Raw genomic sequence first — 230686 nt, forward strand, 5'->3', positions numbered from 1 at the left:
TCGCGCGCAAGCGAACGTTCCGCCGCCTGCAGCGCAGCGCCCGCGGCGGCGAGACGGGAGCGGAGGCTCTGCCGCTCCGCCTCACGCGCTTCCATTCGCCGGTCATACCCGGCGAAGGATGCCGCGAAGCGCCGTGCGGCTTCACGATCCGCCGCCGCACCGGAGAAGTCCGCCAGCTCGGCTAGGCTCCAGCCTGCGCCAATCCCGCGCAGGATGCGCTCCAGATGCTCATGCAGCGCAGCAAGCTCGCCCGTGAGACGCTGCCGTTCCGCCCTCCGGTCCTCATAACTGGAACGCCGGCGGTCCAGACGCTCAAGTGCCGGTCCTTGAGCAATCAGCAACAGATCCGGCGGATGCTGGGCAAGCTCAGCGATAAGTTCCTGCTCCACACGCTCCATGCGGAATACCGCTGCTTCGCTGCTGCGGATCTCCCCTTCAAGGGACTGCCAGCGAACTGCACCGTTCTCCGGAAAGACCTCAATCACCGGCAGCTCTGCCAGCTCCAGCCCCGCTTCCCGCCACTTCAGCCACAACTCGCGGATGTCCTGCACCTTCCGAAGTTTGACCAGCATCTCCCCGGTGGAAGTCCGCAACTTTTCCAGCCTCGCCAGCTCCAGCTGTGCATTTTCCAAAGCAGCAGTATTCTCATTATACCGGGGAAGATAAGAACGGCTCTCAGCCATTTCACGTTCCAGCTTGTCGATGCTTTGCAGGATTTTGGCCGCATCCTGCACTTTGCCGCGCGGCTTATACAGCTTCTCGGCTTCCTGGATCAACCGCCGTTCGGCCCGCATAATTTCGCCGCCACCGCCCATCCCGGCATGGAACAGATAGCTGCTCATCTCCTCGGACTGCAGTGCCCCAAGCTCCTGAAGCTCGTCCAGCGACACGGCAAACAGCTGCCGGAACATGCTTCTGGAAATGCCGCCGAGCAGACGGCGCTCCATTTCCGCCTGCCCCACTTCCTCGGACCGTCCATCCGGATAGCTGACGGTAATGTTCAGCTTTTCGCTGCGTCCCGCCGTCTCTCCACCTGCGGCATAACGGCGGATTCTCCATAGACCTCCCTGCTCGTCATTCGCCGTCAGCATGCCGCCATGCAGACCACCCTGTGCGGGCTCATATCTTTCCGCCAGATTCACCCTGGTCGGGATCCCAAAAAGCATCGCCCGGATGAACTGCATCGTAGTACTTTTACCAGCCTCATTACGTCCAAACAGAACAGTTACGCCCTCCTGCAGCTCCAGTTCCCGGTTATGCAGACGCCCGAAGCCTCCGATCTGCACATGCTGTATCTTCATCCTGTACTCCCCCGCTCCTGCCCGGTCCCTTCGCTGGCTGTATCCGTTGCACCTGGCAGTCTGATGTCTGCTTTCTCCCCCTCAGCGGTCTCTTCCACCCCGCTAAGCAGTGTAATCCCCAGCTCTGACGCGCTTTTCAGCCAGCCCCGTTTCTCCTCTTCATCTGCCGAGGACAGCAGTCTGCGGAGCTCCTGGTTCTCCATGAGCGGCTTCAATGCACTTCCGATTAGTTCATCCAGTCCTTCTGTCGTCTCCCCGCTGCGCCCCGACAGCCGCAGCATTTCACCCAGGAAGCTGTCCTCCTGCTGCAGCCGTTCCCGGTCTATCGCTAGGCCCGTTTCCACCGAGAAACCCTCTGTCCACACGAGACCGGCATATTCTTTCCGCTCCGCACGTTTCGCCTCACGCCGCTGCAGCTCAGAGAGCAAATCATCCGCTGCACCCTTTTCTGCCAGTATCCTGTGCACGCCTCCCCTGCCCGTAAGCCGAAACCGCACAACCGACATCATTTGCGGAAGTTCATTCCTGATTTCCTCAACTGCCTGCTCGACAGCTTCAATCCATTTCACCTCATCCGCCAATCCTTCAATGAAAATCTCCCGCACCTGCCAGCGGACGGAATCCAGTTCATGAAACTGGAGCGATGCAGCTCCTGCTTCATCCACATCCACCACATAACAACCTTTGGGTCCGGTCTCTTTAATGCTGCGGCCCTGGATATTGCCCGGATACACAATAGACGGGCGCTCATGCAGAATACTGCGTTTATGTATATGTCCCAGCGCCCAATAGTCGAATCCCCGGCTGATCAAATCCTTGCGGGTGCAGGGGGAATAGGTTTCGTGCTGAAGATCCCCATCCACGTTGCCATGCAGCAGCGCAATATGAAACAGGCTGCTTCCGGTCCTGCGGCTAAATTTCAAGGCAGTATTCTCCGTTACCTTTGCTGTTGGATAGGAAATTCCGCTGACCACAGCAGCCTCCTTCCCGTCGCTCCGGCGGCGGGCGATGGCCTGTCCCGGCTCTCCGGAACTGAATACAGTAACATGCTCCGGCGGTTCTGTTGCCAGACGCGGCCCGTCGAGCGGATCATGGTTGCCATGAATCAGAAAGACCTGGATGCCATGCCTTCCCAATTCCTGCAGCGCTTCCTGAAACCGCAGCTGTCCCTGCAGCGAAGCATCGGAGACATCGTACACATCCCCGCTGATGACCACAAAATCAACTTCTTCATGAACGGCTACGTTAACAAGCCGCCCGAGGGCGGCGAAGGTGGACTCCCGTAAATAGGAGCGTATAGCCTGCGGAAGCTGCGCCAATCCGGCAAAACGGCTGTCTAGGTGCAGATCCGCGGCATGCAGGAAACGAAAAGGAATCATCTGCTCACCCTTTCGTTCCCGGCTGATATTGCAGATAGGTTTTTTTGAGCTCATTGGCCACCCGGGTCAGCGAATACAGGCTTTTTGCTTTATCCCAAGCCGAACGGGACAGCTCATAGCGGTAACCCGGATCGCTGATTACTTTTTCCAGCGCATCCGCCAATGCCACCTCATCGTCAGGATTGACCAGAAGTCCGTTCACCCCGTCCTCAATTTGTTCCGGAATCCCTCCCACATTCGTGCCGACAAGAGCCAGACAGCTGAGCGCCGCCTCCGCAAACACCGAGCCAAAGGCCTCCGCGCGTGAAGGGAGTACAAAAATATCAAAGAAAGGCATGAATTCTTCCGGGTGTAAAGTGTATCCGTAAAAAATCGTCTCATTATAAATGCCCAGATTCTGGGCTAATGACTCCAGCTCACCGCGGCTGGGACCATCCCCAATGATGTGCAGCACATATTCATGGCCCCGTTTGTTCAGCTCGGCACAAGCTTTAAACAACGTATCTATCCCTTTGGCCGGCACAAGCCGGGTTACGGTCACCAATTGCGGGATGCTGTTGTCATGCGGAACAGGCTTGAATCTTTTCTCATCGAAGCCGTTTGGAATGACGCCAACGCTCGAGGGCTGGTCAATATATGGCGCTAAATAATCGGCAAAAGAGCGTGAAACCGTCATCAGGCGGTCACTGACATGCTCCAGCTCACGGTATACCGAGACAAGAAATTGATGCTCCGGACCGCCTTCTTCAATGATTCCATTCAGAATCAGCTCACGTTCATAGCTGGAATGCAGGGTCTGGATCAGCGGGATTTCCGGATAGATCTTTTTCATCGCCAGACCGGCAATCGGATGATGGGCATGGATCAGATCATACTTTTTACTCATCCGGAGCTTAGTCCACCATATATAATCGCGGTAGGTCTGAATATATTTTTGTACAACCGGACTTTCGCCATACTTAGTCCAATCAAAGGTCTCAAATACAATCTCTTCGCGCCCCTTGCCGCGAATCCGTTTGGGCAACCAGAAGAGATCCATATCCCAGCGGCTGGAACGGAAACGTTCCTGGAGATAAGGAATCATTGAAGAAACACCACCGGGCTGTTCCGGCGGAAAGAATAGCGCTTGCAGCAAGTTCATCTGGTACATCCCCTTTACAATTGCCCTGATTACGGTGAGACCCGGCAATTATGATATAGTAATAAATATGTACAATTACTGGTACGCTAAGGTCCCCTACCTTGATTTTATCGGTATCCACCTGAAACAGCAACCAAGAAGAACGCTTGAGCCTGAATTGATTTTGACAAGAGGAGAATGAATGATGACGGAAGAACAGCTGCCCGCCGCTTATACCACTGCCATGAGAGAAATGCTGGGGCAGGAGGCGGACGCTTTTCTGCAAAGCTATACTTTGCTGCGGACCCAGGGTCTGCGATTCAACACTTTAAAAAGCCAGCTTGGAACCGGCATCCGCGCTGCCGAACATGCGGTTTCACTATTCGGCCTTACACCGGTACCTTGGTGCCCCTCAGGGTATTACTACGAACATCCGGCCCGGCCCGGACGGCATCCCTACCACACCGCCGGACTATATTATATTCAGGAGCCCTCGGCAATGTCCGCGGCCGAGCTGCTGGGGCCGCTTCCCGGTGAGACGGTGCTGGATCTTGCCGCCGCTCCCGGCGGAAAGACAACACATATCGCCTCTCTAATGCAGGGACAAGGTCTGCTTGTGTCCAATGAGATCCATCCCGAGCGGGCCAAAATTCTAGCCGAAAACGTCGAACGCCACGGCATCTCCCACGCACTGGTGACCAGTGCAGCTCCAGGGGAGCTGTCACGGCGTTTCCCGCAGGTCTTCGACCGGATTATGCTGGATGCCCCCTGTTCTGGTGAAGGCATGTTCCGCAAAGATCCCGCTGCTGTAAGCGAATGGTCTCCGGGCCATGTCGAGATGTGTGCGGCAAGACAATGGGATATATTGCAGGATGCCTATATCATGCTGAAACCGGGCGGCAGCCTGGCGTATTCGACCTGTACCTTCAACCGCAGCGAGAATGAAGATACCATCGCCCGGTTTATAGAGCACTATCCCGATATGGAGCTGATTGCCGGGAAACGCCTCTGGCCGCATCTGGAGAAAGGCGAAGGACATTTCGTCGCCCTGCTGCGCAAGGCACCTGCAGAAGAAACTGCGAATAGCCGCAGCAAACGGGGCAGCGGACGGGGCAAAAACAGCCCGCGAACAACCTCTTCCGTGCGCGATGCTTACCAGCAGTTTCTGGGCTGGGCAGCGGAGCATCTGCCAGGATTCACCGGCCAGGGTGTACCTCTGCTCTTTGGAGAATCCTTGTACCTGCTCCCGGAGACATTTAACGATAGCCTGCATGCCGGTCTGCTCGAAGGCCTCAAAATCCCGCGGGCCGGGCTGCATGTGGCCCATCTGAAGAAAAACCGGATCGAACCGGCCCATGCCCTGGCAATGTCTCTTCAGCCCAGTCAAGCTGCCCGTAGCTGGGACCTTGCGGCCGATAGTCATGAAATTCAGGTCTGGCTGCGCGGAGAGAGCCTGCCGGTTCCGGCTGAGCTGCACGGCTGGACACTGGTCACGGTTGACGGACTTCCCGTTGGCTGGGGCAAAGCCAGCTCCGGTCAACTGAAGAATCACCTGCCCAAAGGGCTGAGGATCCTAAAAGCCCATATTGACGAGCAATAGGCAACTGACCAGTTCGTGATGCCTCCCCCGGCATATGATGACATTATCCCAAAGACGCCATAGCATAACAGCGCGGCATGGGAACTAGACATGAATTAAGGGAGGAATCAGACATGGGTGCACATCCAGGCTTTACATCGACCGGTGCGATTTTGGTGCTCTTTATTTTACTTGTCATCATTTCCCGTTCGTTGTTTGTCTAATTCCGCTCAAGCAGCAACGCACGGTGGCACCAAGCGGCCCGCCGTCCCTTTAAGGGGCGGTGCAGCCGCTTTTTTGCATTTCTAGTGCACTGCTGTTTATATCTAGCAATGTTTTATCAGTGATCGCAGATTGATAAAGCAGATCAAATAAGCAGAAAAAAAGCATAAACCAGCGCCTCAGGGCACCAGTCTATGCTTTCACATTTATATTCTCACTTCACACTATTCTTACTTCATACTTTCTCAAGCATTACGATAGGCAGTACTTCACCAGCGCGTCGCGGACCCCGCTGTCGTTGTTGGTTCCAGTAACCGCGTTTGCCGCTGCTTTGACCTCGAGTGGTGAATTCTCCATCGCAACACCCAGTCCGGCGTAGGTAAGCATCGAAATATCATTATAATAATTCCCGATTGATAAGACTTCCTCCTGAGGAATCCCAAGCTGCACAGCCAGATTCTTCAGCGCATTCCCCTTGGAAGCCTCGGGATGCATGAAGTCTACAAAAAATTCGCCGCTGCGCAAAATGTTGTACTGCTGCGTCCAAGTGCCCCATTCACGCTGTGCTTCATCCAGAATGTCCGACTGGGTGAAAACCGTGAATTTTACAATCGGTTCACGGAAATCATCCCAGGCCGGCAGTGAAGCAGGCATAATCCGGAAGTGCTCGTACATAAAATTAGCCTCTTGGGTCAGATTCTCCACATTATCGACGTACATATCAAAAGCGGTATTAACATCGAAATGGATATCATGCTGCCGGCAATAATCAATGTAAGGGTCGAGTCCACGGGCATCCAGCCCAAATTGATGCAGCACTTTGCGGTCATTGACTCGGACAGTCGCCGCTCCGTTGTGTCCCAGCACATACCCCGACAGGCCCATTTCTTCCATAAATGGAATCGAGTTCTGCGGGCTGCGGCCTGTGCATAATACTATCTGGCCGCCCAGCCGCGTAACCTCAGCAATTGCCTCTTTGTTCTCATCACTTAAGTGGTGATCATCATTCAACAGTGTTCCGTCTACATCCAGCGCAATCAGTTTGTATCTCATACCCCACCATCCTTGTCTGTCTTTTATATCTATATATGCAAGCTTACAAAACCCCCGTCAACTAAAACACGTACTTTAATTAAGCCGGTATTAAATCAGCAGCGGGGCTATTTCTCATGTTTCCCGGCCGTCTGCACCGAGCAGACTCAGCTCTTCTGCCGTCAACTCCCGGCAAGCGCCCAATGGCAGGCTTTCGTCCAGCTTCAAATCCCCCATAGACACCCGCTTCAGAAACGTCACTTTTTTGCCAACCGCAATAAACATCCGCTTCACCTGATGGAATTTCCCTTCGGTAATGGTTAGGGAGATTTGTGAGGTGATTTTGCTGCCGCGCTCTCTGCCAAGGATTCTCAGCTGTGCCGGGAGAGTAACATAACCATCTTCCAGTTCCACACCTGCGGCAAATGCAGCCACATCCGTTGCGTCTACTTCGCCCTCCACGATAGCCTCATACGTCTTCGGCACATGTTTTCGCGGGGACAGCAGCTCATGGGCGAGCTTGCCGTCATTGGTAAGCAGCAGCAGTCCAACCGTATCCTTGTCCAGTCTCCCGACCGGAAACGGCTCGAACTGCGCATACGCCGGCTTTAATAAATCAAGAACAGTCCGGTCCCGTTTGTCTTCTGTAGCAGACAAGACACCTGGGGGCTTGTTCATCATCAGATAGATATGCTCGCGGTACAGAATCGGCTCCCCATTGAGCTCTACCCTGTCAAGATAGGGGTCAACATGAAACCCGCTGTCCTTTACCACAATCCCATTAACAGTAATCAGCCCCTGCTTCGCCTGCTTGCGGATATCACTGCGGGAACCTGCGCCCATATGGGACAGCACTTTATCGATCCGTTGTTTCTTAGCATTATTTCCCGATGCCCCCATGCCTTATGTCCACCTCCACCCAGCCGGATATTCATTCTTCAGCATTCCGTCCTGCCACTTCGCCCAGCCTGCGCTGTACCCGTCGATACAGACCAGCACATACCCTTTGAGTGCACTGCCTGACTTCACAGACAGTCGTTCTGCCGGAATGGATAATGTTTCGCCTTTAAGATAGGAGACCGCTTCACCGCTGCTGCCGGACAGGGAAAGACTGCGGCAACTCTCCTCCGGGTGCAGGGCCGTAGCGAGCGGATGCCCGGGAATAAACCGGCCGCTGCGCACATGACCTACATACCAGCCTGGACGGATCGTCTTCAGTCCATCCAAGGCTACCTTCGGCAATGGCGAGATATACAAATGTTCGCCGAACCACACGGGATATCCCGCAGGCTGCCAGCCGAGCTGCTCCTTAAAGAAATCGGTATAGGCGGCAAGCCGTGTCTCTTCTCCTATGCTTTGTTGTTCTCTGCCGGAGCCGTTGCCGGATTTGCCGAATGCACGGCCGCCTTTGCCGCCGCGTCCTCTTTCTGTTTTGCCTCCAGCTGCTTTAGCTGAAGGTGATGCTTTGCCTGACTTGTTCCGCGCAGCGATCCCAAGCGCAATGTCCCGGTCTCCGTCTTCCTCTTCCGGAGCGAGGCTTCCATCATGGCGCAGCACGGCCATGAAATGCCCCTCGCCCTTGACCTTATGCGGCCACAGCCGGGCCGTCTCCGGCAATTCGCCGAACCCCGGGGCGAAAGAGCCTGTGCCTCCTGCCGGAACCGGTGAGAACCGGGGATGTGCGGCCAGAAAATCGGCTATCGTCCCCTCATTCTCTTCTACAGCAAACGTGCAGGTCGAATAGACCAATGTCCCGCCGGGCTTCAGCGCCGCAGCGGCAGAGACAAGAATGTCCCGCTGCATCGCCGCATATTTCTCCGGCGTTCCCGGCTCCCACTGCTTCACCATGTCTTCATCCTTGCGGAACATGCCTTCACCGGAGCATGGCGCGTCGATTAGAATCCGGTCAAAGAACCCGGGAAATGCTGCTGCGATCCGTTCCGGGCTTTCATTCAGTACAATGCCATTGCGGACACCGTAAAGCTCCAAATTTTTGGCCAAAGCCTTGGTCCGCTCCGGATGAAGATCATTGCTGACCAGAAGACCTTCGCCTTGCAGCTTAGCGGCGATCTGCGTAGATTTGCCGCCCGGTGCGGCACATAAATCCAGCACCCGGTCACCCGGCTGCACATCAAGCAGCTCTACAGGAGCCATTGCACTCGGCTCCTGTATGTAATATAGGCCGGCATGGTAATACGGATGTTTGCCAGGTCTGGCGCCTTCCCCGGTATAGAATCCGGTCGGACACCAGGGAATCGGCTCCAGCTCAAAAGGTGCTAGCGCCAGCAGGTCCTTCACCGATATTTTCAAGGTATTGGCGCGGATGCCGCCATAAGGAGTTTCCTTGTAGGTCTCCGCAAATTGTTCATACTCCGTTCCCAACAGTTCTTTCATCCGCTGCGTGAACGTGCCGGGCAATTGTGCCGCCATGTTGCTTTCCTCCTGCTTGTTGTTTCTGAATGTAGGAATGAATAATTCAAGGAACACCCCGGTGGAGTGCTCCTTGTTGTCTTGCTGGTATTTATTGCTTCATTTGCGGTGCGGTGAGTGAGCCGGCCGCTGGGGCCCCCTGCGCTGCGGCAAGTTGGGTGTAATCCGGGCAGCTGCAATCTTTACAGCCTCTTCCAGACCGGGATCTGCAATTTCAAGGGTCAGATCATAATAGGGAAACGGCTGTTCATCATAGCCTTCCAGCTTGCGGACATACTCACCAGTCTCCTGTACAAGCTTCGCGAGATGAATTCCCAGCGTTTCATCCGGATACTTCTGCAGCACATTATGTGCCCCGCCCAGCATAATCCTCCCGCCGCGCACATTCCCGTTGCGGAAATGATACAACCCGACCGCTACCTGAAGAAGTGCTTTGTACAGCGGATCACGGTCTTTAGCCAGCCACAGCTCTTCAAGCACCTCATGACATTCAAAATAATCTCTGTCTCTATTGAAATAGACCAGGTACGCCAGATACAGCGGTTCATAGACCATCCGGCAGACTGTCCTTCTTCGCATTAGAGAGCAGCTCACGCACATGGTCCAGCAATTCCTTCATCGCATCCATATCCTGCGCCTGCCAGATCACATTGAAACGTTCCTGGCTTTCAATCGCCTCGTTCACCAGATGATAGAAATACAATTGATGAATCGCCTTGAGCAATTGAGTCGTCATATTGGAATTTTCTTCGAAGGTTTTTTGAGCCTCCAGAATTTCTTCACGGATGCTGGACATTTCACTGTCCAGTATGGAAGCGGCCTCTGCCGCCGTCTTGAGCCGCACCCGCATTTCATCGGGCAGGCTTTCACGGTATTTATAGTTCAGCGAATGCTCGATGGTTGCCCAGAAATTCATCGCCAGTGTGCGGATTTGAATCTCGGCGAGCACAATCTTTTGCCCCAGAGCCGTCTGAACAGGATATTTAATAATCATATGGAAGCTGCGGTAGCCGCTTTCCTTGTAATTGGTGATGTAGTCCTTCTCGTAAAGCACTTCAAGATCCTTGCGGGCACGGATATACTCCGCCACTCTGCGGATATCCTCAACGAATTGGCACATGATGCGTATGCCGGCGATATCCTCAATGCCTGTCTCCAGATCTTCCATCTTCACATTCAGCCGCTTGGCCTTCTCCAGAATGCTGGACAGCCGCTTCACGCGTCCGGTTACAAACTCGATCGGCGTATATTCCTCTCTCTTCTTGAGCTCCGAGCGCATCGTCTTGAATTTAACCTTAAGTTCCTCCACAGTCTGTTCATATGGAAGCAAAAAAGTTCCCCAGTCCCTGCCGTCCATCGCCTTCGTCCTCCTGTCCATTCATCCTTCAGTGATGATCAGCGCCCACCGCTTCTAGGATATTACGGAATCCGTCCCGCCGCAGAAGCTGCCTAAGTCCGGCATGCAATCTGCGGTTAACCTCCGGTCCTTCATAGATGAGAGCTGTATAAATTTCAACCAGGCTGGCACCCGCCCGGATTTTGTCATAAGCATCCTGGCTGGTAAAAATACCGCCTGAACCAATAATCGGCAGCTTGCCGCCGGTCTGGCGATAAATGCTGCGAATAATCTCTGTGGAACGGTCGCGCAGCGGTTTGCCGCTGAGGCCCCCTGTCTCTCCGGCTTTGTCACTCTTCAGCCCCTCACGGTTGAGTGTGGTGTTCGTAGCGATCACGCCGTCCACACAGGCTTCCGAGAGTGTATGTACCATATATTCAAGCTCGGTGTCGCTGACATCGGGAGCAATCTTGACCAGCAGACTTTTGGCCATACCGCTTTTCTCACGCTGGAGTTCCATTTCTTCTTTCACTTGGGCCAGCAGGTTCGATAATTCACTGCCATGCTGGAGACTCCGTAAATCCGGTGTATTCGGAGAGCTGATATTAACCACAAAAAAATCACCGTACGGATAAAGCGTACGGATACACTGCCGGTAGTCCTCATGTGCTGATTCATTTGGGGTCACTTTATTGCGCCCGATATTGACCGCCACAGGAATTCTGCGTTTCTTCAGCACCTTCAGCCGCTGGGCCATAGCCTCTGCGCCTTCATTATTGAAGCCCATCCGGTTAATCAGCGCTTCGTCCGGAAGAAGACGGAATAACCGCGGACTGTCATTGCCCGGCTGGCTCTTGGGCGTAACCGTACCCACTTCCATAAATCCGAAGCCAATTGATGAGAAGCCGCCCACCGCTTCAGCGTTCTTATCCAGTCCTGCTGCAAGACCCACCGGAGTAGGGAAATGCAGACCGAACAGGTCTACCGCAAGATCGGCTGTCTCTGGAACGCCGTACATCAAGCGCATGGCCGCGCTGCCGCCCGGAACCAAGGCCGCTTTGTTCAAACCGCCTATGACGAGATGATGTGCCTTCTCCGGGTCCATTTTAAAGAAAATTGGTTTACCTAAATTTCGATACAGCACCGTTCTCGCTCCTTCAAGGGATAATACGTGATGTCCCGCGACTCCCCGTTTCTATAGGTTTCTTCTTAATTTTATCCGTTTCGGGAAGAAAAGAAAAGTTTTTTGCCCAGGTGATGTCTGCGAGCGAAATGCAGAGTATAGTATTTTTCTTGCAAACGCATTACAATGTAAGGGTAATCACCGATCAAGAGAGAAAGAAGGATGACCAGTATGTCAACTAAACGCAAACCTCCTACACTCCAGCAGAAGAAGGAAGAAGTCAACCGCAAAGCAATCCTGTGGATTAGTGTAAGTCTGGCCTTGCTGATTCTTCTTATTATTGTTCTATTTCTTGTAGCAGGTAATTAATTCAGCCAGTGGTAGACTTTGTGGGGGTTGGTCTGATTTTGAGGTGCTCCAGAGGGATAGGCTTCCTCCGGAAGCAGCAGCTCCTCAGGCAGAACCCCTTTAGTAATCTGAACCTTCGTTCCCATCGGTACCATAGCGAATAATTCCTCCACATCTTTGCGGTTCATCCGGATACATCCCAGCGATTCATCTTTGCCTATGCTGTCAGGCTCATTTGTGCCGTGTATGGCATAGTTGCTGTCCGAGAGCTGCATCCCGCGGCTGCCGAATTCCCCGTTGTCATGGCCATTCGGATTGACCACCTTGTCTGTGATCGTAAAAGTCCCTTCAGGTGTTTTGTCGCCGCCGAGTCCAATCTCATAGTTCCGCAGAATTATAGAGCCGCTGGTCACTGCCAGGCGGTGTTTTTGTTTATCTACAATAATAGTCAGCGGTCCTGTAAAAAAGGGCATTTCCGCCGCCGCATCACCGCTTGCTCCAGGAGAATTGCCGTTCTGGCCAGCTGCAGGAATCCCCGTTGCCGTGGCAGTATCCGGCTTGGCAGTAGCCGCCGGGGCCTGCGGGACTGCCGGGGAAGCTGCTGCACGCAGCGAGGCAAACTTCGCTTTCATCAGCGGAGTCGTTCCACCCAGCCAATTTCCCGGAAACGGCGCCTCCAGCTCCCCAAGGGATTTCGGCAGCACGCCCTTGCTGCTCTTGTAGGATCGCATGGCGCTCCACAGCACTGCCAGCTCCTCCTGGTCCTCCTGCCATCCTGCCGCCTGTTTCTTCAGCTCTGCTGAATCCGGGGGCTGGCAGGCACAGACCGCCGAATTGTAGGATTGGTATACAATCCGACCTTCCTCACTCTTCTCCAGCCTTGCCTCGAGCGGCAGCTCCTTCTTCCATATAAGCCATTTGCCGGAGCGCTCCATTCGCAGGATCGCCGTTGAGCCGGTCGGCTGGCTGCTCTGCAGCAAGCCCGCCAGCGCCTTGCCAGGTCCGGCAGCATCCCCCGGCTGTGCCGTAAAAGCCAGCTTTACCGGATCCGGGGCCGGCTGTACTCCAGTCTCAGGCACCGCCGTTGCCGTAAGCTCCTCCGGTAAATCTGCCGGAGCTCCGCCGGCAATCTCTGGAGCCGAGTTGTCCGTTTCACCGGGACCGGGAAGGGTACCCGGCGCAGCTGCATCCGGCAGAAACACCAGCAGCAGCAGCACTAGTGTTAGCAGAACACGGCGCATTCTCTGCTTGTTCTGGTGACGCTGCCGGGCAGCCTGAAGCAGGCCGTCTTCATATTCACGCAGCATTTCGGCCGGCACCTTGCTGTGCTCGAAAGCTTCGTATACTTCACCGGCCTGATTGAAGCAGTAATTCGCTTTGCCTTGCTGGCCGTTCTTATAGTATTCCTTACCAAGCAAGTACCATGCCATCTTGTTTTCAGGATGTAACTGAACATACGCCTTAAGATGCTGCGAGTTTTTCATCGGGGCCTCCGCGGGTTTGTGATTCTTTCTATATATATATCGGTCAGTCCATCAAAAAAAGACATCCCCCAACCGAATTTACGCCGGCGAAGAGATGTCTTTATGTAAATATAAGGTTCGCGCTGAGCGATCCTTATATCCTGTAGTCAACGAAAAACCTCTGGATTAACCTTCTTTATTAAAAGGAGCATCCGCAATTTTAATGGAGTCCGTTGGGCATCCATCTGCAGAATCCTGCAAATCGTCGAACAAATCATCCGGAATTACAGTACACCCGCGATTGCTGTCATTCTCGTAGATCACTTCTGCCAAACCTTCATCATCATAATCAAAAATATCAGGGGCCGTCGCGCCACAAGCACCACAAGCGATGCAAGTATCTTTTTCGACCCAAGTGTATTTAGCCATTTTTTCTCTGCCTCCCGTTAAACAATACAGCCTGCTGTAGCAGCCTGTTATTTTTCTCATATTAATATAAATAGAATACAATTTCAATGAGTTTTCAATTCGTTTCCATTTTCGACGCATATTCCATTGCTTGAATGTCCGTGCCAGGCAAGGCTTTTCTCATGTTTTATCAGGATCAACACTTTCGAGATTGTCCTTCTGCAGTGAGGTGCCGCGCTCCTTATGATTGCGGAGGCGGGCCGAGTGGCTGTCACTGAGCATGCCGGCCGTCAGCACCGCATTCTCGCCGAATTTGTTGCGCAGCATATCCATCGTTTTGTTCAGGGACTCCTTCTTCGGCTGACGTTCATAATCGAACAAATCCAGCTGGATAGCGGAGTCCTCCTTGGGGCTCAGTCCCTGCAGGGTAACACCCAGCAGACGCACCGGCTTGTCCCCCTTCCAGTGCTTGGCAAACTGCTCGCACACCGTCTTATAGATGTCTTCAGCGCTTTCCGAAGGAGTCTCCAGCTGGCGCGACCGGGTAATGGTCTTCATGTCGGGTGTGCGGATCGTGAGCTGCACACCTGCTGCCACCAAGCCCTGCTTCCTCAGCCGCCGGGCAACCTGGTCGCTAAGATTCAGCAGAATCGGCCGGGCCTCTGCCAGACCGACTACATCTCTCGGCAAGGTTGTCGTATGCCCGATCGACTTGCTCTGTTCGCGCTCGGGATTCACAATGCCGTGGTCAATACCGTTGCCCGCCCGTTTCAGCCATGAGCCCATGACCCCGAAATAATCCACCAGCATCTTCTCATCGGCCGCAGCCAGCTGGCCGATGCTGTAGATGCCAAGCTTCCGGAGCTTTTCGGCTGTTTTTCCGCCGATGCCGAACATTTCATTACATGGCTTGTTCCACAAAATATCCGGGACATCACGCAGCCGGAGGACGGAGATTCCGTTGGGCTTTTTCAGATCCGAGGCAATTTTGGCCAGCAGCTTATTGGGGGCAACCCCAATGGAGCAAGGCAGTCCAAGCTCCTCCATGATCCTGCGCTGGATGGCCCCGGCAATCTCCAGTGGAGTACCGAACTGTCTGGAGCCGGTAATGTCGAGATAACATTCATCTATTGAGACTGCTTCAAGCAGCGGAGTATAGCTGTAGGCAATCTGCATGAATGCATTCGAATACTTACGGTATAGATGAAAGTTCGGTTGAATAACAATTAAGGATGGACAAATCCGGAGTGCCTTCTGCACCTGCATGCCTGTTGAGATTCCCAGCCTGCGTGCAGCATAGGAGCAGGTGACAATAATCCCTCTTCGCAGCTCCACGCTTCCGGCAACTGCCGTCGGTTTGCCTTTGTATTGCTCCGGATCCTCCGCCTCATGCACTGAGCAGTAGAAAGCATTCATATCCACATGCAGAATAACCCTGCCGCTCGTTGGGTAATACTGATCCACGTTCTGCACAATATCTACCTTCTTATCTTCAGGGTTTCCATTGTCGGATTTAGCATACCTCTTCAACTGCCGGAAGGTCAACAAAAGCAGAAACGCTGTAAAGTTCTTTGTTACATTCCCGCGTAAAAATGCTATAATATAAAAATTCATTTCCCTTAAGCGGATGCTTCCGAAGTAAATTCTGTACGGAGTAAATCCAGGAAGCCATTCTCACAAAACTTTTAGGAGGACTCCCATGTCTAAGTCCATCTCCATCTTCGATACGACACTACGCGACGGCACCCAAGGTGAAGGCATCAGCCTGTCGGCGGATGATAAGCTGAAGATTGCCAGAAAACTCGATGATCTGGGTGTGCACTACATTGAAGGTGGCATCCCGGGAAGCAACAATAAGGATATCGAATTTTTCAAAAGGGTCAAGGAATTTCATTTAAATGCCAAAATCACCGCATTCGGCAGTACCCGGCGCAAGAACTCTGTAGCCGAGAACGACGACAATCTCCAAAGAATGATTGATGCCGGCGTACCGGCGGCTACTCTGGTCGGGAAATCGTGGGATTTCCATGTGCATACTGCCCTACAAACTACATTAGAAGAGAATCTGGCGATGATCGGCGACTCCATCGCTTATCTGAAACGCAAAGGCCTCGAAGTGATCTTCGATGCTGAGCATTTCTTCGACGGCTATAAGAACAATCCGGAGTATGCAGCTGCCGTCCTGGCTAAAGCACGGGAAGCCGGTGCGGACTGGCTGGTCATGTGCGATACAAACGGCGGCACACTCCCGAATGAGATTCAAGACATTGTATCCGGTATGGCCGGGACCCTTCCGGGCGCTTCATTGGGTATCCATACCCATAATGATTGTGAGCTTGCGGTCGCCAATACGCTCAGTGCCATTGGCGCAGGTGCCCGGCAGGTGCAAGGCACAATCAATGGTTATGGTGAGCGCTGCGGCAACGCCAACCTGTGCTCGATCATTCCCACTCTGCAGCTTAAGATGGGGTATCACTGTATTCCAGGGGATTCCCTCCCCCAGCTGACCAACACCGCACGCTTCGTGAGCGAAGTCGCCAATGTGAATATGCCGGTTAATCAGCCTTATGTTGGAACGGCCGCATTCGCCCACAAAGGCGGCATTCACGTCTCTGCGATCATGCGCGACTCGCGTACCTATGAGCATATTGCTCCTGAACTGGTGGGCAACAAACAGCGCGTGCTGGTCTCTGAGCTGGCCGGCCAGAGCAATGTCCTGTCTAAAGCCCAGGATATGGGCCTCAGTCTTGACCCAAGCAGCGAGCAGGCCCGTAAGGTGATTGACAAGATCAAGAACCTGGAGCATCAGGGATACCAATTCGAAGGCGCCGACGCCTCACTAGAGCTGCTGCTGCGTGAAGCCACCGGCGAGATGAACGAGCTGTTCACTTTTGAATCGTTCAAAATGCTTGTGGAGAAGACAGCCGGCAGTCCGGTCGTTTCCGAGGCCTTCGTCAAGCTGAAGGCCGGCGGCGAGAACCTGTATACCGCTGCAGAAGGCAACGGCCCGGTCAACGCGCTGGACAACGCCCTGCGCAAGGCACTGCTGCCCTACTTCCCGCAATTGGATGAGATGCATCTCTCTGACTATAAGGTTCGCGTGCTGGATGAACAGGATCAGACCGCTGCGAAGGTACGGGTTCTGATCGAATCCAGAAATTATACTAATACCTGGAGTACGGTTGGAGTATCCAGCAATGTCATTGAGGCCAGCTGGGAAGCATTGGTCGACAGTATGCGCTATGCCCTTTTGGGACAAATCTCACGCGAAAACGACAAGAAGTCCAGCAGTGAGCCTAGAGGCTTAGTCAACCATTAAAGATTCGGCCTCACAAATGCCTCTGACAAAGCCCCCCTGCAGCCGGGAAAACACCCGTTCCGCAGGGGGGCTTTAATAGTTGCCGTTTCTTTAAGAGCCGGTTAGTGTGATGATTTTCTTCTCCAGCTCTTCGGGAGTCAAGACACCGAGAATGATCTCGGAGATTACCCCATTTTTGTCAATCAACACATTGGTAGGAAACACCGCACCGTTATATTTATCGAACACCTTGCCCTTTAGATCAAACATGACCGGAAAGGACAGCATATATTTTTTGATGAAACGTTCGGCATTGGGCTTATAATCCTGGCTGGTCACATTGATTCCATAAATATCAAGAACATTCTTATATTTAACAGCCATTGCATTCAGCTCTGGAGCCTCCAGCTGACATGGTTCACACCAGGAAGCCCAGAAATTAAGCATCAGCGCCTTCTCCCGAGGTCCTCCTACGTCATAAACAGTGCTGTCGTTTCCCTGCAAAGTGAAGGGGGGAGCCAGCAAGCCAGCACCTGCACCGCTTTTCAGCTTGGTTGATTGCTGCACTACTGGTACTGACTCGGGCTCAGCCCTGAATTCATGCGCAATTACGAGAACGGCCAATATCACAATCAAGGCCACAACAGTTACATTTCGTTTATTCACAGCACTCATGGGAAGACCGTTCCTTTGCAAATGGGATGGTTTGCTCCTATTGTACCCCCAATATGTGCAGTTTCAAACCATCCTTTACATCCAAGTAAAATCAGCTTCTTCTGTACCAAAAAAAGAGGATTCCGTCAGAGACGAAATCCTATGAAGAGAGAGGGGTGAATATATGACAGCATACCAGGGAAAAACCCAGCCCATCAGACTGGATAGCTCCGTACAGCTCATGCTGGGGAAGCATTTGCTGACCTGTTATCCGCATGAAGCTTGCGGCGTACTGCTGGGTGCTGCCGCAGCGGGCGGCATGCACATCAAGGACTATGTCCCCATGAGCAACGTAGCGCCTGACCCGCTGCATGCCTTCGCTCCCGATCCCCGCGAATGGGTAAAGGCACTCTATAACGACCCCGCCCCTGTCGGTTTGTTCCACTCCCATCCCCATTCTGCCCCCTGGCCTTCTCCCTCCGACATTAAGGGACTAAGCGCACTGGGTCCCGAATTCAAGGTATACCTGATCGGTTCTCCCGGTACGGACAATAATGGGGAAATAACGTTGAGGGGCTTTCATATCGACCGGCTGCCTGATTCAAGTGGAACAACCGGTTACAGGCTGCTGCATGCTCCGCTCTATGCTCTGCTTAAATAAGCATAAAGATCTCCCAAGGTATCAACCTGCCGCTTCTGGGAGATCTCATTCAGATAAGACACCCATAACCGCGCAGTCATTTTGGCATCCTCCAGCGCATGATGCCGCCCTTGGATCGGAATTTCGTGTACGGCAAGAAGTTCATCCAGCGTATAATTGCTGCGGTGCGGCTCAAGCCAGCGGGCCAGCATCATCGTATCCAGCACTCTGTGGGTAAGCTGCACTTTGGAGGTTTTCCATAATGCAGCATTCAGAAAAGACTTGTCATGTGCACTTCCGTGCGCCACCAGCACCCGCTGGCCCACAAAGGACATGAAATTATGCAGCCCGTCCATTAACGAAGGTGCAGCGGATGTCATCTCTTTGGAAATTCCTGTAAGCTTGGTGATATTATCCGGTATCGCCGTCTGGCAGTTTACCAGTGTATAAAAGCATTCATCTTCTTTTATTTCTTCCCCTACTACACGAATCGCACCAAACGACATAATCTCATCCCCATGCTGGTGGGAGAAGCCTGTCGTTTCCAGGTCAAAAATAACGGTCTCAAGTTCAGCGAGAGGGGTATGCAGCACTTCAGGACGCCGTTTCTCGCGCATCAGGGAACGGATAAAGGCCATTTGCTGCGCCGTTTGCTGTGCCGATTCCCCGCCTCTCATCGACGCGATGGCGGATGGCATTCCGCCTTGTCTCAGGTTGTTCCAGAATCCGCCGCCTTTGTTCGGCTCCTTCATGACTGTCTCCTTTCCGCTGACCGGAGCTGGCGCTGCAGTGCCCTGTGCAGGCGCCTGACGAGCAGCAAACTTTCCCGCAGCTCGGACATGAGCTGCTTATTCTTCAGATCACTTTCAGCAATATAATCACTGCTGGACAACAAACCGTCGTTTACACTGTAGGGAGTGTTCGCACGCATCCGCAGTGCGGTCAAAAATGCCCGGCGGATATCTTCAAGGTGCTGGTACTTGTCAAGCGACCCCAATACTTCCAGCCTCTTCAGCGTGGAGCTGTCCCAGACTCCCTCAAATAAAGACAAATGTCTAACAATATTCACGAGCGGAATATAAACACCATATTTGACATCAAATCCCCCGGCATAATCGCCGAACCGTTCCGTCAGTACCTGTCCAAGAAGATTTAGTGTCGCCTTGTGGCGGACTGTATTGCGCAATACCGCCGCGGACAGCTTCTCGTTGCCGATAAATCCGGCATGAAAAGCCTCCCGCCACTCCGCGGATAACTCCGCGTTCCCGGCTACATGGCGCATATCAGAGGAAATAATCAGATAACGGATCGGCTCCCATTCCAGCTGGTGCATCCAGCTCTGCAGCTGTTCTTTCCATTCCGTCAGTGTCTTGCACCAGAGCGGCTCGGAGCACATCACCTTGCCGCTGCATTTCTCATAACCCACTTGTTCAAATAAATCCGACAACATCGCACCAAAGGCCCGGAAATAACTCTTCTTGAGCCCATCCGGTTCCCCTTCCACAATCAGGCCGTTATCCTGATCACTCCAGAGCGTAGCTTCCTGCCTGCCTGCGCTGCCAAACACAATAAAGGAATAGGCGCAGGGAGGCGGGCCGTAGCCCGCCTCTTTCATCTGCGCCTCACATATGATTACTGCCGCCTTCGCAATACTGTCATGCATTGCATTGACACGGGTCATCCATTCCTCGATTGGAACAACGTTTAACTGTGCCAGAAGTACGGTTTGACAGGCCGTGCGCCTTGCTTTAAGCTCCTGCGGCGAACCGGCCGTTGCGATGGACAAATAATTATTATCTTCATTCCACTCTGCTGACTCCATCGAAGCCACTCGGTCCGCCCCCCATCTATGAAGTAGTTAATTTTTAAGGGTCTTGGATTCCGATTCTGCAATCAGTTTCATTTGTTCAGGATAACCGTAAGTACCATGTTCACTGATATCAAGGCCCATCAATTCTTCCTCTTCGGTAACACGCAAGCCGATAGCCAACTTAATTACGTAGAGAATGATGAAGGACAGAACTGCTACGAAGACAAAGGTACCTGCCACACCCAGCACCTGTACGCCGAGCTGGTGGAATCCGCCGCCGTAGAACAATCCGGGTTTACCAACAAGCGCGCCTTCCGCGATCAGATCAGGTGTTGCGAACAACCCGGTGGACACCGCTCCCCACATCCCAGCGATACCATGTACAGAGAAGGCATAGATTGGATCATCAAGGCCGGCACGTTCCAGCCATTGTGAAGTCATGAAAGTGAATGCTCCCGCTACAAACCCGATAAGAATTGCCGCCCAAGGCACTACGAATGCACAAGCGCCTGTGATTGCAACCAGTGCAGCCAGAACACCGTTCAGCATTGCCGGGATATCCGACTTGCCGAAGTAGAGCCAAGAAGCGATCAGTGCAGCCAGACCGCCAGCCGCAGCTGCCAGGTTAGTTGTCAATGCTACGTGGCCGAAGAATCCGCCCATTGGAGACAACGCGCTACCAGGGTTAAATCCGAACCAGCCGAACCAGAGGATGATAACACCGAGTACTGTGAATACTTGGTTATGTCCCGGAATAATAACCGGCTTGCCTTCTTTGTTGAACTTGCCAAGACGGGGTTTCAGCAAGATTGTCGCGACTACAGCCGCCGTTGCACCTGTAAGATGGACAACCGTTGAACCTGCATAGTCCTGCATACCCAGTTCAGCCAACCAGCCACCGCCCCATACCCAGTGAGCTACGACAGGGTAGATAACTACAGAGAACAGAATTCCGAAGATAATGTATACACTAAGCTTAGCGCGTTCCGCCATACCACCAGATACGATGGCCAGAGAAACTGCGGCAAAAGCCATTTGGAAGAGGAATTTAACGTTTAAGGTTACATCTGAGAATGCCAGGGAATCGAATGATGCTGCTTGTGTTTCACCACCATAGAAGAAGCCTGTAGTTCCGAAGAACCCGTTGCCGTTACCGAAGCCCAGGCCAAAACCCAGTGCCCAGAAACACAAGCTGGCAATTGCGAGTGTCAATACGGTCTTACCAGCTACGTGGCCCGCATTCTTCATCCGGACCGAACCGGCTTCAAGCATCGCAAACCCCGCTTGCATAAAGAATACAAGAATAAATGCCAGGAAAGTAAACGCCGTATCCAATCCGATTTGGAGATCCGGTGCTGCCGGACCTTCAGCTGCAAATGCGCTGACCGGGTAGACCATCAGTGTAATCATGGCCAGAAACATCATTATCATCTTTTTTTTCATTCTTTACCCCACTCCCCAATGTTATATTTTCTAACAAAGCGTGAAACTCTTAATGTCATTATAATCAGAAGTCAGGTAAATTGACAAGACTATTTTTATGAATGTTGCGATTTATTTCTTGAGGCACATGATTTCTTCACTGTTTGCCTGTAGCTACGCATTTTCGTTGTTAAATCACAGGTTTCCAGCCGATCAGCAAAACTTATTCATGCAAACGCATACAGCAAAAACGGACTTCTCCATGTATGAATATGTATTTTCATTAATGTAAATGATCCAAGATGCTGTATTGTATGTTAAGTATCCTGAACATATATCAAGAGAATGACGCTTATTTTGGCGAACCCTATTCTTTTCATGAGCAAAAGAAGCAGCGCACTCTTCCGTCACTCCAATAAACATGACACATCGTGTAATATAATTATAGATCCCATCCAACCTTGTTATTATGCCGCAGATCGCAAGGTCCATTCGGTGTACAATCTTGGTGTACAATCTTATAGAAGGAAGACCTGCTTTTCCGAAGGTATCTTTGGCTTTAACCCTGCATATACTTAAAGTAAGTGTCACGTTTGACTGTACGGTTTATCATTTGATATCATTATAAGTGTAAATATAGTAAGAAGAGCGCCGGATCAAACCGGCCGGATTCTGTTAGCGAGGTGAGAAGAACTTGGGGATATGATCCTGTACCGGATTGGCGAACTGGCCAAAGCTGCTAGCATCAGTGAACGTACAATCGATTATTATACGAAGCTGGGACTCATTGTACCAGAAACCAGAAGCATGAAGAACTATCGGCTGTACAGCCATGAAACTTTAATCGCTCTGGAACGTATCAATCAGTTAAAGCATGAGAAATATACATTGGAAGAAATTAAAACCATGATGAGCAAGTGGAATTCAGCCGCACCAGAAACCGATGTTTCGGATAAACTCGTGGAGCTGGAGCTGCAGATGCAGCGGCTTGAGCGCGAAGTGAAGGCACTGGAACCGATGATCAGCGGACTGAAACCGATCCAAGCCAAACGAGCGCTGTCAGCACTGCTTCCGCAGGGCGTTGCGTGCATGGAGGCGATCCGGCTGCTGCTCTTGCAGGGGCCGCCAATGTAAATACTATTTTTACACCATAGTGGAGGAATGTTATATGATGCCTTTGATGTACCTGTTAGTTATTATCGCTTTTCTATTCTCGTTGTGGGCTCAGTTCAGAGTTAAAGGCAACTTTAATAAATGGTCCAAGGTTGCCAACATGAATGGTTTGACAGGTTATGAAGCCGCACGGCGCATGCTTGATGCCAATGGCCTTTATGATGTACCGATCGAGCCTGTGCGCGGCACCCTTTCCGACCATTATGATCCGGTCCACCGGGTTGTGCGCCTGTCGGAGCCTGTATACTATGAAAGCTCCATCGCCGCTGTTTCTGTCGCATGTCACGAGATCGGCCATGCCATTCAGCATAAAGAACATTATCCAATGCTCACACTGCGCCACCGGATGTTCCCGGTTGTCAATTTCGCTTCCGGCGTAGCCCCCTTCATGCTGTTGGCAGGATTTATTTTCAGCTCATTGAATCTTATTGGTCTGGGTATTATCTTCTTCTCGGCTGCAGTAGCCTTTCAGCTTGTCACATTGCCGGTTGAATTCAACGCCAGCAGCCGGGCCCGCCAGGTCATGGTTGAGCAAGGCTACATCCGCAACGAGGAAGAGCGCGGCGTAGCCAAGGTCCTGAATGCAGCTGCCTTAACTTATGTTGCTGCCGCTCTGGTCTCCCTGCTTGAACTGCTGCGTCTGATCATGATGTTCTTGGGAAATCGTGATTAAACCAATCTAGTTAACCCGCTGTCGATATACAGAGCAAATACCCCGGAAGGCTACGAGCCGACCGGGGTATTGTTATTTCTATCTTTGAAATATGTCAGCAGGAAAGTGCGGAAGGAGCGGGCTACCAGCGGCAGCTTGCCCTCACTGCGGTGAATGATTCCCACCGTTCTGGTCACAACGGGATCTATCACCCTCACTTGAGCCGGCTGCATAGGATTGGTCTGATACAATGCCGTTTCCGGCAGCAGGCTCACTCCCATGCCAGCGGCAACCAAACCCCGTATGGTATCAGTCTCTCCGCCCTCAAAAGCAATCTGCGGCTTAAACCCTGCCTGCAGGCAGGCTTGCCATACGATCGGCCTCAGTGAATATCCCTGGCTGAACAAGACGAACTTTTCTTCCCGCAGCTGTTCAAGCCGGATTACCTTCTCTCCGGCAAGCGGATGATTCTGCGGAAGGATCGCAAACAGCTCTTCTGTCATTACAATATCTCCGGCCACATGACCGTCATTTTCGGGGAAGGGAGAAATAAAAGCCAGATCCACTTCACCGGACAGCACGTCTTTAATCAAAGACGGAAAAGACCCCTGCTTGAAACGAAACTTAACCTGAGGATAATGCCGGCGAAACTCCGCCACAATGGAAGGTATAAGATGCGTACCCAGGCTATGCGGAAATCCGATGCGGATCTCTCCAAGCTCCGGGTCCAGAAATTCATGCACCTCAGCTACCGAGCGCTCCAATTCCTTCAGCACCGACTCTACCCGTTTGCAAAAAAGCTGCCCCACCGGGGTGAGCTGCAGATTGCGCCCCTTTTGCATGAATAAGTCCACTCCAAGCTCCTGCTCCAGCTGATGAATCTGGCGGCTAACCGCAGATTGCGCCACATGCAGCTCTTCTGCCGCTCTGGTAACATGCTCTTTTTGTGCTACCTTCAAAAAATATTGCAGCTGTCTAAGTTCCACGAATCCAACACCTCCTACCTTCGGTTTTTTTTGAATACCCGTATAATAAGTCCATAAAGAAAGAACCCGGCCACGAGGCCGCCAATATGGGCTGTATAGTCCACATGAGGTGTAGCGAAGGACATAATAATCCCCATCACCAAAAGCCCGTACAACGTCTTACGTGAGCTCTCATCCATCATCGCTCTCTGCAGCAGCGCAATATAGAGGAATGCGCCGTATACGGCGTAGATCGCTCCTGAAGCCCCTACTGACACCGTACCGTAATCCACCACTGAACGGCTGCTGACCGCGACTCCCAGAAGATTGGCAAGGAAACCTCCCGCCAGATAGAGCAGCGCGTAGCGCCACCAGCCCATCAGCCGTTCCAAAGGCGGAGCAAACACCAACAACGCAAAACAGTTAAAGAACAGATGGGCAAAGCCATTGTGCAGAAACATCGCTGTCGCATAACGCCACAATTCCTCTTTCAGCGGGCTGACATTAACGGTTCCCCCGTAATCAATCAGTGTCTGGATATTTGTGGAGCCGCCGTTTAACGTCAGAACAATAAACATAATCACATTCGCCAATATAAGCAAACAGGTTACCGGATAATACCGGAGATAGCTTCTCCACTTTTCATATCGTATGAATATCATAACACCCACCCTTTATGTAAGTTGTCGGTTGGACATCCAGCTTCTAAAAAGATTATAATTTATTGTGGCAGTAAGAATCCAATATTGCAATTCAAGGAGGAACCAAGGATATGACGCAAGAAAGAACAGGCGTGGCCGCATTTAAAGGCAACCCCATCACACTGGTGGGTCCGCAGCTCAAAGCCGGAGATTCCGCACCACAGTTCACAGTAAGCAAGAATCTGCTGGAAGACACTTCCCTCAGTGATTACGCCGGCAAAATCAAGCTGATCAGCGTGGTGCCTTCTCTGGATACAGGTGTATGCGATGCGCAGACCCGCCGCTTCAACAGCGAGGCCGCAGAGCTCGGCGATGATGTCGTTATTCTCACCATCAGTATGGATCTTCCGTTCGCCCAAGCCCGCTGGTGCGGCGCAGCCGGCATTGACCGGGTCATCACACTGTCTGATCACAAGGAAGCAGCCTTTGGACAAGCCTACGGCGTCCTGATTAAAGAATTCCGTCTGGACATGCGTTCCATCTTCGTAATCGACAAAAACGATACTTTGGCTTATGTGGAGTACCTCGGCGAAATGTCCGAGCATCCCAATTACGAGGCTGCAATTGCAGCTGTAAAGGAACTGCTGTAGCCTGCAGCCGAATTGTATTTCATTCGTAGTACATGAAAATCTATAAGTTCTTATTCTCTAAAAAAAAGCGGCAGAAGGTCATCCTTCTCCCGCTTTTTGCTTATGGGTAGCCTTATTGTTCAATGATAGGCTGCATCTTCACACTTCACGAAACCGTATACAATCTCTGAACAGAAAAGTGCAACTTGCCTTTATTCTGTCTTGAATTTGCCCAGCTTCCTATCAAGAGACTGGTACAGACGCTGAATTACTCGATAGTTGGCGCCCAGGTCGCCAAGCGAACCTCTGGATGCCGAGTACATATCTACGCCGCAACGCACCGGTGAGGTATTTAGCACCGACACGGTAATATCCAGCGTACGCCCGAATGCCGTTCTCTTCTCAAGCGTAATCTCTCCTACAGATTGCACTTCATGAAGCACCTTGAAGCCAGGAATCTTCTTCAGCGTTGAGGATACTTCTTCCCACGCCTTATCTCTAGAAAGAGTGTAGTAACGCGTCTTTAATGCCGGATCTTTTGCACGGTCGCTTGTTCCGTCATGACTGCGAAATAAACCGACCAAGGTTCTTTTCAACGACAAAATTCTTCCCCCTCTTCAAATCCCAAGTTCATTAGTCTAAGTGTAACACTCTTATCCCAGGAACAAAAGGGCATTGCTCACTTTCACCTTGTTCACTATAAACAAAAAGGTACCCCATCCCCGCGGGTAAGCGGGAAACAGGGCACCTTGTCAAAAACAGTAGAAAACCCGCCTATGCCGTCCGGCTACAGTGTCTTCTGAACCTGCTATAGCAGGTGGGTGACCGCAGAAGTCGTTTTTGAATTCCCCGCGTCGTATAGACAGGGCCTTTCAGCCGCGCTTCGTATAGATCTCCCAAGACATTATCATTGGTTCAAAACAACGAGCAACCGTAAACGTACATCGCAGGATTTGTTACTATTATATTGCGTTTTGACGAAAAAGTAAACCTGTATGCGCTTTAATTTACACTGGAATAAATTTCTCGCCTAATTTCGCGGCTTATGTGTAATTAATGTTAAATCCGTTTTTTATCTTTATCTGAATCGTACTCATCATCATCGTCGTCATCATCTTCATCGTAATCGTCTGCCTCAAGCAATTCCGCAGCTTCTCTTTCAGCGGCCTCCTGGGCTTCCTGGGCTTCCAGTTCCTGTTGCTTCTTCTTCTCCACCTGCAGTTGCAGCTTGTTGTATGTAGCGTAAAAGTTAAAGAAGGCGAAAAAGGCAATAAGTGTAGGAATACACAAGGCGTAAAGCACCGGATACTTCAGACCTATATAGACAAGAACCGCTGCACCAATAAGCGTGGAGAATACGCGGATCGGCCGGGCGATTGTCAACAGAACGGAGTTGGTCACCACTTCTTTGAAGGTCATTTGATAATGAACCACAATCGAGAAGAAATTAAACATGGAGACGAACAAAATAATCATCAGCACCAGCATCAAAATACCGACGATTCTGAAATTCGCCATTTGCGTCATGTATACGGTCACATCTACGTACATCACAACAAACAGCACTGTGTAGATTAATCCCCCAAGCATACTCTTGAAATAATTTTCTTTGTACCCCTGGAAAAAAGTGCGGAATGTGCTAACATCACTATTGCCCATAACCCATTTGCGTACAACCGTAAATAGTGCCGCTGTTGCCGGGAACACCGTAAACGGTGCCAAAATGCCCATCGCCCAGTTCAGTGTGATCTGTTCATTGGGGCCGCCTGCACCCGATCCCCACATAATCATCTTCATTACTCCCATGAACAGAAACGGAACCGAACAGATTGCCCACAAAATGTTACTGAAGGCGATACGTGAAATCCATTCCGTGACGCGGTATAGACCGCCCATTGCTCCTTTAAACTCCAATTCCCTTCCTCCTGTCTGTCTCGCGCATACTGCGTATCTTAACTATACCTTATTTGACCCGGACTTTTCCAGCGCCCATTCTTAAGATTCTGGGTTATGGTCTATGCAAGCCCGGCGATCCGTCCATATATTAGGAACGTAACCATTACAATCACCTTAATTTAAAGGAGGTTTTACCTATGTCCTCACCAGTTGGCTGCAACGTCTGGACTTCCACAGGCACTATCCTCGTTCTGTTCATCCTGCTCGTTATTATCACTCGTACTTTTGTTATCTAAGGCATGAAACACAAAGCCTAAATATGTTCAATTGTACAAAAAGAAGACGAGAACCGTTAACCGGTACTCGTCTTCTTCCATTATCGCCGGTGCTGCTTAAATGTCGTAATCTTCGCGTTTAGCCGGACGAGTACTTGTGCTGCTTGGACGCGCCGATGGTTTGCGGTCGGCACTGCTGTCGCGGTTGCCTTTGTAACCGCCGCTGCTGCTGTTGCTGCCGTAGCCGCTGCTGTAACCACCACGGGTTGTGCTGCCGCTGCTGCTGTCGCGGTTGCCTTTATAGCCGCCGCCATAGCTGCTGCCGCTATCACGGTTGCCTTTATAGCCACCGCCTGTGCCGGAACCAGTGCGGTTGCCGCCGTAGCCGCCATTAGGCTTGCGGCCGCTGCGGATGTCATTCTTGCCGCCGCGGCGTTTTGCGCGGATCGGATCTTCCGGTGTCAATTCAACCTGTGTATCCTTGTTGTCGCCGGTAAGCAATTTCATTGCTGCGGAGAGCAGTTGTACAGAATCATATTGCTCCAGCAATTGAATCGCGATGCCTTTGTATTCGTTCAGCTCGCCGCCTTCTTCAACCATTGCCAGCAGACGTTCTGCAGTGATGCGTTGTTTGCCTTCAATTGCCTCAGCCATTGTTGGCAGCGGTTTGCGGGTAATCCGGTGACGGGTTACACGCTCGATCAGATGCAGGTGGTCCATTTCACGCGGAGTCACGAATGACCATGCTGTTCCTTCTTTACCTGCGCGGCCTGTACGGCCGATACGGTGTACATAACTTTCCGGATCTTGCGGAAGGTCAAAGTTGATAACATGTGTTACACCGGAAACGTCGAGTCCGCGCGCTGCTACGTCAGTAGCTACCAGCACGTCAATGCTGCCGTCACGGAATTTACGCATAACCGCATCACGTTGGTTCTGGGACAAGTCGCCATGCAATCCGTCAGCGGAATATCCGCGTTTCTGGAGGCCTTCGGCAAGCTCGTCAACCCGGCGTTTGGTACGTCCGAAGACGATTGCCAAATCTGGGGATTCCATATCGATCAGACGGCTCAGTGCTTCAAACTTCTGGCGCTCAGGAACTTCGATATAGGCTTGGTCAATCAATGGAGCGCTGATTTGTTTTGGAATTACGGAAACATGTTGCGGGTTCTTCAGGAACTGTTGGGCGAGACGTTGAATGTTAGGAGGCATTGTAGCTGAGAACAACATGGTTTGACGTTCTTCCGGCACGAGCTTGAGGATCGTCTGGATGTCTTCCATGAAGCCCATATCCAGCATTTCATCAGCTTCATCCAATACGATGGTCTGCACGTCATCAAGACGGATCGTCTTGCGGTTGATGTGATCCAGAAGGCGTCCAGGTGTTCCGATAATGATCTGTGGTTTCTTCTTCAACCCGCGGATTTGACGGCCGATATCCTGTCCGCCGTAAATAGCCAGTGAACGCAGACCCTTGAAGCGGGTCAGTTTGCCGATTTCTTCAGCAACCTGAATCGCAAGCTCACGGGTTGGCGTCATAACTAGCGCCAGGATTTTTTCTTCTTCCCGAGCAATTTTGGAGATGAGGGGAATACCGAAAGCGGCTGTTTTGCCCGTACCGGTCTGTGCCTGGCCGATCAAGTCTGCTCCAGTCAGCGCGAGCGGGATTGCCTGCTCCTGAATGGGTGTTGCTTCCTCAAATCCTAGCTCTGTGATTGCTTGAAGTACTTTTGGCTCCAAGCCGAATTCTGCGAATGTTTTCAAATTATTCATGCTCCTTCTATACAGTGGACATTCCACATGCTTGTCTGTATTCTTAAGTAGCGGTAAACACATTTATAGGCTGTCCAAACATGCCGTAATCTCTGCATGGTTTACGCGTATTGGGACGAAAAAATGTCCTATGATCAAGCTTGGTTATTTAGCCTGAACAATTGTAGCTTCACATCCGAAGCAATGCAAAAGTACCATTGTAACGTTCTACTCAAGAATATCCTATACATTATATCACAAACCCGATCAGGAATACCAGTGTATTCCTTTCTTTCATTACTTACATTACACGTCAGAGGTGAATTTGCTTGTTACGACTAAGACAACTAGGAAATTACCTTGCCATCATCTTGGGTTCGGCGATGATAGCGAGCGGCTTCAATCTGTTCTTAATCCCCCACCGGCTGTTAAGCGGAGGGGTATCCGGTGTGGCAATGTTAGTGGGTTATTTCACTCCCCTTAACATCAGTCTGCTATATCTGCTCTTCAATGTGCCGCTGCTTGTGGCAGGGTGGTTTCAGCTCGGGCGCAGATTTATTATTCTCAGCATTTTATCCGTAGGGGCCACAACTTGGCTAATGACGCTGGTACCGCAGACAGCTGTAGCGTCGGATATGCTTCTTGCCTCCGTTTTCGGCGGAGTGCTGGTAGGTGTCGGCAGCGGTATTTCCTTCCGGGTTGGAGGATCTACAGGCGGCTTTGACATTATCGGCTCCATTATTACGCGCTACCGCGACTTCCCGATCGGGAATGTGCTTGTAGGGCTGAATGGTATCGTCATTCTGGCCGCTGCCTATTTTGACGACAATTGGAATTTAGCTCTTGCTTCGATGGTCTCCATTTATGTAACCGGAAAGGTCGTCGACCTGATTCACATCAGTCATGTTAAAGTGACTGTGTACATCGTAACTACAAGGACAGACGAACTGCTTCAGCAGCTTCTGGGCCTGCAACGCGGGGTCACAAAGATCAAAACAGAGGGCGCTTATTCTCATGTTGAACGGGACATGCTAATGACAGTGACTACCCGCTACGAGCTCGCAGAGCTTAAAAGAATCATTAGAACCAGCGATCCCCAGGCTTTTGTGAACATTGTGGAAACCGTTGGAGTCATGGGTTCCTTCCGTAAAAGATCACATTGAAAGAAATGCGCATAAATTAAAATTGTGATATATTATACTCACGCAGGACCCTTACAATTTCATGAAGATTGGGATTTACCCCTCTTTTTTCCGGCACTTCGTTTTACGGGTGTACCCTGAATTCAATTCAGTACCATTCGAAAAAGGAAAGGGTGATTTTTATGGAAATGGAAACGGTAAAACTGTCAGCAATCGTCATGAGGTGGTATCCTGATATGATGCCGTTTCTCAAGCAGAATGAATTGAATTCCGTAATCGTTCTGCGTGACGGTCTGAGTATTCTGGAACCGGCAGATGCCATGGATATCATCCATTACAGCATTTGCGAGCATCAGAATTCTGCGTATCTTCAGTGAGTAAGACGTTTCGAAGCAAGTCTTCATAGTTGCCGCTTGGGGTTCGGCTATGTGCCGGGTCCGGGCGGCATTTACTTTTTAACAGGACCGTTTAAAATCTGTACATCCCGTTTATAAACAACAAGAGCGGTTATTTTTAACAGCCAAAAATTACAGGGATTGTTACAAGTCTGTTCTTTTTGGCAGCTGCCGTTCCTTTATACTTTAAGGGAATGTACATAAAGGGAGAGAATAGCAAATGAACATCACCTGGGCATTACTGATGATGGCCCTGGGAGGCGTTGGCGTGCCGCATGGCGGACACGACTCTGACGTGACGGCTGCATTACAGTCCGCCACCAATCCCCCCATCATCGCAGAGCACAGCAGCAATCCAAACGGAGCATCGGCATCACCAAACGCCACAGGCGGCACCACATCCCCTACTCCGGTTACAAGCGCTTCACCCGGAAATGAAGCAGGAGGTACTGACGGCGCGATTCTTGCCGATCCGCAGCCGGATGCCCCCAAGGTTAAAGGTATTTATGTGACAGCCTACAGTGCAGGCGGAGCACGGATGGAAACGCTGCTTAACCTGCTTGATAAAACGGAACTAAATTCCATGGTCATCGATATTAAGGATGATGCGGGATATATTACCTACAAGACAGACAATGCGGAACTTCAGAAGCTGGGTCATCCCCAGCCGTTCATCGGTGACATCAACAAGCTGATGACCCGCCTAAAGGAGCATGACGTATATCCGATTGCCCGGATCGTAGTCTTTAAGGACTCTGTTCTCGCCAAGAAGAAGCCGGAAATGTCATTCGTAAATACAAATGGCACAGTCTGGAGCAATAAAGGCGGAGACAGCTTCGTCAATCCCTATAATGAAGATGTATGGAAATACAATGTAGACATCGCCAAGGAAGCCGCCAAATTGGGCTTCAAGGAAATCCAGTTCGATTACGTCCGTTTCCCGGAAGGCTTCGAGAAACGTGCTGATACTCTTAAATATACCAAGAACGACAGACCACGTGTAGAGATCATTGGCGACTTCGTTAAATACGCCAAAGCAGAGCTAAATCCGCTGGGCGTACGGGTATCCGTTGATATTTTCGGATACGCCGCTTCTGTTCCCGCTGCGGAAGGCATAGGCCAGGATTTCGTGAAAATATCGAAGAATGTAGACGTCATCAGCCCGATGGTATACCCAAGCCATTACTCAACAGGATGGTTCGATGTGAAAGACCCTGACAAAGACCCTTACGCGACCATTAAGGGTTCTATGGTGGATACACATAAGAAGCTCGACCCTCTGGGAAGCTACAAACCGATTATCCGCCCCTGGATTCAGGACTTCACCGCAAGCTGGCTTGGAAGCGGCCATTATGTGAAATACGGCAAGACGCAGGTGGAAGACCAGATCCGGGCTTTGAAAGACGAGAAAGTGGATGAATTCCTCCTCTGGAATGCTAACAACCGTTATACTTCGGGTGTAGATTACGAGAAATAATGACTACAGCAATTATCCTTGATGAAATCAATCAGCAAATATAAGCCAAGGACCCGGCGCCCTGCCGGGTCTTTTACTGATAATATAAGGATTTATAGGTTACACACTTTTATAAAATTCAGATGACGAGGCAGAAACCGATGATACATACTTCTTCTCTTAAGCAAAAGGCAAGCCAATTCCTGCATATTTTATTTCCTATTCTTGTAACGCAGATTGCATTGTCAGCCATTACTTTCTTTGATACCAATATGTCCGGCAAATTCGGCACGGATGATCTGGCCGGCGTAGCCATCGGCACCAGCTTATGGATCCCGATTCAAACCGGGCTTAGTGGCATACTCATGGGTATAACACCGATAGTGTCCAATTTAATAGGCAACCGCCGGGATAAAGATGTCGCTTATCAGGTGACCCAGGGCATCTGGCTCTCGCTGATTGTTTCTCTGCTCGTCCTCATGATCGGCGGTTTCGCTCTGTCGCCTGTTCTTGATTTTATGAATCTGGAGCCGCAAGTACGGAATATCGCTTTCCGCTTCCTGTGTGCCATTTCCTTCGGCATCATCCCTCTGTTCGGCTATACGGTAGTCCGCAGCTGTATCGATGCATTAGGGCAGACAAGAGTTTCGATGTTCATCACGCTAATTGCTTTACCTGTCAATGTTGGGCTGAACTATCTGCTTATCTTCGGGAATTTCGGTTTCCCGCGCCTTGGCGGAGTCGGAGCCGGGGTCGCATCGGCGATCACCTACTGGGTGATCTTCGGAATTGCCCTGACCTTCATTTACCGCTCCGAGCCCTTCAAAAGCCTGCAGCTGTTCCGCAAGTTCTACGCCATATCGCTGAGCAGCTTCAAAGAGCTGCTTAAGATCGGCGTGCCTATCGGATTTTCCATCTTTTTTGAAACGGCGGTTTTCTCGGCAGTAACACTGCTCATGAGCCGGTTCGACACAGTAACCATTGCAGCTCATCAGGCGGCGATCAACTTCGCCTCCACCCTGTACATGATTCCGCTCAGCATCTGTATGAGCCTGACGATTCTCGTCGGCTTTGAGAACGGGTCCGGCAGGCAGAAGGATGCCCGCCAATACGGCATTATGGGCATTGCCTCGGCCGCCGTGCTGTCGCTGCTGACAGCTCTCGTCCTCTTATTCGCCGGCGATTCGGTTGCCGGACTTTATTCCGACGAACCCGAGGTCATCTCCCTGATTCAGCACTTTTTGATTTACGCGATCTTCTTCCAGATCTCCGATGCCATTGCCACACCGACGCAAGGGGTGCTGCGGGGCTATAAGGACGTAAACCCGGCATTCATCATTTGCTTCGCCGCCTATTGGGTAATCGGCCTGCCTACTGGCTATGTGCTGGCGACTTATACCGATATGGGCGCCTACGGCTACTGGGTTGGACTGATTACCGGTCTGGCGATTGGAGCCATTCTGCTGCTGACACGGCTAGTCAAAGTCCAGCGGCGGTTTGCTTTGATGTTTGGTGAAAATAAAGTGTAGACTGGAGTTGTTGATTTAATGCGATTTTAAAATTGAAAAATCATTAAACGAAGCAGCGGCGGACCAAGACTTGATAAATATAGTCTTAGACTGCCGCTGTTATCATTTCATGATGGTAGCATAGCCCGGCCATCCTCCGTTATGGCTTACGACGCGACCAATTCTCTATTTTCACTGTCGGGTAAAGGACTGGCGCGGTACCCATAGGTCCGGTTCCAGTCCCAATATAGCACCAGTACGCCATACAGGTTTTCGTTACTCCCTCTCCGCCATCCAAGGCTACTCTTTCGTCTGCGTTTCCTTCTGGTCAGTAGTGTCCGAGTTTCATCTCTGTATAGCCCCGTACTTCACTGAATGCATCACTAGAGTTTCCCATTCGGAAATAGTTCACCCATCCAGCCAATATCGCATTCAGATGCTTTACGATGTCCTTGGCTGATTTCGCACCTCCGTTTTGAATAACTTCACGGATTCGTGCTTGACTGCTGTACAGGCTTTCTTTTTCGGTGTCGTGACATGAAGTACCCGGATTCTGTGTGCGGCAGGTTCGGACTCTCACTGTTTACTTTTCCCATTTTTGCAGCTTTTCAATTTCAGCTTATCCGGTTGATTTTTGGGGCAGACGGCAGCATGATAATATAAATGGAGAATCTATGAAATGACAAGCTACAGAGAATGAGAGGTAGACTGCAATGAATTCTATTTTGCTGGTGGAGGATGATTTGAGCCTGATTGACGGACTGGAGTTTTCCCTGCAAAAAAGCGGGTTTCATGTCGATATCGCCAGAACCGTAAAGGAAGCTCTTCCGATCATAGAGCGGCAATGCCATGATCTGCTCCTGCTGGATTTGACCCTGCCTGACGGCAGCGGTTTTGATATATGCAAAAAAGTGCGGCAGTCCTCCGCCGTGCCCATCATCTTCCTGACCGCATCCGACGAGGAGGTCAACGTGGTCATGGGCCTGGATATCGGCGGTGATGATTACATTGCCAAGCCGTTTAAGCTGAACGAGCTGATCTCGCGGATCAACGCTCTGCTGCGCCGGTCCGGCCTAAGCCATAGACAGCAGACGGTGCTGCAGTCCAACGGGGTGACGGTCAGGCTGCTGGAAACCCGCGTGTTCAAGGATGACCGCGAAATCGAGCTGACTCCTGCGGAATACCGGCTGCTGTGCCTGCTGATGCAGCATCCGAATGCGGTGTTGCCCAGAGAAATGCTGCTGGACAAGCTATGGGACAATAACGGCAGCTTTATCGACGACAACACATTGTCCGTCTATGTGCGGCGGCTGCGCAGCAAAACCGAAGATGACCCGGAGAGCCCGCGGTTTCTCCTTACCGCACGCGGTCTGGGCTACAAATGGAAAGTGACGAAATGAGGGAACAATTGATGGGGATCATGGTCGGCAAAAATATAAAGCTGCTGTTTACTGCCATCGCGGCCATCCTGCTTGGCGCGCTGCTTGCCGGGCAATTGACCGTAACGCATATGGCCGACGATTACAAGCAGCGCATGCTCGCCCACGATTACGAGTTGGCCGGATATTTGACCGAGAGCGGCCTCCCGCCGCACCGCATCGCCGCCCTATTCACCGCCTCCAAAACCGGGGAACAGGCCGCAGCCGGGCAGCGGCTGCTGAATGGCGCCGCCTATAACAGCGACACTCCAATCAGCCTGCTGCCCGAAGTAGCCGGCTTTCAGCAGAAGTACGCGCTGCTGCTACTCGCCCTGTCTGTCTGTTTCGGGCTGGCGCTTCTTACCGTCCTGCTGCTGTTCATTCTGCGGCAGAACGCCATGCTGAAACGGGCCAATGCCGCGCTCATCGGCTTTATGGAAGGCGATGTCAAGCTGCGGCTGGACGATCAGGCCGAAGGGAGCTTCTTCCGGCTGTTTACATCCATCAATATGCTGGCCACCTCCCTGACCGCCCATATCAGCAGGGAAAGACAGAACAAGGAGTTTCTGCGCGACATCATTTCCGACATCTCACATCAGCTCAAAACCCCGCTGGCCGCGCTGCTGATGTATGGCGAGATCATTCAGGATGAACGAACCGGAAACGATGTCGTGGATAAGTTTACTTCAAAAAGTCGGCGCGAACTGCTGCGCATGGAGCATTTGATCCAGAGTCTGCTGAAGCTGGCCAGGCTCGACGCGGGCGCGATCGCACTGGAGCAGGCCGAACAGCCGCTGCGGGCGGTGCTGGAGGCGGTAATGCAGGGCTTCCGCACCCGCGTGGAGCTGGAAGGCAAGAAGGTGGTTCTCACCTGCCGTGAGGACATCCGTCTGAACTGCGACAAGGAATGGCTGCTCGAGGCGGTCAGCAATATTGTCAAAAATGCGCTGGATCATACGGAAGCCGGGGACAAGCTGGAGATCGCCGGCGATGAGACCCCGCTATTTACCGAAATCACGATCACCGACAACGGAACGGGCATTCATCCCGAGGATATTCATTCCGTCTTCAAGCGCTTTTACCGGAGCCGATTCTCCAAAGACAAGCAAGGCGCCGGCATCGGGCTGACGTTGTCCAGGTCGATTGTGGAAAAACACGGAGGCACCATTACCGTAGAAAGCAAGCTCAGCAAAGGAACGGTTTTTCGCATCGTTTTCCCCAAGCTTACAATTCTGTAAGCCACCGTTCACCGGGGTGTAAGGCAGCCATGCTATCATCTCATTAAATCAAGCGAATGAGGTGTTTATGTTGGATATACTTGTAACCGAACGGTTATGCAAAACCTACGGCAAAGCCGAGACCAGGGTCGATGCCCTGAAGGAAGCTTCCTTTACGATAGCCAAAGGAGAATTTGTTTCGATTGTCGGGCCGTCCGGCTCAGGCAAAAGCACACTGCTGAACCTGCTCGGCGCGCTGGATGTACCGACATCCGGCAAGGTGCTTCTGGATGGCCGCGACATTTATGCGATGAATGAAAATGAATTGTCGGTGTTTCGCAGACGCAACATCGGATTTATTTTTCAGGCCTACAATCTGGTACCGGAATTGAACGTGGAGGAAAATATGGCTCTGCCGCTGCTGCTCGATTATCAGAAGCCGGATAAACGGCATATCGGTGAGCTGCTTGATATTCTCGGGCTGGCGGAGCGCAGGCATCATCTGCCGAACCAGCTGTCCGGCGGCCAGCAACAGCGGGTGGCTATCGGGCGGGCGCTGGCCACAAAGCCGGCGCTCATCCTGGCTGATGAGCCGACGGGCAACCTTGACAGCAAAAACAGCAGCGAAGTCATGAATCTGCTGCGGCTGTCCGTTGCCAAATATCGCCAGACCTTGATTATGATCACCCATAATTCCAATTACGCCACCTTTGCCGACCGTGTGCTCAGTGTAGAGGATGGAGTCGTAACCGAGCTTGGAGGCGACCGATGATCGGCCATTACCTGGGCCTGGCCCCCAGGTATCTTGCCGCCCACCGGAAGAAGACCCGCCTCACCATCACTAGCGTGGCCATTGCTGTTGCACTCGTGACTGGTATTTTCTCCATGCTGGAGGTATTCCAGCAATTTTCCAAAACCCAGATCATCCATGATCGCGGCAACTACCACATTGCGGTTATCCAGCCTTCCGAACAAGAAATCAATATGCTGGCCAGCCGCAAGGATGTCAACAACGCCGGAAGATGGCTGGACTTCGGACAAGTGAAGGCGAACGAAATAAACGGCGCGGCAAGTGCGATAGACCCCTCTTTTGCCAAAAATATGAACATCACTCTGGTTGAAGGCCGCTACCCGACCGGGGACAACGAAATCATGATTGAACAATGGGCAGCAGATAAGCTGTACCTGAATACCAAGCTGAACGGGACGGTCAACATCGCTTTTTCCGACAAGATACTGCGGAATTTCACCGTAAGCGGAATATGCAAAGATTTCGGCAATATGAAGGCGAGCGGCAATCCGGGCATCTTTATGTCTATGGCGGCAGCGGATAAGCTGAAAAAAAGCCTTCTTACTAGTGAGTTGTACCTGATCGAATTCAAAAACCGGGTCAATATTGCTGCTGCAGAAAAAAACATCGCCGAGACACTCGGAATCGACAAAGACAGAATCGACCGCAACAACCGTCTCCTGGCCGCGATCGGTCAGAACAAGGGCGGGACGGCAACACAGCTTTACGTGACTGGTGGTATTTTATTCTGCATCGTCCTGATCGCCGGAGTCATGATGATCTACAATTCGTTCAACATCTCGGTGATGGAGCGGATACGACAGTTCGGCCTCCTGAGATGTATCGGCGCTTCTCCAGCCCAGATCAAAAAGCTGGTCAGACGGGAAGGGTTGGCCATTACCGTCAGGGCCATTCCCATCGGAGTGCTCGCCGGAATGCTGCTCACTTTGGGCTGTTCAGCCATTCTGAAATATTACAACGCCAGTCTATTCGCCGATATTCCGTTGTTCACATTCAGCGTTATTGGCATCGCCACTGGCGTCGCTGTCGGGTTCCTGACCGTGTTCTCAGCCGTTCTGCTGCCTGCCCGCAAAGCCGCCCGCGTCGCTCCAGTCCGTGCTGTAACGGGCAGCAATGACCTGAAAATTTCCGCCCGCAGAAAAAGAGGCTGGTTGACCAAACTGTTCAAGGCGGAGATCGCAATGGGCATTGGCAATGTTGCCGCCAAAAAGAAAACCCTTATCCTGATGGTCTGCTCCATCGCGGTCAGCATCGTTATCTTCATGGGATTCCAGGTCTTTGTTGATTTACTCCATTCTGACCGGAAAACGACCAAACCGTACACACCCGACATTTCGCTGGTCGCCAAGCAAGGTGATCTGGACGGCGCGCTGTACGACAAGCTGCAACAGCTGGACGGCATGAAAAAAGTATACGGGAGAATGTATGGTGATGTTGCCGCCAGCTTTGACGCCTCAAAGCTGAGTGAAGCCTATAAGAAGGAAATGGGTGGGGTCGATGTTACAGCGGACGGACGTTTTGTTCCGCCTGAGAAGTCCTGGCTGATTTCCTACGATCAGGCGCAGCTGGATTGGGCCAAGGAGGAATTGCTGGAAGGCGAACTGTCAGAGGAACAGCTTAACGCCCAGAACGGAATTATTGCGGTAGCCCTTCATTACAGGGGCCGCAGAGCGGATATGACCAGCTTAAAACTCGGCGACAAAGTAGCCATTGAGACCAGCGCCGGCTTAAAGGAAATGACCGTACTGGGAATTGTACGCTCGCTCCCCTTCAGCAACAAGGAAAAAACATTGACCAGTTTCATTACGACCGAAAAGCTGTTCCGCGAGCTGACCGGAAAAAGGGCCTACCAGGTGATTGATATCCAGTTGAAGAAGTCCGGCGAGGAGCAGGCTGTGAATGAAATCAAAGCGGTGCTGGACAGCGGCACTACTTTTCATGACTATCGCCAGCGAAACGCTGAGCTGGATCAGTCCTTTTTTACGATGGCCGTGTTTATTTACGGATTTGTAGGAGTCATCGGCTTGATCAGCGTGCTGAACATCATCAACACCATGAACACCAGCATCGCCGCCAAAACCAAATATTTGGGCGTCATGCGGGCGGTAGGCATGTCCGGCGCCCAGCTCAGCCGGATGGTGCTGGCCGAAGCCGCTGCCTACAGCCTGACCGGCGGGATCATCGGCTGCCTGCTCGGCACCGCCTTGCAAAAGACACTGATTGAAAGCCAGCTCTCCCGGTTCCAAATTATCTGGGAGATGCCGTACCTGCAGATCGGCCTCATTCTCCTGCTCGTCCTGGCAGCAGCGGCAGTTTCCGTCATCGCCCCGTTGAAACGGGTAAAAAAACAGGGCATCGCCGAGGTGATCGGCTCACTTTAAGGAAATGATAGCCTGACTCGACTTTTGCTGGAATTGTGAATGATCGTTCAGCACGATGTTCGATAGGATGGGCGCTAACAAACCACCCTGCGGCACGCCGTTGGTAGGCACTCCTTCACCATCGATTTCAGTTTTGAGCATTTTGGCAATGCAGGCCAGCACTCGTTTATCCTGAATCCCGATGTTCCATAGTTGTTTGATAAATAGGGTATGATTGACAAGGAATTGTACTCTGGCCATGGCATGATGCGTGGACCGGAGGGGTCTGAAGCCGTAGCTATGTTTGTAAAACCGAGCTTCTACGACGGGTTCGAGGACTTGCTTAAAACACTGCTGGAGTTGACACTTGACTGCCGGTGCCGGAGTACAATAATGCCTTGAATTCCAACACACCTTATTACGGCACCATGCCGAAGAAGTGTGATGTTCTCGCAGTTAATTAAAAAGGAACAGCGCGCTCATCCGCGACTGTTCCTTTTTTTGAGTTAACGACTTTTTACAAGCATCTCTACCGCTTCCTTAATCACTTTATCCGGTGAATTGCCCTGCTCCAGCTCCTCCTGAATGCATTGCTCCAGATTAGCGCCGATAACAGCACCCACAGTGCGGTCTACAGCTGTTCTTATTGCCGTCAGCTGGGTCACAATCTCCCGGCAATCCTGCCCTTCCTCCAGCATGCCCAGCACACCACGTACCTGGCCCTCAATACGCTTCAATCTGTTTTTGATGCCTTTATCATATTCCATACATCCCACATCCTTTAGATAAACAAATTCACACCCGAATCCTCAGCGGCTCCCAGATAACTGGCTACCCCGCCAAAATCAACGCCATCCATTAATTCTTCCTGCTTGATGCCCATGATGTCCATACTCATCGTGCAGGCAATGATCTTTACGCCGGCATTCAGCGCACCCTGCATCAGCTGTTCCAGAGAGTCCACATTTTTCCGTTTCATTGCATGCCGTATCAGCCTTGCACCCAGCCCGCCCATGTTCATTCTGGACAACGGCAGCTTTGTGGTACCTTGAGGCATCATCATTCCAAACATTTTGTCCAACCCTTTTTTCTTAACCGGAGAAGCATTTCTCTGACGCAGAACATTCAATCCCCAGAAGGTAAAGAACATGGTCACCTGCTTGCCCATCGCTGCCGCACCGGAGGCAATAATAAAGGAAGCAATCGTCTTGTCCAGATCACCGCTGAACACAATCATCGTCGTACCCTCCTTGGCTTCAGAAGGCACTGCTGGCAAGACTTCTCCCGTCACCCTGTTTATCCCTTTACGTACAAGAGCCTTCACTTTCCCTTCCGACACATCCACCGATTCCAGCGTATTCTGCGTCTTGAGGCACCACTGCTTAATATCTGCGGCAAAACCGAAATCCGTAGCAGCAATCTCCAGCTGCTGTCCTTCCTGCATGGACTTTACAGTCTCATATACTTTGAGTATAGGGCCCGGACACTGCAGTCCGCAAGCATCCAGCAACAGCAGCTGCTCCCCGCTGCCGCTTTGTGCCCTGTCATCTAAAGAATCCGGAGAAGTTGGTAAATGGGCTGCCGTATCTGCGCTGCTCTCCTCTGGCGGCAGGATGTCCTTCACTGTCATGACAGCATACGTTTTGTATCCACCATCAACATTCTTCACGCTGTATCCATGCTGACTCAGCATTCTTGCAGCAATATAGCCTCTAAGCCCTACCTGGCAGGATACCGCGATCTCCTGATCCGCAGGAATCTCGGCAAGCCGGTTTCTCAGTTCGGACAATGGAATATTCACTGAGCTGGGAATGGAACCTGCCAGCCGTTCCACCTCGTCCCTGACGTCGATGATCAGTCCGCCCTTGGCGGAGAAAGCATCCACCTCATGCCACTGCAGATTGCTGACTAATCCATCCACAACATTGGAAGCGGCATACCCGGCCATATTGACGGGGTCCTTAGCCGAAGAATATGGCGGTGCATAAGCCAGCTCTATATCTGCGAGCTCGTTCACTTTCAGCTTGCCGCGAATAGCAGTGGCAATGACATCAATCCGCTTGTCAGCACCGTCTGCCCCCACAGCCTGTGCTCCGTATATATCACCATTGTCGGGATTGAACAGCAGCTTCATGGCAATCGGGGATGCCCCGGGGTAATAACCCGCATGTGAATTGGGATGGATATGAATGGCCTCATAAGGGACACCGAGAGCTGCGAGCGTCTTCTCATTGTTCCCGGTAACTGCTGAGGTCAGGTTAAAGGTCTTAATAATTGCCGTTCCCAAAGCTCCATCATAGGAGATGGCGTGACCGTTGATATGATCTGCCGCTAGACGGCCTTGCCGGTTCGCTCCCCATGCCAGAGAAACCATGGTGGCGAATCCATGATTGCGGTCCTTGACCTCAATGGCGTCACCGATGGCATAAATATCGGGATCGCTGGTCTGCAGGGTAGAACTGACCTTAACCGCGCCGCGGATTCCCAGCTCTAGACCGCTGTGGCGGGCAAGCTCATTCTCTGGAGTGACTCCAATTGCCATAATGATCATCTCGGTCCTGATCACGTCTCCAGAAGAAAGGCGCAGCATTCCGCCCTGTTGCTCAAAAGCCTCCACCCCCTCATTCAGCCTTATTTCCACGCCGTGCATCCGGAGATGCTCTTCCACAGGTTTGGCCATTTCCGGGTCCAGCGGATTGAGGAGCTGTGCACCGCGGTCAATAATCGTCACCTCAAGTCCACGTTCACGGAGGTTCTCCGCCATTTCCAGCCCGATAAAACCTCCGCCGATAACCGTGGCATGCTTAGGACGCATACTGTCTACAAAAGATTTAATCCGGTCCGTATCCGGGATATTTCTTAAGGTGAACACATTCTTGGTCTCGGAGAGACCTGGAATATCAGGCACAATAGGTCTGGCTCCCGGGGACAGAATCAGGATGTCATATGGAATCTCCCCCGTCTCACCCGTTCGGACATCACGGTAATGAACAAGTTTATGCTGGCGTACAATTTCCGTTACTTCAGTAAGCACACGAACATCTATGTTAAATCGTTCCTTTATACCCTTAGGCGTCTGAAGAAACAGCTTATCGCGGGAATCAATTGTTTCACCAATATAATAAGGCAGTCCGCAGTTGGCAAACGATACATGCTCCCCGCGTTCAAACAGGATGATCTCATCCTGTTCATTCAGTCTCCGCAGCCTCGCGGCAGCTGTCGCTCCACCAGCAACGCCACCAATAATAATGATTGTTTTACCCATCTTCTTTTCCTCCTTATAATTATACCCCATGGGGTATATAATATACGGGTGGGGGTATATTGTCAAACATAAAAAAACCGCCTATCTCTAGGCGGCTTGTGAAGCAGCATTTGCTGCTCTCTTGTATTCTATTGGGAAAGACGGGAAGCCAGCTCGTACAATTCCGTATCGAAATCTTTCTTCGTATTCACCACAGTATCGATATCGGTAAGCGTCAGCTCACCTTTAATAATGCCGCAGCCTTTATCCGATTCACCTTCGAGCAGTTTGCGAACAGCAAAGTCACCCAAACGGCTTGCCAGGTTGCGGTCGCCTGGAGTCGGAGTACCTCCGCGCTGAATATGACCCAGAACCGTTACGCGGGCGTCCAGTGAAGCATGGCGGTCTTTCAACGCTTGTGCAACGTCTTCGCCCTTGCCTACACCTTCAGCGACAATAACGATACTGTGGCGTTTGCCTCTGGCAAAGTTGTCACGCATCCGGTCAGCCACCTCGTTGAGGTCATAAGGCATTTCCGGTACGAGAATGGTTTCGGCTCCGGAAGCCAGGCCTGCATGAAGAGCAATATCTCCGCAGTGGCGTCCCATAACTTCTACAATGGAGGAACGCTCATGCGAGGACATGGTGTCACGAAGCTTGTTAATGGCATCTACAACTACCCCTACTGCCGTATCAAAGCCAATCGTGTAGTCCGTGAAAGAAATGTCATTATCAATCGTACCCGGCAAAGCCATTGTCTTAATTCCCAGCTTGCTGAGCTTGTTAGCCCCTTTGTAAGAGCCGTCACCACCGATAACTACAAGGCCGTCGATGCCCATTTCGTTCAGGATGTCCGCACCTTTCTGCTGACCTTCAGGCTTCACGAATTCAAGACATCGCGCAGACTGCAGAATGGTACCTCCACGTTGAATAATATCGCCTACACTGCGCAGATCCATCGGGAAAATGTCGCGGTTCAGCAGACCCTGATAGCCGCGCTGGATACCATACACTTCAACCCCGTAAAAAATTGCGCTGCGCACTACCGCGCGAACAGCGGCGTTCATGCCCTGTGAGTCTCCTCCACTGGTCAATACTGCGATTTTTTTAACATTAGTCATCCTGTTAGTTCCTCCTTAAAATTGTGCGGTGCCCATCCCTTATTGAGGGAATGCGCTCCACGACATCTAATACATGTGTTTGCGGATCCAGCGGCTGTTCACAAAAAAGAACAGTCTGGTCAGCGGGCTCTTTCTCATCAGACGCTTCGATACCGTGCGAACCTCCCGCTGTTCGCTGACTTTCGGATCGGATAAATAAAGTGCCAGAAGCCCCTCAATCACCATGCGGTGCATGGAGGTCTCGGGAAGATTACGGACATCCTTACGGGCCCACTCCACGATGGAAGCGATCCGGTTCAGCATAGTATCTGAATTGTCATAATAATTGCAGAAATTAAGATCACCGCCGGCCCGGTCTTCATCCTGATCGATCAGGTAATCCAACATAATGTGCAATCCGCAAAGATGCGGAAAATACGCAGCACGAATCGAAACCGATGCCGATTTAGTCAGCTTGGGGTCGCAAGAGGCCAGAAAAAGCATAAATACACCCAGCGTGGAACCTGTTGCTGCTGCAAACTCATTCCATTGAAGATGCGGAGCACGCTTTCCCTCTTTCGCCCACCACTCCTTCAGGGCATCTTCCCTGAGTTCGGGGCTTATGTGCTTATAAACCTGCAAATCCGTATACAGTACAGCCAGATCATGAATCTCCGCGACCGCCGAAGCATACCCGGGCAAAAGCGCGGTCATCTCCTGACACTTCCGGACCAGCCTGTACAAATATCCGCCGTCATTCTGCTCGCTGCGCAGCGCATAATAATTAACAGGCTCTGCACCGGGGGTAATTGCGTCCAGCATGGATTGATGCAGCAGCCTGAAATCGGCAGGATCCAGCGAAGTACTGCGATCACATAAGTTGTCCAGATAATCACTGATCGTTTGGTATGCGACAATTAACGGAATCAATATATGTCTCATTGACAAATTACCGGCGGCATAAATCCCGCCGCCTTCACAATGAAACTGCTTCGTCTCAATGCTGGCAAGCGCTTGCTTGCGGAGCTCGGGATCGGGAATCCCTTCCGCATCCTGGCGCCAGAAGCCCAGACATTCCCGCACTTCCGGCAGCACGTACTTGTAGACCCTGTTCATAAGCCCAATAGGGCCCCGCGGGCTAAGGTAACGGCCTTGCTCAAATTCACTCAATGACAGTGCCTCCACATTGTTGTCTCCTTATCCAAATCATCATTATTATAATATCATCAACGTATTTGTACAAACAACAAAATCACTTTCGCAAAAGGTTGAAAGATTCAGAAATACCTCAATTTTAACAAACATGCCGACTTTTCTTTATGCTATACTATCCGTATTTGATATCCGGAGGAGTGCAACTTCATGTATTCAGGACGGACCGGCGGCCGGTACAGCGATCAGAACTGGCTGCGATCCTTTATGTTCACACTTTACGGCACAAGTGTGCTGGTAGTTTCGTATTTCCCGCTATTCTATACCCATCTGGGCTTCAGCAGCCCTCAGGTCGGACTGATATATTCTGTCGGACCGCTGATCTCCATTCTTTCCAATCTGTTCTGGAGCATGGTCAGCGACCGGCTGGGCACGATCAAAAAGATCATGGCTATCCTCCTGGCAGGTCAATTGGTAACTGCAATAATGCTGGCTAGGGCCACCGGCTTTACAAGTGTTATGCTTATTATTTCCCTTTTCTATTTCTTCTATTACCCGGTTTTTCCGCTTGCAGACACTATGGCCATCAAAATAGCGCAGCGCCACGGACGCAACTTCATTGCCATACGCGTATTCGGCTCTCTCGGGTATTCCTTCTTCGCGCTCACCATCGGCTACGTTCTGCGGGCCTTAGGTCCTTCCTACAGCATTACCGTCTGTCTTGTTATCATTGCTGCCGCACTCCTTATCACCTTCGGGCTGAAGGATGCCAAGCGGAATGATGAAGCAACCGGGAGCAGTGTCAGCTCTGGAGAGCCCCCTGTCAAGAGCGGCGGACTTAAAGAAATTTTACTGCAAAAGGAAGTGCTGTGGTTCTTCGGCTGTGTATTCGTACTCGCCCTCGGCCACAGAATGAATGAAGCTTTTCTAACACTCAGCCTGAAAGGCATGAATGCCGGTGATGAAGTCATCGGCTGGGCACTGCTCGCTTCGGCACTTAGCGAAATCCCTGTCTTCTTTTTGCTCAGCAAATATGGAGAAAGATTCAAAGAGCTGCCGCTGCTCGCAATTGGCAGCCTTATGTATGCCTTGCGCTTTCTGCTTATGTCGCTGGCCGATGTTCCCGGGGCCCTTATCGCTATTCAGGCGATGCACAGCATTTCGTTCGGAGTTTTTTATGTGACGGCCGTCCGGTACATTACACGGATCATTCCCGACCATCTGCGTGCAACAGGACTCGCTCTCTTCACGGTGGTGTGGTCCAGCGCCTCCGGCCTGCTAAGCGGCACATTCGGAGGCCTGATTTTTCAGGACGCCGGACGCGAAGTTTTTTACCTGGTGGCCACGGGCTTTTCGCTGCTCGCCTTCCTTGGGTTTCTCGGCAAGCATCTCGTTGATGTTGGAGGAGGCCCCGGACGTTATTTTAACCGTAAAATAAAACCTGCCGCCAGCAAGCCGCCGGATTCGCCCTTCCCGCCGGCTCAATAAAACAAGAGACCTTACTGCCCAGACTATGGCAGGTAAGGTCTCTTCTCTATAATAAAAAACCCAAATAAAAAAACACAGTTCCCGAAAGAACTGTGTGTCTTGTAAGTTGATGGTTACCACTCTTGCAAGTGCTTTGCCATAAATCAAATATATATTGCGGCTGACAGCTGAACTGTCCGGCCGTTTCTTATAATTTAACTACGTTAGCTGCTTGAGGACCACGGTTACCGTCAGTGATATCGAATTCAACTGCTTGACCTTCGTCCAAAGTCTTGAAACCGTCGCCTTGAATTGCTGAGAAGTGAACGAATACATCTTCGCCGCCTTCTACTTGAAGGAAACCATAACCTTTTTCTGCGTTAAACCATTTTACTGTACCTTTCAAATGAACAACCTCCTAAAAATACCGCCATATATGGCGTATGCTTACATTATAACCCAACTATTCCTGCAAAGCAATCCATGAATTTCCTATATTAGTGATTTCATTTGCTTTTCCCTTCCCCGGTGCGTTATCATTGAGCCAAAAGCCAAAAATCGCCAGGGTGGTAATGATAATGATCAAAAAACATGAAATATACAAAACAGACAAGTGGAACATGATGACTGTCGAGGTTCAGGGACGCTACATTATTCTCCGTGAAATTTCTGATCAATGGGGAGAAGAAACGCATACCTTTATGAGCCGTCCGGCCATGATGCAATGGGTTAACAACCGGTTCAACAAAGAATCCTATAAAGATAATGAAGAAGAATACAAGAATATCATCGCTGCCTTCAAGCAGGTATAACCGGACATGGATAACGAGAATCTCGTAATATATGTAGTCGTTGTTCTATGCCTTGGAGCTGTGCTGATTATGGGCAAGGACAAGATGCCGCCGCGCATGAAGCGCGGCATGGCCCTGACTGCCGTAATCCTGATTGCCTTGGCTTTTGTCTTCATTATTTATAGCTTGTTGGCATAACTTCTGTAAATTGTGCTTAAGCGTTAATAATCAGAATTTGGCAGGGCATACTAAGCTGACTTTAAGATCTAGGAGGCTGCAGTATGTCCTTTCGCGCCAAATCCCTGCCGCTTCTGCTTGCGCTCTGCCTGCTGCCGGGCAACTATTCCGCTTCAGCTGCGCCGCAGAAGATTATGCCTACTACATCCCATCATTCAAGGAGGATTTCTATGGAACAATTATTGAAGAGAAGTGAAGTGCCCGCCGAGAACCGCTGGAAGCTTGAAGATATGTTTGCTTCACAGAAGGAATGGGATGCAGAATACGCTGAAGTTAAAGAGCTGATCAAGAAAACGGCTGATTTCCAGGGAAAGCTTGATTCTTCCGACAAGCTGAAGGCCTGCTTCGAGCTCGATGACCAGCTGTCGCTGCTGACTGAACGCCTGTATGTATATGCGCATATGCGTCAGGATGAAGATACGGCTGCCCCAACCTATCAGGCACTTACCCAAAAAGCGAAAAAGCTTAGTGTCGAAGCCGGAGAAGCTCTCTCTTTTGTAACACCTGAGATTCTGTCCCTGCCGGATGAGACTTTGGACCGGTTCATTGCTGATCCATCCTTATCGGCTTACACGTTCACTTTGACGGAAATGAAGCGCGAAAAGGCGCATGTCCTGTCCAAAGCGGAAGAAGCCCTGCTCGCCCAGGTCGGTAATATCTCCCAGGCACCGCAGACGATCTTCAGCATGCTGAACAATGCGGACCTGAAGTTCCCCAAGGTCAAGAATGAAGAAGGCAAGGAAGTAGAGCTGACACACGGCAGCTATATCCAGTTCCTGGAGAGCCCTGACCGCGAAGTTCGGCGGAATGCTTTTAAAGCAGTCTACGAAACTTATGGCAAGCAAAAAAACACCATTGCCTCCACCCTTAGCGCAAATGTGAATAAGAACGTGTTCTACTCACGTGTGCGCAAGTATCCGTCCGTTCTGGAAATGTCGCTGTACGGTGACAACATTCCAAAAGAGGTATATACCAACCTGATCGACACCATTCACGAAAGCCTGCCGCTGATGCACCGTTACATGAAGCTGCGCCAGAAGCTGCTCGGGGTTGACGAGTTACATATGTATGACCTGTTCGCTCCGCTTGTGGACGAATATAAGCTGGACATTACCTTTGAAGAAGCCAAGAAAATCACCAAAGAAGGCCTGAAGCCTCTCGGTGAAGATTACCTGAGTGTGCTGCAGGAAGGCTATGACAATGGCTGGATCGATATTTACGAGAATGAGAACAAACGCACCGGCGCCTACAGCTGGGGTTCCTACGGCACCCATCCTTATGTGCTGCTGAACCATAACGACAACCTGAACAGCATGTTCACGCTGGCGCATGAAATGGGCCACGCCCTTCACTCCTACTATTCGGACAATGCGCTGAAATACCGGGATGCACAGTACACCATTTTCCTTGCGGAAGTGGCTTCCACAACTAACGAAGCGCTGCTGATGGATTATCTGCTGAACAAGTCGACTGATCCGAAGGAAAAAATGTACCTGCTTACCTATTATGCCGACCAGTTCCGGACTACAGTATTCCGGCAAACAATGTTCGCCGAGTTCGAGAAAATCATTCACCAGCGCGCGGAAGACGGCGAATCGCTTACTCCGCAGGATCTTTCGGCTGTGTACTATGACCTTAACGTCAAATACTATGGCAAAGACATGGTTGTGGACAAAGATATCGAAATGGAATGGGCACGGATTCCGCATTTCTACAACAGCTTCTACGTCTACAAATATGCTACCGGCTTCTCGGCTGCAACCAGCTTCGCGAAGCAGATTCTTGAAGAAGGCAAACCGGCGGTGGACCGCTACCTTGGCTTCCTGAAGAGCGGCGGCAGTGACTATTCGATCAACATTCTGTCCAAAGCCGGAGTAGATATGTCTTCTCCTGAACCGATCCGCGAAGCTATGAGCGTGTTCGAAAGCGTGATTGAGCAAATGGAACAGTTGACCAAATAAGGCAGAAAGCTTAGTATTACATTAATCCCTTGCCCTTTGCGGGCGAGGGATTTATATTGTCATACCGTCTAGGAGGAAATCATATGAAATTGCAATGGTCGCTTATTCTCGGTCTTTTCTTCGCTCTGCTTACTGCTGTGTTCGCAGTCATGAACGTTGATACGGTACCGGTTAATTTCGGTTTTGATGTTGTCAGCATCCCGCTCATTCTTGTCATTCTGGGCTGTGCGCTGATTGGTGGAGTCGTCGTCGGTTCTTACGGCATTTTCCGCCAGTATAAGCTGCAGAAGCAGATTAAAGGACTGACAGCAGAGCTGAACAAACTGCGTGACGCAGGCAGTTCACTGGACTCTCTGGGTACACAGTATGACAGCCTTTCCACAGAACACACTACTCAACACTAGGTCTCTATTCCTTAATCATGAACAGGAGGGCTTAACCTTGCTTACCATTCAGCCTAATGAAGACTATATTCTCTCTATTCTCAAAAAACTGCTGGATACTCCAAGCCCCAGCGGATTCACGGCCCAGGTCATGAATCTTGTGGCTGAAGAAGCAGCAGCCTTGAACGTGCCTTTAAGCTGGAACGAAAAAGGCGGCGTTATTCTGACCGTCCCCGGCCTTGATCCTTCGCGCACCATCGGTATCAGCGCCCATGTGGACACCTTAGGCGCTATGGTACGGTCCATTAAACCGAACGGAACACTTCGCCTCACTTCTGTTGGCGGATTTACCATGAGCAGTATTGAGAATGAATACTGCGTCATACATACCCGTACCGGGTTGACCTACACCGGCACCATTCTGACCAGCCATCCTTCGGTCCATGTCTATCCGGATGCGCGCGATTTCAAACGCGTTGAGGAGAATATGGAGATTCGCATCGACGAACTCGTCTCTACCAAGGATGACGTACTGAAGCTCGGCATTGGCGTCGGAGACTTTATCTCCTTTGATGCCCGCGCAGTGATTACGCCAAGCGGTTATATCAAATCCCGCCATCTGGACGACAAAGCCAGTGTGGCCGCTCTGCTGGGCCTGCTGGAAAGCATGAAACGCGAAGGCTGGAAACCGCTGCACAACCTCTCTCTGCTGATCTCCAATTATGAAGAGGTCGGACACGGAACCGCCTGGATCCCCGGAGAGATCAACGAGTTCATCGCTGTCGATATGGGCGCGATGGGTGATGACCTGAGCTGCAAGGAGACCGATGTGTCCATCTGTGCAAAGGACTCCTCCGGCCCTTACGACTATGCCATGACCGGCCGCCTGATCGATCTGGCGAACAGTCTGGCCATTCCGTTCGCGGTAGATATCTATCCGCAGTACGGTTCCGATGCCTCCGCTGCGTTAAGAGGCGGCAACAATATCCGCGCCGCGCTGATCGGCCCGGGCGTGCATGCGTCACACTCCATGGAGCGCACACACAAGCAGGCCGTGCTCAATACCGCTAAGCTGCTTGCCGCTTATGTCGGTTCAAACTGAAACCGGCAGCAAGCTGCAGCGGATTTTACGGCGCAAACACTGGCTGATTGCCGTTGCGGTGCTGCTCATGCTTATCTTGATTACGGTGATAGCCATTACAATGGCTAAACCGGATACACAGCCTGCGGAGGTCTTTGACGGCCTCCCTCATGCCTACTCCTATCTGGAGGCGGAAACTTCGGGCAAGGTTCAGCTGCACATGATGTCGCTGGCACCGGAAGATATCGTCCTGCGTACTGCCGGTGCCCCCTTGCGGCAAATCGCCGCGTATGGCATTAACGGCGGTTTCTTCTATGGGACCGATCTCCTGTCGATAGCCATCATGAATGATAATCCGTCGAGCGGAGCCCGGGGAGCCTACGGCTCCGGCTGGTTCAATGCCAAATACGCCCGTGGAACGATGGTTTGGGACGGCGCAAGCGGCAAGCTGTCGGTGCAGGTTGTTTCTTCCGGCGAGGAACTGGAGGTCACTGACCGCTCCAACTATTGGGCACAGGGCGGGATCAGCATGAATCTGCAGCATGAAGAGCTGTGGGCGTTGTCTGCTGCCGCAGAACATCTTCCTAATGCTGATGAGCAGCGGATGCGCTCCGGCCTGGTCTACGATAGCGCGGGCAAGCTGTGGCTGATCGTCACTCCAACGCTAAGTACAGCGGAAGAGTTCCGCACAGCCGTACTGGAGCATGTCCCCGGAGAAGGAAGGGAAGGCATCTTCCTGGACGGTGACGGCTCCTCGCAGATGAACGCCGACGAGGCTGTATTAACCGGCGATTCGCGTCCGGTGGTGCAGATGATTGCCGTGGCCGGGGGCAAATAGACCGTTTAACGAATTAAAACATGAAGGCAGGCTCAGTCAGCGGAATCGGACTGAGCCTGCTTTTTTTAAAAGATAAGAATTTATATGTTTCACGCTATAAATTATCCTTCTATTTCTCGCTGAAACGGATACCGTCCTTTTGAGGACGGCGAAGCCGTTTCCACTTGTTGTGCAAATCAATCTTCATCCAGTTTACCGGCAGGGTTGATACCTTGGATCACCGACCTTATTACTCCGGTCCAGAATCGTAAGCCGCTCCCCGGATCTGGCGATCAGGTAACGGATGATTTCAGTTCCTTCATCTGTATCTACGTCAAAGGACAGGCTGGCCGTAACCCGAAGTCTAGTTGATGTACGACTCGTAACCCGAAGTCTCCGGGGATAGTATGGCAGGGGACCTGTATCTCCTGCAATCACATACAATCTTCCATTTCTTGTAACAGTCATTAGATTACAGAACATTCTATTGCTCAAAACAATACCCCAATATCTTCTGAAATAAGCTATCACCTTGGCTCTTGTACTGAATCTCAGCGGCAGCCTTAAATATTCCCTTCCGTCCACAATGATTACTCTGTTAGTATCAGCCGAGTAAAACACTTCAACCCAGACCGACTCCGCATTCTCTATAAACCTTTTCAATTCTCTGACAGACTGAGTTATTCTTGGCATAACATCTCCTCCTCCCTATTACTGTATTACGCTAACAGCAATTGGAGCGGGTGATAGACTACATAGGTTAAGAGAATTTATCCTCTGTAAAATGAAACAATAAACTTTCATTGCCGCATATCAAAAAGCAAGCCGACCTCCGTTAGCAACGGAAGTCGGCTTGCTGTGTATGTTCATCTTATTCTCTTACCTGATCCCTGATCTTAAGCTTTGCCGGCGATTCGCTCTGCCAGCTCGTTCAGATACGTCCAGCGCTCCATCAGGCGTTCCAGCTCTGCTTCGCCTTGCCGCTGCTGGTCCACAAGCTCCTGCAGCCGGCCAGAGTCGGCAAAAGCGGCTTCCATCTGCGCAGTGATATCTACCAGATGCTGCTCCGCCAGCTCGATTTGCTCGTCGATTCCCTCATATTCCCGCTGTTCCTTGAAGGTAAATTTCAGCTTCTCCCGGGCTGGAGGGGAGGTCTGTACATTCTGGCTCTGCTCCGGGGCAGAGCTGCGTTTGCCCCCACCCGCTGCTTCGTCTTTGCCATTATCACTGCGGACAGTAACGTTTTTCGCCAGCCACTCCTCATATTCACTGTAGTCACCGACATGCAGCCGGATCTGCCCGTTCTCAAAAGCGATCAGCTTATCCACCGTACGGTCCAGAAAATAACGGTCATGCGATACAGTGAACACTACGCCGGGAAATTCGTCCAGATAATCTTCCAGAACGGCGAGCGTCCCGATATCCAGGTCATTGGTCGGCTCGTCCAGCAGCAGCACGTTAGGCGCCCCCATCAGTACACGAAGCAGGTAGAGGCGTCTTTTCTCACCGCCGGACAGCTTGGAGATGGGTGTCCACTGCATCGCCGGAGGGAACAGGAAACGCTCCAGCATCTGCCCGGCCGTTATGACACTGCCGTCAGCGGTGCGGATGATCTCCGCCTCTTCCTTTACATACTCAATCGCCCGCATGGTGTCGTCCATATCTTGATGCTCTTGTGTAAAGTAACCCAGTTTGACCGTTGCACCCAGCTGAACCTCGCCGCTGTCCGGCTGAAGTTTGCCGGCAATCAGATTAAGCAGTGTTGACTTACCGCTGCCGTTTGGACCAACAATCCCTACACGGTCCTGCGGTACGGCGATATAGGTCAGATCCTTAATCAGTGTCCGGCCGTCCAGCGCCTTGGTAAGATCCTTCATTTCAATGATTTTGCGGCCCAGCCTGGTCGAAGCGACGGAAATATCCATTGCTCCAGCCGAAGCGCCGCCCTGGCTTTCCTTCAACTTCTCGAAGCGGTCGATTCGCGCTTTCTGCTTCGTGGACCGTGCTTTGGCTCCGCGGCGAATCCAGGCCAGCTCTGTGCGCAGCAGATTCTTGCGCTTCTGCTCGGCCGACGCTTCCCGCTCTTCACGGTCCGCTTTCAGCTCCAGGAACCGCGAGTAGTTCGCTTCATAGCGGTACAGACGCCCTCCGTCCAGCTCCAGCATGACACTGGCTACCCGTTCCAGGAAGTAACGGTCATGCGTAACCATCAGCAGCGCTCCGCGCCGCTTCTGCAGATACTGCTCCAGCCATGCCACGGAGTCGGTATCAATATGGTTGGTCGGCTCATCCAGAATCAGCAGCTCGGAAGGTGTAATCAGGGCGGCCGCGAGTGCTACACGCTTGCGTTGCCCCCCCGAGAGCGTCTCCATCAAGGCGTCAAAACGGGTGATGCCGAGCTTCGTCAGCACGGTTTTGGCTTCACTCTCCAGATGCCAGGTTCCGGCGGCATCGATAGATTGCCCGATCCGCACCAGTCTGCCCTCCAGTCCGGCGTCGCCGGGATTCTTCTCCAGCAGGGCCATAATCTCCATATATTCACGCATGGTAGCAAGCTCAGGATCATCTCCTGCAAATACCTGCTGCAGCACGGTATTGCCTGGTTCATAGGGCGGATTCTGCGCCAAATACTGCACCCGCACACCGTTGCCGATTGCGATTTGTCCCTCGTCGGCGGTATCCAGCCCGGCGATGATTTTTAAAAAGGTCGATTTGCCTGTTCCGTTCACACCGATGACACCAATCTTGTCCCGGTCATCCATACCAAACGATGCATCACGGAACAAAATTTTCTCTCCATAACTTTTGGAAAGATGTTCCACGGTCATAATATTCATACGCTGTCCTCGCTTGCCTTATATTTTCATTACCGGATTTATGCTGCCTTAGTTGACCCTATTGGCCGTTTAATAGCCATTCTCCGCATTCAGACTGCCGATTGCCCCGTGAATAAACAGCGCCGCAGCAAATTTTGCCCGCTTATACGCGTCCTCTTCCGTAAAGGAGGGTTGAAACAGAATATCCATCTTCAGCCGGTCCAGCATCCCGATATAGGATTGAGCCATCAGCTCCGGTTCGGAGGCCCCGCCTTCCAGGAGCACCTTCACCACGGCCTGCATATATTCCTCCATAAAAAGCGCCATATAGGCCACCAGCTCCGGGTTGTTGTTGGGAGCCCGGAAGAACAGCTTGGTGTGCTGCTTGCGCTCGTAATAATACATCAGATGATGTTCGGCGATCACCGCCAGCTTCTCTGTCGGAGCTGTACAGTCCTCCAGCTTGTGCTCAAGCTGCTGCATGAAGCCCTCGCAGTCGCGGCGGGTGACAGCCATAAACAGCTCTTCCTTGCTTTTAAAATACAAATAAACTGTACCCTTAGCGATTCCCGCATGTTCCGCCACTTCGGACATTTTCGTCTCGTAGAAACCTCCTGAACCGAAAAGCTCATAAGCGGCATCCAGAATGGCAGTATGCTTGTGATTTGCTGCACTGCTCATCCGGTTCACCTCCTGACTATATGGCGCATTGCTGTATTGTTGACTTTCTAACTGGCTGTAAAGCCGATCAGCAGCGCAGCAGCGCCGCCAATGACCGAACTGAGCGCATTGACCGCGTCGTTGTCCATCCAGCGCCAGCCCCGGGCATACACCGTGGGCTGACCGCAATGCTGCGAGGCTTCCACCTCGCGGCCGCATTTGGTGCAGCGGTTCATCCGCTGCACCGTAGCGCCCAGGATCGAGTCGGCGAAAGCGCCGGCGAGACCGCCCATGAGTCCGGCGAGCGCAAGCCGCAGGAAGGAATGGTCCGGCATGCCGGAGGCCGCCCGGAGCGCCCAGGAGGCAACTCCAATGAAGGCTCCGCCTGCGGCGGCGGCCAGAGTGCCCGGCAGCGAAACGCCGCCGGAGGTTCCTGCCTGGAGGATTTTGCCCGTGAGCACCGACCGCGGAGGTTTCTTGGAGAGCGTGCCAATTTCCGTGGCCCATGTATCCGAGGTCACGGTTGCCATTACGCCGATAAAGAGAAATCCCCAAATCTCAAGGGGATAAATGGCATTCAGCAGGACGAGCAGCATGCCCATTCCGCCGTTGGCAAATACTTGCCCGGCATCCCGGCGTCCTGTCTTGTCATACGTCAGCTCCAGTTCGGCCTTATTCTCATGGTGAAGTTTGGATAACATACTGGAAGAGATGAAGAACAGCAGCAGGATACCGAACCAGAAGGCATTTCCGGCACCAAAATAAATGGTCCCCATAACAACCGCCGCCAGCATGCCGGACAAGCTCAGCGACTGTTTGGCATAAGCCGCTCCGGCGACCAGCAAAGCGCCGCAGGCACCGATCACCCATAACATAGATTCAACTCCGCTTCTGCAAGAATAAGCGTCTTCCGCAGACGAATCTCCGGAAGACGAGGACTGATTAAGATTAACCGATCAGGCAGGTGCCCATAAGCTTCTCGCCCCAGTACAGCTCAAAGGAATCGCCTGAAACAACCGGACCTACCCCGGCAGGGGTACCCGTGAATATCACATCATCTTTGCCAAGCCCGTAGCGGGCGGCAATGAATTCAACAATCTTTTGCAGCGAAAAAATCATGTTCTTCACATTCCCGCGCTGCACTTCCACCCCATTCTTCAGCACGGTGAAATCTGTTGCTTCCAGCTCCTCCTGCTCGGGAAAAGCAATATAAGGGGTGAGCGGAGCGGCGTTCTTGAAGCCTTTGGCAGCCGTCCATGGCAAACCTTTCTTCTGCAGATCGTTATGCACGTCACGCAGGGTGAAATCCAGGCCGAGCGCCATGACATCCACCAGTTCCTCTACGCTCATGCCCGGTACATAATCACGCGCGATGCGCAGTACCAGTTCACCTTCATAGTGAATAAGTCCGGCATCCTGCGGGAGATGAATAATGGCCTTATCGAGAGATACCGCCGCATGAGAGGGCTTCAGGAAGATCAGCGGCTCCACCGGAACCTGGTTTCCCAGCTCCTCGGCATGTAATTTATAATTGCGTCCAACACAGTATATGTTATTAACATCTGCACACATTATAATCAGCTCCTTTCCCGTCCATTGGTAATGTCCTTAAGCCTTCAGAAAAGTTTCGCCCCAGATATCCGGACGGTTCGTACAGATCATGATATCGGAATGCATTTCAGCCAGACGGCGCATCTCCTTCGCCTTGTTCACCGTCCAGGCCATCGTTTTGACACCGCGTTCGGCAAGCAGCTTCGCCAGCCCCGGATTCAGCCTTGCAAAACTGATGGACAGAAAGGAGCAATCCAGCTCCTTCAGCTTACGGGCCGGATCACCGGTTCTGGAATCATAAATCAGACCGGTGCGAAACCGCGGATCCAGCTCCTTGATCCGCTGCAATGCCCCGGCATCAAATGAGGTCAGCACAACATCATCCCGCATCCCTTTGGAAGAGATAAGGTCAATGACTGCCTTCTCCAGACCCGGATACATATCACCGCTGGTCTTCAGTTCAATATTCAGGCGCAGCCGGCCGGAAGCAAGCTCAAGCACCTCTTCCAGCGAAGGGACCCGCTCCCCCCGGAAGGCACGCCCTTTCCAGCTTCCCGCATCCAGGCGCCGGAGATGCTCATAATCCATGTTCTTAATCTTGCCGTGTCCGTTCGTCGTCCGGTCCAGCGTAAAATCATGGATGACGACCGGCACCCCGTCCCTGGTCAGCTGAACATCAATTTCCATCCAGCGTACATAAGGCAGAGCAAGCGCCATGCGAACGGCTGCGAGCGTATTCTCCGGCGCTTTCCCGGAGAATCCACGGTGGGCTACACACATGTTTTTCATCATAAGTACCTCCAGCAGAAGTATGGTCTGTCTCCGGATTCCCCCGTGAAATCTGCAGGGACCGGTGCGAGCTGCTTACGACTATCTTGTTGGTTTAGCCCTATTTGCCAGCTTGTACGACGGTTCCGTCGTTTCTGATAGTTACAAGTCCTGAAGATAAGGATTGAACCTTATTCAGCAAAAGCTGTCCATCCACATCATTCATAGGCACCGGCTGGCCTAATTCGGCGTCCATCGGGCTCAGTTTCAGCGAACACTCGCCTTTGACAGTGCATTGTGCCTGAAAAACAGCGGTCTCCCAGGTAGCAGGAACCTTGGACCGTGTGAAAATAAAATTGCCTGTGCTGTAAGCGATCCATTTGCCCTTGTACGGCTCTATCCCCTGCAGCACATGCGGGTGGCCGCCCATCACCAGGTCCGCTCCGGCATCAATAAAGCTGCGTCCCAGCTCCTGCTGGGTCGCATCATATTGTTCAACCCGTTCCTTCCCCCAGTGGACAACTACAACGACCAAGTCAGCCTTCTTCTTGGCTGCGGCGATGGCCTTCAGCCCTTCTCTGCTGTCATAGACAGAAGCAACACCGGGCTTCTTCGCTCCGGCGATCCAGTCGGTATGAGGAATAACACGTGTGAAGCCAAGCAAGGCTATCCGGATTCCCTGGCGCTCAAAATACTGGGTCGTATAAGCTTCCTTGCTGTCGGCTCCTGCTCCTACATAAGGAATCCCCCGCTTGCTGAGGTTGCTCAAAGTATCCAGCAGACCTTGCTCCCCTTGATCCAGCGTATGGTTATTGGCAATATTTACCGCATCCACACCGGCTGACTTCAGCGCATCCAAGGCCTCTGGCGCTCCCTTGAATACAAACTGCTTGTTCTCGGCGCTCACACCACCCGTAGTAATCGGTGTTTCCAGATTCACTACGGTGAGATCATCCTTCTTAAACATTCCATTCAGGGCAGAATAGGAATAATCATACCCTTTCTTCTGGAGCAGTTCCCCAACCTTGCCGGCAAAAATCACGTCCCCGGCAAAATTCAGCGTGACTGTGTCCCCGGCATTCTCCGGCAATCCGGAAACCGCATCGCCGGTATTCTTACCACCATCTCCGCCATCTCCATCGTCTCCGGAACCTATCGCAGTCTCTGGAGCTCTGCTAGCCTCGGGGGATGGCGTTGCCTCTGTTATATTCTCCTGTGCCGGTGAAGCCTCTGGAGAGGGTTCTGGAGTAGGTTCAGCACTAGCTGTGACCTCAGGAGTTACGGTCGCCGTAGCTTCAGGCTCAGGTGTCACGGCATCCGGTGAAGGCGAAACTACCGCCTCTGAAGGCGGTGGCGGGGCAGCATTCTCTTTGTCGTGATCTCCAATAAAATAATAGGTTAGCATAGCGGTCATCAACAAAAGCAAACTTACGTTGGTCCACGCCCAAACCCTTCTGCGCCGGCGTTTAGTGCTGCGCTTATTGTTCTGTCGTGTGCGTGATCTCGGCGGATACATGGGTACAAACAATCCCCTTTGCCTTTAAATTGGTTCTATTATAGCATAACTCATGCTGCTCCCTCCAAAATAGCCGGGCGGGAATTCCATAAAAAAAACGGTGAAGCGCCACCACCTCCGCTTCACCGTTTGGTTCTAACCTATGGATGCACCCACAGGTGCGGGCTGCTTGTTCAAGCTTCCGGCTGCGGCTTCAGCCGTCTCCTTGGCCTGTTTGATGCAATCAGGCATCCCGATGCCATCATAACCGGCGCCAAAAGCGTAGACGCCCGGGAGCTTCTGCGACAGCTCACTGCGAAGCGCTGCGATACGGCCGGGATGGCCGACCGGATACTGCGGCATGGAGTGCTTCAGCCGGGTAATCTCCGTGAAGAGCGGCTGTGCGCCAACTCCCATAATTTCCCGCAGATCCTTGCGCACCAGCTCCGCAAGCGCCTCATCCGGCAGCTCAACATTCTGTTCATCGCCTGAACGGCCGACATAACAGCGCAGCAGCACCTTGTCCTCAGGGCTTGTATGCAGCCATTTGGTAGAAGTCCAGGTGCAGGCGGTAATATTGCGCCCTTCCTTGCGGGGAACAAGGAACCCCGAGCCGTCATATTCCGTAACGATATCCTTCTTGGCAAAGGCCATTACCACATTGGCTACCGATACATAGTTGACGTTATCCAGTGCGGACACATCCACATGGGGGCGGAGCAGCTCAGCGGCAGCAAAATTCTGCACGGTGACGTATATATCGTCAGCCAGCAGCGTTTCGCCGTTATCCAGCTCTACCGCGTACCGCGGACCGGATTCGGCTGAAGAAGAGCGGCCGCTATCTGTGCGGACGGTAATAAGGGCGGCACCCGTTCCGGTGCGCTGCTCCACATCATGCAGTTCATGAATCAGGGCATGAACCATACTTTGCAGTCCTTTGCGAAAGGTCAGGAAGGCGCTTTTTTTGGTTCCCGTATGCGTCTCAACAGGCTTGCGGCCCGTAGTCATCCCGCGGATAAGACTGCCGTATTGGCGTTCCACCTCACCGAACTGGGGGAAGGTTGCCTGTAGGCTGATCTTGCGCATATCTCCGGCATATATACCGGCAAGCAGAGGTTCGGTCATATTCTCCAGCACCTCAGTGCCAAGACGGCGCTCAATCAGCTGGCCGAGCGATTCATCTTCGCTGCTCCGGCGCGGCGGAAGAACGAAGTCCAGCATCGCCCGCATTTTGCCGCTGAACGACACAAGCCCGCTCTTCAGGAACGGCTTCAGCTCTGTAGGAATGCCGAGAACAAGCCCCGCCGGCATCGGGTGGAGTTTGCCGCGCTGCAGTATGTACGTCTTTTTGGCATTCGGATTGGTGGTGACCAGCTCATGATCAAGCTTCAGCTCCTTGGCCAGATCGCTCATAGCCGTTTTGCGGGCCAGAAAAGAATCCGGCCCTTTCTCAACAACGAAGCCGTCACGTTGCAATGTTTCGATCTTGCCTCCGAGCGCCTTATCCTTCTCGATTAGCACAATATCCGGCTGTAATCCGGCTTCCCGGTAGTATTTACGAACGTAAAAAGCGGCGCTGAGGCCGCTGAGGCCTCCGCCGATGATGACTACCTTACGGGGTGAACCCGTCATGACTGGTTCACCTTCAGTTGACTGGCTTTGGTGCGCACCACATCGCTGAGGACCGACATATAGGCCGGGTCACTGTTCAGCGAATCGGTGCGCATCAGCCGCAGATCCAGTTCCGAAGCCAGTGCCTGCGCCTCAATGTCGAGGTCATACAGCACTTCCAAATGGTCGGAAACAAAACCGATCGGGGCCGACAGCACGTATTTCACCTGAGCTTCGCCAAGCTCACGCAGCGTATCCAGAATGTCCGGGCCCAGCCAAGGCTCAGCCGTTCTGCCCGCGCTCTGCCAGGTAAACTGCCAGGAGGTTACACCGGCCTGCTCGGCAATCGCTTTTGACGTTTCCAGCAGCTGATCCCGGTACGGGTCGCCCATGGCCAGAATCCGTTCAGGCAAGCTATGGGCGCTGAACAATACACGAACCTCATCCCGGGCGGCGCCGGTCTCTTCAAAGAGGTCAAGCTTGGCAGACACTCTGCGGGTGAGCACATCAATCAGCTCGGGATGCAGATGATAGCTCTCCACAAATTCCATGTTGACTCCGCTGGCTTCAGCTTTTTCCCTGGCACGTTTAATGTAGGTTCCTACACTCATTACCGAATAATGGGGGGCAAGTACAATCCCGACCGCCTGGGTGATGCCATCCCGCGCCATAGCTTCAACACCGTCTTCAATAAACGGATGTGCATGCTTAAGCCCCTGATAACACATATATTGAACATCCTCACCGCTGTGGCCGCTGTTGAGCGCCTCCTGCAAAGCCTCCACCTGCCGGTCCGTGTTCTCTCTAAGCGGGAAGACCCCGCCGACAATGGCCTCATAGCGGTCCTTCAGTTCTTTCAGTTGCTCGGCTGAAGGTGCATTGCCGCGCCGGATGTGGGTGTAATAAGCCTCTACGCCCTCCAAACTTTCAGGCGTGCCGTATGACATCACGAGAACTCCGATTTTTGCTGTCACAGATTCCATCCCCTTTTACGAATAATGTCCATACTCTGCAATCTGCTGTTCATCCTAAGCTCTTGGTTGTGCAGCTTCTTTCAGCGCCTGCTCCGAGTACTCGTGCACATACTCAGTCAACTCCCTTAGCGTGTCCAGAGAAGCCTCGGGAAATAAGCCGTGACCCAGGTTGAAAATATACCCCGGCTCCCGGATGCCTTCATCAATCAGTTCCTTGGCCCGCTCCTTCAGTACCTCCATCGGTGCTGTAAGCAGATAAGGGTCCAGATTACCCTGGATCGCAAATCTGCCGCCTGTTCTTCGTCTGCCTTCACTCAGGCTCACACGCCAGTCGACTCCGATGACATCAGCCTTAAGATTCGTTAGGCTTGGCAGCAGTTCGCCGGAGCTTACGCCGGGAAAGTAGATCTTAGGTACATCGAGATCCGAAAGTTCGGCAAAAATACGAGTAATGGTTGGCAGGACATATTGTTCAAAATCACGGGGAGCCAGAGCTCCTACCCAGCTGTCGAACAGCTGGAACGCTTTACCGCCGCTGCGGACATGGGCACGCAGATAGGCGATCACCATATCTCCCAGCTTCTCCATCAGCTTCTCCCAGACCCGGGGCTGGCTGAACATCATCTCTTTCGTGCGGTGATAGCTCTTGGAAGGCCTGCCTTCGATCAGATAGCTGGCAATGGTAAACGGCGCGCCTGCAAAGGTAATCAGCGGCACCTCCAGCTCCTTGTCCAATATGGCGATGGTCTTGAGGATGTGGCTGAGATCCCCTTCTACATCAATCGGCTTCAATCTGTCCACATCGGCTGCGGAAGCAATCGGATTCTCGATTACCGGTCCGATATTCTTGACGATGTCGAATTTCACGCCAAGCGACGCCACCGGATTCATAATGTCGGAATAAAGGATCGCCGCATCCACGCCCAGCTTGCGAACAGGCATCAGAGTTACTTCCGCTGCAAGCTCAGGCTGGCTGCAGATTTCCAGCAGCGAGTATTTCTCCTTGATTTTACGGTACTCTGGATCATAACGTCCGGCCTGGCGCATGTACCATACGGGAACATGGTCTGTCTCTTGCTTCTTACAGGCACGGATAAAAGTGTCATTGTAGGTCATGATAAGATCTCCATTAGATTTGATAGGTTATTTGTAAACACATATAACATATTATGCCCTTTTTAAAAGTACGTAACAACCACTCCACCCTTCATGGAATGACAATCCCATGACATTACTATGACAAGTGTTGCACCGTCCAGCCAAAAAACTATGATATACTGATAAAATGTCAATTTTTCGTGAATATTTTCTCTTTGAATCCTCTGAAAGGAAGTGAAAGCACTTTGAAGAATTGGGAGACATGGAAAGTCAACCTCATGGTGCTTTGGTTTGGCCAATTCCTGGTAAATGCCGGGATGACCATGATTACCCCGTTCCTGTCTCTATATCTTGCCAAAGATCTGGGAGTGCAGGGTGATCATGCAATTGGAATGTGGGCCGGGCTTATTTTTGCCGCGAACTTTCTGACCTCATTTCTGTTCCAGCCCTTGTGGGGCAAGCTGGCCGACAAATACGGCCGCAAAATCATGCTCCTGCGCTCCAGCTTCGGCATGGCGATCGTCATTGTGCTGATGGGATTTGCGCAGTCTCCAATGCAGCTGCTGCTGCTCCGTTTGCTGAACGGAACCATCTCCGGCTTCAACCCGGCCTCCATCGCGCTCGTCTCGGGAACGACACCTAAACCCCGGATGGGCTTCGCCATGGGGCTGATGCAGTCCGGGTCGGTTGCCGGTACTATTCTGGGACCGCTGATCGGCGGGGCGCTGGCTGACTGGATCGGGTTCCGCCCGATCTTCTATGTCGTCGGGGCGCTGCTGTTCGTCGCCTCGCTGCTGGCCTTGTTCCTGGTCAAAGAGAAGTTTGACCGGGTCGAGGCTGCACAGGTTCCGCAGGTTTCTGTAATGGAAGGCTTCAAGGAGCTGGCCAAGGTTCCACAGCTTCCGGCCTTGTTCGGCGTTACCTTTCTGCTGCAGTTTGCAATGATCAGCCCGATGTCGCTGCTGCCCCTGTATGTGGAGAAGCTGCACGGCTCCGCTGTGAACATCGCCTTCTGGGCAGGAATGGTCAGCGCGGTTACCGGCATCTCCAATATGCTGGCCTCCCCGGTACTAGGCAAGCTGAGCGACAAAATCGGCGCCCACCGGATCTTAACCTTTGCGCTGATCGGAGCTTCGCTGTTCCTGATCCCGCAGGCTTTTGTAACCAGCGTCTGGCAGCTGATTATTGTCCGTTTCCTGATGGGCGTCTTCATGGGGGGGCTGCTCCCGAGCGTTAATGCACTTATCCGTTCCTATACGCCTGACGGCAAGGAGAGCCGGGCTTTCGGCTTCAATAGCAGCACTTTGGCCCTTGGCAATATGCTGGGAGCGGTGATCGGCGGATTTCTGTCGGGCTATATCGGCATTGAGGGCCTGTTCATCATCTCCGGCTGCTTCCTGCTGATCAATACCGTCTGGGTACGGCTCAAGCTGTATAAGAATACGGAGCCGCGGCTATTCCGCTAGCATAGGGAGTAATCCGGCAGGTACCCTAAGCGCAAATCCGGTGTTTACTTTACTACCGCCAAAGCCAGTCCGTCATAGGCGGGGAGCAGTGTACTATTCAGGCGTGGATCAGCCGCTATCATTTCGTTGAAACGGCGCATCGCCTGCACGGCGGGTCCGTTCTTGTCCGTGTTCAAGGTGCGGCCGCGCAGGAAGATATTATCCCCGGCGATGACCGCACCCGGCGAGGCCAGCCTGATCGCATATTCGAGATAATTCGGATAATTCTCCTTGTCGGCATCAATGAAAAAGAAATCAAAAGTCCGGCCCTCCGCTTCGAGCAGCTTCAGGCTGTCCAGCGCAGGGCCGATTTTATATTCCACCGTATCGCCGAATCCGGCCTGCTGCAGGTGGCGCCCGGCCAGTCCGGCATATTCAGCATTCAGCTCAAGCGACGTCAGGCTTCCGCCGTCCGCTAGTCCGCGGCACAGGCAGATGCCGCTGTACCCGCCAAGCGCGCCGATCTCCAGAATGTTCCTCGAACGGGACAGGCCCACCAGCATGGTGAGCAGCCGTCCATAACCCGGAGCGATGGACACCTCAGGCATGTGGTTCCCGGCGATTGCTTTCTTCACTTCAAGCAGCAGCTCATCCTCTGTATAAAGCTGTTCGCTGTATTCTTCTTGGTTAGGCATATGTATTCTCCTTTAGTTCATGTTGTGAAGTCCCGCGCATTCCCCTATACTTAGAAGGATCAGCTGCGCCGTCCTTGACGAGGCGCATATTTAGAATGCCGGCAATACGTTGTATCGCCTTCCGGTAACTACCTTATTGTACTGGCATTGCGTTACCATCTACAAGTTAAACGGAGTTGAGAGCATTTGGGCAAATTACAATTGATCGCCACCGCCCCCATGGGGCTGGAGGCTGTAGTAGCACGCGAATTAAACGAGTTGGGTTATGAGACCACCGTCGAGAACGGACGGGTATTGTTCAGCGGAGATTATATTGACATCTGCCGCTGCAATTTATGGCTGCGCACCTCAGACCGTGTACTCGTTAAAATGGGCCAGTTTCCGGCCAAAACCTTCGATGAGCTGTTCGAAGGCGTCAAAGCGATCAACTGGGAGGACTGGATTCCCGAGAATGGGGAATTTCCTGTGGAAGGGCGCTCGCATAAATCCCAGCTTACCAGCGTACCCGCCTGCCAGGGGATTGTCAAGAAAGCCATTGTCGAGAAGCTGAAGCTTTCGTACCGTACGGAGTGGTTCCCGGAAAATGGACCGCGTTATGTGGTTGAGATGATGCTGCTAAATGATATCGCCCTGATCACGCTGGACACCACCGGACCGGCGCTGCACAAACGCGGCTACCGCCGTCAGGCTACAGAAGCGCCGCTGAAGGAAACGATGGCAGCCGCCCTGATCCAGCTCAGCCGCTGGAACGGCCACCGTCCGCTGTACGATCCTTGCTGCGGCTCAGGCACGCTGCTGATTGAAGCGGCGATGATCGCCTGGAACATCGCGCCGGGACTGCGGCGTTCGTTCCCTTCCGAGCATTGGCCGGAAATCCCGAAACGTCTGTGGGAGGAAGCCCGCGAGGAAGCCTTCGACGCCGTGCGCGATGATTATCCGCTGCAATTAACCGGCAGCGACATTGATCCTGCGGCGATTGAAATTGCCGAAGCCGCCGCCAAAAGCGCCGGTCTTGCCGGTGAAATCACCTTCAAGAACATCGCTGCCGCGAAGGCACGGCCGGAAGGCGAATACGGCTGCATCATTACCAATCCGCCTTACGGCGAACGGCTCAGCAACGACAAGGAAGTCGAACGTCTGACCCGCCAGTTCGGTGAAATGATGCTGTATCTCCCGACATGGTCCTTCTTCGCCATCAGCCCGTCGAAGGAATTCGAGCAATTGTACGGCCGCAAGGCGGACAAGCGCCGCAAGCTGTATAACGGGCGGATCGAATGCCAGTATTATCAATACCTTGGGCCGCTCCCACCGCGCAACCCTCAAAGCTGATTACGATACGGTGCTGTCTCACAGACTGTACAAGAAAACCGGACAGCGATCCTCCAGTAACGGATGGATCACTGCCCGGTTTTTTTAGATATTTCCAACGAGGCTGTTCCCATAAGCCAGATCACGGCTTTTGGAACAGCCTCGTTTTTTGTGCGAAAGATGCTGGACTCCCTAGAACAACAATTTATCCGGATCGGTGCCGATCCGCTCCCCGGCATCCAGTCCGCTGATTGCAGCCAATTCCTCCTGCGACAGCTCGAAATCAAAGATTTCGCTGTTCTCCTTAATTCTGGACGGAGTGACCGACTTCGGAATAATCACGATACGGCTCTGAAGCCCCCAGCGCAGAATAACCTGTGATACGGTCTTGCCATGCTTGTCCGCGATGTTCTTCAGCAGCTCATTCTCCTGCAGTCTGCCTTTCATCAGCGGAGCCCACGCTTCGATCTGAATGTGATGCTGTGCGCAGAAATCATGCAGCTCCTTCTGGATAAACCGCGGATGCAGCTCCACCTGATTGATGACAGGCACGGTGTCACTGTCCTTCAGCAATTCCTGCAGATGATGGATCTGGAAATTGCTGACTCCGATCGCCCGGACGCGGCCTTCCTGATTAAGGCGCTCCAGTGCACGCCAAGTCTCTTTATATTTATCCTTGCCCGGCCAATGGATCAAATAAAGGTCGATCACATCCAGTCCCAGCTTCTTGCTGCTGGTCTCAAAAGCCCGCAGGGTCGTATCATAGCCCTGATCACTGTTCCATACCTTTGTGGTCACGAACAGGCTGTCCCGGTCTACGCCGCTGGCGGCTATCGACCGGCCCACTTCCTCTTCATTGCCGTATACCGCTGCGGTGTCTATGCTCCGGTAACCCAGCTCAAGAGCGGTCGTGACGGCCTTTGCGACCTCCTCGCCCTCTGCTTTGTAAGTGCCGAGACCAAACCAGGGCATGACAACCCCATTATTCAGAATCGTTCCGTCGGTAAGATGCTTCATACAGTATCATTCCCTCCTATGTATAGATCAGTTTAGACAACAGGTTCATTATACCATGTGCCTCCCCGGTACCCAAACCAGGCAGAGCCTGAGCGGATCGGGCAGAACTGGAAAGGTCCCGCAATGACTGAAGAGGACACCTCTGCAAATTTGAAAAATAAAAAGCCCCCGCTTTGTCAGCGGAGGCGAATCTTATTGTGGGTGGCAATGGGTCGGCAAAACAACCGTTCGATTGCCACCCCTCATGATATATGACGGAGTTATTCCTTAACTGCCGGCTGCTTAACAAAGGCTGCGGCTTTCGCCAGCACCTCATCTTCAGTCGGAGCACTGATGTAACGGCCGTTGATATAGATAAAGGCCCGCTTGCCGCAAGGTCCGCAGTAGGACTTGCAGCCAATCTTGATCTCCGCATCGGGAGCCATCTTGCGCAGCTTGGGAAGAATGCTTTTCATTCTCGTGTAATTGCATTGATCGCAAATTTGTATTTCGTTAGCCATAAAGCAACCCTTCTTTATGTCCGTAAGGTACGGGCGAACGTTTAGTGATCGCCATGATTTCCTTTAGACGGATTAGTGATGACAAAACCTTCTTCAGGGAAATACAGGTAATCAATCTTCACGCCATCCAGCAGCGGCTGGTTCGGATCGAGAATCACATCGATCTCCTTGTCCGTGGATACTACCACATCATTCTCTTTAGGCGTGTCCAAATCCAGACCGTAGTGGGCATGGTCGCCGTGAGCGTGGGTAATGGCTACGCGCAGCTTGAGCTCGCTGTTGCCTTCAAGCTCCATTGTTTTCTTTATCACTTTAGCCGCATTGCGGGTAATTTTGACGTTCATCCTCATCCATCTCCCAGGCATCTTAAATTTAAATACTCAATAATTTATTTTAAGGAAAGTAACCTGTAAAAGCAACCATATCGGCGAAATAGATCAGAATGGAGCGTATAAAGATTCTCTAAAAATTCATCTTCCGCTCTTCAGGGCAGGATATTTGCGGTCCATCCGTGATACAAACCAGCCCATCAGCAGCATCGTCACACCAATGTCGTCAATCGGCAGAAACGGCATAAAATCGGGAAGCACCCAGTAGAGCAGCACCGGTATAGTGAACAGCAGCTTGTCCCCTATCGTTACATTGGGAGAAATGACATACTGCCAGGAATTACGGAAGATATGGGACCATTGTTTGAGCGAAAGCAGTTTTCTGAATTTCATGACGGTCCTCCTAATAATGATGTAGGTAATATATTGAATCCAGACACTCGGATAATATTGGTCAGGGCTTAATCAGCAGTTATATCCCTAAAAAAGGATTCAGCCGCAAAGCACGTATAGGAATGACTGCGGCCGTACCCTTTGCTGTTATATTACGCAAATTTACAAAGTTTGTTTCATTTTTATTTCAAATTTGAGAGTATAGCACCCAAAATAAGCCCGGTTTCCAGCGCCATGTCTTCAAAATCAGCCAGCGGCAGCGGATTTTTGCCGATTCCCAGCTCCACCGTGAAGCCCGGCTTCCGGAAGCGCTGAATGAACCAGTCCTTATAACCGGCATCGCTGCCGTTCAGCTCAACGGCCCGGTATCCGCTCGCCGCTGCCAGCCTTGCCGCCCATCCCTTGCTCTCCGGCGGCTCATATCCCCTGTAGTTCCAGTAGATCTCTCCGCCCTGGCTGTGCAGAGATACGGCTGCATCACCGGGATACTGCTCCGCCAGCGCCGCCAGCGCGGCGGCTTCCGGCTCACTGAGCGGCGCCGGTCCGCTGTAGTCCCGCGGGGCAGGACCCGGCACTCCCCGGCGCGCCTGTTCCTCTTCCCAGTGAGCCGGAAACTGATCGCCCAGGTCCACCCCGCGGATGTTAGCCTTCCAATGCCGGAAGCTCCGCCGCCCGCAATTCCATTGCAGCAGCTCCTCATAGTGGGGCTGGCCGGGCAGTACCCCCTCCTGCACCAGCTCCACCCCATCCGGATTAGCCATAGGTACTGCCCACAAGGTCCAATGCTCATGCCACTCTTCGGGGCTGTGGCCGTGCCAAGCCCTGCCTGCGTCATACGCAGCGGCATATTGTTCGATGAACGACATCAGGCACGGCGAGGTCAGCCACTCGTTGGCATGCAGTGCAGCGTTGACATGGAGATGACGGGGCCCGCTGCCTATCCGCAGCAGGTGGAGCGGCTTGCCGAGCACACTTGCGCCGATGCTGTCCCTTGTAACAAACGGGTATTTGGCCACCAGCTTGCCGATATCCTCCTCGACATCATCCGGACCATATTCGCTGCGTACAGACACTACAGACCGCGAAGCTGCCGGAGGAATAACCAGCACTTTGCCCGGTATGCAGCAGCGGCCTGAGGTCACTCCGGGATTCAGCATTTCAAGCTCATCTATACTCACATTAAATAAAGCGGCAATCAACCCGGCGTCATCCCCCTCCTGTACAGAATAACGTCTGCGCGGAGCGGAAGGCAGAAACAGGATTTGGCCCGGATATAAATAAGGCTGCCTGCCGGCCCATGGGTTTCCTTGAATTACATGCTCCGGTGTAAGTCCATGCCTGGCGGCAATTCGGCTAACGGTATCTCCCCTGCGGGCAATATATTGCTGCATATGTCTCATCCTCTCGGCCCTCTAGTTGCCGTCATCCCCTGCCGCCCGGGCGGACAATACCCGCGGAGACAACGGGACACAGCCCTCAACCCTATTGTATGCAGCCCCTACTGCCCTGCATGAAAGAAATGAGCACAGTTCACCCCTTCCGCACAAATAAATGTAAACGCATACAATAAATCCTGAAGTATCGCAACTATTCACTTGTGCAGGACAAAATCACCCTGGCAGGTGAATAAGGTCTTGGAGGTAATTTATAGCGTGAAGCCTATAAATTCTTACATTTAAAAAAAAGACCCGGAGTGATACCTCCCGGTCTATCATGAACGCCCTTGATTCTGAAATTTCCGAATCCGAGGGATTGTCCCTATTGTTTCCTCACAGCAAAGCCTATAACGAAGATACCTGCCAGACAACGGGAGTGCGCTTGATCTGTTCTCCAAGCCAGTCGCGGGCGATCCGCTGGAACATCTCGGCATCTCCGCTGCAGAAAAATTGATGAATCGGACTTTCATCTCCGCGGGCAAGCTTGCCTTTGTCATATAGGATCGTGCTGATCTCCCGCGCGGTTTCATCCGCGGAGCTGATCAGCTTAACACCGGGTCCCATGACCTTGCCAATCGGATCTACCAGGAACGGATAGTGGGTACAGCCCAGAATCAGTGTATCAATCGGTTCATACTTGATCCCGTTGAGCGATTCCGCCACCGCCGCTTCGCTCTCCGCCGTGCGGAACAACCCCTGCTCGACATAAGGGACAAGCGCCGGGCAGGCCTGACTGACTACCTTAACAAATGGAGACAACTCCTGAAGCGCTGCGGTATAGGCTCCGCTCTTAATGGTGCCGATGGTGCCAATTACGCCGACCTGGCCTATTTTGGTTGCGCTGATCGCCGCACGGGCACCGGGATGGATGACTCCAATGACAGGAATGGACACCTTGGCAGAGATATAGTCAAGAGCTGCCGCAGTTGCAGTATTGCAGGCAATAACGATCATTTTAGGATTAAATTGAATTAGATAGTCCACGATTTGCTCGGTGAACAGTTTCACTTCCTCGGTTGAACGGGGTCCGTAAGGGGCGCGGGCAGTATCTCCAAAATAGATGATTTTCTCCCGCGGGAGCTGTCTCATTACTTCTTTGACAACCGTAAGTCCCCCCACACCCGAGTCCAATATTGCTATAGCTTGCTGCACGAACACACCGCTTCCTTTTACTTGTTTTGTGTAGCTTATGTAAGGCTTAAACAAAGTGTACCTGGCCTTCAGCCCCAATTGCAGATAATACTCCTTTTGCCGTTACAGTTCAAGAGAAGCATTGATCGGCTCCGGTGTCCAGCCCAATATTCCACTGTTGTTCCAGCCGCCAAGAGCCACCTTCCGCCACGTTGCGAAAAGCGGCTCTTGGCCGGAAGCGCGTATATTATTAGGATTCCCTGAGAATGGCCTATCCCGTGAAATCAGGCGATCTCACCGTTGCCTTTGTCATCCTTTACTTCATCCTCCAGAACGACTTCAATCTCCGCAGCAGATTCATCGCTGCCAGCAGCAGCCTCTTCAAAGGCGGCTTCCGCAGCGTCCGATACGGCTTCTGCTTCTTCAACTGCTTTTCCGCTGAGAGTGATATACTTTTCTTCCTCATCGGTATGGATGTACTGCTTGCTCCATTCCTTGACTTCGGTTACAACAGTTTCTACCGCCTCTTTGGCTTTACCGTACAGCTCCGCGCCTTTGTCTCCGGCCTGCCCGGCGACATCCTGCACTTTATCAATGGCTCCGGTGGTACCTTCCGCAATATCTTTACGCAACTCTTTGCCTGGTTTAGGGGCAAACAGCAGCGCTGTCACTGAACCTACCACACTACCGGCCAAAATACCCCACAGCAAACTTTTGGATTCCTTTTTCATCCTCAATCTCTCCTTTGGATTCAAGTGCCTCTGCCCGGCCACCCGGGCAATCGCCTAGTTCTGGTATATCATAAGCATGGATGTTTTGTCCTGTGACTGATTAGGAGGTCATTTCAGAAGTTTTGTCTTTTTCTCTCGGCGTAATATCGTACCGGCAGCACTGGCCGCCCTCCGCCATACATTCACTGCGCGTAACTTTGGCACCAAGGAGTTCCTCGAACAACTGATGCTCACATTGGCAAGCCTTCCGGTATTGGGTCGCTACCTGGCGGATCGGACAATTATATTCGCGCATAATATAGGAGCCGTCCTCTTCCTTATTCCATTCAGCCATATAACCTCCGGCATTCTGGATGGAAGACAGCTCTGCAACCCGCTCCTCCAGATTGCAGTTCTCCATCATCGGAGCGTACTGGGCTAGCATCCGCCGCCGCCGGCCTTCGAACAGCACATTGACGGCCTCCAGGCCGCTGCCGTGATCCAGCTCCCGCAGCAATTCAAGCGCCAGGTTATGATAGCTTTTGGGAAAATGGTCTTCAGCCCGCTCAGTCAGTGAATAGACATGCAGAGGACGGCCCATGGCCTGGCGGACGACCTTGGTCTTGGCCAGCGATTCCTGCTCCAGCTGCAGTACATGACGCCGTACGCCCATTTCGGTAATTCCCAGTTCCTCCGCCAGCGCACCGATCGTCAGCGGGCCTTTCTTCTTCAGGAGTGTCATAATCAAACGTCGTGTAGATCCGCTTTCCTGCCCCTTTTTCATCCGCAAGGACCTCCTCTCTTTCACGGCTCTCGCCGTGTATAATAGTTGTGCAGCACTGGCTTAGTTCAGGCATTTCCCCAGTTATTGTCCGGTACCCAGCTCCTGGTCCAGATACCTGCGCACTTCCTCCGCGAACTGCTCCAGCACCTGCGGAAGTACATGGGTTAACGGATGCAGCGTGCTGCGCTCCCAGGTATAATAATCCTGCACCAGCGGTTTGCGCAGTGATACGAGCTTGATAAGCACCTCGTAGATTCCGCTGTCACCGAGGACTTTTTCTTCATGGATAATGGAGATAATATCTTCATAGCTGCCGGCATCACGCATGATGAACCCGTCGATCAGGTAGCTGCCGACATCAGTCACAACCTCTATCGCCAAATGCAGGCATCGTTCCTGCACGAGTCCTGTGATAATGCTGCCATCCCATGCAGATGCTGCATGTTGAAGACCGGCTCTGATATCGGGGATTTGGCCAAGTATCATTTCGATTTGCTTTCGGTTGACATAATACACAGCTGACCCTCCAACTCTGGTGGTTTAAGTAGAACGAAAGTAATGGCTGCTACTTTCCGCGTTTGCCGCGGCGCTTCAGCCAGAACAGCATAATAAAGCAGGCTGCCAAAAATACGATCAGATACGTTAAGGCTTCCATCGGATACTCAAGCTCACGCATTTACGTCACCGCTTTCGGTATTTAATGGGTTTTCCTGCCACAGTCATCCTGTTTTAGATTTCGTAATCTACTGCAATCGAAAGCTCCTTGACCTCATTGATATGGGCAATAACTTCCTTATGGGCCGGGTGAACCTGGTAAGCCTGCAAATCTTCCATGGATGCTACCACTGTTACAAGTGCAATATCAAAGGAACGCTCAGAATGAATCAGATCGGCACCAACCTCGATGGAGAGCAGCTGCGGAATTTTGCCTTCCATGTTCCGTAGGACCTGAACTGTGGCTTCGACTTTCTCCGGGGACCGGTCTTTCAATTTGAAAAACACAATATGCTTAATCATCTATTTCGCTCCCAACGATTAAATTTGTAAAATGATTATTAAAAATATATCATAACACCATCACTTCTGAAAGAAACTTAAGCATGTATGTAAGCAATTACAGCATTAACCATTGCAGCACTTCAGAAAGTATTGTAGTATAACCTTAAAAATTCGGAGGAAGTATGCCTAAGAATCAACCAGAATCTCACAAAATCCAGGCCTGGTCTCTGATCAACCGTAAATATCTTGGACAAGGTGTACGGGTCAAAAGATTTCGCCGGCCTAAACGCAGTCAAATCCGCAACCGTGTGCTGCTTGCCATCCTGATGGCCAAGGACATTAAGCTGTCCCGGCTTGCGGAAGAGCTCTCCGTCTCCTCGCGCAGTGTAAGCGCCTGGGTGTACGAGGGCCGCATCCCCTCCAGAACCAATCTGGACAAGGTCTGCCGCCTGCTTGGCTATCCGTCCCACATCCTGTTCAACGAGGCACTTGTACGGCAAAGTCCGATAGTCTGCCAGCCGACACCTTCACGGTTTATGAAAAGAACACTTGCGGGCTCACCCCGCAGCAATGTCATTCTTACGGGTCTGTGCATGGTTTACGATTTCTCCGTCACCGATGTCAGCATATGGATCGGTGTCCATCCCGGCACCTTCCGCAAATGGCTGCATCAGAGCCATCTCCCAACCCTCGCACTACAGGAGAAAGCAGAGAATTTCTTCCGTATCCCGCGGCATATCCTGTTCGCTGATTGTGAGCTGCATTAACCCGATTAAACCGCAGGTTCATCCAGCAAACGGCTTGTCCTAAGTACATCTTCTTAACAAACAAACACACAAGGTCCTTCTTCATTGCGAGAAGGGCCATTTGACGTTTCCTCCGGCTCGGGACTGCTTTGAGCAGCTATGCTTTTTATTTTATGAAAAAGGCCATACTACAAGGTGAACTCACTTGAGCTAGTAACAAACAGGAGGAACGCGGATGGAATGGAACGGTATACTGACTGCCGGTTTTACCGAAACATTGGAAGTGGCAGCCGGAGTGTTGGGTCTTCGGACCTTATTTGCGAACGCAGCTTTTATTGGCCGGCCCGGATCAGATTGGATTCTGGTCGACACAGGACTTGGAAACTTCGCAGGGAGCATTATGCACACGGCCAGGGAGCAGTTTGGCAAACCGCCGCAGGCGATTGTGCTGACGCACGGGCATTTTGATCATGTCGGCAACCTGAAGGAGCTGCTGGAAGAATGGAAAGGAACTCCGGTGTATGCCCACCCCCTGGAGCTGCCTTATCTCACCGGAAAAGAGGATTATCCTCCGGCTGATCCATCCGTTGGCGGCGGTCTGATGGCCGTAGCAGCCCCGCTTTATCCGCACCGTGGCATTGATCTCGGCGCAGCTGTGCATCCGCTGCCGGAAGACGGAAGTGTTCCCGGGGCCAAAGGATGGACATGGGTGCATACGCCGGGGCCCAGCCCGGGGCATATCTCTCTTTTCCGTCCCGAAGACAGGGTGCTTATAGCAGGAGACGCTATAATTACAGTGAAGCAGGAATCGGCATTTGCGGTAATTACGCAGCACAAGGAACTGCACGGTCCTCCGGCTTATTTCACGTTAGACTGGGTGGAGGCGGAGAAGTCTGTGCGCAAGCTCGCACTTCTCGATCCGCAAGTCTTGCTTGCCGGGCATGGCCTGCCCATGGCTGTTCCAGAGCTGTCGCCTGCATTGGCTCATTTATGCAAGACATTCAAGGAGCTGTCTGTCCCGACTCAAGGGAAATTCGTTTAGGTCTGAACCGCGTGGCCGGCAAGCTGAAATCCGGTTGCGCGGACTACAAAAAAAAGCGTCTTACTGCCAGGGTCCTATCCTCTTTTGCATGCGAGAATAGTTCTAAGTATGTATTCATGGCTTCCGCCCTGCGGACTGTGCAGCGAATCCGTAAATGTGCCGGTCTCAACAATCTCTGTTCCGGCAAAATGCTCCCGCAAATCGGCATCGCTAAAAAAGTGGGCATATTTCCCTTCCTTATACTCATAGGTCCCCGGCTCCAGCCTTCTTCCGCAGCCATAGTTCGGATCTTCATCAGAGAAGCTGGTGAAGTAGAGCAGGCCACCGGGCCGCAGCTGCGCAAGAGCCGCATCAATCAGGCGGTACCGCTCACCGGCAAGAAACAAGTGAAGCACATCGTAACAGTAGACAGCATCCACCTGGTGCTCCAGCTGAGGCTCCAGTGCCGATCCTTCGATAAACCGTGTGCTGCTGTCCCATTCCACAGCAAGCTTCAGTGCGGCACTGCTCAGCTCTATGCCGTAAGTGTCAAACTGAGACGAGAACACCTTCGTATTGCGGCCATAGCCCGCACCCGGAACCAAGACGGACTTGATCCCCTGCTCAAGGAACCACGCTTTAGCCCGCAGCGCCGATCCGCTGGGCTGTTCTCCCCAAATCATACCTTCTCGGGCAAATCTGTCGCTCCAGTATTGTGACACATGCTTCGCCTCCTCTATTCCCGGATTTTGACCCTGTACCAATATTGATAAATCTCCTTGTAGCCCAGCTTGTCATATAGGGCCGAAGCGCCCTTATTCGCCTGTACCACCTGCAAAAAAGAGGCTGAGGCGCCCTCGGACCTGGACCAGTGGAGCAGTCCAAGAATCAATTGCTCCGCCATCCCTTGTCTGCGGTGAGCCGGGGCTGTGACGATATCATACAGCCCTATGTACCCATGCTGGATTACCCCAAGCCCGCAGGCAGCCGGAAGACCATCCCTGAGCAAGAGAGCGTAACCTTGCTTCAAACAGGAAGCGGTCAGCATTCGGCGCAGCGTCTCCCGGTTCCCGGAGGACAACCCGGTTAAATCAGCGAAGACCTTCAGCCACTCCTCTGTCAGCTCGCCGCGGATCTGCAGCGTATAGACATTGCGTAATTCAGGCAGGTCCTGGAGGTCAAGAACACGGACGGATGACGGCTCGACGAGGCCATATCCCTGCGACTCCAGTTCCTTATCCAGACCGGCAGGCCGGGCATACGGAGTGATTTTGAATACGGGATTCAGCCCTGCATCCTCATAATATTGTTCTGCAAGCCGGATCTTCCGCAACATTCCAAGTCCGGCATCCTGTTCCTCCGGGCCGTAGAGCGGATTAACCGAATTCGCCCGTTTCGTGTAGCCCGCTGCCGAACGCAGCACCCAGCCCTCCAGCATTACGCTCTGCTCCGCAGGCCAGGTATTCAGCGTAATCTCTTCTATTGTCTTGTACAAACTTTTTCCTCCCTTCTAAGCTGCGTTTGCTGCGCATCGCATTCAGCAGCTTTACGCCTGCATCCTCATGTGACGTAAAGTGATCATATTCAGGTGATTCCTTGGCATACAGGGCAATTTTGCCCTCAGCATTAAAGTGCACGCCCCAGCCGTACCGTTTGGGCAGCATCGAGGCCCGCAGGCAGGGGTGGCTTTTGGAGAACAACGCTCCCCATATTTCGTCCTTTCTGCTGATCCGCTCTTCTGGAATCAATCCTGCTTTTCTTCTATAATAATCCACTCCACAGACCCAGGCAAAGATAATGAACACAGCAAAACGGCCAATCCCCTGTAAAGTCGAGAATTAGCCGCTCCTTTAAAGCTGAAACACAACACCTGATTTTACCAGCTGGACTTGGTTATGCCGGGGATTTGACCCCTCAGCGCCAGATCCCGGAAGACGATCCGTGAAATTTTAAATTTGCTTAAATACCCTCTGGGTCTGCCGGAAACAGCGCATCTGTTCTTTTGCCGGGTAGCGGAGGAATCACGCGGCAGCTTCTGCAGGGCCATATAGTCTCCTTTGGCCTTCAGCTCTCTCCGTCTATCTGCGTATTTAGCCACCAATTCCTGCCGTTTTAATTCTTTGACTACTTTTGATTTCTTGGCCATATTATTTATCCGCCTTCCGTAGTTTGAATGAGTTGCCAATGATGAATTCTGCTCTATTCGTTAAGTGCCGTCTTCAGCGCTTCCAGGTTCTGGCGCATGATGCCGATATAATCAAGGTTATTGCTGCGGTCCTCATCCGTCAGCCCTTCGATCGGATTCAAGACAGCGGCCTTGGCACCAATTTCCTGGGCAATAGTATCAGCAACACTGGAGGATACCAGCGTCTCGAAAAAGATCGTTTTTACGTCATGGGCCTTGGCGAATTCAACAATCCCGGCCATTTGGGCAGCGGATGGCTCCTGTTCTGGAGAGAGGCCGGCAATCGGCACCTGTGTCAGGCCGTATGCCTCAGCCAAATAGCCAAAGGCAGCATGCTGAGTAATAAAATCTTTGCGTTTTGTATCCTTGAGTCCATCCTGAAACTCTTGGTGCAGCGCCTCCAGTTTGGCAATATAGGCATCGGCGTTGGCTTTGAAGGCAGCTGAGTTCGCTGGGGAAGCAGCGGACAACGCGGCTTCGATAGTACGCACTTCCTTGATTGCAAGTTCGGGAGCTAGCCAGACATGGGGGTCCAGACCGCCGTGATTATGAGCATGGCCTTCCTCCGCATGTTCACCTTCTTCGTGATCATGAGCTTCTTCAGCATGTCCGGCTTCCTCATGTTCGTGATCATGGGCTTCCCCGGCATGTCCGGCTTCCTCATGTTCGTGATCATGGGCTTCCTCGCCATGTCCGGCTTCCTCATGTTCGTGACTGTGAGCATCCGCTTCTTCCTCTGAGCCTTCCTTAATTTCAAGCCCTTTGCTGGCTTCCACGGTGACCATTTTGCTGCCCGAAGCACTGTCCAGTACTTGCTCGACCCAGCCCTCCATACCGGCTCCGTTATAGACGAGCACATCGGCATCCGTAATCTTGGCCATATCCTGTGCCGTCGGCTCCCAGTCATGCGGCTCCATGCCGGCCGGAACCAGGACTTCGACATCGGCAAGCTCGCCTGCAACATTCTTGGTGAATTCATACATCGGGTAGAAGCTGACCTTAATGTCCAGCTTGTCTGCTGCCGGAACGGCAGTTGTCTCGGCTGCAGGCGCATTAGAAGCAGTAGCAGCAGTAGCGGCAGGATCTGCGTTATTGTTTTTGCCGCAACCGGCGGCAATCAGCAGGGTTGATAGGGACAAGACGGCAAGATGGCGGATATTGAATTTAGACTTCATAAATGTTAACTCCTGTTCTTATATGGGTTTATGGAATTTGCTTAAGGATTTATGTGTGTTACGGCGGTTCCGCCGCCTGCTCAGCTTCTGCACTGCGATGGCGGTCAGCAGGAACAACAGCAGAATGAGGGCAATCGTGCCTCCGGGAGGCGTATTGATATAATAGGATGTTGCCAGGCCGCTAAAAACACCGGTGAGGCCCACGCCGATGGAAATCAGAACCGCAGCGGTGAAGCCGGAAGCGATACGCAGCGCAAGCGAGGCTGGCAGCACAATAAGTGCCGACACCAGCAATACCCCTACCACCGGCATCGCTGCCGCAACGGTCATCCCGGTGAGCACAGCGAACGAAAAGGATAACAGGCCCGTATGCACGCCGCCGATGCTGGCCGTTTCTTCATCAAAGGTCAGGCTGTAGAGCGGCCGCCGCAGCAGGACGAAGTACAGCAGGCCTGCCGCTGTGACGATAGCAATCAGTCTAAGCTGGGTATCACTCACAGCTACGATAGAGCCGAACAGATACGAGCTGAAGCTCTTGCTCAGATTCTGCTGCAGGCTCATCAGCACAACTGCCAGCGCTAACCCTGAGGTCATAATAATGGCAACCGGGAGCTCGCTGTATGTACGGTAAGAACGGCGTAGCTGCTCGATGACGATACCGCCGATGACAGCCACCGCGAAGCCGCTGAGTGCGGGATTCAGCTGCAGCACTGAGCCCAGCGCCACACCCGCGAGCGACACATGGGAGAGGGTATCGGCCATCAGCACCTGACGGCGGAGCATCAGATATACGCCGAGCAGCGGCCCGATGATCCCGATCAGGCCCCCGGCCCAAAATGCACGCTGCATGAATTCGTAACCAAGCATTGCCAGCCCTCCTGTTCCTTTCGTTCCAGGCTGATCACTGTATCTAGATAAGCGCTTGTCTCCTCCAGGCCGTGCGTGACCATAATGACGGTGCGCCCGTGCTGGCTGACATAATGTCGCATCAGCTTGTAGAAGCCGGTACGGCTGGCGATGTCCATGCCTGTGGCCGGTTCGTCCAGCACCAGTACCTGAGGCTGTCCCGCGAGCGCACGGGCGATGCAGACCCGCTGCTTCTGCCCGCCGGACAATTCCCCGATCCGGCGGTCACGGTAGTCCCACATCTCCACCTGTCTCAGGCTGCGCTCGACAATTTCTTCCTCACTTTTCGTAAACCTGCCGAACAAGCCAAGCCGGGCGTAGCAGCCGGAACGGACAAGTTCAATAACCTTGCTGGGAAATCCGGCATTGAAGGAAGCCACCTGCTGCGGAACATAGCCGACAGCAAGCTTGCCCCCTCCCGTGATCTCCCGGTTCAGTGTGACTGTTCCGCTCCACGGACGCAGCAGGCCCAGCAACAGCTTCAGCAGCGTGGTCTTTGCCGCACCGTTCGGGCCGGTAATCCCGATGAACTGCCCGGCTTCAATATCAAGCGACAGGGAGTCAATCACAGGCTCGTTCCCGTAACCAAACACCACATCCCGCATGGATGATAAAATCATGGCACATATCCTTTCTTTCCTAATCCGCTTTGGATTAATCGTAAACATTACGTATTGACTCCAAACATATTATCGTAATGATTACGATTTGTAAACCCATCACGGCAAATTAATCGTAATTATTTAGAATAACTACAACGATGTGCAACAAACAATATGGATTCCAAATGAATAAAAAGGACCCAATCTCCACTTTCATGTGGAAACAGGTCCTTCTAAATGCAAACTGGCTGGAGGCACCCTCTATGAGATCCGCTCTCTACTTGTGCTCGCTTACCGCCTCTACTCCTGAGCGGCTCCCAGCAGCTCCCCGGCAGGCCAAGGAAGCGGATTATTGAACTGGCTCCAGTCCTGCTGCAGTTCTTCTCCGGTCAGCAGACAGCGGTCCAGTCTGGCTTCAATCGCCGCACGGTCCATGGCCACTCCGATGAACACAATCTCATTCATCCGGTCGCCCCACTGCTCGTCCCATCTGGCCTTCACGTCAGGCTCCGCCGCCAGCACTTCAAGCTGCTGCTCCTTCGGCAGAGTCGCCAGCCAGTAACCGGCCGGACCAAATTGGATCGAAGGCCCGGCCTGGCTTAAGCTCGCGGCGAGATCGCCCTTCGCAGCCAGCCAGACCAGCCCCTTCGCCCGCACAACTTCTTCCGGCCAATTGCTGAAGAAGAAGCTTAATCTCTGCGGGTGGAAAGGTGTTCTGCGCCGGTAGACGAAGGAGCCAATGCCATATTCTTCGGTCTCCGGTGTATGCTCCTCCTTATTCAGCTCCGCAATCCAGCCGGAGGACATACTTGTCTTCTCAAAATCAAACAAGTGCGTATTGAGAATCTCCTTGGGATCAACGACACCATTAACCGTACGGATGATCTTGGCGCCCGGCTGAAGTCTGCGCAGCACAGCCTCAAGCTTGTTCAGCTCCTGCTCTTCAACGAGATCGCATTTATTGAGCAGCAATACGTCGCAGGTCTCAATCTGATCAATAAGCAGATCTACAATATCGCGGAAATCCCCTTCGCCCGCCGTCATATTACGGTCGATCAGACTGTCTCCGGAAGCGAAATCATGCCAGAAACGGTTGGCATCCACAACGGTGACCATCGTGTCCAGTCTGGCGAGCTCCGTCAGGTCAATATCCAGATCAGGATTGGCATACGTAAAGGTCTGCGCGACCGGAACCGGCTCGCTGATCCCGGAGGATTCGATCAGGATATAATCAAACCGGCCTTCCGCGGCCAGATTGCTCACTTCACGCAGCAGGTCGTCGCGGAGTGTACAGCAGATGCACCCATTGGACATTTCCACCAGCTTTTCCTCGGTCCGGGAGAGAGTGTTGCCGGATTTCACCAGACTAGCATCGACGTTGACCTCACTCATGTCATTGACAATGACAGCGACCTTCAGGCCGTCTCTGTTGTGCAGAATGTGATTGAGCAATGTGGTTTTACCGGAGCCCAGATATCCGCTGAGCACGGTAACAGGAATTTTATTCATAGATTTACTCCTTAGACTTTTAGATGGGATAGGGATGACAGATGAAAGGTTATGTGCAGCGCAAGGCGGCTTCAGAACCCAGCCTGCATAACTTAGCGTGTCTCCCGGTGCAGCGTAACCCGTTTCAGACGCGGACAATATTTCTTCATTTCGATCCGTCCCGGCTGGGTTTTCTTGTTCTTGCTAGTGGTATAGTTGCGGTCGCCGGTTTCTGTGCAGGCCAAAGTCACAATTACTCTCACAGCGTTCATCTCCTTTTGTTTAATCGTAATATTTACGATTTACACATTCTACATGTTTGAGTCCCCTGCTGTCAACAAGGGCATGCAGAAAATTTCTACTCTCTCAAATATGTGGTCTTTCCTTAGATCAAATTACGTATATATGGAAATATGAAAATATGATTCTTGCAATTGCAAGATTCAAACGGGAGTGTGGACGATGAAGATACCGGTGATTATATTAAGCGGATTTCTGGGGAGCGGGAAGACAACCCTCCTGCTCACTCTGCTGAAAGAGAGCAAGGCACGGGGACTGAATCCCGGTGTAGTGATGAATGAGCTGGGCAAACGCGATGTTGACGGCTACATTCTGCAGGAGCATACGGGAACTAGTGTGGAAAAGCTGCTGGACGGCTGTGTCTGCTGCAGCCGCAAGGACGAACTGCCGGGAAGCCTGAATGCACTGCTCGCCCGGCGGCCGGATATGATCTTTATCGAGCTTACCGGCGTCGCCGATCCCGAAGAGATCGCAAAGTCGCTGCTGGAGCCTTCGTTCAGCGAGCGGCTGGCGCTGCACTATACGGTCACCCTTCTCGATGCCGAAAACATGCTCGAGTACAACAGCCGGTTTTCTGCCGACAAGCAGCTTGTCCGGACACTGCGCAAGCAAATCAGCGGTGCCGATCTGATTATCGTCAATAAAAGTGATCTTGTAGAGCCGGAAACCTTATGGAAAATTGAAAAGGCCGTCCGCAAGTATAATGCGGAATCCGAGATTGTGTTTACCCACTACAGCGAAATCAACGTGGCTCCGCTGCTGGCCGGCATCACTGCCCGGACATCCCGTACCGCAGCAGCCCAGCGCAGCTCCCGCACCATCAACGGGTCCGTGCTTAAGCGGATGAACGCCGGTCAGCCCCATGGTGCAACCGCTGTGCATGAACCAAGGCTTGAAGCAGCCGAACCCTCATATTCGCAGGTGGCTGCTGTGACACTGACCTTCCCGCAAGCGGAAGATAGCGGAATCTACAGGGAACAGCTGGAGGGCTTCTTCCGCGAATGGGGCGGCAGCCTCCTCCGGGCCAAAGGACATGTACGGCTGAGGGGTCAGGCTGAAGTCCAGCTGGTACAATTTGCCGGAAACCGCGCAAGCTGGGAGCCGTCACGTTATCCCGGACTGCCTTATGTCGTCTTCATAGGGTTACATTTGGATGAACAGCAGCTGACGGAGCGCTGGTCTGCACTGTTCGGTTAATACCGCATGCCGGGAAGGAGCCTAAGATGCCTTGACAACCTTTTCTCCGTTTAAAATACTGCCGCTGCTCATTCCCGCCGTCTTCCTGATTATTGCGGGCATCGTGTGGCTGCCGGAGCACCCGGAGCTGCTGGACAATGCCTATGTGGATACGTTCAAAACAGCTTTTATCGGCATTCTGCTGGAAGCCCTGCCGTTTGTGCTGCTGGGTGCGCTGCTGTCTTCCCTGCTCCGCGTATTCGTTCCGGACGAGATCATCTCACGCTGGATTCCGCGGAGACCGGTTCCGGCGATCCTGTTCGGCTGCCTGCTCGGCATCCTCTTTCCCGTATGCGAATGCGGCATGATCCCGCTGGTCCGCCGCCTGATGCATAAGGGAATGCCGCTGTATGTTGCTGTCGTATTCATTCTCTCGGGACCCGTGGTCAATCCCGTCGTTTATGGGGCGACACTGACGGCCTTCCGCTCCCATCCCGGACTCGCTTATGCCCGTATGGGTCTTGCGTTTGCCGTTGCCGCGCTGATCGGCCTTATCATTTACATCACGGTGAAAAAGTCGCCGCTGCGGCTTTCTATTCAGCGTGAAACCGGGGAACGCCATGAACAAGGCACACGCGGAGGCAAACTGGTTGCCGTCTTCGTGCATACATCGGACGAGTTTTTTGAGATGGGCAAATATTTGATTATCGGCTGCCTGCTGACCTCCGGCATTCAGAGCTTTATGAATCAGGGCAGTCTGGCCGCTATTGGGGAGAAGCCGCTGGGATCCTATCTGTTCATGATGGGGCTGGCCTTTGTCCTTTCCTTATGTTCAACCTCCGATGCCTTTGTCGCTTCCACCTTTCTGCACACCTTCCCGGCGGGATCACTGCTGGCATTCATGGTGCTTGGACCGATGCTGGATTTCAAAAATTCGCTGATGCTGCTCTCGCTGTTCAAGACGAAGTTCGCGCTTTACTTATTTTTCCTTATCTTCTCCGCCGTCTTTATCGGATCAGTGCTGGTTTCATTAGGGTTATGACGCTATTTCTCACAAAACTTTCAGGAGGGCCAGAGATGAACGATTCCGGCAGTATCCGGTTCCACTATCTGCTCAGGGCGGTTATTCTGCTTCTCTTCGCGCTGTACATTGGGCATCTGGTCCAGCAGGACGCGCTGCATTATTATGTCGCCCCGAAGCTGGCGCGCTGGATTAAGCTCTGTCCCATACCTCTTGCGCTCATGGCACTCAGCCTGGGGATTCAGGCCTTGTTCGGCAAAAGCAGTGTCCTGTGCGACTGCGAGCACCGTCTGCCCCGCACCGGGCTCAGAAGCAGCGCGCTTTACGGCTTGTTCCTGCTTCCGCTGCTGCTCGGCTTCCTGCTTCCCGACCGTGCTCTGGGCAGCGCGGCCGCAGCCAAAAAAGGCATCGCCTTATCCTATACCACGGTGGAACCGCGGGAAAAAGAGTCATTCGCCGCAGCCAATCCTTATCAGGCGGAATTTGCGGAGCTTGCCGCCAACCTTCACGCACAGGATGTCATTACGGTTTATCCGGAAATTTTCTCCGAAACGTTCGGAGCAATCGACCTGTATAAAGGCCAATTTGCTGGTAAAGAGATCACCGTCTCAGGTTTCCTGTACCGCGAACCGGCGGTGGCAGGCAAAAGTTCGTATGCGGTCAGCCGTTTTCTCGTCCAATGCTGTACTGCCGATGCCACTCCTTTCGGAATCCTGCTTGATCCGCAAACACAAATAAGCCTGCCCGCCGATACCTGGATTGAGGTTCGGGGCAAGCTTCAGGTTGTGAAATACGGCGGCAAGGAAATCATGCAGATTGATCCAGACAGCATTACAGCGATTCCCCAGCCTTCCACTCCTTACGTGTACACCAATGCCGACTCGGTGGCCGCATGGGAGCAGATTCAAAGTTTACCGGCAGCTAAATAACTGCGTCCAGCTCATCATCATCATCAATGGATCTGTCGGGGTTGACGACTTCAACCATCAGCCGGGCCGGAATGCAAATAATCTGCTGCCTCGGTCTGGAAATAAAGCCCATCTCCAGGGCAATCGGCAACGGAGCGTCAGAATACGTCATCTGAATTCCGTAATCATACACTTTTAATATATTGTGGCCAAACTTAGTCTTCATCTCAATAATCTGCTCTTCTTTGGTCAATGAAACAGTTTTATACTCTTTGCCGTTCACTGTAATAACGGCTTTCAAATCCCCTTGTACATAATGCTCATTCCGGTTATTCATCCATTTGACTCCGTAGATGGAGCCGGCTACAAGTAAAACCAATACAATAATGACAAAATCGCCGCGTTTCATCTTTTGCAATCGCGTTACCCTCTCGCTGGCTATATTTATACGTAAAAATTACGAATAATCTAAATATAGTCAGCGCAGCAGACTTTGTCAATGCTTGCCCAGCCGTTTCAGCAGACTGCGCATCCATACGGTGATCGCCGTATAAATCAGCAACACGACAATCAGCGTAAGGATCCGTTCCTTGACAGAGCCGTCAGCGAACAGTACGGGACCCAGGCCGAAGAACGTGGTCAGCAGGTAAAGGATCGCGAACAGCACATACAACAACACTCTCACTAGCGGCCCTCCCTCCTTGCTTTTCGACCTTCATTCTTTCAGAATAACCTCAATTGAGGCCAATCATTCCTGACTTCCGTATGGCTCTTCAGCCTATCTGCGGGAATAAGCCGACCATTCCCTCAGCACCCTGTCCAGCTCCTCCGGCCGGATCGGCTTAGAGATGAAATCCTGCATGCCCGCCCTCAGGCACATCTCCTTGTCTTCTTTGCGGGCAAAAGCTGTAGTGGCGATAATGACCGGGGACAATCCGAGCTCCTCGCGGATTTTGGCTGTCGCTTCAATCCCATCCATGAGCGGCATCTGAATGTCCATAAATACCAGATCATACTGCCCGGTGAGCACGGCCTCGACCGCCATTTCCCCGTTGGACGCCACATCGGAATCATATCCCCGCTTCTTGAGATACGCCTGCAGCAATCTCAGGTTCACAGGATGATCCTCGGCAACTAGAATCGAGAGCGGACCGTACACCCCGCTGGAGGAGCCTTTGTACTTGCTACGGTTCTCCCGCCGTTCCGTAGCCGGGAACGCAGCAGCGCCGCCCGCGGAGGACAATTCTCTTGGAAGAGTGGTATGGAGGGTGAAAAAGAACTCCGAGCCTTCATCTTCACGGCTCTCCACGCCTATCGCTCCACCCAGCAGCTCCACCAGCTTCTTGCTGATGGCCAGTCCCAGACCTGTTCCGCCATATTTGCGGTTGATCGATGGATGCAATTGGGAGAAGGATTGGAACAGCAGCCCTTGGCTGTCCAGCGGAATACCGATCCCAGTATCCGTCACGGTAAATTTAAGAACACACTCGCCGGAATCTCTGGATGACACCAGCTTCACTTGAATCCCGATTTCCCCTTCTTCGGTGAATTTCACCGCGTTGCCGACCAGGTTTACAAGAATCTGGCGCAGTCTGGTCTCATCCGTTAACACCAGCGGTGGCAGCGCGTCATCCAGCTCACAGTTTAGCGAGAGCCCCTTCTCTTTGATACGGGGATAAAAGATATCTGTGACGTTCGATACAACCTGGCGGAGATCCACAGCTTGCAGCTCAATCGTCATCATGCCCGCTTCAATTTTGCTGAAATCGAGCACTTCATTGAGAATATGCAGCAGCGTCCCACCACTTTTGGTAATAATCTGTGTATAATACTGCTGTTCTTCATCAAGCACGGTGCCTTCAAGCAAATCAGCCATGCCGATAATCCCGTTCATGGGTGTGCGCAGCTCATGGCTCATAATGGCCAGAAATTCAGATTTGGCCCGGTCCGCCTGCTCGGCAGACTCCTTAGCCCGTACAATCGCCTTCTCTTCGGTAATGTCGCGGAACACAACCACAACACCCTTCCGTACACCGTTATCGAACAGGGGGGTCATCCGGTATTTAACGAGAAAGCTTGAACCGTCCTGTCTCCAGAATACGCCCTCTTTCTCATCATAGGTGAGATGATCCTCCAGCCATTCCCTCAGAGTCTTCCGCCCTCCAGGATATGGCTCTCCGTCGAGCCACGTCTGCTCGATCGTAGGCAGCCTGATCTCACCCGCCAGCTCCCCGGCTTCGTAGCCAAGCATTGCGGACGCCGCCGGATTGATAAATACCGTCGCACCCTCAAGATTCATGCCAAAAATACCTTCTGAAACGGAATTCAGAATCAGCGCATGCTCATAGCTGAGCTTCTCAATCTGCTCCAGATGCCGTTTGCGCTCCGTAATATCGCTCGTAATGGCAAATACGCCCACGACCCGGCTGTCTACCATTATCGGCACATAAATCATGCTGACCTCGACAACATGCCCATCCCGGTGAAGCAGTCTGCTCTCGAAGGTTTGAGCTACACCGCTTGCAGCAACAAGAAAGCGTTCTGCCACAAAATCCAGCTCTTCCGGATCAAAGATATCGCAGTAGTTTGACAACAGCAGGCTTTCACAGGAATAACCCGTCAAATGCTGCAGGCTGGCATTCAGCGATTGGATCCGTCCCTGCAAATCCATCGCGCTGATGGCCGAAGGGTTATATTCAAACAAAGACTTATAGCGGTTTTCGCTCTCCAGCATTTTGAGCTCATATTGCTTCCGCTCCGAGATGTCGCGGGTGATGCCGACTATCTCCGTATCCCCTCCAGCACCGGTACCAATGTGGCGCAGGGTCGTTTCTGTCCAGATGTAAGAGCCGTCTTTACACAGAAACCGGAAGACGATAGGCTCAAGCCTTTCCCCTTTCATGCTGCTGCGCAGATAGGCCTGGACACGGGCTGCATCCTCAGGATGAATATAATCCATTCCCCCGGTGCCTACCATCTCTTCAGGTGTATATCCGAACATCTGCAGACTCACCGGAGAGGCATACAGATAGGTTGCTTCCTCATCGGTTGCATTGCGGGAAATGAAATCCTGGGAATTTTCCGAAATGAGCCGGTAGTTCTGTTCGCTTTCCCGAAGCTGCTGCTCCATTTCCCGATGAGCTGTAATGTCCTGAACCACTCCGCTAATCTGTCTTATGTTACCTAAGGAATCCTGAGCCACTTCCCAATGGGCATCGATAAATTTCTTCATGCCGTCGGCCGCCGTAATTCCGAAGACCGCTCCGCCTTTCGTCCCGTGTTTCACCGAATCAAGCAGCGCCTCCATAACCCTGGGCAGATCTTCAGGCTCCACACATTCCTTGATGAGCAGCGGATCATAGACGGTATGATTGCTAATATCATCGGTATGGCCAAAGATACAGCGCATTTCCTTGGAAGCAATCAACTGCTGGCTGGAGGCCTCCCATTCCCACGAGCCCATCCGGGCCAGAAACTGGGCGTTCGCCAGCATGTCCTCGTATTTCTTCCGGACCGTTATATCCCGGGCAACCGTCAAGACCTGCTGAACCCCACCCTTATCGTCGCGCATGATCTGGAAAGAGCTTTCAATCCAAAGATAATGCCCGTCTTTATGGCGCACCCTGCGGGTAAACACATCGTTGTCCGAATAGAGCAGTCCCTGCTCGGTCATCTCCAATGCGTCTTCCTCATGGTAGTAATCCGGTCTTTTTTTACCGATCATTTCATGGGTAGAGTATCCCAGCACTCGTTCAATGGAGGGTGAAACATAATGGATCGTACCCTCAGGATCAGCGAGAGATATCAAATCCGGTGTATTCTGCGAAATCAGATTATAGAGATAATGCTCCTCGAGTATCTTCTTCTCTGCCAGCTTGCGGTCCGTAATATCCTTCATTTCCGCAATCATATATAAAGGGGTACCACCAGCTTCATCAAATGTCAGAAACAAATGCAGTGCCACCCAGAAGACTTCACCATTCTTGCGTGTAAATTGATTTTCACTGTCTACAGCCGCACCCGGGCTCTGCAGCAATAGGTTTATAACCTGCTCATGATCTGCTGTGTCTTTCTCTTCCATACAGGAAATATCCAAATACCGAAGGTTCATAAACTCCGCTTCCGTATACCCGAACATACTGCACAGTGCAGGGTTGGCCAGTTGTATCGTCCCATCCTTCATGGACACGACTGCAAATCCTGTAGAAGACCGCAAATACAGATATTTAAAAAGATTGTCGGACAATGATAGAGCCTCCTCTGTGAAAGTGGCGGACAGAAATTAAATGTAAATGTAAGTATATCTTTTTTTCGGTCAATTAGCTTCTAATATGAAGTCTATCATAGAGACAAATGAAAACGAATGAGCCAATTTACTGGAGATTAGGTATGCGAACAAGGGCTTTTTGCCCAAAAAGAATGAACATAGAAGCGGGAAACCCATTCGATGCAGTTTGCAGATCGGGACGTAATGTCAGCAGTTTTGCACGGCAAAAAACCGCCTCTCAGTCACTACAATGACTTTAAGGCGGTCAGTTATATGTTATGCCGTTTGTTTAGTTTTTCGGCTCCGGTGCAAGTCCCGCCGTCCTTGCGGGTGCAGCGTGCCGGACTTTCTGCTTCGCTTTATCAATCTCAGGTTGTGAGGGAGTCTCGCCGGTTAAGCGAAGATGCTGAAGAGTTAAGTTCGTTCTATTTCAAACAGGCTGCCGAGCTAGCTACTCTGCCTGCCTGGGCTGCCTTCAGTCCAGTCTCCGGGCCGGAAGCAGGAAGGCACAGAACACGGCAAGTGCGCATGACAGTCCGGCGAGCAGCCATTTGTCAGGATCCCATCCGCCCTTCACGAGCCCAAACAGAAAAAAATGTCCGGTCAGACGGCCCTTTGTCATAAAGTCGAGCAGATACCAGGCAAAGCCGATAATGTATCCGCCCGATATGTTGCGGAGTAATAGAGCGGCCGTCATACCTGCGGATCCGATCGCCATTGCGGTAATGGCAACTCCGCCGATCATCGGCCATAGGTCAAAGACCGCGCCGCGCAAATGCAGGCTGGTGAAAAAAACGGCAATGATCAAGAAAATAAACAAAGTAACGGACAGCCAGCGAAACAGAAAGATAGGGTGATGCCGCACCTTCTTGGCGTAGAGCACCTCACCGATTCCGCCTTCCTCCAGCATCGCCAGATGGGGGTACACGATCAGGCCAAGGAAGCTGATCAATTGTTCTCCCAGCTTGGCGACATCTCCCCATTCCATGAGTTGAGGATCCATGAAGAAATGCACGCTGCACAGCAGGGCGATGGACAGCAGCCACGAATAATGGGCGGTCAGCTTCAGGTTGTACCAACCAAGCACGCGGAGTGATTGACCTGTCATGAGGCTTCCCCCGCGGCCGTTTTGGCTTTTCTTGCAGAGGTTTTGTTCCCCCGTACCCATCCGGAATCCGCCTGGCTGCGGTTTCTTTCCCAGAGCAGCGCGGTTCCGGCTGCCAGCAGCACCGCAAGCAGAATGTAGAAGCTGCGGTTAATTGCGATCTCATCCACCCAGCCTTTATATAAATCAGCGTCCCTTGGCGTGTTAAAGCGGATGATCAACTTGTACAGCCCATAGGAGCCCATAAGCGGCAGCACAGAAATAAACCACCAGACGATCTGCAGGGCGATCGGCACAATCCCCCGGCGGAACAGCATAGAGCCGAACATTCCGAAGGCAATCGAAGCCCAGACTGTAGGCAGCAGCCACCAAGCTGTGTATCCAAGGAAGAGGAAAATCGCCTCCGCCGTCTGTCCCTTCAGTTCCAGGGCATTTACGGTCTGCCAGCCGCCGGCAACTGCAAGCACAAGATAAATCAGGGAGAGCATGATCCCCAGCGCGATAAACTTTGAACCGACGTAGGTCCATGACGAAACCCGGCGGCTGTATATCAGCTCGCTCATTCGGCTGGAGCGGTCACGGAGCAGCAGAAAGGCCGAAAGGAATACCGGAAAGATACCAGCCGGGAGTGCGAGGTAATCGCTGAAATACCGTGCGGCTCCGGGTAGCAGCTCTCCGGCCTCTACAACCTCGTTGTAGCGTACAAGCGTTTGTTCCTGCGCTTTCACCGCTTCCTCGTAGTTATCGATACCAAAGCCGAATTCATCCATCCCTCTTTTGTACATACTGCTCCCGCCAAGTTGCTCGTTCAAATCATCAGAAACCTTGTAAACGTCTTCCATCGTGTACTTGTCCGAATCTTTAAGAATGATGTCCAGCTTGGAAGCAGCCTCGGTGAGGGCAGCTTTTTCTTGCTTATCCAGCTTGCTCTCGAGCGGAAAGCCGATTCTCAGCTTGGTTGTTGAACCGGCATCCAGGTCCCAGCCCATCTCTTTCCTCATTTGCGTAGCAAGTTCAGAGGTGTTCCCGGGCAGCTTCCAGCCGTAAAAAGGATGTTCAGGGGGACCCACATTTTGCGGCTCAGTCATAACGGGAGGCCGAAGCTCGCTCCAGGTCTGCTCTGCGGCATATTCGGTGAAATAGAAGAAGCAGGCCACTAGTATAAATACATAAAAGACGAGACTGCGCAGAATCATGCGAATCTCTTTACCAATGAGCCCTATCATACGAACGACTCCTCCTTGCGCATCAGGTAAAGATAGGCATCCTCAATAGACGGTATGGCCTGCTGCGCTCCCGGATAAGGCTGCTGATCGGCGAGAACACGGATGCGCATTCCTGTGCCTTCCGGCACAGCAGACAGCACAGGGAAGCGGTCACGGTCCCGCTCCCACTGCGCCCGGTCAAGCTCCACCGTCCAGACGCGTCCGGCGGCAGCCCCCGTCAGGTCACCGATTCTGCCGTGATAGCGCAGACTTCCCTTATGCAGCACGGTCATTTGCTCACAGGTGGATTCCACATCCTCCACAACGTGGGTGGACAACAGGACGATTCTCCCTTCAGAGAACCGGCTGAGGAGCCGGCGAAAGCGGATCCGCTCTTCCGGATCAAGCCCTGCCGTGGGCTCATCGACGATCAGCAGCTTCGGTTCATGCACCATTGCCTGGGCCACGCCGAGCCGGCGCTTCATTCCGCCGGACAGTGCTTTCACCTTGGTCCGGCGCTGCTCCGTCAGATTCACCTGCTCCAGCAAATCGTCGATTCTCCGCTTCCGCTCCGAATGCCCCTTCACCCCGGACAAAAGTGCGAGATAATCCATCGCTTCAAGCACCGACATCCCTGGATAAAATGCAAATTCCTGCGGCAGATAACCGACCAGCTGGCGGATCTGCGCTTTGTCCGTCAAAGGTACTCCACCGATCGTTGCTTTGCCGGATGTGGGTGTAAGTAAAGTTGCAAGCAGCCGCATCAGCGTTGTTTTGCCTGCCCCGTTAGGACCAAGCAGGCCGTGTATCCCTTCGCCTACTTTGAAGCTGACACCGTTTAAAGCCTGCTTACTCCCGTAGGTTTTGGTCAGTTGTTCAATTACAAGTTCCATTCTGGTCCTCTCCCTCACATGCTTTTGACTATTTACTACTAATCGCTTTCCTGGTCCCAGGTAAACTCCGTGTTCTCCACCATCAGTCCTATTCCGATCAGGAGGAGTGACAGCAAGACGAGCAACACTACATCAATAACTTCGAACTTGATCATTACAAAAACAGCAACCGCAGTAAGCACAATACCCGCCAGCTTAGTATTTCTTTGCCTGTCGAGCTTCCGGCTGTTTCTCTGCACCTTCTCAGCCTCACGTTTGTCATACTCCAGCAGACGGGCTTTCCGGTACACTTCCTCTAGAAACGCTTGTTCCTCTTCGGCTGGCTTCACAATCCCACTCCTCCTTTTCGTATATCTGCCTCAGCTTCTTGCGGGCCCGGTGCAGCAGCACTTTGAAGCTCACCGTTGTACGGCCCATAATAGCTGCCGCTTCTGTATAAGACATCTCACCTACATCAACGAGATACACGGCCATCCGGTAATCCGGCTTGAGCGTAAGCAAACGCCGTTGCCACTCCTGGTCCTCCTCGTGCACAATCGCCATCCGCTCGGGATCCTCCCTGCCGGGAGGCGGCATGCGGTTTCCTTCAGGCAGGTTATCTCCTGAGTAATCCCCTGAAAAGGAGGAATCGGGACGCCTGCGCATCCCTGCTTCAACCGGCAGGGTCCGCTGCCGCTTCCGCAAGGAATCTATGCTTTTGTTGCGGAGGATTGTGAACAGATAGGTTTTAAAAGACGCGCGGGTATCGAATCTCTCCGGATACACCAGCAGATAGGCAAAAGAGTCCTGTGCCAAATCCTCGGCGGTATGATAATCCCCGGTCAGATGATAGGCAAACCCTACCGCAGGCTGCCGGTATTGACGAACCAGCCATTCAAAAGCCTCCCGTTCTCCCTGCCGGAACCTGATCAGCACGGCTGCCTCATCATCCGGGTGACCCGCAGCCTCATCCTCCATAATGGAGCGCTGTCTGTTTCCTCTCTGGATATCGTTCGTCCGAATCCCCTCCTCTCCCGCAGCCTTCTACTACTTATTCGTCCAAGCCTCCGAAATAGTTACAGTGCTCCCGAAAAAAAACAAAACGGGTCCGCAAACTGCTGCATCAGCAATCTGCGAATCCGTACTTTTTTGACAACTTCCGTTTGGAACTTGAGAGCTGCACCTTGAGTTTTTCCTATCAAACCACCTGATGGTTTTTAAAGGCGCGATAAGTAAAGGGCAGGAGCAGGGCAATAACAATTATTGCAAAGCCTGTAGCAAACTTATAGCTGGGAATCAGCTGTCCAAACACAGAATATCCTTCGTATTCGGTTACTCTCGTAATGCCGTCAACCATTTTGCCAGGCAGCAGGTTCATAATATGATTATACAAGCGGCTGCTCTTGCTAGCCGGAAAAAACAGCGGGCCGATCAGCAAAATGACAATGACAATGATAACGGGAAATGGGGTGCTCATCCGGCTGGACAGCCAGAGCGTCACCGCCCCCACGGTCAGACAGGCCAGGCTGCCAATAAGAATTGCCCACAAATAGGTCTGAAACACCGTGAAAGGAACCGGGGCAAAAAGCTTGATCATCTGCACGCTGGCGCTTCCCCCATCAAATCCAAAAATCCCAAGCATCAAGAGAGTGTAGGTGCCTAATCCCACAGCAAGCAAGCCAAGGGAGACAATCAAACCGGCTTTCAATTTGGCGGCAATCACCTTATTACGGCCATAACGGGAGGACAAGATTATCGCATCCGCCCCGCTCTGGTATTCACCGGCAAAGACAGGAGCAAGCCAAATCGCAATCACAAACGCACTGATCAATAAAACAAACTGCAGGTTCTCGAACACATTCTCCCAGCCGGTTACATAGTCCATTTGGAAGGGGACCGGAATGGACTTATTCATCCGCATAAAAAAAGCATTCTCTTTGGCAGAAGCATTGCCGGGAGTATAATCCCTGTCTATGTACTCCTTCACCTTATCGAGACGTTCCTGATAGAAGGTCTTTGCTGTATTTGGTGTCATGCTGTCGATAATATAATGATCGTATTCACGGGAATGGGAAAAAGCAAACCGGATCAACGTATCAATCTGATAACTCTGCTCTTTGTAGGTTACATAAGCCTCATTTGTGAGCTCCCCCTTCTCGTTAAGGTTTTTCGGATCATGTATGACTTTTTGATGTTGCTTGACTGCAGCCGCTATTTTCTCTATCGTCAGCGGTCCGGCTAGCTGGCGGTTGTATTCCTTTCGGAGCGGGATGGCTTCCAGTCCTTTTAGATCATTGCCGTCCTTGTCCGTTATGTACGCACCCGAAACGAGCGCCCATACTCCTAATAAGGCCACGACGATTATAAGTGTTATGCCTATAAAAAATGATTTCCGTCTCATGATCTTTCTGAGCTCAAACCGGGTCAGAATATCCATAAACTGCACCTCCTATTTGACTTCGCCAGCCGCTGCAGCCGATTCATCTTGAAAATGGTATAGAAACAAGTCTTCAAGCGTCGGTGAAACCGAAACTGCATGAGCTGCGGGTTGGACCTTAGAGACAATACGCAGCTCAACCCGGTCCCGCTCATGCCGCAGATTGCTCACACAGTACCGTTCATTCCACGCCTCCGCTTCCCTCGCCGGAACATGGCATAACCAGACATTGCCCTCCATCGTAGCTGTCAGCTGTTCTACCGTCCCGCTCATTAGCAGCGCACCCTGTTTCATCACCAGAATCTGATCGGCGATATATTCCACATCGGACACAATATGTGTCGACAGGAGGATGATCTTATCGCGGGCCAGATCGGCTATAAGGTTGCGGAAGCGTACCCGCTCCTTGGGATCCAGTCCCGCCGTTGGCTCGTCCAGCACCAGCAGGCGGGGATCATTCAGCAGTGCCTGGGCGATGCCGAGCCTTTGCTTCATCCCCCCGGAAAAGGTGCGGATTTTCTTGCGGGCCGCCTCCTCCAGAGCTACCATGCGCAGCAGTTCACGGGCTTTCCCCTTCGAAGCCTTCAGGGTCAGCCCTTTCAACGATCCGACGTACCACAGAAACTCTTCCGCGCTGAAATCGGGATAATATCCGAAGTCCTGAGGCATATAGCCCAGCAGATCGCGGTATTGTTCCCCCATGCGGCCAATCTCCTGGCCGTTCATCTGAATCATCCCCGAGGTCGGCTTGAGAATGCCGCAGATCATCCGCATCAGCGTTGTTTTACCTGCTCCGTTAGCTCCGAGCAAACCATACACACCGCTGGTCAGCCGGGCCGAAATGCCGTTCACCGCCTGTTTCGCGGCAAAGCGCTTGCTTAGCTCATTTATAGTCAGTTCCAACACGTTATGAACCCCTCCTTATTCAATGCTCCCTGTAGCCAAGCGGCCTGCGCTGCGGTAATTTCACATCAGGCTGGAAGCGGTCTCCAGACTCCGGCAAGTCTTGCGCAAACCGCGTACCTGCAGCGCTATTCCTGCGGTTGTCACCAGCAGCAGCATCTGCCATACTCCCATTGCTGCTGGTTCAAACACCCACAGGTTCGGGGTAAAGGCAAGTATCATCTGTACCAAGGCCACCACGCCGGCGAAGGTCAGGCAGTAATATCCGCAGCTTGGGGTGCGAACCCGATTGAGCAGCCACAGGCAGCCGAGGCAAGTTAAATTAAAAGGCACAAGCAGATAGATCAGCATGGTTGCAACATCACTATGTATCCAAACACTTAATATCGCAGCCAGCAGGGTCAGACCCAGCAAATCCGCCATCCCCAGCAGACTCATGCGGACCATCGTCAGCTTCTCCAGGAGATGGCGGGTGCTGAGTTCTATCTCCAGCATATGACAGCTAAGCGAACGGGTCAGAGTACGGATTCCAGCCATTACCAGCAGAGGTGCGGATATAGAGACCATCATGACGATTTGCACACTCTCTCCCATTTCCTGAAGGGCGTTTCGCAGTAACAGCACCATTCCCAGGACAATCAGCAATTGCACGGCCCATACCTTCCAGCTGATGAAGCGAAGCTGGGCCAGATAGAACTCTCCAAACGACGTTCTCCGCCCGGCTTGTCGCTGGCGCAGCACCTCACCTGCCCCTCTGGCGGTATCTTCAAGACGCTGCCGTTCAATGGGGGGCGTGGGGTAGTTCCTTAGGGCGTTGACGATTGCTTGCTCTGATCTCTTGTTCAACGGGTTCACTCCTTTCCAAGTGACTTCTTAGTACAGCCAGCCCGCGCTTCACCCGGTACTGCACCATACACACGTTCACTCCTGTTACGCGGGCAATGTCACGGTAGGTCAGATCCAGGCAAAAGCGCATAAACACCAGTTCCCGCTGCGCCTCAGGCAGCAGCTCAAACAGCTCATGCACCAGCTGCTCTCTTTCCACCTGTTCTTCTATAGAGCTGCTTTGCTGTGCAGCCCTCCAGTCTGCTGCATCCCCCTCGTCCTCCAGGGATAGCGGCTGCCCCTTCCTTAAATGATCGTTGCATAGATGGCGGGCGATAGTGTATAAGTATGCACGGCATTTTCCGGCGTCAGTATAGCGCTCAATATGGCGGCAGAAGCGGTAAAAGGTCTCTTGCGTTAAATCCTTCGCCTCTTCCGCGTTCCGTACCCGCCAGCAGCAATACTTCTGGATGCCAGCGTAGTACCGCTCAATCAGCGGTGTCAGATATTCGGTTTCCCCTTCCTGAATCCGCCGAATCCATTCCCTTTCATCCACCTCGTCCCCTCCTCTCTAATAGGTATAACTGTTTTTCTGCCGGAAAAAATGAACAGATACTGTGTCATTATTGTGACGTTATTCAATATTCACAAACCTGATCATATAAGAACCGGAGGAACGGACAGGCAAAAAAAGAAGCAGCGGCTAGAAAGCTCACTGCATCTCAAGATTGCTCAAGGACTGAGGTTAGTATATATTTCTGGTCTCTATACGCGCCAAATTGGTAATTCGCTTCATGAACATCAGGTGAGGTGATGTAACCGATCATTTGTATATCTGCAAATTCACCGCAATAAACCGAGTGTACCATGTAAAATTCCCCACTACAGTTCGATGTCTCACATTTCAGCTTCACAATATGCAAAAAGGATGATCTGCTCACCTTAGAACAACTGGGCAGCAGCTACCGGATGAAATCGCGCTTTGCCAAATTCCACAACCTGCCCGACCTGATGAAATGGTAGGGAAGAGTTAAATCCAGTTAGGGTATGATCGGCAGCAATAAATAAGAATCAAATTCATCCCCTGTATATAGAGTAACGTCTGCTTCCCAAACCCTGTCATCCGCCGTCTGAGTCAGCAGTGCGCAGCCGCTCTGATTCTGGCTGCCAATTTCCAGGAGCAACCGATTTCCTTTAGCTACAACAATCGCGCTATCCCATATCTCTATATCCAAGGGGTAGACTTCCCCGGGAATCAGCTTCTGAATCTCATCGAAGCTGTAGTAGGGCTTATATTCCGCCGATATTTGATCATCCGTTTTACGTAAGGAAGCGCGTAGCCAGCCTTGGCTAATGGGGAATTGGTCCGTTAGTGCTCCTGAATTAACTACCTCATTGCCAAGAGGGTCAATGTTGCGCAAAGATACAAAAATGTCCATATCATCTGTAGTTGACGATGCCCACAAGCGGAGCTTGATAGGCCCCAGAATCTCTGTTTCGTTCTCCAACGGAGCAGTTTCAAACAGAATACGCTTGGAGTTGTTTTCCTCTCTCGAGAATGCTTTCACCATAAAGGGCTCGGCCCAGTGCCTGGACTCGCGCTCCTTATCGCCATCATAGCAAAGCTGGCTCTTGGCTTGCGGAAGTTCCACTGAAAGCAGCTTTGAGCTTGCATCAAGGTAGAATCGAGTCCATTGGGTACGCATAAGCGGATACTCATTCTCGTAGCGCCATGTGTAGCTATTACCTCCGCGGGGAATGGCAAGCTTCACCTTCGGCTCCCTCGTTATGCCGGTATCGATTCCCTTGAGCCAATAATCGAGGAATTTTTTCTGCAGCTCACGACCCTGAGCGGTATAGAATTCACCAACATGGCTGCCGATATGCACTTCAAGCCACTTGTGCTCCGATGCTGCATTCTGAAATCCCAGAAAGTTCCCCCGGGTATGCATTCCGGCGCTAAACCAGTTGCTTGCGGATAATAAAGGTACCTCTACTTTGCTTAGATCAGAGAACCGATTCGTCCATGATTGATCACGTAATGGATTGTTTTTGACCATCTCCGGGAAATCAATGCGATTGTCCTGCAGTTGTTCCTCGGAGAGGCTTCCACCGGGATTGTATTGATGTGTCAAAACACCGTTTTTCCACCAGAATGAAAGAAAGCCGTTTGCCTGAATTCCACCCGGATAACAGAAATCCGCATAATAATCTACTGTACCTTCCCAAGGTATGATGCACGCTAAATGAGGAGGTTGTTCGGATGCCACAGCCCATTGGCTCATTGCCAAGTAGGAGATGCCCAGCAGTCCTATCCGTCCATTGCTCCAGGCTTGCGTTCCAGCCCATTCGATTGCATCATAATAATCCTTCTTTAAAGCACTTGATAATATATCAAGCTTCCCTGGAGAATTACCGATACCACGTTCATCTACTCGCAATACAGCATACCCTTGTGGCACCCAATATTCAGGATTTGGTGTTTCCCAGCTTAGTAACGGTCCTTTATCCTGCAAATGGGTATATTCTATTGCAACCGTCGGGTTAGCAGGAGCAAATTGTGAGAAATGCGTATCCTTTCCATACGGACACATCGTCATGATTACTGGAAAATCCCCGTCCGCATTAGGCTGATACAGATTTGCGGCGAGATAATTCCCATCTCTCATCGGAATCTTTACTTCCTTCCAGGTAAGCTCATAAAAGTGGTTACTTCTTTCGTTAGTATCGATAGGTAGAGGATTCATAGCTTGCCTCCATTTGATAGTTTTTCTTGAAACCAGTCAATCAATAAGCTGTGTGCTTCTGTGTCCTGTTCAATTTCAAGTCCTTCCAGCCTGGATTAATTAGAACAACGGGAACATCCTTAGGTGCAGCATTTCCATACCAATGGATACCCTCCCTTCTTCCAGCAATTGGATTCACTTCTTCTATCATTTTTATATAAGAAATATTAGTACACGTGTACTAAAGTAAGTGTATTCCTACGAGTACATTAATTCAACTTTGATCTTTTTCGAGAAAATCATTCTTAGCTGAGGATTCTCGGCAAACATCTCTTGAATCCTTCCATATCCTTAATCAAGCTACTTATTTCGGCTTGAAGGGCCAATTTGTGATATAATGCTTTTGATTTCAAGTGCATATCACAAACGCTATAAAGGAGATAGGCATGGATAATAATTTAAGAGATAAGATCCTTGAGACTTCAATTGAATTATTTAATAAAAATGGATATGCATATGTAACATTGAGGGATATTTCCGATGCGCTAAATATTAGTCCTGGCAATTTGACATACCATTTCAAAAAAAAACAAGACCTCATGATTGGTGTTATGGCAAGGCAGTATGAAGAATATCAAAACTTAAATTTCTCAGCGGAGGTTTCTATCCAAGGGCTGAATCAGCAGTTTTTAATCCTTAGTGCATTCCGCGAAAAATATTTCTTTTATTTCTCCAGTTTCACAGAATTGCCTAAGCTGTATCCTGAGATAGCTAATATGCAAATTAAGGTTGTTAATGATTTCTATACACTTTTTACCGATACATTTACCATATTTGTTAATAATGGAATTATGAAAGAAGAATTATATGCCGGACAATATGAAGATTTGTCTATTTCTTTATTATCGATCAATATGTATGGGACACAGGAAATAATTCTTCTCCAAAAATTTCTTCCAAAGCAGAAAAATATCTTTTCCATCCTTTGGAGCCTTATATTGCCTCATTTAACAAGAGAAGGGATGGATATGTATAGTCGGATGACACAGGGCGATGAAACTCCTCCCCCACAACTATGCTGCAAGCAAGATAAACCGAACGGAGGCTTGAAAGAGTCAACAGGTGACCCCCCAAGGTACGTAAGATCTGACTAAGACGGCGGAACAGTATCCCTCCCAATAGATGGTGACATTACCCAACAGTTAGGCTTCCCTCACTAATTTGAGAACTTGCTCCTCAAATTGTTTCATTTCCATTCATCCCGCTTGACAGCCATTTTCATTATTCGAACGACACAAACATACCCTGTAAAACGCAAAATAAAAAACCCTTCCGAAGAAGGGTTTGGTGTGTAAACTATGATGCGGTCAAGAGGACTCGAACCTCCACGATATTGCTATCACTGGCACCTGAAGCCAGCGCGTCTGCCAATTCCGCCATGACCGCATATTATGTATACAGCGATTTAATCACCGTAATTAAGAATATACTCCCTTTTGATGTAAAGTGCAAGTTTTATTTCCGAAGCAGTACATTAATCACTCGTCTGGACAGGACAATCCCTATTTTCACACTGAAACATTAATCACTGACTAACTTACGTATTCAAAGTAAATTACATATAACACTTCATAAAGGAAGGTTTTATAATATGGATTCTTTGGATCACAAAATCATCAATGCACTTATGGCGAATGGAAGAATGACCTGGGCCGAGCTTGCCGGACTGCTTGGCCTCTCTTCTCCTGCGGCTGCTGACCGGGTTCGGAGACTGGAGGAGCAAGGAATGATCAAAGGCTATACGGCGTTGATTGACGCCGAATCTGCCGGTTTTGGGTTGGCGGCGCTCATTGCAGTTTCGCTGGAGCGGCCAACGCACCGGCAGGCTTTTCTGGAATTGGTGCTGAAGCTGCCAGAAATTCAGGAATGCCATCATACGGCTGGAGATGACGACTACATTCTGAAGATCCGCTGCCGGGGAACCCGCGATCTTGACCGGATCATCAGTGAGGAGCTGAAGAGCCTGCCGGGTATTGTGCGGACCCGCACAACGATCATCCTCGGAACGGTTAAAGAAACACCGAATGTCCCGCTGTCGCCTGAAGACACTGCACCATGATCAGCTGGCCCGCCCTCTTCAGCGGCTTCGGTTTCGGTTTCATAATTGCCGCTCCTGTCGGTCCCATGTCTCTGCTGTGCATTAACCGGACACTGAAGCACGGCTTCTGGGCAGGCCTGGCGACCGGTGCGGGAATTGCGCTTGCCGATGCACTGTATGCTCTGGCTACCGTCACCAGCTTCCGAATTGTGACTGAGTTCACTTCTGCCTATGATCTGCCGCTCCGGCTCATCGGCAGCCTCTTCCTCGGGGTTCTTGGAGTAAAAGCTCTGCGGCCGGGCAAATCCAGTGCCAAACCGGAAGCCGTCCGCAGCGGAATAGCCTACAGCATGTTCTCCTCCTTTCTTCTGACTTTGGCTAATCCGGCCACCATTCTAAGCTTCATGGCGCTCGCAGCTTCTCTTGGAAATACTGTCGGGTCTTCCCTGTTCCTCCCGGCTGGAATTGCGCTCGGCTCCTGCTGCTGGTGGCTGCTGTTATCTGCTATTATCTGCTGGATCAGCGGCAAACTGCCTGATGCCTTCATTCGATCTTTGAGTCTGATCTCGTCGGTCTGCCTGATCCTGTTCAGCTTATACGGCATCAGCTTGGCTTTATTGGGGGCAGGGGGGTGAATCCGGCTTGAAACTGGTGATAGGAACAGAAGTATTCCTGTTTGACCTGAAAGGAGACTTCTGATGAATCAGCAATGGAATACCGGTACCTATGATACGGATATGGCCTTTGTTTCCCGCTTCGGAGAATCTTTGATTCATCTGCTGCAGCCGCAGCCGGGTGAACGAATTATCGATTGGGGCTGCGGCACTGGAGATTTGGCCGCTGCAATCGCTGATCATGGGGCAGCTGTTACAGGGATTGATGCATCCCCTGAGATGATAAGCGCTGCCCGCAGCAAACATCCGCAGCTGGAATTTGTGCTGGCGGATGGCCAATCCTATTGCGCAGATGTTCCCGCCGACGCCGTCTTCAGCAATGCTGCTCTGCATTGGCTGCAGGATGCGCAAGGGGCCGCTGCAAGCATTGCCGCCAGCCTGCGGACCGGAGGGCGGTTCATTGCCGAATTTGGCGGGCAAGGCAATATCGCCTCGGTCGTAGACGGGCTGCCGCGTGCTTTTGCCGCCATCGGGTGCAGCGGCAAGCTGAAGCTGCCCTGGTATTTCCCCAGCATCGGGGAATACGCGTCACTCCTGGAACAGAACGGGATGAACGTTGAACTTGCCTTATGCTTCGGGCGGCCAACACCGCTTGCTGGCGGAGAGCAGGGTTTCAGCCGCTGGCTGAACACCTTTGCGGATGGAATTCTGAGCGTGCTCAGCGGCCCGCAGCGTGAAGATGTGCTGGTTTTCATGGAAAAGGAGCTGAAGCCCGTCCTGTTCCAAGAAGACGGCTGGATCATGGATTACCGCAGAATCCGGATTGCCGCCAAGAAACAGTAAGAAACAAAAAGCGTACCGGAGGTTATTTTCCGGTACGCTCTTTGTTTCTTCATACCCGCATACCGTTGCTTCTTTGCTGTTGCTCCTCATTCTCGTCTTGGGATTGGGGGACATTATATCCCTTTCCACGATTATTAGCTACAATGAAGAGCAACTAAGCTTTCTGATAAGTTACGTGAGAGAGGAGGATTTCCGATGAGTCAAACAATACTGATAGTAGACGATGAAAGAGAGGTCGTCGATTTATTGAAATTGTATATAGAGAACGAAGGATACCATGTGCTTGAGGCTTTTGACGGGAAGGAAGCTCTGGAAATCGTACAAAATCATACCATTCATTTAATTGTGCTGGATATCATGATGCCTGAATGTGACGGATTTCAGGTCGTGAAGGAATTGCGCCAGTCCTTGTCGGTACCGGTTATTCTGCTGTCTGCGCGTGTGCAGGATCATGATAAAATTCTGGGACTCAAAATTGGTGCTGACGATTATATCACAAAGCCCTTCAATCCATTGGAGGTTGTGGCGCGAATAGAAGCCCAGTTAAGAAGATATCAATATGTCCAAACGGAGACTACTGCAGCTTCCGAGCTGGTAGAGATTGGCGGACTGGTCCTTGATAAGGCCGGTTGCCAATTGTACAAGAATGGACAACTGACAACGCTGACTTCCATTGAGTATAAATTGCTGCTTCATTTCATGGAGAATCCGGGGCGGGTATTTACGAAGCGGCAGCTCCTTGACAGTGTCTGGCAGCAGTGGTTTGGCGACGACAACACCCTGTTGGTGTATATAAGCAAGCTGCGCGATAAAATCGAAGATGAGCCAAGGAAACCGGTCTATTTAACAACGATCCGGGGGCTTGGCTACAGATTTGAAAAGAGATGCTGAGGATGTGCCGGAGAAACACAGGCGTCCGGACGATGCTGCGTATTCACTACTTCCTTTTGGTCATCGTCATCAGTGTCATTGGAATCCTTAGTATATTATATGCATCCAAAGGAGCTGACCAGAGCTACGCAGAGACAGAGATGGATGTGGTGACGGCACAGAATTTAGTGGATGCAAATAATGATGCCGAGAGATTGAACTCCTTGCTTGATGATATCAGGAAAGTCAACGGGTGGATCGAAGTTCTGGATTCCCGGAAACTGATTACGCAATATATCGGGACGCCCCTGGACAAGTCCACACCGGAGTTGATGCTGCTGGACAAAGACCCGGAGTATGCCCCTTATATCAGCTCGGTTGCTTCTTTTTTGCGAAAAGGAGTTTTGTATACCTATGTGGTGAAGATCCCTGTTGATCAGTTGGAAGTGAGCATCTGGAGCAAACAGAGCGGCACCCTACGGGATAAGCACATTCAACGTTATAACGCCCAAGCTGTACTGGGATTTATCCTCCTCTCCACCATTGTTATTTTTGTATACAGTAGATGGACAGCAAGAAAAATAAGTTATCCGCTGGCAAAAATTGCCGGAGGGATTGACCGCTTAAAAGCGGGTGATTATACAGTTCGCCTTGATTTTAAGCTGGAAAGCGAATTTCTGCAAATCCGTGATACCTTGAATGGTATGGCCGAGAAGCTCGAATGGGCCGGAGAACAAAAAAAGCGGATGGAACTGGACAGGCAGAGGATGCTGGCTGATATTGCCCATGACCTGAAAACGCCCATATCCACCTTATTCGGTTATGCAAAAGCGCTGCATGAAGGAATGGTGAAAGATCCAGACAATCAAAAAAGCTATCTGCTGTCCATCTATAATAAAGCCAAGCGGGTGAATGCCCTGCTGGATACATTGTTTGAGATGACACAGCTTGACCATCCTGAATTTATTTTGGACAAAAAAGAACAGGACATCGGTGAATGTATACGTGAAACCATACTGGACCATTTCCCGGAAATCGAGGAAAAGGGGATTGAACTGGAGGTGGGAATACCTGAAGCAGTGGTGCTCTATCCTTTCGACCGAAAGCAAATGGGACGTGTATTCAGCAACCTGATCGCAAATGCCGTGCGGTACAATCCGGCAGGCACCCGCTTGCGGATCACTTTGGAGGTTCAGCCTGAAGGCCTTTACCTGGAGTTCGCAGACAACGGGAACGGGATTCCCGCGCACACGCAATCCATTATTTTCGAACCCTTTGTCAGAGGGGACAAGGCCCGGTCCAATGACGGAGGTACAGGCCTGGGGCTGGCAATCGCCCAAAAAATTGTCCATCTGCATCAAGGTTCAATTCAGCTCCTTGGTACAACAGAAGAAACTACGATCTTCCACATCTTTCTTCCCCAAATTTAAGGCTACATTAAGTTTCGTTTTAGAATCGCGAAAGTCTGGTCTGTTATGTTTAGGCTGTGAATCATACAACCATTAGCCTACCAGCCCTTATCACTGTTCAAAAGGAGGGATGATGGCATCACCTATTTTGAATAAGAGGAGTTGATGTTATTGTTCAAGCGAATTCTTTCAACTGTAACCGTTCTATCATGTTTGGCCTTTCCATTGCAGGCTGAAGCGGCAGAAGCACCTCAGCCTCTATTTTCCGGGGAAGTCTCGTCCTCTGCCGTACAAGCCATGCACCCCTTCCCGGAACATGAGCAATACCAGGCGGGTACCATCAAGCCCAACTATGTTTCCCAGAACCAGTTGGATGACGAGGTGCGCAAAAAATATAATGAATGGAAAACGAGATATTTAAAAAAACATCCAAAAAAATCGGATCAATACTACGTTTTCTACAACCTGGAAAAGGAAGCTGCCCCGGATAATGCCGTATCCTGCTCGGAGGGTCACGGTTATGGCATGTTAATCTCCGCCTTGATGGCCGGTTACGACCCGCAGGCAAAAGATTATTTTGACGGTCTCTATCGGTTCTATAAAGCGCATCCAAGCGTAAATAATCCGGCCTTAATGGCCTGGCAGCAGATTAAGACCGGTGCGGGAGATATTATTGACACACCGCCTAGCAACAGCGATGATGGAAGCCGTTCAGCTACAGATGGAGACATGGATATCGCCTATGCATTGCTGCTCGCGGACAAGCAGTGGGGAAGCAGCGGCCCAATTGATTACTTGAGCGAGGGCAAGGCAGCCATAGCTGCGATCATGAAAGAAGATGTGAATCAGCAGAAATGGAGCTTGAAATTCGGCGATTGGGTAGAAAACAACGATCCCGATTACGGCCTTGCCACCCGTCCCTCCGACTTTATGTTGAGCCATCTTCGGGCATTCGGGAATGCTGCTGGTGATCCCAACTGGGCTAAAGTCGCTGATAACACTTACGGAATTATCCAAACGATCTCCACTAAATACAGCTCTACCACCGGCTTACTCCCGGACTTTGTGGTGTGGAGCAATGGGGGTTACGCCCCTTCGCCTCCAAATCTTCTGGAAACAGACAGGGACGGGTACTTTAGCTGGAATGCCGCACGGGTTCCCTGGAGAGTTCCTGTCGATTATTTACTTTCAGGCGATACGCGGGCATTGAACCAGACAAAGCTAACGAATGCATGGATATCCAAAAAAACAAATGGCAATCCAAGCAAGATTGTAGCGGGATACAAATTGAACGGTGATCCGCTTGACGACAACGATCCCGCAATTGCTTATTCCGCACCGTTTGCAGTTAGCGCCATGGTGGACTCCAGCAATCAAAATTGGCTGAATACACTATGGAAAAGTATTGTCAATGCGCCGACATCGTCCAATTCCTACTATGGCAACAGCATTAGATTGCTCTGCATGATTACGATTTCCGGAAATTGGTGGGACCCCACTGACGCAAGTAATTAAGCCACAAAAGGCAATTTGTCACAGCACAACAGAACCCGCCGTTATTTGGCGGGTTCTGTTGCGTCTCCTACATACCGGTTGCTTCCGGCTCCCAGCCCCGCCACGAGCAGCAGAACACTTGCCGCTACGAGCAGTGCCAACGGGCCGTTCCAGCTGTGCGTAGCGTCATGAAGCAGCCCGAACAATGCCGGTCCCATGGCTGCCAGCAGGTAGCCGATCGACTGGGCCATTCCCGACAGCTCGCTTGCCTCCTGTGTGCTGCGGGTGCGCAAGCTGAAGAACATCATTGCCAGTCCAAAGGCAAAACCTCCGGCAATGCCGATACAGATCGCCCATACCGGCATCCATGCGCTGCTGCCGAACCAAACGCCGGAGATTCCGGCCATGAACAAAACAGCCGTAATAACAACCAGCCCCCGCTGGTTCTTCAGTTTGCCTGCCCATAAAGGAACAAAAAAAGTAAACGGCAGCTGGGCCAGCTGCAGCAGTGAAAGGATCCAGCCCGCATGGCTGGAGGACATGCCCCGCTCACCGAGAATGACCGAGAACCAGGCAATCAGAACGTAATAAAGCAGAGATTGCAGGCCCATGAATAAGGTAACCTGCCAGGCGAGCGGTGAACGCCACATTTTCCCGGCTGAGCCGGGCGTGCTTGTTCCACTCCCTTGGCCCAGGCTCTTCATCTGCGGAATCCAGAATAGAGTAGCCAGTGCAGCGACAATGAACCATAGGGCAAGCGTACCCCGCCAACCGAACCCTGCCTGGTCCGCTATCGGAACACTAATGCCGGAAGCCACCGCTGCGCATAAATTCATCGAAACCGTATAAATCCCGGTTAGAAGGCCAATACGCCCGGGAAACTTGCCTTTGATCAGTCCCGGCAGCAACACATTGCATACCGCAATCGACAGCCCGATGATTGCGGTGCCTGCGAACAATGTGAGGGTTCCCGAGGCAGAACGGATCAGAATTCCCATCGACAATGCCAGCAGCGCCAGCATCAGCACGTTGGCAAGGCCAATACGGCGGGCGAGCTGCGGAGCAAATGGGGACAGCAGCGCAAAAGCGAGCAGCGGCAATGTAGTTATTGCTCCGGCAAGTGTATTGGATAATCCCAGATCATCGCGGATCATCTCCAGCAACGGTCCGACAGAGGTGAACGGGGCCCGCAGCGCCGCTGCGACAAAAATAATGCCGACCACGAGCAGAATACGTTTAGATCCTGCGTTTCCTTGGGATAAGGTGGATAATGAAGTCTGAATCTTGCGGTCTTCTTGCCTTGCTTTCATGAGGCTCCTCCTGATTGCAGCGAAAAAATCCGTCAAGCACCGGGCTTGTACGGAAATGAAGCTGTTCTATGTATCACGCTTTGTTACATTATACCCCCTTATGTATGCCGGTGCACAGCTTCTTGGATTCTCAGGATAGCTTAACTATACGGCCTTCCATCTGAAAAAGCCGCCGGTCCAAAAGGACCGGCGGCTTTGGAGAAGATTAAATCAGCTGATTATACCCAGAGAGACTTAGTGATGATTACAAGCAGGATGAACAACACCAGAATCGCTCCAGTGGAAGTGAAAGCACCGCCGTATCCTCCAACATTTTCGCTCATGTTAACTCCTCCTTTATACTTGAATACTTTTAAAATATGTGAAAATATCAAGTCTGGTCTGGGTGATACGGCAAGAATTAACGCACTTCCCCTGCAATTTAAATTATTCCGGCGGTTGACAAATCGGACAACCCTCTTTAGTATCCTAAGAATAAAGGTAGTTGAGAATCACTCTCAACTAGAATACATAACATTACAGAAAAGAGTGAACAAGAGATGCTGCGTCGTTTTTTTTCCTATTATCGTCCTTATAAGAAGCTGTTTGTTCTCGACTTCACCTGTGCGGTGGGTGCGGGGCTTTTGGAGCTGGCCTTTCCGGTGGCCGTGAATAAATTTATTGATGATCTGCTCCCCGGACAAGACTGGTCATTAATTCTGATCGCCAGCGTTGCCTTGCTTGCCATCTACGCTCTTAATACCGCAATGAATTATGTTGTCACCTATTGGGGGCACATGCTGGGAATAAATATTGAAACAGATATGCGCAAAAAAATGTTCGATCATATCCAGAAGCTCTCCTTCCGCTTCTTCGATAACAATAAAACCGGGCATTTGCTCGGTAGGATTACCAATGATTTGAACGATATCGGCGAGGTGGCACATCACGGTCCGGAGGATGTATTCATTGCCGTGATGACGCTGATCGGAGCCTTTATCCTGATGGCCGATATCAATCTGAAGCTGGCCGTGATCACGTTCATTATCGTGCCGATTATGGCTTGGGTCATCATCCATTTTGGACGCAGCATGACCTCTACCTACCACCGGCTATTCGGCAACGTAGGCAATTTCAATGCCCGGATCGAGGACAATGTCGGGGGAATCCGCGTCGTGCAGTCCTTTGCCAATGAAGAATATGAAAAAGAACTGTTCGCTGTTGACAACCAAATGTTCCGCCAGACCAAATTGATGGCCTACAAGCTGATGGCCAAGAGCTCGTCAGTCAGTTATATGATGACACGCCTGATTACAATTGTGGTCATGGTCTGCGGCGCCTGGTTCTTTATTCAGGGAGAGCTGGAGATCGGGGAGTTTGTTGCTTTCATCCTGTTGTCCAATGTCTTTTTCCGGCCGATTGAGAAAATCAATGCCGTTATCGAGAGCTATCCGAAAGGTATTGCCGGGTTCAAGCGTTATCTTGAGGTGATTGATACAGAGCCGGATATCGCCGATAAGCCGGGTGCGGTGGAAGTCGGTTCGCTGCGCGGAGATATTATCTTCGGAAACGTCAGCTTCGGCTATGATGACAATCGTTCGGTACTGCAGGAGATCAGCTTGAAGGTCAACGCCGGGGATACGATTGCTTTTGTCGGCCCTTCCGGCGCGGGCAAAACCACAATCTGCAGCCTGCTGCCCCGCTTCTACGACGTCACCGGCGGCAGCATCTCCATCGACGGAATAGACATCCGTGACATGAAGCTGAATTCGCTGCGCAAGCAAATCGGGATTGTGCAGCAGGACGTCTTCCTGTTCTCCGGCACAATCCGTGAGAATATCGCCTACGGCAAGCTGGATGCGGAGCTTCCGGAAATCTGGGAAGCTGCCAAACGCGCCCACCTGGAAGAGCTGATTAGCAGCCTCCCGGATGGCATGGATACAGTGATCGGGGAACGCGGCGTGAAACTGTCCGGGGGACAAAAACAACGCCTGGCTATCGCCAGAATGTTCCTCAAGAACCCTCCGATCCTGATTCTGGATGAAGCCACCTCGGCGCTGGATACGGAAACGGAAGCCGCTATTCAGCAGTCGCTGGCTGACCTGTCGGTGGGCCGTACCACCCTTGTGATTGCCCACCGTCTCACAACGATCAAAAATGCCGACCGGATTATTGTTGTAAACGAAGACGGCATCTCCGAGGAAGGCCGCCACGAAGAGCTGGTCAACGCCGGAGGCACCTACAGCCGCCTGTACCAGGCGCAATATAATGCGTAAAACGCAGAGAATGAAATAAATGGTCAAGGAAACAATAGCGTAACGTAAGGCCGAGAATTGTCCTATTCAGGAATGATAGGACATAGAATATCATGCAAGAATAAGAACAACCTTCCGCTCTACAGCCCTATGGGCTGATTGCGGAAGGTTGTTCTGCGTTACATGCCTCTTTCCCTACCCCTTCACTGCACTGCCGGCCACTCCTTGAATAATGTACCTCTGCCCCAGCAGAAAAACGATAATCATCGGAATAATGCCTGCTGTCGCTGCCGCCATCATACCGTTGTAGTCTACGTTGTTCTCAAGAATGAAATTTTGCAGGCCAAGCGGAACGGTATATAAATCCTTATCTAGCAGGAAAACCAGCGCATTCTCGTAATCATTCCAGTGCCAGGAAAAGTCGATGACTGCAAGAGTAGCCAGGGCGGGCTTGGCCAGCGGCAGCACCAGCCGGAAAAAGATCCGGAAATGCCCTGCCCCGTCGATAAATGCCGCTTCGGAAATTTCCGCAGGTACGGACAGGAAGAACTGGCGCAGCATAAACACTCCAAAGATCGTGAACATGCCGGGCAGAATCAGCGCCCAATGTGTATTATAGATGCCCGCCCAATCAAACATCAGAAACTTCGGCACGAACAGCACCTGCGGCGGAACCATCATCATCGACAGGTAGACCAGGAACAGCGGCTCCCGCCCCTTGAACTGAATCCGGGCAAACCCGTAAGCGGCAAAAGCAGAGAAGAACACTGCGCCGGCCGTGCTGATCAGCGATATTTTCAGCGAGTTCAGGTAGTAGGTAATAAAGCTGTCATTTCCGCTCCACACCTTGATATGATGCTCCCAATTCAGGCTGGAAGGAATCCACTGAACCGGATATTTGAACACCTCCGCAGGCGACTTGAACGAAGTGCTGATCATCCAGATAAAAGGCACAATCATCAGCAGGGCGAAGCCGGACATCACAAGGGTTGTGATGATTTTGCGGATATTAAGGGAAGAATCAGCCTTGATCTCCTGCAGGTAAGGAGCTGCCGGTCTAATCGTTGTTTTTTGCATAGGAAATCCTCCTGAAAATTTGGTGGCGAAGCCATCACCCGGACGCTGAACTGTCCACTCAGTAATGGACCCAGCGTTTTTGGCCGGCCCACTGGAACACGGTGAAAATCATGATAATTGCGAAGAGCGCCCAGCTTATGGCGGCGGCATAACCCATCTCGTAATAGCGGAAGGCATTCTGATAAATGAACAGTGACAGCACCGTTGTGCTGTTTCCCGGCCCTCCCTGGGTGATCGCCTGAATGATGCCGAAGTTCTTGATTGTCATGATCAGTCCGGTGATCAGCAGCAGAAAGGTTGTAGGACTCACCAGCGGCCAGACTATACGGCGGATGATCTGCCAAGGACGGGCTCCGTCAATTTTGGCGGCTTCCATCAGCTCTTCGGGAATTTCCTGCAGGGCAGCCAGAAAAATAATCATGTTGTAGCCCAGCATGAACCAGATCCAGATGATGTCAATCGCATACATCGAGGTTTCCGTCGTGGACAGCCACCCTGGCGGATGGTTAATGCCAATACCGCGCAGGAATCCGTTAATCGGACCCGAGGTCGGCTGGAACAGCAGCATCCAGACAAATGCAATGGCTACGCCGCTGGTAATGTAAGGCATGAAATAAAGCGCCCGCAGCGTTTTTTGAAAATAAACAGATTTGTTCAGAATAACCGCCACTATAAAAGCCAGCAGAATCGACACCGGAACGGCCAGCAGAAAGATAAGCGTATTCTTCAGCGCCACATAAAAAAGCTCGTCTCCCAGCATCCTCGAAATGTTGTCCAGACCGACAAAATGAATCTCCGGGTCCATAAATTTGTAATCGGTGAACATCAGATAAAACGAATAGGCGGCCGGTATAATAAAAAACAACAGGACCCCGAGCATATTCGGTCCGATAAACAGATAGCCCAGCCTGCTCTGCCGCTTCATCCATGATTTGTTCATTGTTCCCCCACTCCTTAGCTGTATGATCTCGACTTAAGCATAACAAGCCTGGCGGCGGCTTTTAAGGAACATAACCACCGAATGGATATCACAGAATTACTTAATTTGCAGCTTGTTTGCTTAGGGGCATGAGGATGGAAATGTTCTATTCGTGGACAAGTGGAAACGGCTTCGCCGTCCTCAAAAGGACGGTATCCGTTTCAGCGAGAAATAGAAGGATAATTTATAGCGTGAAGCATAAAATTCTTATATTTTAAAAAAACCGCTCCCCATAAGGGAACGGTTCTATGCAGCACAACCGGCTGCGGCTTACTGATTCTGCTTCAGCCATTCATTGTGGCGTTTGACCATACTCTGTACCGTTTGTTCCGCAGTCTGGCTGCCAAGGAAATATTTCTCGTATTCCTGGGCGCGCATATCCACGATTTCCTGGGCGATGCTGCGGACAAAGGTTGGCGTCTTATCGCCGTAGAGCACGAACTCAAGTGAAGCTTTATCATAGGTGTCCGCATGATCGCCGAGCAGATGGGTGATCGCGGTCTGCTGGTCCACCGCATTGGAGGAAGGCAGGCGGCCTCCGGCCGCCATCGGAATCATACCGCCGTCGGCATACCATTTCAGGAACTCCCAGGCCGCTTGCTTATTTTTGGATTTGGCGTTGATGGAGATGAAGTCGCCCAGTCCGCCGCTTTTGACGAAATCCGCCTCATTGTCCGCCAGCCTTGGAACGGGAGCAAAGGCGATGGTGAACTCACGCGGAAAATCCGTCATATTGTTGGAGCTGCGGATCAGCCATTCCCCAATGTTGATCATCGCTGATTCTCCGCCGAGGAACATGTTCTCCACAGGCATCTTGGAGGTCAGCTGCTCGCCAAGCGGCGGGGTGGTGGCATCCTCCTGCATCATTCCGTTCAGTGTTTCAAGCCATTTGGTGATCAGCGGATCATCAAGGTTAGAGCTGCCATCCGCCTTGACATAACCGTTCTTCACGAGAGCGGAATCCAGCGGATCAACCAGCGAGGCAGTATGCTGCACCAGCCCGTACTTGAAACCCTCTGCCTTCAGCTTGGCGGCATATTCTCTTGCTTCATCCCAGGTCCATGCCGTTGGTAAGGCCAGCCCGGCTTTATCGAGCGCATCCTTATTCAAGGCAAAGAACAAAGCATTCTTTTTGGTTGGCATCCCGTAGTATTTATCGTCTATTTTCCAGGTAGCAGCATCCGTACCCATTTTCTCGTCGATGTTATAGTCGCTGAATTCGCCGAGGTCGAGGGCAGTGCCGCCCTTGATGCGTTTATCCAGATTGGTCAGAGTATAATTGACGAACAGATCGACGTTCTGCCCCGTCGAGAGTGCGGTATCAAGCTTCAGGTTGCCGTCATCATCATTGACAAAACGTACGTATTCGACCTGAGTCTCAGGATGCTCCGCATTCCAGGTATCCACAACCTCCTGTGGTCCGTTCTCCGGCGGAACGGCACCCCACATGGTTAACTTCACCGTTTTACTGCCTTCGTTCCCCTGCGCTTCTCCACCGGTGTTATTTTTAGTTCCTCCGCATCCGCCCAGTATCCCAAGCATCAGCACGCATGCCGCCAGCAGGGTCAACCCTTTTTTAGTTTTCATCGTTTCTGTCTGCCTCCCCGTTTTTGTTATGGATTGTGCTTCCCTTACATCCTAGCAGGGACGCTGGAGGCATTTTAGATACAAATCCACCATCCTGGCGGAACAAATATACGGAATTTGCAGCAGGGACCGGGCAAAAATGATCACACATATTTCTTCTATTCCTCACGGTGGCGGTATTGGCTCGGGGTGCATCCGGTCCAGCGCTTAAAGATTTTGATGAAATAGTTATCGCTCGGAAAGCCCACCCGATGCCCCACCTCATGCACAGGCAGATCGGTCTCCCGCAAAAATACTGCCGCTTTCTCCATCCGCACACCGTGCAGATAGTGAATCAGCGTATGCCCGGTTTTCTTTTTGAATAAGGCGCTGATATAATTCTCTCCCATCATCACATGGCGGGACATGGACTTGACTGTAATATCGCGGTCATAATGCTCTCCGATATATTCAATGATCTTGCTAATCTCCGGATGCGAAACAACAGGCCCGGACAGGGAGCCGAAGCCGGACAGCGGCGGATTTTTTACCTCATCTTCAGGAAAAGCCCCACCCGGTCCGGGGTTAGCGGTGTCAGGTGCTTCCGCAAAAGCTGCAACAACCGCTGGAATCCCGTCTGCCTCCAAAAGAGCAACATTCCGGTGACTGCCGGCACTCAGCTCGGCGCTAACCTTGCGCAGCGTATCCCGCAATGAACCTACGCTCATTGACAGCTTGAGAATATAATTGGAGGCCCCGTATTCCATCGCTTGGCGGACATATTCGAACTCTCCCATGCAGGTCAGCATAATAAATTTCGTATTCAGCCCCGCTTGACGGGTCTGCTTCAACAGCTCAATGCCGTTCAGACCAGGCATCACGATATCCGCGAGCACCAGATCAGGTTTATCCCGCGTGATTAGTTCCAGCGCTTCGGTCCCGTTGCCGGATTCGCCGATAACCATGAAGCCGAGCTCCTCCCAGGAAATAATCTCCCGGACCGATTCTCTTACGAATACCTCATCCTCCACCAGCAATACGCTCCACATGAGACCTTCCTCCTTTTACTCGATCTTCTTGTCCTGCACATAAGGTGTCGACAGCAGGAAGGGAATACTGAACCGGATCAGGGTTCCCGGTGACAGCTGGAGAATCTCCAGCTCACTTTGGCCCTTGAAGAGCAGCCGCAGCCGTTCCTTCAGGTTGGACAGTCCGATCCCCTTACGGGTCCGTGTCACCTGCAGGCGCCTGGATTCCTCCATGCCGATGCCGTTATCCCCGACCTCCAGCGTAAGCTGCGCTTTGTCATTTCTGTAAATACGGATACTGATCTGCCCCCGTTCAGTCAGAGGGCCGACGCCATGGCGGATCGCATTCTCCACCAGCGGCTGCAGGCTCAGCTTCGGCACCAGCGCATACTCCAGCTCATCGTCAAAATCACAGGTTACCTCAAAGCTGCCCTGATACCGGATCCGCTGAATATGCAGGTAAGCCTGAACCAGCTCGATCTCGTCCTTGAGGTAGACCAGTTCAACCTCAGCATTCAGGCTGACCTCCAGCAGCTTGCCCAGCGACACGCACATTTCGGAGATCTCCTCATTCCCGCTGCGGATGGCGCTCCATTTCATCGTGTTCAAGGTGTTCAGCAAAAAGTGCGGATTCATCTGCGCCAGCAGCATATGGAAATGAACTGCTTCCTTCTGCCGCTCCTCTGCCTTCAACTGGGCAATCAGCTTATTCGTGTCATCCAGCATTGTATTGAAGGTCCGGGTCAGCTCCAGCACTTCGCCATGGCTCCGGCCTTCGGGGATGCGGATTTTCAGGTTTTTGCGGACGACATCCTTCATCTTGTTCTGCAGATGCGACAATGGGCGGGTAAAGGTAGCAGAGATCATAAAGGCCATTAGTACAAATGCAGCTGTGAAGGCAAAAAACGTCAGGAAATAACGCTGCTTCAGCCCGGAAATTTCTTTAAACAACACGGCCAGCGGAATCCGGTTGACCATATACCAGTCCAGCGACTCGATATAGACATAATTGATCAGTGTGCCGGACTTGTCATCGGTCAGATACGCCTGTGCAGGATGGAGGGCAATTTCCCGGGTGATCTCCGGGGCCAGCACCGCTTTTTTGGAGGAGCGGGCCACAGTCTCTCCCTTGCCGGTAATCAGAAAATAATCCTGACTGCTCAGCGATTCCTTGAGGACGGACTGGAACCAGAAGGAATAATCGATACTGATCCGGGCCAGCCCGTAGCGGTTGCCTCCGCTGTCCTTCATATAGGCATACAGCGAGAGCAGATAAGGGCTGGTGGATACCTCCCGCAGCATATTGTTCTCGTCGCGTGAATCCCACTGGTAGAACAGGCCTTGGGCTTCTGCGGAATCCAATGTTTGCGCTGCTGCTTCACCCGGGAGGGCAGCCTCTCTTTGGACCGTGCCCTGATCTGCAGGGACAACGCTCCCCAGATGGCGGCTGAAGAGCTCACGGTACGGTTCGTAGGCCAGCGCCTGTTTCGGCAAATAAGAAGTGTATACGCTCTCATGAAAGTCCAGCAAGGAAAAATATACGGAAGGATTGTATAGGAAAAAGCTGTTGTTGAGCATTTTAAATTTTTCTTCGATCAGTGCCTTATTCTCTAGAGGCGACCGGTTGCCTGGCTTTGTCAGAACACTGCGGACCGCCGAATCCTGCTCCAGAAAGATCAGCGTCTTGAAGGCTACGCTCATCTGATCCTCCAGCGTTCCATACATCTGCACCAGCTGCTCGTGGCTCTGCTGGCTGATTTTCTCCTCGACGAGGGATTCAATCTGCCGGTAGTTGTATACATTCAGCACACTGAACGGCAGAAGAATAAGGATGAGAAAAGCGCCGAACAGCCTGTATCTCAGCTTCTGGGGTATAAACATCTTCCAGTCCGGCTTCTTCATTTCCGCAGCTCTCTCCCTTCATTTGTGGGCTTATTATAACATCTGCAGGGGTCACCCGGCTGAAGCTGGAGGAAATTGCATTGTTTTGTCGCATCGCTCCTATAGACCGGGGTTATGATGCACAGATTTGTTCTATGCTTCTACAGCCTATGCCGTTTACGGTATTCCGCCGGACTCATTCCGGTGCTGTTCGTGAACACCCGGCTTAAATAGAATCCGTTCTCATAGCCGCATCTTTCGGCAATCCGGGCCAGATTCAGTTCACTGTCCTTCAGCAGAAGGCGTGCTTTGGCCAACCGGAGCGATTTCAAATAGGAGGAAGGTGTCTCCTGAAAAGCTGCGCGGAAGCGCCGCGTAAACTGCACGGGACTTAATCCCAGCTCCCGGGCGAGCTCCAGCAGGCTGAGTGGTTCAGCGGCTCTATCGGCAATGATGGATGCAGCTTCATCCATCATTGCGTCTTCGGAGAATTTACGCCCTCCGGCTTCCGCCCGGCTCTCCATATGAACCGGCAGCCACAGGTCTTTGATAAGATGCTGTTTCCATTCCCTTGCGGCTGGACTATTGTCTTCACTGAGCTGGCGCAAATAGGCATAGGTCGAGCTTAGGCGCTTCGTATCGCTAAGCTGCAGGAGCCCCGGCTGCGGCAGGCTTTCATCATTCTCCGGGGTGAACTGGATGTAATGGAAGGTGAGCGGTGTAATTGTCTCACGAATGAAGGGAATTCCGGGAGGGCAGACGACCAAATCTGCAAACCCCGCTTCACCGCCATGTTCTCCAATTTCATAGCGGAACAGCCCCTCCTCTACCGCAAAGGCGACCCAGGAATCATAGCAGTCGCTTGGCAGGGCAAAACTCGTCTTCTGCTTCCAGTAGATATGGTCCAGAAGTTTCATGGCTCCATCCCTTTCACGAAATAAAGTATATGCTTAATGATATAATCGTGCATTTCAAAAGTAAAGCAGCAGCTTCATTATGAAATTATAGATATGCATTAAGAATATAATCCTAAGAGGTGCTCATTCATGAAGCAGGAGCTAGTGCAAAATGACATTACGGTGATCGGCGGCGGGCTGGCTGGAGTATGTGCGGCGATTGCTGCCGCGAGACTTGGGCAAAAGGTGGCTCTGATCCAGAACCGCCCTGTGCTCGGAGGCAATTCCAGCAGCGAGGTGCGGGTCTGGGTCTGCGGAGCAACGGCACACGGCACGAACCGCTACGCCCGGGAAACGGGAATTATGGGTGAATTGTTCGTGGAGAACCAGTACCGCAATCCGGAAGGTAACCCTTATCTATGGGATCTGGTCGTACTGGAGGCTGTCAAGGCTGAGTCCAATATCACACTCTACCTGAATACGGATGTCCATGAGGTTCTGGCTGAAGGAGACGAGCAGGAGCGGACGATTACTGCGGTCACCGGCTGGATGATGGGTTCGGAGCGGAGAATCACTTTTAAGAGCAGCATGTATCTCGATTGCACGGGTGATGGCCTGATCGGATTTTTGGCCGGAGCCAAATTTGCCCTTGGACGGGAAGCCCGGAGCGAATACGGCGAAGAGTGGGCGCCGGAAATCGCCGATGACATTACGCTGGGCAGCACCATCCTCTTCTATACCAAAGATACCGGCGTTCCGGTGAATTTTGTGCCGCCTTCCTTTGCCAAGGACATCTCACAGACGACGATTCCGATCCGACGTGTCATTAAGAGCGGTGATTCCGGCTGCCACTACTGGTGGATTGAATGGGGCGGCGAGCATGACGCCGTTCATGACAATGAAATGATCCGCGACGAGCTGTGGTCGGTCATTTACGGCATCTGGGATTATATCAAAAATTCCGGCAAGTTCGGCGCTGAGAATATGACGCTGGAATGGGTCGGCTCGCTGCCCGGCAAACGTGAATACCGGCGATTTACCGGAGACTACGTGCTGAACCAGAATGACATTATCGCCCAGCGCGAATTCGCGGACGGCGTAGCCTTTGGCGGCTGGTCGATCGACTTGCATCCGCCGCAGGGGATGTATGCCGACGCCAGCGGCTCCAAGCATATGCATGCCGACGGGGTATATCATATCCCCTTCCGCTCCCTCTATTCCGCCAATGTGCGGAATATGCTGATGGCCGGGCGCGATATCAGCGCCTCCCATGTCGCCTTCGGCACGACAAGGGTGATGGCCACCTGCGCCGTGATCGGTGAAGCGGCCGGAACCGGAGCCGCACTCAGCAGCCGCAAGGGAATCACCCCGCGCGAACTGCAGCAGCGGCATCTGGAAGAGCTGCGGCAGACGCTGCTGCGCAGCGATGCCTCGATCATCGGGCTGCGCAGCAGCGATGAAGATGATGTCGCCCGCAAAGCGCGGGTCACCGCCTCAAGCACGCTGGGCGTGATTGAGCTGGCTCAACCGGGCGAAGCTTATCCGCTGCAGCATGATGCCGCTGTGCTTATTCCTGCGGATCCGGGAATCAGCCGCTTTCAGCTGCTGATTGATGCCAAGCAGGCCACTTCGGTTACAGCCGAGCTGTGGGACACCGGGCGCAGGGAAAATTACGTGCCGCATACCCTGCAGGCAAGGGCAACTGCCCACGCCGTAGCCGGTGAGCAGCAATGGCTTACCTTCGATCTGCAGTGGCAGCCGCAGGTGCCGCAAAATGCTTTTATCATCATCAAGGCGAACGATGCGGTCAGCCTGTATCATTCGCAGCAGCCGCACAGCGGCGTGCTCGTCTTCTTCAAGGATGAAGAGCCGCATGTATCCAAGGATCTGGAGGACCACTCCACGGATCAGCCCGTGGTGCTGTGGAAAATGCAGGGCAAAGCCCGCCAGCCGTTCTGCTGCCGGATCGGGTCGCCGACCGCCGCCTTCGCAGCGGACAAAGCCGTAAACGGCTATCACCGCCCGTTCGGCGGGCCGCAGCAATGGATGTCGCAGCCGATGGCAGGCGGACAGCCGGAATGGCTGCAGCTGCAGTGGGATTCGGTGCAGTCCATCGCCGAAATCCACCTGACCTTCAACGATGATGTCAACGAAGATCTGGTGAACCTGCATCATCACCGCACGGCTTTTGCCATCATTCCCGAGCTGGTTCGTGACTACCGGGTAGAGGCGCTTGTTGCCGGCGGGGAGTGGACTGAGGTTGCAGCCGGAAGCGATAACCGCAAGCGCAAGGTGATCCACCGTCTGCCGAATCCGGTGCAGGCTGACCAACTCAGAGTACTGATTGATTCGACGAACGGCAGCCGTTATGCGGAGCTTATAGAGATCCGGGCATACGGGGCCGTTCACCAGTAAGGGGGCCGGCATTCCGCAAAGACAAAAAGCAGTATCAGACCTTCGTCCGATACTGCTTTTTGCAATCTGTCTGTGCATTCTTTTAGCCAAACAAAGTCTACTTTTCCCGCCTGAAACCTGGTCTATTTCTTCGCAATATGCACCTTCAGCAGCTTGCCTTTTACCGTAGTGTCTTTCATCGCTTGCAGCACCAATGCGCCTTTGCCGTTCAGGATGTCCACGTAGCTGACGTTATCCTGGATCGTGATGATCCCGATGTCGTCTGCGGTGATGCCTTCAAGCTTCGCTATGGTGCCGACGAAATCGACGGCTCTGAGCTTCTTTTTCTTACCGCCGTTAAAATACAGCTTCATGATGTTCTCGTTCATGACCTCGGTTTTGCCCGCTTTGCGGACCTGCTGCTTGCCCAGCTTCAGATCGAAGGCCGGTTTGGCGTAGGCCACAGCATCGTCCGAAGGAGCTTTCATTACCGGCAGGCTGAAACCGATATAGCCCTCAATGTCCGCTACCCATTTGTGCTCATTCGGCGTAACGAGCGTGATCGCTTTGCCGCTTTTACCCGCACGTGCGGTCCGGCCGGTGCGGTGGACGTAGCTTTCTTTTTCCAGCGGAATATCGTAATTGATCACATGGGTGATGTTCTCAATATCAATACCTCTGGCGGCCACATCGGTAGCAATCAGATAACGGAACTGGCCCCGCTTAAAAGCATTCATGACCTCAAACCGCTCGTCCTGCATCATCCCGCCGTGAATCTTGTCCACCGGATACTCCAGATCGGCCATCCCGCGGAACAAGGCATTCACCTGATCCTGGGTGCGGCAAAAAATAATGCAGCTGTCCGGATTCTCCACGGTGAGCAGATCACATAGCAGCTGGAATTTGGCAGCTTGTCTCACTTCAATTAATGCATGCTCAATCGACGCTGTCGTGATGCCGCTGGCTTCAATCTCAATATCCGCCGGTCTCTGCATATATTTGCGGCATAAATTCTTCACCGCCTCCGGCAGCGTGGCGGAGAACAGCATCGTCACCCGTTCCCGGGGCAGCTGCTGGATGATCTTCTCGATCTGCTCGATGAAGCCCATGCTGAGCATTTCGTCGGCCTCGTCGATGACGAGATATTTGATCCGCTGCAGGGGCAGCGTACCGCGTTCAATATGGTCGAACACACGGCCCGGCGTACCTACGACAACATGCGTCTTTTGTGTGAGTTCAATTTTCTGCGGGGCAAACGGCTGTTTGCCGAACAAGGCGACCGCCTTAATCCGCTTGAAGCGCCCGATGTTGGTAATATCCTCCTTCACCTGAGCAGCCAGCTCACGGGTTGGGGTCAGCACCAAAGCCTGCGGCTTGTTCTCCGCCCAATCCACCAGCTCGCAGAGCGGGATACCGAACGACGCTGTTTTGCCGCTGCCCGTCTGCGATTTCACGATCAAATCCTGCCCCTGCAAGGCTACAGGAATCACTTTACGCTGTACTTCAGTCGGCTCCAGATACTTCAGCACATCCAGCGCCCGGATAATTTCTTCATTCAAACCATACTCTCTAAACTGCAGTTCGCTCATGTTCACTTCAACCTCTTCTATGCCGATTGTTCCGGTTCAAGCGGGGGTTCCCGCGTTCCTTCCATCTTGTGCATAGTCTCATTATAACAGTTAATGGCTGCCTTGATTCCATTCCTTATAAAATTGCTCCAGAAAGCCCAGCATGAAATCATGCCGTTCTTCGGCCAGCTTGCGGCCATAGGGGGTATTCATCAGGTCTTTCAGTTTCAGCAGCTTCTCATAAAAATGATTGACCGCCGTCCCCTTGGAATAATCGCGGTATTCCTTCTGCAGCGATTCATCGCGCGGCGTGATCTCCGGATCATACACCGGACGTCCCTTCGCACCCGAGAACACCATCGTTCTGGCAATGCCTATGGCGCCAAGTGCATCCAGCCGGTCCGCATCCTGCACAATCCGCCCTTCCAAGGTCGACATCGGTTCACCCCCACCACCGCTGAAGGACATCGTCTCAATGATGAGCATGATATGTTTGATTTGGGCTTCATCCGCCAGGTGCTGCTTAAGCCAGTTATGTACTTTATCCAGTCCCGCTTCCTTGGAAGGGTTCAGCTTCTCGTCGGCAACATCATGCAATGTCGCAGCGACTGTACAAATAAAAACATCCCCCTTCTCCATCTCCGCAATCAGTGCCGCCGTATTCCGCACACGTTCTGTGTGAAACCAGTCATGACCGGTGGAATCTCCGGCCAGCTGCTCCTTCGCAAACCTTTCAGACTCGGCAATAAGTTGTGTATGATTCACAGTGAATCCCCCTTTTCGTTCAATTGATTATTCTAAACCATCCGCAGTATCACACTTGCAAGGATTTTCACTATCCGCTATAATGTGCTGTAATCCAGTCTGAAAGGGAGTTGATTCCAGTGAACAGCACAAACAGCATTACCATCATACAGAATCAGCTTCACCATCACAAGCAGCGTTAGCACTCCTGAACATCTATCAGGGAGGGCTAACGCATTTCGCGTTTGACCTCCCTGCGGCAATTATAAGCGCGCAGGACCATGAGGTCCGGCGCGTTTTTTTATGCTGAATTATATTTCGAGTTAAAGGAGCTGTTTAACATGCAAAACATTAAAGGAACCTACGATTATTTCGGCCGGGAGCAAGCGGTCAGACAAAAGGTACAGGCTGTGCTGCGCGGGCTGTTTGAAAGCTATGACTTTGAATCCATGGATACAACACTGCTGAATGAGCTTGAATTGCTGACCTCCAAATATGCCGGTGGAGATGAAATCCTCCGCGAAATGTACCAGCTCACTGACCAGGGCGGCCGCCGACTGGGGCTGCGCTACGATCTGACGATTCCCTTTGCCAAGGTGATTGCCCTCAATCCGGGGATGGAGTTCCCCTTCAAGCGGTATGAGATCGGCAAGGTGTTCCGCGACGGTCCGGTCAAAAAAGGCCGGCTGCGCGAATTCCTGCAATGCGATGCCGATGTGGTCGGGATTGCCGGTCCGCAGGCTGAAGCGGAGCTGATGCAGCTGGCCGCCGAGGTATTCCGCAGACTGGACATTGCGGTGGTGGTCAAATGGAACAACCGCCGGTTCCTCGGCGAGATTCTGGAATCGGCAGGTGTCCCGGCGCAGGAGCACCTCTCCGTGATGCTGACCCTCGACAAGCTCGCCAAAATCGGCATCGGCGGCGTGCTGGCGGAGCTGTCCGATAAAGGACTAACTCCGGAAGCCTTACTGGCGATTACCGCTTTGCTGGAATCCGGCAACCCGGGTTTTGAGGAGCTGACGCGCAAATATGGACTTGCCGGCCGCCCCGGAGCGCTGGAAGTTCTCGCTCTGAAACAGCTGATTGAAGAAATTGGCCTGGACGGCTTCTGTGTCTTCGATCCGTTCCTGTCACGCGGCCTATCCTTCTACACCGGGACCGTCTATGAAATCTTCGACGCCTCCGGCGTTTATACGTCCAGCCTTGGGGGCGGGGGAAGATATGATTCCATCATTGGAAAGCTGGTCGGACGGGAAGATATCGAATACCCTACGGTCGGCATTTCATTTGGCATGGAGTCGATCATGGCCCTGCTTGGAGAGCGTCCGGTGCAGCAGGAGCCGACTGGAGTATGGATCGTTCCCATTGGCGGGAATATGCCTCAGGTCTTGCTCGCCGCTGCAAGGCTGCGGGCCGCAGGCATCCGCGTAACCGTAGATTCCGGTACCCGGAAGCTGAAGAAAACGATGGCCGCAGCCTCAGCAAAAGGCATCCGCTATTGTCTGCTGCTCGGCGAAAGCGAAGCCGCACTCGGCAAGCTCCGTCTCAAGGACATGTCTGCGCACAAGGAGGAACTGCTTACGGTGGAGGAAGCAATCTCGCTCATCTCCAGCTAATTCTCCTGGACCCGCAAAATTCCGGCTAATCATTTCATTTCCTCGGGCTCAATCACCTCGAACAAAAAGGGAGCACTCTTTAAATATTCCCTGAGATACGCCTGGGAATAAGGCTGCTGCTCCCGCAGTCCGGGGACTTCCGCCGGGTTCGAGGCATGATGGCTGTAATTTCCGATCATAATCATAATAAAAAAACATTCCAGTCTACGTACATATCCGCTTTCCAGCTTCTTCCGGCTTGCATAGCCTTCAATAAGCCGCTTGCGCTGCCCAGGGGAAAGCTCCAATAATGCGGCAGCCAGATCGTAGAGATAGTACCCGTAACCGCATCTTCCAAAATCTATCGGATAGGGCTGCTCCCCGGCAAACACAACGTTTCCGCTATGCAGATCTCCATGAATCAGTCCATATTGATCTTCGTTTGCCTCCATGCCCTCCAGTTCGGAGAGGATTTTTGCAGCAGCTAACTGATAAGTCTTCCATCCCGTTTCGGATACAAACCCGCTGTAATAACGTCCCAGCTTATCCATCTCACACTTAAAGCTCTGCTCCCCCCATACAGGGCGGATAAACCCAACCGGAGGAACGAATCCGGCAGCCGCGATGTGCAAGGCTCCCGTCATAGCTCCCATATTGAATATTCTCTGATCCGTCATATGCCCGCCAGCATGCTCCCCTTCGACCCAGCGGGTAACTGTAACCCACAAGGAAGAGGCATCCTCTTCGGAATCTGCCTTGAGGATATAAGTGCCTGCTGTATTGGCCACTCCTTCCGGCATCGTCAGTCCCTCCACCCGGTTCAGCGCCTGAAGCAGCAGCAGCTCCGACTGAATCTTTGCATTGCTCATCCATCGCCCGTGCATCCGCAGCAAATAGCTTCCGGTGCTTGCCGTCTCGATCTTATAAGTGATGTTATCAGACAGGCCGATATATGAAATTGAGGTCCAATCCAGCCCATACTGCGGCAGTGCCCACATCACGATGCTCCTTGCCTGCTTCAACAGAAGCCTTCTATCCTCATCCGTATCACAGCGAAAAGCTTCGAACATTATTTTTCCTCCTTAACGAATATGTCCGTTTATTATAATGGCAGCGCTGCTTTGCTAATATATAGACAACTCTTATAAAGAGATTATTGCACACAAAAAACCGCATCGGACTGTTCATCCCATACGGCATTTTGTGAATCTATTTTTTGCAGTAGATAATTTTTTTGATGCTGTCGTATGACAGACAAAATTGCTCAGAAAGTTCACGGGCGGTAGCTCCGCCGGCATGCTGCTCCCTGATTTCATTGTTTCTCGCTGTCAGATACATTCGGCTGCCCGAATTCTCGCCCCATTTCTTCCGCACGCCTTCAGGCTTCGGAATATAGAGCATTCCACCGTGAATATATTTCTGAATTTCCTTCAGCAATACTTCCGGCAGAATCACATCTGCGTTAACATATTTCATTTTATAGCCCGCTCCTTAAAATTAGTAAACGTTTTAAGGGAGCAAAGTCTATAGGAGAAACCATTATCTTCTACAAGATAACTTATGCGGTAATCTGCTTACAGCTCTATACAAACAACCGCGGTTGTTAATCTATAGACTTTGCATAGAGCTGTGTGCCGAAACTTGTCATGGTCCTGTCTCCCTTCCGCTCAAATCCGGCAATGCTTACATTTAATTTACCATAAAATGACTTGAAGATGAAGACGCAGGCCTTCACCTCCTTTTTGAAGAAGGCCTTACTATACCTTCATCTGTCTCTTCAAGTACCACTCCCGGTAGTCCTTGGGATTTCTGCCGCTGTACTTCTTGAAGGCGCTTATAAATTCGTCTGCCACGGAATAACCTGCCAGCATTGCGATCTCAGAGCATTTCAGTGCATTTTCCCGCAGCTGCTGCTCAGCCTGGGCCATTCTCAATTTAGTGACATAGTCGTTCAAAGGAATGCCAACATGCATTTTGAATAACCGGCTGAGCTCGGCCTCAGATACATGAAATAACGCTGCAAGAGATGGAGCTTTCAAGTCGCAGGCAAAATGTTCCTTCACGTATTTCCTGATAGCCTCGGCCAGCTCTCTTCCACCGGATGCCTGCGTCCTTCTCACTTCCGCCATGACTAGCTGTCCCAGTTCCTGCAGCAATTCCTTTGCATGTTCACTCGATGTGCAGGCGGCAAGGGTCATTTGGCTGTTCCATAAATATTTTTGGAGCGCAGTGCCGCCGTATTCAAATTTCCCCGCAGCTCCACCTAGAATCAGCAGCATACGCTGCGCCAAAAAGCGGCAAACCTCCAGTTGAGAAGCCGCATCGTCCTCCAGAGTGAACAACGAATCCAGCTCCAGGCGGAAAGCAGCACTAGCTGGCTGTTCCAGACTCAACGTCAGCCTCTGTTCCGTCGCCTGGCTGAATGCAGTCAGCCGGTCAGCGGCACGGCTCTGGAGAACCAGCCCTGTGCCGCTGCCGGGAATAGCGCTCCGGCTCCCGCTTAAAGCCAGTAAACACGAGGCATAGCCGTTCTTTAACCGCTTCAGTCCTTTGATCTCTGCACCGATTCCTGCGGCAATTCCCAGCCTCAATCCGCGCTCGACATTCTGCTCAAGCTCTCTGGCGAAGTGCTCAGCTCTGTCATCCTTATGTGACGCATTGTCTTTCATGACAATCAAGAAATACATTACCGGGCTAATGCTTCCGGTATCGCAGAACGAATACACGCCCTTCGACCCTGCAGCCGTCCTGCGGCATATCTGCTGGAAATCCTTATAAAGCTGATTCCGGCGCTTCCGTGGCTCTCCTATTTCTCCTGCCGGAATCTGCAGCTCTACGGCTGCACATTGCAGCTTCACTCCCTCATCGGCCAGCGGATGGAGCTGTAGCTGCCGCAGCCGTTGTTTCACCTTCTCCGGACTGAGCCACTCTTCCCGGACCATCTGCAGCAGAAAGCTCTCCTGCATAAGCCGGAGCTGATCCAGCCTGCGCGTTTCTCTATCATTAACGGTTAACAGGGGAAACGCTAATCTTACGCCATCCCCATTCAACTCTGCTTGATTATGGCTGTATCCCTTCTCTTCGTCCCCGAGCGTTATCTTAATCATTACATCCCCCCATATCAGCGGCTGCACAGCTGTATCCTATCCATAGTATGGTCCAAAAAAGGATGAACCTATCAATAGATGTAATGATGATGAACAAAAAAAAGAACCCCGCCAGTGTGCGGCGGGGCCTAAGTTATAGTTTTATATTTTAAATTTCTCCACCAGTCCCTGAAGCGCTTTGGCACTTTGCGTATTTTCATCGGCCATCGTCGCCTCATGGAATGTCTTCTCTACAATATCCGCCGTCTTCTCGGCAATATCCTGCACGCCGATTGCACCTTCGTTGACAGTAGCTGCCACCTCATTAACCGCAATCGCGATGCTTGATACCGTCTGGTCCAAGTGATCTGCGGACTCCTCGAACTGGTTCATGAGCGTGTTGATGATGGAGGCGTCACTGTTGTACTGCTCGCTGACCTCTGTCAGGCGCTCATAATCACCCAGCACATTGTGGTCAATAAACGTAAGCATGGCTTCGGAATTCTCTTTCATCTGCTCTACAGAAGAGTATACATTCTTGACGACATCCTGAATTCCCGCTGCCGTTTCGGAGGATTTCTCAGCCAGCTTGCGGATTTCTCCCGCAACTACCGCAAATCCCCGCCCTGCTTCACCCGCGCGGGCAGCTTCAATCGCCGCATTTAAGGCAAGCAGATTGGTCTGGCTGGTAATCGACAGAATGGTATCTGCCAGGAGATTGATTTCATTGATCGCGCCCGACTGCTCAATCGCCTTCTCCATTTCGATACGCACCGATTCGTAAATCCGCTTGGCATTATCCGTAGACTGCACGGCGTCATGCTGCAGCACCAGTGCCCGCTCGATAATTTGGCTGGTCACTTCCGTCCCTTCCTTGACCTTTCCGGAGATCATTCGGACATTGTTCTCGATTTCATGAATCGCTGCTGTCATCTCTTCTGTTGAAGCTGCCGTCTCTTCCATACCTGCCGACAGCTGCTCCGTCGTGGCTGAATTGTCATGTGCATTCTCTCTGACATCAATGGACAGCTTCTCCAGCGTTTCCGCATTGTCCAGCACCTTCGTGGAGATGGTGATCAGGCTTTCAGCCATTTCCCGGAGCACAGCGCGGGTATGGAACATGGCTTTAGCAATGATTCCAGTTTCATCTTTGTTCTTCAACAGATACTCATACTGCGCATCGTATTTGAGTTCCAGCTTAGCGGTCTGGTTAATCATCTCTGTCAGCTTTATGATCGGGGAAGAAATTCTGCCGGCGACAAGCAGTCCAATAATCAGAGTCAGCAGCAGACTCCCCAGACCCAGCAGGATAATATAATGCGTCATATTGTCTACAGGCTGCATGACCTCCCCGACATCACCAGTCAGCACCAGTGTCCAGTTCGTTTCGGGAATGACGGTATAAGCAGCTTTTTTCTCCGCGTCACCTATGCTGTACTGCACTTTGCCGTCTTCAACCTTCTCTCCGGCTTTCACACGTTCCACAACAGCCTTGATCTGATCATTCTCGACAGGCAATCCAATCTTCGTCTCATCGGGATGATACAGCATATTTCCGGTCTCATCTACCAGATAGGCGTACGAGGAAGGCGCATTTGCCACATTGGCACCGGACAAGTATTTGATAATACTGTTCGCATTGACAGCCGAGGCGACAAAGCCGATCATTTGGCCGCCGCTGGTCACCGGATGTACAAACGCCACAACATAAGCCCCTGTAGCTTTCGATTTCAAAGTTTCACTGATGACGGGGGCACCGGTCTCAATCACGCGCTTTGCATAACTTCTTTCGCTGAAATCCGTACCCACCAGCGCCGTGTCGCTATCTGCTACCGCAATCCCCTTCATATCGGATACAAATATATGTTCAAGATTGCCGGCATCCTTCACGATGCCTTGCAGCTTGGTGTTCACTTCGGCCTGCAGCGTATCTCCATCTGCTATGCCGCCGGTTTTGTTTTGTTGCAGCAGTTCAATAATTTCGGTCTGTCCGGCCACCAGAGCCATACTGCGTTTCTCTTTATCAATCATCGCCGCTATGGTTTCCGCTTTATTGGTGTTGACTTGCTTCATTGCAGATTCGGTAAGGCCCAGAATGGTGTTGGTGGATTTGTAATACGTGAAAGCCCCCATGATTACAGTAGAAAGCAGGGTAACGGCAATCATCATAACTGACAGCTTCATACGAATTTTCATTAATTTCTACGTCCTTTCATACTGGTCTTATAGTCCTGGTTATCTTCCTATTTCTATGTAATTTGTTACACTTATTATCGGTCTCCCTAAGAAAACAGTGAAGATTAGATGTAGAATTTCAGAAAATAATAGCGTATTTCGTCGAAAAAATAGTTTTTTAGTATCATTTTTATTGCTACTCAAAAAAAGCAGGCCGGAAAGTTATTCCGCCTGCTTATCGTTATAATGCTTCTATGAGGAGATCGTCGTTTCCGTTGGAGATGTTGAGGTTGACTGTGCTGCAGCATCTTCGGATTGCATGCGTCTCATCCTGCTGCGGATTACAAATCCTGAGCATGCGGCCAGAATCTGCTGGAAGAGCATCCCGGAAATGACCGGGAGCGCCACAGCGGGAGGGAAATACTTCACCGCCAGCACAGCCCCCGCGCTCAGGTTACGCATCCCGGAGTTAAACTGCACGGCCACCGAATTTTCGTAATCCCAGTGAAGGCGGCGTGACACCAAGGCTCCGATCACATACCCAAGCACAACCGTTCCAAAGGTGACGAACAGGATCAGCGCGAGTTTGCCGTCCGGATGCTTTAAATACCGGGCAATACTGGCGCCGTTAATCGATACGACGATAAAAAGCCCCACTTTGACAAATGGAGCCAGCGGCGGACCGTACACTTTGCCGGCCGTTCCCTTTGTCCATTGATTCAGCAGCATCCCCGCCAGAGAAGGCAATACGACCATCCACAGCAGTCCCTTCATCATTTCCCCGAGATGGATTTCCACGCTTGCCCCCATTAGCAGATGCAGTGTACCCGGTACGATCAGCGGTGACAGCAAGGTATCAATGAGAATCAGCGCCAGTGTAAGTGCCACATTGCCGCCGTGCATGGATACCCAGACCACGCTGACGACTCCAGTCGGAATAGCGAACAACAGTACATAACCCGTAACCGTATAGGGGTCGCCCGGAAAAAAAGCCTTCGCCGCAACCCAGCCGATCAGCGGCATGACCACATGCAAAATGACCATTAGAATAATCAGCTTCTGCGGTTTGAGCAGTACGGCCAGCAAATCGCGAAAATTAGACTTGAGACTGCCAATCAGTGTCATGAAGGCAAATATCCACGGCACCAGCCAGGTAAAAGGCAGAAGCCTGCTCTCGTTCAGAACGCCAAACGCGATAGCAGCCGGTGTCAGCAGCGGCATTATTTTTTCCAGCAGCGTATTGGAACGCAGCAATCCATTCCTTATTCCATTGAGCATGTTCTTCTACCTTCATGTATGCAGCGGCATACAAGCCTTCTCCATAGATTTCACATTGCAGACTTTATTGAAATCTTAACAGATTCTCATGATGCCTCTATCTGTTAATCATGGCAATTTGCAGAAAACTACGCCATGCTGTTCGCAATCCCCACGACAATCCAGGATAGAATCAGGATTACATTGCCCCATAACAGCAGTTTCTTGGGAGCTGCAAACCCTTTCCACTCCCCGTCCCTGAGACCCCAGGCATTACTGATAATTAAGGACAAGCCGTTAAAGGCGAGCCAGCCGACCACGGAGCCAAGCGGTCCCAGCAAAGCTGTCGCTTTGGCATAAAAGCCAAGTGCCAGAAACCAGACTAATGCGGTAGCCAAAGCTTTGACATAGGCGGTGCCTGCCCCCTTAGCAACATAATCCCTGTAAGTGCCGTTTTTGATCAGCAGGATGAGCGCATAAGCGAAGTTAGCAACAAAACCACCGGACAACGTAATTACCCAGGAAATAAGGCTGGCGCTGATCTTGGCCGTTCCGTCAGCAACGGCAATATCCACAGCCTGATTCGCATAGGAGAAGCCGATATTCATCGCTGCCGAACCCAAACCGGCAACCGAAGCTATAATCAATCCTCTGGTAAGGCTGCTGCCGGAGCTTGTCCCTTGACCGGAAGCGGTAATCAGCTTTTCCTTGAGCAGACCGGCCTTAGTAATGACTGCAACCCCGCCCAGCATAATCGCCGCACCGATCAGAAGCACGGTGAAGGAACCCGCAGCAGGTATATTTCCAAAGATAAACAGCGGAATTAATGAGCCCAGGGAAGCCGAAATGCCCATGTTTACCCCGTAAGTGAGCGAAACCCCGATGGAGTCAATCGCTTTGCCGAACATTATGGAGCTGATCCCCCACAGAAAACCGCAAAAAGAGGCGGTCCATAGCACATCAGAGGAGGTCTGCCGGATGTAGCTGAAGAAATTAGGCACCTCGATCCATGTCCAGACCACCGGAATGATCAGAATCCCCACCAGCGAGAAGATCGTCCAGAAGGCCTCCCAGGAGAACGGCTGATATTTCTTCATGCCCAGCCCAAAGCTGCCCTGGAAAAAACAAGCCAACAGCAATAGTAAAAATCCGTAAATCACGTTGTAATCCTCCCAAACTATATAAGTTGAACTTTAGATTTACCGATCCGGCATTAGAACGCAACTGCGGTGAATGTTTGGACTTCCGGCCGCTGTTGTCTACAGATTTCTTGTTTTATACCGCTCTTAGCGGTTGAAATCCGTAGACAAAGGCGGTCGCTACCGCTCCTACAGTTCCAAACTTCCCCTCCGCTGCTTTTGCCTCTAGCTAGTTCTCTAGTTCAACTTAAATTGTATTCTTTGTCTATGTAGTTAAGCCGCAGAGTATCTCTGCATTAGTAGTGCATATGATGATGATTATACATGAAAGTTTTCATTGTGGGATGAAATTCACAAGAAATATCTCACGCTGATCTATCAAACCGGCAGCAAAAACAGACCGCAGCTGGAATGCCGCGGTCCTGTCTGCTGCTGAGCTGCCGAACCGGCTCTTTCAAGCTGAATCCGGTTCGTCGCAGCTCTCTATAGGCCTTGCGGAAACAAAGCGTCCAGCGCCGGGCAAGGCTGCTTCTCCAGAAACTGTGAGAGCGGCTCAGGCATGTTGCTGTACAGCTCGTTCAACGAGGTTCCCTGATAAATGTTGCCGATGATTACCGGGTGGCAAAGCTCGGAGATCAGAATATCGCCGTTGCCATGCAGGTGCAGCTGTTTCTTGCCTTCTATGCAATGCGGGAAATATACCCCAGGCTGCTCCTGGAAACCAAGTGCTTCCATAAAGCGGTCCATGCAGGTGAAGTAGAGCGTTGTATCTTCTTTTTTGCGTTCAATCAGCTCATTCACTGCATTCTTCAGCTGTTCGCGGGCAGCAATGGCTTTCCAGCCGGTATGGCCCATGATGATGCTGTTCTGAATCTCGTGCGTTCTAACACCCATAGAGTAGACATGATCGCTGATTTCTTTCATATTGTCCTGTGTTTCATTGAACAGCAGCGTTTCCAGCACGACGTCCACACTTGTCTTGGCGAACATCGTGATGTTCTCTCTGATTTTGTCATAGACGCTAGGATGAATGTTGTAATAACGGGAGAAGGCATCCGCTGTCGTAAAGTTGAACGAGATATGTATCGTAGTCAGCCCGGCAGACACCAGTTGTTCGATGCGCTCCGCATTCAGCAGACTGCCGTTGGAGTTCAATTGGGTCTGGATGCCCCGGGAAGCACAGTAGGATACAATTTCAACGCAGTCCTGAAACTTCAAGGTGACTTCACCGCCGGAGAGGCGGACCCGCTTCAGCCCGGGAAGCTCCTCCAGGATACGGATAACCTCCTTGCCATTAATGCTCTGCCCGTCGTTTCTATTATATGCACAGCAGTAATCACAGCGGAAATTGCAGTTCGAAGTCACGCCAACCTCCAAACCTTCCAGTTCATACGTCAGCGGTTTGTCCAGCTCCAGTGATTTATATTTCATGCTCATGTTTGATAAGCCTCCTAAAAAATAAGATATCCTGCTCAAGGGTCAACCTTAGAGATTATAAAGGTTTGCAGCTCAAGTTAATGTGATATTTGTTGTATAGGAACGCAATCCGCACTACTGCCTTCCCTGGAAATAGCAAGAAGAGGCTGCCCGGCGGGCAGCCTCTAGTTCCAAACCGACTAACATTCATCTTCAACCTTCAGATCCAATCTATGATTTCCGGCAACTCTACCGTTCTACAACTCTAGCGATTTGCTCATCTCATTCCAAACAGGCTGTCCGATCAGTCCAAGCCGCCAGATGGCGATGCCTTTGAGGCCATACCGTTTGGCCAGTCCAATCTTGGCGTTGACGGAGGTTGCATTCTCACTGTATACGGAGATTCCGAGCACCAGCTTACTTTTATCCACCTGCTGCAGGGCGAGACGAATGCCTTCATCCACTTTGTTCATCGGCTCCGGACCTGACTCATCCTCATACGCATAAGCCATAATCACCAAATCATCGGCCAGCGATGCCAGCGTCTTATAATCATACCCTTTGTAGGAGCCGTTCAGCGGGGGAAGAATAACGGTCAGCTTAAGACCTGCCGCCCGCGCCATTACGGATAATTTTTTGACAAAAACATTATATTGGCTCTGTACCAGCTTCTTGTCGCCGGTCATCCCCAGCCCTTCCAGATCAAGCCCGATTCCCTTAAAGCCTTTCTGTGAAGCCAAATCAACAATGCTGGTAATCGTCTTCTGCTGAAGCTCAAGATCTTCCATATTCTTGGTCAGCTCCAGCTCTTTGTCCCCGGAATAAACCATCAGGTAAGGCGTGGTACCTCCAGCAGCGGCATTCTGGACGATGGACTCTGGTGTCACATCGCCGTCAGCCTTCGGCCACCAGAAATCTGTACTGGCCGTTGTAAATTGTCCGCTGCGGTCGATCCGGCTCCACCCAAAGGCGACCGCGCTAAAATCAGGAATACGCGAAACCTCGCTATAGGCTCCCTGCGCATAAAACCCAAGCGTATACATATCCTTCTTCGGCGAAGTGATCGATACAGTCTTGCTGGCCTGATTCCAGGATACCGCTGCGCCAAATTGCTGGCCAAAGAAGCTGAGCGGGATCATCGTGGTGCCCCGGATATTTTGCGGAGCTACAGCCAGCTTCACGGTTGCGCCGTTCACCGCTGCATTTTTGCTGCCGAGTGTAAGGATAACCTTAGTGGTCCCGGCGGCACCGCTTGTGGTTGCTGTGATTTTACTTGCAGCCTGGTCCCATACCACCGGAATTCCCAAAGCTTCCGCGATCGCCCGGAACGGCACCATCGTGGTTCCGCTCATCACTGCAGGTTCAACCGGAAAAGGCAGCGGATATCCGTCCAGCATAATGCTGACACCCGCCGGGGCAGCCTGAGTCGGCTGAGCAGGCAAAGCGGCAAAGCTGCTTACAGAGATTGCTGCACATAATAGCAGCTTCGTTAAGCGTTTCATGTATAAAATCTCCATTCTATGATAGGATGTCGAGTCTCTCAAACCTAGTTTAGTTCCGTCTACCATTTTACCAAAATAGTTATTTTTAGCAAATTAATAGATTGTAACTATCACATAAACGCGCTCAAAAAGACGCCGACGGCCCGTTCCGCATCCACATCAACGGCAACCTCTATGAATTCACCCGCTTTGGGCTGTGCCCGCAAATCGGCAACGACCATTCCGGCGGTATGCTCACCCCGGGTCTCCACGCGGACCTTCATCTGGCGGCAGGTCAGCAGGTCCGGCTGCAGCGCGGCCATCAGCGCCAGCGGATCATGCAGCGGTGCTCCACCTATCAGATAATTCGCTTCACGGTAGAAATTAAAATAATACTTCAAGGATTCGTCCATGAAGTCAATCAGCGCTTTGTTCTCTTCCTTGCCGAACTGCCTCAGAAGCTCCAGGTGCGCTGTGGTGATGAGTGTCTTCAGCGTAACATCCAGCCCGACCATCAGCACGGGAAGCCCGGAGGTGAATACACGGTCGGCCGCTTCCGGATCTCCCCACAGATTTGCTTCCGCAACCGCTGTTACATTGCCGGGCTTAAAGACGGTACCGCCCATGGCGACTACTTTCTTGAGTTTCCCGGTTAGAGCCGGGTCCAGATCAAGCGCCAGCGACAGGTTGGTCAACCGTCCCAGCGTTACGAGTACAATCTCGCCGGGATTCTCATCCGCCAGGCGGACAATAAATTCGGCTGACGTTTCCAGCACCGGCTGCTGAGACGATGGAGGCAGCTGAACACCGCCAATCCCGTTCTCACCGTGCACATGGGTCGAGAAGCCGCCCAACTCGCGGACGAGCGCTTGGGACGCGCCAAGGGCTACGGGAATCTCATAACCGGGATTGGCCAAGGCCAGCAGCCTCAATGTATTATCTGCCGCCTGAGCGACATCAATATTGCCGAATACAGTGGTGATTCCTTCCACAACCACATCTGGAGTCCGCAGGGCATATAATATGGCCAATGCGTCGTCAATGCCGGTATCACAATCAATAATTATGCGGGTTTTACTCATCTCTATTTTTTCCACTCCCATTATGTATCCATATCATAGCTTTCATCTTAACACGGGTATCCCAAGTGCTCAATGCCAGGACAGGTCAATGGGATCTGCCTAAGGCTTTAAATTTCCCCTAAGGCTGTCTGTGGGAGGCGGGCAGAGAAAAATCGTTGTGCAAAATGAAAGAGTATCAGCAGGCGCAAAAAAGCCCGCCGTATCCCCTGAACATGGCAGTGTTCAAAAGTGATACGGCGGGCTTATGAGTAACAGCGTAAATCCCCTTATTTTACATAAGGTGCTGCAGCCTGACTGAAACGCTCCAGTGCTTCGGCCAGAATGGAACGCGGGCAAGCCAGATTAATCCGCAGATGGCCTTGTCCCTCCGTACCAAAGACTGATCCTTCGTTAAATGCCACTTTGGCTTCACGGTACATCAGCTTCTTCAGACCCTCAGCGTCCAGTCCAAGTGCGCGGCAATCGATCCACAGCAGGTAAGTAGCCTCTGGTGTCATTGGCTTCACCTGCGGCAGGTGCTCCGCGAGGTAGCCGATGGCATATTCCGCATTGCCGCTGATATGCTGTATGAGTTCATCCAGCCATTCCCCGCCTTCATTATATGCCGCTTCCACAGCCTCTGGTGTAAAATAAGGAGACATGTGCAGGCTGAGCGCCTTAAGCTTGTACTCAAATTCCCGCTTCAATTCCGGATTGGAGGTTACGATGTAAGAGGTCTGCAGGCCCGGCAAATTGAACGTTTTGGTAGCGGCCAGTGTGGTCAGTGTAATATTCGACAGCTCCTCCGACAAGGAAGCGAACGGAATATGCTTGTGGCCCGGCAAAGCCATATCACAATGGATTTCATCCGAGATCACCGTCACCCCATACTGCAGGCACAGCTCTCCAAGGCGCAGCAGTTCTTCCCGCTCCCACACCCGGCCTCCCGGATTATGCGGGCTGCACAGCAGCAGCAGCTTAGCGCCGCCAGCCATCAGCTCTTCCAGTTGGACATAATCCATAACATAATGGCCGTCTTCGAGTTTCAGCGGATTAATGGCCACCTTGCGGTCATTCATCCGGATCACATCATAAAAAGGATAGTAGACGGGCGACTGCAGAATCACCTGATCTCCCGGCTTGCTGAACAGCTCCACCGACAGGCTGAGCGAGGTAACGATTCCGGGGGAATCCGTGATCCAGTCCTTTTGAATCTCCCAGTCATGGCGTCTGCGGTACCAGCCGGCAATCGCCTCTTTATAGGAATCACTCGTCACGCTATAGCCGTATATTCCTTCCTGAACGCGCCGCAGAATCGCTTCTTTCACGGCAGGCGGGCTCTCGAAGTCCATATCCGCTACCCAGAGCGGAAGAATCTCCTTGTCTCCGAACAGCTTCTCGGACTGATCCCATTTGTAGGAGCGGGTATTGCGGCGGTTAACTACTTTGTCAAAGTCATATTTCAAGTGAGGTTCCTCCATCCATTACGGCTTTTCAGATTATTGTATCACAGGGGACATCTTCAGGCACCTCTCGCATTAATTCCTATCCATCAAGTGGAAACGGCTTCGCCGTCCTCAAAAGGACGGTATCCGTTTCAGCGAGAAATAGAAGGATAATTTGTAGCGTGAAGCATATAAATTCTTCTATTTCAAAAAAGGCCAACCGGATTCTCCGATTGACCTTCAACTTCTACTTCTCCACCGGAATCCGCTGGATCGACTTCCCTACCTGCTTCAGAATCTCCGCCATCGAAGCCGTATCATTCACATCATAATCGTCAATATTCAGGCGCAGCACCGGGCAGGCGCTGAACTCGCCAATCCACTGCGAATAACGTCCGTGCATATGCTCCCAGTAGGAGACATCGGTCTGGATTTCCATCTCGCGGCCACGTTCATTGATGCGGGTCAGGATCGACGGCAGGCTGCCTTCAATATAGATCAGCACGTCAGGATGCGGGAAATAGGGCGTCATCACCATGGCCTCGTACAGGCTGGTGTATGTTTCATAGTCCGTTTTGGACATCGTGCCCTGATCGGCATGCATTTTGGCGAAAATACCGGTGTCCTCATAAATAGAACGGTCCTGCACAAACCCGCCGCCCAGCTCGAACATTTTCTTCTGCTCTTTGAAGCGTTCGGCCAAGAAGTAGATTTGCAGATGAAAGCTCCATCGTTCAAAATCATGGTAGAACTTCTCCAGATACGGATTGTGGTCTACCTGTTCCAGCGAAGTCTGAAAATTGAGACGCTTCGCTAAAGCTCCGGTCAGTGTGGACTTTCCGACACCTACCGTACCGGCTACTGTGATAATTGCGTTATCAGGGATGTTGTATGGGTTCATTTCATAAGCTCCTTTAGGTGGTCGGCGATTGCGGCAAAGTCTTCTTGGTTTCCCACAAAATCTACCTGGGTTCCGTCGATGGTCACAATAACGGTTGACGGTTCGCTGACGGCCAGAGAAGCCATCGCATCGTCGTAATCCTCTATTAATTGCTGCAGATAAGCAGGAGCAATCTCCTCTTCGAACGGGCGGCCGCGCTTGGCGATTCTGGTAAGCAGCGTATCAAGATCCGCTCTGATATAAAGAATGATATCCGGTTTCGGCAGATCATCGGTCAGCACATGATAGATTTCGCGGTATTTGTCACGTTTGGTGCCTTTCAGCGTCCGCTCGCCAAAGATCAGGTTCTTATAAATATGATAATCCGAAATAACCGGCTTGTTCTTAGCGATGTACTCGTTCACGGTATCTTCAAGCTGCTTATACCGGTTGCAGAGAAAGAACATTTCAAGCTGGAAGCTCCAGTCGTCCATGTTTTGATAGAACTTGTCCAGGAACGGATTCTCCTCCACAATTTCTTTGATGACCGGAAGCTGCAATTCACCGGCCAGCATCGTGGCAAGTGTTGTTTTACCGGCTCCGATCGGGCCTTCCACTGCTATAAAGGGTGCATGTTTCATTAACGCTGATTTCCTCCTCAGGTACGGACAATGCCGGGTAAAGCTTGCTGTGATTATTCCTTTAAAAAACAGACTAAACTATTGTATCACAGGAGGGCTTTCTGTGAACGGATGAATTCGTGATTTTTTTTGCAGGCGCAGCTCCAGAAAAGGCCGTATCCGCTTCAGACTTAGCGGATACGGCGTTTTGATTGATATTGCTTTACTCTTCCCGAGCAATGTGCGGTATTAGATTGGTTAGGAAACTTTTTTACCAGTCCTTGCGTCTAACCTTACAGGTTGTTTTATTTCCTATATAAGTCAATTACGCAAATTATCGAGGAGGATTTCCGTGAAAAAATGGACGATGACTTTATGCTTGTTGCTGAGCTTAACCGCTTCAACGGCTTCAATACATGCATCCGCTGCCGGGAGTGCCGAAACTGCCGCTACAACCGCCGCAGCAACAGTGCAGGCAACTGCCGGCATTATGTCCTATGGACCAGAATACCTGATTAAAAATGACGGAAGCCTTTGGATATGGGGTGGCACCAAATCAGTGCCTACTCTGCTTCCGGGGCTGAAGGATGTACAAGCCGCCTATGGGTTTGGCCTACAGGCCGGAGGACTGGCCGTCACAACGGATAATGCCGTGTGGAGGTGGCAGACCAACCCTAAGACTCTGGCGGTGGAAGTCACTCCTGTGCAGGAACTGACCAAGCTAACAGAGCTCTCTACGCTTTGGAGCCGTTACATAGCTATAGATGGAAATGGCGCGGTATTCAGCTCTCCCCGAGTATCAGACGAAGACAAATCCCCCCTCTTTACAGCTGTTCCCGGCATAGATAATGTCGCTGCGGTGAATGGTTATAATGAATGGGATGGAAACAAAGGCTGGGAACGTATCAACTTTCTGAAAAAAGATGGCACTGTATGGACCTCCCGCGATGAGCTGTCCACCTTTGAGCCTGTCCAGAATTTGACCGGTATCATCCAGCTGACGCAGCAATATGCGCTTAAAAAAGATGGTACACTTTGGACCTGGCCTATACAGTCCTATGACTCCGCTGATTCCGGAAAGCCATTTCCGTCTGTCCTATCCGCTTCTCGGGTGAGCGGATTGACAGATATCCGCTCGATCCATGGCAACTCGCGGACCATGCTGGCCATCGATGCTCAATCACGCCTATGGTTCTGGGGTTCCACCGTAACGGGCTGGTCCGACGGAACCACTTATCATGAGCAGAAAGTCCCCGTGTGCCTTACAGGCATCAAGAACGTGACTGGTGCCTACTTCATGGAACGGTCAATCGTCGCCCTGACTGCAGATGGCAAAGCTTACACGGCCTCCCTTGAAGGCGACTCCATGTCAGCGGATGCGAAATTCACTCTCCTTGCCTCTGATATCACATCTATTCAGGAAGGTGAGCGCCATCTTATTTTGCAAAAAAAGGACGGGGCCCTCTTGGGCTGGGGCGTCAACAAAGACGGACAGTTGGGGTATGGTGAGTATGAGTTCAGCTATAAAACTCCCGTTCCCGTACAGAAGCCGATTGCAGTATCTTTGAACGGCGACAGGGTTACTCTAACGAACGGTGTAATTACCCGGGGCGGGCAAAACTTTATTCCACTCCGTTCATTGTTTGACAAGATGGGGGCCAATGTCTCTTACAAAGAAGATACGAAGAGTGTCCCTTCAGGCAAAGCAGGAGGTACAACAACCACTGTGGATAAAAAAGTGACGATTACCCGCGCCGCTGGCGATAAACCCGCCATCTCGATCACGATCAATTCTGTTACAGGGGCTACGACCGTGAATAACAAAACGGTAACTCTTGAGACCCCGCCGTTTGTCGTATACGGAACGATCTACCTGCCGCTGCGCTTCATCAGCGAACAGCTTGGCGCAGCTGTCAACTGGATGCCGCAGGAAGAGGAGATTGCAATCACTTACAAATAGATCTCCAGTCCCCAGCTTATCCAATAGCCGATCTAAAGCAGAAAGCGGGCCTCCGCTCCACGTTTCGTGGAAGCGGGGTCCGCTTTTTCCTGAGGTTTATCAATTCAGGATTTCCTCTACTGCAAGCTTCTGTTAAGATCATAAGTCAGTCTTAGCAACAATAACGGGCAAAGCTCCCGGTATTGTTGTATAAACAATCCTCTTCAAAACCTTTGCGGGAATTTCTCCCGCTAATTCGAGCCATTCCACTCAATCGGGCCATTTGGTTAAATAAGGCGGGAGAAATTCCCGTTAGTTACTCAGATTCCGGTAGTATCATCTATTTAGCGGGCGCAATTCCCGTTACGAATTTCTGAGTTGTCCGGCGGGACGGCAACAAGTTACTTACCGCTCAAGACTGGCAGTAGCATCCATTAACATCCGTCATCATCCATCAACATCCATTAGCATCCATTAAAATCCATTAATATCTATTAGCATCCATTAACATCCATTAACATCCGTCATCATCCATCAACATACGTCACACTGCTCACATTGCACTGCACGCTTTAGGTTAACCGCTCTCCAAACCGTGCAGATCTGGTCACCAGGGAATGGTGCAGCCTGCCTCTCAGCCCCGTGAGCCATTCCGGCTCATGCTCCCATTGTTCAGCGGTGGACCTCAGAACTCTGGCATACCCGTACAAATCGGCGAACCGTCTGCACGCCGCCATAGAGGGTCCGTCATCGGGAAGACTAAACTGGCTGCGGTACCCTTCCATAAAGCGTTCTTTCTTTAGTCCAAACTCTTCAGGATCAATCTCCTCTACCAGGCTGTCCAGCGACTGCTCGATATCCATAGCATACCAGTGATACATGCAGTCATCAAAATCTATCGCGCTGATGGTGTCACTAGCTTCATCATAAAACACATTGTCCAGTTCAAAGTCATAATGGATCAGCCCGTAATTGGCTGGTGTAACCGGGAGCTTGCTGAAATACTCGGCAAGCTCCCGAGCTTCCGCCACAGCCGCCGTTTCCTGCGGAAACGCCTTCAACACATCCACGGTCCAGTCCAGCACATCGCGGTACGACCCTCTCTTGATTTGTACAGGGCTATACGTGCTGGACAGCTGATGCAGCTTGCCCAAGGCCTCGCCATACCTGAACATGACATGATCGCTTAAGCCGGTATCCTGCAGCTGAACTCCGGGTACACGCTTGAAGACAGAAGCATAATACTCTCCCCAGGGAGTCCTCGCTTCTACCAGTTCCTTTCCTTCCAGGGAGGGAACGGCCTCCAGCACGCCATATCCGCAGTCCTTCAGGTAGGAGATGAACTCCAGCTCAGCCAGCAAGTTCTCTATAAGCTTCTCCGACTGCGGGGCAAACCGCAGGAATTGACCGTTCGCGGCACTTCTGAACGGATATATCGCATTGGAGGAGATTCGATAGTACTGGAACAAATGCAGCGACTCCGGATCATATGTCCAGTTCCCCAGCAGCATCTCCGCTAAACTTTCATTCGAGAATAAATATTTTAACTTCAGCATGCGTTGCAGCAGCTCCTTTTCAGTTCACAATTGGATTAAGTAATCAATTCCTCTTCACCGTCAATGTAATAGTAGATGGATTAGCCCGGCGTTTCATGCCGATCACTCCTTTCACGTTCAAGCTAGCTGGCTTCATGCCTCGATGTTACGCGAGTACTATGCTTAAGAGCAATAGATAAAACAGCTTTAACCATTCAGTACTTCCGCTTCCCCCGTTAACCGCAACCAAAAAAAGGCGCCCCTTCACCCATAAACACAGGTGGCGGAACGCCTCGCTATTATAATTATTAAGACAATCTGTTGCTAAAATCGCTATATTCAAATTCTCTGATCACCTTAAGGCCCTCTTCTTCGTTATACGAAGCAATGGCCGGCAGGTTCACACCGTTGAACATATGATTCTTCACCATGGAGTAATGCGCCATGTCGAGGAAGACAAGCTTGTCGCCGTATTTCAGCGGCTCCGGGAATGAATAGTCCCCGATCACATCTCCTGCCAGGCAGGTCATGCCGCCGAGTCTGTACGTATAGGCATGTTCGCCCGGCTCTCCGGCGCCGATAATGTTCGGACGGTACGGCATCGCCAGCACATCCGGCATATGGCATTCGGCCGAAGTATCCAGAATGGCAATATCCATTCCGTTATGCATCGTGTCCAGAACGGTAGCCACCAGGTATCCGGTATTGAGGGCAACCGCCTCACCGGGCTCCAGATAGATCTCGACATTATAGGTTTCCTTCATATGCAGGATGCAGCTGATCAGCTTCTCCAGATCATAATCGGGACGGGTAATATGATGGCCGCCGCCGAAATTCAGCCATTTCATGCCATGCAGGTACTGTCCGAATTTCTCTTCCACGACCTTAAGCGTACGCTCCAGCGTATCCGAGTTCTGCTCGCACATCGTATGGAAATGCAGGCCATCGATACCCTCAAGCTCATCGGGCCGGAAGTTCGGCAAAGTTACGCCCATCCGGGAAAAGTTGAAGCATGGATCATAAAGCGGCACTTCAATCTCGGAATATTCCGGATTGACACGGATGCCGCAGCTGATTCTCTTCGGAGCATTCTGCACCCGGTCCTTGAACCGGCTCCACTGATCAAACGAGTTGAACACTATGTGGTCGGTATAACCGAGCAGCTCATCGAACTCGCGGTCCATATAAGCAGGCGCGTAGACATGCACCTCTTTGCCCATTTCCTCGAAGCCCAGACGGGCTTCGAACAAGGAGCTGGAGGTCACGCCATGCAGGTACTGTCCGACAAGCGGGTACAGGGCATGCATGGAGAAGCCTTTTTGCGCAAGCAGAATTTTCGCACCACTACGTTCTTGCACGTAGTTCAGTGTCTCGAGGTTCTTCTTCAGCAGCCGTTCATCCACAAGGTAAGCGGGTGAAGGCAGCGAGCTGATATCGATATCTATATCCTTCATTACGTTACGCCCTAATCCAGCAGCGTTGGCGAGAAATCTTCTTGCCAAGGCAGCCCGTGTTTGTTCAGTGCATCCATGAATGGATCCGGATCAAATTCTTCTACGTTGTAGACGCCCGGTTTCTTCCAGATGCCTTTTATAATCAGCATAGCCCCGATCATTGCTGGAACGCCGGTGGTGTAGGAAATGGCTTGGGAGCCAACCTCTCTGTAGCATTCCTCATGATCGCAGACATTGTACACATAGTAAGTTTTTGGCTGGCCGTCTTTAGTGCCTTGAATGATGCAGCCAATGTTGGTTTTGCCTTTGGTTCTTGGTCCCAGGGATGCCGGGTCAGGCAGAATCGCCTTCAGGAACTGCAAAGGAATAATTTCTTTACCTTCATAAAGGATCGGCTCAATGGAAGTCATGCCCACATTCTCAAGCACCTTCAGGTGAGTGAGATAGTTCTGCGAGAAGGTCATCCAGAAACGGATTTTCTTCACACCCTTGATGTTGGCAGCCAGGGATTCCAGTTCTTCATGATACAGCAGGTAAATATCCTTCGGACCGATCTCCGGGAGATCGTAGACTTTTTTCTCGGACAGCGGTGCAGTTTCAATCCACTCGCCATTCTCAAAGTAACGTCCGTTAGCCGTAATTTCGCGGATATTGATTTCAGGATTGAAGTTGGTGGCAAACGGATAACCGTGGTCGCCCGCGTTGGCATCAACAATATCAATCGTATGGATTTCGTCAAAATAATGCTTCTGCGCATAAGCCGTGAACACACCAGTTACACCAGGGTCAAAGCCGCTGCCGAGCAGCGCGGTAATTCCGGCTTTCTCGAATCTTTCTTTGTACGCCCACTGCCAGGAATACTCGAATTTAGCAGTATCCTGTGGTTCATAGTTGGCGGTATCCACATAATGCACTCCCGTTGCCAGACAAGCATCCATAATGGTCAGGTCCTGATATGGGAGAGCGACATTAATAACGACATCCGGCTTGAAGCTCTTGATCAGTTCAATGACCTCGTCCGTGTTATCTGCATCGAGCTGAGCAGTAGAAATCTTCGTCTGGCCTCCGGCCAATTTATCTTTCAGAGCATCACATTTCGCAAGGGTTCTGCTCGCGATACAGATCTCTTCAAATACATCCGGGTTCTGACAGCATTTATGCACAACAACACTTGCTACGCCGCCAGCGCCAATAATTAACGCTTTTCCCAAAATTAACAACCTCCCAAAAAAAGTTTTGTCAGCGTTGCTTCAGAAGAATAGCTTTATACAAAACTTGCTTCGGAAGCATGGGCTATTCCATATGAAAAATCAACAAGGCTGATTATACAGAATACTTTTGAATAAATCAATAAAAAACGACAAAAACTGATGCCTTTTCTGTAAAATCTACGGGTTTCCTTATTAATACTCTGTAATTCATAGTAATACATGAGAATGCTCTGTTTTTCTCGGCTTCTTCTCATAATTGCGCCAAAGAAGCAGAAGCTATATTGAACAGATACCCGTATACAAGGCCAACCGGACTATTGTATCACAGCAGGGGTCTGCTTCATACGATTTATTTTAAAATCAATGAATTTCCTCACCTCCCTTGCAGCTCCGCAAAAATCTGCCGGGTCTCGGATGCCTCCTTATGGTTATAAACCACATAGAGGTTAGGCAATCTGATTACAATGTACGGAGGGGATTGTTTATAGAGGTATAGCTTGCTTTTGCCGAAATCATCCAGCTTAAAGTTTCCTATAGCCACTTTGTCCGTGCCAATACCGTTAGTCCTTCTGCCGCCTTCCGGCAATTGATCCACCAGCTTCAGTTCAAGAACATCCTCTAGTGCAAAGCTGTAGTTGTACATCGGAAATTGAATCTTAACAGTTCCGCTGTCGCCGATCTTCATTACAGGTGTAGAGAACTCTGCCTGGACACTGATCCATCCGGTCCCGATGATTACTACCGCCACAAACACAAAAAGGCCGTAATATATATATTTACCCGTTTTTGTCCCTATATTAATCGTAGTGCCAATTCCAATCCGCTTCGGCACCATAATGGAACGGTCATTAGGGTTATTATAGGTTGTCCCGTTCATCCAATACTCATCATCATCCGTGTATAAAATCTCCTGTTCCCCCGCAAGCGCCACCGCCTCAAGTTTCTTTAAGCTATTATGTACATATACAATGCCCAGTATCGGTACAATCGAAAAACTCAACATGCCTAGGCTCCATATAAGTCCTGCAGTGCCTTCGTTCAGGGTTTCGGCATAGGCAGTGATTGCTGCGGTACAGCTGCCAACCAAAGCAATCCCAAACCACAGGCGGGACCAGCGGCGGCGGGCGGTCTTGTTAAGCAGGATATTGATCTCGCTGTTCACGGTATATACCCTTGGTTTCATTCTGTAAAAGGAAGCCGATATGATGAAGAGGAGCAGGGTCATTCCCAGCGCAGTACCTCCCGCAGCATGTACAATGTACGAGGCATCCCCAGAAACCTTGAATCCAAAAGGAAGGAGTGCAATTAGCGCCGGAACAAGGTACAAGAACAGAGAGAGTTTTGCCTCTTTGCTGTGCAGAGCATTAGATAGTCTGGTGTCCATACGCATGATCCGCTTCTCCCCGACGAACCATTCATTTTTCCGTTTCAGTTCAGCAATTGACCGGTGCGTCCGGACAAAAGGGATTCGGAGCAGGGCCATCATCAAGGCTGCCCATAGGAACAGGTAGATGACTGCTAAAGAAACGTAGGCATGTACCAGCAGCATAGGCAACAGCATCAGCAGGGTGAGTGCACCGTACCTTTTGTACATTGTCCTGCACAAATTCTGCAGCCTCTGCAGTTCCTCGTTGTGCAACGCATGAGCAGGCAGGCTGACCCCAAACCACAGGATGCCATTCGGCTTGCTTGAGCTCCAGTACATCGTAAAGGTGACAGCGAAGATGAACAAAGCGATTCCCATCAGAAACACAGTAATCATTGGATACCTCCCCTATTCCGTCAGCGTGCCTGGTTTAAATGCCACCGTTGAGAAAATCCCTGTGCATAGCTGCATGAACTCCTCCCGCCCGACTCCCTTCAGACTTGCTTCAGAGATGACCAGACGAAGCTCATTTTCCAGTTTGGCTTTGAATTCAGGCTGTCCGTTTCCGCTTGGCGAGACGGTCGCCCCATGCCTGCGGTCTATGGAAATGAAACCTTCATTCTTCAGAATGGCGTAAGCCTTGTTTACGGTCATAGCATTTACACCAAGGTCTGCGGCCATCTGCCTGACCGTCGGCAATTTCTCGCCGCATTCCAGTCCGCCGCTGCCAATACCGATCACTATCTCATTGCGCAGCTGGACATAGATGGGAAGTTCGCTTTTGAAATCTAGAGTTATAATCATATAAGCTCTCCGTTTCGGTTTATTTGTATTACATATAGTAATACAAATAATACTTAGTGTCAAAGCAGACAACCTCGGTCTCCTCCCCTCGAAGAGTCCCTAGTTGATCCTCTCTTCATATCAACTAAAAATGGAGTCTCCCTCTAGCCGCCAGCGCGGTTTTCGGAAGACTCCCTTATATGATTGCTCCGCCATTGATTCACTCGCCAGAGGATCAGACTCTGCTGCCCCCGGCATACTCTGCTCCAAACAGCCAGTGCAGGGCATGCGGAAGCTGCTGGCTGAAAAACACACTGTCATGTGTTCCTATAGGGTTGGTCTCAAAACGCAATGTCTCGTCGCTGAAGCCCTGCTCCAGCAGCAGCTCATGCGCGAGGCGCGACTGCGGGACCATTTGCTTTTGCAAGTTTGTCTTGTACAGTCCCTCCAGCTCTCCGACATACATATAGATCCGCTGTTCCGGCATCGTCCTGCTCTGTCCCCGTATGTAATTCAAGATACCTTCATACCAGAACGATGCGGAGATCAGCCCGATCCTGCCAAACACATCAGGATAAAGGTAAGATCCATAAAGCGAGATCAGTCCCCCGAAGGAGCAGCCAAGCAGGCCCGTATGCTCTGTTCCTGGCAAAGTATGATAGCTGCTGTCTACATACGGCTTGATCCTCCCGACAAGTTCCTTCAAATATTCTCCGCCGCCACCGCCAAAATCCGGTCTGTCCGGCATCAGGGCCGGCGACGGCCATGGAGTGTATTCATGATTCCGGTCATGCGGGGTAATGCCGACAAAAATCAGTTCCGGCAGCGCTTTGGTTATAAACAAGTGCTCCAGGTAATTCAGCGAATGCTCCATCACTTCGCCATCATCCTGCAGATAAACAACCGGAAACCGTCTGCCCTCTTCCCCATAGGACATCGGAGTATAGAGAGTCAGCCTGCGGCCGCCAATCTCTTCCTGTCTATAGGTTCCTTCCATGATGTTAACCTCCTTCAAGCGCACCTATTTCGTGCGTGTCTTGAACAAAAGAAAAATGAAATACGGCACACCGATGATAGAGATGACAATGCCTACCGGCAGTTGAGCCGGAGCGAACACCGTTTTGCCGATAAAATCACCGATAACCACCATCAGCATCCCAATCATGCCGCATAAGGGGACGATATACTTATAGCTGTTGCCGATCAGTCTTCTGGCGATATGCGGTGCGATCAGGCCAACAAACCCGATGCTGCCGGACACGGAGATACAGGCGCTGACCAGACCGACACAGCAGAGCAGCAGGATCTGCCTTTCTCTGCCTATAGCGACACCTAATCCCTTTACACTGACTTCATGCAGCTGCATTAAATCAAGAACAGCTGCGCGTCTCCAGATCACTGGAATTAATATCACCAGCCAGGGCAGGGTCGAAAGCACCTGTCTCCAGTTCGCGCTGTACACACTGCCAGCCAGCCAGACGGCGGCCATCTCAAAGTTTTGCGGGTCCATTTTGAGTGAGACAAACAGGGTAATTGCCCCAAAGCCGGATGCAAGCGCGATGCCCACAAGAATCAGCTGCTGCGGATTAAACTCACCGTTCTGCCTGGCGAAGATATAGAGCAGAATGACGGCAACCAGCCCGCCCACAAATCCGAACATCGGCATGGACAGGACCGCAAACCAGTCCGGGGTCTTCATCGTCCCTGCTGCAAAGAACATGTACAATACGACAAAAGCTCCTGCAGCAGCATGAATACCGAGAATTCCGGGATCCGCAAGAGAGTTGCGGGTGATGCCCTGCAGCACAGCACCGGCGATTCCCAGCCCGAATCCGACAAGTGCGCCAAGTACAATGCGCGGCAGACGAAAATCAAAGATAACGAGGTCATGATCTGCGGCGGGATTAATCCGCAGTAAAGTGCGAAGCACATCCTTCGCTGAAAGGTCGAAGGTTCCGTTGGTCAGGCTAATGTACATGAAACACAGCGTGAGTGCACACATGATCAGAAACAAGGACCAGAAAGCAAGCCGCTTTGGTTTCGGTGAAAGATAGGACTTGCTCAAGTCTGGCCACCCCCTCTTGTCTTAATTAAATAGAGGAAAAAGGGAACCCCAAACAAAGCGGTGACTACACCGATCGGCGTTTCAAACGGAAAATTCACGAACCTGCTGATGAGATCGCATGCAGCCAGGAACAGCGCGCCCAAAAAAGCGGAAAAAGGAATGATCTTGCGGTAGTCCTGACCGATCAGATAACGCGTAATATGCGGGATTATGAGGCCGACAAAGGCTATTTTCCCGGCAATGGCTACTGAGATTCCCGTCAGAATGACGACACTCAGCATCGTCAAGCCTTTTACCACTGTGACCTTAAGGCCGAGGCCTGCAGCGGTCTCATCACCAAGCGAGAGCATCGTCACGGAACGGGCCATCATCAGGCCCAGAGCCAAGCCGACCACGGCAAACGGAATTGCCAGCTTGATTAACGCCGGGTCCATCATATGCAGCCGGGCATTGTACCAGAAGCTGATATTTTGCGAAATTTGAAAATAGGTAGCAAGCGCCTGCGACACCCCTCCAAGAAAGGTGCCGATAATAGTACCCAGGACGGCCAGTGACAAGGGCGAGGCCCCGCCGGGCAGCAGCTTGGCCGTACCGAAGACCAAAGCTGCCCCCAGCATCGAGCCTGCCAGTGAATAGAGAATCATCGTCATGGATGAAGCGCCGGGCAGGAACACCATACATAGCGTAATGGCAAATACAGATCCGTCGCTAATCCCCATAATTGAAGGAGAGGCCAGGTAATTCCGCGTCATCCCCTGCATTAAGGCCCCGGATACGGCCAGGAACGCGCCGATCAGCAGCGCCCCGGCCACCCGCGGAATCCGCGAGGTCCGGATAATCAGATGATCAATATTGTCCCCGTCCAGATGAAACAGCGAATTCCATACCGTGCTATAGCTGATGGATTTAGTGCCATAGAGCACCGACAAGACACCGACGAGTATAATGAGGACGACCCCCAGCATCAGCAGGGAGGTCGTCTTTAGTCCGGCAGATAATTTCATATCATCCCACTCTTTTGTACAATCTCAGATTACTTGTTCAACTGCTCCACTGCAGCCTGCAGGAATTGTATGCGGCTCCATGCCGGTCCGCCTTCGGACAACGGATCAATTACATTGACGAAGGTCTTGTTATTTTTCATCGCATTAATTTTTTGGATAATCGGATTACTTTGCAGGTCTTCCAGCGCTGTTGCAGTCTCGGCATTCTCATCAGCAGCAAATTGGATAAACAGGATATCCGGATTCATTGACGCCAGCTGCTCGACCGAAATGCCTTCCTGTGCTTTCGCTGCTTCTACCTCTGCCGGAACACTCAGGCCAAGATCGTTATACAAGATAGGGTTAACAAACACCGCCGCAGGGAAAATAAACATTTGTCCTGCACGGATACGTACTGCCACTACCTTCTGTTCCTTCAGCTTCTCACCAAGCTCTGCCTTTGCACTTTCCAGTGCTGCCTGATATTTTGCGATTTCCGCCGCAGCCTGCTCCTGCTTGCCAGTCAGCTCTGCCATCAGATTCAGGTTCGCTTCCCAGTTGCTGGCGATATGCGAGACTTGAATAAGCGGAGCGATTTTCTTCAGTTGCTCTACTACTTCAGGCTTGAACTTCGTAGTCCCGAGGATCACATCCGGCTTCAGCTTCAGGATGGTCTCGAAGTTCGGCTCGGTTTTCTCCCCGATCGATTCAGCCTTGTCCGTAATGGCAGCGAAGCGTTCCGGAAATTCACCGCTGAACGTAATTGCGCCGACTGGATGCACATCCAGCACCAGCGCATCCTCCATGGCTTCCATAGCTCCGGTAATAACAATCCGTTCTGCTGATGCGGGTACCGTATATTGCTCCCCTAAATATTCAATCGTGCGCGTGCCTGCTTCAGCTGCTGCCGGTGAGGCTTCTGCCGTTGCCTCTGCCGTAGCCGCCGGAGCTGCTGTTGCGGTTTCCGCAGCATTTGCGGCCCCATTTGCCGGCGTATTGTTGCCGTTGCCTCCGCACGCTGTAAGTACGAGTATAAATAATGCTATCAGTCCTGCTATCCCAAATGATCTTTTCATCTTTCTATAAATCCCCTTCCACTCTGTAAAATGTCCAATCTATATCACAACAAGTGATAATGATTATCATTTTCGATTATAACGAAGGGTCTGCTGCCGTACCATGGACAAAAGGCGGAACATTTATGGACGATTGGCTGCAAGCAGCTGCAGCGTCTGCCGGAGCATCCGCAGCTGCGCATAAGCGGAATGCTCACGCCAGGGATCGGAGCTCATATGATGCACCCGGTGTCTCTGAACCGCAGAAAGCTTCAGCCATAACGGATGATTCTGCAACTTCTGCCACTCGCCCAGCGTATCGTTCTCTCTGCGGATCAGCATGAACAAATGATCTGCCGGCAGAGCCGCAAGCTCTTCTAGTGTAACCGGCACGTTATAAATACCTTCGCCGGACTTAAAGGCCGGCTTTAATTCCAGCTCCCGGTAGAGCATGTCCAGCATGCCGTGATTGCAGTACAAATACAGCTTGCTGCCAAGCATCCGGATCACAGTAACAGATTCATCGCCCATCGCTTTGTGCAGAAGTTCTTTGGCGCTGCGCACCTCACGGTCATACGCTGACAGCCACTGCTCCCCTTGCCAGCTCTCGCCCAGAACCTGTGCCAGTTCCTGAAACTGTCCACGCCAACCACAGCTGCCGCCATGACTATAATAGACTGGAGCTATCTTCTCCAGCGCGGTTTTCTCCTGCTCCTTCAGCTCATCCCGGGCGATGATCAGGTCAGCCGGATGCTGGCTCAGCAGATCAATGTTAGCCTGCCATTCCTGATTGTTGCGGTACGCGCTGATATGCACGGGAATATCCCCGCGGTAGTTCAAATAATAATATTCCGTCCATTTCGGATGCAGCGCTGCCGCGTAGGGAGTCAGGTTCAGCGGCAGCAATTGTCCCAGCACCGCCGGAGTATAAGCAACCAGCTTCCGGTGACGGCTTTTCATATAAACTGCAGGCGGCACACCGATCATCTTTTTGAATTTCCGGCTGAAATAGAACTCATCGGCATACCCCACCCGGTGGGCGATATCCCGCAGCTTCAGTCCACTCTCCGCCATCAGTCGTTTCGCCTGCTGCAGCCGCAGTTCGGCGGCGTATTCCACTGCACTTTTGCCGTATTTCCGCTTAAACAGGTCCACAAAATACTTAGGGCTGAGCTCGGCGGTTTGCGCCAGCTCCTGAGTCGTCAGCGGCTCCGTGAAGTGATCCTCTATGTACTGCTTGGCCTGCTCCAGCGCCCTTCCCGTATCTCTGGGCTTCTGCCGGCAGCTCATACGAATCACATACAGCAGCTCCTGAAAATCTATTTGCGCGCGAAAGCTGATGTTCTGTTGTCCAGCCCCGGATATCCGAAAAACTTCACTGCAGACGGAAGAGATTTGCTTAGCTGGAAAGTGCGGCAGTATGGTATCCGGCGGAAACAGAAGTGCGTCATGGATTGCATGGTCACGAACGTTCTCCGGCTTGCCGTAATGATAGACTTCAAAATAAAAAATATGCATATCCAGGCTGGCGGCCGGTTTGGCCGTTCCGATCGTTTGCTCCGGCAGGCATAGACAGACTGAACCTGCGGACAGCTCCACCTGGCGGTGATCCACATGAATCCGGACTGCTCCGCCTGCCACCAGAATCAGCGCATAGCAGAAATTCAGCTGCTGGGGCAGCCGAACCTCCCCGTCTCCCCTCAGTGCCTGAACCGACAACAGTCTGAAGGACAACTGATCCCAGTCCGGCAGAGTCTCAGCATCCTTTTCAGCGGGAGAAGTTACTTCTGGTTCCATTACTTTTAGGTCCATTGTTATATAACACCACCATTACAGAACTTTTATATTACTCTATTACAAACAAGTATAATTGATAATCGTTCTCAATGGCAATGACGAGAATACTTCATTAGAAGCAAAAAATCCCCGAACCCCTTGTTAGGGGCTTCGGGGATCTTCCGGTTACAGCGGAACATTACGGTCTTACTGCCCGAATCCGACGCGGGGACGCTCCCGCTCCTTCGTTTCCACGGCTACGGCACGGATAGAGCTGATCGGAATGTACAGTACCTGATATTCCGTACGGTATTTCACGAACCGCTCGTCGATCTCTTCCAGAACACCGCCTCTGACACTGGAACCATCCAGAAAATTAACGGTGACCTCTTGCCCTTGCAATGCTGCCAGCATACCCATCCGCTCCATTCGCTTAAAGTTTGGTAATGATTTTGTCAATAATCCCGTATTCCAGCGCCTCTTCGGACGACAGGAAATAATCCCGGTCCATATCCTTTTCGACCTTCTCCACCGGTTGTCCGGTGCGCTCCGCAGTGATCCGCACAACCTTCTCCCGGATCTGCAGAATACGCTTGGCACTGATTGCGATATCACTAGCCTGGCCTTGTGCGCCGCCATGCGGCTGGTGGATCATAATCTCGCTGTTCGGCAGGGCGAACCGTTTGCCTGTAGCCCCGGAGAGCAGCAGCAGCGAAGCGAAAGAAGCCGCAAAACCGGTACAGATCGTATTTATCTGCGGTTTGATTACCTGCATCGTATCATAAATTCCGAACCCTGCGGTAGTTGAGCCGCCCGGGCTGTTAATGAACATCTGAATATCCTTATCCGGCTCATCCGCCGCCAGAAACAACAGCTGGGCAATGATGCTGTTAGCCAGCTGATCGTCAATGGCCGCACCCACGAATACAATCCGGTCTTTCAGCAGCCGGGAATAAATGTCGTAAGAGCGCTCGCCCCTGCTCGTTTGTTCAATCACATAGGGAATAATACTCATTCTTATATACCTCCTGTAATGTGCCTTAACTTTATACCCTGTAAACGGATCATGGCGGGCAAAGGATACGGCACATACAGAATTTTTAAATTTACGGATGATGCGTATCTTTTATGATGAGCTATTCGTTTATATAATAGAGGGAACAAAATAAATGGGATAGCCAGAAGGAGATGCGTAAGCGTGATGACCCTTGAAGAGTACAATACCGTTAACCATACCGGTGAGAAAAGTCTGCAGTCGCTTGGAGCAGTCCTGAACCGCTATTGCCTGACACTTACCCGGTCCAGTCTTGAAGCCGAGGATTTGGCTCAGGAGACCTGGGCCAAGGCGCTGGGATACGGTAAATTTCCGGCCAATCCGAATCCAGAAGCCCTGCTGCTGCGGATCGCCAAAAATACATGGATTGATGCTGCACGGCGACGGGCTTCCCTGAGCCGCGCACTGGAACGCGGGCATTCACAGGCAGAGCCGTTTACGGGCGGAACGATCTCCGAAATTGAAATGGCCTTTCAGGCCCTAATGAAACACCTGTCTCCGCTGCAGCGGACGGCCTTTCTGATGCGGGATGTGCTGGGCTATTCTGCGGATGAAACGGCGGAACAACTGGAAACAACCGAAGGTGCGGTGAAGTCGGCGCTGCACCGGGCACGGCAGGCACTCACAGCCGTTAGAGAGGATCTGTCGGCGGACGGCGGGCCTGCGGTTCCGCTGGATACCGATTACCGGCAACTCTTGTCGGCGCTGGCCGATGCTTATGAGCAGGGTCAAATCCCTGTCATGCTGGAGCTTCTCCGCCAGGAACATTCAGCAGAACTTACGATGGCTGTAAGCACAGGTACCGTGCAGGCGCTGCACTTTGCCAGCAGCAGCCGTTCAACCGCTAGCCGCAGCAGCAGCACTAATGCCGGGCTGCGGATGGCCGCCTAACCCAAGGCTTCAGGTGGGTCAGCTATTTCAATTTATAAAGGAGTGTATTGAATGAGGAACATACTTGTGCTTGGGGGAACCCGATTTTTTGGCAAACGGCTGGTGGAACGGCTGCTCAGGGAGGGAGACAGCAAGGTAACGATTCTGACCAGAGGCCGGGCGGAAGACGACTTCGGGGAACAGGTCTCCAGGCTGAATGTGGACCGTACGGACGCCAAAGCGCTTGCCGAAGCCGTCGGGGATACCCCTTGGGATGTGGTCTATGACAATATCTGCTTTTCACCGGATGAGGCTGATGCTGCAGGCCGTATTTTTGCCGGCACCGTTAAACGGTACATCCTCACCTCAAGCTTGTCGGTTTATGATCCAAGGCCGGAAGCTTTGACTGAAGCTGACTTCGACCCTGAAGTATACCCCTTGCGATTAGGTGCGAAGGAGGACTTCAACTATCAGGAGGGCAAAAGACTGGCCGAAACGGTTCTGCTGAAGCAGGACGCATTCCCCGTGGCTACCGTGCGCATACCCATGGTGCTGGGCACGGATGATTATACGCGGAGGCTGCATTTTCACATCGAGCATGTCCGCGAAGGCCGGCCGCTCGGCATCCCGAATACCCAGGCGGCCATCTCCTTCATCCGTTCGGATGAGGCGGCGGACTTCTTGTATTGGCTTGGCTTCTCCCAACTGACCGGACCGGTAAATGCATGCTCGGACGGGACTCTTACCATTGGGGAGATCCTCACCATCATTGAAGCAGCCACGGGTAAGCAGGCGGTGATTGAAGCCGAAACTGCAGATGAGGATATGTCTCCCTTCGGCATTACCGAGTCCTGGCATATGGATACAACAAGAGCCCGCTCGGCGGGCTTTCCATTCCTTGCACTCAGTGACTGGTTTCCGGAGCTGGTGATCCAGCTCAATGCTTCACTCGGCAATCGCGAGTAATTTTTCCGTTGGTTCGTTGAGTTCATTCCAGTGTTCTTCCAATACCAGCAGCTGACCGGATGGCGAAACGTCCCCGGTCTCCTCTTCTATTTTGAAAATATTAATTTCCGTGAACAGCCGCTGCGAAATTTCGTTAATTTCCACTGCCTGCCGGGCAATATCGCGGATCGCCTTGTCCTGCTGCGTGCTGGAAGCATTGACCTCCTGAACGCCCGCAGCTGTCTGCTCGGCTACGGATGCTACAGAGTGAATGGATACGGCAAGCCGGGAATTAATCTTCCGGGTCAGCTCCACCTTATGATGAATTTGTCCAATTTGTCTGCTGATTCCGGTAATCGATCCGTCAATCGCCTCGAAAGATGCAAGGGTTTCCGCTACCTGATGATCCTGCTGCTCGAGGCTTTTTTTCGTCTCCAGCATGTAGCCCTGAAAGTCGGTCATACTGTTCTGAAGCTCATGAATGATCTCGCTGATATGTATGGAGGAATCTTTGGTCTGGACCGATAAATGCCGGACTTCGTCCGCAATAACGGCAAACCCCTTGCCGGAAGCTCCGGCCCGCGCAGCCTCAATCGCAGCATTCAGCGAGAGGATATTTGTCTGCTTGGAAATTTCGGTAATGGAATTCGTGATCCGGGTAATATCCTGGGATTGCTCCACCAGCTTCTCCAGCGCTTGATACACCCTGCCGATGGAATCACGGGAATGCCGGGAAATCTGCTGCAGTGCGGTAACCGTCTCAGACCCTCTGCGGGTATTGTGATTGGCCGTTTCACTTGTCGTGAGCATGGCATCGGTATGATCTGTAATCTCATCCACTTCCCGCTCCAGCTCTTGCAGCAGGACTGCACTTTGCTCGGACTGAACGGCTTGCTGATCCGCGCCCACGGAGATTTCCTGTATCGTTCTGACAATATCCTGATTGGTATCCGCGGTAATGGATGAGGATTGCTGGAAGGAATGCGAATAATCCGCCAGTGAAGAAGCAACGGTCAGGGTCTGCCGCAGCATCTCCCGGACCCGGGTAACCATATGGTCAAAATGATAGCTCAAACGTCCCAGTTCATCATTATAAGGAGAGTTGATCTGCTGCCGTAAATCGCCATCGGCAATTTGCCGCAACGCATCCTGGAGCCTGCGCACCGGTCTCAAGAATGAGCGAATCAGCAGCCAGGCCAGCACTAGTGTAAACAGGAAAACTCCACCTGCGGCGTAAAGCACAATGGATACCGTTTGATCCAGCAGTGCAAAAGAATGATCCTGTGCCCTCTCGGCGTTCCCCGCGGCAGCGTCATACAGCTTCCCGTTGGTCTCCAGCATCGATTGATTTACAGCCGTTGCCTTCATATGCAGGGCGTCGATTTGTTCCAGCACCGTCAGTGGATCAAGGCTCTCATCCTCCATCGTCTTGACCAGTTCCCCGAATAATCCGGCATATTCTCCGGCCCGGGTCCGGAGCAGCTGCAGCTCTGCGTACGCAGGTGTCTCCTGTTCAAAATCCATACTAGCAATCTCATCGGTGAGCCGCTGCTGCTTGTCCTTAAAAGGTGCGGCAAGCTCCACATCACTGGACTCAGCCAGCGAACTTTCCAGACCGTCCAATTCCTGCAAAAGCTGCGTGATCGTTTGAACGGTGATTCTTTTTTCCATCTCCGTCTTCTGCCGTTCCATAGAGAGCTCCACCTGATTAATCTTGTGTCCCTGGTACAGAGCCACCCCCAGGAAGATGAAAGTTATCGCAGAGAATACCAGAATCAGCTTCCATTTCATAGATAGGTGCAGCAAGCTTCTTTTCAAGCATATCATCCCTTCGTATCACGCGTACTATAGGTATATTTTACTAATAAGGTCATTATAGGAGCTGGATATTAAATACTCTCCAAGGTTTTGTATGCGGATCGTAAAGAATATGTTGCGAAAATGTTAACAAAACCTGCACTGTGTGCTCAAAATCCCCCCATGTCCCCATATCCGCTGAACGTCCGGTCGCTATGCTCCCAGCTATTTCAACCTGCTTACGGACCTCATGGACGTTATTCCCTCCCAAAGAGCCGCCAAAGCTTCCATCCGGACCGGAATGACGTTATTTCACTAAATCATCGTAGTTGGAGCGTTTTTAGGGCGAATTAGTTCTCTGGAGTCCGCAACGTCAGCGATAAAGCTTTTTTTGACAAAATAAGGGCGCTGGGGTCCGAGTACTGCTGTTCAAACTTCTTATATTTTAAAAGCAAAACAAGCCCCCGGAATTCTCCGGAAGCTTGTTCTTGACCCATTACTTATTCTGATTCGTCCGCTTATTGGGCACTTTCTTCCATATACATGACTTCCCACAGATGCCCGTCAATATCCTGGAAGCTCCAGTTGTACATAAAGCCGTGATCTACCGGATTGTTAAAAGGCTTCCCGCCTGCGGCCAGCGCCTTCTGCACCAGCTCGTCCACCTCGGTTTTGCTGGAGGCAGAAATGGCCAGAATTACTTCTGTCTGACCGGATGTGTCGATGATCTTTTTGGAGGTGAAGGTGTTGAAAAACTCCTTGACCAGCAGCATCGCAAAGGTGTTGCCGTTGATGATCATACAGGTTGCGTTCTCATCAGTATACTGCGGGTTGAACTCAAAACCTAAAGCGGTAAAAAAGTTAATCGAATTCTGCAGATTGTCTACCGGCAAATTAACAAAAAGCTGGCCTGCCTGAAATCCCATTCTTCTCATCACCTCGGTAATTATTTGAGTGTATTCCGCTCGATTATAACACGAATTACCGGAGGATGCCTCTAGTTGCGGGAACCCCGGACTCCAGCGCGTTTGCACAATTGCCACACTTTGCAGAGTTGATATTGGAGCTATACAAGAGTACCTTAGAATTAAGCGCAAGTTCAAACACATCTGCCAAGGATACCCCAAGGATTACAATCCAAAGAAGCAGAATGCAATCTCTGTTAACATGAAGAGTTTAAGATGGAGCTATCTAAGCGTAAAAGGGGTGGAGCGATGCCTAATATTTGGATGCATTTAGAGTATGGGCAGGTGCTGGCGGAACAATTTGCGGATCAGTTTCCTTTTCTGGGCGGGCTGAAGGAGCGGCCTGAATTGTACCAGCTTGGCTGCCAAGGACCTGATTTACTTCTATACCACAGCTTTCTGCCGTGGAAAAAAGATACCGGTGCCCTCCGGCTGGGCGACCTTATGCACTCTGTACACTGCGGTCCGGTGCTGCTGGAGCTCTGGCAAAAAATCCGCAGCCTCCCTCCTCCTGACCTTGCAGAAACACAGCAATACTTCCTTGGATTTCTGACGCATCATCTGCTGGACCGCAATCTTCATCCCTACATTAACTGGAAAGCGGGCTACAAGCACCGCAACCATCAGCGGTTTGAGATCGTCCTCGATACCGTGTTTATGCAACGGCTGAAGCAAATCGATACCTGGCGGATTGCAGCTTGGAAAAAAATTCACGTCGGCTCGCGGCTCCCCCATACCGTTCACACTCTCCTTCATGAAACCGCAGCGGCCTGGTATCCCGAAACAAAGGGCCTCCCGGATGAGATCTGGCAGGAGGCGTACCTGGATATGGTTCTGGCCCATAAATGCTTATATGATCCCAAAGGCTGGAAGAAGTCGCTGCTAAGGGGAAAAGCGCGCCACCATTTCTACCAGCCGCTTTCCCCAAGAGACGAGCAGTTGGATTATTTAAACGAAAAGCATGCCGAATGGCGGCATTCCGCGCTGTACTCCGAGGTCCGGACGGAAAGTGTCTGGGAGCTCTGGGAACAGGCGCTGGCGGAAGGGCGGAGTGTGCTGCAGGCCTTGGCCGATTGGCTGAACAGCAAGGTGCCCGCAGAAGCAGCCCGCGCGCTGGAACAGTTCAAGCGGGTGCTCGGCAACCGGTCTTATGATACCGGCAAGGATTGCAGCAGCAATCTCAAGAATCAGTTCGCCGAACCGATCTGGGATTCCGGTATTAGCTCGTAAGGAGATTTAAATTTAGTCAAGGGTGGAGCTCCGAAAGGGGCTCCTTTTCGTATTATTAGGTCAGCCAGAAACCTCTGGTTGGCCTATTTTTCTTGCCCTGCTCACCAAAAACCCCTGACGCTCAGGAAGCGCCAGGGGTGTTAAAGAAATCCGTTGCCGATTTCAGTCGGCAAGCTTGAGCAGGGCAGCCAGCATCTGCGCGGTTTCCTCGCGCGTAGCTGCAGCCTGCGGCGCAAAGTTAACACCGCCATCCGGGGCGGTTTTGCCCGAAATGATCCCCGCCTGCTGGACAGCTGCAGCAGCTTCCAGCGCAAAAGAACTAATGGACTGCCGATCTGCGAATACGGCAGTGCCGCCGCTCACGGGCAGAGTCCAGTTCCGCTCATCCGCCAGACGGATAATCATAACTGCGAGCTGTTCGCGTGTAACCTTCGCCTTGGGCGCAAACTTCCCGTCTCCGGTGCCGTTTACGATTCCGCTAACGTTCGCCCAAGCGATTGCCGCTGCATAATAGTCATCCGCCTTCACATCTGTGAAGCTGCCGGACACTGCCGTGTTCAGCTCCGCTCCGGCCAGACGGGCCAATAGCAGGGCTGCGTCTCCACGGCTCAGGTTGCTCTTCAACCCAAACTGGCTTTCGTTGATTCCGGAAATAATGCCGCGTGCCGCCAGATACGTGATAGAGTCTTTGGCAAAGCTGGCAGCAGTATCGGTAAAGCCCGGGTTGCTGTAACCAACTGCATAAGCAGAGAAATGAGCGGTACGGAAGGTCAACTGGCCGGTCACCGCATTATAGCGGCTGCCAGGAAGCACAACCAGCTCGCCTGCCGCCGTAACATTGTAGGCCACTACCGCATTGGCATCCTCCGCAGATGACAGTGAATACGGGATGCTCACCAACGCTTTCCCTTCCCCAAAGCTGGAAAGGGTACGGCTACCGGTTTGCACTGTAAGGTTGATAACCGGACGGCTGCCGATTCTGCTCCGCGCGGCTTCGCTTATACCTCCAGCGGGATTGCCCATGACACTGCCAAGATCGGTTCCCGTAATAGATAGTTTCACCGGTTCACCGTTTGCCGCAGCGTTCACTGCAATTACCGAAGTGCGGTCAAGCGAGACGGTTCCCTGACCGGCTGCGAATGTCACACTCTGCACAACGCTGCCGGAAATCGCAGCCCAGACTGTGGCAGGAACCTCCAAGGTTACGGCTTTGGCCGCACTGCTTGTTGCAGCAACGCGGAAGACCAGCTCTTTGCCGGCAGAAGTTTTCAAGGATTCCAGCGCTGCTGCCACGGCTTCGGCAGTAACGGACAGAGTTGCCGCTCCATCCGCACCTGCTGCGGCCTTGAGTTCAAGAACAACCTTGGAGCCTTCAACAGTTACCGCCGGGGATTGAGCTGCAACTGCCGGAGTCTGCCCCACGGAGCCTCCTGTACCCGGATTCGTAATAACCGGATCAGCCGCCGCTACAGTCACCAGCGATTCGGCTACGCCATATCCATCCGCACTGTATACGGAAACGGTCACCGTTCCCGCTGCCAGCGGAGTTACCGTCCCCTTCTGATCCACTGCGGCCACTGCAGGATTAGAGGAGCTCCAGCTAAGCAGTGATTTCTCCGGTGTTCCAGCCGCAGGCTTAACCTCAGCTTTGAGCGTTGCCGCTGTCCCTCCGGCTTTTAGAGAGAGTGACTTCTGGTCCAGCGTAACCTTTGTAACGTTTAATTGATAAACCGCTACAGTGCCCCCTACCTCATTGGCTACCAGCACCAGCGGAAGTCCGGTCGGACTGTCCGTTGCCGGAATGAACTCGATGCCTTCCGGCCCGGTGTCCGTAGCGATATTATTTTTCGGCGTGAATTCACGGGAATTAATATAGTTGAGAAACTGCGGCTGCTCAGGATTACTGACATCGTAAGTCATCAGGCCGCCAATGCGCTCCAGGCCGATGAAGGCCAGCGCTTTTTGCCCCACCTTACCTACTTTAACATATTCAGGCTCCGGTCCTTTTTTGGTGCTGCGGCTGTCCAGCGTTGTATTGCTGTTGCTTGCATTGAAGTAATCAGGCAGCCGCTCCGCTGTAATCCGCTCAAAATCACTGCCACTGTCATACACCTGCTTCAGCTTATCAGCATCCCATACCGAGAAGGAACGGCCCCCGTACAGGTACATGCCGTCATGACCCATATCCGTCATGACCTCTACACCGTCATATTTCGTATTTCCGTTCAGAAACAGTGCAGCCGCAGAGTCAGGTTCTAGTGCCCCCTTCATTTTGCCGATCGTGCTGGCATTTTCCTTACCGTCCCATTCCGTGGCATCGCCCTCATTGGCCGTGAACAAGTAGGTCTTGCCGTTTACGGTATACTGGCTGATCCCATCTGGCATATAAACGCCGTAGAACGGTACATTTTCCAGCCTGCTCTTGCTGTCCTTCACGAGGTCAAGTCCATTTAGCGGATCGCTCAAATCCTTAAATCCAAGCCCCTTGACCCACAGCAGCTTGCGGGAAGCAATATCAACTGCAGCTACTGCATTGTTCTCCTGAAGGGTAATATAAGCGGTCTTCTGATCTTCGGACAGCTCGATAAATTCCGGCTCCAGATCACGGACTGCCTCTTCCTTTGTACCCTTCCCTGTAATCAGCTTCGTTGCCGGATCAACCGCCCCGCGGATATGCACGAGATCGTCGATCCGCTCAGGGTTGTCGAACTTGACGTAATCCGCTGATTTCGCAGTCGTGTCAATGATCGTCACACTGCCTTCCGGGTCTCCCTCCAGTGTGCGGGGCTCGGCCTCGTCAGCCGTAAGAATAAAGCGGCCATCCCCGGTGAATTTGATCATATCGGGCTGGACTCCAGCCTCATAGGTATCCAGCAGCTTACCGTCATAATCCAGCACAAGAATTTTGCCGTTCTTCATGGCATCCGCTTCCTGTACGGCTACAGCAATCCGCTTCGTTGCCGAGTTGATGTCCACACTGGTCAGATCGCCATAGCTGAAGCCTCCGGTTTCCGCCAGCTGCTCCACGTTGATGCTCTTTTCCTTTTCCAGATGGATGCCGTCCTTCAGATTTACGATATCTACTGTCGCAGGATGCGTCGAACCGTTGACCAGATAGAACTTTCCGTTATCACGGTTATACTTGATAATCTCAGCCACACCGCCGTCTTCATTAGTAACCCCGACGGAATATCCGCCAAGCTTTGTAATGCTGATAACATCCGCCGTTGGCTCTCCCGCCGGTTTATCCACCGTCAGCGGAAGGCTCCCTTCCGCCTTCATAGCAGGAACACTGCTGTCGTACACCGAGACGCTGACCGTTGCCGGACCTGACGTCACCGGAGTTCCGCTGATTTTGCCGGTTGCAACGTCCAGGCTCAGACCTTCGGGCAGCCCCGCCGCCTCAAAGGTATAAGGCAACGTCCCGCCATATACGGACAGTGTCACCGAATACGGGGACCCAGCCGTGGCGGCAGGCAGAGACTGTTCCGCCAGGCCAAGAGGCTGAACAGCCACGCCCCATGCTCCATCGGCACTGCTATGCGGCTTCATCCGATTCAGCGTTCCCGCATCCAGTGAATCGAAGCTGATCTGTTTAAGATCCGTTTTATTGTTGTCCGTATCGGCAAAATCGCTGCGCCGCACCGATTTCTGCTTCGAGGTGCCGCCGGATTTGCCGGTTGGATAATCGCTTTCATAGCCGTCGATGGTTGAACCGTTGTCATTGCCGGCCGTGCCGATCATATCCACGTAGGAATCCGGTTTATTCAGGAACGGATTTACCGTTTCCAGTAGCGTGGTACTGTTCAGCAGCACCACCTTCATTCCTTTATTGTAAAAGAGGATATCACTCCATACCTGATCGCCTTTGCCGCTGATATCGCTTTTATAGTCGGGGTTCACTTTGCCGTCTGTAATCAGATAAGAAGAATGCGCGTTGATCGTGCCGGTCAGCTCCAGCTTGCTCCAGGCATCGTTCATGGTTGGATCTGAGTATTGCACGGACCAGCCGCTCAAATCCACAGCGGAATCCGTAGGATTATAAAGTTCGATATAGCCCTTGGAGAAGTACCCTCCCGTTGTTTCGACATCCCCGCCGCCATATATCTGGTTCACGACAATATGGGGAACGGTTACATCATAAACGCCGCCAGCGGTATACGGAGTGCCGGACCCGGGTGCTGCTGCAGCTGTTGCCGGACCTGCGTTCCACGCCGGGCCCACTGCCAGTTCTGCGGCAATCAGCAGAGAAAGGATTGTTTTGCCTGTTGAATTCAAGTGATTGTCACTCCAATACTCTATAGATTTTTTACTACTATAGAGGACGAGTATGTTCTGATTTGCCGATTTGCATAAACGGAGTGTAAACCCCAGAATAAATCACCACATGAAGGTGGAAATGAGTTGATTCCCCGATAACCTCACTAAAATATTCGCCTGTTATGATCAAGACAACAAGAGTACCGGGAGGGATTATCCATGCGTATTGCCTTGTTTACGGACACCTATCTTCCTCAAACCAACGGAGTCGCCCGCACGCTTCAACGGCTTGCCGGCCATTTACACCGCCGCGGCATCGAGCATCTGCTCTTCACCCCGAAATCCGCCCCTGAAGAACGTTTCGCCGATCCCGTCCGTCCGATTGCCAGCATCCCCTTTTTTCTGTATCCCGAGTGCCGGCTGGCGCTGCCCGTCATGTCCTCCATCCAGCACGAGCTGCGGTCCTTCCGGCCTGATCTGCTGCATATGGCCACCCCGTTCAACATTGGTCTGTATGGTCTCCGCTATGCCCAGAAGCAGAACCTCCCTCATGTTGCCTCCTACCACACCCACTTCGACCGTTATCTTCAATACTACCGGATGAGAAGAATCATTCCGCTCTACTGGAAATACATGAAATGGTTCCACCGTTCCTGCGATGCCATCCTGGCCCCTTCGCGGGAGACAGAGACTACGCTGCGTTCCCATGGCTTCACCCGGCTCCGGTTATGGTCGAGGGGAATTGACTGCGGTCTGTTCACACCGGAGAAACGCAGCGGACAGGTACGGGAGCGTTACGGAATTACAGCACCGGTAGTATTGCTTTATGTAGGACGGATTGCTCCGGAAAAAGACATTCCCACCCTCTTAACCGCCATGCGGCAGCTGCCGGAATCCACGGCTGCGGCGGTTCATCTGCTGGTGGTGGGAGACGGCCCGCTGCTGCCGGAGCTGCGGGCGCAGGCGCCGCGCAATGTCACCTTCACCGGGGGCAAGCACGGGGAGGAGCTGGCAGAGCTGTATGCCTCGGCAGATGTATTCGTGTTTCCCTCCAGCACGGAAACCTTCGGGAACGTTGTTCTGGAAGCGATGGCCTCGGGCCTGCCTGTGATCGCTGCCGGGGCAGGCGGCACAACGGATCTGGTCTTGTCCGGTGTGACCGGGTCATTGTTTGAACCGCATCATCCGGGAGAACTGGTGAAGGAAATATGCTCTATGGCGGATCAGCCGGAGCAACGGATGGCTATGGGCCGGGAGGGACGGCGGCTCGCGCTCGGCCGCTCCTGGGAGCATATTTTTGACGGCCTGATCCGGGATTACGAAGAGGTGATTGAGAACCGGCGCTCGAAGAGCCGAACGGGGATATTTACAGCCTAGTGTAAAGAGGTTGACGGATTTCCCCCGCTGATGCAGGGAGGGATCGCATAATTCTGCCCGCAAAAAACAGCGCGTTTCCTCCCCTTCGAAAAGGGTAGAGAAACGCGCTGCAATCCCTACGCTGCACAATCAATAATTACAACATTCTGCTAAAGGTAAAACAGCTTTGTTCTTCACTTTTCGGTATCCAGACCTTTGCAGAGCGCCAATTCTTTGGTCTTACATTCGGTATATTTATTCAGCAGATTACTGGCATGGTCCGCCATTCTCTGGCGCAGTGACGGAGGTTCAAGCACTGTAAGCTGATGGCCGTACAGCAGCAATGTTCCGAACCAGCCGTTCTCCTCTTCCGGGACGGTAAAGCCCATGACCAGTTCCTGATCCCGGACTTCTATAAGCACCGCATTGGGGAGCAGCTCCTCCATCAGCACCCTGAGACCTGCCGGGCATGCAAGCTTAACGGTTATGTACGGCCGGTGATCCTGCGCCTCAGCCAGCAGACTTTCCGCATCTCGATGCATTGTTGAAAAGTTCCCGTCCGTGGCCCGAAGCTCCCGGATTCGGGAAAGGCGGAACAGCCGGTATCCGCAATGGTCACAGCAATAAGCGAATAAATACCATGCATACCACTTATAGGTTAAGAGCAATGGCTCGACATTTCTGTCTGCCACCTCATTCCTTGCATTGGTATATTGAAAGTGAAGCACCTTTTTCTGGCGGATGGCATGCTCTATAACTTGAATCGCCTCTCCCGTGCCCGCTCCCTCCCTTAGAACCCCCAAATCAAGCTGAATGGGCTGCGGCGCTGCCTCCTTCTCCGGTGTTAAGGACATGATTTTCTCCATGGTATCCTCTGCGCGTCTGCTGCTGTAGCCCGATACCAGCCCCTTCAGGGCGGCCAGAATATAAGCGTAATCCTCGGACTGAAGCAGCTGTCTGTTCATTTTGAAGCTGTCGAGTATGTAATAACCTCCATTAGTGCCTTGCAGCGATCCCACCGGAATCCCGGCGAGCCCAATAGATTCGATGTCACGTTGAATCGTACGCGGCGAAACCTCGAATTTATCGGCCAGTGCACGGGCACTGACCACCTCCCGATTGAGCAGATAGACTACGATTCCCAGCAAACGGTTAATTTTCATCCGATTCACCTGTTTCTTCTCAAACTGATTCTATCATCCGATAGATCCGGGAGGTTTGTAAAGGATTAGTCTGACGATTCGTCATTCTAACAATTTCTGAGTTTCTACTTGAAACTGATCAGAATAAGCTTTCAGATTGCCGGCAAGTCCCGCGAGCTGCCCGGAGACGATTGATAATTCTTCTGCGGACCGCTTCTGTTCCACTGCACTTGCCGCAACTTCTTCAGACATTGCCGAAGTCTCTTCAGTTGCCGAAGCTATGTAGCTTAAATGTTGTTCTACTTCCTGCCGGATAGTGTGCATGTCCGCCGTACGGCCTTGCAGCCGCTGTGCCAGCTCCTGCACTTCAGCCGAAATACTGCTGACCTCTCCGAAAGCTTGAAGACAATCAGCAATCTGACTCTCCTGTTCCTTAACCGCCGCTATATTCTCATCGAATTGGCTGCCCATACGATGAGTCTCTTGTACAAAGGACCCCAGGATTGCATCAATCTCCTGAATAGATTGTTCGGATTGCCGTGCAAGCTGGCCCATTTCTCCAGCGACCACCGCGAAGCCTTTACCCGCATCACCAGCTCTGGCTGCCTCAATAGAAGCGTTCAGTGACAGGATCTTTGTTTGTTTCAGAATACTGTGGATTTGCCCGCTGATCGATGAAGCCAGTTGGGATTGAGCCATCAGTGATCTGGAAATCTCCTGCTGGTACCCGACCCGCTTAGCATTCTCCCGTCCCTTCTCCAGCAGTGCCTCATGTTCACGGGTAACCTGCATTTGAACAGCAGACAACCGCTCTGAAGTATCAGTAAATTGATGCACATACGAACCCACTTCATCCATAATTTTGCCGAGATTATCTGAATGCTTCACCGATTGCTCTGTTTCCTCAGCCTGCTTCATGGAACCCGCAGCAATTTCCTCAATCGCACGGGACAGCTCTTCGGTCTGGCGCTGGTTCGTCTGGACCGTGTTGGCTATATTGCCCGAGGACTGCTGCAGCGTACTTGAGCCTTGCTGTATTCCAACAATGATCTTCGTTAATTGCGCGACCATCCGGTTAATCAACCCGCTGATATCGCCCAGCTGGTCTTTCGTGATATGTCTTGAGATCACTTTAAGATTCCCGTCTGCGACCTGCTCGAGACTAGACTTAATATCACGAACCTGCCTTAGGATTCCCCTCACCACGAACAGCATCATCAGCAGCGATAGAATCAGCACAACAGCAAAAATAGGGATAACCGTCCGATAGGAGTCAGCCAAAGTTTCTGCTGATATTTGATTCACTGCCTTAGCAGAAATATCAATGCCCAAATAACCAATAATCTTCCCCCCTGAGTCCTTGATGGGCGAGAATGAAGATAACAGCTGGCCCCAGGTCGGATCATTAACAATACCCGTGGTGACTACTTCACCACTTAATAATCGCTTCTCAATCTCGGGAGCAAATTTCATTTCACCCCCATAAGGACTATAATCAGGGTCATCCCATCCTGCTCCGTCTACCGTATACTCCCAACCCTCGGAAGTCTTATTATACATGTATACATATAGCGCCCCTGATTGAAGACGTGCTGTAATGAGCTCGTTTCTAAGACGTTTGTATTCATTGCTTTTCTCTGAAGCACTGGCATGTAGTTTCTTGATAGATTCGGATTCTTGGCCCAGCAGCTGCGTGGTGTTCACCGCCAATTGCTGATTGTTATGCTGCATCGTAGTTAATGAAGCACTTGTACTGGATGTTATTGTGGACCACATAATCAGTACACCCATAGCCAGCAGCGGAACCAGAATGATTAAATACAATTTCAACCTTAAATCAATCTTCATTTTACTGGTGTGTCTCACGTTCTGTTCCCCCTTTGATGTAACTATATGGAATAAATAAAGACTGCTATAATCGCGGTACTCCAAATAGCACTTTATATTTATCGTATTAATGAGGGTTTAAATTAAGAGGAATCCCAATAACACAAAAAAGCCCCGTGCAATAGGATATTTCATCCAATTACACAACCTATATAGAACCTTTTTTCCCAAACGTTAACTGTTTCCGGGCACAATAGAAGGATCATTCTGCAGAGGACATCTAATTCCTTATATAACAAAAAGAAGCCGGGCATCTGCCCAGCTTCCACTTCAGCTGTCGAATGCAGCTTCATTCATTGACTTTGGATTTCTATTTCACCGTAGCATTGTACTGGCCGATTTTCCCGGTAATCTGTTTGCCGGCATCCTCCAGCGCCTGTTTAGGCTCTTTTTGTCCGTTCAGCGCTTCTTCAATCGCACCTTCAACAATCTGGCGTGCTTCGGGGAATACGCCCATTACCGCACCCGAGGTCGCCGTTGAAGCACTCGAAGCATGAAGCTGGTCAACAGCAGTCTGGAACTGCGGATATTTCACCATATTATCCTTGAGCACCTGCTGCTCATAAGCAGCCTTGTTAATCGGGAAGTACCCGGTGCTTACACTCCATTTTGCCTGAACCTCCGGTGAGGCCACATATTTGATAAATTCCCATGCCGCCTTCTGCTGCGCTTCCGGTTTGTTGTTCATAATATACAGGCTGGCTCCTCCGACAATCACTCCGCCGTCCTTCGCCGAGGCAGGTTTCGGCAGGAAACCTGTGCCAACCTCGAATTTGCCGCCAGCCGCCTCTACCATATTGCGCAGCGAAGCCGTAGAGTTCAGTGTCATCGCTACCTGACCTGCAGCAAACGCGCTATCCGTATCATCTGTGTCCCGTCCCAGATTGGCGACTACTTTATCGTCGACCATCTTTTTCCACCATTCCAGTGTGCTTACACCGGCATCCGAAGCCAGCAGCGATTCTGTGGCAGCGGCTTCGCGCCCATTGCCGTTATTAACATAATCTGCGTTCTGATTGGCAAACAGCTGCTCCATGAACCAGCCGTAGATGGCAATTGTCGCTCCGGCTTTACCGTCTTTGCTTAATGCTTTGGCAGCGGCTTCGAATTCCTCAAATGTCTTAGGCGGGTTCTCAGGATCAAGTCCGGCTGCTTTGAAAGCATCTTTATTATAATAAAGAATCGGATTGGACGTATTGAACGGCATCGCATTCAATTTATCGTCAATCGTATAGTATCGGATAATGTTGGGTTCGAGACCTGACAGATCAAAGCCGTCCTGGTCGATAAACTGCTGCACCGGTGTGATCATCTTCGAATCAATCATAAACTTGCTGCCGATTTCATAGACCTGGATCAGATCCGGTCCGCTGTTCGAGCCGATGGAGGCTTTCAGCTTGTTCAAGCTTTCATCATATTTACCCTGGTACACCGCTTCCACCTTGATGCCGGTCTGGCTGGCATTGAAGTCGGAGACAATCTGATTAATCGCTTTTTCACCCGCACCGGACATAGAATGCCACCAGCTGAGTTTTACCGGAGCGGCAGCGGCACTGACTTCCCCATCACTGCCTGAGGAGGTGCTGCCGGCTGCATTATTGTTCTCATCTGCATTTGAATTGTTGCCGCAGGCAGCAAGAACCAGCATCAGACTCGCAAGCAATGGAACCATACCCTGTTTGAATTGTTTCATTCTAAGTATCTCTCCTTTTTCCCCTATACTTTGGATTGAAGAAGCTATATACGTATTCATCATCTGCAATAAGCAGCTGACTAGCTTTTAGCTCTGCGCATCCTATCACTTATCCCTTCAGTGCACCGGCCGCCATGCCCCGGACAAGCTGCTTCAATCCGAATACCAGCAGCAGCAGCGAAGGCAGAATGGCCAGTGTGATTCCGGCAAATACCAGATTCCACGAGGTCGATTCCTGAAATTCAAGCATGGAGATTCCGATCTGCACCGTCCGCATCGGTTTGCTGTTCGTAACAAGCAGCGGCCAGAGATAGGAATTGTACATATTCAGAAAAGAGTAGACAGCCAAGGTGCCCAGTGCCGGTCTGGAGAGCGGCAGCATATGAAACAGAAAGTAGCGAATATGCCCGCAGCCGTCGATTTTGGCTGCCTCAAACAGCTCTTTGGGCAGCTGCATAAAGAACTGCCGCAGCAGGAAGGTGCCGAAGGCCGTCGCCAGAAAAGGTATGGTCAGACCCTCATAAGTATCCAGCCAATCCAGGCTGCGTACAGTCAAATAATTGGGAATCATCGTCGCTTCCCAGGGAACCATCATCGTGGCCACGAACAGGCTGAACATCAGTGATTTCCCTTTGAAATTCATCTGGGCAAAGGCATAAGCTGCCAGACTGGCGGTGATCAATTGGCCGATCATGACAATGCCGGATACCAGAAAGGTATTGCCAATAAAGGTGGCGATCGGAATAATATCGAACACTTCGCTAAAGTTCTCCGGATGAAAGGAATGCGGAACGATGGACGGCGGATAAGCGCTGGCCTCTTCCGGGGCCATAACGGCCATGAAGAAGCTGTAGAATACGGGATACAATACCAGTGCTGCCACCACAGTGAGCACACAGTAGGTAAGTACTTGTCCTGCTTTTGGCTTTTTCATTGATAGTGCACTTTCCTTTCCACCCATTTGAACTGGATCAGCGTCAGCAGCATAATAACCAGAAACAGCATCAGTGCCTGGGCGCTGCCCGTTCCGAAGCGGAAGTTGACAAAGGCCTCACGGTAGATGGAGTATACAAACACGTTGGTACTGTTCATCGGTCCTCCGGCGGTTAAAATATTGATCTGGCCAAACGCCTGGAAGGCACTAATGATCGAAACCACGAGCACGAAGAACAAGGTCGGGGACAGCAGAGGCAAGGTGATCTTGCGAAATACCGTAGCCGCTCCCGCTCCGTCAATTCTGGCACTCTCATAGATTTCGTCCGAAATGCCCTGCATTCCGCTCGACAGGATGATGTAATTGAACCCGAGATTCATCCATACTGTCATTAATGAGATAGACAGCAGCGCGGTATCCGGATTGACCAGCCATGCGACCGGCGTCATCCCGGCAAGCTCCAGCAAGTAATTCAGCATACCCAGCGTGGGATGAAACAGGAATTTCCAGATCACTGCCGCCGATCCAACAGACAGCACCATGGGCAAAGAGAAGGCGAATTGGAACAGCCGTTTGCCGCGCAGCTGATTGTGGGTTAGCGCCGCGAGCACAAGTGCAAGCAGCAGGCCGGTCGGGACCGTCAGGAGGGCAAACAGCGCCGTCACCCGGATACCGTCCAGAAATAGTCCTGAAGTGAAAAGGGCTGTGAAATTGTCAAAGCCGACATACGCTGCGATTCGTCCCGCCGGGTCCGTACTATGCAGACTTAAATATACGGATTTCAGCAACGGGTAGAATAAAAACACACCGAACAGCAGCAACGAAGGAGCCAGGAACAGGTAGGCAAGCATATTCTCCTGAACCTTCAGCTTGCTTAAATATGCCGGCCGTAAGGGAACTCCAGCCGATGCCGCTTTTTCTCTTGCAGGCAGGGTTAATGAATTCTCTAGTTCACTCAAAATGGAAGCCTCCTAATGACCTAACAGTCCGCTTTTATCTTCTTACTACCTCTGCAAGTGTAAGGCTTGGATGTCAACGCAGCATCAGGAGGATGGCAAGCCAGCGTTAAAATTATATAAATTTTGTAAACGGAGAGATAAATTATCTCAACTATTTATACAAAAAAAGGCCTCCTCGATTTCTCAAGAAGGTCTCTGCTTACACTTGTTATTCTGCCGCTTTCTCCTGATTCAGATTCAGCCACTCCTTACCAAGCACACCATAGGCAAAAGTATCATGCCATTTCGGCATACCTTGTTCATCGGTTTTAAAATAGCCCGTCTGGAGAAAATGCCCCTCCCGCCGCAGCTTCAGCCGTTCGAGCAGCCGCCAGGATGGTGTATTCTGCGGATCACAATGGGCGGTTACCCGTCTAATGCCTAGAGTATTGAAGCCGTACTCCAGCAATGTACGGCAGGCTTCAGCCGCATAGCCGCAGCCCTGATACTCACGGTTGAACACATAGCCAATCTCCCAAGTCTGAAACTCCTGCGGATGCTGCTCCTGAAAGTATAAGTTACCGATTACTTTGCCTGAATCCTTCAGGCACACTGCCCAAAATGCCTGATCCGTGGAACGTCTCACCGCCTCAGCATGGCTGTCTTCTTCATTGTAAACACCATAGGGCTCATATTCTACAACCTCTTCACAGGCAAGATATTCATGCAGGTCCTGCCCATCTTCTGCTCTGAATCTCCTAAGCACTAAACGCAACGTTTCCAAAACTTCCATTAACCCTCATCCTTTTGCTGCTTTGATTATGAAGAGATCTTCAATTCTCTGACGAATTGTAGCGGACATTCACCGCCAAGTTATCGCCCATGCCGGGCGCACAATCAAAAAACTGCCCTCCCTGCAAGGGAAGGACAGTTCTCGAACAATCTGCCGGATACTCAGAGGTTATGTAGGCTCAAAAAATAGAAGAGATATTAAAGACGGGTACTCGAATTCAACAGTTTCAAGGGAAGTGACAGCCTGATTATGCTCCTCCAACTTGATCATTAAGGATTACAATATGAGACGGATTTGAAGGCAACACCGGCAATAATAAAATGGCTAAAAAACTGGTAGCTACTAATAATAAGGTCAGCTTCTTTTTCATTTTCCCACACCCTTTTTAATAAATTTGTGATACTGTGTCAGTAATTCAAACAACGCATACTCTTTAAATCTCTCAGATAAGCCTACACAAATGATTATATCACAAACTTTTCTTTTTGTTGTATAATTTCCCAAATTAAAACTGACCATTTGACAAAGTTGGACAGTTTTTTTCATCCGGCAATTACTTAGATGCATATGTAAAGAATTAATAGCTGCTAGATACTACTAATAACGAGGTCAGCTTCTTTTTCATTTTTTTCCCATACCTTTTGAATAAATATTTGATACTGTGTCCGTGTTTCAGGAGGCGCATATTCTTTAAAACTCTCAAATAAGCCTACACATTTGATAATAGCATTGCTATTGTTTTTCGCACTGTATGATTCCATACTTTCCAATAAATACTTAAACCCTTCTGCATACATTGCTTTTCTAAGGTAATATTTTGACAACTCGTAACTAAACCTTGCTGTTTGTTCAGGAATGACCTGCCGGGTATACACATCGGAAGCCAGATCTCGTTCATAAAAGAGAATCTGAGACTCGAATTCATCTAAAATATAATCGATATCAAAAGAATACTGATTAGCTGCTTCAATAATATTAAGGAGCTCAGTAAAAATTTCTTTTTTGCCTTTAGTAATTTCAACAAGGTCAGAAATTACACTTTGATCTCCGCCTCGAAGCTTATTTATATAGGTATTGACTTGTGCCCAATGCTGAAACAATTCAACCCAATGTAACGTCTCAGGGTCCGTCTCTTTGACCCAACTAAGATCGGCATAAGCATAGGTGCATTCCAATGCTTGCTGAAAATCCCCTCTGGCGTCCCATACACTTGCAAGAAGCAGGTTCGAATAGGCTATGTATACAAAGAGCGGTAGGCTGGTTGCCAAGTCCTCTTGCATTCTTTCTTCTTTGCGGTGTTTGCTAAAATACTGTATCCGGGCCTTCCGGCCCATCTCCTGGGCAAGCTCCTCAACCTTGTCCCACCGCCGTAAAGAACGGTAGATATTCGCTAAATCTTTAAGTGCATCCAGCTGATCCTTCTCATCTAAACGTTCGACAAAAGGTTCAAACTGACAGGCCGCCTCAAAGTTCTGGATTTGGTCATCTCCAATGCTAAGCGTGAAGAGACGGTATTGGCAAAAGGCCAAACGTTCGGAATGCTGGCGGATTTCACATCTGGCCACATTATCATACAGAATCGCGGCAGAGTCATTCCAGTTTCTCTTGAAAAAATCATTGGCAACATCAAAGAGCAAGGGTGCGTAGGTCAATTCCTCTAGAAGAATAGTAACCGTCTTCAGAACGCAATCCAGTTTGTTTAGTTCTGCGCAGCGGTAAAGAAACGGTCCGATCCTTCGCCAATTAGGCGTCGCTTCTATCATACTTTCCTGAATATAATTTTCGTAAAAATAACCCGCAGGCAACGAAAGCACCGCGGTCACCCTGTCAACCTGATCCACGCTCATTACCTTATTGCCCTTTAATATGGAGCTTATAGATCCTACATTTATACCGATGGTTCTACCCAGATTACTCATATTCCAGCCTTTTTGTTTCATGAGGTTATCCAACTCGCTGCGGATCGTGGTTGTAGCTATCAAGTAAACCACTCCTTCAGAATCAACTCGTAGCAACATATGAGAGAAATTTTATTATATTACAAATATAACCATAGTTTTACCGTTGGTCAATTGAAATATATATTTCATAGTTTTGGCATCATCGTGTATAATGGTTATCTATTTTTTTTGGCAATTCAGTTTCCATTGTATTGCAATAAAGCAAGACGGGGGATTTCTCCCCCGCATCCATTCCTTCTTATGCAGATATGTCAGCGACCAAATTTTTCATCCATTTTCTGGAGTATATTCGTATCAGTCCAATGCTAAGTCTAACCACTTCTTCCATGGACAATATCATGTATACCAGAAATACAGGTTGTTTCCAGACAAATGACATTAATAATCCGGAAGGGACACCAATCAGCCATGTCGCAGTGGATTCCATCGCGAATACAAACTTGCTGTCACCGCCGCTGTTGAGAATGCCGCCCGCCAATATCATGTTGGCAACCTTCACCCACAGGAATGCAGCGAATACCCAAACCAGGCGGGTTCCCATGTGATGCGCTTCATCTGACACCTGAAAGATAGATACATACAAAGGTGCAAATACGGCAATCAACACGCCGATTCCAAGGGAAACCAGGATACCCAGCTTAATGAACCGCTTTGAAAAATCCAGTGCCGCATCCTGCTCGTCGGCCCCCAGCTTATTCCCAATCATGATGCCGGCCGCGCTAGAGAGCCCGGATAATAAACCGATACTTAAGCTCTGAAGCGGATAGGTTATCGTCATCGCGGTTATTTCAGAAGTTCCCATCCGGCTGTAAATAATGGCGTACACAGTTTCACCCAGCACCCAAATCAGCTCGGTCAATACGATCGGATACGTAGTGCGAAGGAACTTCCCAAGAAGCGTCCCGGATGCCCCGAACCAGTCACGGATATGGGTTGCTCCGGGAAGACGAAGCTTATAGGCAGCTGCGATGATAAAGCAGCATTCAAACAAACGGGCGATAAGTGTAGCAATGGCTGCTCCTTTTAACCCCCATTCCGGAAAACCGAATTTCCCGAAGATTAGCAGATAGTTAAGTATAATATTAATGCACACTGCAGCTATGCTGGTTATCATAGGGAGCTTCACATGTCCTGTAGCACGCAAAATAGCGGAATAGATCATCGTCAGCATGACCGGAATATAACTCAGAGAGATCACTTTCAGAAAACCGGACCCCTCTGTGATCAGCCGCTGGTCCTTAGTAAATAAGCTGAGACTGAATTGCGGGAAGAAATGAATGGGCAACGTAAAAATAATCGAGATGCCCATTCCTAGAAGCAGCCCTAATCCCAGCAGTTGCGCTGTGCTTCTCTCATCCTTCTTCCCCCAGAACTGCGCGGCATAAATGGATACTCCTGTCGCCAGTCCGGCCAATACTACAGTTATAATCCCGTATATTTTTATCGATATGCCTACAGAAGCAACGGCCACATCACCGAGTTGTCCGACCATCAGCTGATCGGTTAAGGTTAGCAGTGCCATAATCAGGCTTTGCAGAGTTACAGGAATTGCTATTTTATAGATATTGCTATAAAAATCCGCCTTTGAATCTTTTAACATTACCGGGCCCTCCCATCATCGTCATACAGCCTTCTGATAACGAAGCAGTGTATAGTTTTTTTGCGGGAGAACTTCGACAACCTTGAACTTCTTTGCAAAGCTCAGGTCATTATATCCCTTGCCGTCAACAAGCGTTATATTGGTCTCGCCTCCGATAATAATCGGCAGCTGCATTAAGATGATTTCATCTACTAAATCCTGGTCAAATACATTCCAGTTTAGAAATCCGCCGCCTTCTATCATAATGCTGTGCACGTTGTAGCTATCCTCCAATTCACGGAACAAATTCACAAAATCCACTTTGTCCTCTCCGCAGATTAACACCTCTTTATTCCTGTTCTTCAAAATACTTATCTTCTCAGGATCCTGACCATTTTCAGTGGTAACGATCAGCGTTCTGCCGTTGTCGGCAAAAACATGGCTGTCCAGTGAAATATCCATATGTGAGGTGGGGATAATCCTCAGCGGGTTATTATTCTCCTCATACCGGTTTGTCAGCATCGGATCATCATTTTGTATTGTATTTTTCCCTACCATAATAGCGTCAACTAAGCCCCTGAATTTATGAATATATTCAATATCAGGTTCCTCGAACATACTGAACAATTGTTTGCTGGACTGCCCCGCACCTAAAGTAAGCTTTCCGTCGATTGACACTTGGCTAAAAATAGTCGTTTTCATGGTTTTCCCTCTTCTCTATAGAGTTTGTTGTTTGCTGCTTCCGTTCACATGCTCTTCCATTAACACCAACAATCTCGCGGCGTCTTCTTGAGACAAATATTTCAAGCCTACGGAGATGGCATCCCAGACATCCCTCATAACCGGCTCAATCGGCATGTTACGCGCACTTTCAAGGCAGGAAATCAGTTTAGCCCTGACCGGTGAGGCGGTAACCCTGATGTCCTCCAACACCCCGGTATGCACTGGAATCCGCTGTACACGCTCCGCCCATTCCCGTTGACTGCTTTCACTCAGCAGAGAAGCGGCAAATGATAGAAGCTCGTCCGCTTGCTCCGATTCCAACGAATTCTGCGGAAATACCAGACCGATAGATGAAGCCATTGAGACTGCCGGGTTGCCAATAATAGTCGGCAGCGCACCTACTAACAATCTGTCTCGCATATGAAGGTCTAAATAATTGTAAATCCATTCCCCGCAAATGATGGCACCAATCTCTCCGGCGATAAAACGGTCCAGGAGTTCAGTTGAACCGTGAAAACTGCCAAGCACCCCTTGGGCAGTTTGCCGCTGAACAAACCGCAGAGCTGCTTCCATTTCCGGAGTTGACAGATCAGGTTTCCCTTCCTTCAGCGGCCAGCCTCCAAATGCAGTCAGGAATGGGATAAAGCAATACGGGTCTGCCAGATCAGAGGCAACCGGAACAATTCCTTTAGCCATGAGCTCCTCCGCCTGTTGTTCAATCGCTTCCCACGAAGCTGGAGCCTCCGGATAGATTTCCGAGTTGCAATAAAGCACCAGATGATTGCCTTTCAGAATAGGAATACCATACTGTCTGTCGCTCGACCGCATGGAGTAACGGATATCCTTATCAGTGGAGCCGGACATGGACCAGAATTTCTCTGGAATCTCCGAGTACATGGCTGCTTCCCCATAGCCGGCCATATCTGCCGGAACCAGCGCCATTTGCGGACCAGCCCCGGCAGTTTTTACCTGCTGTAAGCCAGCGGTTAGTATGGAGATATTCATGACTTTCGGAATAACGGGAACACCGAATTCAGAGCTATACTGACGGCAGAGTTGCTCCAACACCTCTATGGAGGTATCTCCCTTCCCATCGAATTCATGCCAGATATTCAGTTGCTGTTGCTGTACGGTTTGTTTGTTCATAGCAGTCCTTCCTCCTTGGTCATTTGATCAGTTCCATTAATAGTACCAGCGCCTGATAAGGCCGCATCTCATAGGTTTCTTCGCTGCCAGGCTTGTCCCATCCGCCCTGTTCGCTTTCTATCAGCAGATTTGTCTTTTTAGACCCCGGATAGATAAGCTCAGTCTTTAATGTCTGCTCTTTTTCCGGGTTCAAATTAAAACAAACACTGAACAGCTCATCTTTCAAATAGTAAGAGTAGATCATAATATCGCCTTGTGAATCGGAAAGATAAAAGTTCGTTGGCTTCAGCAGATTAGAGTGTTGTCTCTTTATCTGCTTTAATTGCTCCAGGAGCGGCAGCAATGTGGATTCATTGGTCCAGTTGATCGTCATGGTATTGAAAAAAGCTTTTGGAATATCTGCACCGCCGGTATTATCCCCGAGACCGCAATTGAGCGGCTGTTCCTCATATACTTCCATTCCTGTAGTCAGATAGGGAATTCCGTTCGGAAGGAAATAATTGAACACCGTCATGAGACGGGCCAGCTCCATCCCGCCCCGGCTTGTAATTCTTGGAGTATCCGCCGTTTCCGAGCAGGCAAATACGTGGATCTGCAACTCCGGAAGTTCCCGCAGGTACTCCTCCAAGCGTTCGACACGGATATCGGTCATGATGTTCCACCCGCTGCCTAACATCACATTGTATCCGGTTCTTGCCGCTTCACGGTGGTTGCGATTGAATAAATCCTCACTGATCAGAATCGCTGTTGGCTTAATATCTTTAATCACCTTGAACATAGATTCCTGTAAGGGAACCGGGAGCGTGTGTCCAATATCCATCCGGAAACCATCAATGTTATAGGTGTTCAATTGGAAACAAGCAGCCTCTATCAGCGTGTTCCATAATTCCCGGTTCGGCTCCTCTCCCGGGTATACATTGCACTTGATCGTATCAAACAGTACGTATGGCGGTTGTCCTTCAGGTAAATAAGACCGGACCAATGGAGAGGGATCATTGTACAGACGAAAGAAGGCAACATCTGTCCAGATTGGCTGAACATCATTAATCCAATCCGAATGTGCGGGGGCCGGGGTAATCCCCATCTCACGTTCGATCATCGGTAATATGGATTCGCCTGACTCAAGCGCGCGCCGTTTGATGTCACTCCAAAGGGCTGCATCCAGTTCATTCGGCGGCAGACGGAATTGGTTCAGAAAAACCAAGGTTTCATCGCTGCGGTAAATGGTTTCCAGCTTATCAGGTGTGCATTCGGCGAAAAACTCCAATTCGGCAATTTTCGGCGGCTGGAATCCCGGCAGCACGTTAAGATCAATCCAGTAAAACCATTCCGGGTGTTCTGCCAAAAAAACATTATCTCTTGCACTCACCCGCGGAATTAAATCAAGTACTACTTTGATATCCAGCAAATGGCAGGCCTCAACCAAGGTCGCCAGCTCATCATGGATGGTCAGCTTCTCCATACCGTCCAGCAACGAATCATGTAAATTCTCATCTAAATCAAACAGGCTATACACGGCATACGGCGAACCAATATCCCCCTTGAGATTCAAATGGCTGTACTGGGTTACAGGCAGCAAGTACAGGATATTGACATTCATTTTTTTTAGCATTGGCAACAGAATCATAAATTTCAGAAACGTTCCAGACTGGATATTTCCGGTATGGCTATAATCCCAGGCTGAGGTATAACGGAGCAAGGAGCAATAGATGACACTATTATCTAAATCTGTCTGGTCGATATTGAAATAACCCGAAGACAACTCAAGCAAGTACTGCAGATGCTTAACCATAAACCCTGCCGGATCAACGAGAATTTCGCCATCTTTGTTATCCAAGGCCGACAAATAACCGCACTCGTTCCACAAAGCGGGTATCCAGATGGGTTCCACTTTATTAAATTGGCAGCCAGCAAAATATTCAAGCATCCGGTTTATTCTTTCATCCCGTCTGATCATTGAGCGCATCTCCCTATGAAAGTTCTTTTCAGAAAACAAACACCGTTTTTAGAAGCGGCTTGTCCGAAGAAGCTGCAGGATCCGGCACATGTCCCAGCAACTCCTGAATGGCGGTCCCGGATTGATTCAAACTGTACTTGCGTGTAATCAGGGAAGATACTTCCGGTACATCCTTCGCAAACTGAAATGCATCCGCAAAGGTGTTCAGGTATTCACCGGCTCCCAGGAGCCTTACTGCGTTCTGGGTATAAAAAGTTGGTGAGATTGTATACTGGTATTTCCCATTGATGCCGAAGGGGATTATCGTACCGCCGCGCTCCACCCACTGTTCCGCCATCTCCATCTGTGTGCCCACCGTATCCATTACGATGTTAAATTTCTTCTCACCCAGAATGCTGGACACCAGCTCCGGGGTCAGCTCCTCCGGCGGGCAGGCATAGTCAGAGATTTGCTTCGCCTTTGCCAGCCGGCCTGCATTGATTTCCGTGGAAATAGTAGTGCACCCTATGCGTTTGGCAACTATTTGACATAAAAGCCCCATCGGACCGGAACCAAGAATTAACACCGAGTCACCTGCGCTGATCCTTGCTTCACGGAAGTTATGCAGAACACAGGCGAGTGGTTCAACGGCCAGTGCCGCTTCCCAACTCATTTGTTCAGGTAATTTATACAAATACTTTTCATCAGTAACAAACCAGGGAGCAAAAGTGCCATTTTTGTTCAATCCGGCAATCGGCATGCCCTGTCCATCCGTTCCGATGCAGAGATGTTCTTTGCCTTGACGGCAAAATCTGCACTCGCCGCAGCTTTGATTGGGATCAATGACTACTCTGTCGCCTATTTTCAGGCCTGTCACATTCGCCCCGGTTTCGATGACAGTTCCTACAGCTTCATGACCGCGTATCACTCCAGTAATACCAGGTTCTTTTCCTGTGATGACAGCCAGATCGGTTCCGCAGATCCCCGTCATTTGAATTTTTACTTTGACATCAGTTAAAAGCGTGATCGCCGGGATGTCCAGTTCAGACAGATTCAGTCCCTGCGAACACCATACCAGTGCCGGCATCTTCTCCGGTAATGCACATTCAGCTTGTTCTGATCTCATTGCCTAATCCCCTCTCCGTTCCCTTACATTTACTTTCTTTTCTTTTCACACATTTCCAAATCTATTCACACCAACTCCATACGCCTCCTTTGTTTCTGGAAAAGATAAAATCAGAAGTTGTGCAAACGTTTGTTCAATTGCATTTTTTATACTATCATATATTTTTTGAAATGTAAGGAATTTTTTGTCGAATATTACATCATTTTTATTTTTTCTATTTCATATCATTAATGATCACCAAAATATGACTGCATTCGTTTATTGGGTCCATCAATCTCAGCTCAGGAGATCGGGAATAAATTCCGGTCCAACAGGCTCGCTCTGCGATTAGAAGCCAGGCTAGGCCTGGCCTTCTTGGTCTAATTCACTTATAAGTTGTCTCTCGCCGATCTATTATTTTCACTCTTAGCGTTTCTTCTATCCGTATCATTTGGCAATCTGTCCTGCCTGTATATTGCATTAAAATTTTTTTCTGTAGACCACTCCCTGCCGCGCAGGTTACGACTTTGATCCAGCAATGTTACCTATTTGCGCACGGAATTCGTGAAAATATGACAAAAACTGATTTTCATGAAAGTGCGCCTGTGAGGCGCACATAAAAAACCGCAGCGACATCAGCTGCGGTTTTCCGTTCGAATATACTGTTTTCTCCAAACTCTCCGCCAAGGGAATAACCTGCAGTTTTATTTACGCAGGCCTCCCAGGATGGCTCCCTTTGCAAAAAGCCGCTCAATATGACGCTCCACCTCAGGATCCGGGATTAACGGCGGGGCCTGATGCGGTTTCGTACGGGCGTCTATAATGACATTGTCGCAGGACCAGTGCTTGTTCTCCACTACACTGTTCACGCCATATATATCATGTGAAGGGTTGCTGCGTGTGAAGGTCGCCCATAGGAAATTGTTCAGGGTCCCGCTCATAAACTCGCTGTCATCACACAGAATAATCATCGGCAAGGAAGGGAGCGGACCTAGTTCCTCAATGGCGGTGCACAAAGACCTTAGCTGCTGCTGCGCTTCCTTGTAATTAATGAATGCCGGACCTTGCAGGGCAACGATGCCCGGCATCACCATTCTGGCCTCCCCAAAGCCCTTCAGCCGGGACAGAACCTCCGGCACTTCTGTGCACAAGTTTCGCTTCTGCTCTCCCACTGCTGCAAAAATCACCTTGCTGCCGCTGTTTATCCCTGTGCCGGAATAATCAAGCGTATCAATCGTCGTATTGGTCTGAAAATGAATGTCGCGGTGAAGGTTAATCCGCTCCAGAATATAGGTCAGGAAATCAACCACATTATGAGTGCTTATGGCCCGGTCCTCCTCGGCCGTAATGAACAGATACTTGGCCAGACTAAGCTGGCCGGTTCCCAGGATCCGGTTGGCGATGGTAAGAATCTCCGCCGGCTGCTTCAACTGCTGATAAGGCGTGTACCGTTCGCTGCCAATGGCAAACAGCAGGGGATGTACACCCGAAGCATCGACCGCGTGTACTTCTTTCACTCCCGGGATCTCCTGCTTCACAGCGCCTCCGGTCAGTTCATGAATCAATTCCCCAAAGGCGGTATCCTCCTGCGGCGGCCGTCCCACTACGGTGAACGGAAAGATCGCCCCTTTCTTGGCATACACCTTATGTACTTTCATGACCGGGAAAGGATGCACCAGGCTGTAGTACCCCAAGTGGTCGCCAAAGGGACCTTCCGGTTTGGTCTCACCGGGATGTATTTCCCCGGTAATTACAAAATCCGCATCTGCGCTGATGCAGAAGCCGTCTACATAGCTGTAGCGGAAATGGCGTCCGGCCAGCAGGCCGGCAAAGGTCATTTCGCTTAAGCCCTCCGGCAGCGGCATGACAGCAGACAATGTGTGTGCGGGAGGACCGCCGATGAAACAGCTCACTTTAAGCGGTTCGCCCCGCTTGTTCGCTTGGGACTGGTGGATTCCGATGCCGCGGTGGATCTGGTAATGAACCCCCACTTCCTTATTCACTTCATACTCATTGCCGCTGAGCTGAATACGGTACATGCCCAGGTTGGAATTCATTATGCCCGGCTTGTCCGGGTCTTCCGAGTACACCTGCGGCAAGGTTACAAAAGCCCCGCCGTCTCCCTGCCAGTGCTTAATCTGCGGAAGGTCGGAGATTTGAATTTCCTCGAAGCCTGCCGGGACACCGCCGAGTGTCTTAAGCGGCAGAGCCTTTCTCGCGGCCAGCCCTGTACCTATATATTTAAAGGGCTGCTTGAGCGCCTTCATCGGATCATTACGCAGCGCGATAACATTCTGCGAAGAATCCCAGGTATCCCGGAATATAAACTTGCTGCGCTCAATGGTCCCGAAGAGGTTCGACACCGCACGGTACTTCGAGCCTTTGACATTTTCAAATAATAATGCAGGGCCGCCGGCCTCATAAACCTTTAAGTGGATCGCTGCCATCTCCAGCAGGGGATCCACTTCCTCATGAATACGGATCAAATGTCCGTGCTTCTCCAAATCTATAATGCACTCTTCCAAATTGCGATAGGTCATGGTCTTACTCCAATCTGCAGAAGAAATATGAACCTCTTTATTATAGCAAAAAGCCCTCTTGATTTCTCAAGAGAGCTTTTCCTTACAAATCTCCGGTAAATTCAATTTCATTATAGGAGTAAAAAGATTGCAGAATCCTCTCACGGTCATCCCCGAAGAGCTGATCGGCCACCCCGGCTACAAGCTTGGGTATGGCGTTCCGGATGCCTGAAATCGCCGAAGCGGACAACCCGCAGCTTGCTAAAGCGGAATAGTTAAATACAAACAAACCATGCAGCAGCTTCTTCCCGTCTTCCCCACGGCTTTGCAGCGCAAACCCCGGGCTGAGATAAGGATGCGCATCAAGCAGCGGATTTGCCTTATCTTCTGGAGCTTGATAGCAGTCGCTCCAGCGGGCGATATAGCGCTCAACCAGCCGCAGCTCGGGCCGCAATCCGGGATCACTGAGCAGGCCGGTGCTGACCACAATATAATCAAAGGCAAACTCTCCCTTGGGAGTTGTTACTACCGCTCCGCCCGGAGCAGCCTGCACATCAAGCCACGGGGACCCGAGATGCAGCGTGAAACCGGGCCAAGCCGCGGCACGGGCAAAGGTATCATTGGTCGGTGGCTGATTGTACTTGAAGAAATGGGAAATCACCGCATATTTATCGTCATCCGCCAATGTATGAAACCTTTCAATCATCCCCGACATTTCCATCTGGCGAATCGGGTTGACGCTCGGCAGCTTCTCCCGCCGTACAAAGACATGGGCTTCGGCTGCACCTTCGGAGAGCATGTAATTAGCATTATCGAAGGCTGAGGCTCCGCCGCCCAGAATGGCGATTTTTTTGCCCTTCAGTGCGCTGAAATCAATGGCCTCCGAAGTATGTGCGTACAGATGCTCCGGCAGATTCCCCGCAATGAGCGGCGGCACATGCCATTCACCGCCACCCTGAATGCCGGTTGCCAGCACTACCTTCCGGGCCAGCAGCAACCCGGAGGGTGCTCCCGGGCCGGCAATGTGCAGGCGGTGCAGCCCCTCTTCTCCAGGCTCAATCAGCTTCAGCTTCACCTCATTGATGACAGGAAGTCTGAGCACCTGCCGGTACCAGCGCAGATAGTTCATCCATTCACCGCGCGGGATTTTGTCCATGGCCTCCCAGCCCTCAGGACCAGCCTGCGCTTCCCACCAGGAGCGGAAGGTCAGGGATGGAATCCCCAAATCAATGGAGGTCAAATGCTTGGGGGTGCGCAGTGTAACCATCCGGGCATAGGTCTCCCAAGGCCCCTCTGACCCTTCACTGTTCTCGTCAATGACCAGAATGTTGGATATCCGTTCACGCAGCAGTCCAAAAGCCGCTCCCAAACCGCTTTGACCGCCTCCGACAATAACAACATCGTAGACATGCCCTTCCAGATGCTCCAGAGGACGTACCCAGTCCGTACCGCCATAGGCCAAATAGGAAAGGTCCGTTTGTACTCGTTCATTTAAAGTTTCCAGGCTCATCATACCTCAGACCTTTCAATGGCATCTTTAGGATATCAAAGTGCATGGCTATCCGCCGCCAACCTTCACGCTGATACTGATGGCCACATTATATCTTGAATGCTGCGCCTTTTAAATATAAATGTTAGGTTTATTGTCATTATAGCTAAATTCCTGCCAACCGATTGTACATAATCACTAATATTTAAGCTTATTAGCTAGCTGTATATTGACAAACTAAGCTATTGCACTCCACACCTTCTTGTCCATGGAATAAAACATGCCATTTACTCCAATTCCAGAAGAGATTCTCCGCTAATGATTGTTCCGTGATTGATCCCTTCACAAATCTCTTTCATGGAACCCGGCTGGTCAAAGTTGAACACATGCATCGGAAGATGATAATCCCTGGCCAGGATGAACGCTGATTGATCCATGACCTTCAAATTATGCTGAAGCACATCGTTGTAATGCAGGGATTTGAACTTTCTGGCCGCCCTGTCATGTTTAGGATCTGCACTAAGTACACCATCCACCCCTTGTTTGGCAACCAGCAGGGCATCACAATTCACCTCGATCGCTCGTTGAACCGAAGGATAGTCTGTTGTCACATAGGGCTGACCGTTCCCTCCGGCAAAAATCACGATATACCCTTTTTCCAAATGGTGAATTGCCCTTAGACGGATATACGGTTCAGCAACGGATGTAGTCGGTATTGCCGTCATTACGCGCACTTCTCTGTCAGATTTGGCCTTGAGTACTCCACGCAGCATCAAGCTGTTGATGACGGTCGCGAGCGTGCCGATATTGTCAGCCTCCGCTCTTTCTATGCCCCAGCTCTCCGCCATGTTACCACGGAATATGTTGCCTCCTCCGATCACGAGTGAAACCTCAACGCCCAGTTCCACCACGGACATAATTTCACTCGCGATATGCTCCATTTTTTCCGGTTCAAAACCAAATTCCGTCTTTCCTGCCACTGCCCCGCCGCTTAGTTTAATGAGGACTCTTTTGTACCTTACCAATCTCTACACCTCCGTATAATAAAAAAACACTAAAGCATAAAATGCTTTAGTGTTTCAATAAAATGAAAATATGAAGATTTGAAAATGAAAGTGCTGTTCGATCGCCGCTCTTCCGTTCCCGCTTCATATTTCCACCTCTTCCAGTATTTTAATTCAATCTATTGTATACTCATCAAGAAGAAAATAGCAACTGCTAATATCTTAATCTAATTTCTTGAAGAAATAACGCCAGACCGCTATTCACAGCTCATTCCCTCTTTTTCTCTCAGGAGCAGAGTTTCATACATCTCCCTGACCATTATTATTGCCTCGTCAATCTCCAGCTTCTTCGTACTTGAGTGGATCAGGGTTCCCAGCCCGATTAAATAGATGGCGAGATTCAGAAAAACCCGCTTAAGTCTGTTTTCTGAAGCTGAATTGAGCCGTTTGCTATGACGCATGTAGGCCATGCTTATGGCTTCGCCTATAAATTCTTCTTGATCCAGATCATAGCTCTTATAACCGGAGAGATACACAGATCTGAACAAATGCTGTTCTTTCTTGGCAAAATGCAAAAATCCGATAGCCAAATTGAGAGCAGGTGAATAGTACCCATCCTCATAACTTGTCATGCTGTAACGCACATGATCTACAACCCTCTGATACGCCAGGCTTTTGATCTCCTCCATATTTCCGTACAAGCTGTAAATCGGCTGGGTGGAGCAATTCAGCTTCTGCGCGATATTTCGGGCTGACAACATTTCAAGCCCTTGCTCCTGCACGATGGCAAATGCCGCCTGAATAATTTGCTCTTTCGTAATATCTGATTTCGGCGGCACGATCTGCACCTCCCCTATGAATAACGCTTGTGCTATAACGAAGGTTATTAAATAATAATAGGATTGTCAATCCTTCCCACTATTCCTGCATGGAATAATTTTCAAATAAATGGTACATTCAAAATATAAAATAACCAGCCAATATTGTAGGCATGGTTAACTTAGAATGGAGGAAATAACCTTGGAAGAGACTCCTGGCTCTAACCTTTTTTATTTATCCGAGAACGGTTTTTTGATCATTAATGCTTTATTAGGAATTACAATCATTATAGGCATCCTATTGGCATTATCGTTTTTTCGCAAAAATCTGACTGGAAAGAAACTAATGTTATTTGGCGCCGAATTGATTTTTTTAGGACTCATTTTTAATGCTATCGTTGATTACAAGGTCAGATATCCCAGCTTGAGTTTTCTGACTATATTACTAGGAGCAATAATAAGTGTTATTGGTCTTCTCAGTAAGGATTAAGTTCTACCGATTTCTGTAATTCAGCTTTTCTATATAGATTGAACTTAAGGTTTTAGAGTACAGGATCAGTCGCAACTACGGTGAATATTTGGACTTCCGGCCGCTGTTGTCTTCAAATTTCTTGATTTTAACCGCTATTAGCGGTAGAAATCCGAAGACTGCTTATGCTTTCGATGCTAGCTTTCCTTCGGAAAGCTTTCAGGCGGACACTACCGCTCCTACAGTTCCAAAATCCCCCTCCGTTGCTCCTTTCCCTTATCTCAAGTTTTAAGTTCAATATATAGCCCTTTTTTTCACACCAGGCAACCGCACTGAAGGCATCATAACCTTATTATCGTTGATCAATATATTGCCGGGCCGGAAATCCATATACACCACACAAGGACCATCCGTTTCTGGCAGGCTGCAAACCCCCTGATAGAATCCATCATTTTCCTCCCAAGGCATTAATAAGCCGCAATTCCCGGTTAACCGCCTCAACCATTGCTTTCGTGAAATCCGAATCAAAAAAAAGTCCTATGCCCTCAGGAATCGGCGCTGCAGTCTCATGATCAAAATCTGCAAAGTCACTGTCCTCCGGCAAATAATAACCCTGTCTCGCCCGGAGATCCTTCCAATCCTCCACCGGTGGCTGCCCGGCCAAATCAACCACAAAGACCAATCCAATGCCCATATCCATGTATAAATAATTATTGTGTCTACGCGGCGGCTGCGGCTTAGCTGAATTCAATTCAAGCGTATGTGATAATTCATTTTCGCCCATCCGCAGCACTACTACTTCGTTGCTGTCTGCATCCACGAGCATCGTAACATGTGGGACAAATCCGGCAAGAAACCGCAGCAGGGCAGAATCCCGTAAGGAATCCTCAAACATCCAGCCGACCGGCATCAGACTGGATACTCCCCCGGATTTGAAATAGAACTTTCTCAGCAGCGTTTGCAGTTCTTGCACATCTGGCGCATCATAGGGCGTAAGCAGCTTCAAATTCACAGGATAATGAATCAGTTGTCTCTTGCCTCCATGGTAACGGCTGCTCATATCCTTGTGACGGTACAAATCCTGTATTACGGGCAAAATCCCGGTCTTCGTCTCCTCGAACAATATCTTCGATTCCGGTCTAAGCTGCTCCAGAAAAAGTGATTCTATTACACCTTCATGGCCAGATTCCTTTACTACCGTAAAATGTGGCGCCACCTGCTCCATCAATATGGCTCTAATCGCTTCGTCCTGTACCGGGATTACCTGGGCGAAGGATTCGTCGTCCAACACACTCGAAGCAATGAAATATTGCCCGAGCACCGTCATCCCGGAAGGTGGCTTGTCCATCGTCAGTCTTTTCTTATAAAAACCAGTTAACATGTCCAATTCAAACCGCTCCTGCTTGGCGCTATATTCCAGCAAGCAACGGTCTTTGATCCACTCGTACATAGGACACTCCTCCAGTCTGAATACCAAGCTGATGCGGGTACAGGAAAAACATTACAATTCCAGTTTACTCTAATTTTCTTCCATATCATAACAAACAGCGCACACCGTCTTGCATCGGCGCACGCTGTTTAGACTATGTCACATCCATGGATCACCCCAGATTAGAATCTGGCGATGAAAAATTCACGGTCTGCAGGAACATTTCGGCTGACTACAGGATTTCCGTTGGCATCTCTTATTCTCAAAAGATACGGGACCGTTGTTAACGTAGTGATTGTGGGGAATCTGGCCACACCAAAATCATCAAAATCGGCTGTTGTTGTTACGCCTGCATTGGTCAAGCTAGCTGTCCATCCACTTGTATCTCTTGGTGCATTAGACAGATTCGTAGCAATTACGATAAATCTGTCGAGGCTTTGTCTAATTCTGCGTTTCTTTTTCACTGCGGATGCCTTTGCCTTGCGGGCCATAAGCGCTTTTTTTGCCATAAGCGCCCGTTTTGCCATAAGAGTCTTCTTGTCCACTGGCTTCATTTACTCTTCACCACTTTCTTATAGGATACACTATTAGATTCATTTCCCGTGCTCTCTGAAACTACAATGGCCTACTTGTATTAAAATGTGGTAGTGTCCTAGGTTCATAGATACGTACCCGCCGTATCTTACTGTGCATACACTGACTGAAGAGGTGATCACTGAGCAATGAACGCACAGCTATGGCTGCAGCAGCATGCCACCAAATTAAATCGGCCCCTGAAACACAAAGTTCGGCAAACCTATGCCTCTGGCTACAAACCGGTGGCCGTTCCGGTCATTATTCAGTTTAAACGGCCCATCACATCCTCCCGTCTTCTTGCTTTACACAGACATATCGGCCCGCAGCCATTTATCGTAAGCCGCCGTCTGCCCCTGCTCAATGCGGTATCCTCACAGGTATCATTGAAATGTCTGGAACGCATATGCTGCTGGCATGGAGTTCACAAGGTCTATTTGGACGCAATCAAAACGACTTCATTAAATATAGCCACCCCGTCAATCGGAGCTTCAGCCGTTCGGCAAGCGGATGGGCTTACGGGCAAAGGAATCCATATCGCCATTCTCGATACCGGAGTATTCCCGCATCCGGATCTGACCCGGCCGGTGAACCGGATTATAGCCTTCAAGGATTTTATAAATCACCGGAAACAGCCCTATGACGACAATGGTCATGGCACGCATATCGCCGGCGATGCCGCAGGCAACGGCTGGGCAAGCCGGGGGAAATACAGAGGCCCGGCACCGGAAGCCGGAATTGTGGGCATTAAAGTATTGGATAAGAATGGTGATGGCTATGATTCCACGATTATTAAGGGGATTGAATGGTGTATTAAGCACCGGAAGCGGTTGAAGCTGCGCATTCTTTCACTGTCCTTCGGCGGACCAGTGAATACTTCATGTGAGGACGACCTGCTCTGCCAAGCTGTAGAAAAAGCAGTCAAAGCCGGGCTCACCGTCGTGATTGCCGCCGGGAACAGCGGTCCAGGCCGCAGAACGATTGAGTCACCGGGCGTTAGCCCTTCGTCAATAACAGTTGGGGCTGTGGATGACCGCCGGACGCTGCCGCAAGGCGATGACCGAATCACCGATTTCTCCAGCCGCGGGCCGGCACCGGGAGGAAGGAAGAAGCCTGACATTGTAGCTCCTGGCGAAACGATCATCTCTCTGCGGTCTCCCGGCTCACAGTTAGCCCGCCAATATCCGTATTTGAGAATAGATAATCAGTATTTTGTCTTGTCCGGCACCAGCGTCTCGACGCCTATCGTCTCCGGCGCAGCCGCGTTGCTGCTGCAGCGTTCCCCTTCCCTCTCCCCCTTGCAGGTCAAAACAGCTTTAAAACGGAATGCTTTCCGTCTGGGTCTCCGTCCAAATACCGCAGGTAGCGGAGAAGTGAATGTCAGGTTTCTGCGGCGGTACGCAAAGGGCACGAGCTGAGCTCGTGCCCTTTCAATGCCTAGTTTTTCTTTTTCCACAGTAGCCTTAACCTTTTATACGTAATTCATGGTATATTCTGTTTTATTATAGTGTAGGGGAGTTGTGCTTGGTAATGACTGAAATGCTGCATCTGCATGGCTTTGATCATCAATTTGTAGATTACTCCGGGGTTACCCTCGATGAGCGCTACGCTGTCTTTTATGTCAGTGACGTTATGGATGAAGAGGCGGTCACCGAATCCGGGCCATTTGCCGGAGTGCTCCGTTATGATCTTATCAACCATACCTCGGACTTTGTCAGCTATGGCCATAAGCCCTATATCCTTAATTATTCGGACGCCGGGCGTTGGATTTATTATGCGTATTTGAGCTGGGAAGGCCGGACGGCCGTCTTGGCGATTCATCAGCTGGATTGCCGCAGCATGCAGGCCAAGGAGGTCTATATTCTTCGTTTGACGGATGAGCTGGCGGAAAGCACGGAGGTTTCGGCAATAAGCCGAATGGGATTATATGGTCTGAACAAACGTTATCTATTGGTTAGCCTGCCTGATCTGGACCCCTTCTCCAAAAAACGAAACTCCGGATTTACCGGATATCTGCTGATCGACGTCGAGCTTGGGCAAAGCTTCCCCGTTCCCGAGAGGATCGGGCCGAATGACCGGATCGTACATTTATCATACACCTCAGTCTTTGAACAGGATCATATCGAACAGCTTATGCTTGTGACGGGCCGGATTGGAGTCTCTGAGAAAAGAGCGGCATGGGATTACAGCCAATACGATATGCTCGAAGGTACAGCCATACAAAGTGTGGCCATTATTCCGCTGGAACAGTTCGTTCAGAATGTCCGCAATCACCTGCCAATCGACGAGACTTTTATTATTGACCAATGTGATCCGGCCCATGGGTATGCCGGCATCAGCCGGAGAGGATCTTCTCTTTTCCTATGCAAACAGCATTTTAGCGAGAACTCTTCAGAACTATGTACATACGGTCTAAAGGACAGGCAGATGGAAAGACGCGGACTTGATGAGTGTTATGACAATATTTATATCGGGGAAGATCTGAAAAAGTTTGGAATCAGAACATCGGAGCCTCTGGATCAGATTTATGATCTTGACAGCGGTGAGTTGTTGTACACGGCCAGCGATCAATATACGATGGCACGGATGATTAATTCCCGCTGTATGCGTACCCGCAAGTTCATCGCAGAACAGAATGGCCTATTGCTGCAGCTGATCGACATTTATACCTTGCAAGTCATTGGAACCGTTACCGGCCGCTGGGCATCCATCAGCTATATTCCTGAGGCTGGGGTATACCTTTGTTCTGAAAGGATATGACTCTGCAGAAATGCACAAGTATTTCATCCGGAAATCAGCATTAATTACAATTCCGGTAGAAGACTTGCTTGCGGTCTATCGTTTCCCTACAGGTCGAGAATAGGTACATTGCCATCCACCCAATTCAACTGGCTGTCAATCATGAACTGAATCGACCAATGTTTGTCGGATGGGTACCAATCATGGAATGCAACAATAGATGCATATAGAGCTTCGATAGAATCTGCAGTTTTGAGCTCGATCACATTACTCATCAGGAGCATGAATTGATCCGGTTTATGCTCGGCCGCCTCCAGCTCCTTCAGTAACCACTTGTAGGAAGGGAACAGCTTCTCATTAAAGGCAAGGATCAGTCTTCCGGCAAACAGGACAACATTCGTCCGGGAATAATCCATCAGCAGCTGGTTATTCCTTTTCAAACCCTCGTAGTAATACCATTTCCAGGTTTCAAATTGTGCGTAGAATTTTTTGATATGGTCCTCCTTCTTCTCTATGGGATATCTGGAGGCCGCCTGTATCCATTCTTCCAAACCCTCAACCTTGGAGTAGGAGAGGAACGTATCCTTGAAAGCAAATTTTGCAGGCTCGCTTCCGTATTCGGCAACCTTGCGGATATAATCTACCGATACAACTTTCCCGTCCACATAGCCCCCTTCATAGGGACAGGACTCCGTTTCAAAAAAACCGAGTTCATTGGCTGCATATGCCTCTTGATAGTCTTCTTCAGAAAGCACAATCATAATATCAAGATCAGAGGTTTCGTTCGCGTATCCATGCGCGATGGAGCCTCCGATAATGATTCCCAAAATCTCCTCCCTGACCTTTAGCTTGGCGGTAATGGCATCAATGGCTTTTTGGTGATGTGTGTACATTTTGCGCGCACTCCTTTAGTTAATATAAATATAAATTAATTAATAATAATATTACTACTAATCCAAAAAAATCATAGCACACTCTTTGCATATTGCAACATTTTTTGTATACATAGGAAAACAATGTGAACAGCAGAAAAAAGCCCGCCTGACACTTCACACAAGTGTTGGCGGGCAATGCATATTTATAGTTCAACAAGTGGAAACGGCTTCGCCTTCCTCAAAATAGCATAAAGCATATGAGTTCTTACATTTTCACAAATCCCGAGCCACTTCCCGGGCCCAGGCCAGCAGCCATTCGTCCTCGCCAAAGCTTCCGATGCACTGAAAACCGAGCGGCAATCCCTCAAGGCTTGCTGACGGAAGGCTGAGGGTCGGGCATCCGGCAAACCCCCATATGGCGGGCATTCCCGACCATCCGGTATTATTGTCCGCTACCTTCGGAGCGGTTCCGCCTTGGGCTGGAGACACCCAAATATCTATCCCTTCTTTCACCATCAGCGATTTCAGCTCTTCCCGCAGCACCCATTGCTTCCTGCGGTACCCGTCCAGTTCATCTTCTGCGATGGCTTTGCCTCTAAGAATAGCCTCTCTCACCGGAGGACCATAGAGCTCAGCATAATGCTCAAACCAGGATGCATGCCCGCGTGCCATCTCTCCTTCAATGAACCGCAGCATGCTGTCCCCGTAAATAAACTCATCTTCCCATGGCATGTCTGCATAACGGACCTGGTAACCCAACTGCTCAAGATGTTCGATTTGCGCAGTAAAGGTGGCTTTGACCTCCGGGCTCATCAGTTCCATGTACACTCCCCGCGGGATACCGAGTACAGGCTTCCGATCTACCTGGCGGGGGGTCCAGTCCGGAACAAGATGGGCTGCAGCCACTTCCATGCTTGGCAGATCCTGCGTGAAGATGCCTATCGTGTCAAATGAAGGCGACAGCAGAATCACTCCATCCAGCGGGACTCTTCCATAGCTGGGTTTGAATCCGGTCACTCCGCAAAAGGAAGCCGGTGCGATCACAGAGCGCAAGGTCTGGGTACCTATTGCAAGGGGACATAGACCGGCGGCTACCGCTGCCGCAGATCCTGCGCTTGATCCGCCGGGCGTGTGCTCCGTGTTATGCGGATTCCGTGTAGCGATAGGCCCGTTGTAGGCAAATTCTTCGGTCACTGTCTTTCCGGCAATCAGCACTCCCAAGGCGCGAAGACGTCTTACCAATGAGCCTTCCTTATCCGTCAATACTTCTGGAGGAAGCGCGGAACCGGCACAAGTGGGTAAACCGTCGACATGCAACAGATCCTTTATGGCGACCGGGATTCCCCATAAAGCCGGTTTGTCTGCCATTGCAGCGGATGAAGCCAGCAAACGCTCCGCTTCAATGGCCAAACGCGCCTCCAGATGCACTTCCGGAACAAAGGCATGGATCTGTGGTTCAAGCTGGCGGACCCTTTGCAGATAAAGCTTTACCGCTTGCTGCAAAATAATATCCAGGTTTTCTTCAATACTGGGCAGGTCGGTTAAGGAGGAGTGGGCAAGTTGCACGGTATCATCTCCAAGGTCATTTTTATAATCTCGAATGATATACGGTGCCAAGTCCTATAAGTTACATAAATTCCCTATCCATCAACTGTCGCTCTTTCCCGCCTTGCCATATTCACTCAGCTTCTCATTCAGCCGTTTGGCTTCTTTCAGTCCGTCAATATGCATCATGGCATACACCATTCCTTTGACCACAAGAATCACAAGGACGAAAGCAACCAGAATCTCTCTATCCATCACCTGACTGGAGCTGAAAAACCACAGCCATGCGATGACAAAAATATCCGCTAGCACAAAACATATATAGAAGCTGATCCTTTGCGCTCTTTTCCCCAGTTCAGGGGTATCAATCAATGCGTATTTAAAGGAAGTAAAGGCTGAAGCGGCTAATATAATTTGCCAGAGCAGGGAGGGTTTCATCATTTCTGTAGAAGATAAGGTCAACACTAACGCGGTTAAGACAAATAAACAGCCGCAGGCGATTAGAAAATCCTTTGCGATGCGTGAGACATAGCTGCTGACTTTCATCGAAAAGCCTCCTTAGAGTCCTAATTTTTTCTTGAGTACAGGCACATACTGCCTGGAAATGTACACCTTTTCGCCATTCTGCAGCAGTGCCTCAAATTTCCCGTACAGGATCGGGCTGACCGATTTGATTTTGGCAATATTAAGAATGGTTGACTTAGATGCCCTGAAAAAATCGCCCTGCTCATAATCGGCCTCAAGCTCATACAGTTTAAGGCGAGACTCATACACCTTCTCCCGGCAATAAATAAACACCTTGTTGTCCACCGCCTCGAAATAAAACACATCCCCCGGACTTATCACATGCATTTGCATACCGGTCAGGCCAATCAGCTTTTTGGAGCTTGATTTAATGGAGTAAATAAGCCTTAACAACGCGTCGTCAGGTTCATTGCACCTGAGGATAATTTCCGGCTCGCTGCCTTCCGGAATATCCTCAATCGTAATCTTCACCTTGCATCGCCCCTCCCGCACTTCTGCTTACAGTCACAGTATATTTTTCCGGCACTCTTTATTCAATGGGTGTGAAGCAAGCTGCGAATTTAGAACGATAAGCTGCACAAACAGCTGTTTAAGTCGGAGAAGATTTGCTCGCGAATACTGCGTGAATTCCATCGAACAGTTTGTTCATTGCAGAAGAAAGATGATATTATGACCCTGAACCCCCAATGAATTGGAGTGAAATCATGATCAACATACTGGTGGTAGAAGATGAAAAGCATGTAAGAAGACTTCTTGAAGCTGTTCTAAAACGCGAAGGATATTCTGTTGTCACTGCCGAAGACGGAGTTAAAGCTTTGGAGGTCCTTGATTCACAGCATATTGATCTAATCCTTCTGGACATCATGATGCCTAATATGGATGGTTATGAATTCGCAAAGGAAGTAAGGGATGCCAATAGCTTGATCCCCATACTTATGGCTACAGCCAAACAGCTCCCTGAAGATAAAAAGAAGGGGTTCCGGCTTGGAACCGATGATTATATGACCAAGCCCATTGATACCGAAGAAATGCTTCTCAGAATCCAAGCTCTGCTTCGCCGTTCCCAAATTGCAAGTGCCCGTAAACTGGCAGTGGGTAAAGTCGTACTTGATTATGACGCCTTGACGGTAACCCGGGAGGATGAGAAGCAGACCCTTCCGCAAAAAGAATTTTATTTGTTGTATAAGCTATTATCCTATCCGGAGCGGATTTTCACCCGAATCCAGCTCATGGATGAAATATGGGGCATGGAAAATGAAAGTACGGATACAACCGTCAATGTTCACATCAATCGGCTGCGGAAACGGTTTGAAGCTTATCCGGAGTTTGAACTGGTTTCTGTTCGGGGTCTGGGATACAAGGCGGTGAGAACACCATGAGCAAAATGAGTAACAAACTCAGCAGCAGAATCTCTCTGCCCCTCTATTTCTCTCTTGCCGTATTCGTCATCTTTCTCATTACTGTTGTGATTACCGGGCTGCTGTTCTATCTTGCGAATGTTTTTGGTCTGTTAAATGAAAAAATTGCCCAAGATGGCACCTTGCTTCCCGTAATGACATTAATCGCCTGCACAATAATCGGTACATCGATATCGGCTGTCACAAGCCGGAAAATGGTAAAATCCATCCGGATGTTTATAGAAGCCACGGACCGGCTTGCCAAAGGTGACTTTTCCATGCGTCTTCAGCTCAAAAGTCCTCCGGAATTTAAAATTCTTTCGGAGAATTTTAACCGGATGGCCGAAGAGCTTGGGGGAATCGAAATTCTGCGAACCGATTTTATCAATAATTTCTCCCATGAATTCAAAACCCCCATTGTCTCGATCAAAGGATTTGCCGAAGTGCTCAAGCATGATGATCTTAGCAAAGAGGAACGGGATGAATATCTAGACATTGTTATCGAGGAATCAGCTAGACTAGCTTCCCTCGCCTCGAATGTTCTTGAGCTTTCAAAAATTGCGGCGCAGACGATTTTAACGAACAAAGCACGGTTTAATGTTGGAGAACAGATTCGCCAATCTGTGCTGCTGCTTGCTGCCAAATTGGAGAAGAAGAATATGTCACTGAATGTTAACGTTCAGGATTACAATATCTCTGGAAACAAAGAGCTGTTGAATCAAGTCTGGCTGAATTTGTTGGATAACGCGATCAAGTTCACACCTGACAATGGCCTAATTGAAGTTGACATGAAGCAAAATGAAAATACCATTGTCATTCTGTTCCGCGACAACGGTTCCGGGATTAGTCCGGAAGGTCTTCCCAAGATTTTCGATAAATTTTATCAGCAGGATACTTCCCACTCGACTGCTGGCAATGGTCTTGGATTAGCGATCGTGAACCAAATTATTCATCTGCATGAAGGAACGATTGCCTGCAGCAGCACACCATCACAAGGTACCACGTTTACAATTACAATACCGAATGGACTTTGACTCTAGTCTTGAAAGAACTGAATGGTTCTTTCAGGGCTTTTTATTTTTTTCAGAAAAGTTAATTTTCAGTTTATCTTGTTTCGTTATCATGGATACAACACCACATAAAGGAGTCAGAGATATGGTCACTATACTTAAATACTTGAAACCGAAGGAATGGGCTCTAGTCGGGTTTAGCCTCCTCTTCATTGTTGCACAGGTATGGCTGGATTTGGAATTACCCGGTTATATGAGCGATATTACCCGTCTTATACAGACACCGGGAAGTGAAATGAGCGAAATCATTACAGCCGGAGTCTGGATGCTGCTCTGTGCCCTCGGCAGCTTAGCCACCTCCATTATTGTGGCAGGCATTGCCGCCAGAACCGCGGCTAACTTCTCTTCAAGATTACGCTCCAAATTGTTCGATAAGGTACAGTCCTTCTCCATGGAAGAAATCAACAACTTTTCTACAGCCAGTCTAATTACCCGGTCAACGAATGACATAACGCAAGTGCAGATGCTGATTGTCATTGGTCTGCAGCTGCTGTTGAAGGCTCCTATCCTGGCAGTCTGGGCGATGCTCAAGATCACGGGCAAAAGTTGGCAGTGGTCGCTCTCTACCGGTGTCGCTATTGGCGTGTTAATCCTGATTGTCGGCATATGTATCGTGCTCGTGCTGCCGAAATTCCAAAGATTGCAGCAACTGACGGACAACCTTAATCGTGTTGCAAGAGAGAACCTTACCGGACTGCGTGTTATTCGCGCGTATAATGCGGAAAGTTATCAGGAAGATAAATTTGGAGCAGCCAATAACGAGCTTACCCGGACGAATCTCTTCGCTAACAATGTATTGTCCATGCTGATGCCAAGTATTTCTCTCATTATGAGCGGTTTAAGTCTCTCTATCTATTGGGTAGGTGCTGTGTTGATTCAGAATGCCGATGGTGCCGCGAAGATGGGCTTATTCTCCGATATGATTGTCTTCTCATCCTATGCGATGCAGGTGGTTATGGCGTTCATGATGTTGATCATGATTTTTATATTAATGCCCCGCGCCCATGTCTCTGCCAAACGAATCAACGAAGTGCTGGACACTAAACCAAGCTTACAGAACGGATCGCTTACTTCCTCCAAGGCGGATCGGGTTGGCGAAGTCGAATTTAGAAATGTCAGCTTCAAATATCCTGATGCAGAGGATTATGTTGTAGAGGACATCAGTTTTACGGCAAAAAAAGGAGAAACCGTGGCATTTATCGGTTCAACCGGATGCGGAAAAAGTACCGTTGTTAACCTGATCCCCCGCTTTTATGATGCTACAGCAGGTGAGGTGCTGGTGGATGGTATCAATGTCAACCAATACGAGCAAAGTGCGCTGCGAAACAAAATAGGATATGTATCCCAAAAAGCGATTTTGTTTGGCGGTACGGTAAGCTCCAACGTTGCTTTTGGTGATAACGGAAGTAATCTTGCATCTGATGTCGTTGATGCCGTTTATACCTCTCAAGCTTCGGATTTTGTGGAAAAGATGGACGGCAGCTACGAGGCCCATGTCGCCCAAGGCGGTTCGAACCTGTCCGGCGGGCAAAAACAGCGTCTGTCCATTGCCCGGGCCATTGCGCGCCGTCCTGAAATATTGATCTTCGACGATTCCTTCTCAGCCCTTGATTATAAGACAGACCGCAAATTGCGCAGTGAGCTGAAGAAAGAAGCCCGCGGCACTACGATGCTGATTGTTGCCCAACGAATCGGCACAATTAAAGACGCGGACAAAATTATTGTACTGGAAGCTGGACGTGTGGCAGGCATGGGGACACATGATGAATTAATGCAGTCCTGCAGTATCTACCAAGAAATTGCCTACTCACAACTTTCCAAGGAGGAGCTGGCCTAATGAACAAGAGCAAAGAGCAACTCAACACCTGGAGCAAACTTCTCCGCTATGGCAGAAAATATATTCCCGTAGTTCTTATTGCAATTATCAGCGCAGCAATCGGCACGGTACTGACTTTGCTCGGGCCGGATAAGCTTTCAGAGATAACAGACTTGATCACCGAGGGCATCGTCACCGGTATTGATATGGAAGCCGTAACTTCCATTGGACTCTTCCTTGTATTTATCTATCTCCTTAGCTCTGTATTGTCTTTGGCACAAGGATTAATCATGTCCGTAGTTACACAGAAGGTTTCCAAAAGCTTAAGAACCGATCTCTCCCGCAAAATGAACAGGCTTCCGATCTCTTATTATAATAAATCTACAACCGGTGACATCCTGTCCCGGGTTACCAACGACGTGGATACCATCGGGCAAGCCTTAAATCAAAGTGTCGGCACACTGGTCACTGCCCTCGCCCTGTTTGTCGGGTCTCTAATCATGATGTTCAAAACAAATGTGATCATGACCATTACAGCGATTGTTGCCACCGTAATTGGCTTTGGTCTCATGGCGGCAATTATGAAAAAATCTCAAAAGTATTTTCAAAGCCAGCAAGAATATTTAGGAAAAATCAATGGCCATGTGGAGGAAGTCTATTCTGGACATACTGTAGTGAAGGCCTACAATGGCGAATCGCAAATGCGCAGTACATTCGAATCTCTGAATATGAATCTTAAAGATAGCGCATTTAAAGCACAGTTCCTCTCCGGTCTTATGATGCCGATTATGATGTTTATAGGCAATCTGGGGTTTGTGGCCGTTTGTGTCGCAGGTGCTATACTTGCTATGAACGGAACGATATCCTTTGGGGTTATTGTGGCCTTCATCCTGTATGTCCGTTATTTTACACAGCCGCTGTCACAGATTGCGCAAGCCGCACAAAGTCTGCAATCGGCGTCTGCCGCAAGCAAACGTGTCTTTGAATTCCTGGATGCCGAAGAAATGGACAATGAGAGTCACAAGGAAGGACATCTTGAAACCGCTGCGGGCAAAGTGAAATTTGAGCATGTGCAATTTGCTTATGACAATTCAGACAAGCTTGTTATTAAAGATTTCTCTGCAGAGGTTAAGCCTGGACAAAAAGTCGCTATAGTCGGTCCTACCGGCGCAGGTAAAACAACGCTTGTAAACCTTCTAATCCGGTTTAATGAATTAATGGGCGGGGAAATTTATATTGATGATACCCCGATCAGCAGTTTGACCAGAGAAAACATCCATGATTTATTCTGTATGGTTCTGCAGGATACCTGGCTTTTTGAGGGCACTATCAGGGAAAACCTAGTGTACAACAAAACGGGCGTAACCGATAAAGAAATCGAAGAGGCTTGTAAGTCAGTGGGCTTGCACCATTTCATACAGACCTTGAGTGCCGGATATGATACCGTGCTCAACGATAAAGTCAATTTATCTACCGGGCAAAAGCAACAGCTTACGATCGCCCGCGCGATGCTTAAGGACGCGCCGATGCTCATCCTCGATGAAGCAACAAGCTCGGTCGATACAAGAACAGAGCTGTTGATTCAGCAGGCGATGGATAAGCTCATGGAAGGAAGAACCTCCTTCGTGATTGCACATAGGCTCTCAACAATTAAGAATGCCGATGTGATTCTGGTTCTGAAGGATGGCGATATCTTGGAAAGCGGCAGCCATCATGAACTGCTTGCCAAAAATGGCTTCTATGCGGAGCTTTACAATAGCCAATTCGAACAAGCATCTTAATCCGGTTACAAAGAACAAAATGACACCAACCTCTAATAAGCTTGCTAATTTGAGGTTAGTGTTATGCAAAAAAGCCGCATACCCCACAGATCGCGGGGTATGCGGCTTTGATTGTTGTGCCAAGCTTTATTTTTCACTCTTGATCGTAAAGCTGCGGACCTTCATCCATTTCCCTGCAACGAATTCATCAATGGTCCCTGTTTTTGTTCTGACACAAAATTTGTGCTGTGTTCCTTTGTCAAAGCCCGTGGCCTCAAAGAGCAAATCATCGCCTGCCGGACCTTTATAATAGACCTGCTTCAGGCCAAGCCTGCTGAGCAGTTCCAGCTTTACACTCTCAATAAACGAACGTGAAATCTCAGTTGACATCCAGGTTCCTCCTGCGGTATTCTCTACTTTTCTTTGGATCTGACCAGCTCCGGGAAAGCTGTGTCTTCTTAGAGGATAACGCAAAAACGCCTCAATTACACTTTAAATTTCAAAAAATGCTGTAATAAGCAAACCGATTCTTATTCAGGAGAGTATCCCTTCCTTTAATACTGCTTAGCTAAGATTTCATCAATTCGGGCCGCCTCCTGCGCGTCCGCTGCAATCAGCAGATCATGGACCGCCTGGTCCTGGCCTCCATTCTTTTTCAGTGCAGCCAGATACCAGCGGGCGATCTCGCGGTTAGTAACATCCGCATAATCTGCACTTAAGGCCTGTTTTAAGATATCCGTAGCTTCCTGTACTTCACCCATCATAAACTTGATCTTACCCGCGTTCAGGGCGATGAGCGGGGTTACAGAGAATGGATTTCCTTGCAGCTGTTCGGGTGGCAGTGTTTTCAGATGCTCCACACCGGCAGTCACATGATCGTAGGCTTGAAGTCCAATTGTGAAATATTCTTGTTTAGCTGCATCGTCCTTTAAGTTAAGGGCTTGCTCTCCCTGCATAAGGGAGCGGCTGATCAGCGTACTGTACCAATCGATATCCCAATTATACTTGCTGGCATTATCGTGGTAGACCTTGAGGGCAAGGTCGCTTTGATTTTTAAGATCATAATAAGAAACCAACTGTTTCAGTAATTCTTTATCGTAAGGCTCTCTCTTTAGCGCAGTCGTCAGCAAGGTGTGCGACTCCTCCAGAAATTGTTCGTTCTGCGTCTGGGAATACACCTGCTGATCCAGTGAAGACAGATAGATCGTCGACTCCGGATGGCCTGGGCGTATCTTCAGCGCCTTGACCAGCGGAGCTTTGAGCTCATCATAGGATTGGCTCACACTGAACAACTGCCGGGCTTTATTGCCGGCATTGTTGGAGCTGATATAGTTAATGGACAGAACCAGCATGAACACCGCCCCTGCCGTAAGGATTGCAAGGTACCCGTAACGCACCCCTGCCTTGTTCCAGTTCCGGCGCAGCGGTTTGCTGTCCATCACCACTGCCATTCCTGCCAGGCCCAGAAAGACCAGAATTCCCATAAACGCATAGCTCATATTGAAATCCAGCAGGCTGTGAACAAGAATAGATAATGCAATAATCAGATAAAAGAAACCGTTGCTGAATTCATCCTGCTTCCTTGCCGCATACCCGCGAATATACTTATAAAAAATAAAGAGAATGAAACTCATAAACACAACAAATCCGACTATCCCCACCTCAATCAGATACTGCAGGAAAAAATTATGCACTTGGTGGCTGACATAGGGATTATTCTGATATTGCCCGAACACTGCCTGCCAGCCGTCACCTCCGATCCCAAGAACCGGATTATCCTTAATAACCTTCACAGCATCCTTATAAAAGGTAATCCGCTCCAAAACACTATGCTGTTTGAAGTTAATATTCTCCAGCCGGACTTCAATATGATCCGGAAGAATACTCCGTACGCCTGTACCGATCAGCAGAAAGGCAATAATACCGACAAGCGCTACCGAACCCAGCGGAATCCACATTCCATTCAGTTTCCGGGAGTTCTCGCCGTCCAGCTTGCCCCGGAGCCATGGAGCCAGGTAACGCTGCACTGCCCAGCTTAATCCGGCTGTGAGGAGCGAAGCCCCGAGCAAGTAGCTCCAGCCCTTTAAGGCCGATGATGACGTGAAATCCGTATTGAGGCTGATTCCCAGATTAGTGACGGGTGACGCAATAATTAAAGATGCCAATCCGGAAATTCCAAGATGAATGATCCATAGAATCTGCTGCACAGACTTCAGGAATAACAACAGCAATATAAATACTACCGGCATCATGACAAGCCCGCCGCGTGACAGCGTGAGCAGCATGGAAACGATAATCGGGACGAGCATGAACCCGTGTATCAGCCAGCCGTACCCCTTCTTGGAGCGGACCAGTGCAAACAGAGCAACAAACAGAAAGGCCATTAAGAAGGCTGCATACGTATTGGCATACTGAAATATCGAGGTCAAGCGCAAACCGTTGGAATCGGTTATCAATGCACCATTGTAAGTTCCATTGACCACTTCATTCGTGAACCAGCCTACCAGACTGCCCGCTAACTTCCCGCTCCCTAACCAATTGAGCAGGCCAAACCATACAATGATATAAGCAATACTCAAGATGGCCTGCTGTACCGCTAAGTTCACCTGCTTTTGCTTTAACAGGTAGAAGGAGATTATAAAGACGGCAGCGTACATAGTCTGAATAAACAGCATGTTCATCGCTGAGAAATGCGAAACAGCTACAAACAGTGTGAGCGCGTAAATGATCGGCAACATAAATGCAGCCAGGACAAGCAAGTCACTTTGCTCCTGCAGCTTGAATTTTTTATAATTCAAACCTACCCAGCCAAACAGCATAAGACAGCATAATAGAGCAGACACAAAGAGAGGTTTCTCGAATATGAGCTGCTGACTGTTAAACAATCCCCTCTGAAATGGCGCCCACCCCAGAAAAAGGATAAAAGCGGCAGCCAGCAGCCATACCACTCCTGTTGATCTGTCGTTATGATTCAGCTGCACAGCGTTTTTTCCATACACAGGTTTCGACACAAGTTATAACCTCCACACTTACTAGATTCATAAATTTATAATGTTTAATAAGTCTCACAAGGCTCAATGAGCCCTTTTCCCATATTTCAGCAGATGGTAGAGCCCCAGTGGTTTCTCTTCGCCATGCGCCAACCGGACAAGGTTCGGCCAGTGCGCGATAACCGCCAGCAGCAAATATACAGTGACAAGCGCAGGTACCCACCACTCCTCTATGGGAACTACCATCCAGGCATAAATCGTCTCCACGACAAAAAAAGTTAAGGCAAACACCGACATTCTATCAACGATCAGCAGCATAAGAAGCCCACAGACTAGTAGAATCAGTGTAAACAGTGGCTGGAGCGCCATAAACACACCTATTCCTGAGGCAAATCCCTTACCTCCTTTTAGACCCAACAATAAGGGATAATTATGGCCTAATATTACAGCACAACCCGACAAGTAACCTGCTAGCCTCCCGGCTTCGACTCCTCCAATTGAAGTCATAATCACCTTGGCAATAAGCACACAGATCAGCGCCTTAAGTAAGTCTATCAATAAGGTCGCTACTCCGTATTTCACGCCAAATACCCGGGCCATGTTCGTCGTTCCGGCATTTTTACTTCCTAGTCCCCTGATATCCTTGTGCATAAACTTGTTTGAGACTATCACCGCTCCGCAGATATTCCCCAGGAAATAGCTGACGACTCCAATTAAAGACAGTTGCCACCAATACTGCATTAAGATAATTTGATCCACTCCTTAGCGTATGTATAACGCAAGCATTTTCAATTGATGACTGTAATAATATGTAACTTATATTGTACAGGAAACTCGGAAAATGTAAAATAATGAACAGGCAGGAAGATTACTCTGAATAAGTGAAAGTATCTTACCTCCGTTAAAAGTCATCATTTATCATTGTCTGCTTTCAGCAAGGACGCCAGAAGTTTCCTCCCGTTTGCTATAACTTTGGGCATGTTATTTTGAGTGCCCCAATAGAGATCTCCCAAAGCCAGCTTAATGCAGCAAATCCTGATATGAATCTGCTTGTGGATCAGAATCTCATCACCATAGCCTTCAAAAAATGCTAACTTGGCGCGCTCATCCTTAATAAAATATTTCTCAAACAGTACCGAAAAATGGTCCACATCTACGCCCCATAACATGTTCTCGAAATCAATCAGCCCGCTGAAAATCCCGTTAGAATCTACCAGCCAGTTGCCTGGGGTAGAATCCCAGCTTATAGGCACAGGCTTGCTGCCTTCAAAAACACTGGCATTCTGTAGAGCCCACTCCAGCAGTTCAAGCTCAGCAGGCTGAAGAAGCTTTAGTTCCATACATTTGCCGGCCATATCCTCAAGCGTGCTGCGGATATAGACAACAGGATCCGCATGATGATATAGCTCAATGGGATTCCCGTCTTTATCCGGACGGCCAAACCAATCACCGGTCTGTGAATCATGCAGCTGCCTGGTCAGTTGCCCTGCTTTATTGTAAGCAGCGTATCGCTCAGCCGGCTCCAGGTTTGCTTCTCTCATAGTGATTCCATCGAGTGCGGAGATTATGACGGCTTGCCAACTCTCCCCCTCAAAAGCTGCAATAAGCTCCGGGACATAAGGCTTTAAGCCATTCACCCAGTGGTTGTAGGCATACACTTCGGGATGCCATCTTTGAATACGGCTATGAGTCTTCAGGTAATAACATGTCTGATCTTGAGCCGCTTGAATCTTCCACACTCCTGTTCTTGAGCTGCCTTGTCTGTGATCTGAGAGAACTTTAAATGATCCAATATGCGCTTCTACAACGGCAGACAATTCATACGGATAAATCTGTGGCTGATTCAATGTTATCCCCCTTTATGATGGTGATCTGCGCAGGACAAATTTCTGATGGGGATAATCAAATTCCTCTGTCAGCTCATCCTCAACAAATCCAAATTTCTTATATAACGGACGCGGGGCTGCCCCCAGCGGATCATTTGCTCTAAACGTAGTTACGGAAAGCTCCGTATCCTCCGGAAACAAAGATAACATTTGATCGATCATCGCTGTGGCGATTCCTTGTCTGCGGTGATCCGGGTGTACAGCCATGCAGGAAAGACATTTGGCATTATAGGAGAAGAGCATCAGCCCGGCAACCTCGCCAGCATAGACCGCACAGATAGCCGTCCGCCTGTTAATGTTCTTAATTACGGTCTGTTTATACCCCTCCAGTAATTCTTCGCTGTGGAGACCCGGAAAATTACTGCGGACAGCTTCAATCATTGACATCCATGAATCAACATCCTGCATTTCCGCAAATTTCACTTTGTATTGTCCGTTCATTACTTTCGCTCCTTCACTCCATGATTAACGGGGGCATGCCTTGCAGATCAAACTACCCAATTCGGGATGTGATGTTTGAAATATGCTGCTACCTTCTGCATTTCGTTCATCACACATTTTATCGAAGAACATAAACTCAGTGATGCAATCAAAAGGAAAAGACATCAGGCTCTAACCTCTCTCGGTTCAAGCACACTGCGCAGGTATCTTCCGGTATGGGAAGCTTCCACTTGCGCCACCTGCTCTGGAGTTCCCTCCGCGACAACATATCCGCCCTCGTTGCCGCCTTCCGGTCCCATATCAATGATATAGTCTGCCGACTTCATCACATCCAGATGATGTTCAATGACGATGACAGAATGCCCGCTGTCCATCAGCTTGTTCAGCGCAAGCAGCAGCTTCTGTATATCCGCCAGATGCAATCCCGTTGTAGGCTCATCTAGAATATACAGGTTGTGGGCGCCTTTCTTGATCTTGCCCAATTCGTAAGCCAGCTTCACTCTTTGCGCTTCTCCGCCGGACAAGGTGGTTGAACTCTGGCCAAGGGTCATATATCCCAGTCCAAGCTCGTTCATAATCCCCAGTTTATGCTTAAGGTACTTATGGTCCTCGAAGAAGATACTGGCTTCTTCCACGGTCATTTGCAGAACATCGGCTATGCTTTTATCCCGGATCTTGATTTCAAGACCTTCTTCAGAGAACCGGTTGCCTTTGCACACCGGGCAGATGGATTCAATGTCAGCCATAAACTGCAGGCTTGTGACGATAATCCCGTCGCCCGCACAGTGTTCGCATCGTGTCCCGTTGGCATGGGTAAGGCTGAAGTCGATTGGCTGATACCCGCGCGCTACGGCATCAGGCTGCATGGCGAACAGGTCACGGATTTTATCGTATATCCCGATATAAGTGGCCGGATTGGATTTGCTGTTTCTCCCGATCGGTGTCTGATCAATATTGATCACATGGTTTAGCAGCTCCGAACCGAACAGATAATCATGCTCCCCGGCTACAATCCGTGCACCCGTTTTATCTATTCTCAGCTGCTTGGACAGAATCTCGTTGATCAGCGAGCTTTTCCCTGAGCCGGATACCCCGGTCACGCAGATAAAAACACCCAGCGGAATGTCCAGATCCACATTCTTGAGATTATTCTCCCGGGCTCCCTGAATGGATAAGAAGTGATCTCCCAGATTCCGCCGCTGCTTGGGAATGGGGATGCTTGCGCTTCCGGATAAGTATTGGCCCGTAACCGACTCGGGCTCGTCCATAATATCCTGCATCGTTCCGCTCGCAACAATCTCCCCGCCATGAATACCGGGTCCTGGACCAATTTCGATGATATGGTCGGCAGACTGTATCGTATCCAGATCATGTTCAACCACAATGATCGTATTGCCGATATCGCACAGCTTTCTCATCGTATCAATCACCTTGCTCGAATCGCGCGGGTGAAGTCCAATGCTCGGCTCATCCATAATATAGAGCATGCCCATCAGCTCACTGCTGATCTGCGTCGACATTTTGATCCGCTGCATTTCGCCTCCGGACATGCTGTCGCTTCTTCTGCCCAGGTTGATGTAATAAAGCCCGATTTCGATCAGCAGGGAGATTCTCGTGTGCAGCTCGCGGATAATGGTCTCCCCTACATCCCGTACCTCTTCCTCAAAGGTCAAGCCATCCAGAAATCCCAGCAGCTCATGCAGCTGCATGCGGGTGAGCTGGTCAAAATTCCGGTCCCCGACCGTAATCTGTAGCCGTTGTTTCTTCAGCCTCGCTCCACCGCATGCCGGGCATATTTTTTCGATCATGCACTCCTTGATAAAGGTCGGTTCAAACGCCTCCGAGGTGGATGACTTACGGATATATTGCTTGTACCAGTGTTCCATCTCATGTACAAATCCCGCAAACGGCCGGTCCCGGCCGGTAATCCAGTTCTTCTTTTGTGAGGTAGGCGGGTGCAGCATGGGGACGAGTTCGCCTTTTGTGCCGAAGAAGAGCAGCTCGTGAACCGATGTAGGAAGTTCATGAAATGGTGTGTCCAGGCTGAAGCCATATTTTTGGGACAAGCTGTACATCATCACCGAGCGGTAGCTGTCTTTGCCCGATGTGTTGAACACCGTGTTCTTCAGCGCTCCTTTATTAATGCTTTTCTCCGGTGCAACCACCAGAAAGCGCGGCTCCACGACATAGGACATGCCCACACCCATGCAGGTATGGCAGGCGCTTGCCGGAGTATTGAAGGAGAAATGGAACGGCTGCATATCGCAGAGGAAGAAATGATGCTCCCGGCAGCCAAAATGGTCGTAGAACCCGTCCTCCACTCCCCCGATCACTTCTACCTTGATCAATATATCCTCATCCAGCGCCAGCATTGCCGCTTCGATGGTCTTGGTCAGCTGTATGTAGGTGTCATGCTTTAAAGTAAACCGGTCAATAACCATCTCAATCCGGTATGTTACTGATTCATCCAGCTCAATCTCTTCCGACAATGATACCGGAGCTTCGTCAATAAGCAAATGCTTGAAGCCCTTGGACCGCAGCTGCTGGAAAGTATAGCTGTAGTCTTCCCCGTAGATTTTGTATACAGGGGCCCGCAGCTCAACGACCGTACCTTTAGGCAGTGCCGAGATATGCTCGGCGATCTGGGCCGCAGACAGCTGCTTGAGCGGATGGCTGCATTCCGGACAATGACCGATACCCGCTGTCGCGAACAACAGCCGCAAATAATCATTGGTATCCGTCACAGTCCCTACGGTAGAACGGGGATTATTGTTACCCTTTTTCTGTTCTATGGCAATGACCGGGGACAAGCCCCGCACGGAATCGACCTTCGCTTTCTTCACCTGGCTGATCCGGCTTTTGGCAAAATTCGAGATCGAATCGAGAAATCTCCGCTGTCCCTCTCCATAGATGACATCAAACGCGAGTGAGGATTTGCCGGAGCCGGAAACCCCGGTGATGACCGTTAACTTGTCCCGCGGGATCTCTACGGAGATATTCTTGAGATTGTTCTGCTTGGCCCCCGATATTTCAATTGTCGTGCGTACGGACATATGCGAATTCCCCCTTCTTTTTATGGAATATACAAGAAACCAATTTCCTCGACGGCCGGTTTGCTCTTGGAGGTGATGCGGATCGTTTGTGACACCTTCTCGATGACACCCTTCCCGGCCATATACTCCAGGATGTTGATCAGGAAATGACTTTGCATATGAAAATGCTTCGCCAGCAAGGTTACGGTCTTCATCTCCTGATCTGCCATAAATTCAATGACCGGGCGCTTGATCATGTCGAGATGACGGTCCAGGAATTGTCCTATTGTGTCAATGGCGTTCTGAATTTCATCCTCACTTAAGCGCCTGGACATTGGGTTCTGATAAAAGGGGGCCATACGTTCCGGACTGTATTCGAGGATCTTCAGGACCGACTCCCGGATCGGCGGCTCACCTTGTGAGCACAGCTCCATATTGGCTATCAGACTGCCTGCCTTAAGCAAAAAATACTGGGCATAAAGCAGATCTTTGCGCACCGTCAGCCATTTTTGGCATTTGTGGTACACATCAATCAACTCACAGGCATTCCAAAGCAGGGACAACGCAATATCATAACTTCCCAGCTGCTTGAAATCTTCGAAGTAATCATAGAGACTGTCATCGGAAGTATAGATCATCCGCCCCTTCGCAAAAAAAGACTGCGGCATCGAGCCGCCGATCATCCGTTCAAAACCCCGCTTGAAGGTACTTCTCTCAAACAGCTGGACGTTTATAGTAATGCCATCCTCCACGAGACAATAAGCGTTCTGTTGCAGGGTCTGGTCGCGGACGACCAGGCCCATGTCGATATCGCTTTTCTCCCAGACTGAATCATAAGCGAGACTTCCGCACACAATGACGGCAATAACGTTCGGATCTTCCCTGACCCTGTCCACGAAGCTTTCGGTCGCGGCCAGATAGCGGTCTTTTAACTCCAGCAGTACTCTATCATCCATATCCAATGATCCTCCACCCACTCCATATGATTGAAATCGCTTGCCGATTCTGGAGCTTGTGGTAAAATTATACTTCACGTTTTCCATGAAAACCGGACAGAAATTGCTGGAAGGGAGACCCCTATGGATCATTATTTACTGGAAACTATCAACCGGACAACGGAATATATTGAAGAGCATCTGCTGGAAACGCTCTGTCTTGATGATATCTCCGGGCATGTCAATGTCTCCAAATTCCACCTGCTACGCATCTGGAAAGGGGCTACAGCCACTGGCCTAATGGAGTATGTGCGCAGAAGGCGGATTGCCCTGTCGCTTGGCGATCTGCTGAATCAGCGGAGCAACATTGAATATATTTCCGCCAAATACGGCTTCAGCTGTGAACGGACCTACAACAGGGCTTTTAAGGAAGAATATCATGTCACTCCGGCCAAATGGCGCAGATCGCCTTCGCCGCTGAATATCCTGGACCGGTTCAATGCCGACTTTATGAGCCGCGCCGGAGATGGCCTCGTTTTTTTTCGCTCCATCTCGGTATTGCCCCCTTTTTCAATAGCAGGGCCTACCTATTCTATTCATGCAGAGGACAACCTGCTGTCCCAGGCTGCGGCCCGTTATGGTGTCGAATTCTTCACGCTTTCCCGTTCCAGGATTATGAATCCGGTAGAGAAGGATGTCTATATCGGCTTCACTTCCATTCCCGAGCCCTTTACCGGGTCTATGATCTACCAGCCCTCCCTGCAAATCAACCACAGCAGCATCATCCCGCCTGACCTGAATATCAAACATATTAAACCGCATAAATACGGTGTATTTACCTACATCGGGCTGCATCGGCCCGAGGAGATTACGCCGCACTCTCTGAGTGAAATCTGGGAATACATCACCTCAACCTGGATGCCGACCGTACCTTTTCAATTAGAGGAGAAGTTCAGCTTTGAATATATTAATTACGCCAAGGGCAACAAGCATTATTGCGAGTGTGATCTGTATTTTCCGATATCGGGATTATGAACTAGAGTCGCCTCAAAATAGTACATACAACAAACCAAGCCCCAGTACCTCAGAGCTTGGTTTGTTTGCGCGCTATAAAGGGAATTACGTTCAAAATAAAACACTATATTTCTTTCTTCCACACGGTCAGCTCCACGTCCAGCTCAAAACCGATATGCTCATAAAAAGGCTGCATGGGACCCGTATATGCCTTGACCATCCCCATTACCCGCAGCCGGTTTAGAGCTTCATAAATAATCGTTCGCCCCAGCCCATGCAACCTGTAATCTCTATGAGTACCCACCGGTTCAAGTATGCCCATCTTGTTCTCCTCATCCAGAAAAACATTGCAGAAAGACACGACCTCCCCTTGCCCATTAACAAGTGACAGATCAAGCTCAGGCCGATAACCGGGAGCTTCAGCAATCCCACGGTAGTATTGAAGCATCTGCTCCGCATATGGAGTTCCCGGATAATTAAACGCCATAATATGCCCCTGCGCCTTAGCCCTATTAGGGACATCCGCTCCAGAGCAAAGAGTGAACCCCGATGGAATCTCCACAGGGAAAATCCGGTCCAGTGCGATAGAAACGAAATTATCGCTTTCGTTCGGAAGAAGCTCATATCCGCGACTTAGCGCCATCTTTTCCAGCTGTGGCATAAAGGCCGGAATAGCCAGTTTGCAATAACCGGCTGTTCCCTGGCGGGACTTCTCTTCAATGAATTCGAACATTTCCATGAGCAGGCTTTCCTGCGGCTGTTCTGTATCGAGCTGGAAATAGAAATCGCCATCCTTGCAGGCTACGGCAACCAGCTTACCGTCCTCTTCTTCCCATAACCCTATATTCTGCTCCCACTCGGGAAGCCATCCGGCATTCTTTTGCAGGAAAAAAATCTCGAATTCAAAGCGTGCAATCAGCCAACTATTCGGCCGCCCAAGTTTACTATAAACATGTGAAAGAAATTGGCGTACTTTCAGCATATCTTCCGGAGTGTAGGCTCTGAACCGTACCGTCATCGTTAATCATCCCCTTAGTCTTCTGTATGACCTTATTGTAAGGAAATTGCAGGTTGGGATGATATACCGAGATCTCTTATTAAAAGTTGTAAACCAGGTCTCATCTAATTATTTTGGTGTATCGTCCCCCACTCACATAAACCTTCCAAAACAGGTAATAGTGTTTCGGCTTTATCTGTGAGACTGTACTCGACTTTAGGGGGAACTTGTGGATACTCTTTCCGTATCACCATACCGTCAGCTTCCAATTCTTTCAGTTGTGAACTCAATGTTTTATACGTAATAGCACCTATCTGTCTTTTCAGATCATTAAAGCGAACCGGTTGGTTTTCTGCCAGCAGGTACATAATCACCATCTTCCATTTACCGCCAATAACGGACAAGGTATAACCAAATGGTGTATCTTGAATGTTTTTAACCTTACCTTTATATTCAGCCATACTCATATTTACACTATCCTTTCTGGTAGTACCTATCAAAAAAGTGCGTACTATATTTTTATTTACGTTCACTTTATACTGACCTTACTTTGAAGTAAAGGAGAGAAAAAAATGGCTACTGTCAAAACCTACAATCACGATCTTTGGGATCACGGCATCACCCAGGGCTATAGCGTCAACGGCACCATCTACATTTCGGGACAATTTTCCCATGATACGGAGGGCGCGTTCGTTGGCGAGGGCGATATCGAGGCACAGACCCGGCAGACGCTGGAGAATCTCGATCGCGTGCTGGCGGGATTTGGTGTCACGAGGTCGAACCTCGCTTATGTGGAGATCTATCTGACAAACGCGCAAGAGCACTTTGAGACATGCGTCGGACTGTTCAAGGAATACATGGGAGAACACCGGCCAGCCGGCAGTCTCGTCGGTGTGGCCTTCCTGGCTTACCCTGAGCAACTGCTCGAAATCAGTGCCGTCGCACACACCAACTAACTCCATCATCGCACCCTGAAATCCAGCGCCTTACGCTGTCGCAACACTAAGCTGCTCGCGGTCACTCACAAAGTTAAAAACCCGCAGATTCATCTGCGGGTCAATGTTATCTCTTCGAATATACGATTTTCTTAATACTCTCCACCGACAATCCGAACTGGTCAGATAATTGATCGATGGTCACACCCTCGCGGAAACTCTGGCGGATCTTTTCATTACGGGCAACATAATAGTTAGCCGCACCTGAATTCTCGCCCCATTTTCTCCGCTCGCTTGAACGGGTTGGAATATAGATCAATTCCCCCTGAATATACCGCTGGATCTCTTGGAGTAGTCGTTCCGGGAACACATCCGTCGCTCTTATATAATCCATAATTGGCTCGCTCCTTAAAATAGAATAGATATTCTAAGGGCAAAGCCTGCTTTAATAAACACAACTTTTAAGTTACTATAGGCGAAATTATTCCTTCGCTCCATGCCAAGCTTCGCCCTGTTTATTCCGCAGGCTTTGCATGGAGCTTGTTGAGTACGAAATCAATAATCTGGTACAAGGTTTACACCCCCTAATCAGCGCCTTATGTCACCAAGCAGAGTTACAGATCATGGTATTCACAAATCTTACTGTAAAATATAAATCCAAACAAGGCAACGACTAAAATTACACCTTCCCGGAGCTTTGAAGGGATACAAGAAGCCGCCCAACACCCGAAGGTGTTCAGCGGCTTCATAGGCTGATTTTATTTATTGGCCAGCATGATATTCACAATAGAATCCAGTTGTAGCTCCAGAGAATAAGGGTCCTCCATAACAAACTCATCGCCTTCTTCTCCGAAAGTGCCATACATGTAGACTTGACCTTTCTGCACTGCCGGAAGTCCCTTCCATATTCCGCTGTCCAGAACAGCGCTGGCCCCTTCATCCTTACTGCCATAAACGAAAATATGGTCACCCATATATTCAGGCAGTACCTCCAGTGAAATATTCTCAAAGCCTTCCTTCATATGGAGCGCCTTGTCCGTTGGCGGAAGCTTCAGCATTTGATAGATCGTGGGACTGCCGTAATTCCCGCCTTTTGCACCTAGAACATAAAGAGCTTTATTCGCAACTTGTACGATGGACACGGTCTCTCCATCTTTCACAATGCCGGCAATTTTCTGCCGGGCTTCCGCCACCTTCGCCTCATATTCAGCTATCCATTGCTCCGCTACCTGCTCCTTGCCGAAGATTTCACTGATACGGCGGAACTTGTCCAGCGGGCCTGCCGTAGATTCACCTTCCCAATAAGGCAGGAATACTGTCGTTCCTATCTTTTGATAATCCTCAATGTTCTTCTCAATGGAACCGATAATCAGATCCGGCTCGAGATACGTTAATTTCTCCAGATTCATCGGGAAATTGCCAAGATCCTCTATACCGGAGATCAGTTCCTCTGAGATGCCGGCCATCTTAATCCAACTTTCATTCAGCATGTAACTTCTGACCCCGACAGGCACAATTCCCAGCTTCAGAAGCTGCCCCATATACTGGTCGGATGCTACCCGCTGCGGATTGGCCGGTACCTCAACATCTCCTTTTAGCGTAGACACAACTCTCGTTTCTGCTTGTGCCGCAGTCTGTTTTTCAGCATTCGACTGACCGCTGTTGCTTGGAGCAGCCGTAGCAGCTGTTGCATTAGCCGCTTGCGAGCCAGCATTTGCATTTGTATTTGTCGAGCTTGAGCAAGCAGCCAGCAGCAACGATAGGCATAACAGCATCGTCATTGCCGTAATTTTGATTCGTCCGTTCATGTATAGATCCCCTTCCGCCCTCTTCTGATATTGATTATCAATATCACTATAACTTAGGGGCTGAGGTTGCTGAACGGCATATTTTAGCATCGTTAAGGGCAAATCCTGATCTGAGGACCAATGCTGATGTTCTTTTTTGAAGCGCAAAGGAGATAACCCCTTGTATTTCTTAAAACTACGGCTTAACGAATGCGCATCGGGAAACCCTACGTTCTCGGCGATCTCCTGCAAAGTGGCATTCGTCTGCATCAGCAGCTGCACCGCTCTGTCGGCCCGGATCTGCCCCAGGTAATGAATAGGACTGGTATGCATTTTATTCTTGAACAGTCTAGAGAGATGCCCGGCGCTGCAGTCCAGCTCCTCCGCTATCGACTCCAGTGTAATCGGCCGGCTGTAGTGCTCACGGATATAGGCTGCTGCCTGGGCTACCAGATCCGGCTTCATTGACCTGATGTCCTGCCAGTACATCTGCTGGAGCAGCTCGTACACAAACTGGTGAAACAATGCCCTGACATGCAGATGGCCGAGTCCGGAGGACAGCCGCCATTCCCGCTCCAGCAGTTCAACCTTGTCATACAGTGACAAGGGATTATGCGGCGCAAAAGCATACTGATCACGGAAAGGATTGTCCCGCTCCATCAGCTGTACAAGCTCCTTACGGCCAGGCAAGGCAAGATTTGCCTTATACAAGATCAGATAATACTCAAGCCCGTGCTCCGCTATAATATGTAGATTGGCACCTTTGCCGCCATGCAGGATGTGGAAACGTTCCACTCTATGAATACTATTATCCAGAGACACATTGGCCTCTCCGCACACGAAATACAGAAACGTGCTGGCTGGCAGCCTGTATGGCGGCAAGTTCTCTCCCTTTTCCAGCGACTGATGCCTGACATCCATTACTTTTATAAAAACATGATTCCAGAGCAAAATATGATCATTCAAATTCATTACCGTTATCCCACCTCATATCACAACCCTCTCAGATGATCTATATTATAGATGATAATAATTCTCACTTACAATGGACTAGACTATATTTCCTTGAAATTTTCCGCAAAAGAAAAACGTCACCCCAATTTCTCCAGTGACGTTAATATACTAGGATTGCTGATATACGGTAGCTGTAATCTTATCTTTCGGACAAATAAACATATAATAGATGCCCTCTCCGTAAGGGCCAAGCTGTGACCAATCCAACTGGGCTATAAACATCATATTTTCAGAGCAGCAGGGACAAGCCGGATATTCTGCATCCTGAATCCAGGTCGGGTGTCCGCCAACCTGCGAGACTGCGGGTTCCAGTGTCCACTCCACGGCATGATATGCATTTCGCGGTTGAGCAGCGAGATGCAGGCGGGGTGCAGCGGCTAAATACTCGTCATTATCTTCCCCAAGATTAAGATCCGGCAAAGGTTGCGGTGCTTGATTGTATATGCTCCAGCAGGGTTCTCCTTGAACTCCAGTTTCCATATAAATCACACTGTAACTGCCACAGGATAGGCATGTATCCACCTTAAGCCACTCATCTGCCAGAGCCAAATCACGAACCGACGGATGATTATTCCACAGCTCCATCAGCCGCGTAAACCCGCTGCCGCACCACGGGCATTCCTCCGGGCCCGCTCCCAGGAACCGTGCCGGTTCATTCACAGCAAACTCAGCATTCAGTGGTTCCGCCGCCCGTTCAATCGCAAATCCGGTGTGAGAAAACAAATCCCGCCGCACTCCGGCTTCAGTAAGCTTCCAGCCGGCCTCAAGTGAGTACTGATCAGGTGAAACAAAAAGCTCTTTCGCCCACTGGGGTGGTTGCTCCCGCCACTGCTGAAACTGCTGAACAATCCGTCCGTCTCCTATCCAGGCTAAGGCCAGCAGCAGATGATTGCGGTTCTCACTATCCTGTTCCACCTGTTCCAGCAGCTGATCCCGGACCTCTGCTGAAGCATCTTTATACAGAATCCCCGGGTAATACAGCTCATGGCCGATAAGCACAGGGAGACAGTCCGTAAGCCGCACGTTGTTGTAACAGAGCAGCGACAAAAGAATATCCACGCTGGTCTCCTCGTCACCGGCACTGAGCAGATCTAATGCATATGCCTTCATCCTCTCTGCATCCTCACCCGACAAGGAAGAATACACCTGCTCGCGGTTTAAGGGATAAGGAAGATAGCGGATCAAAGGGTCGTAGGCTTGTTTTGTATGCATAATCTTAAGCACTTCCACCGGATCAGCGGTTCCTTTATATAGATCCACATCCCTGCGGTGCTGTTCAATATAAGCCTGGCGTTTGCGGCGTTCCTGTTCCTGATAACAGGGCATGCAGAATCCGCCCGTTTTGTGGGCAGTAGCCGGTAAAATGGTTGCCGCACAGTTTTGGCTTTGGCAGGGAATCCGTTCCGTCACTATTTTCCACCTCACTTACAGGTTCGCCCTGAATGATTTCTCCTGCTTCTGCAGCATCTTCTTTTTCGCTTTGTCCTCTGCTTGTTGAAGATTCTCAGCCACTCTAAATTCAACGATCCGGCTGATTAAATCATAGGGCATCGGCTTATCTAAAGGGAATTGAACGGAACCCTTGGCTCCCTTATATTCCGCCAGCTCCTCTTTGAAGGCTTCAACCCCGCTCGGTGCCGGATACAATCCAATATGTTTTTTAAATGCCGCAAAATGGACCAGATTGCCATGCAGCTCGAAAGTAGGCATCTGATAACTTATCTTTTCTTTCGCCTCAGGGGCCGATTCTTGAATGACCTTTCTCAACGTTTGGAGGATCTCCTGAACTTCAGGAGCTGATCTCGAAATATAATCATCCACAGATTCATAAGTAATTTTGTTGTCCATAACATTTCCCTCCTATAGCCTGCCGGCGGGGAATCCCCAGCATGAATTATTTTTTTCTGATCTTTTCTGTTTCCCGCTCGTAGATTTCAATGTACTCCTGCACCGCAATCTTGCGGCTCAGTTCGGCAATAAGCCCGTATGGAATGTTGTTTGTTTTTTTGAACCGGATACATGATTTTCCCATATCAAGCTTTGTCTGGACATGCTTCGGATACTCCCCGCGGAACCACGCCAGCAGCTCAGGGTGCATATACACTCCCATATGATACAGTGCGATAAAATTCTTTTGTGAGGCTATGCTTATAAACGGAAGAGGCTGTTCAGGATTCACGTGATAACCCGGCGCATACAAGTGATGTGGAACAACATAGCTAATCATGCCATAGGACATCGTTTCCTCGAAGCCGCTTGGAAGATTCCCCTTGATTGTGCTCCGTAGCTGCGTAATGGCTTCCTGACGATCTTCCGGCAGTTGGCTGATATAGTTTTCCGGACTTTCCGACTCGTATTTCATGCTGACCCTCCTCGAAGAAAACACTTTAATTTATCTCAATATTAAATTGAATCCGGAAACTAGACAAGTTCAAGTCAACGCCGCCTGTTTCCTTCCATCAGCAGACCGTTGAAAATGGGTGAATGGAGTAGGCATATCGCCTGATCCATGTATCCATGGCAAACGTATACTATGGTACATTCACACAATAAAGTTGAGAGAGGAATTAGCATATGATCGAACTTGCGTTAGCTTTTCAGGATCAGGATGGACACTATGCCGAGCATGCCGGAGTTGTTTTAGCCTCGGTTTTCCACAATACCGCTTCCCGTGTTAATGTTCATATTTTGCACGATCAGACTTTAACGGAAGAGAACAAGTCAAAGCTCATGAGACTAACAAGCCGATATAAACACACCATTACCTTCTATCCCATTACTCTTCCTGAAAACATGCTTCAGGTAATGGAAAATGTAGGCTCGATTAATGTATGGACACAGGCATGTATGTACCGCTTGCTTCTTCCCGCACTTATCCCGGTTGAAAAAATCATCTATCTGGACTGCGATGTGCTGGTCAATATGGACCTTGAAGAGCTGTGGCGAATTGATCTGGGTCAGTATTATTTAGGCGCGGTTTGGGATCAGGGCATTATGGAAGTTGCACATGTTATCAATTCCAAAGGTTTGGTTCCCGAGCATTATTTCAATTCCGGAGTGGTTCTGTTTGCCCTGAATACTATCCGCTGCCACCAGGAATGGTACGAAGAAACACTGCACTTTTTGCGCAGTTTCCCGGATTCCACGATGCCTGATCAGGATGCATTGAATGCAGTTTTCGGGGGGAATTACCTTCAGCTGGATCGGCGCTTCAATTTCTTCAACCAGTCTATACCCAATCATGATTTCCATAATAAAATTGTCCATTTTACCGGAACGGAAAAGTTTTGGGATCAAAACTCTCCGGGGGCAGGTCTGCATCATAAATACCTCAGCCTGACGCCGTGGAGAAAATTCAGAACGTATTTGAAACGGAGAAAGCGGAAAGTCACCCACCTTAAACTTCGTTACAAAAAAAGCAGAAGACTTCACTTGAAAGTGAAACGGTCGAAGACTCTCCGCCTCTCCTTAACCGAACTAAGCATCATCAGACAGCTCAGAAGCCGTAGAGCGAATCTTCTCAAAGCCAAAAGAAAAAGCCGTTATACTAGACATTAGCTTGGAGCAAACAGCCATATCCAATGATATGGCTGTTTGCTTTTAATTTAATATGGACTATATAAACTAACCGAGCGTAAAATATGGAGGACTGTAAAGAAAGTAAAAAGGAGCTAACACGATGGAGGATTCTTACATACAGGCAGCTGCAAAACTTAGCACTCTCTTGTTCATAATCATTGCTTTGATCCAATTGCTGCTGACGTTCGGTTTGCCCTGGGGCGAGATCACAATGGGCGGGAGATATAAAGGCAAATTGCCTGGAAAGCTGCGTTTTTTCAGTCTGCTGTCGGTTTTCATTCTCTTGTTCTTTTCAGCAGTTTCGCTGCAACACGCCGGAGTCCTTGCCTCAGGATTCAGCTTTCATTTCACATCTATTTTTATCTGGATCATTGCTGTTTATTTGGGCCTGAATACGTTCGCCAACCTTTTCTCCAAGAGTCCAAAAGAAAAATGGATCATGACCCCTTTAGCCGGGATCGCCTTCTTATCCGTGTTAACAGTGGCCATTTACGGGTAAGCACCGGTCAACAAATTCACCCATCTTATCGAAAGGCAGGATCAAACCTCCATTTCCTCCAGCCACTCTATGCAGACCGGTATAAAATCAGCATAATCCGCCATAGCTTGTATTGTCGGTATGACTTGACTCATTCCCAGCTCTTGTTCCGCAGCGTCTGTGCTCTCCACTCCTAGTGAGCGTTTGATGCTATAGCTGAGCCAGTCCAGCTTCCCTTGAAATCCGCAATTCAGCACATCATGCCAGTTATCGCCGATCTTGCCTCCATGCTTGCGGTATGTGCTGATCATTGTACGGAAAGCGTCTTTGTTAACATTCCCCTGCTCAGAGCCCGACCAATACAAAGCTACTTCGATCAGCTCCTGCATGGGGTTAACCGCCCCGGCTGCTTCCCAGTCAATGATAACCGGAAGATGATTGTTATCCCATAACACATTTTTCGGATCTAAATCTCTGTGACTGATCACCTTGTTATTCATCAAAGCAGCCCCTGCTGCGTTCGCCTGCTGCTCCCACTGTTGCAGCTTATTCAAGTATTCTGTCAGCATGGACGACCATTCCAAGTGAGCTTGCTCTCCCTCGAGGGCGTAACTCTGCCAATCCACGGTTGACGGTACATAATCTTCCTTGGCTGAATCAGCTTCATCTGTAAGTTGAGAGAAATCTATGCGATGTATGCCTGCGAGAATTCCGGAAATTTTCTCGCAGGCATCTATATCAATGGTCCCGGAGGATAGCGGCTTACCGTCCACCCAAGGAAACAGCAGCACATATTGACCCTCTACTTCATGCATAAAGTTCCCCTTCGCTACGATAGCCGGAAGCGCGTTTATACCTTGCTCACGGGCCAGAGTTGCCACCTTTTCCGCAAAAATATAGTTCTCCATCGCTGTGCTCCGCTTCATAATTTGCGAATTCAGCACTTTTACGGCGTATTCAGCTCGGTCCGTAGTTAAGCGGTACATTTTATGAAGGAACCCGCCGAAAATTTGTTCCGGCTGTGTTGTTAATTGCCCCAAATCGCAAGCTGCGCACAGCTTGTTGAAATCGAATTGCTGATGCAAAGTATCCATAGTCCTATAATCCTTCCACTTAATTAAATTGGCCCGGCCTTCGGCCTCATTCTAATCTATCATAGAATTGGTTATTTCTGGTGTGAAGAAAACGGTTCTGAAATGGAGGGTTATCTACTTTCATTGTTGAGTTGGAATTTTCAAGGTATAATCACAATTATAGGTCGTGAAGAACACGCCGCTTCCACACTATTCATCTCTCGAGTATCAATCCGGGATGAGTGGTGTGAAAGCGGCTTTTCTTTTTGTCCGTAACAATTCTTGATCGGTATCGAAATACCCATCTTATTAGGGAAGGAAAGCAATGGCTCGATTTGAGCAGCAGTACATGGAATGGTTAGAAATTAATCTCACGAATGAGCTTAATCCTAGACGGAGGGAGCTGCTGGCCAAAGGTCTGGGACATGGAACGGTTGAATTCTTAAGGAGAGTCTGGTTCCCGGCAGTCGGAAATTTTGACCATCTGTTTCCTGAATGGGAGGTTCGGGATTTCAATAATGGCTACCGGTATTTGGATTTGGCCTATATGCCAGGAGGTGCCAGAGGAGGAATTGAAATTCAGGGCTATGGTCCGCATGCCAGAGATCTTGATGTCAGGAGGTTCAAGGATCTGTGCATGCGCCATTGTTTGTTATCGCTGGACTCCTGGACATTTCTTCCGATTGCCTACCTATCAGTTATAGAAGAACCGAAACAATGCCAGTAGCTTGTGCTCGCTTTTATTGGCAAAATTCATCGCAACCGATGTTTCCTCCACATTAACCTGGCTTGAAGCGGAGACTCTTCGTTATGCGAGACGGTTACTGCGTCCGTTCACACCAGTAGAACTGACTGCCCATCTGAAGGTAACCAACCGCCATGCCAGAAGAATCCTGCAAAACCTGGTTGAACAGCAGCTGATTGACATTGAGAGCGGCAAGCAGCGTATACGTACCTACCGGCTTCGGTTATAACGAGGTAATCGTTTGGGATTATGAATGGATAAGCTGAGGAGGACAGGCTGAGGAAACACGCAGCATTGCAATAATGTGCATCGAATAACCTCAAGCGGACCGGGGAGACCTTATTTGCAAAACTTCGGATCTTATACCCGACTTTCGGACTCAGATGCAGCTATTTGCTCAAATCTCTCCTATTTAGGAGTAACTGAAGGCGAATAAAGGCTATACGGTCCGCGAACCTGGTAAAAAGAGCTATCCAGCATAAATAGAGGCTATACAGTCCGCAGCTTGCGGGGATGATCTGCTAGGTACGTATTCTGGTACTTCTTCAGGTGCGTTACGTATTCGGGTACGCATGGTACATATTTCCCTGCCGCTAGCGCCCGATCGAGCACACCAAGGAATCGCGCAGCCGCCTATTAGTAAGTACTTGCTGAGTACTGGCCATCTGGTGTTTATAACAAAGAAACGGCATTTCTGCCGTTTCTTTGGATGCATTGCCAGAGAGTTACCCTCTATTCAAAACTCTGCAGCAGCCGCTCCACATACTCCGTGGAAACCTCGGCACGCTTGCGCAAATTGCTCTCCCGCCCCAGCTTCAAATAAGAGGATAGCAGCTCTTTCATAGCAGTGCCTTCGTCAATAAAGCTGCGGATATAGCCCTGCGGCTGTGCCAATTGCAACGCGGCTCCCAATTTAACAAGGGCCGTCTCCGTTAACCCCATACCCTGATAAAGTACACTCTGCAGGATCAGCACCTGAATCTGGCCCCGCTGACGGTCCTCCTTGCATAATAACTGATACATCCGCTCCAACAGCTGCAGTGCGTTATCTGATTGTTCGCAAGCCGCAAGCACTCTCGCCAAGATCAGATGCTCGGCAACAAGGTTCGGAGACACCTCGTCCGTAAAGGTTACATCGCAGCTCTGCAGCCAGGCGCGGGCCTCTTCCACCCGGCCCTGCTCCAGTTCCAAGAAAGCTTGCTCCGCTTCAACTCTTTTCATAAATAGCAAATGATCCGGGGAATCAATCTGTGAGCCCAGACCGGAAAGCAGCTCCGAAGCACCTTCAGGATCCCCCTGGGCAGTATGAATTCTCACGGCGCTGACGGTAAGGTGAATCAATATGCGTGCATAAGGCTTAATATCCTCACGCTTGAGCGCCTTATGAATAGAAATAGCAGCTTCCTCCAGGCGGTTCCACTCGTAGAGCAGCTTGGTATAGGAGACAAACAGGAAACCTACAAAAGGATATTCCCGCTTCCTCTCCCAGACAGTTATCCACTTCACCAGTGTCTCTTCTGCATAATGAAGATCGTTAATATAGACCAAATGATCGTCGAAGGCATCATATCCCTGGTGTCTGTTGCGCCCCATCGTTTGAAAAAAGCTGCCCTCCGGGATATGCTGCTCCATCTCTTCGAAGTATTTCGACATGCTTACCAAGTCTTTGCGCAGATAGGCGGAGACCGAACACATAAAGTAGATGTTGCCCATCGCCTGATGAAATGCTTGTTCGCTTAAAGTGGCTTGCAGGGTTTGGAATGAGACCTCAGCCTGCTTAATTCTATTAAAAGCTGCTTCCCATTTCCCTACTCCGAGCAGCACAGAGATATAGAAGACTTCCACCATTGGTTTCCCGGCAAAATAATGCTCAGGAATGACGGATAACCATCGGTTGAGCACAACACTTCTGGATTGCAAAAGGTGAAGGATATTCTTCTCAATCAACCGGACAGCGTCCTCATATTGCTCGCCCTCCAAGTAATGTTCCACCGCTTCCGCTTCAAATCCATAATGCTCCCACCAATGCGCCACATGGATATGGGCCTCAGTTATTTTTGCCGGATCTTCGGCTGTCAGCTGTTCCTGCAAGAAATCAGACAGCAAATGATGATACCGGTACCAGTTTCTCTGATCGTCCAAAGGGATAATGAACAAATTCAGCTGTTCCAGGCTCTCCAATTGCTCCTGGCAATCCGGCTGACCGGTTACCACTTCACAGATGGAATGGTTCATCCGGCTCAGGATCGAGGTTTCCAATAGAAATACGCGTATGGGCTCAGGCAAATGAGAGAACATTTCCTCCAGCAAATAGCGGGATATGTCCTGATGCTGGCCTCTAATGCCATCAATGGAGCGGGGGATGTTATCGCTGCTCTTTAGAGCAATTGCGGCCAGCTGCAGTCCGCTGATCCAGCCTTCGGTCTGGTGGTAGAGCTGTGTCACCTGTTTCTTCGTCAACCTTAAATCCGTTGTCTCCCGGAAGAAGATCATCCCTTCATCCAGTTGGAAGCTCAAATCCTGCATAGTAATTTTATGTACAGTGACTGCTTCCGTTATAATGCTGGACAGTATGGCCAGGTCGGTACGGCCAGCGATAAAAAAGTGAATATGAGGCGGCAAATGCTGGAGTAGATAGACCAGCGAATCATGTATTTCCGGGAGACTGATGAAATGATAATCATCGAGTATAATGACCAGATCGGCAGCAGTTTCTCTGAATTCATTCAGCATAACGTCCAGTGCAGGCTCGGAGAAGATTGAGGAACCTTTCTTAAGCAAAGGCCGGATTCTGGCACCAAACCCAGGAATCTGCTCCTCGACCGCAGCTGCCACATAGCTCCAAAATGTGATCCAGTCGTTATCCTGCTTATCCAGGGATACCCAGGCGGCACGCGATCCGCTGTATTTGACCCATTCACTTAACGCTGTTGACTTCCCGTAACCGGCGGGTGCTGATACAACAGTCAGCCTTGCAGTCATTCCTTCATTGATCTTGTTCATCAGACTTGGCCGGGGTACCAGGGAGTTGCGGCCATGGGGGATGTGTAGTTTTGTGCTTTCAATCATTATGTATTTCCTCCAAATTGCAGCAAGCAACCCTATGTTTTAAATTTGTATAGTTAATCCTATTATATCAGACGATACTTCCGATAATAAAGCTATGTTCTGCCCGAAACCATAGAGAACATAAGGAGTTATAGTGAATCTCCGGAATGCCCTATATAATGGAAGTAATAAACAAGTAGGAGTGTAAACGATGCAGCAACGCAAACGGATTCTCATCATTGAAGATGAACAGGACATTTCCCGTATTCTGAAGGATTATATTACATTGCAGGGTTTTGACGTACATATTGCAGACAATGGCGTGGACGGTCTTCGGCTGCTTGAAGCAGTACAGCCCGATTTCATTATTCTGGATATCATGCTGCCTGATGCAAACGGGATTGAGCTGTGCAGACAAATCCGCGATAAAACCCGGACGCCAATTCTCATTCTAAGCGCCCGTAGCAGCGATACCGATAAAGTGCTGGGGCTGGGATTCGGTGCGGATGATTATATGACCAAGCCCTTTTCCCTCAGCGAGCTGGTGGCAAGAATTCAGGCTCATCTGCGCAGAATGGAGAGCCTCGGAACTCCGTTGCCGCAGGACGAACTGATTTCTATCGGTACCCTGACCATCGACAAAAAAGCCTATAAAGTAACGCAAGGCGGTCGTGAGATTTCGTTGTCTGCCAAGGAATTTGAGCTGCTGTTCTTTTTGGCCGAGCACAGAAACCAGGTATTTTCCAAGAGCCAGCTGCTCGATCAAATCTGGGGCTACACCTCCTATGGGGATGAGAGCACCATTACCGTGTACATCCGCCGGCTGCGGGAGAAGCTTGAAGCGGACCCCTCCAATCCTGAGTATCTCAAAACCGTATGGGGAGTCGGCTATAAATTCAACCTGGATTAAATCAAAGAATGGAGCAGCTGAACTATGTATTGGAGAAATTGGTTTAAACCGTGGTTCGCCTCAGCCATCGCTTGTATTGTAATTATGGGGGGCTGCGCGGCGTTCATTCAGTATAGACTTTCGGCTACGGAGCAGGATGTTCTTCCGGACGAAGTGGTGAATCAGGCGCGTATTGAGATAAGCGGCATTATGCTGGTTCTGGAGCAGCATCACACCGAAGTCTCCAGTCAGAACAGGATACGGGAAGAACTGCGTAAGTGGAGTGAAGAGAAGCAGCTCCACCTGCAATACACTGGCCTTGACGGTACCCTTCTTTTCGACTCCTCTGCTCCACATTCCATGAATAAGGACAAGCTGAATCTTAAAAGTGATCTGCATTATGATCTATACAGCTCCAAAACAGCACAGGAGATGTTCAAACTGGCCTTTCCCGTTGTTGATCCTGATTCTGGAGTGCAGGCTGGAAATGCGATCTTCACCTTGCCCGGCTCACTCCTCGCTTACAGGCAAACTGCGTCTTTTCCTGCCATGTTCACTCTGCTGATGATAGCCTTGCTCCTCGTGCTGCTGCTTCTATTCCGGCTCCGGTACAAAATCAATCACGACCTCCTTCATCCGGTTAACGGTTTAAAGGATCATGCCGAGGCCATTCTCAAGGGGAACTACGGGCAGAAAGCCGAATATGCAAAGCAGGATGAAATCGGTGAGGTCTACGCCGTATTTGATCAAATGCGGAGTGAAATTATGACGCTAAGCATGCAGAAAGAAGCACAGAGCAAGGCCCAGAAGGAGCTCATCTCCAATATTTCACATGATTTGAAAACACCGCTGACCATCGTAAAAGCCTACATTGAGGCGATCCGCGAAGGGGTCTGCTCCGATCTGCCGGCGGTTATGGCGTATATGGAGATTATGCAGGCGCAAGCCAACAAGATGGCCATGCTGGTCGAGGATCTGCTGGTGCATGCTTTAAGAGATTTGGACCAAATTTCTGTACATCCCGCGGAGCATTACAGCAAGGAGATTTTCGAGTCCATCCTCAGACCGATGGGCCCTTATATCCGTACGGCGGGCGTGGAATTTACTGAGCCTTCCGAAATCCCAAACGTGCTAATCCGCATAGATCCTGTCCGAATCGAACAGCTTCTATCCAATCTTATCGCCAATGCGCTGAAGCATACTTCTGCCGGAGATACGATCCGGGTAGCCATCGTTCAGGAACAGCATCAGCTTACGGTGACCGTATCCGATACAGGCGAGGGAATTCTGCCGCAGGACATGCCCTTTATCTTTGAACGTTATTTTCAGGGACATGCGCCTTCACAATTTGAGAAGCGGTTCAATGAGGGGTCCGGACTGGGTCTGTCGATCTGCAAACATATTATTGAAGCCCATCATGGCACCATTTCCTTTAAAAGCGCCAAACATCAGGGGACCGAATTTTATTTCACCCTGCCTATCTCCTGACAGCTCCTTGCCTTGTAATAATTTATTAATAACCTGATAAGCTTATTGCAAGATTCCCCCTCTACAATGAAGGAAAATGATAACTGGAGGGATTTATGCATGCCGAAAACCGCGATACTTCATACCAAAAACCTGTGTAAAACCTATTCCACCGGCAGCGAGCAATTCCACGCCATCCGAAATATTGATTTGGACATCTACCAAGGGGATTTCACCGTAATTATGGGAGATTCCGGGTCGGGAAAATCAACGCTGCTCTACTTGCTTAGCGGTTTGGACACGGTCACCGCAGGTGAAGTCCATTTCAGCCAGCAGCGTATGGACAGCTTCTCCGAGAAGGAGCTTTCTTGGCTGAGGGCTAGGAAAATCGGATATATCTATCAGAGCAGCAATCTTGTGCCCGATCTGACACTGCTGGAAAATATCGCTTTACCCGGCTATGTTGCAGCAAGACCACGGCGTGAAGTGAAGCAGAAAGCCTTGTCGCTGATGAAGGCCATGAGCATTGAAGAGCAGCAGCACCGGCTGCCAGCTGAGGTGTCCGGGGGCCAGCAGCAAAGAGCTGCTATTGCGAGGGCATTAATCAATACGCCTGAGATCATTTTTGCAGATGAGCCGACAGGAAGCCTGAATTATGATCAGGGCGTTGCGGTACTCGATATTTTGACAAGCATGAATGCCGAGGGACAATCCATCGTCATGGTCACTCATGATATCAAATCGGCCTGCCGTGCGAACCGGCTGATTTTTATCCGCGATGGTCAGGTTGGCGGCGTGCTGGAGCTTGGTGCTTTTACCCCTGATCAGCTGCAGGACAGAGAGTCCCTCATCTTCTCCTACATCTCCCGTGAAGGGAGCCATACGTAATGCATGCAATAATGACGATTTGCTGGGGGAATCTGAGGAAACGCAAAGTTCAGAACAGTCTGATTGCGCTGCTTATTCTGCTGTCCACGCTGCTGACGAACACCGCGATAACCGTTATTTCCAACTCGGAAGATCTTTACGAAAGCCTGCATCGCGACACTAAAGGCTCCCATGAACTATTAATGTTCAGCAGAGGTCTTCACAATCCGCAGAAGTCAGCCCAGTGGTGGTCCCAGCAGGATGGCGTAACGGCATCCGTGCTGCTGCCTTACAAGCCTTTGGCAGGAGTTAAACACCGCGGAGAAGATATCCCCAACCTGTATTTGTATATGATGAATACACCGGACCGGCCTTTTGGCACAGATGAGCTTGTATTTGCCCAAGGACCGGAGACTGCTCATCCTGAACAGGGTACGATTTGGATTCCAACCTCACTCGCCTATAAATATGATGTTTCCATTGGTGACGAGCTTCAGTTCAAGACAGGTAATACTCCTCTTAGCTTAACTGTATCTGCTGTCGTGATCGACCTTCCGCTGGGAGGGCCCTTTTCCACAACAGCGCGGATCTGGATGAACAGCAGCGACTACCAGCAGGATCTAAGCTCTGTTCAAGACACAGATTCATATATTCTGGGACTCCGTTTCGCTGACTACAGCCAGCGTGCTGATTATTGGGAACGGTTCGAGAAATTTCTGGGCACTCCATTTATGGAAGAGATGAACAGCTATGAGCAAATTTCAGCTTTCTACTTTATCATGAATAAGATCATCGGTTTTGTCATGAGCTTCCTTGGCATTGTAATGATGCTGGTTGCCTTGTTTACGATCAGCTTTACGATTTCGGATGCAATTCTGGCCAATTACAAAACCATTGGGATTTTCAAATCCATGGGTCTGACTTCAAGGCAGATTATTGGCACCTACGTTGCCCAGTACAGTTTTCTTGCACTGCTGTCCATCCTGCCCGGGCTATGGATCAGCCGCTTTCTATCGGGAGTTATTATTGAACAGTCTCTATCCTTCTTAAAAACAGATCATTCCTCGATCCGGCTCCAGGGAGCTTGGACTGATTGGATGGTCGGAGCAGGGATGCTGCTGCTGATTCTTGTATGCGTGTGGATTTATGCCAGCAAAACCCGTTCCATCCAGCCGATGCAGGCCATTCGTTATGGCATGTCTGAAGCTTCGCACAGCAGCCTTGGCAAACGTTGGAATGGCCGGGGAAAGCGGGGCCGCGAGTTTGAGCGCTGGCCGGTTCCTGCTGTCATCGGGCTGAGAAATGTAACCAAAAATCTTAAGGGCTCTATCCTGATGCTTATTCTGACCACCGTTACTACGTCAGTGCTGGTATTCGGCTTCGTCCTCTTGAACAGCATCTATCAAATGCAGAAAACCTCGCCGCTCTGGGGTTATGATGCCTCTGATATTGTTGTCATGGTCGTGAACGAAGCGGATTTCGACCGTGAAGCTCTGAATGCCGAGGTTAAGGCCGATCCCGCTATCCTGAACCTTAACTGGGCGGGCCAATCCATCGGCGTTGTGTCTGCGGAAACCATGCGAAGCTCCGGGAAGGTGGACGATGCTTCACAATCCCTCAGCATTCCCCTTAATGCCGTAGAAGGAAGTCTGGATGAGGTGGGCTTCGCCTCCTTAAACGGCAGAAATCCGGCCAACCGGAATGAAATATCCATCGGCATCAACATCTCCAGGCAGCTCGGGAAAGAGCTGGGGGATGTTATCGAGCTGTATGTTGAAGGAGAGCAGCATACCTTCACAGTGACCGGCATTTATCAGTCGATTGCCAATATGTCCAATCAGGCCAGAATAACCTCGGATGCGCTCACCCAGTTTCACCCTGATACAGCTTACTTGAATTTAATAAACGACGATGATGCAGAAAAGATAGTGCAGCAGCTGAATGACAAATATGGCCCTGGAATTCAGGCCATCAAACAGCAAACCCTGCTCGATTCGGTATTCAAGGAAGCTACGGCGGTCCTGATCATTCCGATGAGCATTCTGAGCCTGCTGTTTCTGCTGGTCACCTGCCTCATTATTTACAGTACCTGCCGGATTCATATCCGCAAGGAAACCAAGACCTATGGCATCTACAAATCCATCGGGATGACTTCGAATAACAT

General features: G+C 50.6%; 206 protein-coding genes, 1 tRNA gene, 1 other RNA gene and 3 pseudogenes (1 of these 211 cut by a window edge). 62 read left to right on the forward strand and 149 right to left on the reverse strand.

Features of this window, described 5'->3' with window-relative positions; translation table 11 throughout:
• The 3 genes from ACAN56_RS10820 to ACAN56_RS10830 form a co-directional block, all read right to left on the reverse strand.
• The coding region (locus ACAN56_RS10820; protein WP_379142676.1) for an AAA family ATPase at positions 1 to 1301 on the reverse strand (1301 nt) is incomplete at its 3' end.
• Positions 1298 to 2734, reverse strand: coding sequence for a metallophosphoesterase family protein (locus tag ACAN56_RS10825; protein WP_379142679.1), 1437 nt, complete (start codon positions 2732 to 2734; stop codon positions 1298 to 1300). The genes ACAN56_RS10825 and ACAN56_RS10820, both read right to left, overlap by 4 nt.
• Complete coding sequence (locus ACAN56_RS10830; protein ID WP_038589703.1) at positions 2685 to 3821, reverse strand: glycosyltransferase family 4 protein; 1137 nt, start codon at positions 3819 to 3821, stop codon at positions 2685 to 2687. The genes ACAN56_RS10825 and ACAN56_RS10830 overlap by 50 nt, the downstream gene beginning before the upstream one ends.
• 184 nt (positions 3822 to 4005) lie before the next feature.
• Between ACAN56_RS10830 and ACAN56_RS10835 the strand changes: the two genes are divergently transcribed.
• Together ACAN56_RS10835 and ACAN56_RS10840 are read left to right on the forward strand one after the other, a co-directional pair.
• Entirely contained in the window at positions 4006 to 5400 is a 1395-nt protein-coding gene (locus ACAN56_RS10835; protein ID WP_379143215.1) for an RsmF rRNA methyltransferase first C-terminal domain-containing protein, read from the forward strand.
• Between the two features lie 113 nt (positions 5401 to 5513).
• Complete coding sequence (locus tag ACAN56_RS10840; protein ID WP_218642532.1) at positions 5514 to 5603, forward strand: YjcZ family sporulation protein; 90 nt, start codon at positions 5514 to 5516, stop codon at positions 5601 to 5603.
• Between the two features lie 250 nt (positions 5604 to 5853).
• On the opposite strand, the gene ACAN56_RS10845 is transcribed toward ACAN56_RS10840, so the two are convergent.
• From ACAN56_RS10845 to ACAN56_RS10870, 6 genes are all read right to left on the reverse strand, one after another.
• Positions 5854 to 6654: a Cof-type HAD-IIB family hydrolase gene (locus ACAN56_RS10845; protein ID WP_038589701.1), complete on the reverse strand. Its 801-nt coding sequence runs from the start codon at positions 6652 to 6654 to the stop codon at positions 5854 to 5856.
• 114 nt (positions 6655 to 6768) lie between these two features.
• Positions 6769 to 7533: a pseudouridine synthase gene (locus ACAN56_RS10850; protein WP_038589700.1), complete on the reverse strand. Its 765-nt coding sequence runs from the start codon at positions 7531 to 7533 to the stop codon at positions 6769 to 6771.
• A 3-nt stretch (positions 7534 to 7536) separates the two neighbouring features.
• A complete protein-coding gene (locus tag ACAN56_RS10855) occupies positions 7537 to 9063 on the reverse strand; it encodes an RsmB/NOP family class I SAM-dependent RNA methyltransferase (RefSeq protein WP_379142684.1) in 1527 nt (508 codons plus the stop codon).
• A gap of 99 nt (positions 9064 to 9162) precedes the next feature.
• Complete coding sequence (locus tag ACAN56_RS10860; protein WP_379143217.1) at positions 9163 to 9618, reverse strand: DUF309 domain-containing protein; 456 nt, start codon at positions 9616 to 9618, stop codon at positions 9163 to 9165.
• Complete coding sequence (yjbM, locus tag ACAN56_RS10865) at positions 9608 to 10420, reverse strand: GTP diphosphokinase (RefSeq protein WP_038589698.1); 813 nt, start codon at positions 10418 to 10420, stop codon at positions 9608 to 9610. Before yjbM ends, ACAN56_RS10860 begins: the two co-directional genes overlap by 11 nt.
• A 28-nt stretch (positions 10421 to 10448) precedes the next feature.
• The gene (locus ACAN56_RS10870; RefSeq protein ID WP_379142687.1) at positions 10449 to 11543 is read right to left on the reverse strand and encodes a quinone-dependent dihydroorotate dehydrogenase; all 1095 of its coding nucleotides are present in this window, start codon (positions 11541 to 11543) and stop codon (positions 10449 to 10451) included.
• 210 nt (positions 11544 to 11753) lie between these two features.
• On the opposite strand from ACAN56_RS10870, the gene ACAN56_RS10875 reads away from it, so the two are divergent.
• Positions 11754 to 11891: a hypothetical protein gene (locus ACAN56_RS10875; RefSeq protein ID WP_179091796.1), complete on the forward strand. Its 138-nt coding sequence runs from the start codon at positions 11754 to 11756 to the stop codon at positions 11889 to 11891.
• Here the strand turns inward: ACAN56_RS10875 and ACAN56_RS10880 are convergent.
• The 3 genes from ACAN56_RS10880 to ACAN56_RS10890 all read right to left on the reverse strand — a co-directional run bounded on the left by ACAN56_RS10880 (position 11888) and on the right by ACAN56_RS10890 (position 15214).
• Positions 11888 to 13354 carry a L,D-transpeptidase gene (locus ACAN56_RS10880; RefSeq protein WP_379142690.1) on the reverse strand — a complete coding sequence of 489 codons (1467 nt, stop codon included), beginning with the start codon at positions 13352 to 13354 and terminating at the stop codon, positions 11888 to 11890. The two genes, ACAN56_RS10875 and ACAN56_RS10880, sit on opposite strands and share 4 nt — an antisense overlap.
• Positions 13355 to 13519: 165 nt before the next feature.
• Positions 13520 to 13762: a ferredoxin gene (locus ACAN56_RS10885; protein WP_076112325.1), complete on the reverse strand. Its 243-nt coding sequence runs from the start codon at positions 13760 to 13762 to the stop codon at positions 13520 to 13522.
• Between the two features lie 159 nt (positions 13763 to 13921).
• Positions 13922 to 15214, reverse strand: a complete 1293-nt coding sequence (locus ACAN56_RS10890) for a DNA polymerase IV (protein WP_038599352.1) — start codon at positions 15212 to 15214, stop codon at positions 13922 to 13924.
• A gap of 226 nt (positions 15215 to 15440) precedes the next feature.
• On the opposite strand from ACAN56_RS10890, the gene cimA reads away from it, so the two are divergent.
• The gene (gene cimA / locus ACAN56_RS10895) at positions 15441 to 17060 is read left to right on the forward strand and encodes a citramalate synthase (protein ID WP_342439557.1); all 1620 of its coding nucleotides are present in this window, start codon (positions 15441 to 15443) and stop codon (positions 17058 to 17060) included.
• A gap of 90 nt (positions 17061 to 17150) precedes the next feature.
• Here cimA and ACAN56_RS10900 read toward each other — a convergent pair whose 3' ends face one another.
• Positions 17151 to 17714, reverse strand: coding sequence for a TlpA family protein disulfide reductase (locus ACAN56_RS10900; RefSeq protein ID WP_379142696.1), 564 nt, complete (start codon positions 17712 to 17714; stop codon positions 17151 to 17153).
• A gap of 163 nt (positions 17715 to 17877) precedes the next feature.
• Between ACAN56_RS10900 and ACAN56_RS10905 the strand changes: the two genes are divergently transcribed.
• Complete coding sequence (locus tag ACAN56_RS10905) at positions 17878 to 18354, forward strand: M67 family metallopeptidase (RefSeq protein WP_379142699.1); 477 nt, start codon at positions 17878 to 17880, stop codon at positions 18352 to 18354.
• Here ACAN56_RS10905 and ACAN56_RS10910 read toward each other — a convergent pair.
• From ACAN56_RS10910 to ACAN56_RS10920, 3 genes are read right to left on the reverse strand one after another with little or no spacing between them, the layout of a single operon-like run.
• Positions 18336 to 19085 carry an exonuclease domain-containing protein gene (locus ACAN56_RS10910; protein WP_038589680.1) on the reverse strand — a complete coding sequence of 250 codons (750 nt, stop codon included), beginning with the start codon at positions 19083 to 19085 and terminating at the stop codon, positions 18336 to 18338. The genes ACAN56_RS10905 and ACAN56_RS10910 overlap by 19 nt on opposite strands.
• A complete protein-coding gene (locus ACAN56_RS10915; protein ID WP_379143219.1) occupies positions 19082 to 20155 on the reverse strand; it encodes a DUF294 nucleotidyltransferase-like domain-containing protein in 1074 nt (357 codons plus the stop codon). The genes ACAN56_RS10910 and ACAN56_RS10915 overlap by 4 nt, the downstream gene beginning before the upstream one ends.
• A 36-nt stretch (positions 20156 to 20191) precedes the next feature.
• The gene (locus tag ACAN56_RS10920; RefSeq protein WP_038589677.1) at positions 20192 to 21586 is read right to left on the reverse strand and encodes an ammonium transporter; all 1395 of its coding nucleotides are present in this window, start codon (positions 21584 to 21586) and stop codon (positions 20192 to 20194) included.
• Positions 21587 to 22267: 681 nt separating this feature from the next.
• On the opposite strand from ACAN56_RS10920, the gene ACAN56_RS10925 reads away from it, so the two are divergent.
• A complete protein-coding gene (locus ACAN56_RS10925) occupies positions 22268 to 22699 on the forward strand; it encodes a MerR family transcriptional regulator (RefSeq protein WP_379142702.1) in 432 nt (143 codons plus the stop codon).
• A 34-nt stretch (positions 22700 to 22733) separates the two neighbouring features.
• The gene (locus ACAN56_RS10930; protein ID WP_379142704.1) at positions 22734 to 23411 is read left to right on the forward strand and encodes a zinc metallopeptidase; all 678 of its coding nucleotides are present in this window, start codon (positions 22734 to 22736) and stop codon (positions 23409 to 23411) included.
• A gap of 50 nt (positions 23412 to 23461) precedes the next feature.
• On the opposite strand, the gene gltC is transcribed toward ACAN56_RS10930, so the two are convergent.
• Together gltC and ACAN56_RS10940 are read right to left on the reverse strand one after the other, a co-directional pair.
• Complete coding sequence (gene gltC / locus ACAN56_RS10935) at positions 23462 to 24376, reverse strand: glutamate biosynthesis transcriptional regulator GltC (protein ID WP_038589672.1); 915 nt, start codon at positions 24374 to 24376, stop codon at positions 23462 to 23464.
• Between the two features lie 14 nt (positions 24377 to 24390).
• Complete coding sequence (locus ACAN56_RS10940; RefSeq protein ID WP_038589669.1) at positions 24391 to 25017, reverse strand: rhomboid family intramembrane serine protease; 627 nt, start codon at positions 25015 to 25017, stop codon at positions 24391 to 24393.
• A gap of 110 nt (positions 25018 to 25127) precedes the next feature.
• Here ACAN56_RS10940 and tpx point away from each other — a divergent pair, with 110 nt between their 5' ends.
• Positions 25128 to 25646, forward strand: a complete 519-nt coding sequence (tpx, locus tag ACAN56_RS10945; RefSeq protein WP_038589666.1) for a thiol peroxidase — start codon at positions 25128 to 25130, stop codon at positions 25644 to 25646.
• 191 nt (positions 25647 to 25837) lie between these two features.
• Here tpx and ACAN56_RS10950 read toward each other — a convergent pair whose 3' ends face one another.
• The 3 genes from ACAN56_RS10950 to ACAN56_RS10960 form a co-directional block, all read right to left on the reverse strand.
• Positions 25838 to 26227 (reverse strand): DUF1499 domain-containing protein, encoded by a 390-nt coding sequence (locus ACAN56_RS10950; RefSeq protein WP_038589663.1) that lies wholly within the window; start codon positions 26225 to 26227, stop codon positions 25838 to 25840.
• A 161-nt stretch (positions 26228 to 26388) separates the two neighbouring features.
• A non-coding RNA gene (ssrS, locus tag ACAN56_RS10955) (6S RNA) lies at positions 26389 to 26581 on the reverse strand.
• A gap of 103 nt (positions 26582 to 26684) precedes the next feature.
• Complete coding sequence (locus ACAN56_RS10960) at positions 26685 to 27539, reverse strand: YesL family protein (protein ID WP_379142709.1); 855 nt, start codon at positions 27537 to 27539, stop codon at positions 26685 to 26687.
• Between the two features lie 179 nt (positions 27540 to 27718).
• Here ACAN56_RS10960 and ACAN56_RS10965 point away from each other — a divergent pair, with 179 nt between their 5' ends.
• The gene (locus ACAN56_RS10965; protein WP_144024380.1) at positions 27719 to 27817 is read left to right on the forward strand and encodes a dihydroorotate dehydrogenase; all 99 of its coding nucleotides are present in this window, start codon (positions 27719 to 27721) and stop codon (positions 27815 to 27817) included.
• A 96-nt stretch (positions 27818 to 27913) separates the two neighbouring features.
• Here the strand turns inward: ACAN56_RS10965 and cshA are convergent, their stop codons facing one another.
• Positions 27914 to 29560, reverse strand: a complete 1647-nt coding sequence (cshA, locus tag ACAN56_RS10970) for a degradosome RNA helicase CshA (RefSeq protein WP_038589660.1) — start codon at positions 29558 to 29560, stop codon at positions 27914 to 27916.
• Positions 29561 to 29877: 317 nt separating this feature from the next.
• On the opposite strand from cshA, the gene ACAN56_RS10975 reads away from it, so the two are divergent.
• The 4 genes from ACAN56_RS10975 to ACAN56_RS10990 all read left to right on the forward strand — a co-directional run bounded on the left by ACAN56_RS10975 (position 29878) and on the right by ACAN56_RS10990 (position 34070).
• Positions 29878 to 30711, forward strand: a complete 834-nt coding sequence (locus tag ACAN56_RS10975; protein WP_038589657.1) for a YitT family protein — start codon at positions 29878 to 29880, stop codon at positions 30709 to 30711.
• A 161-nt stretch (positions 30712 to 30872) separates the two neighbouring features.
• Positions 30873 to 31067 (forward strand): hypothetical protein, encoded by a 195-nt coding sequence (locus tag ACAN56_RS10980; RefSeq protein WP_038589654.1) that lies wholly within the window; start codon positions 30873 to 30875, stop codon positions 31065 to 31067.
• A 238-nt stretch (positions 31068 to 31305) separates the two neighbouring features.
• Complete coding sequence (locus tag ACAN56_RS10985) at positions 31306 to 32562, forward strand: putative glycoside hydrolase (protein WP_379142713.1); 1257 nt, start codon at positions 31306 to 31308, stop codon at positions 32560 to 32562.
• Between the two features lie 140 nt (positions 32563 to 32702).
• Positions 32703 to 34070 carry an MATE family efflux transporter gene (locus ACAN56_RS10990; protein ID WP_379142715.1) on the forward strand — a complete coding sequence of 456 codons (1368 nt, stop codon included), beginning with the start codon at positions 32703 to 32705 and terminating at the stop codon, positions 34068 to 34070.
• A gap of 146 nt (positions 34071 to 34216) precedes the next feature.
• On the opposite strand, the pseudogene ACAN56_RS10995 reads toward ACAN56_RS10990, so the two are convergent.
• Positions 34217 to 34577: pseudogene (locus tag ACAN56_RS10995) on the reverse strand (group II intron maturase-specific domain-containing protein); the annotation flags it as partial.
• Between the two features lie 185 nt (positions 34578 to 34762).
• Here ACAN56_RS10995 and ACAN56_RS11000 point away from each other — a divergent pair.
• The 4 genes from ACAN56_RS11000 (at position 34763) to ACAN56_RS11015 (ending at position 39876) form a co-directional block, all read left to right on the forward strand.
• Positions 34763 to 35449, forward strand: a complete 687-nt coding sequence (locus ACAN56_RS11000; RefSeq protein WP_379142718.1) for a response regulator transcription factor — start codon at positions 34763 to 34765, stop codon at positions 35447 to 35449.
• Entirely contained in the window at positions 35446 to 36705 is a 1260-nt protein-coding gene (locus ACAN56_RS11005) for a sensor histidine kinase (protein ID WP_379142720.1), read from the forward strand. The genes ACAN56_RS11000 and ACAN56_RS11005 overlap by 4 nt, the downstream gene beginning before the upstream one ends.
• Positions 36706 to 36775: 70 nt before the next feature.
• A complete protein-coding gene (locus tag ACAN56_RS11010) occupies positions 36776 to 37456 on the forward strand; it encodes an ABC transporter ATP-binding protein (protein WP_489685698.1) in 681 nt (226 codons plus the stop codon).
• Positions 37453 to 39876 (forward strand): ABC transporter permease, encoded by a 2424-nt coding sequence (locus tag ACAN56_RS11015; protein WP_379142726.1) that lies wholly within the window; start codon positions 37453 to 37455, stop codon positions 39874 to 39876. Before ACAN56_RS11010 ends, ACAN56_RS11015 begins: the two co-directional genes overlap by 4 nt.
• A 30-nt stretch (positions 39877 to 39906) precedes the next feature.
• On the opposite strand, the pseudogene ACAN56_RS11020 reads toward ACAN56_RS11015, so the two are convergent.
• From ACAN56_RS11020 to ACAN56_RS11040, 5 genes and pseudogenes are all read right to left on the reverse strand, one after another.
• Positions 39907 to 40215: pseudogene (locus tag ACAN56_RS11020) on the reverse strand (hypothetical protein); the annotation flags it as partial.
• 146 nt (positions 40216 to 40361) lie between these two features.
• Positions 40362 to 40622, reverse strand: coding sequence for a metal-sensitive transcriptional regulator (locus ACAN56_RS11025; protein WP_038589645.1), 261 nt, complete (start codon positions 40620 to 40622; stop codon positions 40362 to 40364).
• A 14-nt stretch (positions 40623 to 40636) separates the two neighbouring features.
• Entirely contained in the window at positions 40637 to 43120 is a 2484-nt protein-coding gene (locus ACAN56_RS11030) for a CoA-disulfide reductase (protein WP_379142729.1), read from the reverse strand.
• A gap of 128 nt (positions 43121 to 43248) precedes the next feature.
• Complete coding sequence (gene pfkA, locus ACAN56_RS11035) at positions 43249 to 44220, reverse strand: 6-phosphofructokinase (protein WP_038589639.1); 972 nt, start codon at positions 44218 to 44220, stop codon at positions 43249 to 43251.
• Between the two features lie 66 nt (positions 44221 to 44286).
• Entirely contained in the window at positions 44287 to 45369 is a 1083-nt protein-coding gene (locus ACAN56_RS11040) for a tetraprenyl-beta-curcumene synthase family protein (RefSeq protein ID WP_038599341.1), read from the reverse strand.
• Positions 45370 to 45561: 192 nt separating this feature from the next.
• Here ACAN56_RS11040 and ACAN56_RS11045 point away from each other — a divergent pair, with 192 nt between their 5' ends.
• Positions 45562 to 46839 carry an MFS transporter gene (locus tag ACAN56_RS11045; protein WP_379142732.1) on the forward strand — a complete coding sequence of 426 codons (1278 nt, stop codon included), beginning with the start codon at positions 45562 to 45564 and terminating at the stop codon, positions 46837 to 46839.
• A gap of 187 nt (positions 46840 to 47026) precedes the next feature.
• Here the strand turns inward: ACAN56_RS11045 and ACAN56_RS11050 are convergent, their stop codons facing one another.
• Positions 47027 to 47224: a cold shock domain-containing protein gene (locus tag ACAN56_RS11050; protein WP_019911834.1), complete on the reverse strand. Its 198-nt coding sequence runs from the start codon at positions 47222 to 47224 to the stop codon at positions 47027 to 47029.
• A 172-nt stretch (positions 47225 to 47396) separates the two neighbouring features.
• Here ACAN56_RS11050 and ACAN56_RS11055 point away from each other — a divergent pair, with 172 nt between their 5' ends.
• The 6 genes from ACAN56_RS11055 (at position 47397) to ACAN56_RS11080 (ending at position 52109) form a co-directional block, all read left to right on the forward strand.
• Positions 47397 to 47630, forward strand: coding sequence for a hypothetical protein (locus tag ACAN56_RS11055; protein WP_036702226.1), 234 nt, complete (start codon positions 47397 to 47399; stop codon positions 47628 to 47630).
• A gap of 6 nt (positions 47631 to 47636) precedes the next feature.
• Positions 47637 to 47807, forward strand: coding sequence for a hypothetical protein (locus tag ACAN56_RS11060; protein ID WP_038589633.1), 171 nt, complete (start codon positions 47637 to 47639; stop codon positions 47805 to 47807).
• Between the two features lie 209 nt (positions 47808 to 48016).
• Complete coding sequence (gene pepF / locus ACAN56_RS11065) at positions 48017 to 49807, forward strand: oligoendopeptidase F (protein WP_038599338.1); 1791 nt, start codon at positions 48017 to 48019, stop codon at positions 49805 to 49807.
• 83 nt (positions 49808 to 49890) lie between these two features.
• Positions 49891 to 50211: a LapA family protein gene (locus ACAN56_RS11070; RefSeq protein ID WP_038589630.1), complete on the forward strand. Its 321-nt coding sequence runs from the start codon at positions 49891 to 49893 to the stop codon at positions 50209 to 50211.
• Positions 50212 to 50248: 37 nt separating this feature from the next.
• Entirely contained in the window at positions 50249 to 51292 is a 1044-nt protein-coding gene (locus ACAN56_RS11075; protein ID WP_038589626.1) for a M42 family metallopeptidase, read from the forward strand.
• Positions 51276 to 52109: a hypothetical protein gene (locus tag ACAN56_RS11080; protein ID WP_379142737.1), complete on the forward strand. Its 834-nt coding sequence runs from the start codon at positions 51276 to 51278 to the stop codon at positions 52107 to 52109. Before ACAN56_RS11075 ends, ACAN56_RS11080 begins: the two co-directional genes overlap by 17 nt.
• Before the next feature lie 192 nt (positions 52110 to 52301).
• On the opposite strand, the gene ACAN56_RS11085 is transcribed toward ACAN56_RS11080, so the two are convergent.
• The 10 genes from ACAN56_RS11085 to hemE all read right to left on the reverse strand — a co-directional run bounded on the left by ACAN56_RS11085 (position 52302) and on the right by hemE (position 63079).
• On the reverse strand, positions 52302 to 52781 hold the full coding sequence (locus ACAN56_RS11085; RefSeq protein ID WP_038589620.1) for a DL-endopeptidase inhibitor IseA family protein: 480 nt from the start codon (positions 52779 to 52781) through the stop codon (positions 52302 to 52304).
• Positions 52782 to 52984: 203 nt separating this feature from the next.
• Positions 52985 to 54925: an ABC-F family ATP-binding cassette domain-containing protein gene (locus ACAN56_RS11090; RefSeq protein WP_379142740.1), complete on the reverse strand. Its 1941-nt coding sequence runs from the start codon at positions 54923 to 54925 to the stop codon at positions 52985 to 52987.
• A 69-nt stretch (positions 54926 to 54994) separates the two neighbouring features.
• Positions 54995 to 55585, reverse strand: coding sequence for a TetR/AcrR family transcriptional regulator (locus ACAN56_RS11095; RefSeq protein ID WP_076112296.1), 591 nt, complete (start codon positions 55583 to 55585; stop codon positions 54995 to 54997).
• A 47-nt stretch (positions 55586 to 55632) separates the two neighbouring features.
• Positions 55633 to 56439, reverse strand: a complete 807-nt coding sequence (locus ACAN56_RS11100; RefSeq protein ID WP_379142743.1) for a DUF92 domain-containing protein — start codon at positions 56437 to 56439, stop codon at positions 55633 to 55635.
• Positions 56440 to 56512: 73 nt separating this feature from the next.
• Positions 56513 to 57136, reverse strand: a complete 624-nt coding sequence (locus ACAN56_RS11105) for a fumarylacetoacetate hydrolase family protein (RefSeq protein ID WP_341118560.1) — start codon at positions 57134 to 57136, stop codon at positions 56513 to 56515.
• A 36-nt stretch (positions 57137 to 57172) separates the two neighbouring features.
• Positions 57173 to 57904, reverse strand: coding sequence for a glycerophosphodiester phosphodiesterase (locus tag ACAN56_RS11110; RefSeq protein ID WP_038589605.1), 732 nt, complete (start codon positions 57902 to 57904; stop codon positions 57173 to 57175).
• 100 nt (positions 57905 to 58004) lie between these two features.
• Entirely contained in the window at positions 58005 to 59399 is a 1395-nt protein-coding gene (locus tag ACAN56_RS11115; RefSeq protein WP_379142746.1) for a CapA family protein, read from the reverse strand.
• A gap of 135 nt (positions 59400 to 59534) precedes the next feature.
• Complete coding sequence (hemG, locus tag ACAN56_RS11120) at positions 59535 to 61010, reverse strand: protoporphyrinogen oxidase (protein ID WP_038589600.1); 1476 nt, start codon at positions 61008 to 61010, stop codon at positions 59535 to 59537.
• Entirely contained in the window at positions 61007 to 61963 is a 957-nt protein-coding gene (gene hemH / locus ACAN56_RS11125) for a ferrochelatase (protein ID WP_156130861.1), read from the reverse strand. Before hemH ends, hemG begins: the two co-directional genes overlap by 4 nt.
• 54 nt (positions 61964 to 62017) lie before the next feature.
• Positions 62018 to 63079: a uroporphyrinogen decarboxylase gene (gene hemE / locus ACAN56_RS11130; protein WP_341091836.1), complete on the reverse strand. Its 1062-nt coding sequence runs from the start codon at positions 63077 to 63079 to the stop codon at positions 62018 to 62020.
• A 227-nt stretch (positions 63080 to 63306) separates the two neighbouring features.
• Between hemE and ACAN56_RS11135 the strand changes: the two genes are divergently transcribed.
• Positions 63307 to 64527 carry an MFS transporter gene (locus ACAN56_RS11135; protein ID WP_038589591.1) on the forward strand — a complete coding sequence of 407 codons (1221 nt, stop codon included), beginning with the start codon at positions 63307 to 63309 and terminating at the stop codon, positions 64525 to 64527.
• 44 nt (positions 64528 to 64571) lie between these two features.
• Here ACAN56_RS11135 and ACAN56_RS11140 read toward each other — a convergent pair whose 3' ends face one another.
• Complete coding sequence (locus tag ACAN56_RS11140; protein WP_379142752.1) at positions 64572 to 65201, reverse strand: O-methyltransferase; 630 nt, start codon at positions 65199 to 65201, stop codon at positions 64572 to 64574.
• A gap of 186 nt (positions 65202 to 65387) precedes the next feature.
• Here ACAN56_RS11140 and ACAN56_RS11145 point away from each other — a divergent pair, with 186 nt between their 5' ends.
• Positions 65388 to 66530, forward strand: coding sequence for a THUMP domain-containing class I SAM-dependent RNA methyltransferase (locus ACAN56_RS11145; RefSeq protein WP_379142755.1), 1143 nt, complete (start codon positions 65388 to 65390; stop codon positions 66528 to 66530).
• 171 nt (positions 66531 to 66701) lie between these two features.
• Here ACAN56_RS11145 and ACAN56_RS11150 read toward each other — a convergent pair whose 3' ends face one another.
• The 10 genes from ACAN56_RS11150 to ACAN56_RS11195 all read right to left on the reverse strand — a co-directional run bounded on the left by ACAN56_RS11150 (position 66702) and on the right by ACAN56_RS11195 (position 73826).
• Positions 66702 to 67526, reverse strand: coding sequence for an aldo/keto reductase (locus ACAN56_RS11150; RefSeq protein ID WP_038589582.1), 825 nt, complete (start codon positions 67524 to 67526; stop codon positions 66702 to 66704).
• Between the two features lie 260 nt (positions 67527 to 67786).
• On the reverse strand, positions 67787 to 68026 hold the full coding sequence (locus tag ACAN56_RS11155) for a DUF1450 domain-containing protein (protein WP_038589579.1): 240 nt from the start codon (positions 68024 to 68026) through the stop codon (positions 67787 to 67789).
• A gap of 41 nt (positions 68027 to 68067) precedes the next feature.
• On the reverse strand, positions 68068 to 68370 hold the full coding sequence (locus ACAN56_RS11160; RefSeq protein WP_038589576.1) for a HesB/IscA family protein: 303 nt from the start codon (positions 68368 to 68370) through the stop codon (positions 68068 to 68070).
• Positions 68371 to 68496: 126 nt separating this feature from the next.
• Complete coding sequence (locus tag ACAN56_RS11165; RefSeq protein WP_038589573.1) at positions 68497 to 68748, reverse strand: hypothetical protein; 252 nt, start codon at positions 68746 to 68748, stop codon at positions 68497 to 68499.
• Between the two features lie 182 nt (positions 68749 to 68930).
• Positions 68931 to 70139: a M14 family zinc carboxypeptidase gene (locus ACAN56_RS11170; RefSeq protein WP_379143222.1), complete on the reverse strand. Its 1209-nt coding sequence runs from the start codon at positions 70137 to 70139 to the stop codon at positions 68931 to 68933.
• Between the two features lie 390 nt (positions 70140 to 70529).
• Entirely contained in the window at positions 70530 to 71336 is an 807-nt protein-coding gene (gene racE / locus ACAN56_RS11175) for a glutamate racemase (protein ID WP_038599336.1), read from the reverse strand.
• Positions 71337 to 71599: 263 nt separating this feature from the next.
• Positions 71600 to 72046 carry a YtxH domain-containing protein gene (locus ACAN56_RS11180; RefSeq protein WP_052091990.1) on the reverse strand — a complete coding sequence of 149 codons (447 nt, stop codon included), beginning with the start codon at positions 72044 to 72046 and terminating at the stop codon, positions 71600 to 71602.
• Between the two features lie 100 nt (positions 72047 to 72146).
• On the reverse strand, positions 72147 to 72809 hold the full coding sequence (locus ACAN56_RS11185) for a helix-turn-helix transcriptional regulator (protein ID WP_038589567.1): 663 nt from the start codon (positions 72807 to 72809) through the stop codon (positions 72147 to 72149).
• Positions 72810 to 72890: 81 nt separating this feature from the next.
• Positions 72891 to 73325 carry a DUF86 domain-containing protein gene (locus ACAN56_RS11190; RefSeq protein WP_379142762.1) on the reverse strand — a complete coding sequence of 145 codons (435 nt, stop codon included), beginning with the start codon at positions 73323 to 73325 and terminating at the stop codon, positions 72891 to 72893.
• 213 nt (positions 73326 to 73538) lie between these two features.
• Entirely contained in the window at positions 73539 to 73826 is a 288-nt protein-coding gene (locus ACAN56_RS11195; protein ID WP_341118542.1) for a Dabb family protein, read from the reverse strand.
• Positions 73827 to 73990: 164 nt separating this feature from the next.
• On the opposite strand from ACAN56_RS11195, the gene ACAN56_RS11200 reads away from it, so the two are divergent.
• The gene (locus tag ACAN56_RS11200; RefSeq protein ID WP_038589560.1) at positions 73991 to 74575 is read left to right on the forward strand and encodes a helix-turn-helix domain-containing protein; all 585 of its coding nucleotides are present in this window, start codon (positions 73991 to 73993) and stop codon (positions 74573 to 74575) included.
• A gap of 214 nt (positions 74576 to 74789) precedes the next feature.
• A complete protein-coding gene (locus tag ACAN56_RS11205) occupies positions 74790 to 75596 on the forward strand; it encodes an MBL fold metallo-hydrolase (protein WP_379142765.1) in 807 nt (268 codons plus the stop codon).
• A 74-nt stretch (positions 75597 to 75670) separates the two neighbouring features.
• Here the strand turns inward: ACAN56_RS11205 and ACAN56_RS11210 are convergent, their stop codons facing one another.
• The 9 genes from ACAN56_RS11210 to rpmG form a co-directional block, all read right to left on the reverse strand.
• Positions 75671 to 76297 carry a class I SAM-dependent methyltransferase gene (locus tag ACAN56_RS11210; protein WP_038589555.1) on the reverse strand — a complete coding sequence of 209 codons (627 nt, stop codon included), beginning with the start codon at positions 76295 to 76297 and terminating at the stop codon, positions 75671 to 75673.
• A 14-nt stretch (positions 76298 to 76311) separates the two neighbouring features.
• Positions 76312 to 77070 carry a GNAT family N-acetyltransferase gene (locus ACAN56_RS11215; RefSeq protein WP_038589552.1) on the reverse strand — a complete coding sequence of 253 codons (759 nt, stop codon included), beginning with the start codon at positions 77068 to 77070 and terminating at the stop codon, positions 76312 to 76314.
• A complete protein-coding gene (locus ACAN56_RS11220; RefSeq protein WP_081965782.1) occupies positions 76952 to 77380 on the reverse strand; it encodes a DUF6157 family protein in 429 nt (142 codons plus the stop codon). Before ACAN56_RS11220 ends, ACAN56_RS11215 begins: the two co-directional genes overlap by 119 nt.
• Before the next feature lie 71 nt (positions 77381 to 77451).
• Positions 77452 to 77721, reverse strand: a complete 270-nt coding sequence (gene rpsN / locus ACAN56_RS11225; protein WP_038589550.1) for a 30S ribosomal protein S14 — start codon at positions 77719 to 77721, stop codon at positions 77452 to 77454.
• 53 nt (positions 77722 to 77774) lie between these two features.
• Positions 77775 to 78935: a metal ABC transporter substrate-binding protein gene (locus ACAN56_RS11230; RefSeq protein WP_379142770.1), complete on the reverse strand. Its 1161-nt coding sequence runs from the start codon at positions 78933 to 78935 to the stop codon at positions 77775 to 77777.
• Positions 78936 to 78953: 18 nt separating this feature from the next.
• Positions 78954 to 79808: a metal ABC transporter permease gene (locus ACAN56_RS11235; protein WP_076112277.1), complete on the reverse strand. Its 855-nt coding sequence runs from the start codon at positions 79806 to 79808 to the stop codon at positions 78954 to 78956.
• On the reverse strand, positions 79754 to 80461 hold the full coding sequence (locus ACAN56_RS11240; RefSeq protein WP_340899203.1) for a metal ABC transporter ATP-binding protein: 708 nt from the start codon (positions 80459 to 80461) through the stop codon (positions 79754 to 79756). The genes ACAN56_RS11235 and ACAN56_RS11240 overlap by 55 nt, the downstream gene beginning before the upstream one ends.
• A 282-nt stretch (positions 80462 to 80743) precedes the next feature.
• Positions 80744 to 81952, reverse strand: coding sequence for a GTP-binding protein (locus tag ACAN56_RS11245; RefSeq protein ID WP_379142774.1), 1209 nt, complete (start codon positions 81950 to 81952; stop codon positions 80744 to 80746).
• A gap of 92 nt (positions 81953 to 82044) precedes the next feature.
• Positions 82045 to 82194, reverse strand: a complete 150-nt coding sequence (rpmG, locus tag ACAN56_RS11250; RefSeq protein ID WP_379142777.1) for a 50S ribosomal protein L33 — start codon at positions 82192 to 82194, stop codon at positions 82045 to 82047.
• A gap of 199 nt (positions 82195 to 82393) precedes the next feature.
• Between rpmG and ACAN56_RS11255 the strand changes: the two genes are divergently transcribed.
• The 3 genes from ACAN56_RS11255 to ACAN56_RS11265 are packed head-to-tail and all read left to right on the forward strand — an operon-like array spanning position 82394 to position 85357.
• Entirely contained in the window at positions 82394 to 83428 is a 1035-nt protein-coding gene (locus tag ACAN56_RS11255) for a CobW family GTP-binding protein (protein WP_379142780.1), read from the forward strand.
• Between the two features lie 31 nt (positions 83429 to 83459).
• A complete protein-coding gene (locus tag ACAN56_RS11260; RefSeq protein WP_038589533.1) occupies positions 83460 to 84449 on the forward strand; it encodes a permease in 990 nt (329 codons plus the stop codon).
• Between the two features lie 35 nt (positions 84450 to 84484).
• Positions 84485 to 85357 carry a TIGR03943 family putative permease subunit gene (locus ACAN56_RS11265; RefSeq protein ID WP_038589531.1) on the forward strand — a complete coding sequence of 291 codons (873 nt, stop codon included), beginning with the start codon at positions 84485 to 84487 and terminating at the stop codon, positions 85355 to 85357.
• Here the strand turns inward: ACAN56_RS11265 and ACAN56_RS11270 are convergent.
• The 13 genes from ACAN56_RS11270 to ACAN56_RS11330 all read right to left on the reverse strand — a co-directional run bounded on the left by ACAN56_RS11270 (position 85350) and on the right by ACAN56_RS11330 (position 99697).
• Complete coding sequence (locus ACAN56_RS11270; RefSeq protein WP_379143225.1) at positions 85350 to 85745, reverse strand: NusG domain II-containing protein; 396 nt, start codon at positions 85743 to 85745, stop codon at positions 85350 to 85352. The genes ACAN56_RS11265 and ACAN56_RS11270 overlap by 8 nt on opposite strands.
• A gap of 87 nt (positions 85746 to 85832) precedes the next feature.
• Positions 85833 to 86021, reverse strand: coding sequence for a DUF6954 family protein (locus ACAN56_RS11275; RefSeq protein WP_379142783.1), 189 nt, complete (start codon positions 86019 to 86021; stop codon positions 85833 to 85835).
• A gap of 93 nt (positions 86022 to 86114) precedes the next feature.
• The gene (locus ACAN56_RS11280; protein WP_379142785.1) at positions 86115 to 89582 is read right to left on the reverse strand and encodes a PAS domain S-box protein; all 3468 of its coding nucleotides are present in this window, start codon (positions 89580 to 89582) and stop codon (positions 86115 to 86117) included.
• A gap of 496 nt (positions 89583 to 90078) precedes the next feature.
• Positions 90079 to 90711 (reverse strand): hypothetical protein, encoded by a 633-nt coding sequence (locus tag ACAN56_RS11285; RefSeq protein WP_038589524.1) that lies wholly within the window; start codon positions 90709 to 90711, stop codon positions 90079 to 90081.
• Positions 90708 to 91934 (reverse strand): ABC transporter permease, encoded by a 1227-nt coding sequence (locus tag ACAN56_RS11290; protein ID WP_038589521.1) that lies wholly within the window; start codon positions 91932 to 91934, stop codon positions 90708 to 90710. The genes ACAN56_RS11285 and ACAN56_RS11290 overlap by 4 nt, the downstream gene beginning before the upstream one ends.
• Positions 91931 to 92806, reverse strand: coding sequence for an ABC transporter ATP-binding protein (locus tag ACAN56_RS11295; protein ID WP_038589519.1), 876 nt, complete (start codon positions 92804 to 92806; stop codon positions 91931 to 91933). Before ACAN56_RS11295 ends, ACAN56_RS11290 begins: the two co-directional genes overlap by 4 nt.
• Before the next feature lie 38 nt (positions 92807 to 92844).
• Positions 92845 to 93135: a hypothetical protein gene (locus ACAN56_RS11300; protein WP_156130860.1), complete on the reverse strand. Its 291-nt coding sequence runs from the start codon at positions 93133 to 93135 to the stop codon at positions 92845 to 92847.
• The gene (locus tag ACAN56_RS11305) at positions 93065 to 93763 is read right to left on the reverse strand and encodes an RNA polymerase sigma factor (protein WP_379142790.1); all 699 of its coding nucleotides are present in this window, start codon (positions 93761 to 93763) and stop codon (positions 93065 to 93067) included. Before ACAN56_RS11305 ends, ACAN56_RS11300 begins: the two co-directional genes overlap by 71 nt.
• A gap of 220 nt (positions 93764 to 93983) precedes the next feature.
• Positions 93984 to 95222, reverse strand: a complete 1239-nt coding sequence (locus ACAN56_RS11310; protein WP_379142793.1) for an ABC transporter permease subunit — start codon at positions 95220 to 95222, stop codon at positions 93984 to 93986.
• Positions 95223 to 95234: 12 nt separating this feature from the next.
• Positions 95235 to 96128, reverse strand: a complete 894-nt coding sequence (locus tag ACAN56_RS11315; RefSeq protein WP_379142795.1) for an ABC transporter ATP-binding protein — start codon at positions 96126 to 96128, stop codon at positions 95235 to 95237.
• 60 nt (positions 96129 to 96188) lie between these two features.
• Entirely contained in the window at positions 96189 to 96971 is a 783-nt protein-coding gene (locus ACAN56_RS11320; protein WP_379142797.1) for a hypothetical protein, read from the reverse strand.
• Entirely contained in the window at positions 96907 to 97506 is a 600-nt protein-coding gene (locus tag ACAN56_RS11325) for an RNA polymerase sigma factor (protein WP_379142799.1), read from the reverse strand. The genes ACAN56_RS11320 and ACAN56_RS11325 overlap by 65 nt, the downstream gene beginning before the upstream one ends.
• A gap of 484 nt (positions 97507 to 97990) precedes the next feature.
• Entirely contained in the window at positions 97991 to 99697 is a 1707-nt protein-coding gene (locus ACAN56_RS11330) for a CocE/NonD family hydrolase (protein WP_038589504.1), read from the reverse strand.
• 425 nt (positions 99698 to 100122) lie between these two features.
• Between ACAN56_RS11330 and ACAN56_RS11335 the strand changes: the two genes are divergently transcribed.
• Positions 100123 to 100830 carry a TetR/AcrR family transcriptional regulator gene (locus ACAN56_RS11335; RefSeq protein WP_379142802.1) on the forward strand — a complete coding sequence of 236 codons (708 nt, stop codon included), beginning with the start codon at positions 100123 to 100125 and terminating at the stop codon, positions 100828 to 100830.
• Between the two features lie 208 nt (positions 100831 to 101038).
• On the opposite strand, the gene ACAN56_RS11340 is transcribed toward ACAN56_RS11335, so the two are convergent.
• Positions 101039 to 101122, reverse strand: a tRNA-Leu gene (locus ACAN56_RS11340).
• Between the two features lie 205 nt (positions 101123 to 101327).
• On the opposite strand from ACAN56_RS11340, the gene ACAN56_RS11345 reads away from it, so the two are divergent.
• The 6 genes from ACAN56_RS11345 to ACAN56_RS11370 all read left to right on the forward strand — a co-directional run bounded on the left by ACAN56_RS11345 (position 101328) and on the right by ACAN56_RS11370 (position 107025).
• The gene (locus ACAN56_RS11345; protein ID WP_038589500.1) at positions 101328 to 101795 is read left to right on the forward strand and encodes an Lrp/AsnC family transcriptional regulator; all 468 of its coding nucleotides are present in this window, start codon (positions 101328 to 101330) and stop codon (positions 101793 to 101795) included.
• Complete coding sequence (locus ACAN56_RS11350) at positions 101792 to 102409, forward strand: LysE family translocator (protein ID WP_379142804.1); 618 nt, start codon at positions 101792 to 101794, stop codon at positions 102407 to 102409. The genes ACAN56_RS11345 and ACAN56_RS11350 overlap by 4 nt, the downstream gene beginning before the upstream one ends.
• A 63-nt stretch (positions 102410 to 102472) precedes the next feature.
• The gene (locus ACAN56_RS11355; RefSeq protein WP_379142806.1) at positions 102473 to 103231 is read left to right on the forward strand and encodes a class I SAM-dependent methyltransferase; all 759 of its coding nucleotides are present in this window, start codon (positions 102473 to 102475) and stop codon (positions 103229 to 103231) included.
• A 195-nt stretch (positions 103232 to 103426) separates the two neighbouring features.
• Positions 103427 to 104122, forward strand: coding sequence for a response regulator transcription factor (locus ACAN56_RS11360; RefSeq protein WP_340899235.1), 696 nt, complete (start codon positions 103427 to 103429; stop codon positions 104120 to 104122).
• A 2-nt stretch (positions 104123 to 104124) separates the two neighbouring features.
• Entirely contained in the window at positions 104125 to 105531 is a 1407-nt protein-coding gene (locus ACAN56_RS11365) for a sensor histidine kinase (protein WP_379142810.1), read from the forward strand.
• Positions 105532 to 105681: 150 nt separating this feature from the next.
• A complete protein-coding gene (locus ACAN56_RS11370) occupies positions 105682 to 107025 on the forward strand; it encodes a family 8 glycosyl hydrolase (RefSeq protein ID WP_379142813.1) in 1344 nt (447 codons plus the stop codon).
• A 41-nt stretch (positions 107026 to 107066) separates the two neighbouring features.
• Here the strand turns inward: ACAN56_RS11370 and ACAN56_RS11375 are convergent, their stop codons facing one another.
• Both ACAN56_RS11375 and ACAN56_RS11380 read right to left on the reverse strand, forming a co-directional pair.
• On the reverse strand, positions 107067 to 108314 hold the full coding sequence (locus ACAN56_RS11375; RefSeq protein ID WP_038589490.1) for a CynX/NimT family MFS transporter: 1248 nt from the start codon (positions 108312 to 108314) through the stop codon (positions 107067 to 107069).
• Positions 108315 to 108532: 218 nt separating this feature from the next.
• A complete protein-coding gene (locus ACAN56_RS11380; protein ID WP_218642530.1) occupies positions 108533 to 108637 on the reverse strand; it encodes a YjcZ family sporulation protein in 105 nt (34 codons plus the stop codon).
• Between the two features lie 216 nt (positions 108638 to 108853).
• On the opposite strand from ACAN56_RS11380, the gene ACAN56_RS11385 reads away from it, so the two are divergent.
• Positions 108854 to 110569, forward strand: a complete 1716-nt coding sequence (locus ACAN56_RS11385) for an ABC transporter ATP-binding protein (RefSeq protein ID WP_038589488.1) — start codon at positions 108854 to 108856, stop codon at positions 110567 to 110569.
• A gap of 174 nt (positions 110570 to 110743) precedes the next feature.
• Here ACAN56_RS11385 and ACAN56_RS11390 read toward each other — a convergent pair whose 3' ends face one another.
• The 6 genes from ACAN56_RS11390 to ACAN56_RS11415 form a co-directional block, all read right to left on the reverse strand.
• Positions 110744 to 111625, reverse strand: coding sequence for a carbohydrate ABC transporter permease (locus tag ACAN56_RS11390; protein WP_379142816.1), 882 nt, complete (start codon positions 111623 to 111625; stop codon positions 110744 to 110746).
• Positions 111626 to 111683: 58 nt separating this feature from the next.
• The gene (locus tag ACAN56_RS11395; protein WP_379142818.1) at positions 111684 to 112565 is read right to left on the reverse strand and encodes a carbohydrate ABC transporter permease; all 882 of its coding nucleotides are present in this window, start codon (positions 112563 to 112565) and stop codon (positions 111684 to 111686) included.
• A gap of 309 nt (positions 112566 to 112874) precedes the next feature.
• Positions 112875 to 114191 carry an ABC transporter substrate-binding protein gene (locus ACAN56_RS11400; RefSeq protein WP_076112251.1) on the reverse strand — a complete coding sequence of 439 codons (1317 nt, stop codon included), beginning with the start codon at positions 114189 to 114191 and terminating at the stop codon, positions 112875 to 112877.
• Positions 114192 to 114349: 158 nt separating this feature from the next.
• Positions 114350 to 115219, reverse strand: a complete 870-nt coding sequence (locus tag ACAN56_RS11405; protein ID WP_379142821.1) for a response regulator transcription factor — start codon at positions 115217 to 115219, stop codon at positions 114350 to 114352.
• A gap of 15 nt (positions 115220 to 115234) precedes the next feature.
• The gene (locus tag ACAN56_RS11410; protein WP_379142823.1) at positions 115235 to 117100 is read right to left on the reverse strand and encodes a sensor histidine kinase; all 1866 of its coding nucleotides are present in this window, start codon (positions 117098 to 117100) and stop codon (positions 115235 to 115237) included.
• Positions 117101 to 117240: 140 nt separating this feature from the next.
• Positions 117241 to 117996, reverse strand: coding sequence for a helix-turn-helix domain-containing protein (locus ACAN56_RS11415; protein ID WP_038589474.1), 756 nt, complete (start codon positions 117994 to 117996; stop codon positions 117241 to 117243).
• Between the two features lie 129 nt (positions 117997 to 118125).
• On the opposite strand from ACAN56_RS11415, the gene ACAN56_RS11420 reads away from it, so the two are divergent.
• Complete coding sequence (locus tag ACAN56_RS11420) at positions 118126 to 120390, forward strand: FAD-dependent oxidoreductase (protein WP_379142826.1); 2265 nt, start codon at positions 118126 to 118128, stop codon at positions 120388 to 120390.
• A gap of 122 nt (positions 120391 to 120512) precedes the next feature.
• Here the strand turns inward: ACAN56_RS11420 and ACAN56_RS11425 are convergent, their stop codons facing one another.
• Both ACAN56_RS11425 and ACAN56_RS11430 read right to left on the reverse strand, forming a co-directional pair.
• A complete protein-coding gene (locus ACAN56_RS11425) occupies positions 120513 to 121958 on the reverse strand; it encodes a DEAD/DEAH box helicase (protein WP_379142828.1) in 1446 nt (481 codons plus the stop codon).
• A gap of 90 nt (positions 121959 to 122048) precedes the next feature.
• The gene (locus ACAN56_RS11430; protein WP_379142830.1) at positions 122049 to 122702 is read right to left on the reverse strand and encodes an HD domain-containing protein; all 654 of its coding nucleotides are present in this window, start codon (positions 122700 to 122702) and stop codon (positions 122049 to 122051) included.
• 320 nt (positions 122703 to 123022) lie between these two features.
• On the opposite strand from ACAN56_RS11430, the gene ACAN56_RS11435 reads away from it, so the two are divergent.
• Positions 123023 to 124297: a histidine--tRNA ligase gene (locus ACAN56_RS11435; protein WP_379142832.1), complete on the forward strand. Its 1275-nt coding sequence runs from the start codon at positions 123023 to 123025 to the stop codon at positions 124295 to 124297.
• 29 nt (positions 124298 to 124326) lie between these two features.
• Here ACAN56_RS11435 and ACAN56_RS11440 read toward each other — a convergent pair whose 3' ends face one another.
• The 12 genes from ACAN56_RS11440 to ACAN56_RS11495 all read right to left on the reverse strand — a co-directional run bounded on the left by ACAN56_RS11440 (position 124327) and on the right by ACAN56_RS11495 (position 138857).
• Positions 124327 to 125346, reverse strand: coding sequence for a phosphotransferase enzyme family protein (locus ACAN56_RS11440; protein ID WP_379142834.1), 1020 nt, complete (start codon positions 125344 to 125346; stop codon positions 124327 to 124329).
• A gap of 139 nt (positions 125347 to 125485) precedes the next feature.
• Complete coding sequence (locus ACAN56_RS11445) at positions 125486 to 125752, reverse strand: CD3324 family protein (RefSeq protein ID WP_038589454.1); 267 nt, start codon at positions 125750 to 125752, stop codon at positions 125486 to 125488.
• A gap of 281 nt (positions 125753 to 126033) precedes the next feature.
• Positions 126034 to 127383: a helix-turn-helix transcriptional regulator gene (locus tag ACAN56_RS11450; RefSeq protein WP_379142837.1), complete on the reverse strand. Its 1350-nt coding sequence runs from the start codon at positions 127381 to 127383 to the stop codon at positions 126034 to 126036.
• A 141-nt stretch (positions 127384 to 127524) separates the two neighbouring features.
• Positions 127525 to 129558 (reverse strand): methyl-accepting chemotaxis protein, encoded by a 2034-nt coding sequence (locus ACAN56_RS11455; RefSeq protein ID WP_038589449.1) that lies wholly within the window; start codon positions 129556 to 129558, stop codon positions 127525 to 127527.
• 231 nt (positions 129559 to 129789) lie between these two features.
• Positions 129790 to 130815, reverse strand: a complete 1026-nt coding sequence (locus ACAN56_RS11460; protein WP_379142841.1) for a bile acid:sodium symporter family protein — start codon at positions 130813 to 130815, stop codon at positions 129790 to 129792.
• 128 nt (positions 130816 to 130943) lie between these two features.
• Complete coding sequence (locus tag ACAN56_RS11465) at positions 130944 to 131954, reverse strand: L-rhamnose/proton symporter RhaT (protein ID WP_038589447.1); 1011 nt, start codon at positions 131952 to 131954, stop codon at positions 130944 to 130946.
• A 462-nt stretch (positions 131955 to 132416) separates the two neighbouring features.
• Complete coding sequence (locus tag ACAN56_RS11470; RefSeq protein WP_342439500.1) at positions 132417 to 133370, reverse strand: radical SAM protein; 954 nt, start codon at positions 133368 to 133370, stop codon at positions 132417 to 132419.
• A gap of 236 nt (positions 133371 to 133606) precedes the next feature.
• The gene (locus ACAN56_RS11475; protein WP_038589443.1) at positions 133607 to 134851 is read right to left on the reverse strand and encodes a stalk domain-containing protein; all 1245 of its coding nucleotides are present in this window, start codon (positions 134849 to 134851) and stop codon (positions 133607 to 133609) included.
• A gap of 110 nt (positions 134852 to 134961) precedes the next feature.
• Complete coding sequence (locus ACAN56_RS11480) at positions 134962 to 135912, reverse strand: nucleoside hydrolase (RefSeq protein WP_379142847.1); 951 nt, start codon at positions 135910 to 135912, stop codon at positions 134962 to 134964.
• A gap of 266 nt (positions 135913 to 136178) precedes the next feature.
• Positions 136179 to 137357, reverse strand: coding sequence for a MalY/PatB family protein (locus ACAN56_RS11485; protein ID WP_379142850.1), 1179 nt, complete (start codon positions 137355 to 137357; stop codon positions 136179 to 136181).
• Positions 137358 to 137583: 226 nt separating this feature from the next.
• Positions 137584 to 138237 carry a deoxynucleoside kinase gene (locus ACAN56_RS11490; RefSeq protein ID WP_379142852.1) on the reverse strand — a complete coding sequence of 218 codons (654 nt, stop codon included), beginning with the start codon at positions 138235 to 138237 and terminating at the stop codon, positions 137584 to 137586.
• Positions 138234 to 138857, reverse strand: a complete 624-nt coding sequence (locus ACAN56_RS11495) for a deoxynucleoside kinase (RefSeq protein WP_038589432.1) — start codon at positions 138855 to 138857, stop codon at positions 138234 to 138236. Before ACAN56_RS11495 ends, ACAN56_RS11490 begins: the two co-directional genes overlap by 4 nt.
• 331 nt (positions 138858 to 139188) lie before the next feature.
• Here ACAN56_RS11495 and ACAN56_RS11500 point away from each other — a divergent pair, with 331 nt between their 5' ends.
• Complete coding sequence (locus ACAN56_RS11500; protein WP_052091988.1) at positions 139189 to 140796, forward strand: stalk domain-containing protein; 1608 nt, start codon at positions 139189 to 139191, stop codon at positions 140794 to 140796.
• 551 nt (positions 140797 to 141347) lie between these two features.
• Here ACAN56_RS11500 and ACAN56_RS11505 read toward each other — a convergent pair.
• From ACAN56_RS11505 to ACAN56_RS11560, 12 genes are all read right to left on the reverse strand, one after another.
• Positions 141348 to 142331, reverse strand: coding sequence for a phosphotransferase enzyme family protein (locus tag ACAN56_RS11505; RefSeq protein ID WP_379142856.1), 984 nt, complete (start codon positions 142329 to 142331; stop codon positions 141348 to 141350).
• 287 nt (positions 142332 to 142618) lie between these two features.
• Positions 142619 to 143755 (reverse strand): carboxynorspermidine decarboxylase, encoded by a 1137-nt coding sequence (nspC, locus tag ACAN56_RS11510; protein ID WP_379143227.1) that lies wholly within the window; start codon positions 143753 to 143755, stop codon positions 142619 to 142621.
• 20 nt (positions 143756 to 143775) lie between these two features.
• Positions 143776 to 144975: a saccharopine dehydrogenase family protein gene (locus tag ACAN56_RS11515; RefSeq protein ID WP_038589426.1), complete on the reverse strand. Its 1200-nt coding sequence runs from the start codon at positions 144973 to 144975 to the stop codon at positions 143776 to 143778.
• Positions 144976 to 145348: 373 nt separating this feature from the next.
• Entirely contained in the window at positions 145349 to 146737 is a 1389-nt protein-coding gene (locus ACAN56_RS11520) for a DUF5808 domain-containing protein (RefSeq protein WP_038589424.1), read from the reverse strand.
• Positions 146738 to 146749: 12 nt separating this feature from the next.
• Complete coding sequence (locus ACAN56_RS11525) at positions 146750 to 147145, reverse strand: GntR family transcriptional regulator (protein WP_038589421.1); 396 nt, start codon at positions 147143 to 147145, stop codon at positions 146750 to 146752.
• Between the two features lie 214 nt (positions 147146 to 147359).
• Positions 147360 to 148121 carry an alpha/beta hydrolase gene (locus tag ACAN56_RS11530; RefSeq protein WP_379142859.1) on the reverse strand — a complete coding sequence of 254 codons (762 nt, stop codon included), beginning with the start codon at positions 148119 to 148121 and terminating at the stop codon, positions 147360 to 147362.
• Between the two features lie 24 nt (positions 148122 to 148145).
• Complete coding sequence (locus tag ACAN56_RS11535) at positions 148146 to 149126, reverse strand: FecCD family ABC transporter permease (protein ID WP_379143229.1); 981 nt, start codon at positions 149124 to 149126, stop codon at positions 148146 to 148148.
• A gap of 59 nt (positions 149127 to 149185) precedes the next feature.
• Positions 149186 to 150154: a FecCD family ABC transporter permease gene (locus ACAN56_RS11540; protein ID WP_379143231.1), complete on the reverse strand. Its 969-nt coding sequence runs from the start codon at positions 150152 to 150154 to the stop codon at positions 149186 to 149188.
• A 68-nt stretch (positions 150155 to 150222) separates the two neighbouring features.
• Positions 150223 to 151248, reverse strand: a complete 1026-nt coding sequence (locus tag ACAN56_RS11545; protein ID WP_379142861.1) for an ABC transporter substrate-binding protein — start codon at positions 151246 to 151248, stop codon at positions 150223 to 150225.
• A 123-nt stretch (positions 151249 to 151371) separates the two neighbouring features.
• Positions 151372 to 153039, reverse strand: a complete 1668-nt coding sequence (locus ACAN56_RS11550) for an AraC family transcriptional regulator (protein ID WP_379142863.1) — start codon at positions 153037 to 153039, stop codon at positions 151372 to 151374.
• Positions 153040 to 153210: 171 nt separating this feature from the next.
• Complete coding sequence (locus tag ACAN56_RS11555) at positions 153211 to 153417, reverse strand: hypothetical protein (protein WP_038589412.1); 207 nt, start codon at positions 153415 to 153417, stop codon at positions 153211 to 153213.
• A 19-nt stretch (positions 153418 to 153436) separates the two neighbouring features.
• On the reverse strand, positions 153437 to 154018 hold the full coding sequence (locus ACAN56_RS11560) for an ATP-dependent Clp protease proteolytic subunit (RefSeq protein WP_038589409.1): 582 nt from the start codon (positions 154016 to 154018) through the stop codon (positions 153437 to 153439).
• 186 nt (positions 154019 to 154204) lie between these two features.
• Here ACAN56_RS11560 and ACAN56_RS11565 point away from each other — a divergent pair, with 186 nt between their 5' ends.
• Both ACAN56_RS11565 and ACAN56_RS11570 read left to right on the forward strand, forming a co-directional pair.
• A complete protein-coding gene (locus ACAN56_RS11565) occupies positions 154205 to 154948 on the forward strand; it encodes a sigma-70 family RNA polymerase sigma factor (RefSeq protein ID WP_379143233.1) in 744 nt (247 codons plus the stop codon).
• Positions 154949 to 154999: 51 nt separating this feature from the next.
• Positions 155000 to 155893 carry an NAD-dependent epimerase/dehydratase family protein gene (locus ACAN56_RS11570; protein WP_379142866.1) on the forward strand — a complete coding sequence of 298 codons (894 nt, stop codon included), beginning with the start codon at positions 155000 to 155002 and terminating at the stop codon, positions 155891 to 155893.
• On the opposite strand, the gene ACAN56_RS11575 is transcribed toward ACAN56_RS11570, so the two are convergent.
• Positions 155873 to 157690, reverse strand: coding sequence for a methyl-accepting chemotaxis protein (locus ACAN56_RS11575; RefSeq protein ID WP_379142868.1), 1818 nt, complete (start codon positions 157688 to 157690; stop codon positions 155873 to 155875). The two genes, ACAN56_RS11570 and ACAN56_RS11575, sit on opposite strands and share 21 nt — an antisense overlap.
• A 497-nt stretch (positions 157691 to 158187) precedes the next feature.
• Positions 158188 to 158595 (reverse strand): VOC family protein, encoded by a 408-nt coding sequence (locus ACAN56_RS11580; protein WP_038589401.1) that lies wholly within the window; start codon positions 158593 to 158595, stop codon positions 158188 to 158190.
• Positions 158596 to 158883: 288 nt separating this feature from the next.
• On the opposite strand from ACAN56_RS11580, the gene ACAN56_RS11585 reads away from it, so the two are divergent.
• Positions 158884 to 159864, forward strand: coding sequence for a zinc dependent phospholipase C family protein (locus ACAN56_RS11585; RefSeq protein WP_038589398.1), 981 nt, complete (start codon positions 158884 to 158886; stop codon positions 159862 to 159864).
• A 162-nt stretch (positions 159865 to 160026) separates the two neighbouring features.
• On the opposite strand, the gene ACAN56_RS11590 is transcribed toward ACAN56_RS11585, so the two are convergent.
• The gene (locus tag ACAN56_RS11590; RefSeq protein ID WP_379142871.1) at positions 160027 to 164142 is read right to left on the reverse strand and encodes a choice-of-anchor I family protein; all 4116 of its coding nucleotides are present in this window, start codon (positions 164140 to 164142) and stop codon (positions 160027 to 160029) included.
• Between the two features lie 201 nt (positions 164143 to 164343).
• Here ACAN56_RS11590 and ACAN56_RS11595 point away from each other — a divergent pair, with 201 nt between their 5' ends.
• Positions 164344 to 165501 carry a glycosyltransferase family 4 protein gene (locus ACAN56_RS11595; protein ID WP_038589392.1) on the forward strand — a complete coding sequence of 386 codons (1158 nt, stop codon included), beginning with the start codon at positions 164344 to 164346 and terminating at the stop codon, positions 165499 to 165501.
• Positions 165502 to 165674: 173 nt separating this feature from the next.
• Here ACAN56_RS11595 and ACAN56_RS11600 read toward each other — a convergent pair whose 3' ends face one another.
• The 17 genes from ACAN56_RS11600 to ACAN56_RS11680 all read right to left on the reverse strand — a co-directional run bounded on the left by ACAN56_RS11600 (position 165675) and on the right by ACAN56_RS11680 (position 187168).
• Positions 165675 to 166643 (reverse strand): helix-turn-helix transcriptional regulator, encoded by a 969-nt coding sequence (locus ACAN56_RS11600; RefSeq protein WP_379142874.1) that lies wholly within the window; start codon positions 166641 to 166643, stop codon positions 165675 to 165677.
• 81 nt (positions 166644 to 166724) lie between these two features.
• Positions 166725 to 168488: a methyl-accepting chemotaxis protein gene (locus ACAN56_RS11605; RefSeq protein ID WP_379142876.1), complete on the reverse strand. Its 1764-nt coding sequence runs from the start codon at positions 168486 to 168488 to the stop codon at positions 166725 to 166727.
• 331 nt (positions 168489 to 168819) lie between these two features.
• Positions 168820 to 170202 carry an ABC transporter substrate-binding protein gene (locus ACAN56_RS11610; protein ID WP_379142878.1) on the reverse strand — a complete coding sequence of 461 codons (1383 nt, stop codon included), beginning with the start codon at positions 170200 to 170202 and terminating at the stop codon, positions 168820 to 168822.
• Between the two features lie 109 nt (positions 170203 to 170311).
• Complete coding sequence (locus ACAN56_RS11615) at positions 170312 to 171136, reverse strand: carbohydrate ABC transporter permease (protein ID WP_379142880.1); 825 nt, start codon at positions 171134 to 171136, stop codon at positions 170312 to 170314.
• On the reverse strand, positions 171133 to 171987 hold the full coding sequence (locus tag ACAN56_RS11620) for a carbohydrate ABC transporter permease (RefSeq protein ID WP_379143235.1): 855 nt from the start codon (positions 171985 to 171987) through the stop codon (positions 171133 to 171135). The genes ACAN56_RS11615 and ACAN56_RS11620 overlap by 4 nt, the downstream gene beginning before the upstream one ends.
• A 316-nt stretch (positions 171988 to 172303) precedes the next feature.
• Positions 172304 to 172867: a GNAT family N-acetyltransferase gene (locus ACAN56_RS11625; RefSeq protein ID WP_379142882.1), complete on the reverse strand. Its 564-nt coding sequence runs from the start codon at positions 172865 to 172867 to the stop codon at positions 172304 to 172306.
• 247 nt (positions 172868 to 173114) lie between these two features.
• Positions 173115 to 173237, reverse strand: coding sequence for a hypothetical protein (locus tag ACAN56_RS11630; RefSeq protein ID WP_379142884.1), 123 nt, complete (start codon positions 173235 to 173237; stop codon positions 173115 to 173117).
• 217 nt (positions 173238 to 173454) lie between these two features.
• A complete protein-coding gene (locus ACAN56_RS11635; RefSeq protein ID WP_379142886.1) occupies positions 173455 to 174849 on the reverse strand; it encodes a transcriptional regulator in 1395 nt (464 codons plus the stop codon).
• Between the two features lie 217 nt (positions 174850 to 175066).
• Positions 175067 to 176428 carry an MATE family efflux transporter gene (locus tag ACAN56_RS11640; protein WP_038589370.1) on the reverse strand — a complete coding sequence of 454 codons (1362 nt, stop codon included), beginning with the start codon at positions 176426 to 176428 and terminating at the stop codon, positions 175067 to 175069.
• A gap of 21 nt (positions 176429 to 176449) precedes the next feature.
• Positions 176450 to 177109: a RibD family protein gene (locus ACAN56_RS11645; RefSeq protein WP_379142889.1), complete on the reverse strand. Its 660-nt coding sequence runs from the start codon at positions 177107 to 177109 to the stop codon at positions 176450 to 176452.
• A 15-nt stretch (positions 177110 to 177124) separates the two neighbouring features.
• The gene (locus ACAN56_RS11650; protein ID WP_379142891.1) at positions 177125 to 178276 is read right to left on the reverse strand and encodes a sugar ABC transporter substrate-binding protein; all 1152 of its coding nucleotides are present in this window, start codon (positions 178274 to 178276) and stop codon (positions 177125 to 177127) included.
• A gap of 19 nt (positions 178277 to 178295) precedes the next feature.
• The gene (locus ACAN56_RS11655) at positions 178296 to 180233 is read right to left on the reverse strand and encodes an alpha-amylase family protein (protein WP_379142893.1); all 1938 of its coding nucleotides are present in this window, start codon (positions 180231 to 180233) and stop codon (positions 178296 to 178298) included.
• Between the two features lie 28 nt (positions 180234 to 180261).
• On the reverse strand, positions 180262 to 181338 hold the full coding sequence (locus ACAN56_RS11660) for a zinc-dependent alcohol dehydrogenase (RefSeq protein ID WP_231578416.1): 1077 nt from the start codon (positions 181336 to 181338) through the stop codon (positions 180262 to 180264).
• Positions 181339 to 182021: 683 nt separating this feature from the next.
• Positions 182022 to 183857: a UbiD family decarboxylase gene (locus ACAN56_RS11665; protein WP_379142896.1), complete on the reverse strand. Its 1836-nt coding sequence runs from the start codon at positions 183855 to 183857 to the stop codon at positions 182022 to 182024.
• 82 nt (positions 183858 to 183939) lie between these two features.
• A complete protein-coding gene (locus ACAN56_RS11670; RefSeq protein ID WP_379143237.1) occupies positions 183940 to 185346 on the reverse strand; it encodes an FAD/NAD(P)-binding protein in 1407 nt (468 codons plus the stop codon).
• A 266-nt stretch (positions 185347 to 185612) separates the two neighbouring features.
• Positions 185613 to 186350, reverse strand: a complete 738-nt coding sequence (gene pyrH / locus ACAN56_RS11675) for a UMP kinase (RefSeq protein ID WP_038589355.1) — start codon at positions 186348 to 186350, stop codon at positions 185613 to 185615.
• A 236-nt stretch (positions 186351 to 186586) separates the two neighbouring features.
• Complete coding sequence (locus ACAN56_RS11680) at positions 186587 to 187168, reverse strand: TetR/AcrR family transcriptional regulator (protein ID WP_379142898.1); 582 nt, start codon at positions 187166 to 187168, stop codon at positions 186587 to 186589.
• A 181-nt stretch (positions 187169 to 187349) separates the two neighbouring features.
• Here ACAN56_RS11680 and ACAN56_RS11685 point away from each other — a divergent pair, with 181 nt between their 5' ends.
• Positions 187350 to 187637, forward strand: a complete 288-nt coding sequence (locus ACAN56_RS11685; RefSeq protein WP_038589349.1) for a hypothetical protein — start codon at positions 187350 to 187352, stop codon at positions 187635 to 187637.
• A gap of 427 nt (positions 187638 to 188064) precedes the next feature.
• Here the strand turns inward: ACAN56_RS11685 and ACAN56_RS11690 are convergent, their stop codons facing one another.
• Positions 188065 to 189066, reverse strand: a complete 1002-nt coding sequence (locus ACAN56_RS11690) for a hypothetical protein (RefSeq protein ID WP_379142900.1) — start codon at positions 189064 to 189066, stop codon at positions 188065 to 188067.
• Positions 189067 to 189227: 161 nt separating this feature from the next.
• Positions 189228 to 189599, reverse strand: a complete 372-nt coding sequence (locus tag ACAN56_RS11695; protein WP_052091984.1) for a hypothetical protein — start codon at positions 189597 to 189599, stop codon at positions 189228 to 189230.
• Positions 189600 to 189767: 168 nt separating this feature from the next.
• On the opposite strand from ACAN56_RS11695, the gene ACAN56_RS11700 reads away from it, so the two are divergent.
• Both ACAN56_RS11700 and ACAN56_RS11705 read left to right on the forward strand, forming a co-directional pair.
• Positions 189768 to 191036 carry a S8 family peptidase gene (locus ACAN56_RS11700; protein WP_379142902.1) on the forward strand — a complete coding sequence of 423 codons (1269 nt, stop codon included), beginning with the start codon at positions 189768 to 189770 and terminating at the stop codon, positions 191034 to 191036.
• Positions 191037 to 191148: 112 nt separating this feature from the next.
• Positions 191149 to 192378, forward strand: a complete 1230-nt coding sequence (locus tag ACAN56_RS11705; RefSeq protein WP_379142904.1) for a hypothetical protein — start codon at positions 191149 to 191151, stop codon at positions 192376 to 192378.
• An 86-nt stretch (positions 192379 to 192464) separates the two neighbouring features.
• On the opposite strand, the gene ACAN56_RS11710 is transcribed toward ACAN56_RS11705, so the two are convergent.
• From ACAN56_RS11710 to ACAN56_RS11725, 4 genes are all read right to left on the reverse strand, one after another.
• Positions 192465 to 193250, reverse strand: a complete 786-nt coding sequence (locus ACAN56_RS11710) for a nucleotidyltransferase domain-containing protein (protein ID WP_379142906.1) — start codon at positions 193248 to 193250, stop codon at positions 192465 to 192467.
• A gap of 255 nt (positions 193251 to 193505) precedes the next feature.
• Positions 193506 to 194798: an amidase gene (locus tag ACAN56_RS11715; protein ID WP_379142908.1), complete on the reverse strand. Its 1293-nt coding sequence runs from the start codon at positions 194796 to 194798 to the stop codon at positions 193506 to 193508.
• 81 nt (positions 194799 to 194879) lie between these two features.
• Positions 194880 to 195323: a hypothetical protein gene (locus tag ACAN56_RS11720; RefSeq protein ID WP_379142910.1), complete on the reverse strand. Its 444-nt coding sequence runs from the start codon at positions 195321 to 195323 to the stop codon at positions 194880 to 194882.
• Between the two features lie 12 nt (positions 195324 to 195335).
• Positions 195336 to 195773, reverse strand: coding sequence for a LytTR family DNA-binding domain-containing protein (locus ACAN56_RS11725; RefSeq protein WP_076113151.1), 438 nt, complete (start codon positions 195771 to 195773; stop codon positions 195336 to 195338).
• Positions 195774 to 196006: 233 nt separating this feature from the next.
• On the opposite strand from ACAN56_RS11725, the gene ACAN56_RS11730 reads away from it, so the two are divergent.
• The 4 genes from ACAN56_RS11730 (at position 196007) to ACAN56_RS11745 (ending at position 201366) form a co-directional block, all read left to right on the forward strand.
• A complete protein-coding gene (locus ACAN56_RS11730) occupies positions 196007 to 196681 on the forward strand; it encodes a response regulator transcription factor (protein WP_038589328.1) in 675 nt (224 codons plus the stop codon).
• Complete coding sequence (locus ACAN56_RS11735; RefSeq protein WP_379142913.1) at positions 196678 to 197733, forward strand: HAMP domain-containing sensor histidine kinase; 1056 nt, start codon at positions 196678 to 196680, stop codon at positions 197731 to 197733. The genes ACAN56_RS11730 and ACAN56_RS11735 overlap by 4 nt, the downstream gene beginning before the upstream one ends.
• A gap of 121 nt (positions 197734 to 197854) precedes the next feature.
• Positions 197855 to 199606 (forward strand): ABC transporter ATP-binding protein, encoded by a 1752-nt coding sequence (locus tag ACAN56_RS11740; protein WP_379142915.1) that lies wholly within the window; start codon positions 197855 to 197857, stop codon positions 199604 to 199606.
• Complete coding sequence (locus ACAN56_RS11745; RefSeq protein WP_379142917.1) at positions 199606 to 201366, forward strand: ABC transporter ATP-binding protein; 1761 nt, start codon at positions 199606 to 199608, stop codon at positions 201364 to 201366. Before ACAN56_RS11740 ends, ACAN56_RS11745 begins: the two co-directional genes overlap by 1 nt.
• A gap of 126 nt (positions 201367 to 201492) precedes the next feature.
• Here the strand turns inward: ACAN56_RS11745 and ACAN56_RS11750 are convergent, their stop codons facing one another.
• The 7 genes from ACAN56_RS11750 to ACAN56_RS11780 form a co-directional block, all read right to left on the reverse strand.
• Positions 201493 to 201735 (reverse strand): hypothetical protein, encoded by a 243-nt coding sequence (locus ACAN56_RS11750; RefSeq protein ID WP_038589316.1) that lies wholly within the window; start codon positions 201733 to 201735, stop codon positions 201493 to 201495.
• Between the two features lie 164 nt (positions 201736 to 201899).
• On the reverse strand, positions 201900 to 204356 hold the full coding sequence (locus ACAN56_RS11755; RefSeq protein WP_379142920.1) for an O-antigen ligase family protein: 2457 nt from the start codon (positions 204354 to 204356) through the stop codon (positions 201900 to 201902).
• Positions 204357 to 204419: 63 nt separating this feature from the next.
• A complete protein-coding gene (locus ACAN56_RS11760; RefSeq protein WP_197073683.1) occupies positions 204420 to 205076 on the reverse strand; it encodes a glycerol-3-phosphate acyltransferase in 657 nt (218 codons plus the stop codon).
• Positions 205077 to 205246: 170 nt separating this feature from the next.
• Positions 205247 to 206182: an aminoglycoside phosphotransferase family protein gene (locus tag ACAN56_RS11765; RefSeq protein WP_038589310.1), complete on the reverse strand. Its 936-nt coding sequence runs from the start codon at positions 206180 to 206182 to the stop codon at positions 205247 to 205249.
• A gap of 12 nt (positions 206183 to 206194) precedes the next feature.
• On the reverse strand, positions 206195 to 206662 hold the full coding sequence (locus tag ACAN56_RS11770) for a GNAT family N-acetyltransferase (RefSeq protein ID WP_340899315.1): 468 nt from the start codon (positions 206660 to 206662) through the stop codon (positions 206195 to 206197).
• Positions 206663 to 206826: 164 nt separating this feature from the next.
• On the reverse strand, positions 206827 to 209715 hold the full coding sequence (gene uvrA / locus ACAN56_RS11775; protein WP_379142923.1) for an excinuclease ABC subunit UvrA: 2889 nt from the start codon (positions 209713 to 209715) through the stop codon (positions 206827 to 206829).
• 20 nt (positions 209716 to 209735) lie between these two features.
• Positions 209736 to 210650 carry a nucleotidyltransferase gene (locus tag ACAN56_RS11780; RefSeq protein WP_379142925.1) on the reverse strand — a complete coding sequence of 305 codons (915 nt, stop codon included), beginning with the start codon at positions 210648 to 210650 and terminating at the stop codon, positions 209736 to 209738.
• Positions 210651 to 210773: 123 nt separating this feature from the next.
• Here ACAN56_RS11780 and ACAN56_RS11785 point away from each other — a divergent pair, with 123 nt between their 5' ends.
• Positions 210774 to 211664: an AraC family transcriptional regulator gene (locus ACAN56_RS11785; RefSeq protein ID WP_038589301.1), complete on the forward strand. Its 891-nt coding sequence runs from the start codon at positions 210774 to 210776 to the stop codon at positions 211662 to 211664.
• Between the two features lie 103 nt (positions 211665 to 211767).
• Here ACAN56_RS11785 and ACAN56_RS11790 read toward each other — a convergent pair whose 3' ends face one another.
• Together ACAN56_RS11790 and ACAN56_RS11795 are read right to left on the reverse strand one after the other, a co-directional pair.
• Positions 211768 to 212661, reverse strand: coding sequence for a GNAT family N-acetyltransferase (locus ACAN56_RS11790; RefSeq protein WP_379142928.1), 894 nt, complete (start codon positions 212659 to 212661; stop codon positions 211768 to 211770).
• A 104-nt stretch (positions 212662 to 212765) separates the two neighbouring features.
• Positions 212766 to 213107: a winged helix-turn-helix transcriptional regulator gene (locus ACAN56_RS11795; protein ID WP_038589298.1), complete on the reverse strand. Its 342-nt coding sequence runs from the start codon at positions 213105 to 213107 to the stop codon at positions 212766 to 212768.
• Between the two features lie 105 nt (positions 213108 to 213212).
• Here ACAN56_RS11795 and ACAN56_RS11800 point away from each other — a divergent pair, with 105 nt between their 5' ends.
• The gene (locus tag ACAN56_RS11800) at positions 213213 to 213596 is read left to right on the forward strand and encodes a RidA family protein (protein WP_340899320.1); all 384 of its coding nucleotides are present in this window, start codon (positions 213213 to 213215) and stop codon (positions 213594 to 213596) included.
• 106 nt (positions 213597 to 213702) lie between these two features.
• Here the strand turns inward: ACAN56_RS11800 and ACAN56_RS11805 are convergent, their stop codons facing one another.
• From ACAN56_RS11805 to ACAN56_RS11825, 5 genes are all read right to left on the reverse strand, one after another.
• Positions 213703 to 213969 carry a CD3324 family protein gene (locus tag ACAN56_RS11805; protein ID WP_038589292.1) on the reverse strand — a complete coding sequence of 89 codons (267 nt, stop codon included), beginning with the start codon at positions 213967 to 213969 and terminating at the stop codon, positions 213703 to 213705.
• Between the two features lie 364 nt (positions 213970 to 214333).
• Positions 214334 to 216334 (reverse strand): AraC family transcriptional regulator, encoded by a 2001-nt coding sequence (locus ACAN56_RS11810; protein WP_379142931.1) that lies wholly within the window; start codon positions 216332 to 216334, stop codon positions 214334 to 214336.
• A gap of 150 nt (positions 216335 to 216484) precedes the next feature.
• Complete coding sequence (locus tag ACAN56_RS11815) at positions 216485 to 217786, reverse strand: YwqG family protein (protein WP_379142933.1); 1302 nt, start codon at positions 217784 to 217786, stop codon at positions 216485 to 216487.
• 15 nt (positions 217787 to 217801) lie between these two features.
• Positions 217802 to 218224 carry an iron chaperone gene (locus ACAN56_RS11820; RefSeq protein ID WP_379142935.1) on the reverse strand — a complete coding sequence of 141 codons (423 nt, stop codon included), beginning with the start codon at positions 218222 to 218224 and terminating at the stop codon, positions 217802 to 217804.
• Between the two features lie 46 nt (positions 218225 to 218270).
• Positions 218271 to 218738 carry a DUF1801 domain-containing protein gene (locus ACAN56_RS11825; RefSeq protein ID WP_038589286.1) on the reverse strand — a complete coding sequence of 156 codons (468 nt, stop codon included), beginning with the start codon at positions 218736 to 218738 and terminating at the stop codon, positions 218271 to 218273.
• Positions 218739 to 218950: 212 nt separating this feature from the next.
• Between ACAN56_RS11825 and ACAN56_RS11830 the strand changes: the two genes are divergently transcribed.
• Both ACAN56_RS11830 and ACAN56_RS11835 read left to right on the forward strand, forming a co-directional pair.
• Positions 218951 to 219934, forward strand: coding sequence for a glycosyltransferase family 8 protein (locus ACAN56_RS11830; protein WP_038589283.1), 984 nt, complete (start codon positions 218951 to 218953; stop codon positions 219932 to 219934).
• A 121-nt stretch (positions 219935 to 220055) separates the two neighbouring features.
• Complete coding sequence (locus ACAN56_RS11835) at positions 220056 to 220454, forward strand: hypothetical protein (RefSeq protein ID WP_052091981.1); 399 nt, start codon at positions 220056 to 220058, stop codon at positions 220452 to 220454.
• A gap of 41 nt (positions 220455 to 220495) precedes the next feature.
• Here ACAN56_RS11835 and ACAN56_RS11840 read toward each other — a convergent pair whose 3' ends face one another.
• Complete coding sequence (locus ACAN56_RS11840) at positions 220496 to 221527, reverse strand: phosphotransferase (RefSeq protein WP_379142939.1); 1032 nt, start codon at positions 221525 to 221527, stop codon at positions 220496 to 220498.
• Between the two features lie 304 nt (positions 221528 to 221831).
• Between ACAN56_RS11840 and ACAN56_RS11845 the strand changes: the two are divergent.
• Positions 221832 to 222480 (forward strand): annotated as a pseudogene (locus ACAN56_RS11845) (transcriptional regulator).
• A gap of 503 nt (positions 222481 to 222983) precedes the next feature.
• Here the strand turns inward: ACAN56_RS11845 and ACAN56_RS11850 are convergent.
• Positions 222984 to 225320, reverse strand: coding sequence for a winged helix-turn-helix domain-containing protein (locus tag ACAN56_RS11850; protein WP_379142941.1), 2337 nt, complete (start codon positions 225318 to 225320; stop codon positions 222984 to 222986).
• Positions 225321 to 225510: 190 nt separating this feature from the next.
• Here ACAN56_RS11850 and ACAN56_RS11855 point away from each other — a divergent pair, with 190 nt between their 5' ends.
• From ACAN56_RS11855 to ACAN56_RS11870, 4 genes are all read left to right on the forward strand, one after another.
• The gene (locus ACAN56_RS11855; RefSeq protein ID WP_379142943.1) at positions 225511 to 226209 is read left to right on the forward strand and encodes a response regulator transcription factor; all 699 of its coding nucleotides are present in this window, start codon (positions 225511 to 225513) and stop codon (positions 226207 to 226209) included.
• Positions 226210 to 226233: 24 nt separating this feature from the next.
• Complete coding sequence (locus tag ACAN56_RS11860) at positions 226234 to 227676, forward strand: HAMP domain-containing sensor histidine kinase (RefSeq protein WP_379142945.1); 1443 nt, start codon at positions 226234 to 226236, stop codon at positions 227674 to 227676.
• 99 nt (positions 227677 to 227775) lie between these two features.
• Positions 227776 to 228543, forward strand: a complete 768-nt coding sequence (locus ACAN56_RS11865; RefSeq protein WP_379142947.1) for an ABC transporter ATP-binding protein — start codon at positions 227776 to 227778, stop codon at positions 228541 to 228543.
• Positions 228543 to 230686, forward strand: partial view of an ABC transporter permease gene (locus tag ACAN56_RS11870; RefSeq protein WP_379142949.1) — the 5' portion only. 259 nt of this gene lie beyond the right edge of the window; only the first 2144 of its 2403 coding nucleotides appear in the window; its start codon is at positions 228543 to 228545; its stop codon lies off the right edge, out of view. The genes ACAN56_RS11865 and ACAN56_RS11870 overlap by 1 nt, the downstream gene beginning before the upstream one ends.

It is taken from the genome of Paenibacillus paludis (assembly GCF_042610515.1).
Taxonomy (GTDB): domain Bacteria; phylum Bacillota; class Bacilli; order Paenibacillales; family Paenibacillaceae; genus Paenibacillus_AQ.

Excerpts from the sequence above, each read along its gene's own strand:
- ACAN56_RS11665 (WP_379142896.1), bottom strand. The coding sequence starts at position 183,857 with ATGACCTATCGCAATTTGGAAGAGTGCATTATAGATTTGGAGAAGCAC.
- ACAN56_RS11030 (WP_379142729.1), bottom strand. The coding sequence starts at position 43,120 with ATGGGTAAAACAATCATTATTATTGGTGGCGTTGCTGGTGGAGCGACA.
- ACAN56_RS10845 (WP_038589701.1), bottom strand. The coding sequence starts at position 6,654 with ATGAGATACAAACTGATTGCGCTGGATGTAGACGGAACACTGTTGAAT.
- ACAN56_RS11835 (WP_052091981.1), top strand. The coding sequence starts at position 220,056 with ATGGAGGATTCTTACATACAGGCAGCTGCAAAACTTAGCACTCTCTTG.
- ACAN56_RS10925 (WP_379142702.1), top strand. The coding sequence starts at position 22,268 with ATGATCCTGTACCGGATTGGCGAACTGGCCAAAGCTGCTAGCATCAGT.
- ACAN56_RS11285 (WP_038589524.1), bottom strand. The coding sequence starts at position 90,711 with ATGACAGGTCAATCACTCCGCGTGCTTGGTTGGTACAACCTGAAGCTG.
- ACAN56_RS11700 (WP_379142902.1), top strand. The coding sequence starts at position 189,768 with ATGAACGCACAGCTATGGCTGCAGCAGCATGCCACCAAATTAAATCGG.
- ACAN56_RS11255 (WP_379142780.1), top strand. The coding sequence starts at position 82,394 with ATGAAGATACCGGTGATTATATTAAGCGGATTTCTGGGGAGCGGGAAG.
- ACAN56_RS11615 (WP_379142880.1), bottom strand. The coding sequence starts at position 171,136 with ATGAAAAAGCCAAAAGCAGGACAAGTACTTACCTACTGTGTGCTCACT.
- ACAN56_RS11525 (WP_038589421.1), bottom strand. The coding sequence starts at position 147,145 with ATGATTATAACTCTAGATTTCAAAAGCGAACTTCCCATCTATGTCCAG.
- ACAN56_RS11435 (WP_379142832.1), top strand. The coding sequence starts at position 123,023 with ATGCAAAACATTAAAGGAACCTACGATTATTTCGGCCGGGAGCAAGCG.
- ACAN56_RS11710 (WP_379142906.1), bottom strand. The coding sequence starts at position 193,250 with ATGTACACACATCACCAAAAAGCCATTGATGCCATTACCGCCAAGCTA.
- ACAN56_RS11460 (WP_379142841.1), bottom strand. The coding sequence starts at position 130,815 with ATGCTCAATGGAATAAGGAATGGATTGCTGCGTTCCAATACGCTGCTG.
- ACAN56_RS10910 (WP_038589680.1), bottom strand. The coding sequence starts at position 19,085 with ATGAAGGAGCCGAACAAAGGCGGCGGATTCTGGAACAACCTGAGACAA.
- ACAN56_RS11520 (WP_038589424.1), bottom strand. The coding sequence starts at position 146,737 with ATGATTACTGTGTTTCTGATGGGAATCGCTTTGTTCATCTTCGCTGTC.
- ACAN56_RS11570 (WP_379142866.1), top strand. The coding sequence starts at position 155,000 with ATGAGGAACATACTTGTGCTTGGGGGAACCCGATTTTTTGGCAAACGG.
- ACAN56_RS11400 (WP_076112251.1), bottom strand. The coding sequence starts at position 114,191 with ATGAAAACTAAAAAAGGGTTGACCCTGCTGGCGGCATGCGTGCTGATG.
- ACAN56_RS10855 (WP_379142684.1), bottom strand. The coding sequence starts at position 9,063 with ATGGCGGCACAATTGCCCGGCACGTTCACGCAGCGGATGAAAGAACTG.
- ACAN56_RS10930 (WP_379142704.1), top strand. The coding sequence starts at position 22,734 with ATGATGCCTTTGATGTACCTGTTAGTTATTATCGCTTTTCTATTCTCG.
- ACAN56_RS11265 (WP_038589531.1), top strand. The coding sequence starts at position 84,485 with ATGAACGATTCCGGCAGTATCCGGTTCCACTATCTGCTCAGGGCGGTT.
- ACAN56_RS10920 (WP_038589677.1), bottom strand. The coding sequence starts at position 21,586 with ATGAAAAAAAAGATGATAATGATGTTTCTGGCCATGATTACACTGATG.
- ACAN56_RS11770 (WP_340899315.1), bottom strand. The coding sequence starts at position 206,662 with ATGAACGGACAATACAAAGTGAAATTTGCGGAAATGCAGGATGTTGAT.
- ACAN56_RS11805 (WP_038589292.1), bottom strand. The coding sequence starts at position 213,969 with ATGGATTATATAAGAGCGACGGATGTGTTCCCGGAACGACTACTCCAA.
- ACAN56_RS11160 (WP_038589576.1), bottom strand. The coding sequence starts at position 68,370 with ATGAACGTCAAAATTACCCGCAATGCGGCTAAAGTGATAAAGAAAACA.
- ACAN56_RS11420 (WP_379142826.1), top strand. The coding sequence starts at position 118,126 with ATGAAGCAGGAGCTAGTGCAAAATGACATTACGGTGATCGGCGGCGGG.
- ACAN56_RS11335 (WP_379142802.1), top strand. The coding sequence starts at position 100,123 with ATGGATAATAATTTAAGAGATAAGATCCTTGAGACTTCAATTGAATTA.
- ACAN56_RS10990 (WP_379142715.1), top strand. The coding sequence starts at position 32,703 with ATGATACATACTTCTTCTCTTAAGCAAAAGGCAAGCCAATTCCTGCAT.
- ACAN56_RS11645 (WP_379142889.1), bottom strand. The coding sequence starts at position 177,109 with ATGAAAACGACTATTTTTAGCCAAGTGTCAATCGACGGAAAGCTTACT.
- ACAN56_RS11810 (WP_379142931.1), bottom strand. The coding sequence starts at position 216,334 with ATGAATTTGAATGATCATATTTTGCTCTGGAATCATGTTTTTATAAAA.
- ACAN56_RS11295 (WP_038589519.1), bottom strand. The coding sequence starts at position 92,806 with ATGGAACTTGTAATTGAACAACTGACCAAAACCTACGGGAGTAAGCAG.
- ACAN56_RS11165 (WP_038589573.1), bottom strand. The coding sequence starts at position 68,748 with ATGAAATTCAGAAAACTGCTTTCGCTCAAACAATGGTCCCATATCTTC.
- ACAN56_RS10900 (WP_379142696.1), bottom strand. The coding sequence starts at position 17,714 with ATGAGTGCTGTGAATAAACGAAATGTAACTGTTGTGGCCTTGATTGTG.
- ACAN56_RS11855 (WP_379142943.1), top strand. The coding sequence starts at position 225,511 with ATGCAGCAACGCAAACGGATTCTCATCATTGAAGATGAACAGGACATT.
- ACAN56_RS11345 (WP_038589500.1), top strand. The coding sequence starts at position 101,328 with ATGGATTCTTTGGATCACAAAATCATCAATGCACTTATGGCGAATGGA.
- ACAN56_RS11100 (WP_379142743.1), bottom strand. The coding sequence starts at position 56,439 with ATGTTATGGGTGATCGGTGCCTGCGGCGCTTTGCTGGTCGCCGGAGCG.
- ACAN56_RS11825 (WP_038589286.1), bottom strand. The coding sequence starts at position 218,738 with ATGAAATACGAGTCGGAAAGTCCGGAAAACTATATCAGCCAACTGCCG.
- ACAN56_RS11230 (WP_379142770.1), bottom strand. The coding sequence starts at position 78,935 with ATGAAGTCTAAATTCAATATCCGCCATCTTGCCGTCTTGTCCCTATCA.
- ACAN56_RS11240 (WP_340899203.1), bottom strand. The coding sequence starts at position 80,461 with ATGATTTTATCATCCATGCGGGATGTGGTGTTTGGTTACGGGAACGAG.
- ACAN56_RS11655 (WP_379142893.1), bottom strand. The coding sequence starts at position 180,233 with ATGATCAGACGGGATGAAAGAATAAACCGGATGCTTGAATATTTTGCT.
- ACAN56_RS11830 (WP_038589283.1), top strand. The coding sequence starts at position 218,951 with ATGATCGAACTTGCGTTAGCTTTTCAGGATCAGGATGGACACTATGCC.
- ACAN56_RS11550 (WP_379142863.1), bottom strand. The coding sequence starts at position 153,039 with ATGGACCTAAAAGTAATGGAACCAGAAGTAACTTCTCCCGCTGAAAAG.
- ACAN56_RS11730 (WP_038589328.1), top strand. The coding sequence starts at position 196,007 with ATGATCAACATACTGGTGGTAGAAGATGAAAAGCATGTAAGAAGACTT.
- ACAN56_RS11115 (WP_379142746.1), bottom strand. The coding sequence starts at position 59,399 with ATGTATCCGCCGAGATCACGCACACGACAGAACAATAAGCGCAGCACT.
- ACAN56_RS11415 (WP_038589474.1), bottom strand. The coding sequence starts at position 117,996 with ATGAAACTTCTGGACCATATCTACTGGAAGCAGAAGACGAGTTTTGCC.
- ACAN56_RS11360 (WP_340899235.1), top strand. The coding sequence starts at position 103,427 with ATGAGTCAAACAATACTGATAGTAGACGATGAAAGAGAGGTCGTCGAT.
- ACAN56_RS11650 (WP_379142891.1), bottom strand. The coding sequence starts at position 178,276 with ATGAACAAACAAACCGTACAGCAACAGCAACTGAATATCTGGCATGAA.
- ACAN56_RS10875 (WP_179091796.1), top strand. The coding sequence starts at position 11,754 with ATGTCAACTAAACGCAAACCTCCTACACTCCAGCAGAAGAAGGAAGAA.
- ACAN56_RS11585 (WP_038589398.1), top strand. The coding sequence starts at position 158,884 with ATGCCTAATATTTGGATGCATTTAGAGTATGGGCAGGTGCTGGCGGAA.
- tpx (WP_038589666.1), top strand. The coding sequence starts at position 25,128 with ATGACGCAAGAAAGAACAGGCGTGGCCGCATTTAAAGGCAACCCCATC.
- ACAN56_RS11535 (WP_379143229.1), bottom strand. The coding sequence starts at position 149,126 with ATGTGTGCACTCACGCTGTGTTTCATGTACATTAGCCTGACCAACGGA.
- ACAN56_RS11375 (WP_038589490.1), bottom strand. The coding sequence starts at position 108,314 with ATGAAAGCAAGGCAAGAAGACCGCAAGATTCAGACTTCATTATCCACC.
- ACAN56_RS11490 (WP_379142852.1), bottom strand. The coding sequence starts at position 138,237 with ATGAACCCATACAACATCCCTGATAACGCAATTATCACAGTAGCCGGT.
- ACAN56_RS11790 (WP_379142928.1), bottom strand. The coding sequence starts at position 212,661 with ATGACGGTACGGTTCAGAGCCTACACTCCGGAAGATATGCTGAAAGTA.
- yjbM (WP_038589698.1), bottom strand. The coding sequence starts at position 10,420 with ATGGACGGCAGGGACTGGGGAACTTTTTTGCTTCCATATGAACAGACT.
- ACAN56_RS11170 (WP_379143222.1), bottom strand. The coding sequence starts at position 70,139 with ATGCAGCAATATATTGCCCGCAGGGGAGATACCGTTAGCCGAATTGCC.
- ACAN56_RS10850 (WP_038589700.1), bottom strand. The coding sequence starts at position 7,533 with ATGGGGGCATCGGGAAATAATGCTAAGAAACAACGGATCGATAAAGTG.
- ACAN56_RS11595 (WP_038589392.1), top strand. The coding sequence starts at position 164,344 with ATGCGTATTGCCTTGTTTACGGACACCTATCTTCCTCAAACCAACGGA.
- hemE (WP_341091836.1), bottom strand. The coding sequence starts at position 63,079 with ATGACCTACAATGACACTTTTATCCGTGCCTGTAAGAAGCAAGAGACA.
- ACAN56_RS11350 (WP_379142804.1), top strand. The coding sequence starts at position 101,792 with ATGATCAGCTGGCCCGCCCTCTTCAGCGGCTTCGGTTTCGGTTTCATA.
- ACAN56_RS11000 (WP_379142718.1), top strand. The coding sequence starts at position 34,763 with ATGAATTCTATTTTGCTGGTGGAGGATGATTTGAGCCTGATTGACGGA.
- ACAN56_RS11860 (WP_379142945.1), top strand. The coding sequence starts at position 226,234 with ATGTATTGGAGAAATTGGTTTAAACCGTGGTTCGCCTCAGCCATCGCT.
- ACAN56_RS11640 (WP_038589370.1), bottom strand. The coding sequence starts at position 176,428 with ATGTTAAAAGATTCAAAGGCGGATTTTTATAGCAATATCTATAAAATA.
- ACAN56_RS11015 (WP_379142726.1), top strand. The coding sequence starts at position 37,453 with ATGATCGGCCATTACCTGGGCCTGGCCCCCAGGTATCTTGCCGCCCAC.
- ACAN56_RS11290 (WP_038589521.1), bottom strand. The coding sequence starts at position 91,934 with ATGATAGGGCTCATTGGTAAAGAGATTCGCATGATTCTGCGCAGTCTC.
- ACAN56_RS10825 (WP_379142679.1), bottom strand. The coding sequence starts at position 2,734 with ATGAGCTCAAAAAAACCTATCTGCAATATCAGCCGGGAACGAAAGGGT.
- ACAN56_RS11440 (WP_379142834.1), bottom strand. The coding sequence starts at position 125,346 with ATGTTCGAAGCTTTTCGCTGTGATACGGATGAGGATAGAAGGCTTCTG.
- ACAN56_RS11410 (WP_379142823.1), bottom strand. The coding sequence starts at position 117,100 with ATGAAGAAGCCGGACTGGAAGATGTTTATACCCCAGAAGCTGAGATAC.
- ACAN56_RS10980 (WP_038589654.1), top strand. The coding sequence starts at position 30,873 with ATGGAAATGGAAACGGTAAAACTGTCAGCAATCGTCATGAGGTGGTAT.
- ACAN56_RS11070 (WP_038589630.1), top strand. The coding sequence starts at position 49,891 with ATGAAATTGCAATGGTCGCTTATTCTCGGTCTTTTCTTCGCTCTGCTT.
- ACAN56_RS11670 (WP_379143237.1), bottom strand. The coding sequence starts at position 185,346 with ATGAGCCTGGAAACTTTAAATGAACGAGTACAAACGGACCTTTCCTAT.
- ACAN56_RS11110 (WP_038589605.1), bottom strand. The coding sequence starts at position 57,904 with ATGAAAAACATGTGTGTAGCCCACCGTGGATTCTCCGGGAAAGCGCCG.
- ACAN56_RS11180 (WP_052091990.1), bottom strand. The coding sequence starts at position 72,046 with ATGAAAAAGGAATCCAAAAGTTTGCTGTGGGGTATTTTGGCCGGTAGT.
- ACAN56_RS11540 (WP_379143231.1), bottom strand. The coding sequence starts at position 150,154 with ATGCTGGGGGTCGTCCTCATTATACTCGTCGGTGTCTTGTCGGTGCTC.
- ACAN56_RS11270 (WP_379143225.1), bottom strand. The coding sequence starts at position 85,745 with ATGAAACGCGGCGATTTTGTCATTATTGTATTGGTTTTACTTGTAGCC.
- ACAN56_RS11185 (WP_038589567.1), bottom strand. The coding sequence starts at position 72,809 with ATGAAAAAGGGGCAGGAAAGCGGATCTACACGACGTTTGATTATGACA.
- ACAN56_RS11480 (WP_379142847.1), bottom strand. The coding sequence starts at position 135,912 with ATGAGTAAAACCCGCATAATTATTGATTGTGATACCGGCATTGACGAC.
- ACAN56_RS11205 (WP_379142765.1), top strand. The coding sequence starts at position 74,790 with ATGGAATGGAACGGTATACTGACTGCCGGTTTTACCGAAACATTGGAA.
- ACAN56_RS11800 (WP_340899320.1), top strand. The coding sequence starts at position 213,213 with ATGGCTACTGTCAAAACCTACAATCACGATCTTTGGGATCACGGCATC.
- ACAN56_RS11580 (WP_038589401.1), bottom strand. The coding sequence starts at position 158,595 with ATGGGATTTCAGGCAGGCCAGCTTTTTGTTAATTTGCCGGTAGACAAT.
- ACAN56_RS11780 (WP_379142925.1), bottom strand. The coding sequence starts at position 210,650 with ATGGATGATAGAGTACTGCTGGAGTTAAAAGACCGCTATCTGGCCGCG.
- uvrA (WP_379142923.1), bottom strand. The coding sequence starts at position 209,715 with ATGTCCGTACGCACGACAATTGAAATATCGGGGGCCAAGCAGAACAAT.
- ACAN56_RS11200 (WP_038589560.1), top strand. The coding sequence starts at position 73,991 with ATGCCTAAGAATCAACCAGAATCTCACAAAATCCAGGCCTGGTCTCTG.
- ACAN56_RS11785 (WP_038589301.1), top strand. The coding sequence starts at position 210,774 with ATGGATCATTATTTACTGGAAACTATCAACCGGACAACGGAATATATT.
- ACAN56_RS11385 (WP_038589488.1), top strand. The coding sequence starts at position 108,854 with ATGCTGCGTCGTTTTTTTTCCTATTATCGTCCTTATAAGAAGCTGTTT.
- ACAN56_RS11820 (WP_379142935.1), bottom strand. The coding sequence starts at position 218,224 with ATGGACAACAAAATTACTTATGAATCTGTGGATGATTATATTTCGAGA.
- ACAN56_RS11470 (WP_342439500.1), bottom strand. The coding sequence starts at position 133,370 with ATGAGCATGAAATATAAATCACTGGAGCTGGACAAACCGCTGACGTAT.
- ACAN56_RS10885 (WP_076112325.1), bottom strand. The coding sequence starts at position 13,762 with ATGGCTAAATACACTTGGGTCGAAAAAGATACTTGCATCGCTTGTGGT.
- ACAN56_RS11425 (WP_379142828.1), bottom strand. The coding sequence starts at position 121,958 with ATGAGCGAACTGCAGTTTAGAGAGTATGGTTTGAATGAAGAAATTATC.
- ACAN56_RS11530 (WP_379142859.1), bottom strand. The coding sequence starts at position 148,121 with ATGGAAGGAACCTATAGACAGGAAGAGATTGGCGGCCGCAGGCTGACT.
- ACAN56_RS11600 (WP_379142874.1), bottom strand. The coding sequence starts at position 166,643 with ATGAAAATTAACCGTTTGCTGGGAATCGTAGTCTATCTGCTCAATCGG.
- ACAN56_RS11840 (WP_379142939.1), bottom strand. The coding sequence starts at position 221,527 with ATGGATACTTTGCATCAGCAATTCGATTTCAACAAGCTGTGCGCAGCT.
- ACAN56_RS10905 (WP_379142699.1), top strand. The coding sequence starts at position 17,878 with ATGACAGCATACCAGGGAAAAACCCAGCCCATCAGACTGGATAGCTCC.
- ACAN56_RS11150 (WP_038589582.1), bottom strand. The coding sequence starts at position 67,526 with ATGAAGCATCTTACCGACGGAACGATTCTGAATAATGGGGTTGTCATG.
- ACAN56_RS10880 (WP_379142690.1), bottom strand. The coding sequence starts at position 13,354 with ATGAAAAACTCGCAGCATCTTAAGGCGTATGTTCAGTTACATCCTGAA.
- rpsN (WP_038589550.1), bottom strand. The coding sequence starts at position 77,721 with ATGGCCAAGAAATCAAAAGTAGTCAAAGAATTAAAACGGCAGGAATTG.
- ACAN56_RS11745 (WP_379142917.1), top strand. The coding sequence starts at position 199,606 with ATGAACAAGAGCAAAGAGCAACTCAACACCTGGAGCAAACTTCTCCGC.
- ACAN56_RS11450 (WP_379142837.1), bottom strand. The coding sequence starts at position 127,383 with ATGATTAAGATAACGCTCGGGGACGAAGAGAAGGGATACAGCCATAAT.
- ACAN56_RS11045 (WP_379142732.1), top strand. The coding sequence starts at position 45,562 with ATGTATTCAGGACGGACCGGCGGCCGGTACAGCGATCAGAACTGGCTG.
- ACAN56_RS10985 (WP_379142713.1), top strand. The coding sequence starts at position 31,306 with ATGAACATCACCTGGGCATTACTGATGATGGCCCTGGGAGGCGTTGGC.
- ACAN56_RS11740 (WP_379142915.1), top strand. The coding sequence starts at position 197,855 with ATGGTCACTATACTTAAATACTTGAAACCGAAGGAATGGGCTCTAGTC.
- ACAN56_RS11310 (WP_379142793.1), bottom strand. The coding sequence starts at position 95,222 with ATGGATATTCTGACCCGGTTTGAGCTCAGAAAGATCATGAGACGGAAA.
- ACAN56_RS11795 (WP_038589298.1), bottom strand. The coding sequence starts at position 213,107 with ATGAGTATGGCTGAATATAAAGGTAAGGTTAAAAACATTCAAGATACA.
- ACAN56_RS11245 (WP_379142774.1), bottom strand. The coding sequence starts at position 81,952 with ATGAATAAAATTCCTGTTACCGTGCTCAGCGGATATCTGGGCTCCGGT.
- ACAN56_RS11695 (WP_052091984.1), bottom strand. The coding sequence starts at position 189,599 with ATGAAGCCAGTGGACAAGAAGACTCTTATGGCAAAACGGGCGCTTATG.
- ACAN56_RS11565 (WP_379143233.1), top strand. The coding sequence starts at position 154,205 with ATGACCCTTGAAGAGTACAATACCGTTAACCATACCGGTGAGAAAAGT.
- ACAN56_RS11380 (WP_218642530.1), bottom strand. The coding sequence starts at position 108,637 with ATGAGCGAAAATGTTGGAGGATACGGCGGTGCTTTCACTTCCACTGGA.
- ACAN56_RS10860 (WP_379143217.1), bottom strand. The coding sequence starts at position 9,618 with ATGGTCTATGAACCGCTGTATCTGGCGTACCTGGTCTATTTCAATAGA.
- ACAN56_RS11660 (WP_231578416.1), bottom strand. The coding sequence starts at position 181,338 with ATGAGATCAGAACAAGCTGAATGTGCATTACCGGAGAAGATGCCGGCA.
- ACAN56_RS10830 (WP_038589703.1), bottom strand. The coding sequence starts at position 3,821 with ATGAACTTGCTGCAAGCGCTATTCTTTCCGCCGGAACAGCCCGGTGGT.
- ACAN56_RS11330 (WP_038589504.1), bottom strand. The coding sequence starts at position 99,697 with ATGAATCCTCTACCTATCGATACTAACGAAAGAAGTAACCACTTTTAT.
- ACAN56_RS11545 (WP_379142861.1), bottom strand. The coding sequence starts at position 151,248 with ATGAAAAGATCATTTGGGATAGCAGGACTGATAGCATTATTTATACTC.
- ACAN56_RS11140 (WP_379142752.1), bottom strand. The coding sequence starts at position 65,201 with ATGCCTAACCAAGAAGAATACAGCGAACAGCTTTATACAGAGGATGAG.
- ACAN56_RS11505 (WP_379142856.1), bottom strand. The coding sequence starts at position 142,331 with ATGCTGAAGTTAAAATATTTATTCTCGAATGAAAGTTTAGCGGAGATG.
- ACAN56_RS10965 (WP_144024380.1), top strand. The coding sequence starts at position 27,719 with ATGTCCTCACCAGTTGGCTGCAACGTCTGGACTTCCACAGGCACTATC.
- ACAN56_RS11390 (WP_379142816.1), bottom strand. The coding sequence starts at position 111,625 with ATGCAAAAAACAACGATTAGACCGGCAGCTCCTTACCTGCAGGAGATC.
- ACAN56_RS11630 (WP_379142884.1), bottom strand. The coding sequence starts at position 173,237 with ATGAAAAAGAAGCTGACCTTATTATTAGTAGCTACCAGTTTTTTAGCC.
- ACAN56_RS11455 (WP_038589449.1), bottom strand. The coding sequence starts at position 129,558 with ATGAAAATTCGTATGAAGCTGTCAGTTATGATGATTGCCGTTACCCTG.
- ACAN56_RS10915 (WP_379143219.1), bottom strand. The coding sequence starts at position 20,155 with ATGGAGTCAGCAGAGTGGAATGAAGATAATAATTATTTGTCCATCGCA.
- ACAN56_RS11025 (WP_038589645.1), bottom strand. The coding sequence starts at position 40,622 with ATGGAATATGATAAAGGCATCAAAAACAGATTGAAGCGTATTGAGGGC.
- ACAN56_RS11055 (WP_036702226.1), top strand. The coding sequence starts at position 47,397 with ATGATCAAAAAACATGAAATATACAAAACAGACAAGTGGAACATGATG.
- ACAN56_RS11735 (WP_379142913.1), top strand. The coding sequence starts at position 196,678 with ATGAGCAAAATGAGTAACAAACTCAGCAGCAGAATCTCTCTGCCCCTC.
- ACAN56_RS11555 (WP_038589412.1), bottom strand. The coding sequence starts at position 153,417 with ATGCTGGCAGCATTGCAAGGGCAAGAGGTCACCGTTAATTTTCTGGAT.
- ACAN56_RS11095 (WP_076112296.1), bottom strand. The coding sequence starts at position 55,585 with ATGAGCAGTGCAGCAAATCACAAGCATACTGCCATTCTGGATGCCGCT.
- ACAN56_RS11475 (WP_038589443.1), bottom strand. The coding sequence starts at position 134,851 with ATGAAACGCTTAACGAAGCTGCTATTATGTGCAGCAATCTCTGTAAGC.
- ACAN56_RS11195 (WP_341118542.1), bottom strand. The coding sequence starts at position 73,826 with ATGATTAAGCATATTGTGTTTTTCAAATTGAAAGACCGGTCCCCGGAG.
- cimA (WP_342439557.1), top strand. The coding sequence starts at position 15,441 with ATGTCTAAGTCCATCTCCATCTTCGATACGACACTACGCGACGGCACC.
- ACAN56_RS11305 (WP_379142790.1), bottom strand. The coding sequence starts at position 93,763 with ATGGAGGATGAGGCTGCGGGTCACCCGGATGATGAGGCAGCCGTGCTG.
- ACAN56_RS11760 (WP_197073683.1), bottom strand. The coding sequence starts at position 205,076 with ATGCAGTATTGGTGGCAACTGTCTTTAATTGGAGTCGTCAGCTATTTC.
- ACAN56_RS11620 (WP_379143235.1), bottom strand. The coding sequence starts at position 171,987 with ATGCTTGCCTACCTGTTCCTGGCTCCTTCGTTGCTGCTGTTCGGTGTG.
- ACAN56_RS10835 (WP_379143215.1), top strand. The coding sequence starts at position 4,006 with ATGACGGAAGAACAGCTGCCCGCCGCTTATACCACTGCCATGAGAGAA.
- ACAN56_RS11155 (WP_038589579.1), bottom strand. The coding sequence starts at position 68,026 with ATGGCTAACGAAATACAAATTTGCGATCAATGCAATTACACGAGAATG.
- ACAN56_RS11625 (WP_379142882.1), bottom strand. The coding sequence starts at position 172,867 with ATGGAAGTTTTGGAAACGTTGCGTTTAGTGCTTAGGAGATTCAGAGCA.
- ACAN56_RS11705 (WP_379142904.1), top strand. The coding sequence starts at position 191,149 with ATGACTGAAATGCTGCATCTGCATGGCTTTGATCATCAATTTGTAGAT.
- ACAN56_RS11560 (WP_038589409.1), bottom strand. The coding sequence starts at position 154,018 with ATGAGTATTATTCCCTATGTGATTGAACAAACGAGCAGGGGCGAGCGC.
- ACAN56_RS11105 (WP_341118560.1), bottom strand. The coding sequence starts at position 57,136 with ATGTGTGCAGATGTTAATAACATATACTGTGTTGGACGCAATTATAAA.
- ACAN56_RS11090 (WP_379142740.1), bottom strand. The coding sequence starts at position 54,925 with ATGAATATTATGACCGTGGAACATCTTTCCAAAAGTTATGGAGAGAAA.
- ACAN56_RS11005 (WP_379142720.1), top strand. The coding sequence starts at position 35,446 with ATGAGGGAACAATTGATGGGGATCATGGTCGGCAAAAATATAAAGCTG.
- ACAN56_RS11445 (WP_038589454.1), bottom strand. The coding sequence starts at position 125,752 with ATGAAATATGTTAACGCAGATGTGATTCTGCCGGAAGTATTGCTGAAG.
- ACAN56_RS11720 (WP_379142910.1), bottom strand. The coding sequence starts at position 195,323 with ATGAAAGTCAGCAGCTATGTCTCACGCATCGCAAAGGATTTTCTAATC.
- ACAN56_RS11085 (WP_038589620.1), bottom strand. The coding sequence starts at position 52,781 with ATGCCAAGAATAACTCAGTCTGTCAGAGAATTGAAAAGGTTTATAGAG.
- ACAN56_RS11610 (WP_379142878.1), bottom strand. The coding sequence starts at position 170,202 with ATGAAACAATTCAAACAGGGTATGGTTCCATTGCTTGCGAGTCTGATG.
- ACAN56_RS11405 (WP_379142821.1), bottom strand. The coding sequence starts at position 115,219 with ATGTGGAGCGTATTGCTGGTGGAGGATGAGGTATTCGTAAGAGAATCG.
- ACAN56_RS11865 (WP_379142947.1), top strand. The coding sequence starts at position 227,776 with ATGCCGAAAACCGCGATACTTCATACCAAAAACCTGTGTAAAACCTAT.
- ACAN56_RS11495 (WP_038589432.1), bottom strand. The coding sequence starts at position 138,857 with ATGAAACATGCACCCTTTATAGCAGTGGAAGGCCCGATCGGAGCCGGT.
- ACAN56_RS11355 (WP_379142806.1), top strand. The coding sequence starts at position 102,473 with ATGAATCAGCAATGGAATACCGGTACCTATGATACGGATATGGCCTTT.
- ACAN56_RS11080 (WP_379142737.1), top strand. The coding sequence starts at position 51,276 with ATGTCGGTTCAAACTGAAACCGGCAGCAAGCTGCAGCGGATTTTACGG.
- ACAN56_RS11750 (WP_038589316.1), bottom strand. The coding sequence starts at position 201,735 with ATGTCAACTGAGATTTCACGTTCGTTTATTGAGAGTGTAAAGCTGGAA.
- ACAN56_RS11395 (WP_379142818.1), bottom strand. The coding sequence starts at position 112,565 with ATGAACAAATCATGGATGAAGCGGCAGAGCAGGCTGGGCTATCTGTTT.
- pepF (WP_038599338.1), top strand. The coding sequence starts at position 48,017 with ATGGAACAATTATTGAAGAGAAGTGAAGTGCCCGCCGAGAACCGCTGG.
- hemG (WP_038589600.1), bottom strand. The coding sequence starts at position 61,010 with ATGACGGGTTCACCCCGTAAGGTAGTCATCATCGGCGGAGGCCTCAGC.
- ACAN56_RS11060 (WP_038589633.1), top strand. The coding sequence starts at position 47,637 with ATGGATAACGAGAATCTCGTAATATATGTAGTCGTTGTTCTATGCCTT.
- ACAN56_RS10840 (WP_218642532.1), top strand. The coding sequence starts at position 5,514 with ATGGGTGCACATCCAGGCTTTACATCGACCGGTGCGATTTTGGTGCTC.
- ACAN56_RS11690 (WP_379142900.1), bottom strand. The coding sequence starts at position 189,066 with ATGTACGAGTGGATCAAAGACCGTTGCTTGCTGGAATATAGCGCCAAG.
- ACAN56_RS11850 (WP_379142941.1), bottom strand. The coding sequence starts at position 225,320 with ATGATTGAAAGCACAAAACTACACATCCCCCATGGCCGCAACTCCCTG.
- ACAN56_RS10940 (WP_038589669.1), bottom strand. The coding sequence starts at position 25,017 with ATGATATTCATACGATATGAAAAGTGGAGAAGCTATCTCCGGTATTAT.
- pfkA (WP_038589639.1), bottom strand. The coding sequence starts at position 44,220 with ATGACTAATGTTAAAAAAATCGCAGTATTGACCAGTGGAGGAGACTCA.
- ACAN56_RS11365 (WP_379142810.1), top strand. The coding sequence starts at position 104,125 with ATGTGCCGGAGAAACACAGGCGTCCGGACGATGCTGCGTATTCACTAC.